This window comes from Nocardioides sp. NPDC087217 (assembly GCF_044744805.1).
In the GTDB taxonomy this organism is placed as follows: Bacteria; Actinomycetota; Actinomycetes; order Propionibacteriales; family Nocardioidaceae; genus Nocardioides.
This window is the reverse complement of sequence record NZ_JBIUZB010000005.1, coordinates 221,484-447,750: the sequence shown is the minus strand read 5'-3', so window position 1 is coordinate 447,750 and position 226,267 is coordinate 221,484. Positions and strand designations below refer to the sequence as shown.

Below are 226,267 nucleotides of genomic sequence, written 5' to 3'. Positions count from 1 at the left end.
AACGGCTCGTCACCCTCGGTCTCGATCTGCCGGGTGAGCTCGGACTGGTCCACGGCCGGGTCGATCGTGGCGTACTTGTGGTTGTCGAAGACCCGGAAGAACCGGTCCAGACGCACGTCGACGGACGACGGCTGCAGCATCGACTCGTCCCACGGGTCGATGACGATCCTTCCGTCGTGGATCTCGGTCAGGATGTCCTTGTCGCTCAGCAGCACGAGCCAAACCTAACGCAGCCGGGCGTTCTGCACGGCCCCTGCGGCTTCCCTGGAATCTCCCCTACCTCATCTGTCACAGATTCCCCGGCAGAGTCGTACGTCTTGGCGCAAACCCGGTTGAATCGGGGCCATGGCACTGGATGCGCTGATCCCCGGCGGATATCGCCGGTACGTCGCGCTGGGCGACTCATTCACCGAGGGCGTCGGTGACGCCGACGCACGTCGTCCGAACGGCGTACGCGGCTGGGCCGATCGGGTCGCCGAGGTGATGGCCGAGCGGACCCCCGACTTCACCTACGCCAACCTCGCCGTCCGCGGCCGCGGGATCGACCGGATCGTCAAGGAGCAGGTCGAGCCGGCGATCGCCCTCGAGCCGGACGTGGTGACGATCTACGGCGGATCAGTCGACCTGATGTGGCCGCACGTCGACATCGACGCACTGCTCGCGACCTACGAGTCGGCGATCGGCCAGCTCGTCGACAGCGGCGCGAAGGTGCTGGTCTTCACCGCGTACGGCGCGCGGGCGACCACTGTCGGGCGGCTGCTCCGCGGGCGCTTCGCGGTCTACAACGAGGCCGTCCGCGAGATCGCACAGCGGCGCGGGGCGACACTGGTCGACTTCTGGCGGATGACCGAGTACGACGACGCCGGCTACTGGGACGGCCACGGCTTCCTGGGCGCCCCGGGCCACCAACTGATGGCGATCAAGGTCCTCGACACCCTCGGCGTACGCCACCACCTGCCCACCCCGAAACCGCTGGTCGTCATCGAGGAGCCGGGCCCGAACGGCCTGGCCGGACCCATCCGCGAGGTCCGGCGGCTGGCCGCCCGCGCGCTCCCCTGGGCCGTACGCCGCATGCTGCGCGGTCCGGCGGGCGACGGGCTCTCGGCCCGCTATCCCCAGATGACGCGACTTTCCTGAACCGGTTTCACACCTGGCTGGGTGTGTGGGGTAACATCCTGGTCGCACCTGCGGACGTAGCTCAGTTGGTAGAGCGCAACCTTCCCAAGGTTGATGTCGCGAGTTCGAATCTCGTCGTCCGCTCCATAGATTCGGGCCGTGCCATGTGGCACGGCCTGTTTCAGTTCACTTGCACGATCCAAGTGATGCAGCACACGATCGCGGGCGTTTGCGGCCCGCGTCCATTAAGATTGGGTTTCTGTTTTCCAATCATTGTGTGAACGACGCGTAAAGGATCACTCGACATGCCCGCGGGCTCGAGCAACCGATTCACCGACGGACGAGTCCCCGACCACGGCATCGGAGATCTCTTCACCTACGAGGCGCGCCTCCAGGCACGACTCGACGTCGAAGCGGCCCTGGCCGAGGCCGAGGCCGCCGTGAAGGTGATCCCCGCAGAGGCCGGCGAGGCGATCGCCGAGGCCGCCGATCTGGACAAGCTCGACCTGGACCGGATCGAGAAGGCCACCGCCGAGCACAGCCACCCGCTGACGCCGCTGGTCGAGGAGCTGTGCCGTGTCGTCGGCGCGAAGCACGGTGGCTGGGTCCACTGGGGCGCCACCACACAGAACATCACCCAGACCGCCGACCTGATCCTGATGCGCCAGGCGCACGACAAGATCCTCGACCTGCTCGGCGATCTGCTGCGCTCGCTGTCGAAGGTCGCCGAGGCCGGCGCCGAGGTGCCGATGCCGGGGCGTACGCACTCCCAGCACGCGGTCCCGATCACCTTCGGTTTCAAGGTCGCCATCTGGATCGACGAGATCGCCGCCCACGTCGACCGGCTCCGCTCGGTCGAGGACCGCGTCTTCCGGCTGCTCATGGGCGGCGCGGCCGGCACCATGGCCTCCTTCGGCTCGCATGCCCGCGCCATCGAGACCGAGACGGCTTCCCGGCTCGACATGGGCTCGATGCCGGTCCCCTCGCGTGCGATCAACGACGGCATGGTCGAGTGGGTCTCGATCCTGGGGATGCTCGGTGGCACCGCCGGCAAGATCGGCAAGGACGTCTACTCGATGATGCAGCCCGAGTTCGGCGAGGCCTTCGAGCCGATCCCCGAGGGCACCATCGGCTCCTCGACGATGCCCCACAAGCGCAACCCGCAGCTGACGTTGGACGTGATCACGGCCGCCACCCAGCTGCGCGGGCTCGTCGCCCCGGCGATGGAGTCGATGCTCCACGACCACGAGGCCAACGGCGCCATGACCGGCATCCTCGAGGACGCAGTCGCGCAGGCGTCTCGCCTGGCCGGTGACGTACTCGCCCGGCTCGTGGTCATCTTCACCGGCCTGACCTTCGACGAGGACCGGATGCGCGCCAACCTGGCTCTCTCCGGCGGCCTGATCGGCTCCGAGTCGCTGATGCTCGAGCTCGGCGAGCGCATCGGCCGTCAGGTTGCGCACGACGTCGTCTTCGAGCTGGCCCAGCGTTCGGCCGTCGACGACATCGACTTCGCCTCGCTCCTCGCGGAGTCGCCCGAGGTCTCTGAGCACTTCACCCGCGCCGAGATCGCCGACCTGCTCGACCCCTGCCGCCACCTCGGCGAGTCCGCCAACATCGCCCGGGCCATGGCCGAGCACGCCCGCCGGGTCGCCGACGGCATCCAGATTCCGAGCGTTTAGCGACAGCCGAGTCGGCGCAAACGGACCGGAGCGAAGCGAGGACCGGATTGCGCCGACTCGGCGTGAGCAAACGCGCCTCGTAGGATCGGCAGCGTGGCTTTCAAAGGTTTCCCCGTTGCAGCGCTCGACTTCTACGACGACCTCGAGGTCGACAACACCAAGTCGTTCTGGGAAGCCCACAAGCACATCTACAAGGAGTCGGTCCACGCGCCGATGAAGGCGCTCACCGACGAGCTCGCCGAGGAGTTCGGCAGCGCCAAGATCTTCCGGCCCTACCGCGACGTACGTTTCTCGAAGGACAAGCTCCCCTACAAGACCCACCAGGGAGCCTTCGTCGCCGTCGCGCCGCAGACCGGCTACTACGTCGAGATCTCGCCCCGCGGCATCCGCACCGGTGGCGGCTGCTACTGGTTCGAGCCACCCCGGCTCGCCGCATTCCGCGACGCCATCGTCCACGACCACTACGGCGCTGACCTGGAGAAGCGCCTCGCCGTCGCGGAGAAGAAGGGCTACGAGGTCACCGGCGACCGCCTCAAGACCGCCCCGCGCGGCTTCGACAAGGACCACCCCAAGATCGAGCTCCTCCGCCACAAGTCGATCCACCTCGGCCGCACCATCGGCTTCGAGCCGATCATCCACACCGCTGCCCTCGTCGACGAGGTGAAGAAGGACTGGCGAGCCACCCGCCCCCTCGTCGAGTGGATCGCCGAGCACGCGGTGGCGTAAGGCGGCGGATCGGACCGGCGTCGCCACTTTCCCGCCATGGCGGGAAAGTGGCGACGGGATAGCGCTCTCCTGGTCGCAGAATCCCGCCATGGCGGGAAAATGCCCCGCGCCGGCAAAACCGTCGCGCGCGCCATGCGATACCCACTACGGTGTCCGCCGTGCGTACATCTCTTTCGGTCGCAGGGGTAGCGTCGCTCCTGATCATCCCGGGCTTCGTCCTCACGACCAGCTCGAGCAGCGTGGCCGCGACCAGTTGCATCAGCAGGGAAGTCACCGTCGATCTGAACCGAGGTGAGACCCGCAGCGACCCAGCGGTCCGCGATGTCATTCTGGGTACTCCCGGCGCCGACTCGATCACCGCTGACTCCAACGACGTCGTCTGCGGAGGCTATGGCGACGACCGGATCCGCGGCGGAAGTCGCGTGCTCGCCGGCCCCGGAAACGATGAAATCTGGGGCAGTATCTGGGCCAACGGAGAGTCAGGCAACGACACGCTCCACGGAACATCCGGCAACGACGACCTGACCGGCGGCACCGGCTCCGACACCATCTCGGGCGGCCTCGGGAGCGACACGATCGCCGGACACTACATCGCCGGCACGTTCGACTCCACTGCCGGGACCGATGGCGGCGACAAGCTCTACGGCGGCAGCGGCAGGGACTTCCTCTCCGGCCAAGGAGGCAACGACCGCCTCGAAGGAGGAGATGGGTCGGACGGCCTCAGCGGCAACGGTGGCGACGACACGATGTCGGGCGCGGCGGGGGACGACACCCTCCGTGGCGGCATCGGCCGCGATGTGATCTACGCGCACAGCGGCGCTGATGTCGCCATCGGAAACGATGGCCCCGACCGCATCTACGGAGGCTCCGGTCCCGACAGTCTTCACGGCATGTCTGGGAACGATCTGGTCTACGGCGGAATAGGACGCGACGCGATCCGGGGCCAGGCGGGCGGCGACTATCTCCACGGTGGCGCCGACGGCGACGCCATCGGAGGCGGCAGCGGTCGCGACCAGGTCATCGGCGGGGGCGGCAACGATCGGCTGGTCGGCGACGACGGCGCCGATGTCGTGAAGGGCGAGTCGGGGACGGATCGATGCGCGCCCGAGCCCGGCGCCGGCGTTACGTACTCCTGCTCTGTGGAACGAGGGCTGACAGCCGGCGTCCCGAGTGGCGGAATCTACTGGCTCCCTTGACCGCGGTGGCTCAGGCCCGCTGAGTGGGCAAAAGTGGCAGCTCCCAAGCGGGTTCGGGTGCCACTTTCGCCCACTTACCGCTCTCAGGCCGTCGTGAAGCTCGCCATGGTGCGCTCGGGCTCCCAGAACGCCCTCATGGAGGCGATGCGGCCCTCGTCGTTGACGGTGTAGACCATGATCAGCTCGGTGGTGGTGTAGCTGCCGTCGGGGAACGACGTCTTGATCTTGCCGATGTTGGCGCAGGTGTTGCCGGCGGGGTTGGCGAAGGAGTCGTTGATCTCGAACTCGAACTTGTGGACCGAGGCGATGGCCTTCTCCCAGAAGGCCTTGAGTCCCTCGTGACCGTGGTGGCCCTTGCCCTCGGGGTCGAACATCGACGGGCCGACGGGGTCCTCGAGCACGCAGTCCTCGGCGTAGATCGTCAGCCACTCGTCGAGGTCGCCCTTGGCGACGGCGGCGTAGGAGCGTTGCCCGGCCGTACGTGCCGGATGTTCGTCGTCGGGGGCGTTCCAGGTGATGGCGTCGGAGGAGATCATGCGGCAGATCGTACGCCGAAACTGAAACGTGTTCTACCTGATCGCCGAGTACCGCCCGGATAGGGTCGCCGGGTGACCGTCTCGGAGACCGCTCGCGGGACCGCGACACCAGGGCGGGACTTCGACCGGCTCTGGCTGGCGACGGCGACGAGCCAGGCCGGGTCGACGATCGCGTACGGCGCCCTGCCGCTGGTCGCGGTGCTCGTCCTCGACTCCTCGACCTTCCAGGTGTCGCTGCTGGCGGCGTTGTCCGGGTTCGCGGCCGCGGCGGCGGGGATCCGGCTGGGACCGTGGATCGAGTACCGGTACAAGCGGCCGACGATGATCGGCGCCGACCTGATCCGGTTCGCGGCGATGCTCAGCATCCCCGCGGCAGGCATTTTCGACCTGCTCACCTACACCCATCTGTGCGTCGTCGGCGTCCTCGCCGCGACCTGCGAGCTCGCCTTCACCGCGGCCTCCGGCGCCCACCTGAAGGCGCTGGTCGCCCCGGAGGCCAGGCTGGTCGCCACCAGCCGGCTGGAGACGACGTTCTGGACCACCTTCACCGCCGGCCCGCCGGTCGGCGGAGCGCTCGTCTCGGTGTTCGGGCCGACGCTGACCGTGCTCGTCGACGCGGTGACGTACCTGCTCTCCGCGCTCGGCATCCGCTCGATCCGTACGCCTGAACCGCAGCCTCCGACAAGGAAGCCGCAGCACTGGCTGGCCGAGGTGACCGCCGGCTGGCGCTACATCCTCACTCGGCGGGACCTGCGCGCGCTCTTCCTGAACGCCGCCCTCTTCGGCTCCTGCGTGATCGCGACCAGCCCGCTGCAGACCGTGCTGACGCTGCGGGTGCTCGGTATGGAGCCGTGGATGTACGGCGTCGCCATGGGCCTCCCCTGCCTCGGCGGCATCCTCGGCGCGATGTGCGCACCTCGCCTCACGAACCGGCTCGGCGAGCGGGCGGTGCTGCTCGGGTCCGGGGTCGCGCGCACCCTCTGGACCATCCCGATCGCCTTCACCCCGAGCGGCCCGTTCGGCTTCGTGTGGTTCACCGCCGCCAACTTCGGGCTGATCCTCTGCGCCGGGGTCTTCAACCCGACCTTCGCCACCTACCGCATGCGCGAGACCGCCGACGACCACATGTCGCGGGTGCAGGCGGCGTGGTCGATCACCATGAAGGTCGCCCAGCCCGTCGGCGTCCTGGCGGCCGGCGCTCTGGCCGCGGCGACGAGCCCTCGGACCGCGATCGCGGTGGCCGGAGGCGTACTTCTGCTCTCCTCCGGGCTGCTTCCCTGGCGCAGCGCTGTGACGAAGAACCCTACCTGTGAGTAGCCCCGGGCTTGCCACCCCTGGTGGGCGAGCCTATTCTTAATGTTACCCGCCAGTAGTGCGTGCCGACCGGCGCTCCCGCAACTGGTAAATCCGACAAAGGTTATGAAGGTGGATCAGTGAGCCACTACAAGAGCAATCTCCGCGACATCGAGTTCAACCTGTTCGAGGTCTTCGGCACCGACAAGGTTCTCGGCACCGGTCCCTTCGCGGACCTGGACGTCGACACCGCAAAGGAGATCCTCGCCGAGGTCGAGCGTCTCTCGCGCGAGGATCTCGCCGAGTCGTTCGTCGAGGCCGACCGCAACCCGCCGGTCTTCGACCCCAAGACGAACACCGCGCCGGTCCCGGCCGCGTTCAAGAAGTCGTACGACGCGTGGATGGAGTCGGGCTTCTGGAGCCTGCACACTCCCGAGGAGATCGGCGGCCAGGTGGCCCCGAACTCGCTCGTGTGGGCGACCGCCGAGATGCTGCTCGGGGCCAACCCGGCGATCTGGATGTACGCCGCCGGCCCGTTCTTCTCGAAGGTCGTCTACGAGAACGGCAACGACCGCGACAAGCAGATCGCCAAGATCATGGTCGAGCGGCTGTGGGGCTCCACGATGGTGCTGACCGAGCCCGACGCGGGCTCCGACGTCGGCGCCGGCAAGACCTTCGCCACGCCCAACGAGGACGGCTCCTGGAACATCACCGGCGTCAAGCGCTTCATCACCAGCGCCGAGTCGGACCTGCAGGAGAACATCATGCACCTCGTCCTCGCCCGCCCGAAGGGCGCCGAGGGCATCGGTGGCCCGGGCACCAAGGGTCTCTCCCTCTTCCTCGTGCCGAAGTACCACTTCGACCACGAGACCGGTGAGCTCACCGGCGAGCGCAACGGTGCGTACGTCACCAACGTCGAGCACAAGATGGGCATCAAGGTGTCCAACACCTGCGAGCTCACCTTCGGCGACCCGCAGGTCGGCGGCGGCGAGCCCGCCAAGGGCTGGCTGCTCGGCGAGGTGCACGACGGCATCCGCCAGATGTTCGACGTCATCGAGAACGCTCGCATGATGGTCGGCACCAAGGCGATCGCGACCCTTTCGACCGGCTACCTGAACGCTCTCGAGTACGCCAAGACCCGCGTCCAGGGCGCCGACCTCGTCGCCGCCGCGAAGACGGACCCGCGCGTCACGATCACCCACCACCCCGACGTACGCCGTTCGCTGCTGGTGCAGAAGTCGTTCGCCGAGGGCATGCGCGCGCTGGTCTACTACACGACCTCGTGGCAGGAGAAGGTCGTCCTCACAGAGGACGGCTCCGACGAGAACAAGCTGGCCGCCGCGGTCAACGACCTGCTGCTGCCGATCGTCAAGGGCTACGGCTCCGAGCGCGCCTGGGTGCTGCTCGGCACCGAGTCGTTGCAGACCTTCGGTGGGTCGGGCTTCCTCCAGGAGTACCCGATCGAGCAGTACGTCCGCGACGCCAAGATCGACTCGATCTACGAGGGCACCACCGCGATCCAGGGCCAGGACTTCTTCTTCCGCAAGATCGTGAAGAACCAGGGCGCCGCGCTCGGCCAGATCGCCGGCGAGATCCAGGCCTTCCTCGACAACGAGGGCTCCGCTGAGCTCAAGGAGTCGCGCGCCCTGCTAGCGACCGCGCTCGAGGACGTCAACGCGATCGTCGGGCACATGTTCAACGACCTGATGGCCTCCCAGGAGGAGATCACCAACATCTACAAGGTCGCCCAGAACACCTCGCGCCTGCTGCTCGCCGTCGGCGACGTCGTGGTCGCGTGGCTGCTGCTGCGCCAGGCGGAGATCGCTCTTGCCGCTCTGGCGGGCGACCCGGGCAAGGACAAGGACTTCTACACCGGCAAGGTCGCCGCCGCGAAGTTCTTCGCCTCCTACAACCTGCCCAAGCTGACCGCTGAGCGAGCGATCGCCGAGGCGATCGACAACTCGATCATGGATCTGCCCGAGTCCGCTTTCTGACTCTGATCCGTTCGTACGCTGCGGCCCGCCCGGGTTCCCCGGGCGGGCCGCTTCGTCATCCGCTCACAGCGCGGAGGCCGTGACCGCCTCGGCGAGCCGTGCGGCGGCCGCGGAGATCCGTCGGTTGCTCGGGACGGCGAGCTGGAAGGACCACTCCAGGCCGATCGGGACGGCGACGACCGCGGGGTCGCCCTCGATCGACGCGCGGGGCACGACCGAGACGCCCAGACCGCGGCAGACGAGGTTGCGAGCGAGCCCGAAGCTGGTGACCTCGGTACGGACCGTCCGTGACACGCCGACGGAGGCGAACGCGGCGTCCACGACCGTACGGTTGCCCCATCCCGTCGGGAAGTCGATCCAGGTCTCCTCGGCGAGGTCGGCGGCGGACACCGCACCGGCCCGTGCCAGGCGATGGCCGGGTGCGCAGACGAAGACCAGCTCGTCGCTGTGGATGCGAGTCAGGGTCAGCCCGGGCAGCGAGGTCGCAGCCGTGGAGACCAGGGCAAGATCCAGGGCCCCGGAGCGTACGTCTGCCTCGTTGGTGGCGCTCCCGGAGATGGTTTGACGCATGCGTACGGTGATGCCGGGGTGGCGGGCGGCGAAGCCTTGCAGGACCTCGGCGATGTCCCAGCGGCCTGTGTAGGAGAGCATGCCGAAGAGAACGGTGCCGATCACCTGGCCGCGGGCGCCGGCGACCGCCTCACGAGCAGCCCCGATGCCGGCGAGCACCTCGCGGGCGCGCGGGAGCAGCGCCTCACCCTCGGCGGTGAGCGCGAGGCTGTGGTAGCCGCGCTCGATCAGCGGCGCTCCCAGCCCACGCTCAAGCTGCTTGACGGCGGCGGAGACCGCGGACTGCACGACACCGACTCGGTCCGCCCCCGCGGTGAAGCTGCCGGTCTCGGCGACGGCGATGAAGTACTCCAGCTGATGGGGCTGCATGGGCACCACTATCGCAGATCGTGATGCTTGCCTTCGAGAAGATTCGTTGGAGATGATCGTGAATATCGATCAGCATGGAGTCATGACGACGACCCAGGCAGCGCCCCTGACCCATCGGCACCACCATGCTCGTGGGTTCTGGTCGGTGGCGTTCCTGTTCGCGGTGACGATGGGCTTCGCGGCCGCACCGGCGCCGCTCTACGTCTTCTACGTCGACGAGCAGGGCTGGAGCTCGTTCGTGATCACGGTGGTGTTCGCGACGTACGGCGCGGGGGTGGCGATCTCGCTCTTCCTCGCCGGTCATCTCTCCGACCGGTTCGGGCGGCGGCGGGTGGTGGCGCCGGCGGTGCTGCTCAACGTTCTCTCCGCGCTGATCTTCCTCTCGACCCATGAGCTGGGCTGGCTGCTGCTGGCGCGGCTGCTGTCCGGACTGGGCGTCGGGATGCTGACGGCGACCGCGACGGCTCACCTCGCCGAGCTGCACCGGTCCGCCCGGCCGGAGGCTCCGGCGACCCGGGCCGAGGTGGTCGCGACCGCGGCCAACATCGGCGGACTGGGGCTGGGCCCGCTGGTCGCCGGCGCGCTGGCCGAGTGGGCGCCACGACCGCTCTACACGCCGTACGCGGTCTTCGCGTTCCTCATGGTGCTCGGGCTGCTCGCGGTCGTGGCGGCGCCGGAGACGGTCGACACCGACCAGCCCGGATGGACCTACCGGCCGCAGCGGGTGCGAGTGCCAGCCGACGCGCGTAGCGCCTACTTCGCCGCCGGGATGGCGAGCTTCGTGGCGTTCGCGATGTTCGGCTTCTTCACCTCGCTGGTGCCGTCCTTCCTCGCCGAGGATCTGGGCATGCGCTCCCACGCCGTCGCCGGTGTGGTCGGGTTCTCCATCTTCGGGGCCGCGGCGCTCTTCCAGGTGCTGGCCGGACGCTGGCAACGCCGTCGGCTGTACGTCGTCGGGCTGGTCGCGCTCACCGCCGGGCTGCTCCTGGTCCTCGGCGCCCTGCTCTCCGGCACGTTCTGGGTGCTGGTGCTCGGGGCCGTCGTCACCGGGGCCGGGTCGGGGATGTCGTTCAAGGCGGCCGTCGCCACCGTGATCTCGGTGGCGCCGGCGAACAGCCGAGGCGAGGCGCTCGCCGGGCTCTTCCTGATGGCCTATCTCGGGATCACGGTGCCGGTGGTGCTGCTGGGGATCCTGGTGCAGTTCGTCGCGACCGAGCCGGCGATGCTCGCCTTCGGCGCGCTCCTGCTCGTGCTGCTCGGGGTCGCGGCGCGTGGGGTGTCGGGGGCGCGGCGTACTCCTTGAACGCCGGGAGGCGGTGATGCGGGGGACGGTATGGGGGCCTGAACCGGCTGGGTAGCGTGGCGCGCCTGCCCCCAACCTCTGGAGTTCAGCCATGACCATCGGCCTAGGAATCATCCTGCTGGTCCTCGGACTCGTCCTGCTCACCAGCGCCGTCGATCTGCCCGACGAGGTCGCCAACGCGATCGCCAGCGAGCCGTTGGGCTGGATCTTCGTCGTCACCGGCGGCCTCGCGATCGTGATCGGCGTGCTGCTGTCGGTGAACCGGTCCCAGCACACCACCGCCGTCGAGCACCGCCAGTACAACCCCGGTCCCTATGCCGGAGGCCCCCAGGGGCCGTACCCTCCTGGCCCTCAGGCGCCGCCGCAGGGGCACTACCCGCCGGCCGGCCAGCCCGCGCCCGGCAACGCCCCTCAGGGCCAGCACTTCGGTGCCGGCTACCCCGGCCGCCGGGCATGACCCGTTCAGCGGCGGCGCGTCGGGCGTAGCCCGGAGCGGGCGGCGCGGCGTACGGCCTCGCTCAGGTCCTCGAGGGCGATCGAGTCGAGGCGCCAGCGCTGCCAGAAGAGCTGGATGTCGATCGGCTTCGCGCCCGGGAGCGGGACCGTCACGCCTGAGTCGAGGTCGGCCTCGGCCTGGGCGTCGAGGAGCATTCCCCAGCCGAGACCGCGCCTGATGGCCTCGTGGAAGTCGTGGCTGCTCGGAACCCGGTGGACGACCGGTGGCCGGGTCGCCCCGTGCGCCGCCAGCACCTCGTCCTGGAGGTGGTCCTTCTCGTTGTAGACGATCATCGGGATCGCACCCCAGTCGATGCCGCGGCCCTTGCGGTGGCGCTCGATGAGCACCGGGGCGGCGCCCGGGGTGTAGCGGAGCCTTCCCAGTGGTTCGACGGTGCAGCCCTGGACCGGTTTCGGCTCGCTGGTGACCGCGGCGAGGACCTCGCCGCGGCGCAGCGCGTCGGCCGAGTAACCCTGGTCCTCCACGGTGATCCGCAGCGCCGTCCGGTCCCAGGTCGCGACCTCGTCGAGCACCGGACGGAACCAGGTCGCGAGGGTGTCCGCGTTGACCACGACGGAGAGGTCGACGACGGTGGCGTCGCTGGTCTTGTCCGCGCTCAGGGTGGCGGCTGCCTCGTCGAGCAGCAGGCGGAGCTGCCGGCCGTGCCTGATCAGGGGCTCGCCGGCCTCGGTGGGGGTGCAGGGAGTCGTACGCCGCACCAGCACCTGTCCGGCCGCGCGCTCCAGCGCCCGGATCCGCTGGCTGACGGCGCTCGGGGTGATGTTGAGGCGTCTCGCCGCGGCGTCGAAGGTGCCTTCCTCGGCGATCACGACGAGGGTCTCGAGCTGGGTCGGGTCGAGGGCGGGCATGCCTTAAGTGTGGCTTATCTTCGGTAAGATTCTTTCGCTGGTCTGTAGATGCGTGGCGGCTTAGCGTCGCTGATGTGATCAACGCCAGCCTCGCCGGGCTCCTCACCGGGCTCAGCCTCATCATCGCCATCGGGTCCCAGAACGCGTACGTCCTGCGGCAGGGCATCCTGCGCTCGCACGTGTTCGCCGTGGTGGCCGTGTGCGCGGTCTCCGACCTCCTGCTCATCTGCGCCGGGGTCGCCGGCATGGGGGCGGTCGTCGAGAGCGCCGGGTGGGCGGTGGAGGTGCTGCGCTGGTTCGGGGTGGTCTTCCTCGGCTGGTACGGCATCGGGTCGTTCCGGCGGGCGCTGCGGCCCTCGGGGCTGGATGCCGCCGACGCGCCCCGCGAGACGCTCCCTCGCGTGATCGCCAAGGCGGCCGCCTTCACCTGGCTCAACCCGCATGTCTACATCGACACCCTGGTGCTCCACGGGTCGATCGCGGCGACCTACGGCTCGGCGCGATGGGGGTTCGCGATCGGCGGCTGTCTGGCCAGCATCGTCTGGTTCGCCGGTCTCGGGTACGGCGCTCGGCTCCTCGCGCCGCTGCTCGCCAGCCGACGTGCCTGGCAGGTGCTCGACAGTCTCATCGGGTGCATGATGCTCGCGATCGCGGGCGGGCTCGCGTTGGGTGGACTGGGCTGACCGGGCTGACCGGGCGGCAGACTTTCAAATCCGTCCAATGTGTTGACCAGCCGCCTAGTGTGGCCGCATGCCGTGGACGACCTCCGATATTCCTGACCTGACCGGCAAGAACGCCGTGGTGACCGGACCGACGCTGGGCGGGATCGGCTACTTCGTCGCGCGCGGCCTCGCGGCTGCGGGGGCACGGGTGATCCTGGCGGGGCGGTCCTGGGAGAAGCTCGACGCGGCCGCGGAGGCACTGACCGAGGAGGTTCCGGGTGCCAGCCTCGACCGGGTCGCACTCGATCTCTCCTCGCTCCAGGCGGTGCGAGCAGGGGCCGAGGCGATCGCGGCGGCGACCTTCGACGGCGGCGGGCCGCTGCACCTGCTGGTCAACAACGCCGGGGTCATGGCGACGCCCCAGACGCGGACCGTGGACGACCTCGACCTGCAGATGGCGACCAACCACTTCGGGCCGTTCCTGCTGACCGGCCTGCTGCTCGAGCCCCTGGCCGAGAGCGGCGAGGGGCGGATCGTCACCATGTCGAGCGTGATGCACAAACTGGCCCGCAAGGCGCCGCTCGGGTTCCCGACCGTGCAGGTCGGCCGCTATTCGCCGTGGGGCGTCTACTCCCAGTCGAAGCTCGCCAATCTGCTCTTCACCTTCGAGCTCCAGCGGCGCCTGGAGAAGGCGGGACTGCCGATCGCCGCGTACGCCGCCCACCCCGGGCTCGCGTCCACGCGCCTCATGGCGAACGGCACGTCCAAGAGGCTGATCGCCCCGATCGCGAGCATCAGCGAAGCCGCTGTCCACGCCATGGCTCAGACGCCGCAGGCAGGCGCCTGGCCCGCTCTGATGGCGGCGACCCAACCGGGACTGAAGCCCGGGACGTACATCGGACCTAGCGACGCCTTCGAGGCTCGCGGCGTGCCGAAGCCGGTCACCGCGACACGCCTCGCGCGCGACCCCGAGGCGGCGCGGGCGCTGTGGGAGCTCTCCGAGCAGACCACCGGCATCGCCTATCCCTGACCGGCCCAGACCAAAGTCTGACCCCGGTCGCTACCTCCGGCCGATGCCCCGAAGGCGCCGCGGATCCTAGATTCACCAGGGTGAGCAAGAAGGTCCAGATCTGGTCGCGGACGATCTCCGGCGCCACCCATCATCTCGAGGTGACCGGGGAGATCATCCGTACGTTCGTGTGGACCGTCGACGGGGAGGAAGTCCTCACCCGGAAGACCTCCGACGACCGGGCCCGGCTGGAGAGCAAGGCGCACGGGAGCCTGCTCGTGATCCACTCCGGGCTCGGTACGCCGCGTCGCGCGACCTACTTCGCGCCCGGCGAGGACCTGGCCGGGATGGCCGGCATCGGCGGCGTCGACCTCACCCCGGAGCCTGGGTCGCGAGCCGCTGCGTACGAACAGCGGGTGATCGACCACCCCAGGCGCTATGCGCTCATCGAGACCCTCGGCGGTGCCGCGGGCGTGGTCGGCGGCATCGTCGCCGCGATGGTCGTCGCGTGGATCCTCGCCCGGGTCTCGCTCCCCAACATCGACCTCCCGCTCCCGAACCTGCCGGACCTCCCCGACCTGCCGCTCCCCGACCTCCCCAGCATCCCGTGGCCGTCGATCCCCTGGCCGGACCTCCCCGACGTACATGTCCCCGGGTGGGTCGAGCAAGCCGCCGGCTATCTGAAGTACATCTGGCCGATCGTCCTCGCCTTCGTCCTCGCTCAGGGTGAGATCAAACGTCGCCGCAAGCATGCCCAAGCGTCAGCCGCGTCGGCCGAGAAGTCAGCCGCGTTGGCCGAGAAGTCAGCCGCGTTGGCCGAAGCGTCACTCCCGTCGGCCGAGAGGGCAGCGAGTGACGCCTCGCCCGACGGAACCGACGCCTCGCCCGACCTAACCGACGCCTCGGCCGACCGGGGTGACGCCTCGGCTGAGCGGGGTCAGCGGCGGGGCTTGTAGGTCGGCTTCTCGCGCTTGAACGCGGCCTCGCGGGCGATCTTGGTGTTCTCGCCGAAGAGGAGGCGGAGCTGCTCGATGCGCTCGCGGGAGAAGGTGCGCTTGACGGGGGCGTACCAGGTGTCGTTGAAGAGGCGCTTGGCGGCGGCGAGCTGGTCGGGGGAACGCTCGGAGAGCTTGCGGGCGAAGGCGGTCGCGGTGGCGACCGGATCGGCCGAGAGCTCGGTGACCAGGCCCAGCTCGTAGGCACGCTCGCCGGAGAACTGCTCGGCGGTCATGGTGAGCTTCTTGGCGGTGTCGATGCCGACGACCTCGGAGAGCGACCGGATGCCGGTCATGTCGGGGATGATGCCCCACTTGCCCTCGAGGACCGACCACTGCGAGTCGGGCTCGGCGATGCGGAAGTCGGCGCCGAGCGCGATCTGTACGCCGCCACCGAGGCAGTGACCGTGGACGGCCGCGATCACCGGAACCGGCAGCCGGCGCCAGGCCCACACCGACTCCTGAAAGAGGTTGGTCCCACGGAAGGGCCTGGGCAGGAAGGCACCGACGATCTTCTTCGGGTCACGCAGGACCGAGGCGAAGTCGAGACCGGCGGTGAACGCGTCCCCCTCACCGGCGATGACCACGGCGCGCAGGTCGTGGTTCTTGCCGAGCACCTTGGCGGTGTCGACCAGCTCCTGGAGCAGCTCGAGGGTCAGCGCGTTGAGCTTGTCCGGGCGGTTGAGACGCACCTGGGCGATGCCGTCGTTGATTTCGGTGGTGACGAGGGGCATGGGGAGAACATTACGGGGCAGTAGGCATGATGGGGCACATGGCTGACCCACGCGCTGGAACGCTCGCTACGCCCGCCGACCTGGTCGACGTACCTCACCTGGTCGCCTCCTACTACAACCTGCAGCCCGATCCGGACGATCCGGCTCAGCAGGTCGTCTTCGGCACCTCGGGCCATCGCGGGTCCTCGCTCAAGTCAGCCTTCAACGAGACGCACATCCTGGCCACGACCCAGGCGATCGTCGACTACCGGACCTCGCAGGGCTTCGACGGGCCGCTGTTCATCGGACGCGACACCCACGGCCTCTCCGAGCCCGCGTGGGCGAGCGCGCTGGAGGTGCTGGTCGCCAATGACGTACGCGTCCTGGTGGACGACCGCGACGGCTACACGCCGACGCCGGCGGTCTCGCACGCGATCCTCCGTGCCAATGCCGGTCGGGTGTCGGGTGCCGGCCTCGCCGACGGGATCGTGGTGACCCCGTCCCACAACCCGCCCTCCGACGGCGGCTTCAAGTACAACCCGCCCCACGGCGGTCCCGCCGACTCCGACGCCACCAAGGTGATCGCCGCCCGCGCCAACGAGCTGATCCGCGCCGGGCTCTCCGGGGTCAAGCGGGTGCCGTTCGCGGCCGCACGGCGGAAGGCCGAGGCGTACGACTTCCTGGGCTCCTACGTCGACGACCTGCCCAACGTGGTCGACCTGGCCGCCATCCGCGATGCCGGGGTACGGATCGCCGCCGACCCGCTGGGCGGGGCATCGGTCGCCTACTGGGGCGAGATCGCCGAGCGCCACAAGATCGACCTCAACGTGGTCAACGAGCTGGTCGACCCGACCTGGCGCTTCATGCCACTGGACTGGGACGGCAAGATCCGGATGGACTGCTCCTCCCCCAGCGCGATGGCCGAGCTGGTGCGCTTCGTGGAGAGCACCCCAGAGTTCGACATCGCCACCGGCAACGACGCCGACTCCGACCGGCACGGGATCGTCACCCGGGACGCCGGGCTGATGAACCCCAACCACTTCCTCGCGGTCGCGATCGACCACCTCTTCGGCGGCGCGCGTCCCGACTGGCCGGCGACCGCGCGCATCGGCAAGACCCTGGTCTCGTCCTCGATGATCGACCGGGTCGCTTCCTCGTTGAACAAGCCGCTGGTCGAGGTGCCGGTCGGGTTCAAGTGGTTCGTGCCGGGGCTGATCGACGGCTCGTTCGGCTTCGGCGGCGAGGAGTCGGCGGGCGCCTCGTTCCTGCGCTTCGACGGCACCGTGTGGACCACCGACAAGGACGGCATCATCCTCGCCCTGCTCGCCTCGGAGATCCTGGCGCGCACCGGGAAGTCGCCGTCCCAGCGTTACGCGGAGCTGGTCGCGGACCATGGTGCACCTGCGTACGCCCGGATCGACGCCCCCGCCTCGCGCGAGGAGAAGGCGAAGCTCGCCGGCCTCTCCCCCGAGGCCGTGACCGCGACGAGCCTGGCCGGTGAGGAGATCACCGCCAAGCTCACCGAGGCGCCCGGCAACGGCGCGGCCATCGGCGGTCTGAAGGTGACCACCGAGTCGGCCTGGTTCGCGGCCCGGCCGTCGGGGACCGAGGACGTCTACAAGATCTACGCCGAATCGTTCCGAGGACCTGACCACCTGGCGGAGGTCCAGGAGGAGGCCAAGGCGGTCGTCTCCGCCGCCCTGGCCTGACCTCCCGCTCGCCCCGGCTCCGAGATCAACGCATCCAGAACGGGTGCTCGGCGTCCTCCCGCACCGTCACGTTGACCCGGTTGAAGAGGTTGTGGGTGGCGATGCAGAGGACCAGGGCAGCGGTCTGCTTCTCGTCGTAGTGCTTGGTGACCTCACGCCAGAGCTCGTCCGGCACGGCGTCCTCGGCGTCGGCGAGGCGGGTGACGGCGTCAGCCAGGGCGAGGGCCGCCTTCTCGGCCTCGTCGAAGAAGGGCGACTCGCGGAAGGCGGCCAGGCCGACGACCTTCTCGATCGGCAGGCCGACCTCGGCGAGACGTACGGCATGGCCCTGGAGGCAGGCGGCACAGCCGTTGAGCTGGCTCACCCGGATCGCGACGAGCTCGGTCGTGGTCTCGGGAAGGCCGCCCTCGGCCACGGCGGCCAGGAGGTTGCCGATGCCCTTGAATGCCTGCGGGATGACTTCTGCTGGGTTCTTCATTCGATTGCTCATGCCATCCCCGACCCGCCCCGGCACAGCGATGTGACGGACCGCTGAAAGAAAAACTTCTTTCACCGAAGCGGTCACATCTGGTCTGCTTCGCGGGTCGGGTCCATAAGGGCTCGTACTGTGCGGGCCGAGGATCGAGAGGACCGACGATGCAGCAGGAGTGGCTGGCCGAGCGTTTCGAGGAGGAGCGGCGGCACCTGTTCGGGGTGGCCTACCGGATGCTCGGATCGACCTCCGAGGCCGAGGACGCCGTCCAGGACGCCTGGCTCCGGCTGAGCCGGAGCGACGCCGAGGAGATCGACAACATCGGCGCCTGGCTGACGACGGTGGTGGCCCGCGTCTCGCTCAACATGCTGCGCTCACGCAAGACCCGCGGTGAGCTGCCTCTCGAAGATCGACTGCCAGAACCCACGGTCGTCCTCGACGACGCCACCACCCAGGACCCGGCCGAGCGCGCGCTGCTCGCCGACTCGGTCAGCATCGCCCTCCTCGTCGTGCTCGACCAGCTCTCCCCGGACGAGCGGCTGGCCTTCGTACTCCATGATCTCTTCGCCGTGCCCTTCGACGAGATCGCGTCGATGCTCGACCGCTCGTCCGACTCGACCCGCCAGCTCGCGAGCCGCGCGCGCCGACGGGTCAGAGGGCGTACGCCCGACCGCGATGTCACCGCGCAGCGTGAGGTCGTCGACGCCTTCTTCGCGGCCGCCCAGGACGGCGACCTGGACCGGCTGATCGGTGCGCTCCATCCCGACGTCGTCCTGCACGCCGATCTCGGCTCCGGGATCACCACCTACCGCGGCGCGGCCAAGGTGGCGGGCAACGCCGTCATGTACGCCCACGCCGACCGCGTCACCCACTCCGCCCTCGTCAACGGCTCCGCCGGCGTCGCGATCACCTTCCACGGGAAGCTCTACAGCGTCATGGCCTTCACGGTGGTCGACGGTCGGATCACCGAGATCGAGGCGTACGCCGCCCCCGCCCAGGTCGCAAAGCTCGCCGCGAGCCTGGGGCTGGAGTCAGCGCACAACCAGGGTTAGGCGGCCTGGCGGCGGGGTCGGCCGCGGCCACGCTTGTGGGTGACCACCTGGCCGCGTTCGACGATCTCGCCGCCCCAGACGCCCCAGGGTTCGGAGCGGGCCAGAGCACCGGAGAGACACTCACGCATCACCGGGCAGTCGAGGCAGCGATCTTTGGCCACCTCGAGGGCGGCGGGGGACTCTGAGAACCACAACGCAGAGTCGTCTCCGTGGCACGGAAGGCCGGCGGCGTACAAAGGCGGGATGATCTCCAAGGGCACCCCTCGAGAATCTGCGCCTGAGGTAGGCCCGCACATCGGGAAACTACCTTAGATCGCCCCTGAGGATCCCTCACTGAGAATCTCCCGAGGGGGAATCGTTTCGGACTCGTGATTCGCGTTTACACCCCTCTTCGTCGCAAATCTCTCTACGATGCGAAATCGCCGCGACTCGACGCGGCGGAACCCCGAGAGGAGCAACCCGTGAAGCTCGGAAAGCAAGGAATCAGCCTTGCGCTCGTCGCGGCAGGCCTGGTGGCCACACCGATCGCCGCCTTCGCCGCGGAACCGGATCCCAGCGGCATCGACCAACTGAAGGCCGCGGCTGATCAGACCGTCACGCTCAAGAAGGAGGGCGCCACCGGCCTGATCGGCTACGCGTCCACCAAGGGCGATCTGCTGCCCGACATCGCCGCCGACACCAAGTCCGAGGCTGCCGCGAAGGCGCGCGCCTACCTCGACGAGTACGCGTCCGTCTTCGGCGCGAAGCCCGCCCAGCTCGACCAGTCGAAGGTCAGCACCACCCCGGCCGGGTGGACGGTCGAGTTCGAGCAGGTCTACAAGGACGTCCCGGTCTTCGGCGGCGTCCTGAAGGCCCACGTCGACAAGGCCGGCGACCTGACCTCGGTCAACGGTTTCGCCGCCCCGAACCTCGACCTCAGCACGACCCCGAAGTGGTCGAAGGAGAAGGCCGGCGCCAAGGCGCTCGAGCTGGTGAAGTCGAAGCCGGCCCAGGCCCACCCCGACAGCAAGATCGACACCAGCGGCGTCGAGGTCGTCAAGGCCGACCTCAACATCTACCGCATGGGCGCGGCCCAGGGCGTGAGCGGCAAGAGCCTGCTCGCCTGGGTCGTCGAGGTGTCCAACCGGTCCACCGTGCGCGAGGTCGTCGTACTCGACGCCGCCAGCGGCAAGCCGGTCAACCGCTACTCGATGCTCCACGCGGCCACCGACCGTGAGCTCGTCGAGAAGCACAACACCCCCGAGACCACCGACGACGAGACCGTCTGGACCGAGAACGACGCCTTCCCGGGCACGCTCGACCAGGACCAGCAGAACGAGGTCGCCACCACCGGCGAGTCCTACTGGCTCTTCAAGAACACCTTCGGCCGCGACTCCTACGACGGCAACGGCTCGAAGATGGTCACGGTCAACAACGACCCGGCGATCTCGTGCCCGAACGCCAACTGGAACGGCGAGACCACCAACTACTGCTCCGGCGTCACCTCCGACGACGTCGTGGCCCACGAGTGGGGCCACGCCTACACCGAGCACACCTCCGGCCTGATCTACCAGTGGCAGCCGGGTGCGCTCAACGAGGCGTACTCCGACATGTGGGGCAACACGGTCGACTTCCTCAACGCGCGGGAGAACACCACCGACGACGTGGCCCGTACGGATGGCAAGTGCTCCTCCTCCACCCGTGGCGCCATCACGCTGACCATCAACTCGCCGGCCGACGTCGCCGGTGACTGCCCGGCCGCGGCCGCTAGCTTCGGTCCGGTCTACCCGACCTCCGGCGTGACCAGCGACATCGTGGTCGGCCTCGACGCGGCCAACAGCGGCGGCCCGTCGACCACCGACGGCTGCTCCCCGCTGGAGAACGCCGCTGCCGTCAACGGCAAGTTCGTGCTCGTCGACCGTGGCACCTGCCCGTTCGTCCAGAAGGTGGCGAACGCGAAGGACGCCGGCGCCAAGGGCGTCGTGATCGCGTTCCTGCAGGGTCAGCCGATCGGCAGCATCTCCGGCACCTCCGACATCTACGGGGCGACCACCGACTACGCCACCGGGCAGAAGATCAAGAACGCCACCGGCCCGGTCAACATCACCATCAAGGACGCCTCGACCGAGTCCAAGGACGAGTCCGTACGCTGGCTGATGGGTGAGGACTCGACCGCCTTCGGCGGCGCGATCCGCGACATGTGGAACCCGAACTGCTACGGCGACCCGGGCAAGGTCTCCGACGAGGAGTACCACTGCGACGGTGCCACCGACTCCGGCGGCGTCCACGTCAACTCCGGCGTCATCAACCACCACTACGCCCTGCTCGTCGACGGCGGCGCCTACAACGACGTCAACGTGGCGGGCATCGGCCTGGACAAGGCGGCCAACCTGATCTGGCACGCCCAGACCAACTACCTGACGCCGACCTCGGGCTTCCCCGAGTACGCCCAGGCGATGGTCTCCTCGTGCGCCGACCTGATGGGCGTGACGACGCTCAAGAAGCTCACCCTCGGCACCTCGACCCCGCAGACCGGCGGCGGCGAGACTCCGGGTGGCGAGGCCGAGGCTCCGGCTCTCGACCCGATCACGGCCGACGACTGCGCGGCGGTCGGGGCGGCCAACACGGCCACCGAGCTGACCAAGGAGCCGGTCCAGTGCAACTTCGGCCCGATGCTCGACCCGAACACCCCCGCGCTGTGTGGCGAGGGCACCAACGAGGTCACCACCTACACCGAGGACTTCGAGGACGGCCTGACCGGTTGGACCCAGGACGCTGAGGCCCTGGTCCCCGGGAACGACATCCCCTGGGAGGCCGGCAGCGACGTCGAGGGTAACGAGACCGGTCTTGCGTTCGCGCCCGACCCGAACGAGGGCGCCTGCGGATCCGCGACGGGTGACATCACCAGCCGAAACGGCCTCGTCAGCCCGGCTCTCACCGTCCCGAGCGGCCTGTCGCCACGGCTGAGCTTCGACCACTCGGTCCTCACCGAATGGGGCTATGACGGCGGCAACGTCAAGGCCTCTGTCAACGGCGGCGAGTTCGAGGTCGTCGACCAAGCCGCGTACGCCTTCAACGCACCAGGCGGCACGATGAGTGCCGACAGCGGATACATGGAGGGCGAGCCGGCCTGGACCGGCTCGGACGGCAACAGCTTCACCGGCAAGTGGGGCACCACGATCGTGAAGCTCGACTCCATCGCAGCCGCCGGCGACACCGTGAAGTTCCGCTTCGACTTCGGTCGCGACGGCTGTGGCGGGGCCAGGGGCTGGGCGGTCGACAACGTCTCGCTGAGCTACTGCACCGAGAAGGCGGTCCCGGAGATCTCCGCCACCTCGCCGAAGCGCGGCAAGGTCGAGATCACCGTCGACGGCAAGCGCGCCTCCGGCCAGATCGTCGTCAGCGAGAACGGCATCCGCGTCGGCCGCTTCACCCTCAAGAAGGAGGAGGCGACCTTCCGGGCGATCCGAGGCACCCACACCTACAAGGTGGTCTACTCGGGTGACCGGTACAACGAGGCGATCACCGAGACGGTGACCGTCAGGGTCAGGTAGCCGTCACACCTTCACAGGGCCCCGCCGAACAAACCAGTTCGGCGGGGCCCTCTGTGTCCCTACACTCACGCCATGCGCGGAACGATTGTGACCATGGGCGGTGGCGGCTTCTCGATGCCGGAGGTGCACCGGCAGGACTTCTCGCCGCTCGACGCGGAGCTCAACCGGCTGACCGGGAAACCGCGGCCCAAGGTCTGCTTCATCGGCACCGCGAGCGGGGACGCGGACAGCTACCACGACAAGTTCCTCGCCGCGTACGCCGATCGTTCCGAGGCGAAGGTGCTGTCACTGTTCAACAAGGCGCCCGAGGGGCACGAGCTTCCGATCAAAGACCTCGAGCAACTGCTCGACCAGGACATCGTCTACGTCGGCGGCGGGTCCACCGCCAACCTGCTCGCGGTGTGGCGGCTGCACGGACTGCCCGCCCTGCTGGAGAAGGCCGCCGCCCGCGGCACGATCCTGGCCGGGATCTCGGCAGGGGCGAACTGCTGGTACGAGGCGTCCTCGACGGACTCCTTCGGCCCCACCGCGCCGCTCCCCGACGGACTGGGCTTCCTCCCCGGTTCGTTCTGCCCGCACTACCTCGGCGAGGAGGACCGGCGGGAGACGTACGTCCGGTTCGTCGGCTCCGGCGCGCTGCCCTCCGGCTACGCGGCCGATGACGGCGTCGCCCTGCTGTGGCGCGACGGCGAGCTGGTCGAGGCGATCAGCGAGCGGCCCGACGCGGTCGCCTTCGCCGTCGGGCCAGACGGGGAGACCCCGCTCGAGGTCAGGGTGCTCGACTAGGTCCTGGTCCTACGGCACGTAGAGCAGGGCGTACGTCGCGAGGTGGCAGAAGCCGAAGAGCGCGGGGGCCCACACCTCGACGTTGCTCATCGGCAGGTAGCGCGAGCTGTCGCGACCGAGGCCGACGGCCGACCACTCCGCGACGCCGGGCGCCGCGGGGAGCTGCTTCTCGAGGTGGGAGATGACGGAGTACTTCCCGCTCGCCATCTGCCGGTAGGAGCGGATGATCCAGAACCAGCCGAGGCACGAGCCGAGGGCGGCGATCAGGGCGACCGTGAAGAGCCAGGGCCGTTCGGGAGAGCTGGCCACGAGCGCCGTGCCCGCGACCAGGATCCCGACGTTGAGGACCAGCAGGAACGCGCTGGTGAGCGTACGCCGCACGCTGAGCCGCTCGGCCTCGGCGACATACAGCTTGTACTGGTCGAAGAGGATCGCGCGGTCACCGCTGGAGAGCACGTCGGGAGGAAGCACCCACAGACCCTCGGCGAGCGCCGACGGGTTCGGCTTGTTGGCGGTCACATAGCTGCGTACCGCGGTCGGCGACTCAGCTCCGGGAATCAACTCGTTCTCCATAGTGCGTAGTTGTCTACCGGTCCCGGCGGGGTGATGTCCATACGAGATTCGTCACCGTTTGCCTCGAGATCGGCTATCGGAGCTCGAGCAGCGTGGCAGCGGCCTCGTCGACACACTCGGCGAGGCTGAGATCGGTCGTCTCTGAGACCCAGCGGCCGAACGCTGCCTGGAAGACCGCGGCGGCAGCATGGGCGGCCAGCGCGGCGACGGTCTCAGCGACGCCTCGCTCCACGAGAGCCGCCTGAGCGGCGGTAGCCATGTCGGCCATCTTGAGCAGCTCGCGCTCACGCAGCGCGGGAGTCGCCTCGACGATCCGGGCCCGCTCCACCGCCTGCTCACGGGTGCGGAGCGCGCTGAGCTCGACCGCCGCCTGATGTACGCCGTCGAGCACCATCCGCAACGGCGTCGCTTCCGCGTCGGCGGAGGCGACCGCCTTGGCGACCAGGTCGTCGAGGGTGACCGGGCCGGCGAAGAGCACCTCCCGCTTGTCGGCGAAGTGACGGAAGAACGTGCGTTCGGTGACCCCTGCACGGGCGGCGATGTCGCCGGCGGTGGTCTTGTCGTAGCCCTTCTCGGTGAACAGCTCGATGGCAGCCTCCAGCATCCGACCTCGCGCGTCCGGCTCCCATCGCCCCATACGCCCATCCTATGCGATGACAGTTTCTGACATCGCGTGCTACCGTCGATGTCAGTTACTGACATGAAAGGAAACCCGATGAACATCTTCGTCACCGGAGCCTCCGGCTGGATCGGTTCCGCGGTCACCGATGAGCTGCTCGCCAACGGCTATGCCGTCACCGGCCTGGCCCGCTCCGAGGCGGCCGCGGCTGCCCTGGAGGCCAAGGGCGCGACCGTCCACCGGGGCTCGCTCGGCGACCCCGGATCACTCGCGGTCGCTGCCAAGGCTGCGGATGCCGTCATCCACCTGGCGTTCAACCACGACTTCGACAACTACGCCGCTGCCGGACGTTCCGAGCGTGCCGCGGTGAGCGCCATGCTCGAGACCCTCGAGGGCAGCGGAAAGGCGTTCCTGTTCGCCAGCGGCGCCGCGGGAGCCGCCCCTGGGCGCATCGCCACGGAGGAGGATGCCAGCCCCTTCCACGGACCCGACTCGATGCGCGGCGGCAGCGAGAACCTCGCGTTGAGCCATGCCGAGAAGGGCGTACGCCCTGTGGCACTGCGCTTCCCGATCGTCCACGGCCGTGCCGGCGACCCCGGCTTCGTCACCTACCTTGCTCAGGTCGCCAGGAAGCAGGGCGGCGTGTCCGGCTACATCGGCGACGGCAGCAACCGCTGGTCCTCCGTCGACCGCCCGGACGCCGCCCGCATGGTGCGACTCGCGCTGGAGAAGGCGCCTGCCGGTTTCCGTGCGCACCCGGTCGCCGAGGCCGGCATCCCCACCCGGACGATCGCGGAGGCGCTCGGTGACCGCTTGGGCCTGCCGGTGCGGTCGATCAGCCCGGAGGACGCCGAAGCCCACTTCGGCTGGATGTCCATGATGTTCAGCACGGATGTGTCGGCTTCATCCGACATCACCCGCGCGACTCTGGGCTGGGAGCCGACGGGCCCGACGCTCCTGGAGGACATCGCCGCCGGGGCGTACGACGCCTGAACGTACGACGGGGAGCTCTCGTCGGTCTACCTGCAGGTAGCCGACGAGAGCTCCCCGTCGTAGCGAACTAGATGGCCTTACCGACGGAGGCGGCGCCGGCGGCCTCGAACTCCTTGAGCAGCCGGCGACGGGTGCGGGTGTCACCGCGGACCGCCTTGACGAGCTTGACGACCTGCGAGGGCGCGTTGCGCACGTTGGTGGACTCGAGGAAGCCGTTGGGCAGCGAGAGGCGCAGCACCTTGTGCCACGCGGAGGCGACCTGCTGCGGCATCGGCGCGGAGTGGTAGTTGAGGCCGTACTTGTCGAAGAGCGCGCGGACCTTCGGGGCGATCTCGGCGTAGCGGTTCGAGGGCAGGTCCGGGAAGATGTGGTGCTCGATCTGGTGGGACAGGTTGCCCGTCATCACGTGCAGGAACTTCGAGCCGGAGATGTTGGCCGAGCCGAGCATCTGCCGGACGTACCACTCACCGCGGGTCTCGTTCTCCGGGATGTCCTTCAGCTCGAAGGTCTCGACGCCCTCGGGGAAGTGACCGCACATGATCACCGAGTGGGTCCAGACGTTGCGGGTGAAGTTGGCGATGACGTTGGCCAGCAGCGTCGTCGGGCCCGACAGGGTGACCATAGAGACGAGCGGGTGGGCGACGTAGTCCTTGAACGCCTGGCGGCGGACCTTGGCGACCGTACGCTTCGCCGCCATCTGCCACTCGGCGGACGGGCGGCGGCCCTTCTTCTTCTGCCGGATCACCCGGCCGAGCTCGAGGTCGTACATCGCGATCCCGTACTCGAAGATGCACATGTTGATGAAGTTCATCGCGGGCTGGAACAGGCTCGCCGGCGTCCAGCGCTGCTCCTCGTCGACGCGCATGATGCCCCAGCCGAGGTCGTTGTCCTTGCCGACGATGTTCGTGTAGGTGTGGTGCAGCTCGTTGTGGGAGTGCTTCCACCCCTCGCTCGTCGAGGCGTTGTCCCACTCCCACACGGTGGAGTGGATCTTCGGGTCACGCATCCAGTCCCACTGGCCGTGCATGATGTTGTGGCCGATCTCCATGTTGTCCAGGATCTTGGCGATCGAGAGACCGACGGTGCCGACGACGAACGCCGGCGGGAAGATGCTCGCGAGCAGGACGGCACGGGAGCCGAGCTCCAGCGAGCGCTGGACCTTGATGACCTTGTGGATGTAGGCAGCGTCGCGCTCACCGCGGGTGTCGATGACCTCTTGGCGGATGGCGTCGAGCTCGCGGCCGAGCTGCTCGATGTCGTCGCGGGTCAGGTGGGCGATCGGGCCGGTGTAGGCCGGGGCATCAGGTGCGATGGTCATGACTGTCTCGCTCTCGTCTTGTGGGGGATGCCTCAGGAGGCAGGGTGGTCGATGACGCACTCGCCGGCGGCGGCGGAGATGCAGGTCTGGATGGGTACCCCGTCGGGGCCGGTCTCACCCGGGCGGGCGACGGTGAGCTCGCCGTTGCGGAGGTCGCGGACGGCGCCCTCCTTCATCGGGAGCACACAGCCGAAGCAGATGCCCATACGGCAACCGCTCGGCATGAGGACGCCGGCCTCTTCGGCGGCGTCGAGGATCGGCTTGTCACCAGGTGCGTCGACGGTCTTGCCGGTGAAGGCGACCGTGCCGCCCTCGCTGGTCACCACGGTGGCCAGACGGAACTGCTCGGTCTGGAGCGGCAGGCCCGCCTCGTCGTACCAGGCCTGGAGGTTGTCGAGGAGACCGGCGGGACCGCAGGCGTACGCCTTGCGCTCCCTCAGGTCGGGGACGAGCTCGGTGAGGGTGTCGATGTCGATGCGGCCCTCGGTGCCGGTGTAGCGGGTGACGAGGCGGATCGCGCCGGCCTCGGCGAGGGACTCGAGGTTGCGGATGAAGATCGAGTCCGGGCGGCTCGGGGCGACATGGACGACGGTGACGTCGAGCCGCTGGTGCTCGACGACGCCCTCGTCGGTGACCGGGAAGAGGTTGCGCAGCATCCCGATGACCGGAGTCACGCCGGAGCCGGCGGTGACCATCAGGAACTTGTGGCCGCGCAGGTCGCTGGGCAGGACGAAGTCGCCGGCCGCCTGCTCGAGGTGGACGATCTTGCCGGGGCGCAGGCGGCGCACCAGGTGGCTGGAGACCTTGCCGTCGGGCACGGCCTTGACGGTGATCGAGATGAGGCCGTCCTTGCGGGGGCCGTGGGTCAGGGAGTAGGCGCGCCAGTGGCGTACGCCGTTGACGTCGACGCCCACGCGGACGTACTGACCCGGGGTGTGGCCGTTCCAGTCGGCTCCCGGCTTGATCTCGATGGTGGCCGCGTCGGCGGTCTCCGGAGTGACCTTGACGACGCGTCCTCGCAGGTCAGCGCCGGGTCGGAGGGGGTTGAACATGTCCAGGTAGTCGGCCGGCGCCAGGGGCGTGGCGATCGTCTCGGCGACCTCCCACACCTTGCGGGAGAGCCTCTCCCGCAGCGCGGGTCGCCTGACCTCGCCCGGGGCGAACAGGGCGGGGGATGTAGAGATCTCAGCCATGTATCCATAGTGCTACTTATTCGAGGTAAACTCCTGTGTTAGCGACGTGAATCTGATAGGCGGATTTATACGTGACGAACAAAAGTTCCCGAGATGTGCCGGCTCTTTCGTCCTATGACGTCCATCTGACGCCCGAGGTCGTCGCCTCGATCCGTGCTGTGCTCCCCCAGGTCGGCGACGACGTGGTCGCCGCGATCATCGCCGAGGTGCCTCCCTACCAGGACGCGCTCTCGGGACACATGGGCGAGACCATCCGGAACGCGGTCGGCGTAGCACTGGGCGGATTCTTGTCGCTCGCCTCCGGGGCGGGCCTGGCCTCAGACGTGTCAGCCGCGACGCCGCCTGCGGTCCAGGGTGCCTATGACCTGGGCCGCGGCGAGGCGAGGAGCGGGCGGACGATGGAGGCCCTGCTGGCGGCGTATCGTATCGGCGCCCGAGTGGCCTGGCGAGAGCTCGCGAGCAAGGCCGTCGAAGGCGGTATGGAACCGGCGATGCTGGTGGAGTTCTCCGCACTGGTCTTCGCCTGGATCGACGAGATCTCGGAGGCCTCGGCGGCCGGGCATGCCGACGAGCGCGCCACGACCGGACGCGTACGCCGGCAGCTGCGCGAGCGGCTCGCCCGCAAGCTGCTGGCCGAGACGACCCCGGAGGAGCTCGACGACGCGGCCGTGCGGGCCGAGTGGACCCCGCCGAGCACGCTGACCGCCGTGCTCGTCCCCAACTCCCAGGTCGGCACCATCCTCGCCAAGGTCAACCAGGGCACCCTGGAGCACGACGACCTGCGCGATCTCGACGACCACACCCTGCTGCTGGTCCCCGACGCGCACGGACGCCGGCGCCGGGCACTGATGAAGGCGCTGGAGGGTCGCCGGTCGATCGCCGGCCCGGCCAAGCCCTGGCGCGAGGCCCGGGTCTCGTACGAGCGTGCCCGCCGCGCCCACGACGCGGGCCTCGGCTCCGACACCGAGCAGCACCTGGTCGAGCTGGTCCTCTCCGCCGACGCCGATGCCCGCGAGGACCTGCGCGCCCAGGTCCTCGCCCCGTTGGCCGACCTGCGCCCCGCCACCGCCGAGAAGCTCACCGAGACCCTCCGCTCCTGGCTCCTCCACCAGGGCCGGCGCGACGAGGTAGCCGCCGATCTCTTCATCCACCCCCAGACCGTCCGCTACCGGATGGGGCAGCTACGCGACGTCTACGGGGACCGGTTGGACGACCCCGCGATGCTCCTCGCCCTCACGGTCGCCCTCGGCTGAGCGCTGCCGGGTCAGGCCTCACCGTTCCGCGGGTCCTCGCCGACGAGGCCGTCGATGGACTCGCGGATCAGGTCGGCGTGACCGGTGTGGCGGGCGTACTCCTCGATCATGTCGGCGACGTAGCGGCGGGCGTTGGCCTCGACCTGCCACTCAGGGTTGGTCGCCAGCGTGTCCATCCCGTTCCTGCCGAGGGCCTCGGCGATCGACCTGCGGGACCTGGCGACCGCACCCTCCCACAGCTCCATCAGCCCATCGGCGGTGTCCTCGGCCTCGGTCTTCCAGTCCCAGCCCTCCTCGTCCGGGCCGTATTGCGCCCAGACGTCCGGGTAGCCGTTGCCGGCGAGGACCGCGGTGAAGTAGTGGTCCTCACAGAACGCGAGGTGCTTGAGGAGCCAGCCGAGCGTGATCTTCGACGGCTCCAGTCGCTGGCGAAGCTGCTCGTCGGTCAGCCCGCCACACTTCCAGGCGAACGTACGCCGGATCCGGTCGAGGGTGCTGAGCAGCGTCCCGGTCTCGTCCATGACCGGGGTCATCTCGATCGTCATGCCGCTCACGCTAGGCCGGGTTCCGGACGTAAGCCTTCCGATTAGCGGAACTGCGTAGCCGTGGGAGCGGCATGCGAACCCGGCTAACTGGGTACCGCGCCAGGCATGACTGACGCCACTGCCTATCGGTCCATGACAGCAACGACGCTGCAGACCGCAGCGACGGTCGTGGCCGGAACGTTCCTGCTCGTCGGAGTCCTCGGGTTCATCCCGGGCGTCACCACCGACTATGACTCGATGACCTTCGCCGGCCACGAATCCACCGCCCTGCTCCTCGGCATCTTCCAGGTGTCGATCCTGCACAACATCGTGCATCTCCTGTTCGGGATCGCCGGGCTCGTCCTGGCCACCTCGTGGAGCGGAGCCCGCGCCTACCTGATCGCCGGCGGGGCGATCTACATGGTCCTGCTGATCTACGGCGTGGCCGTCGACCACGGCAGCAGCGCGAACTTCGTACCCGTCAACAGCGCCGACAACTGGCTTCATCTGGTGCTAGGCGTGGGGATGCTGGCGCTCGGCCTGGGACTGGGGCGAACAACGGATCGACCCGGCGCACTCTGAATGGAACGCACGAGCGTGTGGCTGGCCACGGCCGAAAGGCCGCGGTCCGCCACGCCGGAATCGGGTCGGAAGGCTGATCTCGCGGTCGATGTGGCCGTGGTGGGCGGAGGCATCGTCGGGTTGACGACTGCCCTGCTCGCCCAGCGGCGCGGCCTCCAGGTCGCCGTGCTGGAGGCGGCGACCGTGGGTGGAGGCACCACGGGGTACAGCACCGGAAAGGTGACCGCGCAGCACGGGCTGATCTATACCGAGCTGGTCGAGCGGCACGGCGAGGACGACGCCCGGCTGTACGCCAGCGCGATGCGCGCCGGGGTCGAGCAGGTCGCCGACCTCGCCACGGAGCTGGAGATCAGCTGCGACCTGACCCGAGCGCCGGCGCTGGCCTATACCCGGCAGCCGGAGCAGCGGTCCCGGATCGAGGATGAGGCGAGCGCCGCTGCTCGGCTCGGGCTCCCCGCACGGGTGACCGACCGAACCGACCTGCCCTTCGATGTCGAGGCCGCGGTTGCGTTCGACGACCAGATCCACTTCCACCCCGGCAGATACCTGGCGGGCCTCGCCGACGCGTTCACCGCGGCCGGCGGGCAGCTACGCGAGGGAACGCGGGTCATCGACATCGATGAGCAGAGCGACCGAACCGTCCAGCTCACCACCCACGCCGGGACGGTGGTGGCCGACAAGGTGGTCGTCGCTTCACTGCTCCCGCCCGGCCTGCTCGGCGGCTACTTCGCGCGAACCAGGCCCTCCCGCTCCTACGGGTTGGCGGTCCGCCTGCGCGACCCGGCGCCGACCAGCATGGCGATCGGCATCGACTCGCCCAGCCGCTCGACCCGGCCCTGGCTGGACCCCGGCCCGAACGGCCTGATCGTGGTCGGCAACGGCCACGAGACCGGTGCCGAGCCCGACACCGAGGCGATGTACGCCGACCTCGAGAGCTGGGCCCGCACCACCTTCGACGTCGAGGAGATCGACTACCGCTGGTCATCGCAGGACTACTTCACCCCGGACCGGTTGCCCTACGTCGGCTACCCACCGACGAGCGAGATGATCCTGGTGGCCACCGGCTTCCAGAAGTGGGGCCTGAGCAGCGGGACCGCGGCCGCGATGATGCTCGCCGATCTTCTCGCCGGCACCGACAACCCGTGGCTACCGGTGTTCGACGCGAGCCGGATCGGCGACGTCCGGAGCGTCGGCCGACTCATCAAGGACAATCTGAAGGTCGGCGAGGAGCTCGTTGCGGGCCGCCGCCACGACCCTGAGGCCCGCCCCGCCTCCGAGCTGCAACCGGGCCAAGGCGGCCTGGTCGACCTCGACGGCGACACCGTCGGCGGCTACCGGGACCCGGCGGGCGCCTTGCACACGGTGAGCCCCAAGTGCAGCCACCTCGGCTGTCCCCTGCACTGGAACCAGGCCGAGACCAGCTGGGACTGCACCTGCCACGGGTCCCGGTTCTCCCCTGACGGCTCCGTCCTGGACGGGCCCGCCGTCAGACCGCTCGCCCGACCCGGCACCCACGATCCCGATCCGGCTTGACCTCAAGCCGACATGAGCACCGACGCTGGTGCCATGAAGTTCACCGACACGCAGCTCCGCTACCTCCGCACCCAGCCGCTGGGCAGGCTCGCGACCCTTGCCCCCGACGGCGGCCTGCAGAACAACCCCGTGGGGTTCACGATCGACGAGGAGCACCGGATCATCATCGGCGGCTACGAGATGGGCCGATCACGGAAGTTCCGGAACGCCCAGAAGCACGCCAAGGTGGCCTTCGTGGTCGACGATCTCGAGTCCACCAACCCGTGGAAGCCGCGGATGGTCGAGATCCGCGGCACCGCCGAGGCGCTCACGGACGTGGACCCGCCGATGCCGGGGACCTCACGGGAGGTCCTCCGGATCACGGCGGACTCGATCAGGGACTACGGTCTCGGTGACTGACTCAGCGCTTCCGGAACAGCCGGGGCGGCACCAGCGAGAGTGGGTTGATCGCCGCCCGGATGCGCTGCCATCTGGTGCGTGAGTCGGAGATCGATGAGCGAAGCGTGCCGACCTGCTCCCAGAAGGCTGCGACCTCGTCGTCCTGCGGCCCGGCCTCGCCGAACATGGTGGTGTCGGTGAGCAGCGCCAGACCTGGCGCACCGTCCATGCCCGGCGACGCGGACAGCGCGGAGGCCTGCTCGCGGCGGGTGGCGCCGACGGGCACCCCGACCCCGAAGTCACGGGCGTGGTCGAGCGTCTCGCGCCAGCCACCGGAGAGACGGGCGACCGGAGTCCCGCGCGTGCGCCGGCGATGTCGCCGCCAGATCTTGGCGCCGATGATCGCCCCGCACAGGGCTGCGATGAGCAGCAGCGGGATGCCGACGTACGTGAAGACGGCGATCAGCCAGCCCGGCAGCGTGAACCCGTCGGGCCGGGAGTTGGCCTTCTGGTTGACCGACTCGTCCAGCGGGTCGCCGGAGGTCGCGGGCGGGCGTACGGGCGCCGGCGGCGGGACGACCTTGCCGGTGACGAGCTCCTCGGGCTGAGGCGCGTTCTGCTCGGGCGGCTTCTCGGTGTTCATGAACTCGGACCAGTCTAGGGTGGCCCAGGACCCGTCCGACATCCGCAGCTCGACCCAGGCGTGCATGTCCTTGCCCTGGACGACGCCGTCGGAGCCGACGACGGCACCCAGGACCACCCGGGCCGGGACGCCGACCTGGTTGGCCAGGATCGCCATCAGCGCGGCGTACTGCTCGTCGTTGCCGGCGAGCTGGCCGCCCTTGGCGGTGAAGTCGGCGAGACGACGCAGGGAGTGGCCGGCCGGGTACTGCTGGTTGGGCGGCTCCCCGTCGGTGTAGGTGCCCTCCTCCTTCAGCTTCTCCGCCACCGCCAGGGCGTTGGTGATCGGCGAGTCACCACCACCGGCGTACTCGGCGGCGAGCGCCTGGAACTGGGCGGCCTCGTCGCCGATCGGCGACCCGCCCGACCAGGTCTCGCTCTTCTCCCCGACCTTCTCGTCGGCGACCGAGGCGGTGAAGGAGTAGGAGTCGCCGGGCTTCAGCGCCGACGGCAGGACACCGGTGGACGTCGCCAGGTTGTAGCGGAACGAGTCGGCGTCGGGACCGTCGAACGAGATGTGCGTCAGCGCGGTCGGCAGCGGCACCCAGACGCCGCCGAAGTCCTCCCCGATCGTGATCGTGCCGCGCACCTGCTTGCCGTCGGCGAGCGGGTTGCGCAGCGTCGAGCTGATCTTCTGGAAGGTGTCGTCGGGACCTTCGGTCTCGCCGGAGTCGTTGGCCGCGCGCCAGACGGTGCCGTCGTACGAATCCATCGCTGCGACCCGGACCCGGGTGCCCTCGGGCAGGCCCGAGACGGTGAACAGGTCCTTCTCGTAGAGCCGGCGGTCGTCCTCGGGCGTCTGGTAGCCCTTGGTGTAGACCCGGAAGCCGGCCAGGGGCGACGGGTACTGCCCGACGTTGAAGGGCGGCTCGATCTCACCGCGCAGCACGGTGCGCTCGGGCGCGAGACCCGGGAGCAGCGGCCCTGCGAGGAACGCCAGCCCGGCCGCGCCGAGGCACAGGGCGGCTCCGATCGCGGTCCGTGAGAGGCGTCGGCCGCCGGCGGCGAGGGCACGAGCCCGCATCCCGCGGATGCACAGCCAGGTGATCGCGATCGCTCCGAAGAGCGCGCCGAGCAGAGCGGTCTTGGACGGGTCCTGGACGCCGAGCAGGATCACGCCGGCCATCAGCGCGAACGCGACGAGCACCGGCGGCAGCGCCGCCTTCATCCGCACTGCCAGCGCGAAGCCGACACAGCCGGCGACGAGACCGAGGATGTAGGGGATCGTCAGCAGCGCCCCGCCGTCGACCGGCGGCAGCGTGGTCAGCAGTCGCTTCCAGCCGTGCACGGAGTTGTCGGCGAGGGTGCCGATCGTGTCGGGCACCGGGAGGAACGAGAGGTCGCCGATCCCGTGTAGCGCGACCGCGCCACCGAGCACGAAGAAGGCGGCCAGGAGCCCGACGGCCAGCACGACCACCGGCTGTCCGCGGCCGACGAAGGCGATGAGGATCCCGAGCAGCAGCCCGGCGACGCCGGCGACCAGGTAGGTCCAGCCGGCGTAGGTGTCGTCGAAGCCGAGGAAGGCGATGGTGCCGAGAAGGAACAGCAGGAGGGCGTCGACGGCGTGGTGCTTCTTCATCCGGACAACCCCTTCGACAGCACGATCGGCAGCTGGTCCAGGTCGGGCAGGGTGAGCATCGGCAGGTCGGCGACGGCCTTGAAGCCGGCGCGCTGCGAGGTGTCGACCCGTACGGCGACGGTGGTGGCATCGACCGAGAACTGGCCGGCCGCGCGCTGCAGCGCGACGAACTCCGGGTAGCGCCCGGTCACCAGCATCACCAGCGACGCGTCCGGCGCCTGCCGGGCGGCCTCGGCGGTGATCTCGATCAGGTTGGTCTGCTGCGGCTTCGCCCGGGAGCAGGCGTCCAGAGCCGTACGCCCTCCCCCGCTCGCCGCGGTGGCGCGCACCATCAGCACGTCGCCGGTCGCGAACGAGACGTCGAACTCGTCCAGGATCCCGCGCCGCAGCAGGGATCCCGCGATCGACATCGCGGTCTCGTACTCGTCCTCGCTGTCGTAGGACATCGGCGAGGAGTCGACGATGACGACGATGTGGGAGCGGCGGGTGTCGAGGAACTGGCGCACGAGCAGCTGCCCGTGGCGTGCCGAGGAGCGCCAGTGGATGTGGCGCAGGTCGTCGCCGGGGACGTACTCACGCAGCGCGTGGAAGGCGAGGTCGCTCATCGAGGTGTTCTGTGCCGTGGACCCCTCGAGGTCACGGACCAGACCGACCCCGAAGGGCTCCAGGTGGGTGGTGCGCGGGTGGACGAACACCTCGGTGCGGTCGGTCCACTCCTGCACGCGCCGGAAGAGGCCGAGGGGGTCGCCGCGTACCGTCCGGACGGGACCGACGTCGATCACGCCGCGGCGCTGGGTCGGCACCACGAACAGCTCGGTGTGCTCGGCGCCGGGGAGCAGCATCGGCAGGTCGTACGTCACCCCACCGGCTCCGATGGGGAACTCCAGGCTCGTCGAGACGAGCGGACCGCGCGCCTCGTTGCGGGCCCGCAGCTCGCCGGTCAGCGCCTGGCCCACGGCGACGCGCGGCGGCTCGACCACGGTCGCCACTGCGAGCCGGGTGCGTCCGATCATGAAGAAGGCCGCACCGATCACGAGGAACAGCGCCGCCATCGCCACCACGGCCGCCTCGATCCAGCCGAGCGCGGTCGCGGCGACCCAAGCCAGCGCGCCGAGGAGCAGCACACCCCAGCCGATCGAGGTCACCGTGCCGAACCACGGACGGACCCGGTCGGCGACGAACGAGTAGACCGAACCCGCCCCGGACGCTACCGGGGCGAGTCGTTTCCGCAGGTCAGCAACGGTGTTGCGGACACTGAGCCTGCTCATCTCAGGCGACACGCTCAGTGGGAGCCGGGACCGAGGTGAGCAGGTCGCCGATGACGTCCTCGACCGTGATGCCGTTGAACATCGCCTCGGGGTCGAGGATCAGGCGGTGGCAGAGCACCGGCTCGGCCAGCGACTTGACGTCGTCGGGCAGCACCTGGGAACGGCCCTCAGCGAGCGCCCACACCTTGGCGGTGCGCACCAGGGCGAGGCAGCCACGCATGGAGGCGCCGAGACGTACGTGCTTGTGGCGACGCGACTCGTCGACCAGCGCAGAGACATATGCGACGATCGCGGGGTCGATGTAGACCTGGTCGGCCATCTCGGCCATCTGGGTGACCGTCGGGGCGGTGATGATCGGGGTGACCAGGGTGGCGCGGTCACGGACCGAGGAGTTCATCAGCAGCTCGACGGTGGCGTTCTGGTCGGGGTAGCCGACCGACGTCTTCATCAGGAAGCGGTCCAGCTGCGCCTCGGGCAGCCGGTACGTCCCGGCCTGCTCGATCGGGTTCTGGGTCGCGATCACCATGAACGGGCGGCCGACCTCGCGGGTGGCGCCGTCGACGGTGACCCGGCCCTCCTCCATGACCTCCAGGAGCGCCGACTGGGTCTTCGGGGAGGCGCGGTTGATCTCGTCGGCCAGCACGATCGAGTGGAAGATCGGACCAGGGTGGAACTCGAAGGCGCCCTTGCCCTGGTCGTAGACGGTCACGCCGGTGACGTCGGACGGGAGCAGGTCCGGCGTGAACTGGATGCGGGCGTGCGAGCCCTGGACCGTGTTGGCCAGCGCGCGGGCGAGCTGGGTCTTGCCCGTGCCCGGGTAGTCCTCGAGGAGCAGGTGGCCCTCGGAGAGCAGCGCGGTCAGCACCAGGCGGATCACGTTGCGCTTGCCCAGCACCGCCTTCTCGACGTTGTCGGCAAGCTTCTCGAAGGTCTCGTGGAACCAACGAGCCTGCTCGGTCGTGACGGTCATTTCTTCTCTCCTACCACGTAACGTTCTTCGAAAGAGTGGGTCGACCCGACGTCGTGCAGGTCACCCTGAACGGGGTGTTCGCGCCGACCCAGCCCCGGCCGCTGCCCGAGCCCTTGCCATTGCTCCCGATGGTCACGTTCCAACGCGAGCTGGTGGAGTTGGTGCTGCACTCCCAGGTCTTGCCCGGGAAGGCGAGGTCGGTGATGGTCGAGCCGACGTACCAGCAGGTGCCGCCACAGGCGACGTCCGGCTCCGGACACGATGCGCCCGTGCACTCACCGGCCTTGTTCACCTCGAGGATCGGATCCGGCGGCGGGTCGGTCCGCACCGTGACCGAGTCGGACTTGCTCGCCCGCGGCGAGTCACTGATGGTCACGGTGTAGGTGTAGGACGTGTTCCATTCGGGCGCGGTGTCCGTACCCGAGCGGCTACCCGCACCGGTGCCGGTGCCGAACTGGGCGACCTCGGTGCCACCGCGCTTGACGGTGACGGTCGCCGCCTTGCCGTTCGGGTTGTAGTTGACGCTCCAATTGACCTTGTTGCCGTCGACGCTCGCCGAGATCGACGGTGTGCCCAGCGGACCGTAGGTGGTCACGTTCTTCGACGACCAGGCGCCGCAGGATGCCCCGGCACCGGTGCCGCCGGAGGAGTCGTTGCAGGCGCGCAGCTGGACGGCCGTCGAGGTGCCGTTGGTGAAGCCGGTGATCGTCTTGGTCTGCTGACCGGCGCCCTCGGGCGAGTAGGTCCAGCTCCCGCAGGAGGAGCCGTTGCGCAGGCACTCGACCCGGTTGGTCTTGCCGTGCGAGGCCTGCGGCGTGAAGACGATCTCGGCCGTGCCGTTGGCCCCGGTCGGGGTCGCGCTGGCGAAGGAGACCGCCTCGGGCGTCGCCGCGGCCTCGACCTTGCCGCCAGCGGAGTAGCTGGAGATGTGCGCCTCCGGCGAACCACCGGCACTGGTCTCGCGCGGCGAGGTCGCCTCGGCGTTGCGGGCCCTGACGGCGTAGGTGTAGATCGTGCCGTCGTTGGCGACGTCGTCGCGGCAGCTGGTCTCCGTCACCCAGGAGCAGACGATCTTCTCACCGGTGCCGCCGGTGCGGCGTACCTCATAGGTGACCGGGGCAGGGCCGTTGGCCGCGACCGGGCTCCACGAGACCGTCACGGCCTTGCCGGAGTTGTTGGCCGTGTTGGCCCACTCGAAGGTCGGGGTCGCCGGGGTGTCCGGCTTGCCGGCACCCATCCCCTCGACGGTCGCCGTCGGACCCTTGTTGGTCTTGACGCCCTTGTCGTTGAGCGGAACGACGGTGAACTGGACCGGGTCGCCGTTGGAGCTGACTGCCGCCGCATACGTCGTCTGACCTGCGGAGATGTCCTTGATGCCGCCGCCGGGCCAGCTGATCCGGTATTTCTGCACGTCCGAGCAGTCGCACGGCGCCGGCTTGCTCCAGCTCAGCTCGACCTGGTGGTCACGCTGGCGGGTGACGCGGAGGTTCTGCACCGGACCGGTGTAGGCGTCGGGCTCACCCTCGGCCGAGTTGCTCCACTCACGGCTCGGGCCGACGGAGTTCACCGCGCGCACGCGGAAGTCGTAGACGACGCCGTTCTTCAGACCGGTGATCCGGCACGAGGTCGACGGGCAGTCCTGGACGTGGTCGCCGTTGGCCTCCACCTCGTAACGCTGGATCGGGTCGTCACCGTTGTCCTTCGGCGCGTTCCACGACAGCGCGACCACGTTGGAGAGGAAGTCGGAGGTCGTACGCAGCCCCGTCGGCGCGCCGGGGACGTCGATGACGTCCACCTCGATGACGCCGGTGGCCTTGACCCGTTTGGAGTCCTTGCCGGAGTCGCTGACCTCGATCGCGTAGCGGTAGTGGCCGTGGCCCTCCTCAGGCGTGTTGAAGGTGATCTTCGAGCCGCTCGCCTTGCCCATGTCGGGCGAGTCGCCGTCGACCGGGTCGAGCTTGGTGACCACGATCTCCTGCGACTCCGACGGCACCGGTGTCTGCAGATAGTCGGCCAGGTCGATGGCGACCGTCTTCCCGGCCTCGGTCTGCAGCGGCTTGATCGGCGAGAGCGACGGCGCCGGCAGCGCGATGACGGTGACCAGGAGCTGTCCGGTCGCGTCCGTGCCCTCGACGCCGATCTCCAGGGCGCCCTGGGCGCCGGCGTCGGCGTGCTCGGCGGTGAGCCGCAGGCCACCGTCCTCGGGCTTGACCTCGACCCCGTCGAGCCCGTCGCCGACCTCGGCGGTGAAGTCGAGGTCGTCGGCGTCGCCCGGATCAGCGGTCCACACGTGGCAGATGGCGGCGATGTCGACCAGCGCGCCGTTGCCGCTCTCCGGGACCTCGACCGGGGTGCTCGGACAGTTGATCTCCGGCTCCTCCTTGCCGATCTGGACCGGCAGCGAGATCACCGAGAGGTGGGCGTCGGCGGAGGTGATCTTCTCGCGGTCGGCGACCTCGAACGTGAGGGTCGCCGGACCCTTGGTCTCGCCGGCGGTGACCTTGACGGTCGTCGCGGTGGTGTCGCCGGTGTTGAGCATGCCCTCGGGAGCGGCCACGATCTTGTCGGTCGTGGTCAGCACGACCGGGTCGCCCTCGGGGTCCTCGACGTAGTCGGTGATGTCGACGTTCTTCGTCTCGCCAGGGTTGAGCTGGAGCTCGGAGCCCGGCTTCAGGTAGGGGGCGTCCTTGGGACGCGCGGGGACGTAGATCGAGCCGACCGCCTGGGCGCCGTCGGGGTCGGTGACCCGGTAGGTCCACACCCGGGTGTTGTCGCCGACCGGCAGGGTGACCTTGCCGTCGTCGATCTTCGGCTTGGACTCGTCCTCGCCGACCGAAGGACCCTTGACCGCGTCGACGGTGAGGTCCTCGAGCGAGTCGTCGATGTCGGTCACCTTGGTCATCACGTCGACGGTGGTGGTCGACGAGTCGCCCTCGGGATGGGCGACCACGATCCCTGCCATCGGCGGGTTGTCGTAGCCCTCCTGATAGCGGATCGCGAGCTCGCCGGTGTCCTCGTGGAGACCCGTGGTGGCGCGGTAGGGGACGTGCTGGAACGGCTCCCCGGAACCACCCTGGACGGTGACGATGCCGTCGGAGCGCTGCTTGACGTTGGAGCCCTCGGTCGCGTCGGTCGAGGCGAGGTGCAGCTCGGTCCCCGGCGTACGCAGGTCGTTGGCGAGCACGTCGTAGGTCAGCTTCTTGGCGGGGTCGAGCGTGACCAGGTCGTCGACGGCGACCGGCCGCTGGGGCGCGCCGGGCGCGACGACGGCGACCCGCACGGTGCCGGTCGCGACCGCACCGAACGGGTCGCTGACCTCGTAGGTGAACTCGTCGGTGCCGGCGGCGTTGGGGAAGGCCTGGTAGGTGATCGTGTTGGCGCCGTGGGCAAGGACGCGGCCGTAGGCGGGGGCACTGTTGATCCTGGTCACCGAGACCGAGTCGCCGTCGGGGTCGGTGCCGACCGTGGGCAGCCGCAACGTGACCTCGTCGCCCTGGACCACCCGCGACTCCAGCGCCTTCGGCGCGGGCGCGGAGTTGTCCGCCTTCTTCTTAGGCAGCGGCTTGACGTGGATGCGGATGTTGCCCGAGGAGTGCTCCGCGGAGGGGTCGCCGGTGTTCTGCACGACGTAGCGGACATCGACGTCGACCGGCCCCTTCACGTCATCAGGGGCGACGTAGCGGACCCGGTTGCCGTCGATGTAGGCCTCGCCGACCGTGGGCTGGCCCAGGACCTGCAGCTGTCCCTTGGTCTCGATGGTCTGGTCGACGACCAGGCCGACCGGGTCACCCGAGGGCGTCGAGTCGTTGTCGAGGACCGGGATCGAGACGGAGTCGGCGGCCCGGACCGTGGCCTCGTCGTCGACCGCCTCGGGGGCGTTCTCGGCGCCGCGCAGCGCTGGTCGCTGGCTCACCGTCACCGATCCCTCGGCCTCGGCCGCGCCGTTGCTGATCGTGTAGCGGATCGCCTGGGTGGACGGGTCCATGTCGGGCTTGGACGCCTGGATCCGCAGCCAGCGCCCGTCGAGCACGGCGACCGTCAGGTCGCTGTCGCCGACCGGCTCGGCATGGGTCACGGCGAGGAGCCGGCCCCGGGAGTCGTAGTCGTTGGCCAGGACGTCGAGGGTGCGGGTCGAGGTGCCGAGGACGGCGGTCGTGTCCGGGGTCGCGATCGGCTCGTCCGCCGCCTGGGAGGCGGGTTTGACGTCGACGCGGATCTTCGCCGCGGCGGGCTTCGCAGCCCCGAAGCCGGCGTTGTAGCTGAGCTGGTAGGTGCCCGGCGAGCTCCCTCTGGCCCGCACCACGCCGGTCTCCCGGTCGGTGCTCACCTCGAGGCCGCCCTTGGGCGGGACGTCGCCGGCGAGGGTGAGGGTCGCGTCGAGGTTGGACGGGTCGGCGCCGGGGATGTCGTTGTCGAGCGGGCGGATCGTCACCCAGGAGCCCTGGGTGCCCTCGGCGACGTCGTCCTTCGGCTCCGGGGAGGCGGTGGTCGCTCCGGCGACGATGTTGATCCGCACCTTGTCCTTCGACGGCTTGCCGCCGGTGCTGACCTGGTAGCCGAGGTTCTCGCTGCCCGAGGCGTCCGCGGCGGCGGTGTAGCGCAGCAGCCCGTCGGGGGTCACGCTGGCCTTGCCCTTGGACGCGGTCGGGGACTGGGCGGTGACCGGGTCGCCGTAGCGCTCGTCGCGCCAGTCGCCGACGACCGGGATCTCCACGGTGCCGCCGGCCGCGACGGTGTAGTCGGTCGGCGTGTAGTGCTCGCGCAGCGTCGGCTTGCCGGTGCCGCCCGAGCCCTCGATGCTGAGCTCGACGCTGGCGTCGTCCTGGCCTGCCTTGCCCTTCATCCCGTCGTCGACCGTGTATTTGAAGCTGGTCTTCTTCCCCTGCGCCGACTCGGGGGCGGTCACCAGGACCGACTGCCGGTCGGGGGCGATGGTGGCCTCGACGCCCTTGACGGAGGCCTCGCCGACCGAGACCACACTCAGGATCGAGTCCTTGGCCGAGGAGTCGTTGTCGAGGACGTGCAGGACCGTGGTGCGTCCGGCGCGGGCACCGAGCTGGTCGTCCTTGGCCTTCGGCGCCTGGGCGGCCTTGGTCTGCTGCTGCTGCTTGTCCTTCTTCTGGTTCTGCTTCTGGGTCTGCGGCTGGAACGCCTCCCAGTTGGAGATCTTCTTGATGTCGGCGCCGTCGATCTCCCAGACATCGCCGTTGCGCAGGTCGTTGAGCACCAGCTGGCCACGGTTGACCCGGAACTCCAGCTCGGCGGCGGGGCCGAGCGTCGGGATCTCGCCCAGGATCGGCTCGCCCTCGCCGCACTGGGTCACCACCGAGCCGGTCGAGCCGTTGGCCCAGGCACCGAAGATGCAGTCGCCGAGACGTACGGGGGCCGCCGGGTCGCCGGCGGACTCGGCGATACGGCGGATCTCACCGTTGCGCAGGTCGACGGCCTTGAGGCCCTCCCCGTCACCGACGATGACGTCCTTGGCGTTGACGGAGGGCTGCTGGAGGACCGCGCTCTCCGCGGTGTCACCGAAGTCGACGGCGATGTCGGAGCCCTTGGAGGCGCCGAGCAGCCAGCCGGCCTGGTCGAGGGTGATGACATCGTCACCGACGACGGTCGCCGAGGTCGGTGTCTCCGCGTACTCCGGAGCCTTCGGGAGCTTGGTCTCCTCGGGGTCGGCGAACCGCTCACCGTCCGGGGCGAAGGCGGTCAGCGTCCGCTTGGCGGCCGAGACGGCGTACGCGGTCCCGTCGGTGCCGATGGTCAGCACCGCGTCGGCACCGACCGTCTCGGTGGGCTTCGCGGAGCCGGAGAGGTCGGAGAGGTCGCCGACGCCGGCGGTCGGGTCGACGGAGGTGAGCCAGACCTTGCCGGTCTTCTGCTCGGCGACGCCGATGGTGTTGCCACCCATCACCACGCGGCTGTCCTTCACGGTCACCGCGTCGTCATCGATGCCTTCGGCGAGCTTGGTGTTGACCGGCGTGATGGTGCGGGCGTCGCGGTCGACGGAGGCCACCGCGATGCCGTTCTGCACCACGTCGAGGCCGGCACGCTCGGACCTGGACCCGGTCTCGTTGCCTGCCCAGACGACACCGTCGAGCTGGGCGACGGGGCGGTTCTGGCGGCCCAGGGTGCCCCAGGACTGGTTGGTCACCCAGATGCCGCCGTCGTCGAGATCGGCCTTGTGCACGGGGTAGCCCGTCGACTGGATCGCGTAGACGGTCAACCCGCTCGCAACGACGGCAAGAGCTGCCCAGGACGCGATGGAGGTCCGATGACGCCGCATCCACCCGGGCGCCATCCCGAAACGTGCCACCAAGACTCTCCCCAAGTCCTTCCATGCCAAATGGCCAGCCGACGCGAAAAGCCTGGCTTACTCTAGGCGCGCCTCAGGGTAAGAAGCCACACGAACTAGCCAAACGTGGCACACGGCTCAGTGAACACGCTCACCGATACCGTACGGGATGTTCTAAAGTGTCCGCTTCCAGCACCACTATTTCGCATCCTGCCTGGGATGTCTCGATACATGGCTCCGCAAAGGAACAGCATGACCGCTTACCCAGCCCTGCGTGCCGCGGGAGCGACTGATGTCGGCCGGGTCCGCGAGGTGAACGAGGACTCGTTCGTCATGCTGCCCGCGGTGGCCGTCGTCGCCGACGGGATGGGCGGTCATGCCAGTGGCGACGTCGCCAGCGCTCTCGCGGTGGAGACCTTCCAGAGCCGCTTCGCGACCATCTGCCCGGTTCCCGAGGACATCCAGGACGCCGTCCACGCCGCCAACTCCGCGATCACCTCGGAGGCGGCTCGCAACTCCGAGAAGCAGGGCATGGGTACGACCCTGACCGGCGTGGCGCTCGTCGAGTTCGAGGGCGCTCCCCACTGGCTGGTGTTCAACGTCGGCGACTCGCGCGTCTACCGGCTCTCGCCGGCCGGCGTCACGCAGGTGACGATCGACCATTCCGAGGTCGCGGCCATGGTCGAGGCGGGCATGATCACCGCCGCGGAGGCCCGCGTCCACCCGCTGCGCAACGTCATCACCCGGTCGCTCGGCACCTACCCGTCTCCCGAGGCCGACACCTGGCTGATGACCGTGGCGCCGGACGACATCTTCCTGCTCTGCTCCGACGGCCTCACCGGCGAGCTCGAGGACCACGAGATCCATGAGATCGCGTCCAAGACGCTCGGTGTCGGCGGAAGCATCGACAACCTGGCCCAGAGGCTGGTGGACGCTGCGGTTGCTTCGGGTGGGCGCGACAATGTCACCGTGGTACTCGTGACACCCCCTCCCTCGCTCTTCGCCGTCCCGACGGAAGTCGACGCCTCCTCGTCCCATGAGTGATACCGCTACCTACTGTGCTGGGCACTGGCTCGCGTTGAAGGGCGACCAGTGCTGGGCGCTCGTCCAGCTCGGGCCCGGTGACCCGCGGGTCACCGGCGTCCAGGCAGCGCTGGCCGACCCCCACCCGGTCGACGCGATCGCCGGTCTGCTCTCCGCCGACGGGCCACGCGCCCCCGGCTTCGCGCTGGTCGGGCGCGAGGGCCCGCGGGTGCGGTACGCCGTGCGCTCCCCCGCCAAGGTGACCGCCGTCGTCAACGAGGTGCCGGTCTTCATCGACGGCATCGACGTCGCCGGCAGATGGGCAGACGGCCACTTCGCCGCCGTCCCCGAGCGGGCCGAGCTCGCCAACGGGGCCTGGGGTGGGATGGAGGAGGACCAGCCGCTGGTCGACACCGCCCACGCCCGCTCGCTGGACGTCGTCTTCGACCCCAACTTCTATGTCCAGGTGCAGCAGCACGTCGACTCGACCATGGCGCCGCCGCTGGACCACACCATCCGGCGCTCGGACCTGGCCGCCGCTCCGCCGCCCGCCGCGCCTCCTCCGGCGATGCCGAGCGCCCCGTCGTTCCAGAGCCCTCCCCCGTCGCCCGTGCCGCCGCCACCGGTGGCGCCGTCCCAGCCCGCGCCCGAGTCCAAGAAGGGCATCATCGACGGGCTTCCGTGGCGGAAGAAGGGTGCCAAGAAGCCCGACCCGAACGCGTGGGGTCCGCCGGACCGGCAGCCCTCACCCCCGCCCGCGACACCGCCCGCACCGCGGCCCACCGCGCCTCCTCCGCCGATGCCCGCGCCGGCGCCTGCGCCGTCGCCCAGCCCGCCCAACGACATGGCGACCCGGGTGCGCGACGTCGCGACGCCGACCCCGGTGCCCCCGGCGGGCGGACCGACCGTGTGGGCGGTCTACTGCCCGCAGGGCCACGCCTCGCCGCCCTACTCCCCGACCTGCCGCATCTGCCGGATGGCACTGCCGCCGCACCAGCAGCCGGTCTCGGTCCCGCGCCCCGCGCTGGGCCAGCTCAAGCTGGGTGACGGCCGAGTCGTCATCCTGGACCGAGGTGCCGTCTTCGGGCGGTCGCCGCGCGCTGATGCCAGTGGCAACACGGGGGCCGGTGGCGTACCTCCGCATCTGGTGAAGGTGATGCTGCCCGACATCAGCCGGCTGCACACCGAGGTGCGCCTGGAGGAGTGGCAGGTGCTCGTCCGCGACCTCGGCTCCGCCAACGGGACCTACCTGACCCTGCCCGGCGGGCGGCCGCAGCAGATGCGGCCGATGGAGGAGTACGCCCTGGAGCCCGGCGCCGTGGTGAGCCTCGCCGGCTCCATCAACCTGACGTACGAGGTCTTCGGGTGACGCAGACACCACACCCCGAGCTCGGTCCCGAGCTGCCGGGGATGACCTGCCTGGGCCGGCTCGGCTCGGGCGGCTTCGCCGACGTCTACCTCTACGAGCGCCACCACCCGAAGGTCCGGGTCGCGGTGAAGCTGATGCGGTCCTCCGACCTCGCCGAGGCGCAGCGGGCGCAGTTCGCCGCGGAGGCGGCGGTGATGGCCGAGCTGGCCGAGCACCCGTTCATCGTGCCGGTGCACAGTGCCGGCGAGACGCCGGACGGCCGCCCCTACCTGGTGATGGGCTACTACCCCAACGCCGACCTCGGTGCCCGGGTCCGCAACAACCCGATGAAGGTGCAGGACGCGCTGCGCTTCGGGATCCAGATGGCCTCGGCCGTCGAGACCGCGCACCGCGCCGGGATCATCCACCGCGACATCAAGCCGTCCAACATCCTGCTCTCCCGCTACGACGTGCCCGGCCTGGCCGACTTCGGTATCGCCGGCCGGCCGCGCGACGACGAGGGTGACATCGGGGTCTCGCTGCCGTGGTCGCCGCCCGAGGTCCTCACCTCGGCGTCCAACGGTTCGGTCGCCTCCGACGTCTACTCGCTGGCCGCGACCGTCTGGCACCTGCTCGTGGGCCGCTCGCCGTTCGCGGAGCGGGGCAACAACTCCGACCGCGCCGTCTTCTCCCGCATCTTGCACACGGCGCCGCCGGCAACCGGGCGCCCGGACGTGCCGCCCTCGCTCGACCGCGTCCTCCAGCAGGCGATGGCGAAGGACCCAGCCTACCGGCCGAGGACGGTCCTCGACCTGGCCCGGCACTTCCAGCGGATCGAGCAGGAGCTGCGTCTGGGACGCACCGAGGTGCAGGTCCTCGACCGCGATGCCGGCGGCAGCGGGTCGATCCCGGTCGTTCCCGACATCCCGGCCGCGCGGGGCGAGGGTCCGACCACGGGCTCGGGCCGTTCGCGTCTCCCCTCTCCGCCCTCCGACCCGGAGATGGAGAAGGCCACCGAGCTCAAGCCGCCGTCCCAGGTGATCGCGCAGGCGCCGATCACCCAGCCGCCGGCCTCGCTCGCGTCGGCGCCGGTGGCGGATGCCGGCTCGGCCTCGGCCGACCGCACCCGGTTCAGCTACCCGCGGGCGGAGGAGGGCCCCTCGGTCCTCACCGGCGCGCGCCCGGAGAGCCGTAGCAAGACTCCGGCGATCATCGGCGTCGTCGTCCTCTTCCTCATCGCCGCCGCCATCGGCATCGTGCTCTCCCGCGGCGGCGAGGATGAGAAGCCCGACGAGGTCCCGCCCCCGCCCGTCGAGACCGACCTCCCCGGTGTCACCGGCCCGGCCGCCCCAGGCAAGGTCAAGGGCACGCTCAAGGGCAACCGCGCCGTCTTCACCTGGTCCGGCGTGCCCGGAGCGACCGGCTACAAGTGGGTCGGCGACAACTCCACCAGCGGCAACGTGGACCGGCCCAAGGCGGTCGTACGCCTGGAGGGCGCCACCAAGGTCTGCATCCAGGTCCGCTCCCTCGGCGAGAACGGCAACGTCTCCCAGGGCGCAGCCCAGGCCTGCGTCAGCAAGTAGCCCGGCGCAGGCGATACTGGGCGCATGCCGAACACCCCTGTGGCCACGTCAGCGAAGCTGGCGGACGGACGCGAGATCTGGTTCTTCGACGAGCAGCCGACGCTGCGGTCGGTGCACGACGAGCGGCCGCTGGAGCCGCGGGCGGGCGGGTCGCAGCTGCGCTGGGACCGGCTGACCGCGACCTGGACGGCGGTGGCGGGGCACCGGCAGACGCGTACGTTCAAGCCGCCCTCGGACGAGTGCCCGCTGTGCCCGTCGGTGGACGGGCGGCTGACCGAGATCCCGGCCGAGAGCTACGACGTCGTCGCCTTCGAGAACCGGTTCCCGGCGCTCTCGACGGTCGCAATCGGCGAGGCGACCGGGGAGCCGTTCGTCTCCCAGCCGGGGCGTGGCCGGTGCGAGGTCGTCTGCTTCACCAGCGACCACGAGCAGAGCTTCGTGGACCTTCCCCCCGAGCGGGTGCGGACGGTGCTCGCGGCGCTCGCGCACCGCACCGAGCAACTGACGGCGATGCCGGAGGTGGCGTACGTCTTCTGCTTCGAGAACCGCGGCGAGGAGATCGGGGTGACGCTGCAGCACCCGCACGGGCAGATCTACGCCATGCCGGTGCTGCCGCCGCGGATCGAGTCCCTCGTGAACGCCGCCGACGCCCATCGCGAGGAGACCGGCGAGTGCCTGCAGTGTGCGGTGCTCGCCGACGAGATCGCCGACGGGTCGCGGATCGTGGCCGAGAACGGGACCTTCGTGGCGTACGTGCCCTATGCCGGCCGCTGGCCCTACGAGATCCGTGTCGTGCCGCGGCGCCACGTGGGCTCGCTGCCCGGGCTGACCGTCGACGAGATGGACGACCTCGCCGCGCTCTACCAGGAGTGCCTGCGGCGGATGGACGGGCTCGACGACGCCGGCCCGGTGCCCTACATCGCCGGCTGGCAGCAGGCTCCGACCGGACGCGAGGACACCTGGCACCTGGCGGCCGAGATCTTCACCATCCGGCGTGCTCCGGGGCGGTTGAAGTACCTGGCCGGCATCGAGTCCGGCGTCGCGCTCTGGGTCAACGACATCCCGCCGGAGACGGCCGCCGAGCGGCTCCGCGACGCTCTCTAGAGCCCCTGCCAGTCCGGCTTCCCGGCGTAGACCTCGCGGTAGTAGTCGCGGCGTACGAGCCGGGAGGCCGCGGCCTCGTCGAGGAGGACCGAGACGTGGCCGTGGAGCTGCAGGACCGACGCCGGGCAGGTCGCCGAGAGCGGGCCCTCGACCGCGGCGGCGACCGCCTCGGCCTTGCCCTCGCCGGTGGCGAGGAGGAGCAGATGACCGGCTCGGGTGATGGTGCCCAGGCCCTGGGTGAGTACGTGGTGCGGCACCGCTTCGGGTGAGCCGAAGAAGCGCGCGTTGTCCTTGCGTGTCGTGGCCGTGAGCGTCTTGATCCGGGTCAGCGAGGCCAGCGACGAGCCGGGCTCGTTGAAGGCCAGGTGGCCGTCGGAGCCGATGCCGAGGATCTGCACCTCGATCCCGCCCGCGGCCACGATCGCCGCCTCGTAGCGCTCCCCGGCCGTCGGCAGCGTCTCCTCGGTCGGGTCGGGTCCGTGGACCCGCTCGGGCGGGATGCCGATCGCGTCGGTGAACTCACGCCGGATGGTCGCCAGATAGGACTGCTCGTGCCCGTCGGGCAGGCCGACGTACTCGTCCAGGTTGAACGTCTCCACGCCCTCATAGGACGGCGCGTGACCGTCCCGGGCGCGGCGGATGAGCTCCTCGTACGTCGCCAGCGGCGTCGAGCCGGTGGCCAGCCCGAGCACCGCGGGGGTGCCGGCGGCCGCCCGGCGGCGTACGACGTCTTCGATCGTGTCCGCGGCGAGGGATGCCACCTCGGCGGGGGTGTCGAGGACAACTACTTCCATGTCAGTCCTTCGTCGGGGTGATCAGGGCGGCGCCGATGGCGGCGACCGGGGCGGCCGAGACCACCCGCAGGCGCGAGGCGAGCTCGAGAGAGGCGAGGAAGGGCGACGTCTCGGTCTGCCGGACCAGCGCGAGCGCGATCGCCTCCCGCAGCGGCTCGCCGACCGTCGCGACGCCCCCGCCGATGACGACCCGTTCGGGGTCGACGGCGAGAGCGAGGGAGCGTACGGCCGCGGCGACGCCGTCGGCGAAGCGGTCCCGCACGATCACGGCCGCCGGGTCGCCCGAGGAGGCTGCGGCGAAGAGCGCCGCGGCGGGGTGGCCGGTGGCAGTCGGCCAGGCCGCCGCGAGCGCGGCACCGGAGGCGACCAGCTCGAGGCAGCCGCGCTGGCCGCACCCGCACACCGGGCCCTCCGGGTCGACCGGGAGGTGCCCGACCTCCCCGGCGGCGCCGTGGAAGCCTCGGCGGAGCGCTCCGCTGAGGTAGAGGCCGGCCGCCAGGCCGGTGCCGAGCGAGAGATAGACCAGGTCGTCGACGTCCTCGACGGCGTGCGCGCCGAGGGTCGCCGCGTTGGTGTCGTTCTCGAGGGTGACGACCGCTCCGGTGCGGGCGCCGAGCAGCTCCGCGAGCGGGAAGGCGTCGCCGTCCAGGCCCAGGTTGACCGCATGCTTCACGGTGCCGGCGCGGGTGTCGACGATGCCGGGGATGCCGACCCCGATCGAGCGGATCTCGCCGCCGTCGAGCGCGTCACGCAGGCTCGCGACCACCGCGGCCGCGCTCTTGACGACGCCCTCGCCGCCGGGAGTGGTGGCGGCTCGGTCCTCGGCCAGCACCGCCCCGTCGGCGCCGATCGCGATGCCGTGGATCTTGGTGCCGCCGATGTCGAGGCCTACCCGTGCGCCGTTCATCGGTTCCAACCCGATCGTCGCAGCACCTCGGTGACAGCCGCCACGCCCGGCAGGGAGAACCCCTGTGGACACAGTCGTGGCACGCCCCTCCGGTCGTACGCCCCGGGCAACCCCCACTCCACCAGCACCGCGACGCCCGGGAGCTCGGCGACGGTCCGGCCGACCTCGGGACGGCGGTGCGCGTCACGTACCTGCACGATGAGGGGTGCGTCGGGGAGGTCCGGGAGCGGGTCGCCGGGACGGATCACGATGTCCGGCGGCAGCCCCCACGGCACGTCGCCCACGGCGATGTTGGCCTCGGTGTCGACGGTCACGACCTGGGCTCCGGCGAGGTGCGGGATCTCGCTGATGTCGTCGCTGGCCGTCGCGAGCGCCCGGCGAGCGCCCTCGACCGAGCGTGCCTCGAACCGAGGGTCGAGCTCGCCGTCCGGACGCTGCTGCGCGTCGGCGAGGTCGGCGAGCAGCCGGTCGATGCGGGCGACCGCGTCCTGGAGCCGCTCCAGCGGCAGCTCACCGGACTCGACCGCGGTCACGATCGCGGCGGTCGTCTCGTGGACCAGCGAGGTGGGCTTGTCGGGGCCGAGGAGGAGCAGGTCGGCGCCTGCCTTGAGCGAGAGCACCGCCGCGGCGGGGATCCCCCGGCTCGCCGAGGCACCGGCCATGTCGAGGGCGTCGGAGACGATCGGACCGTCGTAGCCCAGCTCGCGCAGCAGTCCCAGCACCGGCGCCGAGAGCGTTCCGGGCAGTTCGGGGTCGAGGGCGGGCACCACGATGTGGGAGGTCATCACCGAGGCGGCGCCGGCCTCGGCGGCCGCCAGGAACGGGACCAGCTCACGGCTTCGCAGGGTGTCCAGATCGGCGTCGAGGACGGGGAGGGCGACGTGGCTGTCCTGTCCGGTGTCGCCGTGGCCGGGGAAGTGCTTGACGCAGGCGGCGACCCCGGTCGACTCCAGGCCCTTCACCCATGCGGCCACGTGCTTGGCGGCCACGCCGGCGTCGTGGGAGAACGACCGGGTCGCGATCACCGGGTTGTCGGGGTTGGAGTTCACGTCGGCGACCGGTGCCAGGTTGAGGTTGATGCCGGCTCGCGCCAGCCGCAACCCGACCGCCCGGCCGGTCTCCTCGGTCAGCGCCAGGTCGTCGGCCGCGCCGAGGGCGGCGGCACCGAGCACCGAGGAGCCGGTGAGCGCCTCCAGACGGGTGACGTCCCCGCCCTCCTCGTCGATGGTGATCACCGGCGCCCAGCCGCCCTCGGCGGATGCGGCCCGGATCTCGGCCGCCAGGCTGCGTACGGAATCCTCACCGGCCTCGGTGTTGGGGCCGAAGAGGCAGATCCCGCCCAGACCCTCGCGGAGCAGCTCGGCGTAGCCGGGCGGCAGGGTCGGGCCGGCGAAGGCGGAGACCTGGACGCGCAGCGCCAGGGTCTCGACGGCGGTCGGGGACGGCATCACGACACCCCCAGCTCACCGGCTAGGACCAGCACCGCGGCGCCGACGATGACGACGTCCTCGCCGAGCGTCGACGTACGGAACTCCAGCGGCTCGCCGCTGACCGGCATCGTCCGCTCGCGGATGATCCGGTCGGCGGTCTCGCGCAGCGGTCCGTCCAGGAGATCGGCCGGCCCGGAGAGGACCAGCTCGTGAAGATTCAGGGTTCCGACCACAGGGGCCAATGCCTTTCCAAGATGTTCGCCGGCTTCCACGAGCGCATCGTCGTGGGCTGTCTCGAGGCGCTCCCGCAGGCGCGGCACCGCGAGGAAGGTCTCCAGGCAGCCCTGGCGGCCGCATGCGCACCGCGGGCCCTCGGGGTCGACGGTCACGTGCCCGACCTCACCGGCGGCGTCGACGAACCCGTGCAGCAGCGCCCCTTCGAGCACCAGACCCGCACCGACACCGGTGCCGACCCGGATGAGCATCAGGCCGCCGTCGCCGGACTGGCCGAAGGTGTACTCCCCCAGCACCGCGGTGTTGGCGTCGTTGGCGACGTACGTCGGTCGGCCCGTCTCACGGCGCACCTGGTCGGCCAGCGCGACATCGGTCCAGCCCAGGTTGGGCGCGGCGACCACGGTGCCGTCTGCCGCCACGACACCGGGGCTGCCGATCCCGATGCCGAGGATCGGCCGGTCGGTGCTCGCGATCAGCTCGGTGACCAGCTCCTTCACGAGGCGTACGGCCTCGCTCCCGGTGCGGCCCTCGCGGCACCTGGTGGTGCGATGGACGACATCGCCGGTCAGGTTGAGCACCGCTCCGGCGACCTGGTCGTCACCGGAGACGTCGATGGTCACGATGTGCGTGGCGTCGGCGGCGAGACCGACCAGCATCGGCGGCTTCCCGACCCGGCTCTCCACCGGCGCGCCGAGCTCCTCGACGAGCCCGTCCTCGAGCAGGCTGCCCACCAGATCGGAGACCGTCGCCCGGGTCAGACCGGAGGCTCGAGCCAGGTCGGCGCGGCTCGCCGGACCCACCGCGAAGAGGTGCTGGAGCACCAGGGATCGGTGATGCCGCCGCGCATCTTCCTGCAGCAACTTACCGATCGGCCGCAACGTACGACGTCTCGCCTTGGACATGTTTGTTAGTCCATCGTACTTATTAATGCTGCGTCAAGTCGACACGACATTTTCCTCGCCGAGAGGTCGCATTCTGACGCCGAAGGGTCAGTTTCTGCCATCGAGACGTCACCTTCCGGAACGCTCGGGGACCTTTCGGCGGGTCAGATGATGGCGGCAAGCTGGGCACGGGTCGGGACGTACGGCTCGATGCGGAGGACCATGTGGGCCTCCTCGGGGGTGCGGTTGCCCTTGCGGCCGTTGCACTTGCCGCACGCCGCCACGGTGTTCATCCACGTCCATCTGCCGCCGCGTGACTGTGGCAGCAGGTGGTCGATGGTGCGGGCGTGGCCGCCGCAGTAGGCACAACGATGTTGGTCGCGCTTGAGCACTCCCTCGCGGGAGTAGCCGGCCGGCCGGTACATCCAATGCATGGCGATATAACGGACCAGCCGCACCGCCTTGGGCCATGGATGTGGCCCGATCATCTTGTCGCCCTGTTGCTCGTGAACCACCGCCACCTCACGGAACAGCATCCGCACGGCGTGCTTGAACGAGACCCTTCCGAGCGGCTCGAAGGAGGCGTTATACAGGGTCACGGCGCCCATGGTCGTGGTCATACTCGGTTACCTCCCAGGAGAGTCGGATAGGGATCGCGTGCTGATCGGACAGAAACAAAAAGGGCCGCCCCGACGAGACAGACATGTCTCGCAGGAGCGGCCCGGAGTGATCCGGTGCGGCTATGCACCCAGGTCACTGTCGGCTCCCGCGGGCATGAGGGTCGCGCTCGTGCGCAGCGGTCAGCGACCAGGCCGCCGGGGCGGTGGTCGAGTGCTGCGTGCTCATGGTGGGCCCTTCAAAAGGTCAAGTGGTGGCACCCGGCGGCGAAACCGGGTGCTACCAGAATAGAGCGAACACCCTCCAGCTACCAACGGTTTTCCCAGGTCAGGAGCGTGTCTTTCCGGTTAACTACGCCCGACGTACGCCGTTTGGCCCCGTTAGCGCGACCCGGCCCGCCTCTCGGAGCCTCGGGATCAGCGCCTCGCCGACCCGGGCCACCTCGGTCCGGTAGGGCGTGTCCGAGAGGACGAAGTGGGTCACGCCGAGCTCCTGGTAACGGCCGAGCGCGGCGGCGACGTCGTTCGCGGAGCCGACCAGCCAGGTGGTTCCGGCGCCACCGCCGCCGTACTTCCCAGGAGCGGTGTAGAGGCACTCGTCGAGCACGTCGCCACGGTCGGCGAGGTCGAGCAGCCGGCTCTGCCCGACCGCCGCCCGGCCCGACCGGCGGAACTCGCGGTCCCCGACGGAGTCGGCCATCCGGCGTACCTTCTCCTCCGCGTCACGCCAGGCCTCCTCGCGGGTGTCGCGGATCAGCGTGGTGATCCTCAACCCGAATTCGAGTGGCGCGAGGTCGCGGTCCAGCGACCGTTCGAGGCCCTGCAGGCGCTCGACCCGCTCGGCGATGCCGTCCAGCGGCTCGCCCCAGAAGAGCTGTACGTCGGCCTCGGTCGCGGCCACCGCCTCGGCCTCCGGGGACGCGCCGCCGAAGTAGAGCCTGGGGTGCGGGCGGTCCTCGGTGGCGTACGGACGCGGGATGATGGTGGAGTCGGCGACCTGGAAGTGGTCGCCGTCGAAGGTCACGTTCTCCTCGGTCCACAGCCGCCGCACCAGCCGCATGAACTCCTTGGTCCGCGCGTAGCGGGCCGCACGTGAGTCCTCGCGATCGCCATAGGCGGCCAGGTCGTCCTGGCCGGAGACGATGTTGACGCGTACCCGACCACGACTGAGCTGGTCGAGGGTGGCGGCCGAGGTGGCGAAGTTGGCTGGGCGCCAGTAGCCCGGGCGGATCGCAATGAGCGGCTCGAAGGTCGTCGTGCGCGCAGCCAGGGCCGTCGCGACGGTGAAGGTGTCCGGCCTCCCCCAGCTGGTGCCGAGCAGGGCACCCGTCCAGCCGGCCTTCTCGACCGCCTCGGCGAGGCCGACCTGGTAGTCGAGGGTGCCGTAGCCCTCCTCCGGCGACGCGGTGTCGCCACGATGGCCGGTCTCGACGAAGTTGGGCAGGTACCAGAGGAGCTCGGGGTTCGTGGGGGCGTTCATTCCAGACTCCTTCGCATTGTCTATTGAGTTAATAGACTAACGCATCTGGTGTCGCTCCTCGGGACAGGCTCAGCCACTGAGCCAATTCCTGGGTATCGTCCGATCCATGGGCCTGACCTCCGATGAGCTGATCGACCTCGTTCTCGACCCCGGCACCTGGACGTCCTGGGACATCCCGCCCGCCCACGGCGAGGTCCCCGAGGCGTACGCCGCCGACCTGGCGCGCGCCCGGGAGCGGGCCGGGACCGACGAGTCGGTGGTCACCGGCGAGGCCCGGATCGCCGGGCGGCGGGTGGCCGTGGTGCTCTCCGAGTTCCGGTTCCTGGCCGGGTCGATCGGGCGCGCGTCGGCGGAGCGGCTGATCGCAGCCGTGGACCGGGCGACCCGCGAGGGGCTGCCGCTGCTGGCCGGCCCGGCGTCGGGCGGGACCCGGATGCAGGAGGGTACGCCGGCGTTCGTGCAGATGGTGCGCATCGCCGAGGCCGTCACCCGCCACAAGGCCGCCGGACTCCCCTACCTCGTCTACCTGCGCCACCCCACCACCGGCGGCGTGATGGCCTCGTGGGGATCCCTGGGCCACGTCACCGTCGCCGAGCCCGCGGCACTCCTCGGGTTCCTCGGTCCGAAGGTCTACGAGGTACTCAACGGCCGCCCCTTCCCCTCCGGCGTCCAGGTCTCGGAGAACCTGTTCGCCCACGGCCTCGTCGACGGCGTCGTACCTCCCGACGAGCTCGCCGGGCTCGTCGACCGCGTCCTGACGATCCTCGAGCTCCGGCCCGAGAAGCCACCCACGTCGGCCGAGACGTCGCTCGCGTCGGCCGAGAGGTCAGCCGGTGACGCTTCGGCCGACGGGGCCGACTTCTCGGCGGTCGACACCTGGGACGCGATCACGCGGTCCCGCCGCGCGGACCGGCCGGGGGCTCGGGCGCTGCTCCGGATCGCCGCCTCGGACGTCGTACCCCTCAACGGCACCGGGCAGGGCGAGCGAGACCCCGGCCTGATCATCGCGCTGGCGCGGTTCGGTTCGGCGCCGTGCCTGGTGCTGGCCCAGGACCGGCGCGAGCAGGCACACCAGCCGCTCGGCCCGGAGGGACTGCGCGAGGCACAACGCGGGATGAAGCTAGCCGCCGGGCTCGGGCTCCCCGTCGTCACCGTCATCGACACCCCCGGCGCGGCCCTGTCGGCGGAGGCGGAGAACGGCGGCATCGCCGGCGAGATCGCGCGTACGTTGGGCACGCTCGTCAACGTCGAGACCCCGACGCTCAGCCTGATGCTGGGCGAGGGCAACGGCGGTGGCGCGCTCGCGTTCCTCCCCGCCGACCGGGTGGTCGCCGCCCAGCACGCTTGGCTCTCCCCGCTTCCCCCGGAGGGCGCGAGCGCGATCGTGTACGGCGACTCCGACCATGCCGCCGAGATGGCCGAGGCCCAACGGGTCCTCGCCGTCGACCTCCAGCAGATCGGCGTGGTCGACCGGATCGTCGCGGAGTCCCCCGATGCCGCCGACGAGCCGGAGACGTTCTGCCGCCGGGTCGGAGAAGTCCTCGAGGACGAGCTGCTCGCACTGCTCGCTTCCGGGCCGGGCGAGCCGACCGCGCGGGCTGCTCGCTACGCGGGCTGAGGCGCGGCGCCACGCAGGCGAGGCGACACCGCGTTCCCTCTTGCGTTCCGACTGAACACGTGTTTAGCATTGAACATGCGTTCAGCCCCTGCCGACCCGACGACCCGTGAGCGAATCCGCGACGCGGCGGTGGTGCGGTTCGCGCGTGACGGATTCGGCGCCTCGGTCCGCTCGATCGCGACCGACGCCGGAGTGAGCCCGGCCCTGGTGATCCATCACTTCGGCTCCAAGGACGAGCTCCACGCGGAGTGCGACGAGCAGGTCCTCGCCGAGATCCGCTCGGCGAAGAACGAGACGATCGACGAGCTGTCCTCCGGGCAGGGCATCCTGCACCGGTTCGCCGCCGCGGACGAGTACGCACCGATGCTCGGCTACGTCCTCCGCTCCCTGCAGGACGGCGGCCCTGTCGGCCGCACCTTCATCGAGCAGATGATCGAGGACGCGGTCGGCTACACCAAGCACGGGATAGAGGCGGGGCTGATCAAGCCGAGCCTTGACGAGACGGCCAGGGCCCGTTACCTGGTCCTCTCCGCCCTCGGCACGCTCATGCTCGAGCTCACCCTCAACCCGCCCAAGGACCCGAGCGACATCAGCGGCATGGTGCGTGGCTTCCTGTCCACGAGCTACCTGCCGATGATCGAGCTCTACACCCAGGGCGTCTTCACCACCCGCCGGATGCTCGACGAATACCTGCTCTACGTACCGGACCCGCCGCAGGACGCCGCCACGGAGCCCCCGTCTGCATGACGCCAGGCCCGTCGGCGTACGTCCTCCTACCCTCCCAACGCGGAAGCGAGTTCCCATGTCCGACAACACCCCCGCGGTCGAGATCGCGGGTCTGCACAAGTCCTTCGGTTCCTTCAAGGCCCTCGACGGCCTCGACCTGACCGTCCAGCACGGCCAGGTGGCCGGCTTCCTCGGCCCCAACGGTGCCGGCAAGTCCACCACCATCAAGATCCTGCTCGGGCTCCTGCGCGCTGACGCCGGCACCGCCCGCCTCTTCGGCGGCGACGTCTGGCGTGACGCGGTCGAGCTGCACAAGCGGATCTCGTACGTCCCCGGCGACGTCAACCTGTGGCCGAACCTCTCGGGTGGCGAGTGCATCGACTACCTCACCCGGCTCAAGCCGGGCGGCGACAAGGCGAAGCGCAAGGCACGGAAGGCCGAGCTGCTCGAGCGGTTCGACCTCGACCCGACCAAGAAGGCGCGCACCTACTCCAAGGGCAACCGGCAGAAGGTCGCCCTGGTCGCCGCCTTCCTCGACCAGTCCGACCTCTACATCTTCGACGAGCCCACCTCCGGTCTCGACCCGTTGATGGAGGCGGTGTTCACCGAGTACGCCCGGGAGGCCAAGGCCGAGGGCTCGTCGGTACTGCTCTCCAGCCACATCCTCAGCGAGGTCGAGAAGGTCTGTGACACCGTCACGATCATCCGCGCAGGCGTCGCCGTCGAGTCCGGCACGCTCGACGAGCTTCGCCACCTGACCCGCTCCTCCGTCGTCGCGACCGTCGGCGGTGACCCGTCCGCGCTGAGCAGCCTGCAGGCCGTCAACGACCTCGAGACCAGCCAGAACGGGGCCGGCACCCGGGTCGCTTTCGACGTCGACAACCACGCCGTCGGCGACGTGCTCAAGACCCTGACCGACCTCGACGTACACGGTCTGACCATCACGCCGCCGTCGCTCGAGGAGCTCTTCATGCGCCACTACGGTGACGTCATCGAGTCCTCCGACACCGAGAAGGACGCGTCATGAGTGCGGTCGCGACCGTCGCCCCGCGACGTACTGCCCTGTCGGACTTCACCGGCACCGGCCACCTGGTCTGGTTCATGCTCCGGCGCGACCGGGTCCGGATCGCGGTGTGGACCGTCCTGATCGCGCTGCTCTACCTCGCCTCGCTCGCGCCTGGCGGGGAGTACTCCGTGCTCGACGACGACCCGGAGGCACGGGCCGCCAGGGCGGCGACGCTGAGCAGCCCCGCCATGATCGCCATGGCTGGGCCCGGCTACGGCCTCGACAACTACACGACTGGGGCCGCGGCCGCCAACGAGCTCATCCTGTGGGTGACGATCTCGCTCGCCGTGATGACGATCCTGCAGGTCGTTCGCCACACCCGCGCCGAGGAGGAGTCGGGCCGCTCCGAGCTGATGCGGGCCGGTGTCCTCGGGCGGCACGCGCCGTCGATCGCGGTCATCGTCGAGGTCTTCCTGACCAACATGCTCGTCGCGACCGCCAGCACGCTGGCTCTGGCCGGGGTCGGGCTCGACCCGGTCGACTCGGCGGTGATGTCGTACGGGATTGCGCTCGCAGCGCTGGTCTACGGCGCGGTCGCGCTGGTTACCTCCCAGGTCTCGGAGAGCAGCGGCGGGGCCCTGGGCATGGCCTTCGGCGTTCTCGGTGTCACCTACGTCGCCCGCGTCATCGGCGACATCCAGGAGCCGCTGGGCAGCCCGCTCTCGTGGCTCTCCCCCATCGCCTGGGTGCACCAGACCCGCGTCTTCGTGGACACCCGGATCTGGCCGCTCGGCATCGCGGTGGTCGTGGCGTTCGTGCTCCTCGTGGTCGCCGCCGTCCTCGGCTCCCACCGCGACTTCGGTGCCGGCATGGTGCAGGTACGCCGCGGCCGGGCCGACGCCTCGCCGATGCTCGCCGGCCCGGTGGCCCTGGCCTGGGTGCGCCAGCGCGCCGGCCTGCTGTGGACCACGCTCGGTCTGGCGGCCATGTGGTTCGCCACCGGCACCATCCTCAACGAGGTGCCGAACATGGTCGAGGCGATGGGCGACAACCCGCTCTACGAGGATCTCCTCAAGGGCTCCGGCGACCAGCTCGTACGGACGTTCGCCGCCTTCATCGGCGCCTACTCGGCCTTCGGGGCCGCGGCGTACGGCATCATCATGACGCTCCGGGCCAAGGCGGAGGAGGACGCGACCAGGGCCGCGCTGGTGCTCGCCAAGCCCGTCGCCCGGTTGCGCTGGCTGCTCTCGGGCACGCTGGTCGCGACCCTGGGGTCGCTGGTCGTGCTGTTCAGCGGCATCTGGGCGATGGCCCTCGGTGCGTACGTCGCCGGGCTCGACTCGATCAGCTTCGCCGACTTCACCGGCCTGGCTCTCGCCTACGTGCCCGCGGTGCTCGTGCTTCTCGGGTTCACGCTCGCCCTCTACGCCTGGGTCCCGCGCGCCTCAGGGGCCGCCTGGGCCCTCTTCGGCTGGATGTTCGTGGTCCTCATCCTGGCCGACATGCTCGACCTCCCCGACTGGCTCCGCGGCCTCTCGCCGTACTGGTGGGTCGAGAACACGCTGGTCGACACCATGCCCGCCAGCCACACCCTCGGCCTGCTGGGTGTCGCGGTCGCGCTGCTCCTGGCCGCCCTCGTCGGCTTCCGCCGCCGCGACATCCACGGCTGAGGCCTGCCGAGAAGTCACGTACGCCGGTCGAGTGGGCATCTCAGTGCCCACTCGACCGGCGTTGCTGACGTCTCGGCGGGATCAGGACCCGGTGACCTGGACTCTGCTGACAGAAGCAGGTAGCTCGTGCGGGTCGGGCTTCTCGTAGGCCATAGCGGCGAACGATTCCGGCCCCATCCAGTACGACGTGCTACCGACCCGGTCCTGGGCGTACACCTCGACGTTGTACTCCCCCGAGGGGGCACCCTTGGGAACCGTCAGCGCCGTCGACCAGGTCCCGCTGTTGATGGTCCCAGATGTTCGGGTCACCGCGCTGTTCAGCGCCTCGCACACGCATCGCCCGTCCGGAAACATCCGCGAGAGGCAGATGTCGATGCGGCCGACCCCGGCGATTGCATCGCTCCCGTGCACGGTCACCTTCACCGTTCTCGCCGCGCTCCGGACATCAATCGAAGTCGCACTCAGCGACTGGACCGCGACCGTCGGTGCCTCCCGGTCCGGCGAGGCGTTCGTGATCGTCAGGCTGCCGCCGTAGACAAAGCTGCCGGACGGCCCGGCCCATGCACTCACCCCGATGTTGGCACGCACCCTGCCAGCGGGCGTTCCACGCGGTACCGTGACCGTCTCCTCCCACCAACCGTCTCGTACGCCGCCGGAGACCAGAGCCAGGCTGGGCATGTAGAGGTCGATCGGACTGTCTTCCCCCTCGGCGGGTATCAGATGGCCCTGAATCCGGCCGATCTGGCCATCGTCACTGGCGTGCACCCGCACCTTCACCTTGACATCGCTGGTTCGGGTGTCGATCGTGGAGGGGCTGATCGAGATGCTGTGCACCACCGGCGCCTTGGTGTCCGGCTCACAACCCAGGATCCAGTCGTAGATGTCGTAGCGGCAGGTGTCGGCGCCGCCGTCACCCCAGATCTCATCTCGTCCGAGTCCACCGTTGAGACGATCCGCGTGGTCGCCGCCCCAGATCATCTCGGTTCCGCTTTCACCGAGCACCACGTCGGCACCGGACTCCCCGTGGATCTGGTCATTTCCAGCACCGCCCCAGACGCGGTCATCCCCCGACCCAGCATGTACGAGGTCAGACTGGTTGCCGCCGCGGATCCGGTCGATGCCCTGCTGACCGTTGAGGGTGTCGGAACCATCATCGCCGACGATCTCGTCGCTGCCGTCGCCACCGTTGAGGATGTCGTTGCCGGTGCCACCGGCGAGGACGTCGTTGCCGGTGCCTCCGAAGACACGGTAGTCACGCCCACCCGCGGCGTAGACGTGGTCAGAGCCAGCACCGGCATAGATGGCGTCCGAGTACGGGCCGCCGCGAATCACGTCGGCGCCGCTCTCTCCGTAGATCTCGTTCGTCCCGCTGCCGCCCAGCACCGTGTCGGCGCCGAACCCGCCGTAGATCCGGTCGTTGCCGGTGCCGCCATCAACGACGTCGTTCCCACCGCGCGCGAGGATGCGGTCGCTGCCACCGCGCCCGCAGATCACATCGCGGTGGGACGTCCCGGTCAGCCGGTCCGAACCGGACGTACCGACGATCGTGCAACGTACGCCGGTTGAAGTTGTCGCCGCGCTCGCCGGACTCGCCACGAGCACGGTCGCCGAGGCGGCCATCGCGACGATCCCGGCAAGCAGCGTGCGCCCCGTCAGGAGCACCATTCCTGCCTCCAGAAGATCCTCAGGCCCGCGTCAGCGCGGGCCTGAGGATCGTTCCAGATCCGATACCCCTCGAGGTAGCGAATTGCCGTTCTGTGGAGCGATTGTCGAACGGGTCAGAACAGCAGCGCCGTGCTCGGGTCTCCGACGATCCTGGCCACGTCGGCGAGGAAGCGGGAGCCGGCCTCGCCGTCGATATGGCGGTGGTCGAAGCTGAGCGCGAGGGTGCAGACGTCGCGGGGCTCGATGTGCTCGTCGTCGCCTTCGCCCACGACCCACGGTTGGCGCTTGACCGCGCCGACGGAGAGGATCGCGGACTCGCCCGGGTTGATGATCGGGGCGCCGCCATCGATGCCGAACGGACCGATGTTGGTGATCGTGAACGTCCCGCCGGTCTGGTCGGCCGGCGGGGTCTTGCCGGTGCGAGCGGTGGCGGTGAGCTCGTTGATCGCGGTGCCGAGCTCGACCAGGGACATCCGGTCGGCGCCCTTCACGTTCGGCACCTGGAGACCCCTGGGGGTGGCCGCGGCGATGCCGAGGTTGACGTACTCCTTGAAGACGATCTCCTGGGCGGCCTCGTCCCACCACGAGTTGATGATCGGCGTACGTCGCATCGCCAGCAGCGACGCCTTGGCCACGATCAGCAGGGGGCTGACGCGGACCTCGGCGAAGTCGCGGTTGGCCTTGAGGCCGGCGACCAGCTCGGAGGTACGTGTCACGTCGATCGTCGTCCAGATCGTGACGTGCGGCAGCGTGAACGCGGAGTCCACCATCGCCTGGCCCATCTGCTTGCGCAGGCCCTTGATCGGCTCACGGCGCTCACCACCGACCGGCGCTGCCGGCTCGGTCGACGACGCTGGGGCAGACGTCAGATCCTCCAGGTCGGCGGTGGTGATCACGCCGTCGTCCCGCTCCGGGGTGACGGTCGCCAGGTCCACGCCCAGGTCGCGCGCGAGCTTGCGGGCTGTCGGCTTGGCGAGCACACCGGTTCCCGCGGCGGCTGCCGGCGCGGAGACGGTGCGGTTGCGGCGTACGACTGCGTCTTCCCTGGAGCCGTAGCCGACCAGCGTCAGCGGCTTCTCGGCTTCGTCCGGCTCAGGAGCTGACGCCTCGGCCGACGGGGCTGACGCCTCGGCCGACGGGGCCGACGCCTCGACAGAGTCGCCGATCCGGATGATCGGGGTGCCGACCTGGACCTCGGTGCCGACCTCGACCAGGAGCTCCTGGACGACCCCGGCGTAGGGCGAAGGGAGCTCGACGACGGACTTGGCGGTCTCGATGTCGCAGACCGGGTCGTTGACCTTGATGACGTCACCGACCGCGACGTGCCACTCGACGATCTCGGCCTCGGTGAGACCCTCGCCCACGTCCGGAAGGCGGAACTCGTTGGAGGTCACCATGCCAGGCTCCTGTCGACGGCATCGAGGACCCGGTCGAGGTCGGGGAGGAAGTACTCCTCCGCCCGCGCCGGCGGGTAGGGCGTGTCGAACCCGCCGACCCGCAGGACCGGCGCCTCCAGCGAGTGGAAGCACTGCTCCGTGATCCGGGCGGCGAGCTCGGCGCCGAGGCCGAGGTTGACGTGGGCCTCGTGGACGACGACGGCACGACCCGTACGCCGCACCGACTCGTAGACCGGCGCCATGTCCAGCGGCGAGAGCGTGCGCAGGTCGATCACCTCGACCGACTTGCCCTCCCCCGCGGCCGCCTCGGCGGCGGTCAGCGCGGTCTTCACGGTGGGCCCGTAGGCCAGCATCGTCAGGTCGGTGCCGGTGCGCGTCACCCGTGAGGCGAACAGCGGACCAGGCGTGGCGTCGACGTCGACGTCGGCCTTGGTCGAGTGGTAGAGCCGCTTCGGCTCCAGGAAGATCACCGGGTCGGGATGGGAGATCGCCTGCTGGATCATCCAGTAGGCGTCGACCGGGTCCGAGCAGGCCACCACCTTGAGACCAGGGGTGTGCGCGAACTGCGCCTCCGGCGACTCGCTGTGATGCTCCACCGCGCCGATGCCGCCACCGAACGGGATCCGGATGACCATCGGCATCGCGACCCGGCCGCCGGAGCGGTAGTGGAACTTGGCCACCTGCGAGACGATCTGGTCGTAGGCCGGGTAGACGAACCCGTCGAACTGGATCTCCACCACCGGCCGGTAGCCCCGCAGCGCGAGCCCGACCGCCGTGCCGACGATCCCCGACTCCGCCAATGGCGTGTCGATGACCCGGGCCTCGCCGAAGTCCTTCTGCAGCCCGTCGGTGATCCGGAAGACACCACCGAGCCGGCCGATGTCCTCGCCCATCAGGACGACCTTGTCGTCGTCCTCCATCGCGCGTCGGAGCCCTGCGTTGAGCGCCTTCGCGAGCGTCATCTTCGTCATCGGGAAGCCCCCTCGTGCTCGAAGGAGGAGAGGTACGCCGCGTAGCCGTCGCGCTGCTCCCGCAGCTCATCGGGCAGCTCGGTGTAGACGTTGTCGAAGAGGCGTACGGGATCGGGCTCGGGGAGCGAGTGGATCCCGGCGCGCAGGCGCTCGCCGAACTCCTCCGCCTCGGCCTCCACCTTGGCGAAGAAGGAGGTCGAGGCGCCGCCGCCGCGGCGGAGATAGGCCTCGACCCGGGCGATCGGGTCCTTGAGCTTCCACGCCTCGACCTCGTCGGAGACCCGGTAGCGGGTCGGGTCGTCGGTGGTCGTGTGGGCGCCCATCCGGTAGGTGTAGGCCTCGATCATCGTCGGCCCACCGCCTTCGCGGGCCCGCTTGAGCGCCGACTTCATCACCTCGTACGTCGCCAGCACGTCGTTGCCGTCGACACGGATGCCGGGGAAGCCGAAGCCCTGGGCGCGCTTGTAGAGCGGCACCTTGACCATCTGCTCGACCGGCTCGGAGATCGCCCACTGGTTGTTCTGGCAGAAGAAGACGACCGGGGCGTTGTAGGAGGCGGCGAAGACCATCGCCTCGTTGACGTCGCCCTGCGAGGACGCACCGTCACCGAAGTGGGCCACCACGGCGGTGTCGCGGGTCGGGTCGCCGGTGCCGACGAGGCCGTCCATCTGGACACCCATCGCGTAGCCGGTCGCGTGCAGGGTCTGGGCGCCGATGACGATCGTGTAGAGCCCGAAGTTGTGCTCGGCGGGGTCCCAGCCACCCTGGTCGGTGCCCCGGAAGAGTCCGAGCAACTGCATCGGGTCGACGTCGCGACACCAGGCCACGCCGTGCTCGCGGTAGGTCGGGAAGACGAAGTCCTGGGGCGCGAGTGCCCGGGCGGCGCCGATCTGCGCTGCCTCCTGGCCCAGCAGCTGTGCCCATAGGCCCAGCTCGCCGTGGCGCTGCAGCGCGGTGGCCTCGACGTCGAGGCGGCGGGTCAGCACCATGTCGCGGTAGAAGCCGCGTACGGCCTCGTCCTCAGGTCGGTCGGGTGAGAACTCGAAGTCGGGGTGCGAGACCCGTTCTCCCTCGGGGTTCAGCAGCTGCACCATGTCGGTGTGGCTGGGACTCGGATCCAGAAATTCAGTCATCACGCTTCCTTCACACGGGGTGGGGTTGCCACCGCTGGCTACGCCGATCACGGGCTTGTGATCCGTGGCACATCGGCATAGCCACACGGTACCCGCCCCCGAGGAGAGAAGAGGCCCGAGCGAGATGAACGTAGACAACTAAGCAAGCGCTTAGTAAGTTCTACGGGACGCGATGACGTCCCGGCCCAGGAGATGAGGAACCGATGACCCGATTTGCCCGAGTGGAGTCGCTCAAGAGCGACCTTGGCGTGGCTGACCTGGTGGAACTCCCGGCACCGCAGCTCGACGAGGGTGAGGTGCTGGCACGGATCGAACGCTTCGCCCTGACGACGAACAACATGACCTACGCGGTCTACGGCGACGCCCTGGGCTACTGGAATCTGTTCCCGGCCGAACAGTCCGGGTACGGCTGCATGCCGGCGTGGGGGCACGCGGAGATCGTCGAGTCGAGGGCCTCCGACATCCCCGTGGGGACGCGGGTCTTCGGCTACTTCCCCATCGCGACCCATCTGACGATGCGACCCACGTCGGTCACCTCGCGCAGCTTCGTCGACGGTGCCGGACACCGCACCGGGACGCCTCAGGTCTACAACCTCTACGAGTTCGAACCCCGGGAGTCCGATCCGCGCCTGGACAGCCTCACCGCCATCTTCCGCGCCCTGTTCATCACCTCCTACACCGCCGCCGACTACCTCCGTGATCGCGACTTCTTCGACGCCGAGCAGTTCGTGATCTCGAGCGCCTCGAGCAAGACGGCGTACGGCGCCGCCTACTGCCTCGCCGACTCACCAGCACAGAGGATCGCGCTCACCTCCGCCCGCAACATCGAGTTCGTGAAGGGCCTCGGCCACTACACAGCGACGCATGAGTACGCCGATCTGACAGCCATCGACAGCACCAAACGGACCGTGTACGTCGACCTGTCAGGCGACGGTGACCTGCGCCGCCGGGTGCACGAGCACTTCGGTGACCGGCTTGCGTTCGACTGCCTCATCGGGTCGACCCAAGCCGACGGCTTCCCCGAGGCCGACGACAGCCTCGTGGGACCGGCTCCGGTCTTCTTCTTCGCAGCCCTCCAGCTCGACGCCTACAAGGCCGAGGGCCAGTCGCGCGCGTTCATGCAGCGCTATCGACGCGACGAGCGAGACTTCCTCGAGCGTGTGGGAGGAGCGGAGCAGCCATCGATCGAGCTGCTCGAGCACACCGGCCTCGAGGACGCCCCGGCGGTGATAGCCGGATTCCACGACGGATCGACGGACCCAGCCGTCGGCCACGTCTTCCTCCCCAACGCGGGCTGATTCCCTGTCGAGGGTCGGAATTTCTGTGGTCGCGACCGTGCGGCGTCGCTAGAGTCGCGCCCCCTAGACCACCGGAGGCGCACCATGTCCGATCCGTACGGCTACAGCCAGCCCATCGAACGGCCCACGACCCTGACGTACGCGGTCTACGGGATGTGGCTCGGCGGCCTGCTGAGCGTCGTCTCCTCCGTCTTCCTCCTCACCATGGACACCACCGAGATGAAGACGCTGATGATCACGGAGATGGAGAAGCAGCCGACGTACGACCCCTCCGTCTTCGACGCGCGGGAGATGGCGGACGTGTTCGTCCCGATCATTCAGATCGGCGGCACCGTCTTCGGGCTGATCGCCATCGGGCTGTGGATCTGGATGGCGGTCATGAACGGGAAGGGCCGCAACTGGGCGCGTGTCACCGGCACCGTCTTCGGCTCGCTCTCCCTCGCCGGGAGCCTGTCGACCCTGGGCAACCTCGCCGGCAACGCGGCGCTCGGCGGCGCCACCATGCCGATGTCGGCCGGGAGCACGGTGCTCGCGATCATCGACCCGCTGCTGGTGATCGCGATCCTGGTGCTGCTGTGGGTGCGGCCGTCCTCGGCGTACTTCAACGCGGTCGGCGCTGCGAGGCAGCGACAGCGCACCGGCTACTACGCCGGCTGAAGGAGAATCTGCTTTCAGCCGAGCGCCTCGCGCCCGTGCGGCTTGTCCCGGCGCCGAGTGCGAAGTACTACACCCAGCGGGGGCCGGTGCGCAGTGGTTACCGCCTGGTCCACTGCTGGTTGGCTTGCCCGCTGCCGCAGGCCCAGAGCGTGACCTTCGTGCCGTTGCCTGTGCCCGCACCCGAGGCGTCCAGGCACAGGCCGGACTGCACCCCGGTGATGGTGCCGTTGGCGTTGACGTTCCACTGCTGGTTGGCCTGTCCGTTACAGTCCCAGATGACCACCTTCGTGCCGTTGCCGGCGCCCTGGCCCGCGGCGTCCAGACACTTGTTGCCATACACCTTCAACTCCTTGCCGGCGGTGTAGGTCCACCGCTGGTTGGAGCCGCCCCAGCAGTCCCAGAGCTGCGCGTCGGTACCGTTGGCAGTGTTGACCCCGGTGACCTCGAGGCAGCGACCGGACTGGGCTCCGACGATCTCGGTGCCGCTTGCGGAGCCGACGCTGCCGGGCACCGATCGCAGCGCGTCGTACCAGCGCGAGGCCATCTTGTCGTATCCGGCGGCGGTCGGGTGGACGCCGTCGTCCAGGTCGGCGGCCGTCAGGGCGCTGTGCATGTCGACCAGGTGCACGCGCTTGCCGGCGTTCACCTTGCTCTGCACGATGCCCGGGATCGCCGCGTTGAAGCTGTTCACCGCCGCCTCCCCCTCGCTCCACCCGAGCGGAGTGATCTGCGCGACGAGCACCTGGGCGTTCGGTGCCGTCGTGGTGATGCGGTCGATGAGCGCGGACAGCCGGTTCGGGGCGGTGGAGATGTTGTAGTTCTGCAGGATGTCGTTGGTGCCGATCTGCAGCAGCACCGTGCGCGGCTGGTAGGTGTTCAGCCAGCCGACGATGTTCGCGTCGATCTGGTCGATACGCCAGCCGGGGTGGCCTTCGTGATCGTGGTCGCCGAGGCTCGCCGGCCCGTTGAACTGCGACCCGACGAAGTCCACGGTGTACCCGCCGCCGGCGAGACGCTGCCACAGGCCGATCCGGTACCCGCCGGGCGTCGCCGTGCCCTCGGTGATGGAGTCACCCAGCGGCATGACACGTACGCCGCCGTTGGACTCCGCGCTGGCGGGACTGGTCGGCGCCGTCACCACGGCCACCACGACACCCAGCGCCGCGATCAGTCCGAGCCACCTTGCTCTGGTTCGCATCATCTGCTCCTGGCATTCGTAGGATCATTTTCGTTCGAGGCAGAGGTAGCGGGTGGGCTCGGCAATGCATCGAGCCCACCCGCTACCTCAGAAATGTCTGTGCCGGACCTGCGTCACGCCACTAGCGCTGCAGGGTCAGCACACCCGGCCGGTAGGGCAGGAGGCCGTAGTCCATGCCGTCGGAGCTGGGGTCGCGCCCCTGGTAGAGGAACTGCAGGTTGCACGGGTCGATGGTCTTGGTCTGGTCGGGGTTGGTGCGCACCAGGTCGCCGTGGCTGATGTCGTTGGTCCAGGTGGCGCCACTGTTCGCCTTGCCTGCGAACGGGTTGCTCTGGGTGGCGGCCTGCGGGGTCCACGTGCCGTCGAGGCTGGTGGCCGTGAACGAGCGGAAGAAGCGACCGTTCGACCCCTGGGCCTCGACGATCATGAGGTACTGGTTCTGTCCCTGGACCTTGTAGACCTCGACCGCCTCGAACAGGTTGGCGGCTGTGTCGCTCATGATCTTCGTGTAGCTCGAGCCGAAGCTGCCCGGGAAGTTCCCGAGGGGCATGCTGGAACGGTAGATGTTGCCGAGGTCGTCGGCGAAGAACATGTACATGTTCCTGTCGTCGGCGATGAGGGTCTGGTCGATGGGGGCTCCCAGGGGAAGGGTTGCCGTGGAGAGCTCTTGGTGCGGGCCCCAGCTGTTGGGGTTGGTGGGGTCGCTCGACGTGCGGTAGGAGAAGGTGTACGGCCAGCCCCACTGGTAGGCGAGGACCCAGATGTTCCTCGGGGCGAAGTAGAACAGCGTCGGCGCGACGGCGTTGAAGCTCGTCAACTGGTTCTGGCCGGCCGAGGCCATGTCGGACCAGTTCGTGAAGGGGCTGAAGACCATCGAGTTCCAGGCGTCTCCGGCGTCGTGCGTCGTCCCGTAGACGAGGTACTGGCCGTTGTGCCTGACCGCGGTGAAGTCCTTGAGCGCGACCTGTCCGTTCCTCGGTTGCGCCAGCGGGCCCGTCGAGGTCCAGCGGTACGTCGACGGAAGAGTGCACTGACCGCTGCCGCCGCCGACGCGGACGAGCTGCCACTGCTGGTTGCTGCCGTTCCAGTCGCTGTACTGCACGACGCTGGCGCCGTCGTTGGTCGCCGCGCCCTGGACCTCGACCGCCTTGTTGCTGTTGCGGTTGATCAGGCGCACGTAGCCGCTGTCGGAGTCGGCCAGCCGGAACTGCTGGTTGGCACCGTTGTGGTCGGTCCACTGGTGGATGGCGGCGCCGTCGGCCGTCGACCAGCCGGACACGTCGAGCACCTTGCCCGAGTGCCGCGCCTTGATCCGGTAGTAGCCGCCGCCGGCGTCCACGAACTGGAACTGCTGGTTGGTGGCGTTGGTACGGGTCCACTGGTGGAGACGGGCCCCGTCGGCGGTAGACGCGCCACTGACGTCCAGCGCCTTGCCGCTGTTGCGGTTCACCAGTTCGTACCAGGCAGTGGTGTCGACCGTGGCGGCCGACGCCGGCGTTCCGGTGACCGCGAAGATGCCGCCACCGGCCACCACTGCCGCCACGGTGGCGGCGACGAGCCGCTTCAACCACCGGCGTGGCCGCGACGGCGGCGCGATCGATTGAGAACTAGACAGGGCAGACATGATGATCCTCCTTGATCAGGAAACGGACGCCGCGCCCGAAGAGAGGCGCACCGCGACGCATGCCCGCCACGAAGGTGTTAGCGCTAACATTCTCCGATGGGGGAACCCAGAGTGTGATCGTTAACACACTTCTTCGTCAAGAGGCACGTTCCAGACCCGCAAGCAGGGGGCGACGTCGAATCACGCGCCGTACTCAACCCCGACGACGCGATATCCCGAGGTCTGAGCCGAGCGACTCGCGCCCGTGGGGCTCGTCCCAGCCGCTCAGGTCCGGGCCTGCCGGGACGATCTGCGTCGGGTTCAGGTCGGTGTGGACGACGTAGTAGTGCTGCTTGATCTGGTCGAAGTCGAGCGTCCCGCCGATCCCGGGAGTCTGGTAGAGGTCGCGCGCATAGGCCCACAGCGCGGGGAACTCGACCAGCTTCTGCCGGTTGCACTTGAAGTGGCCGTGGTAGACCGCGTCGAAGCGGGCCAGCGTCGTGAACAGCCGGATGTCGGACTCGGTGAGCTGGTCGCCGACCAAGTAGCGCTGCCCGGAGAGCCGCTCCTCGAGCCAGTCGAGAGCAGCGAAGAGACGTGAGTACGCCGCGTCGTACGCCTCCTGGGAGCCGGCGAAGCCACACCGGTAGACCCCGTTGTTGACCTCCGTGAAGACCCGCTGGTTGACCTCGTCCATCTCCTCGCGCAGCGCCCGCGGCCACAGGTCGGGCGCGTCGTCGGCGAAGAAGTCGGTCCACTCGTGGAAGAAGTCGTGGGTGATCCACGGGAAGTCGTTGGTGACGACCTTGCCGGAGGTCTCCTCGACGATCGCCGGCACCGTGATGCCGCGCGGGTAGTCGGGGTAGCGCTTGAAGTAGGCCTCCTGCAGCCGCTCGATACCGAGCACCGGGTCGACGCCGCCGGGGTCGAGGTCGAAGGTCCACGACCGGGCGTCGTGCGTCGGGCCGGCGAGGCCGAGGGAGATGACGTCCTGCAGCCCGAGCAGGTTGCGGACGATGATCGCCCGGTTGGCCCACGGGCACGCGGCGGCCGCGACCAGCCGGTAGCGGCCCGGCTCGACCGGCCACAACGGCACGTCGCTCGGCCCGAACTCGGGCTTCCGCGCCTCTCGCGTGATCCGGTCCGGGATGTAGTTCATGTCCCGGTTGAACTCAGTGCCCGGTTGTACGTAGGTCGCCTTCTCCCGCATGGGCTCACTCTAACGGTGTGGTTGAATCCTGAAGCGAATCAGAGGAACGTCCAGGCGAGACCCGCCGCCTCCAGGATCAACCAGAACCGCAGCGCACGAGAGATGAGCACCGTGAGCGTGAAGATCGGCAGGTTGAACCGCAACGCGCCGAAGAGCACCGACATCACCGCGAGCGGCGGAAAGCCGGAGAGGCCCGACGCGGCCAGGAGTGCGGTGGCCAGAACCGGGCGACCCGAGGTCCTGGCGTACCAGCGGTCATAGGAGCCCTGCCACTTGGGCGACTCGAGCTTCTTCCTGATCCAGGGGATCTTGGTGGATCCACGACCGGCGTAGTACCAGACCACCTTGCCGCCGGTCTGGCCGAGCCCGGCGACGAACCCGAGCAACGGTGGCCACCAACCGGAGTTCTGGGCGACGACGGACAGGTACGCCTCGGCGTTCATCACCGGGATGAGCGCAGAGCCGAGGCAGAAGAGCAGGGTGCCGATCAGAAGTCTCATCTGGGCACGGGTATGCCGATCCTGAGGAGCCGTCCCAGCGAGACGCACTTCATGATCAGCAGGGCCGTGGCGATCGCCAGCCCCAGCCACATCCAGCCGGTGACCAGCAGCAGGATCGCGAAGAGCCCCGAGTTGAGCGCCTTGCCCGGGTGGGACCAGTTCCACCGCCACAGCGTCCGGTCGATGACGTAGAAGTAGTTCGGGCTCTTGATCGGCCAGGCCAGGTAGGCGATCGAGAGGAAGCAGTCGATCACCATGAACTCCGCCAGGTAGACGAAGATCGCCGGCGACAGGTCGGGCTGCAGGAACGCCAGCCCGACGTAGAACGCCGCCGCGCAGAGACGGTCGGAGAAGATGTCGAGCACGCCGCCGATCCGCGTCTCCTCATCGCGCCACCGGGCGACCGCACCGTCGAGGCTGTCCCCGGCCCAGTAGACGACCAGCGCGATGACCAGGAGCGTCAGGCTGCCCTGCGACGCAGCGCTCGCCGACAGCACCACCGAAGCGATGGTGCGTACGAACGTGATCACCGTCGCCGACGTCCACAGCCGTTCCGACTCGGGCCGGGCGCGCTCCTTGGCGTCGAGGACGACGGCGGTTTCGATCATGGTCCGGAGCATAGAGTGCCGATGGGCGTAGCCCGGTGGAATCGACCCGCGGCTCAGCGCTGTTCGCGCACCAGGGAGGCCACGAAGTCGAGCTTGTCCAGGACCGCGGGTGGGATGACGAAGGGATACAGATCGTCGTGGCCCATGGACCGGTTGATGACGTTCAGCGCAGCCGAGAGGGGCACCCAGATGTCGGTGACGACCTGCCGGAACGGCATCTCGGCGGGCACCGGGTCGGCGAGCCCGTACGCCGCCGCGGACCCGAGCGTGTCGCGGATGTGCAGGTAGTGGGCCCAGGTCTCGGCGAAGTCCTCGAAGGGGTGCATGGTGGCGTAGGTCGAGATGTAGTTCTCCGTCCAGCCCGCGGGCGGTCCTTCGGAGTAGTGGCGCTGGAGCGACTCCTCGTAGGAGACCGACTCGTCGCCGAAGATCTCGGTGCAGCGCTCCATCAGCTCGGGTCCACGGACCAGCTGCCACTCGTAGTAGTGGCCGACCTCGTGCCGGAAGTGGCCGAGCAGCGTGCGGTAGGGCTCGTCGAGCGTCGCCCGGACGTGCTCACGGTAGGCGTCGTCGGACTCGGCCAGGTCGATCGTGATCACGCCGCCGTCGTGACCGATGACCACGTCGGGGGTGGACGCGACGCCGTCGCTGGCCAGCAGGTCGAAGGTGAGCCCCTCGGCCGGGTCCTCGGCCTTGGTGCGGATCTCCAGGCCGAGGTTGTCGAGCTCGACCACGAGGTGTCGTTTCGCCTGTTCGGCGAGGGAGTACTGCTGCTGGACGAACTCGGGCGCGGCTTCGTTGGGCCGGGTCCGGGTCAGCTCGCAGGCGAAGCAGATGCCGCCTTCGATGCGGGCCAGCCAGGTGCATCCCGTCTCGAGCGTGTTGGCGCAGACCCACCAGATGTAGCCCTCGCTGTCGACGTACCTGCCCTCGGACGAGACCGGAACGATCGCGCGCTCCTCGCGGGAGTAGGCGAGCCGGGTGCCGCACGAGACGCACGCCGAGTTCTCGAAGTAGAGACGGTTGCCGCACTCCCGACAGGTGAACGCTTCCATGTCACCCATCATCGGCCGTCTCAGGCCGTCCCCCAGCTCTCGACGCGCCACTCGCCGTCCTCCCGGACGAGGACCACGACCATCGACTCGTCGGGTACGGAGCCATCCTCGGCGGTGTAGGAGACCCTGACGGTGACCTGGGCCGCGTCGCCGTACATCTCCGGCTCGCCGAAGACCATGTCCCGATTCACTGCGCGCGGGTTGGGGTCGGCGTAGGTGCGCTTCCCCTCCGCGGCGTCGATCATCGCGCTCGCGCCGCCGCCGTCGAGAAGCTCGTCGCCCTCGTCGGAGGCCAGCTCGTAGAGGGTGGTGACCGAGGTGGTCTCCATGAACTCGCGGGTGACCTCGGCCGGGGTCGAGCCGCGCGCCAGCAGCCAGAGCGTGAGCGCGGTGAGAGCCGCGGCGACCACCAGCACTCCGGATATGCGTACTCCGCGACGCCAGCGGCTGCCGCGGGTCACGATGCTCGCCCGCTGCGGAGGCTGTCCCACGAGCAACACCGTAACTTCACTCCTGCTGGTCGGGGGCCACATCGACAGAGACGGTCAAGGTCGAGGTGGTGGCTTCGGTGTAGATGACCCCCTTCACAGGAGGCACATCGGCATAGTCACGTCCCCAGGCGACGCTCACGTAGCGATCGTCGGCCCTGGTGTCGTTCGTCGGGTCGAGGGCGAGCCATTGGCCCGTCCCCGCGCCGCTGCGGTCTGCCCCGTAGTGGGGCACCCACACCTCCACCCAGGCATGGGAGGCATCGGCTCCGACGAGCCGCGGCTTCCCCGGCGGAGGGGTGGTGGCGAGGTAGCCGGAAACATAGCGGGCCGCGAGCCCGTGCGCTCGAAAACAGGCCAACATCAGGTGAGCGAAATCCTGGCAGACACCACCCTTGGCCTCGAAGATCTCCGGGATCGTCGAGGTGACCGTCGTGGCGGTGTCGTCGTAGTCGAACCCGGCATGGATCCGGTGCATCAGATCCTCCGCCGCCTCCACGATCGGTCGCTGCTCGGTCAAGGAGACGGCACCGAAGTCGTACGCCTCCTGGGTGTGCTCAACCAGCGGCGAGGCCACCGCCAGGTCGGTCGCCCGCCAGGCGCCGGGGATCGTGGGGTCGACCAGCGGCCGCGCCCGCTCCCACGGCTGGTCGAAGCTCGCCTCGTCATAGACCGGTGTGCTGACCTCCACCTCGGAGACGGCCGTGATCTCGAGCAACTGATGCGGCTCGAGGACCTGGAAGTACGTCACCGTGTTGCCATAGAAGTCGACATCGCTCGACTGGTCCGCGGGCGCCGGCGTGACCTGAACCTCCGCCTTCTCGACATGCTGGTGAGGCAGCTCCCGCGGCGTGACGTTGGCGATCCCGAACGAGTTCGTCACGTCCTCGTCGTAGGAATAGGTCGTCGTGTGGTTGACCCGGTATCTCACCCGCCGGATGCTATCCCGACCACCGCCACGTCGCCGGGGTCGATGAAGTCTCGTGCCTCAACGCGCCGACCGCGCGGCCGATTGCGGGAAGCCTTCTCGTGCTCGCGATCAGACGTACTGTCCATGCCACCAACCTATGCTCAACTGAGCGATTGCGCCGGGAGGGCGTTGAGGGGCTGGGGGGCGGGGCCGGTGGCGAAGTGGACGTCGCTGATGGCGTCGGCGAGGCGGACGAGCTGGGCCTGGACCTGGTCGAGGAAGGACTCCAGGTTGGGGCGGCCGACACCGCCGATGGCGACGAGGCCGGCGACCTCGGTGCGGTCGAGCATGTCGGTGATGTCGTCGAGGAGCCGCTCGGGGCGGGACGAGCCGGTCGAGCCGGGGAGCTTGGTGAGGTGGAGGCGCAGCTCGTGTAGGCAGAAGGCGAGCGAGCGGGGGTTGTCGCGGTCCATGATGAGCAGGTCGAGCACTCCCCCGGTGCGTACGTAGCCCCGGTAGCGGCGGCGGTGGGTGACCGCGGACTCGGCGGAGGCGAGGACGGCATTGAGCACGGCCCGGTCGACCTCGAGCCCCCTCCGCACCGTGGTCGTCGCACGGAGCAGATGACAGACCTGCATCGACCGCTCCAGGAACCGTCCCAGCCGGATCGAGTGGTAGCCCTCGTCGCGGATCATGCTTGCCACGATCCCCTGCATCGCCAGGATGCCGTGCAGCATCTCGGCACCCGACTCGGCGATCTGCAGCGAGTGCGGGTTGACCCGGAGCTCCTCGGCGGCCCGGTCGGTCGCGGAGAAGATCCGCCACATGTCGGGGCTGAGCTGGTCGCGTACGCCACTGAAGGCCTGTCGCATCCCGGCCAGCGACTGCGCGGCCGACCCCGGCCGGTCGGCGTCCAGCAGCATGGACCGGAACTCGGCGTCGATATCGGCGTCGGCGTGGCCGTGCCCGCCCAGCCGGTCGAGCGCGCTCAGCATCACCTCGAGGCTGATGCCGCCGGACGTACGCGGCCTGGTCCTGAAGTCCTCGGCCAGCACGTGCGTGGCCAGGATGAGCCGGATGAGGTCCTCGGCACGCTCCGCGTAGCGCCCCGACCAGTACATGTCCTCGAGCGCACGCGGGACGAGCACCGTGACCGAGCGCGAATGGGTCATCGGGAGCACGTCGGCCAGACCCTGGTCGGCGTCCTGCGGCGACTCCTTGAGCACCCAGACGTCCTTGCTGCACGGCGGCAGCCCGGTCTCGTCGGCCCGGATCGAGGCCAGGCCACCGACCAGCGGCCGGTAGGCAGAGCCGTAGCGGAGCGAGAACGTACGCAGCGTCAGCGGCCGGCCGACCGCACCGTGCCCCTCGGCCCAGGTCGGAGCCTGGGAGAGCGTGATCCTCTCCTGCCCGACATGGCGGTAGGGATCGGCCGCGATCCTGGCGGCCAGCTCCTCGGGCGTTCCGTCGACGATCGTCCCTTCCAGGGTCCGCACGACCAGGTCGCCCGCGGCCAGGCGCCGCTCGACCTCCTCGCGCTGGGCGGGGTCGCCGCACCACCAGGTGCCGAGCGACGCCAGCCGCAACGGCTCCCCGAGCAGGGCCTCGCAGGCGGCGGGAAGATAGGGAACCAGCCCCGGGTTCTCGAGCACGCCGGCCCCGAACCCGTTGACCACCCGCACGTTGCCGCGGCGTACGGCCTCGATCAGGCCGGCCACGCCGAGCTGGCTGTCGCCGCGGAGCTCGAGGGGGTCGGACCAGGTCGCATCGACGCGCCGCAGGATCACGTCGACCCGCTCCAGCCGGTCGCCGTGGCCGCGCATGAGGACCTCGCCGTTGCGTACGGTCAGGTCGGCGCCCTGGACCAGCGGGAAACCGAGCGTCGAGGCGAGAAAGGCCTGGTCGTAGGCGGTCTCGGAGTGGGTGCCCGGGGACAGGACGACGACCCGCGGGTCGGCCTGGTCACCGGGCGCCGACTCCAGCAGAGCGCTGCGGAGAGCCGCGAAGTAGGGCTCCATCCGGTGCAGCCCGGCATCGCGGTGCAGCTCGGGGAGCACCCGGCTGATCACCCGGCGGTTCTCCATCGCGTAGCCGATCCCGCTCGGCGCCTGGGTGCGGTCGGCGAGCACCCGCCACTCACCGTCGGGGGTACGACCCAGGTCGGTGGCAGCAAGAACGAGCGGCCGCGGGTCGTGGTTGCTGGCCCGGGCTGCGACGCGGTGGAAGCCGTGATGGCCGAAGACCACCGCCGCCGGGACGATCCCGTCCTGGAGCAGACGCTGCGGGCCGTAGAGGTCGACGAGGATCGCATTGAGCAGCTCGGCACGCTGGGCCAGGCCGACCTCGAGGATGCGCCACTGCGCGGGGTCGATGACGAGCGGCACGGGGTCGAGCCGCCAGGGCTCGGGTCTGGCGCCGGGACGCAGGTAGGTGACCCCGTCGTCGGCGAGGAACCGCTCGACATCGTGGCCGATCCGGCTCAGCGTCGCCGGCGTGATCGAGACGGCCGTCTCGGCCATCGGCTTCCACGCGGGGCGTAGGGTGCCGTCGGGCCCGACGACCTCGTCGTAGGGCTGGTCGGTCGCGTCGAGGAGGCCGAGGGCGTCGGCGTACTCGCGAAGGACGGTCACCGCACCACCCGTCGGAGATCCAGGGTGTGCGGGTTGTCGGGAGTGGTGCCGCGGGCCGCGCGCTCACGCATCTCCGCGACGTCCAGCCGGCCGGAGGTGTGGCCGCGCGCCTCGAACCTGCTCGCGCGGCGTGCCTCGGCCTCGTTGGCGTTCACCGGCGGGTGGTCGTAGCTGCGGCCGCCCGGGTGCACGACGTGGTAGGTCGCGCCACCGAGGCTGGTCTCGGAGGCGATGTCGACGACGTCGAAGTGCAGCGGCGCCTGGACGTCGATGCTGGGATGGAGGCTCGACCACGGGCTCCACGCCTTGAACCGGACGCCGGCGTAGAACGTGTCCGGAACAGGAGTGGGGGTCAGCGGCACCGGAACACCCTGACACGTCACCAGCTGCCGGTCGAGGTCGATCCCTCTCGCCGAGATCTGGACCCGCTCGACCGAGGAGTCGACGTAGCGTGCCGTGCCCGACTCGGTGGCCTCCTCGCCGAGGACGTTCCAGGGCTCGATCGCCTGCCGCAGCTCCAGCTCGATACTGGTCATGGGATCCACGGCGACCCGCGCGAGCCCGATCCGTGGAAAGCGGAACTCGGCGTACGCAGCCAGCCACTGCGACTCGAACGGGATCCCGTGGCGGCGCAGGTCGGCCACGACCTCCTCGATGTCGCGCAGGCACCCCTGCGGGAGCAGGAAGTCCTCGTGGAGGGCGCTGCCGTGGCGGACCAGGGGCGCCTCGTACGGCTCCTCCCAGAACCACGCGACCAGGCTCCGGACCAGGAGCGACTGGAGGAGCGCCATCTGCGGGTGCGGCGGCATCTCGAAGCCACGGAGCTCGAGGAGGCCGAGGCGTCCTCGGGAGGAGTCCGGGGAGTAGAGCTTGTCGATGCAGAACTCGGCGCGGTGGGTGTTGCCGGTCAGGTCGGTGAGCAGGTGGCGCAGGGCCCGGTCGATCATCCACGGGCGGGGTTCGGGGTGTTCCCGGGTGATCCGGGCGACCTCCTGCAGCGCGATCTCCATCTCGTAGACCGCCTCCGGGCGGCCCTCGTCGAACCGCGGCGCCTGGCTGGTCGGGCCGATGAAGCGGCCGGAGAAGAGATAGGAGAGTGAAGGGTGGCGCTGCCAATAGCGGATCAGGCTGGCCAGCAGGTCGGGCCGCCGGAGCAGGGGGCTGCGCTCGGGGCTACGTCCGCCGAGGGTGAGGTGGTTGCCGCCGCCGGTGCCGGTGTGGAGCCCGTCGAGATCGAACTTCTCGGTGGACAGACGAGCCTGACGAGCCTGCTCGTAGAGCGTCGTGATCAGCTCCCGCTGCTCCGCCCAGGTGGCGGTCGGCTGCACGTTGACCTCGATCACGCCGGGGTCCGGGGTGACCGTCAGCCGTGCCAGGCGGGCATCGGGCGGCGGACCGTAGCCTTCGAGCACGACCTGCGTGCCCTGGTCGGAGACGGCCCGCTCGATCACCCGGAGCAGGGCGACGTAGTCCTCCAGCCGATCGGTCGGCGGCAGGAACACATGGACCAGCCCGTCGCGCTCCTCGATCGCGAGCGCGGTGGTCGGTGCCTCGTCGGGATCGGTGACGGTGACCTGCGGGATCTCCGGGTCGAGCGGCGCTTCCGCGGTCAGGTAGGACGGTTCACCCTGGAACTCCGGGTCGTGCCAGGAGATCGAGTCGAGCGGCAGCCGCAGCCCGACCGCCGAGGTGCCCGGCGCGAGCACCAGCCGCCCGCGCCGGAACCGCCACTGCGGGCTCGTCCACTCCCCGTCGTTGGTGTTGATCGGGATCACCCAGCCGACCGGCTCGGTGACCTCCTTGTCGAGCTCGGTGACGTTCAGGTCACCGCGATCCGCGGCGTCGTCCGGCCTGGGGCCGTCGGGCTGACGCACCTCCTGGGCGATCTTCGCCAGCGGATCCTCGTACGCCGGAAACACCTGCTCCTCGGGAAGCCCGAGAATCCTGGCGATGGCGTCGGCCACAGCACTCGCCGAATCCGTAGTAGTGGCAGTCGAATCTGCACTTGTGGGCGACGAAACTCGACTTTCGTCGCCCACTTCTACCGATTCGGCCTCCGCTTCTACCGATTCGGCGGGGGGCCAGGGGTCGGCGAAGAGGGTCTGGTCGCTCCACAGCGGCTGGCCGTCCGTACGCCACTGCAGGTCGATGTTCCAGCGCGGGAGGGGCTCGCCGGGGTACCACTTGCCCTGGCCGCGGTGGACGATCCCGCCCTTGCCGTAGACCTTGCGCAGGCGCTCGGCCAGGTCAGCGGCGAGCTCGCGCTTGTGCGGGCCATCGGCGTCGGTGTTCCACTGAGCACTCTTCTGGTCGTCCAACGACACGAAGGTCGGCTCGCCGCCCATGGTCAGCTCGACGCCGGCGGCCTGGAGACGCTGGTCGACCGCCTCGCCCAGGGCGTCGATCCGGTCCCACTCCTGGGCGGTGTAGGGCAGCGTCACCCGAGGGTCCTCGTGGATCCGGGTGACCTCGTTGGCGAAGGAGAAGGTGACCTCGACCGGGTCGGTGGCCCCCTCGATCGGGGCCGCGGAGGACGGGTGCGGCGTCGCCGAGAGCGGGATGTGGCCCTCGCCGGCGAACAGGGCCGAGGTCGGGTCGAGCCCGATCCAGCCGGCTCCCGGGACGAACACCTCGCACCACGCATGCAGGTCGGTGAAGTCCTCGGTCGGGCCGGAGGGGCCGTCGAGCGACTCCTGGTCGGCGGCCAGCTGCACCAGATAGCCGGAGACGAACCGTGCCGCGAGGCCGTACTGACGCAGCAGGGACACCAGCAGCCACGCCGAGTCGCGGCACGAGCCGATGCCCAGCCGCAGGGTCTCGTCGGGTGTCTGTACGCCTGGCTCCATCCGCACCGAGTAGGCGACGTCCGAGTTGACCGCCTGGTTGACGCTCGCCAGGAAGTCGACGGTGCGGACGCCGTCCTCGGGCAGCGCCGGCAATTGCTGCCGCCAGGCATCGGCCGCCGTCGCCGACTCCACGTCGCGGAGGTAGGGCGCCAGATCGGCCTTCAGCTGCGGCTCGTAGTCGAAGGGGAAGGTCTCGGCGTACTCCTCCACGAAGAAGTCGAACGGGTTGATCACCACCATGTCGGCGACCAGCCCCACGGTGACCTCGAGCTTGTCGGTCTTCTCCGGGAAGACCAGCCGTGCGAGCCAGTTGCCGAACGGGTCCTGCTGCCAGTTGATGAAGTGCGCCGCCGGCGTCACCGACAGCGAGTAGGCCTCGATCGGGGTCCGGGTGTGTGGCGCCGGGCGCAGGCGTACGACGTGCGGACCGACCCCCACCGGCTGCGCGAACTCGTAGGTGGTCCGATGTTCGAGCGCAACCTTGATCGACATGGGGTCAAGCCTGACCGATCGAGGTTGCGCCAGGGTAACGAACCGCCGGGCCGGCGTCTGACGAACCTGCTGAGCGACGCGTCCGTTGAGCTGGATTCAAGTCCTGGCTCGAATTGGCGCGTGACTTATCACGAATAGGGAACGGCTTGATCCGAATCTGCTGATTGGTAAATGCATTTCATCGCGACTAAACCCAGGCGGGCAATCAGTGGAATTCCGCATCTTCCAGGTCGCCGGGATCTATTACCCCACGGGGTGTTTATGACAGCAGTCAGGCCTATGGCACAAGGAGCCGATACCGCAGGTGCCTATCCGCCGAGGCGCGCCTCCGACGTCGGCAACCAAGTCGGGGAACACCACGTTTCACCTGGTATGAAGGCATTGGCGGTTGAACCTGGACGGTATCCCCGGCTAGAAGTTGGCCTGATGAGATTACGCCACTTATTCAGGTTATGAGGCGAATCAATTGGTTTGAGAAAGTTCTTGACTTTGTGCTTCAAGTCGGCTCAGGATGCACTCAGAACGACCCAACAGCAACAAAGGAGATGTCGTGATTTCTCGGACTCGAATCGCCGCTGTCGTCGCTGGACTCGCACTGGCCACGGTCGCCGCACCAGTCATGGCCAGCCCCGTTCCACCTCCAATTCCTGACCCTCCGGTCCCCGGCACTCCGGGCACTCCGATTCCGGACACGCCCGACGTCCCGGACACTCCGGAAACCCCGGACGTACCCGACACCCCGGACGTCCCCGACACCCCGGACGTACCCGGCACTCCGGACGTACCGGAAACCCCGGACGTACCTGGCACTCCGGACGTTCCGGAGACACCGGACGTTCCCGACGTACCCGAAGTTCCCGACACCCCGGACGTTCCCGACACACCGATCCCGGACGTCCCGGACGGTCCGGGGATCCCGGAGACTCCGGACGTTCCCGTTCCGGACAGCCCGGCTGCGGACGTTCCTGCCGCAGACGTTCCCGTCCCGGAGGTCCCGGTCCCGGACGTTCCGATCCCGGATGTTCCGATCCCGGACGTCCCCGTCCCCGGCGTCCCCGGAGTTCCCGGCGTTCCCGAGCTCCCCGGCGTCACCGACAGCCTGCTGGGCATCATCAACAGCCTCCCGGTCGTCGGCCCGGTCCTGACGGACCTGCTCAACTCGATCCTCGGGAAGCTCCCCCTGCCGTAGAGGCATCCACCGTTACCCAATCAGCAGAGGTCCAGCAGCATCGATGCTGTTGGACCTCTGCTATTTGGCCGGGCGACGCCGAACCTCAGCCCTTCGGGAACGAACCCGCGAGCTCGATGAGGCGGGTGTTGGCCACGGCCTCGCCGATCGAGACACGTACGCCCTCGGGCGGGTAGGGGCGGACCATCAGGCCGACCTCGTCGGCAGCCGCGGCGAACTCGGCGCAGCGCTCGGGAGAGCCGAAGGCGAACCATACGAAGTTGCCCTGCGCGTCGGGGATGTCCCAGCCGGCGGCGCGGACGCCCTCGACCACCCGGGTCCGCTCGGCCACCACGTGGTCGACGCGAGCCAGCAGCTCGGTCTGCCGCTCGAGCGAGGCGACGCCGGCGGCCTGGGCGACCACGTTGACGCCGAAAGGCAGCGCCATTGCCCGCAGGGTGGCGGCGATCGGGGCCGGCGCGAAGGCGTAGCCGACCCGGAAGCCGGCCAGCCCGTAGGCCTTGGAGAACGTACGCAGGACCACCACGTTGGCCCGCGCGCGATAGGTGGCGATGCCGTCGACGGCGTCGTCCATGCGTACGAACTCGGCGTAGGCCTCGTCGACCACGACCAGCACGTGCTCGGGCACCTTCGCGAGGAAGGCGTCGAGCTCGGCCTGGGTGACCGAGGTGCCGGTCGGGTTGTTGGGCGTGCAGACGAAGACGACCTTCGTCCGCTCCGTGATGGCCGCCGCCATCGCGTCCAGGTCGTGATGACCGTCCCCGCTGACCGGCACCTTCACCGCGGTCGCGCCGGCCGCGAGCACCGCGATCGGGTAGGCCTCGAAGCTGCGCCAGGCGAAGACGACCTCGTCCTCGGGACCGCAGTAGGCCGAGACCAGCTGGAAGATCAGCGCCACGGCGCCGGTCGAGAGAGCGAGCTCCTCGGCCGGCACCTTGTAGGCCGTCGCGAGCGCCTCGTAGAGCTCGGTGTTGCCCGCGTCGGGGTAGCGGTTGACCCGCCCCGCCGCCTCGGCGGCGACCTCCACCACCCCGTCCAGCGGCGGGTAGGGGTTCTCGTTGGAGGAGAGCTTGTAGGTCACCAGACCGGGCCGCTCGACCGGCGGCTTGCCCGCGACGTACGCAGGCATCGCGGCGACACTGGGACGGGGCTGTGGGGTGCTCATATCGTGAGATCCTAGGTCGGGATGACCTCGCCCCCGTAAACCACGGGAACGTCGCGGCCGACCACGATGTCAAGCGGGTTGGTGACGCAGCGCACCGACCCGCCGCCGAGGTGGAGCTCGCTCATCTCGACGATCCGGATCGTGAAGCCCCAGCCCTCGAGGACGGTGCGGATGCGGTCCGGGCAGGACGGCATCACGATGGTGCGGCCGATCACGATCGAGTTGGCGGCGAAGGTGCTGAGCGCCTCCTCCTCGGTGATGAACAGCGGCTCGGGGACCAGGTCGACGAGCGCCTGCGCCGACTCGGGAGCGAGGGCGTCCGGGCAGATGATCGCGCGGCGCTCGTCGAGCGGGCAGAAGGCCAGGTCGAGGTGGTACATCCCCGAGTGGGTCGTCCGTACGCCCAGGACGCGCACGCCCATCTCGGTCGCCAACGTCTTCAGCGCCATCTCGTCGGTGCGCGGCCCGGTGCCGGCGACCAGGTGGCCGGCGTACGGGAAGACGTCGCCCGCCTCGAAGGTCGGTCCGACCCCGTCCTTGCCGACGTACGCCGTCCCCCAGCCGTTCGCGGCGAACCACTCGATCGCGGAGTTCGTCTCGTTGCGGCGCTCGGGGAAGCGCATGTGGGAGAGGAGCACGTGCCTCCGGCCGTCCGCGAGGGTGGCCGCGAAGCCGAGGTTCATCGCGTAGACCATGTCGGGGCTGTCCTCGCGCGGCGCGATGACGTCGACGCGGCCGCCGAGCTCCTCGATGGTGGCCCTCAGGGTGTCCCACTGCGCGCGAGCACGGACCGGATCCGGCTGGATCTCGGTGTCCATGAACGGGTTGATGGCGTAGTCGATGCGGTAGTGCGTCGGCTCGGTCATCAGGTAGTGACGGCCCCAGCTCAGCGATGTGCTCACTCGTACCCCTCTCAGGTCTGATCGTCGGATTGCCTGATTGACTGATTGTCAGACAATCCTGTGCCGTTAGGTTAGAGCACGAACGGTCATCACCGGAAGCCGACGCAGATAGGACAATGGGTCCATGTTCGAGTCGCTCACCCTGGACGAACCCGCATCGACGGTCGACCGCGTCGCCGACGAGCTCCGCCGGGCGGTGTTCGAGGGCGAGCTCGAGTCGGGCACTCCGCTGCGCGAGCACGGTCTCGCCGAGTCGCTGGGAGTCGGCCGTTCCACGGTCCGTGAGGCGCTGACCATCCTGGTCGCCGAGGGCCTGGCCACCCGCGCACCCAACAAGGGGGTCGCCGTCGCCACCCCCGAGGCCGCCTCGGTACGTGACGTCTGCGCCGCCCGCTGGGTGCTCGAAGGGGCCGGCGTACGTAACTGGCGGAGCGCCTCCGCCGAGGCGCGCCGGGCGGTGCACGAGTCGCTCGATGCGTACATCTCGGCGGTTCACTCGGAGCGCGCGACCTACCGCGAGCTCAATGAGCGCCACCTCGCCTTCCATCTCTCGCTGGTGGCTCTCACCGGGTCACCGCGGCTGGTCGCGATGCAGAAGCATCTGGTGCTCGAGCTCAAGCTCTCGCTCGCCCAGGTCGACCGCATCCGCCGCAACGCCCACGACCAGGCCGAGGACCACGCCGCCCTCGTCCGCCTCCTCGACGCGGACCGCATCGACGGCGCCGAGCAGTTCCTGGAGAAGCACCTCTCCGACGCCGCCCACGCCATCTGCAAGGCGCTCCGCCTGGAGCAGTGACCCCGGGGTAACACAGTCGCCACACCTCGCGCGCGCCCCTTACGTACGTCCAGCGGAGCCTGACACACTCACGAACATGCGCATCGTGACCTGGCTCATCACCAACGCCGTCGCTCTGGCCGTGGCGACCTGGCTCGTCGGCGGGATCTACTTCGACGGACCGACCAGCGGCATGGAGGAGGTCAAGCAGAAGCTGCTCCCGCTGCTGATCGTCGCTCTCGTGCTCGGTCTCGTGTCGTCGTTCGTCAAGCCGATCGTGACGTTCTTCACGTTCCCGTTCATCCTGCTCACCCTGGGCCTGCTCCTGCTGGTGATCAACGCGGCGATGCTCGGCCTGACCGCGTGGGTCCTGGGCCCGACCGGGGTGGGTTTCCACGTCGACGGGTTCTGGGCGGCGGTCCTCGGTGGCATCATCATCTCGATCGTCGGCTGGGGCGTCGACCGCGTCTGGCCGGAGAGCGACGAGTGAGGCCCAGATTCCACATCCGCCACGCGTTCTTGGCGGAAATGTAAAACTCGGGCCATGAAGATCGCGGTCGTCTGCCTGGGCAACATCTGCCGTTCTCCGATGGCGGAGGTGGTGCTGCGGGACCGTCTCGACGGTGCCGGGCTCGATGACGTCGAGCTCGTCTCCGCCGGCACCGGCGGCTGGCACGCGGGCGAGAAGATGGACCGTCGGGCGGCTGCGACGCTGCTCGAGGCGGGCTACGACCCCGAGCGTCACCGGGCCCAGCAGTGGCCGGTCGGGGACCCCGAGACGTACGACCTCGTGCTCGCGATGGATGCCGACAATCTGGCCGATCTGGCTGGTCAGGCACCGGAGAGCGGGCTGCGGATGTTCCGTGATTTCGATCCCGAAGGCCCCGGCGACGTGCCCGATCCCTATTACGGTGGTGCCGAGGGGTTCCGGGAGGTGCTGGCGATGGTGGAGCGTACGAGTGATGCGATCGTTGCATCCGTCGCCTCGGCGAGGCCCGGTTCGTGACCCGTCAGCCCGCGGTCGCCCGTCGCGCCGAGCAGCTGCTCGGGGCGGCGGTGGTGAGCACATCTCCGGTCGCGGGCGGTGACATCTCGACCGCCACCAAGATCCGGCTCAGTGACGGCTCGCTGGTGCTGATGAAGGCTCTCTCCCCGCCACGTGACGACTTCGTCGCCGCCGAGGCCCGCGGGCTGCGCTGGCTGGAGGAGTCGGGGGCCGTGAAGGTCCCTGAGGTCCTCGCCGCCGAGCCCGACTGCCTCGTCCTGCGCTGGATCGAGCCCGGCCGACCCAACGCCGAGACGGCCGAGGAGCTCGGCCGCGCGCTCGCGCGCCTGCACAGCACCCCGGTGTCGGGTTTCGGGGCCGACAGGGACGGGTTCATCGGCCGGCTGCCGATGCCCAACAAGCCCGCGGACACCTGGGCCGAGTTCTATGCCGTACGCCGCCTGCTCCCCTATCTCAGGGCCGCGCGCGACCGTGGCGCCATCGACGCCGCCGGCGCCGAGCGCGTCGAGCAGGTCGTCGGGAAGCTGCCCTCGCTGATCCCGGAGGAGCCGCCGGCCCTGCTCCACGGCGATCTCTGGAACGGCAACGTGCTCTGGGACCGGAGCAGCGAGGCCTGGCTCATCGACCCCGCAGCGTACGCCGGTCACCGTGAGGTCGACCTCGCCATGCTCGCGCTCTTCGGCCTGCCCCACCTGGAGCGGATGATGTCCGCCTACGAGGACGCGACCCCGCTCGCCGAGGGCTGGGAGGACCGCCAGGGCCTCCACCAGCTGTTCCCGCTGCTCGTGCACGCCGCCATGTTCGGCGGTGGCTACGGCGCCCGCGCCGCCACCGTGGCGGCTCGCTACCTCTGATTCCCTGGGAAACCAGAAAACCCCTGGTTACCCAGGGGTTTTCGGATGGCGGTGACGGTGGGATTTGAACCCACGGTAGGTCTCCCTACACAACATTTCGAGTGTTGCACCATCGGCCGCTCGGACACGTCACCGCCGAATAAGTTACAACCTCGGGTGGTCTTCGCCGAAATCGGGGCCGCCTCGCTGGGATCCGAAGAAGTCCTCCAGCAGCGCGCGCTGTTCCTCGGCCATCAGCCCGGCGACGACCTCCGGCCGGTGGTTGAGCCGGCGGTCGCGTACGACGTCCCACAGCGAGCCGACCGCGCCGGCCTTGTCGTCGAAGGCGCCGAAGACGATCCGCTCGACCCTGGCCAGGACCGCGGCGCCGGCGCACATCGTGCACGGCTCCAGCGTCACCACGAGCGTGCAGCCCTCCAGGCGCCACTCTCCGCGCGCCTTGGCGGCCTCGCGCAGCGCGACCACCTCGGCATGTCCGGTGGGGTCGGCCTCGGCCTCGCGTATGTTGCGGCCCCTCCCGATCACCGCACCGGACGGGTCGACGACGACCGCGCCGATCGGTACGTCACCGGTCGCCAGCGCAGCACGACCCTCATCGAGAGCGGCCCGCATCGGGGCCTCCCAGCGGTTGGCTGGGGTCACGCCGGCATGAGCCCGACGGCGTCGTCGAAGGCCTCGCCGCAGCCGATCGCCCGGGCGATCTCGGAGAGCGTCTCGTCGGGGTAGAGGTCGTCCTCGAACATGTCGTCGAGCAGCATGCCCATCTCGACGGCGCTCATCCCGAAGTCGGCGAGGATGCCGAGGTCACCGGCGGGATCGGGCTCCTCCTCGTCCTCGACCTCTTCCGGCAGCGGAAGCCCGAGCACGTCGAGAGCCGACGCCGCCAGCTCCCACTCGTCGGCCGCGGTCACATCGGAGAGCAGCACCTTGGTCGCTGCACCGTGGACCCGGACGATCACGAAGAAGTCCTCGTCGATCGCCGCCATCGCGATCGCGCCGCCATCGCCTGGGAAGCGGTGGAGCGCGTGCGTCAGAGTCTCGACATCGGTCAGGAGGTCGTGAGCGAGTTCGCGCACGACCCAGGCGCCGTCCTCGCGATACATCGCGACGGCGAAGTCAACACCCTCGATCTGCTCCAGCTGATCAGACACACGACCAGAGTGACACCGAAACCGCCGTGGGTCTAGGGGGAATTGATGACCTTAGGACGAAGCGATCGTAGGGTTCAGCCCATGGAGACCCTCGTTGTGGACCACCCTCTCGTCGCCCACAAGCTCACCACCCTGCGCAACAAAGAGACCGACTCGTCGACGTTCCGTCGTCTCGCCGACGAGCTCGTCACGCTGCTCGCCTACGAGGCGACCCGCGGGGTGCGGGTCGCCCCGGTCGACATCGTCACCCCGGTCGCTGCGACCCAGGGCGTACGCCTCACCGACCCGCAGCCGCTGATCGTTCCCATCCTCCGGGCCGGTCTCGGGATGCTCGACGGGATGATCCGGCTGCTGCCGACGGCGGAGGTCGGCTTCCTCGGCATGGTCCGCAACGAGGAGACGCTCGAGGCGACGACGTACGCCGAGCGTCTCCCCGCCGACCTCTCCGGTCGCCAGTGCTACGTGGTCGACCCGATGCTCGCCACCGGTGGCACCCTCGCCGCGGCGATCGACTTCCTGGTCAAGCGCGGCGCCGATGACATCACCGCCGTCGTGCTTCTCGCCGCTCCGGAGGGCGTCGCCGCCCTGGAGAAGGAGCTCGAGGGCGTCGACGCCCCCGTCCGCGTCGTCACCGCCGCGATGGACGAGAAGCTCAACGAGAAGGGCTACATCGTCCCGGGCCTCGGTGACGCCGGCGACCGGCTCTACGGCGTCGCGGGCTGACGTCGTCGGACGTGTAACACGCTGTTCGCAGGACTTCTCGCCCTATCTGAACGGGCGAGTAGTCCTACGAACGACGTGTTACAGGGGCGCCGTCAGGCCTTGATGGTCACCTTCTCCTCGACGTACGGCTGTGCCTCGGCGATCTCGGCATCGGCCACCTCGGCGGCACGGGCCCTGCGCTTGGCGGCGACGGCCTTGAACGGCCAGGTGAGGAGCTGGTCGAGTGTGATCCGGCCGGGGGCGACGAGGCCGAGCACGAGGGCGGCGGCACCGAGCGCGGCGGGGAGCTCCCAGCCGCCCTGGTCGACGAAGACCTCGGTGGTGCGGTGGGCGTACCAGATCGCTCCGGCCATCTGACCCGCCAGCAGCACGCCCACGATCGGGGCGAAGAGGCCGATCGCGAGCAGGGCGCCGCCGACGAGCTCGACGTAGGTCGCCACCTGAGCGGCGATCGCGGGCTCCGGGACCCCGAGGCCGCCCAGGAACTGCTCGGTGCCGGCGAAGCCCTGGTCGTACTTCTGCCAGCCGTGCGCGACGAAGATCCCACCGACCACCACACGGGCGGCAAGCAGCACGACGTCGTTGAAAAGTCCGGTGTAGGCGTTGCGCCCCACTCGACGACTCATGTCCGGTTCTCCTCTGGGTCAGGTCAGAAACAGGCCGCACACGGTAGCGATGTGGCGCCCCGACCGGTACCGCCCGGGGCTTCCTCTCAGCCGAAGGGAAACTCTGTTATGACCTCGTGGACCGGACGCTTCCTCGGCCCCTCGCCGAGTCGTGAGTGCACCAGCGCGAACGACGAGACGGTCCAGGTCGGGCCCCGGTACGCATCGAGCAGCCGCACCCAGTTGCTGAGCTCGACCGGCGTGCCCGTCCGGGCGACCGTCAGGTGGGGCCGGAACCGGCCGCCGTCGACCTCGGCCCCGGCCTTGACCAGGGCGTTCTTCGCCCCGGCGGCGGTCCGGTCGAACTCCTCGGCGGCATCGGTCTCGACACCCGCGTAGAGGACCTTGCCCTCGGCCACGTTGGGGAAGGCGCCGCCTCCGGTGACGGTCAGCTCGAAGGGCGTACGCCGCCCCGCGGCCGTCTCCAGCCGCTCGATCGCGTCATCGAGGGACCTGTCGGGGACGTGCTCGGCGAAGGCGAGCGTCAGGTGGAGCTGGTCGGGCGCCGACCAGCGGAAGGCGGCCGCGTCGCGGCGTACGGACAAGAACTCGTCGAGATCCTCGATCACCGACTCCGGCGGGATCACCGCCACGAACATTCGATTCATCGATGTCCATTGTGCCCGGCGGCAGGGGCCTGGTCACCTGAGTTGTGTGCCGAGGAGATCGCCGACGAGATAGGTGACCAGCATCGCGAGCAGGCCGCCGGCGACGTTGCGCAGGGCCGCCCGGAAAGGTGGCGCGTAGCCGAGGCGCGCGCTGGTCCAGCCGGTGACGGCAAGCGCGCCGGTGACCGTGAGGACGGTTCCCCAGATGCGGGCGCTGTCCGGGAGGAGCATGATCGACAGCAGAGGCAGCAACGCACCGAGGGTGAACGACAGCATCGACGCCCAGGCTGCGGACCACGGCGAGGTGAGATCGTCCACGTCGATACCGAGCTCGAGGACGGCGTGAGCGCGCAATGCGTCGCGATCCGTGAGCTGCTCGGCGACCTCGGCCGCGGTCTCGGGCTCCAGCCCCCGCTCGCGCAGGAACCCCTCCAGCTCGCGCAGCTCCTCCTCAGGCATGTCCCGCAGCTCGCGACGCTCCTTGGCGATCAGCGACTTCTCGGTGTCGCGCTGGGTCGAGACGGAGACGTACTCCCCCGCCGCCATGCTGATCGCGCCCGCCACCAGAGCGGCTACACCGGCGATGAGGATCGAGGCGTCGTCGGTGGTCGCGCCGGCGACACCCATCACCACACCGGCGGTGGAGACGATGCCGTCGTTGGCGCCGAGGACGCCCGCGCGCAGCCAGTTGAGACGATTCTTCAGGCCCTCGGCCCGCTCCTCGGCGTCCCCGTGGCCCGCGTGGGCACCCTCACTGGGGAGCGTCACTGCTCGCCTCGCTGGGGACGGGCTCCTGTGGGTTCTCGCAGAAACGGACCGGGCCGCTCTCGCCGCCGTGGTACTCGTAGGTCTTGCCCCCGGCCTCGAGCACCACGCGTACGCCGTCGGTCAGCACCATCGTGTACATCTTCCCGGGCTCGGGGCAGCCGAGGCTGCCGTCGCGCCAGGTCACCTCGTCGTGGGAGACGACGGTGATCTCCTCGCTCTTCACCCCCTGACGCTTGGCCAGGTCGGCGATCGCGGCTGCGACCTTCGGGTCCTCGGCGGGCGTCGGGCTGGACGATGTGGGCACGTCAGACACGTTAGCGCCTGGGTCGGTCGCCTCGGAGCCACATCCCGCCATCGTCGGTGCCAGCGTCAGCGCCAGAACGGGCAGCAGGTACGCCGCGGGGCGGATCTTGCGCTTGCTCTTGTCGGTGCTGATCTCGGTGGGGGTCATACCCATGGGTACGTCAGCGGTTCGGGGTTCGTTGCGCACGATCAGATCCCGAACCGCGTCACACGCTCTCGCGTACGCCCGGCTCCGCGCCCCGCGTCAGCTTCGCCGTCCCAGGTGTAGACCTCGGTCCCGGTGATGAAGACGTGCTCGGCGCGGTGGTCGGTGTCGAGCGGGTCTCCGGACCAGATGACCACGTCGCCGTCGAGGCCGGGCGCGATCGCGCCGACGCGGTCATCGAGACCGAGGAAGCTCGCCGGGTTCGTGGTGATCGCGGCCAGGGCCGTGTCGCGCGGCAGGCCGTCACGTACGGCGAAGGAGGCCTGGTGGACCAGGAAGTTGATCGGGATCACCGGGTGGTCCGTGGTGATCGCGACCCGCACGCCCGCGGCGGCCATCGCGGCGATGTTGCGGTTGGCCCGGTTGCGTACCTCCACCTTCGAGCGGCTCACGAACATCGGGCCGTAGATGACCGGGATGTCCTTCTCGGCGAGCACGTCGGCGAGCAGGTGGCCCTCGGTGCCGTGGTTGACCACGAGGCGGTAGCCGAACTCCTCGCTGAGCCTGATGGCAGTGGCGATGTCGTCGGCGCGGTGGGTGTGCTGGTCCCAGGCGAGCTCACCGGCGAGGACGCGCGCGAGGGTCTCCTTGCCGAGGTCGCGATCGAAGGGCTCACCCTTCTCCTCGGCGGCCGCCCTCTTGGCGGCGTAGTTCTGGGCCTCGACGAAGGCCTTCCGGATGATGTTGGCGACACCGAGGCGGGTCGAGGGAGTCTTGTTCTGATCGCCGTAGACGCGCTTGGGGTTCTCGCCGAGGGCGCTCTTGACCGAGACCGAGTCGGAAACCACCTGCTCGTCGATGGTCCGCCCGCCCCAGGTCTTGATCGCGACCGTCTGGCCGCCGATCGGGTTGCCGGACCCGGGCTTGATCACCGCCGTGGTCACCCCGCCCGCGAGGGCGTCGCGGAAGCCCTCGTCCTCGATGTTGATGGCGTCGATCGCCCGCAGGCCCGCGCCGTCGGGGTCGGTCATCTCGTTGGTGTCGTCCCCGGCCCAGCCCTCGCCCTGCTCATGGGTGCCGATGTGGCCGTGCCCCTCGACGAACCCCGGGAGCAGCCACTTCCCGTCCGCGTCGATGATCTCGATGCCGTCGGGGATGGCGACGTCCGCTCCGACGGCGGTGACCACGCCGTCCTCGATCACGACGGTGCCGTTCTCGATCGGCTCCGCCGAGACCGGGACCACGTACGCATGGGTGATGGCGACAGAGGAACGCTGAGTCATGGCTGTCATCATGCCGGGCGCGGACGGACGACGTGCTGGAAGAGGGAGGCGTAGGTCTTCGCGGCGGTCACCAGCTCCGTGACCGCGACGCTCTCGTCGGGTCGGTGGGCCTGCTCGGCGACGGAGCCGGGGCCGAGCACGACGACCGGGATGCCCGCGCTCGCGACGAAGCCGCCGTCGCAGGCGGCGGTCCAGCCGGTCGGGGCAGCTGCGGGTGCTCCGGCTGCGGCCAGCGCGGCGGCGACGTTGTCGACAATCGGATCATCGACCGGGGTCTCGAAACCGGGCATGTCCATGGTCATCCGGACGTCGACGGCGAGGCCGCGTCCGGCGAGGTCGAGGGCGGCCAGGCGGCTCTCGACGTCCTTCCGTACGCCGCTCGCGGACTCGCCCGGGAGCAGGCGGCGGTCCGCGGTGATCCGGCAGTGTGCGGCGACGGTCGAGGTCGCCTGGCCGCCCTCGATGGTGCCGACGCTCCAGGTCGCCGGGCCGCACAGCGGGTGTGGGCGCGCGGCCAGCTCGTCGTGCCAGCGCTCGATCTCGGCGATCACCTGGGCCATGCCGTGGATCGCGTTGCGGCCGTCGGACGGGTTGCCGGAGTGGGCGGCTCGGCCGGTGAGGTCGATCTCGAGGTAGGCGTCGCCGCGGGCCGCGATCACCGGCTGCAGGCTGGTCGGCTCGACGACCAGACAGGCGATGTGATGATTTGTCGACAATCCGCGGACGAAGTGGCGGATACCGAGGCCGAGCTCTTCCTCGTCGACGAGCACGGCGAGGGTGATCGGTGGCTGGTCGGCGGTGTTGTCGACTGTGGACAATGCGACGATCGCCGCCGCCAGACCGCCCTTGGTGTCCGCGCTGCCTCGCCCGTGCAGCCGCCCGCCGCGTACGTCACCGGAGAACGGGTCACCGCTCCAGCCGTCGCCGGGCGGCACCACGTCGGAGTGGCTCACGATCAGCAGGCCCGGCCCGGGACCGCCGCCGACCCGCGCGATCAGGTTCGCGCGCCCGGGCGCGACCTCGTCGAGGGCCACCGCGAACCCGCGCCGGCGGCACTCCTCGGCGAGCACCGCGACCGTCGCGGCCTCCTCCCCCGGTGGGTTCTGACCGCGGGCGCGCACCAGCCGCTGGGCGAGCGCGACGACCTCGTCGGCATCGACTGAGGTCACCGGCCCTCCCGGACGAGACGGTCGACCGCTCGCCGGAGCCGGGCGATGCCCTCGGCGATCCGCTCGGGTGGCGTGGAGGCGAAGCAGAGGCGCATCGAGTGCGGGAAGAGCCCGCCGGGCGAGAACGCGTTGCCCGGGATCAGCGCGACGCCCTCCGCGAGGGCGACCTCGAACAGTGCGGTGGTGTCGACCGGCGGGTCGAAGGTGACCCAGAGGAAGAAGCCGCCGTCGGGGTCGGTCCAGGTGGCTCGGCCCTCGAAGTACTCGGCCAGCGCGGCGCGCATCGCCTCTTTCCGTTCCTTGTAGACAATCCGCTGATCGGCCACGTGGGCGTCGAACCCGCCCGAGTCGAGGAATCCGGCGAGCTGACGCTGCGCCGGCAGGTTGGTGCACGTGTCCATCGCCTGCTTGGCGTTGATCAGCAGCTGCCCCAGCGATGGGTCGGCGTCGACCCAGCCGACCCGAAGCCCCGGCGCGACGGTCTTGGAGAAGGTGCGCACCGAGAAGACCAGCGGGTCACCTTCGGCCAGCTCGTGCAGCGTCGGCAGCGGGTCGCCTGCGAACCGCAGCAGCCCGTAGGGGTCGTCGTCGATGAGCATCGAGCCCCACTCGCGGGCGAGCTCGATGAGCCGGATCCGGCGCTCCAGCGACAGGGTCGCCCCCGACGGGTTCTGGAAGGTCGGGATGGCGTAGATCGACTTCGGGCGGCGGCCGGTGCGGCGTACCGCTGCCTCCAGCCGCTCGACGTCGAGGCCCTCCTCGTCGACCGGGACCTCGAGGAGGTCGGCCGAGTACGAGAGCGCGGTCGCGCTGCCGTTGGTGTAGGTCGGCGCCTCGACGACGACCAGGTCGCCGGGGTCGGTGAAGAGCTTGTGGACGAGATCGAGACCCTGCATCCCACCGGAGGTGATGGTGAGCCGGTCGGAGGTGGTCTCGTCGCTGGTGCCGGCCAGCTGGGCCAGCAGCGCCTCGCGCAACGCCGGATCACCTTCCGTGGCGGCGTAGTCGAAGGCGTGCGGCTCCAGTGGGACCGCGGCCAGCGCGGCGGCCGGGATGGCGTCCTGGGCCGGGCTGCCCATGGCGAGGCGGACGATGTCGTGGGTCTGCTCGGCCAGCAGCGACGTACTGGAGTCGATCACCGAACCCACGAGGTGCTCGCTGCGCGCTGCCAGCGGCAGCCGGATGTCCGTGCGGATTGTCGACATTCGACATTCTCTCCTTGGTGGACTACTCGTTGACGATCAGCTGACGCGGCATCGAGGTCAGCGGCTCGGGCAGGTGCTCGGTGACCAGGACCGACTCGGAGAGCTCATAGGCCCAGCCGTCCATCCACATCCCGAGGATCACATGGAAGGCCATCCCGGGCTCGAGAACCGTCTCCTCACCGGCCCGGAGGCTGACCGTCCGCTCGCCCCAGTCGGGCGGGTACCCGATGCCGATCGAGTACCCGATCCGGGAGTCCTTGCTGAGCCCGTGGGCGGCGATCACCCGGGTGAAGGCGGCATGTACGTCGGCACCGGCCGCCCCCGGTTGCATCGAGCCGAGCGCGGCCTCCATGCCCTCGGCGGTCGCAGTGGCGCAGTCGAGGAGCTTGGCCGACGGTGGCCCGAGGCAGACGGTCCGGGCGAGCGGGGCGTGGTAGCGGTTGCGTACGCCGGCGAGCTCGATCGTGGTCGCCTCACCTCGCCGCAGGACCCTGTCGGTCCAGGTCAGGTGGGGTGTGTCGGCGCTGACGCCGGTCGGCAGCAGTGGCACCAGGGCTGGGTAGTCACCGCCGACTCCGCCGACGCTGACCGTCTGCGCCGCCTGGATGTCGGCCACGACGTCGCACTCGCGCCGCCCCGACCGCACCCCCGCGAGGGCCGCCGTCATCGCCCGCTCAGCGACCACGCCCGCGGCTCGCATCTCGTCCTGCTCGGCCGGCGACTTCACCAGGCGCACCCAGTTGACCAGCTCCTCGCTGTCGACGATCGGCGTGCGCGGCAGGGCCCGCTGCACGGCCAGGAAGCCGCGCACCGGCAGATAGTGGGCGTCGAGCTCCATGGCGACGACCGCATCGGGACTGTCGACAAATAGATTTAGCTCCCGCGCCCGTGCGGCGATGTGGTCGTAGGGATGGACGTCGGGCCGGTGGACCAGCTCCTCCGGATAGGCGTGGATCCGCTCCTCCGGCAGCACCGCCGTGTGCCGGGCACCGTGCGCGTCCATCGCCCGCAGGAACAGATGTGGCTCACCACGAGCCGGCACCACCGCACACTGCGGCACGTAGAACGACCAGGCGTTGTAGCCGGTCAGGTAGTAGAGGTTCGCCGGGTCCGCGACCACCAGCGCTGCCCAGCCCCGCTCCGCCATCCGCTGCTGGACCCTGCCCAGCCGCTCCGTGAACTCCTCGGGGCCGAAGACGCTCACCACACCAACACCGTTCCCGCCACTCGATCATCGTGACGGAGCGCTCTGATTGTTGACAATAGACAACCCGAAGATTTCGAACGGTCGTAGCGGCGCCGAAACACCGGGAAATACGCCGACGGGCGCCCGCCCGGAGGCGGACGCCCGTCAGAGACGTACGAGCAGAGAGAACTCAGAAGCCGAGGTCGCGGCCGATGAGCTCCTTCATGATCTCGTTGGAACCGGCCCAGATCTTGGTGACGCGGGCGTCGCGCCAGGCGCGAGCGACGCGGTACTCGTTCATGAAGCCGTAGCCGCCGTGGATCTGGACGCAGTGGTCGAGGACCTCGGACTGCGCCTGCGAGGACCACCACTTGGCCTTGGACGCCTCGACCGGGGTGAGCTCACCGCGGGCGTGCGCGGCGACGCACTTGTCGACGTACGCCTCGGCGACCTCGATCTGGGTGACCAGCTCGGCGAGGAGGAACTTGTTGTGCTGGAAGGCACCGATGGACTGGCCGAAGGCCTTGCGGTCCTTGGCGTACTGCACGGTCTCGAGCAGGATCTGCTTGGCCTGCGCCACGTTGGCGACGGCGCACGAGACGCGCTCCTGCGGGAGCTCCTCCATCATGTGGATGAAGCCGCGGTTGAGCTCGCCGATGATCTCGGCGTCGGTGACGCGTACGTTCTCGAAGAAGAGCTCGGCGGTGTCGGACTCCTCCATCCCGACCTTGTCGAGCTTGCGGCCGCGCGAGAAGCCCTCCTTGGTCGCCTCGATCGCGAAGAGGGTGATGCCCTTGGCGCCCTTCTCCGGGTCGGTGCGGACCGCGGTGATGACCAGGTCGCAGGAGTAGCCGTTGGTGATGAAGGTCTTGGAGCCGTTGATGACCCACTCGTCGCCGTCACGGACCGCGGTGGTCTTCAGCGCGGCGAGGTCGGAGCCGCCGGACGGCTCGGTCATGCCGATGGCGAGCAGGATCTCACCGGAGGCGACGCCCGGGAGCCAGCGCTGCTTCTGCTCCTCGGTGCCGAGGCGGACCAGGTAGGGCGCGGTGATGTCGGAGTGGATGCCGACGCAGGTCGGGTAGGCCGCGCCGATCTTGGCGAGCTCCTCGGCGAGGACCGCGTTGAAGCGGAAGTCGTCGGCGCCGGCGCCGCCGTACTCCTCCGGGATCGCGAGACCGAGGAAGCCGTTCTCGCCAGCCTCCAGCCAGAACTCGCGGGGCAGCGCCTTGTCGGCGATGTGCTTGTCGGTGTGGGGCTTGACCGAACGCTCCAGCCACTGCTGGACGGAGGCTCGGAAGTCCTCGTGGTCTTCCTCATAGTGGTCGCGCTTCAGCATGCATCGGAGTCTACGCGCACTGGTTACTCGGTGGTAACCGCCGTTTCAAAACGGCAGATTCATCTGGTGATCCGGACCGGCGTACGCCAGGCCACCACCAGCAGCGGAACCGAGACGACCAGGCCGACGACGAAGACGACGTGCAGCGCCGGCGCGAGGACATCAGCAGGCAGGGCCTCGAGCGGGGGCACCTCTCCCCTGGCGTACTCACGCCTGACCAGGCCGTTGGCGACCGCCCCGAAGAGCGCGACGCCCAGCGCCGAGCCGACCGAGCGGGCGAACATGTTGGACCCGGTCGCCACCCCGCGCACCTCCCAGTCGACCGCCGAGCCGGCCGCGACGACGCCCGGGTTGACCGACCAGCCGAAGCCGAGGCCGAGCACGAAGCACGGGACCGCCAGGTGCCAGATCGACGAGTTCTCGCCGACCGTGACCAGCACCAGTCCGCCGACAATGACCAGCAGCGCACCGAGCCCGACGGCAGTCCGAAAGCCCCGAGACAGGTAGATCCGGCCGGCCGTGGCGGCGGCGATCGGCCAGCCGATGCTCATCCCGGCGAGCGCGAACCCGGCCACCAGCGCGGAGTGACCGAGCACGCTCTGGGCATAGAGCGGGACGTACGTCGTCAGCCCGAGCATCACCACGCCGACGATCAGGCTGGCGGCGTTGGCCGGCGCGAGGACGCGGTGGCTGAGGACCCAGGGCGGCAGGACCGGGTCGGCGGCACGGCGCTCGACGAACCCGAAGGCCACGAGGGCCGCGACGCCGACCGCGAAGATCAGGTAGGACGGCCAGGAGGCCCAGGCCCAGGCGTGCCCGCCCTCGAGCAGACCGAGCAGCAGCGCGATGCCGCCGACCGTCAGCAGTCCAGCGCCGGCCCAGTCGATGGCCTGACCGTCGACGGCAGCCGGACGGTCCTCACGGAAGTGCCGCAGCAGCCACAGCGCGACCGCCCCGACCGGCAGGTTGATCAGGAAGATCAGCCGCCAGTCGAGGTAGTCGGCGAAGAGGCCGCCGAGCGTCGGCCCGACGATGGCGGCGGTGGCCCAGACCGAGGCGACGTACGACGTCGCGACCGCGCGCTCCTCCAGCGTGTAGATGTCGGAGACGATCGTCATCGCCATCGGCTGGATCGCTCCGGCACCGATGCCCTGGATCGCCCGGAAGACGATCAGCGCGGTCAGCGACCACGCCAGACCGCAGAGCAGCGACCCGACCAGGAACGCCACGATCCCGGCGATCATCACCGGCTTGCGCCCGAGCCGGTCGGCGACCTTGGCATAGAGCGGCGTCGTCACCGCGGTGGCCAGCACGTAGATGGAGAAGAGCCACGGGAACTGCTCGAAGCCGCCGAGGTCCTTGACCACGCTCGGCACCGCCGTCGCCAGGATCGTCATGTCGATCGCGACCAGGCTGAGCGACACCATCACGGCGAGCAGGATCGGTCCGCGCTCGCTACGAAGTCCTACCGAGCTGCGCGTTGGTCTGGTCGTCGAGGTGGGCACATTACTTAGCAATCCTCACGACCGCCCGTTCATTCCTTTGCCCGAACGCGAGCCGCGATGCGTACGTCCAGGTCGGCGAGCTCATCGAGGATATCGCCCGCGCCCCACACCTGGTTGCGGGTGCGGCTGGTGAGCGGGCGGATGATTCCTGCACCACGGAGGCGGTCGATGACCCGATGTGTCGTCGCAACGGAGAGGCCCAGATCGTCCTCGACGTCCTCGGTGGTGACCACGGGCTCCTCCGCCAGCTTGTCCAACAGCGACTCGGCCGCACTGGCCCTGCTCGGCCTCACCCGCTCACGCCAGTCGTTCGGCAGCTCAGCCAGCCGGGACGCCGTCACCATCGACTCCTCAGCGGCGACCGTCGACGCGGTCGCGATGATGCTGATGATCGGCTCGGTGTCGCCCGCGTGGAAGTCGTTCAACGCCTGGAAGTAGGCACTGCGACGAGCTGCCAGAGCGGAGGCGACCGGGATGGTCACGGAGCGAGCGATGCCGCGACGACGTACGACTGCCGCGGCAAGCGCTCGACCGATGCGGCCGTTGCCGTCGGTGAACGGATGGATGGCCTCCAACTGCGCGTGCGCGATCGCGGCCTGCGGAATCACCGCGATGTCGTCGCGGGTCGCGAAGTCGATCAGGTCCTTCATCAGGCCGGGGACACGGTCCGGTGGCGGAGGCACGTAGATCGCGCCCCGAGGCGAGTGGTCACTGCCCCCGATCCAGTTCTGCATGTCACGCCAACGCCCGGCGTACGGCCCATCGATGGGGTCGTCACGCATCAGTCGCCGATGCGCGTCCAAGAGCGTCTCGAGATCGAGCGGGCCGGAGACGAGCCGGTCCAGAGCGCCGGTGGCACGGACCATCGAGAGCGCAGACGAGTTCGACTTCGCGCCATGCAGAGCACGGACATAGTCCTCGACCGAGGCGATCTCGTGCTCGATCTTCGACGACGCAATCGACTCGGCGCGCAGGAGCATCGTCGCCAGCGGGCGAAGCTGAGGGCCATGGGTGGCGTCCAGCGAGGCGATCGCTCGAACCGCCTCATCGCACTCGGCGGCGACGCCGGGCGGGACACTCAGGCTGACGCCGGAGATGCGCGCGGGGATGCTGACCGTCACCTCTGCCAGTCGACGGTCATCGATGGTGCCGCCTTTGACGCTCTGGCGCCACGGCACGACGACACGCTCCGCCGCTGGAATCAACGCCGCGCCATGCTCGGTCATGAGAAGAGCGTACGCGTTATTCTCACTTTTCCCTGAAAAGTGAGAATAACGGCGGTGCTGCTCTCACTTCTCCAGCTCGGCGAGGTCGAAGACCTCGCCCGGGGCCGGCTCCTCGACCTGGAACTCCTTGTCGAAGTCGGAGAAGGTGAGCTCGCCGGAGCTGCCCTGGGTCCACTTCACGATCCGGTGGGGCTCGGAGGCCAGGACGTACGTCCGGCTCTCGGTCTCGCCGTGGGTGACGTCGAGACGCACGGCGGGGCCGTCGGCGGCCATCGCCGGACCGATCGCCTGGGCCTCGGCCTCGGCCGGGACCATCTGGGCGGTGAGGCTGTCGATGCTGCAGAAGGCACGCAGGCTGGCCAGCTCGCCCTCGAGCTCGACCCACTTCTTTCCGACGCGCTTGGCGATGCGCTCGCCCTCGCCCTTGGCCGGCGCGATCGCCTTCCAGAACTCCTTGTCGCCCTGGTACCAGGCCGAGCCGTCGATGGAGCGCAGCGAGATCTGGCCGTCGCCGATGCTGACCTTGCCGACGCAGGCGTCGTCGGCGGAGACGTCGAGGTCGACGGTGATCTTGGTGCCCTCCGAGTCGAGCACGTCACCCTCGACGTGCACGGTCTTGATGTCGTGCATCGCGGTGCGGGCGTCCTCGGCGATCTGGTTGCCGGGCTCCTTCACGTAGTCACGTGCCTGGGACAGCGATCCCTCCTCGTCCCCACAGCCGGCGAGAGCGCTGGTCAGCGCGACGATGAGGGCGGTCGTGAGCACGGCATGGCGAAACACGCGGCCTATCGTGACAGAAATTACGAACGGGTCAACGCGCGAGGGCCTGTACGTCGGCAACCCACTCGGGCACCAGCTTGCCGGCGGGCCCGTGACGGGCGTCGTCGAAGAGGTGCGAGGTCTCGGACGGGTCCAGGTTGAGCTCGAGGGTCTTGGCGCCGGCGCGGGCCGCCATGCGTACGAAACCGGCCGCCGGATAGACCGCGCCACTGGTGCCGATCGCGACGAAGAGATCGGCCTGGGCGAGGGCCCGCTCGACCAGGTCGAGGTCGTAGGGCATCTCGCCGAACCACACCACGTCGGGCCTCAGGGTGTCGTTGCCGCAGCCCGGGCAGGCTGGGGCGTCGGCGAGGTCGTCGTCCCAGGCGAACCGGCCCTGGCAGGAGTCGCAGAGGGCCGAGAGCAGCTCGCCGTGCATGTGCACCACCCTGCGAGAGCCGGCGCGTTCGTGCAGGTCATCGACGTTCTGGGTGACCACCAGCAGCTCGTCGCCGAGGACCTGCTCGAGCCTGGCCAGCGCGATATGGGCCGGGTTGGGCACCACCGCACGCAGCTCCCGGCGGCGGTCGTCGTAGAACCGATGGACCGTCGCGGGATCGCGATGGAACGCCTCGGGTGTCGCCACGTTGTCGACGTGGTGACCCTGCCAGAGCCCATCGGCATCCCGGAAGGTCGCGAGACCGCTCTCGGCGGAGATCCCGGCTCCGGTGAGCACGACAACTTTCACAAGGATTCAGGCTAGCGACGTTGACGAAACATCCGCTGCCCCCTGACCGCGGTTTTGGTCACCCGATCGGTATTTGTGATCGAACCGAGGCCGCGCCGACGCCGGCCGACGAGGGTATGGACTTTTACTGTAAAGGCCCCTTACTGTAATTCGGGTTCCTACAGTTCCCCACTCGGGAGGTCCCATGCTGACCAGACGATCTGTACTCGCCGCCACCTCTGCCGCCTTCGCCGTCCCCCTTCTCGGCGGGACGAGCTGGCAGGCCGCGCAGGCCATGCGCCCGCAACGGATCGGAGCCCAGGCCACGATCCAACTCCGCTTCGTCAACCGGACCGGCGCGTACGACAACGCCTCCATCCACTTCTACATCGTCGGCACCAACCTGGCGACGGGCGAGCAGTCCCGGGTCACGCCGGAGGGCACGCTCGTGCCCGTCTCGCTCGCCGACAACGGCGCCGACGGGTACGCCGACTACGCGATCCCGTTCTCCTGGAGCGGGGACACCCTCTCCCAGATCCCCGCCGACATGTCGGGACGGATCTACTTCTCGCTCGGCGACAAGCTGAAGTTCAAGGTCAACGAGGGCAACGCGCTCGCCTACCCGGCGGCGTGGGTCGAGTCCGACCCAAGCTACGGCGTGCTCCACGACTGCGTCGAGTTCACGTACAAGAGCGGCCGGATCTACTGCAACACGACCATGGTCGACATGTTCAGCGTCCCGCTCTCGATCGCGCTGACCGGCGAGGAGTCCCCCACCACCGGCACCCTCGTCGAGGGCGGTCGCGCGAAGATCTTCTCGGCGGTCTCGGGCTCCCCCGACTTCGGCTCCCTCGTCGTCGACGACCGCCGGATCATCGCGCCGGGGCACGGGCTGGACGCCGGGCGGTTCTCCGCGACGTACCTCGACTCCTACATCGACCAGGTCTGGTCGAAGTACGCCTCCGAGTCGCTCGTCGTGAGGGCCAACAACACCACCTTCACCGGCCGGGTCAGCGGCGACCAGTTCGTCTTCGACGGCGGGGTCAAGGCGTTCAGCCGGCCCTCGACCCGGGACGTGCTCTTCTGCGACGGCGCGCTGGCCGCTCCCAACGACGGGATCACCGGTCCGGTCGCGGCCGTGCTCGGCGCGGGCTTCAACCGGACCACCCTGCTCGCCTCCGCCGACCAGCCCACCGGCGACCCCGGCGGCTTCTACCAGGGCGATCCGGTCCATGCGTACTGCAAGGCGATGCACGACAACACGGTCGACGGGAAGGCCTACGGGTTCGCCTTCGACGACGTCGGCGGCTTCGCGTCGTACGTCGAGGACAACGCCTCCGAGATGGCGGTGACGCTGACTCCGTTCTGAGGCCGGGCCCGGGGCGCAGATCCCCTCTATCGGGGAGCGCCGGCTCGACTCGCCCACCGCGCCACGAGGGCCCGTACGGTCGCACCATGTCGTACGTCGTCCTCGTGGCGTGGCTCGTCCAGGCAGCGGTCGGAGTCCTGCTGCTGACGGGCTGGTTCCGGCATGGCCGCGTCCGGTCGCCGGTGGTGCTCACCCACGTCGGGCTCTCCGTCCTGGGCGTCGCCTGCTGGACGACGTACGTCCTGGTCGACCAGGTCCTCTGGGCGTGGGCCGCGCTCCTGCTCATCACCATCGGCAACGGCTTCGGCGACAACATGCTGCTGTGGCGTACCCGGCGTGCTGGCGGTAGCCACCTCTCGACGGTCAACGCCTACAAGCTCGCCCTCCGCTCGATGTTCAAGGGCCGGCTGCCGCTCCGGGTCAGCTTCCATGCCATGTTCGCCGGGGTCGTCTACTTCTCCACCCTGGCCGTCTGCGTCGTCGCGACCGTCTCCTAGGCCGTTCGGTCGTGCGGAGCACCGTGCGGCCGCGATACTGGGGCCATGGGTGCGGGTGGGGCGGTTCTGATCATCGTCGTCGGGGCTGTCCTGCTGTTCATCGTGGCGATCGGGGTGATCCTGATCGTGGCCGCCGGGGCGGTACGGCTGTCGGGCAACAACCCGAAGCCGCTGGCCTGGTCCGGCGTCGGCGTGCTCGCGGTGCCGGTGCTCTTCATCGCCACGCTCGTCGTGTGGGCCCAGGTCACCCGCGACCCCGACACCATCGAGCTCGACCTGCGCGAGCCGATCCAGCTCTCCAGCCTGCCCGAGGACAACGAGGAGTTCCCGGGGATGCGCGACTACGACAGCGACCGGATCGACCTGGTGCTGCCCGACGGCGACCGCTTCGAGGCCGAGGTCGACGGGGTGCTGGTCTGGTCCGACGACGGGTACGTCACCCGGGTCACCTTCGACCGGCGAGCCCGCGAGGAGGGCGAGGCCGAGACCCTCACCCAGGAGTGGGAGAGGGAGCTCGGCGGCGCGGGCACCGTGGAGGCCGATGCCGACTACTCCGATCACGGGCGGGTCCGGGCAGCGGTGCTCGCCGATCCGGACCCGTAGGCTCCGCCGCCCGGTCAGCCCGTCCTGTTGACCACGACGAACGGGCAGGCGAAGGGGTCGCGGTCGCCGAGGCCGACGCGGTTGAGATGGCCGACGACGATGGCGTACGACTCCAGGAGGCCGGCTTCGGTGTAGGGGACGCCGTGCTCGGCGCAGTAGGCACGGACCAGCGGCTGGGCGCGTCGGAGGCTGCTGCTCGGCATGCTGGGGAAGAGGTGGTGCTCGATCTGCAGGTTGAGGCCGCCCATGAGCCAGTCGACCCAGCGGCCGCCGCGGATGTTGCGGGAGGTCAGGACCTGGCGGGAGAGGAAGTCGATCCTGGTGTCGCGCGGGACCAGCGGCATGCCCTTGTGGTTGGGGGCGAAGCTGGCGCCCATGTAGACGCCGAAGATCGCGAGCTGCACGCCCAGGAACGCGGCGCCGAGGCCGAGGCCCAGCACCGAGCAGACCAGCACCGGCCAGCCGATCAGCCGCAGCGCCAGAAGAACTGCCTCTGTACGCCGATGCTTGAGGTCTCGGTCGCCGATCACGGTGCGGACGGCACCGACGTGGAGGTTGATGCCCTCGAGGGTCAGCAGCGGGAAGAACAGCCATCCCTGGCGGGCGGTGAGCCACCGCTTGAGACCTGTACGTCGCTCGACGTCCTCGGGGGTGAACAGCAGGACCGAGGGGCGGATGTCCTCGTCCGCGTCGACCTTGTTCGGGTTGGCGTGGTGGCGCGTGTGCTTGCGCATCCACCAGCCGTAGCTCAGTCCGACGACCAGGTTGCCGAGGATGCGCGAGGCCCATTCGTTCTTCGGGCCCGAGGCGAAGATCTGACGGTGGGCGCCGTCGTGGGAGAGGAACGCCGTCTGGGTGAACAGGACCCCGAAGGCCGCCGCGACCAGCAGCTGCCACCAGGTCTGCCCGAGGACGAGCAGGGCGATCAGCGCGAGCGCGAAGCCGGTGCCGAGGAGGAGAACCCGCCGGGCGTACGCCCTCGGCTCACGCTCCAGGAGACCCTCCTGCCGGACGCGACTCATCAGCTCGGTGTAGGCGTTGACCTGACGGTGTGCCTGGCTTGGGAGCGTGGTCATCGCGGTCACCGCCCCAGGCGGCGCAGCCGCGCCATGGCGAGCGGCAGGCAGACCGCGATGATGGCGACCGGCCAGAGGACGGCCATGGTCAGGGCGTGCTCGCCGACCCAGGTCGTGGCGGCGCCGGCCGTGTTGCCGAACAGCTCGCGGGTGGCGATGACCGTGGAGGAGAGCGGGTTCCACTCGGCGGGAAGGGCGAGCCAGCCCGGCATCAGATCGGTCGGCACGATCGTGTCGGCGACCATGGCGAGCGGGAAGACGAGGGCGAAGTACTTCATCGCCGCCTCGGGACCGCTGACCAGCAGGCCGAGCAGGATGCCGACCCAGGAGAAGGCCATCCGGAGGAGGATCAGGAGCCCGAGCGCGGCGATCACCCCACCGATCCCGAGATGGGCCTGCCAGCCGAACAGGGTCCCGAGCGCCAGCAGGATCGACAGCTCGACCACGGCCAGGATCACGTCCGCCAGGGCGCGCCCGGCCAGCACCGCCACCGGCGACATCGGGAGGGAGCGCATCCGGTCCAGCACCCCGCCGCGTACGTCCTCGGCGACGGAGATCGTGGTGTTGCCGATCCCGAACGCCATGGTGAGCGCGAAGAGGCCGGGGAGCAGGAACTCGCGGTACTCCGCGCCCGGCACGTCCATCGCGACCCCGAATGCCTCACCGAAGACGAAGCCGAACATGGCCACGGCCATCACCGGGATCATCAGGGTGCCAAGGAGCTCGTCGGGGCGGCGTACGAGATGGAGGAGGTGGCGCTTGGCCACCACCCAGGTGTCGACCATCGCCCACGTGATGCGTGATCCGTGGACGGTTTCGGTCATCGTGGTCATCTCAGGCCCCCTCGGTGATCAGCAGGAACGCCTCGTCGAGGTCGCGGCCGCCGACGCTGGACTTGAGCTCGGCCGGCGTCCCCTCGGCGACGACCCGGCCGCGGTCGACCATCGTGATGCGTGAACACAGCCGGTCGGCCTCCTCCAGGTACTGGGTGGTCAGCAGCACGGTCGTGCCGGAGTCGGCCAGCTCGCGGACCGCGTCCCAGACCTCGAGCCGGCTGCGCGGGTCGAGGCCGGTGGTGGGCTCGTCGAGGAAGAGCACCCGAGGACTGCGGATGAGGCTGACGGCCAGGTCGAGCCGCCTGCGCATGCCTCCGGAGTAGCCGCGCACCGGGCGGCCGGCGGCCTCGACGAGGTCGAAGCGCTCCAGCAGCTCATCTGCGCGGGCTCGCGCCTCCCGGGCCCGCATCCGGTACAGGCGCGCGAACATCTCCAGGTTCTGACGGCCGCTCAGGATCCCGTCGACAGCGGCGTACTGTCCGGCGATGCCGATGCGCGCTCGCACGCCCGCCCGGTCACGGGCGACGTTGCGGCCGGCGACCCAGGCCTGGCCGGAGTCGAAGCTCGCGAGGGTGGCCAGGATGCGTACGGTCGTGGTCTTGCCGGCGCCGTTGGGGCCGAGCAGGCCGTGGACGGTGCCGGCGGGGACGGCGAGGTCGATGCCGTCCAGCGCGGCGCCGCGGCCGGGGTAGCTCTTGCGGAGTCCCTGGGTCCAGATGGCGGGTTCGTCGGTGATCATGCTGCTGCCTCCATGTCGGCGGTGGATCGTGCGGGTCGGGGGGTGGTGGTGATGCCGGCCGGCGTCACCTCGTCGTAGCGGCCCAGCGAGATCCGGGCGATGTTGAGCAGCGACTCGCTGCCCTCGGCGTAGTAGCCGCAGTGGCCTTGGATGTCGCCGGTGCCGAACCTGGTGGCGCCGAGCTCGAGCGGCCCGCGCCCGAGACCGAGGCGCCCGACCCGCACCCGCGGGACCAGCCGGATCCGGTCGGTCTCGCCGTACGCGGCCCAGAGCCGGGTGCCGGTGCCCAGCTCTGAGCGCCGCACCGCACCCATCCCCGCGCTGCCCAGCGCCACACAGTCCTCCGCGCGGGCGGAGGCCAGGGCGAGGCCGGCGACGGTCGAGCCGTAGCTGTGGCCGACCAGGGTGAGGTGGGCGGCGCGCGGCAGGTAGTGGGTCAGGTTCGCCAGGTCCTGCGCGCCGGCGTAGGCCGGGGTGTTGGTGATCGCGTTGTACCACTCCGGCGGCGAGTGGTAGCCCAGCCAGACCACGACGGCCGACCGGCTCTCTGGCGCGATCTCCTGCATCGTACGCAGCAGCAGCTGCCCACGGGAGCGCGGACTGTGGGCCTCGGTGCTGGTGAAGTAGTTGCCGAGGTGGTGGCCATTTCCGGGCACGAGGACCGCGATGTGGTCGGCGGTCGCGGCGTCCCCGAAGACCTCCACGACCCGCGCCCCTCCGGGCGGGTCGCAGGCGAGCAGGCGGGGTCCGATGGATCCGTCGGCCTCGTTGAGGCCGTATCTGAGCGGCGTCACAACTGTCATGGCCGTGACGGTAGGAATCAGGTCTCCCGCCGCGCGTCACTCCCGGGAGCCATTCGACCCCCTACCGGGGTAGTGCGGGATGTCCCTGAGGACTCCTGGAGGGCTAGACGTGCGGCGCGACCAGGCCACTCTCGTAGGCGAAGACGACGGCCTGGGCACGGTCGCGCAGGCCGAGCTTGCCGAGGATGCGGCTGACGTGGGTCTTCACGGTCTGCTCGGCGAGGAAGAGCTCGGCGGCGATCTCGCTGTTGGAGCTGCCGCGGGCGATGTTCTCGAGCACCTCGCGCTCACGCTCGGTGAGCTGCTTGAGCCGCGGGTCCGCCTTCCGGCGTCGCGGGGCGCGGGCGAACTGGGCAATGACCTGCCGGGTCACCGACGGCGAGAGCAGGGCCTCGCCGGCGTGGACGACGCGGATCGCGGAGGCGAGCTCGTCGGGCGAGGCGTCCTTGAGGAGGAAGCCGCTGGCGCCGAGGCGCAGCGACTCGTGGACGTACTCGTCGGCGTCGAACGTGGTCAGCATGACCACCTTGGTCTGCGCGGTGGCCGGGTTCTCGGAGAGCTGCCGGAGCGCCTCGATGCCGTCCATCACCGGCATCCGGACGTCCATCAGCACCACGTCGGGATGCGTACGCCGCACCACCTGCAGCGCCTCGGCTCCGTCGGCCGCGGTGCCGACCACCTCGATATCCGGTTGGGTGCTGAGCAGCGCCACGAACCCCGAGCGCACCATCTCCTGGTCGTCGACGACCACGATCTTCACCGTCACGGGGTCTTCCTACCGCGTTTGGCGGGCGTGCGCACGGCGGTTTGAGCCGGGAGCCGGGCCTCGACGACGAACTCGCCGTCGGCTGCTCCAGCGGTGAGACTGCCGCCCACCGCGCTCGCGCGCTCGCGCATCCCGATCAGCCCGTGACCACCCCCGGTGGCCTCGGTCTCCGGGACGGCACCGTCGAGCGGGTTGACGACCCGGATCCCGAGGCCCTCCTCCCCCAACGTCAGGTCGACGCCGACCGGCTCACGGGGAGCGTGTCGACGCGCGTTGCTGAGCGCCTCCTGCACGATCCGATAGGCCGCGGTGCCGACCTCCGGGGCGACGTCGGTGAGCTCCGGAAGGGCACCGCGCACGTCGACCCGTTGCCCGGTCCCGCGGGCAGACTCGAAGAGATCGGCCAGTCCGTCGATGCCAGGCACCGGAACCCGGCCGGACTGCCCTTCCTCGGTACGCAGCACGTCGAGCACCCCGCGCATCTGCCGCAGCGCCGAGGCCGCCAGGTCGGCGATCTCGGCAAACTCCGCCTCGGCCGCCGGGCTGACGTCGTCGACCCGGTGCGGCGCCGATCTGGCCTGGACGGTGATCAGCGACATGTTGTGGGCGATCACGTCGTGCAGCTCACGGGCGATGCGCGCCTTCTCCTCGACGACCGAGCGGCGCTCGTGCTCCTCGCGCAACGCGCTGCGCGACTCGGAGAGCCGTCGAGCGACGGTTGCGAGGGCACCCAGCAACAGCGCGAGCGAGGCGTAGTTGGCCACCTCGATGAGTGAGGGGACGAGGTCGTTCCAGGCCATCCCGACCACCGCCAGGACCACCCCGATAGCGACCTGGATGCCGAGGGTGATCGCCGCCAGCCGCCAGCCGGCGACCAGGGTCAGCACCACCAGCACCAACAGCTGGGTCAGCGTCGGCGGCGGGATCATCCACGGCCACCCCTCCTCGCCCAACCTCGCGACCGCCAGCGCGGCCACGGTCACCGCGACCAGGGAGAGCCCCGCCGCCTCCACCGGACGCCGGAGCGCCAGCGGGATCGAGGCGGCATGCGTGACCCCGATCAGCAGAGCGACCCCGCCCGCGACTTCGTAGGGGTCGGTGGTCAGGACCGCGGCCTCCACGATCCCGAGCACGGTCGCGGCGACGTACAACGCCAGACGACCGCGACCGGGCCAGGTCTTCAACATGTTCAAGTAATACCAGGCACGAGAGCACGCCCGGCGGCCCATCGACCGCACGAGGAGTGGTCACAATGGGCCCTCCCGAGCGGCTCCGGCGGGCCCACATCGACCACTTCTCACCAGCGGATGAGGCGTTACCGACCTACCGCGGCCTTGTCCTCGTCCTGCGTCCGGATCGTGCCCTCACCGGACTCGATCCGGCCCTTCAGGCTGACGGTGATGTAGTGGGTCCAGGCGTCGTAGCAGACGTCGAAGCACTCGTCGCCGCGCGCGAGGCCCTCGTGGGTGAAGGTCACGCGGGTCTGCCCGCCGTCGCGGACGATGTCGAAACGCCCGGTCGTGCCGACCCACTCCTTCTTGTCCGCGATGAAGTCGAGATAGCCGTCGGTGAACTCCCACACCACGCGCTCCCCCGGGACCAGCTCCTTGACGAGCTGCTTGGAGTAGTGGATGTCTGGCACCAGGTAGAACCACTCGGCACCGACCTGGTCGGTGGGCCCGGCGATGTGGTGCCCCCACCAGGAACGTACGTCGTTGATGGCCTCAAACGCCTCCTGAGGAGTGGCGTCGACGGTGAAGGTTGCGGTCAGGTCGCTCATGGCTGTCCCCTTGGAATCGGATGTGACTTGCATCATGCAAGCACACCGTAGACACACGCACTTTCATCATGCAAGTGATTTGCTAGAGTCGTCCTCGTGCTCGGAAAGACGTACGACGGCCAGATCTGCTCCATCGCCCGATCTCTGGAGGTCGTGGGCGAGCGATGGACCCTGCTGATCCTCCGGGACGCGATCTTCGCCGGCGTCACGCGTTACGGCGACTTCCAGCACAACCTCGGCATCGCCACGAACATCCTGAAGACCCGCCTCGCCACGCTCGTCGAGGCCGGCCTGATGACGCGCGACGACGCCGGCGACTACCGGCCGACCGCCATGGCCCAGGGGCTGCGGCCGGCGCTGATCGCGCTGACGGAGTGGGGCGACACGTGGTTCGCGCCCGACGGTCGCCCCATCGAATACCTCCACGCCGACTGCGAGGAACCCGTGACCGTCGAGACGCGCTGCCGACAGCACGAGAGCATCGCCCCGGACGAGGTCGTGGTCCGGCCCGGTCCCGGCATGCCCGCGGAGTATCTGGCAGCCCGACGGCCGACTCGGGACAGATGAGACAGCAGAGCCCGCCGCGACTCGTGCGGCGGGCTCTGCTGCATGGGGTCTCAGGCGTCGACGAGCTCTCGGTCGCTGGTCTCGCCGAGGCGTACCAGGGAGAACACGCTCAGCAGACAGAACGCCGCGATGACGGTGGAGAGCATGACGGTGCTGGCGCCGGCCTTCTGCAGCGAGGCGAAGAGGAGCGGCGAGAGGCCCGCGCCCATGCCGGCGAGCTGGTAGCCGAGCGAGGCTCCGGTGTAGCGCGACGAGGTCTTGAAGACCTCGCTCATCAGCGCCGCGAGCGGGCCGTAGAAGGCGGCATGGATGACCGACTGGCCGAGCACGACCGCCAGGACGAGCAGCGCGACCGACCCGCTGTCGAGCATCGGGAAGAGCAGGTAGGCGAAGACCGCGGTCGCGACGGCGGCGGTGAGGACCACCGGCCGGCGGCCGACCCGGTCGGTGAGCGCGGACCAGCCGATGATGCCGATGACCGCGCCGGCCGAAGAGACCGTGAGCGCGTTGAGCACCGTCGGGCGCTCGAAGCCCGCCCCGAGGGCGTAGCTGATCAGGAAGGTGGTCAGCGTCCCCTGCACGACGAAGGCGCCGAGCCCGACGCCGACGGCCAGCAGGAGCGTACGCGGGTGGTTGCGGAGCACCTCCAGCAACGGCGTCTTCGCCTCGGCCTTGCGGTCCTTCATCGCCTCGAAGGCGGGCGACTCGGTCACGCTGAGGCGGATCCACAGGCCGACCGCGAGCAGCACGATGCTCAGCAGGAACGGCACCCGCCAGCCCCACGCGGTGAACTGCTCGGGCGTGGTGACCGTGGCCATCAGTGCCATCACCGCGGTCGAGAGGACCATGCCGGCCGGGGCGCCGGCGTTGGTGAACGAGGCCCACAGCCCGCGGCGGGACGTGGCGTGCTCGGCGGTGATCAGCACCGCGCCACCCCACTCGCCACCGATCGCGACACCCTGGACGACCCGAAGCAGGACGAGGAGAACCGGCGCGGCCGCACCGATCTGCCCGTACGTCGGCAGGCACCCGATCAGGAAGCTGACCACACCCATGATCAGCATCGTCAGGACCAGCATCTTCTTCCGGCCCAGCCGGTCGCCGAAGTGGCCGAAGACCACGCCGCCCAGCGGGCGCGCCAGATAGCCGGCGGCGAAGGTGCCGAAGGACGCGATCGTGCCGGTCACGGGGTCGAGATTGGAGAAGAAGACCTCGTTGAAGACCACGGCCGAGGCGGTGGAGTAGAGCAGGAAGTCGTAGTACTCGATCAAGCTGCCCGTGAAGCTGCTGGCGACGATCCGGCCCATCTGCGTACGTGGACCGGTCGTGCTACCACCGGAGGTGAGGGTCATGTGGGGGGCTCCATTCAGGATTCCTGTTTATCAGGATTCCTGTCAATTCTGAGTGATGCACGTCACGCCTGTCAAGGAGCCCCCACGACCGGACTAGAAGGTGAGCACAGGTTTCACCGTGGCGCCCGAGACCATGTCCGCGACGGCCGTCTGGATCTCCTCGAACGGGTAGCGCTGGACCAACCGCCCCAGCGGCATCCGTCCGTCGGCGACCAGTCGCGCGAGTGCAGGGATCAGCGTGCGGGTCTCGGCGTCGCCGAGGGTCAGGCCCGTCACCCGCTTGCCGGGCAGCATCGCGTTCACGTCGAGCCCCACCCCGGTGCCGAACGGCGGCGCCCCGACGATGACCGCGGTGCCCCGGGCACGCAGGGCGTCGACGCCCTGGCGGAGCACGCCGGTGTTGCCGGTCGTCTCCACGACGCCGTCCGCGCCACCTCCGGTCAGCTCCATCAGCGCGGCGGTCAGGTCGTCGACCTGGCCGGCGTCGATGACGTCGGTCGCCCCCAGCTCGCGGGCCAGCCCGAGCCGCTCGGCCACCCGGTCCACCGCGATGATCCGGGTGGCCGGGGTCAGACGCGCGGCCATCACCGCGGACAGCCCGACCGCACCCGCGCCGAGGACCACCACCGAGGACCCCGGGCGCGGGGCGAGCACGTTCCAGACCGCGCCGACACCGGTCTGCACGCCGCACCCGAGCGGGGCGAGCAGGGACAGGTCCGCCTCGGGATCGACGCGTACGGCGCTGCGCTCGTCGACGACCGCGAGCCGGGAGAAGGAGGACTGCCCGAAGAAGTGGCCGCCGATCGCCTCCCCGCCCCTGCTCACCGGCGAGGCGCCGTCCAGGCGCGCACCTCCGATGAGGTTGGCGGGAAGCCAGACGTCGCAGTACGCCGGATGGCCGTCGCGGCACTGGGCGCAGGTCCCGCAGGAGCTGAACGACAGCAGCACCTGGTCGCCGGGCGCGAGGCTGCGTACGCCGGATCCGACCTGTTCGACGACACCGGCGCCCTCGTGCCCGAGAACGCCCGGGAGCGGGAACGGCAGTCCGCCGCTCGCCACGCCGAGGTCGGTGTGACAGAGCCCGGCGGCGACCATCCGGACCAGGATCTCGTCGGGCCGGAGCGCGTCGAGCTCGACGTCTCCGATGGTGAACGGGGCGCCGGCGGACTCGACCACCGCCGCCTGGGTCGTGGTGCTCATGACTGCTCCCCGGTCGCGGGGGCCGTGGGCGGAAGCGAGATGACGACGGATCGGACCTTCGTGTACGCCTCGAGTGCCTCCGGGCCGTATTCGCGACCGAATCCGGACTGCTTGACGCCGCCGAACGGCACCGCTGGGTCGAGCATCGCCCAGTCGTTGACCCAGACGATGCCGGCGTCGAGCCTGCCCGCGACCCGGTGCGCCCGCGTGAGATCCCGGGTGTGCAGCCCGGCCGCCAGCCCGTACGCCGTGGAGTTGGCGAGCGCGACGGCCTCGTCCTCGTCCGCGAACGCCTGCACCGTGAGGACCGGCCCGAAGACCTCCTCGTTGACGACGCGTGAGTCCGCGGGCAGCCCGGTGATCACCGTCGGGGCGTAGTAGAACCCGTCGGCGAGGTCGCCTCCGAGCTCCGGACGCTCGCCTCCTGTGATGATCTGGCCGCCCTCCTGGCGGGCCAGGGCGACGTACTCCTCGACCTTCTTGCGGTGCTGGTCGCCGGCCATCGGACCGATGACCGTCGCCGGGTCGCGCGGATCGCCGAGAGGTACGCCCGGGACGGCGTGCCGGAGGATGTCGACCACCGTGTCGTGGATCTCCGCGGCGACGAGCAGCCGCGGTCCGGCCATGCAGAACTGACCCGTGTTGAAGACGAAGGCCTTGATCACGGCGCCCACGGCGATCTCGATGTCGGCGTCGGCGAAGACCAGGTGCGCGCCGTTGCCGCCGAGCTCCATCGTGACGGGCTTCAGGTGCTCGCCCGCGACGCTCGCTGCCCGGCGACCCACGGCCGTCGACCCGGTGAACGCGATCTTGTCGACTCCGGGATGACGCAACAAGGCGTCGCCGGCCTCCGGGCCGGTCCCGGTCACGACGTTGAGTACGCCGTCAGGCACCCCGGCATCAGCAAGGAGCCGAGCCATGAACAGCGCACTGAGCGGCGTGTCGTCTGCCGGCTTGTGCACGACGGTGTTGCCCGCCGCCAGCGCGGCCGCGATCTTGGTGCTCGACAGGATCAGCGGGAAGTTGAACGGCGTGATGGCTCCGACCACGCCCAACGGCTCGCGCCGGGTGTAGGCGAGGGCCGGGATGGGCGTGTCCCGCACGGACCCGTCGAGGGTCTGCGCCAGCGCGGAGCAGTACTCGTACTGCTGGGCCACTGTCTCGACATCGACATGTCGGGCCAGGGTCACGGGCTTCCCGACGTCTCGGCTCTCGACCTCGACCAGCTCGTCGGCCCGCTCGCGGATGAGGTCCGCGGCACGGTGCAGGATGCGGCCGCGGTCGCGCCCGCTCATCCGGGGCCAGGGCCCGGTGTCGAAGGCCTCCCGGGCGGCGGCCACTGCGGCGGCGACGTCAGCGGCGTCGCCCGCGGGAACGCTCGTCAGCACCTTGCCCGTGCTGGGATCGGTCACGTCCATCCGGCGGCCGCTCACCGAGTCGGCCGGCCGGCCGCCGATGAAGAGCTGCTGGGCATCGTACGTGGCGGGCATGTCAGAGCCCCTTGCCACGATGCGTCCCGACCGCCGGCCGAGGGTCGTAGACGGGCCTGGGGCGGCCGGTGGGGGCGCCGGCGAGGATCCGGCCCATGTGCGTCCGTGGGCCGGTCGGGCATCTGCCGTCGGGGATGAGGGTCATTGCGGGGCTCCGTTCAGGATTCCTGTTTATCAGGATTCCTGTCAATGCTGCGTGATGCCCGCCACCCCGTCAATAGATGCGACGGTCAAAACCCTGGTAGGCCCGGACTTGACCCCGGGCTCAGGCCAGTCCGAGCAGGCGGATCGCGTTCTCCTTCAAGAGCAGCGGACGGACCTCGTCCTTGATCTCGAGCTTCTCGAGGTCGCTGAACCAGCGGTCGGGGGTGATCACCGGAAAGTCGGAGCCGAACAGCACCTTGCGCCGAAGCGGACCGTTGAGCTGCTTGACCAGCTGCGGCGGGAAGTACTTCGGCGACCAGCCGGACAGGTCGATGTGGACGTTGGCCTTGTGGGTCGCGATCGAGATCTGCACGTCGACCCAGGGAACGGCGGGGTGCGCCATCACGATCTGGAGATCCGGGAAGTCGGCGGCGACGTCGTCGAGGAGAAGCGGGTCGGAGTAGCGGAGCCGGATCCCGCGACCGCCGGGCAGGCCGGCGCCGATCCCGGTCTGGCCGGTGTGGAAGAGCGCGACCACACCGAGCTCCTCCAGGGTCGCCCACAGCGGGCGGTGCTCGGGGTCGGCCGGGGAGAAGGCCTGCAGGCCGGGATGGAACTTGAAGCCGCGTACGCCGTGGTCCTCGGCGAGACGACGGGCCTGCTTCACGGCGGCTTCGCCCTTGCGGGGGTCGACGGAGCCGAACGGGATCAGTACGTCGGCGTGCTCGGTCGCGCGCTCGGCGATCTCCTCGCTCGACAGCGGCGGATGGTCGAGGCCGGTCGAGGCGTCGACGGTGAAGATCACCGCTGCCATGTCGCGCTCGCGGTAGTAGGCGGCGAGGTCGTCGACGGTCGGGGTGCGCGGGTGGTCACCGCGGAAGTAGGCCGCCGAGGCGTCCATCAGCTCCTGGTCGAGCGAGAAGTGACCGTGATGGTCGGCCTCGACGTGGGTGTGCATGTCGAGGGCTCGGATCGAGGCGGTGTCGATGCGGGGCTCGTAGCGGGTCATCGGGTGGTTCCTTCCGGGGTGCCGTACAGCTCGCGGACCCGGGACTTCAGCAGCTTCCCGGAGGCGTTGTGCGGGATCTCGTCGACGAAGACGACGGCCTTGGGGATCTTGTAGCGGGCGAGCCGTCCGTCGAGGTGTTCGAGCAGGTCGGACTCGGTGAGGGCGGAGTCGGGGCGGCGTACGACGACGGCGCGGCCGACCTCGCCCCAGCGCTCGTCGGGGACGCCGATGACAGCGGCCTCGGCGACGCCCGGATGGGTGTAGATCGCCTGCTCGACCTCTGCCGGATAGACGTTCTCGCCGCCACTGATGAACATGTCTTTCACCCGGTCGACCACATAGAGGAAGCCGTCGTCGTCGAGCATCGCGACATCGCCCGTACGCAGCCAGGGCCCGTCGAAGGCAGCCTCCGTCGCCGCTCCGTTGTGCCAGTATCCGGGAGTCACGTTGGGGCCGCTGACATGCACCTCACCCGCCTGGCCGGGCGCCGCCTCCTCGTTGCCGGGCGACACGACGCGTACGTCGGTGAAGAAGCAGGGAGTGCCGGCCGAGCCGAGCTTGTCGAGGCCGTCGCCGGCGCGCAGCATGGTCGTCCCAGGGGAGGCTTCGGTCAGGCCGTAGCCCTGGATGATGTGCAGGCCACGGGACTGCCAGGTGTCGAGGAGCGTGCGCGGGATCGGCGCACCGCCGCTCAGAGCCGAGCGGAGGCTGTCGAGGTCGGCGGTCGCCCAGCTCGGCTCCTGGGCGAGCGCCTGATACATCGAGGTGACGCCGAAGAGCAGGGTGACCCGCTCCCGCTCGATGGTCGCGATCGCGGCGGCCGGGTCGAAGCGGGCCGCGATGAGCGACGTACCGCCCTTGAGGAAGGTCGGCAGCAGCACCTGGTTGAGCGCGGCGGTGTGGAACAGCGGCGCGGTGACCAGGGCGATCTCATCGGAGCGGACGTCGACGTCGACGAGCAGGTTGAAGGCGTTCCAGGCGATGTTTCCGTGCGTCAACATCACGCCCTTGGGGCGGCCGCTGGTGCCCGAGGTGTACTGGATCATGAAGACGTCGTCCAGCCCGACCTCGACGTCGATCCGCTCCTTCCACGGCACCGCAAGCGCGTCCAGCCCGTGACCGCCCGCGGCCGTGAACCGATGGCTCGGCAGCCCGAGGGCCGTGACCGCCTCGGAGGAGACCGCGTCGTCGAAGTCGTCGGCGTGGATCAGCAGTGCCGGCTCGGCGTCGGTGAGGATCCAGGCAAGCTCGGGCGGCGCGAGCCGGGTGTTGAGCGGCAGGAAGACCGCCCCCAGCCGGGCGGTGGCGAAGAGCGTGACCGCGAGCTCGATCGAGTTCAGGCCGAGGAAGGCGACCCTGTCCCCCGGAGCCACTCCGCGGGCGCGGAGTCCGTGGGCGATCGCATCCACGAGGCGGTCGACCTCGGCGTACGTCACCACCGCGTCGTCCTGCACGAACGCGCGCGCGCCAGGGGTCATCCGGGCCCGCCGGGCGGGCCATGATCCGATGCCGCTGTCCAACATGTCGATCCTCGTTCGTCTCGTGGGCTCAGCCGAGCCCGAGGTCGGTCTTGATCTCCAGCAGTCGCCGCAGCGCCTGGTCACGGCGTCCGACGAGGTCCTCGGCAGAGGTGCCGTCGAGCTCCTCGTCGACCCCGTCGACCAGCTTCTCGACCAGCCCTGCGGTGAGCTCCGGATGACCGAGGTCGTCCCACCATTCGACCATCGGCGGGCCGAGATGCTCGAGCACGTGCCCGAGCCCGCCCGGGCCGCCGGAGAGGTGCTGGGTCGCGAAGGGGCCGAGCAGGGACCAGCGCAGCCCGGGGCCGTCGGCGATCGCGGTGTCGATGTCGGCGACCGAGACGATGCCCTGGTCGACGAGGTGGTACGCCTCGCGCCACAGCGCCGCCTGGAGCCGGTTGGCCACATGGCCGGGCACCTCGCGGCGGATGTGGATAGGACGTTTGCCCAGGTGGCGCAGGGTCTCCAGAGCCGCCTCGACGGCCTCCGCCGACGTCGCCGATCCACCCACGACCTCGACCAGCGGCACCAGGTGCGGCGGGTTGAACGGGTGCGCGACGAGCACCCGGTCCGGGTGGCGCCTACAGGCGTCCTGGAAGGTGCTTGGCATCAGGCCCGAGGAGCTGCTGGTCAGCAGTACGTCGCCCGCGGCGGCCGCGTCGAGTGCGGCGAAGATCTCGCGCTTGATCTCCAGCCGCTCGGGTCCGCTCTCGAGCACCAGGTCGGCGGCCGCGCCGACCTCCGCGAGGCTGTTCGCGAACCGCAGCGATCCCTCGGGGAGCTGCGCCCGCAGCCGCTCCTCGGCGCCTTCGGCCGGATCCCAGGCGACGACGTCGAGCCCGTGCTCGATCCCGAGCACCACCCAGCTGACCCCGATCGCGCCGGTTCCGACGACCCCGAGCGTACGAACGTTCTCTCCGCTCCTCATGCGGTCCTCCTGCTCAGCGCGCCCGAGGTCGCCAGCGCGACGAACGGGTCCAGGGACGCCGGGTCGGCGAGCGCGTCCCGGCTAGCGACGTCCTCAGGACGTACGCCCTGCAGGATGCGCTTGGCCGGCAGCTCGAGCTTCTTGCCGGTGAGGTTGCGCGGCACCGCGGGCACCTCGATCACCTGGTCGGGGATGTGCCGCGGGGAGAGCGCCGACCGCAGCGCCCGGACCAGTCGGGCCCGGAGCGCGTCGTCGAGGCGGGTGCCCGCGTCGGTGACCACGAAGAGCAGCAGCTCGCCGTTGCCCCCGTCGGGGTCCTCGAGGTGGACGACCAGCGAGTCGGCGACCCCGTCCACCTCCTCGGCGACGCGGTAGAACTCGGCGGTGCCGAGGCGTACGCCGCCGCGGTTGAGGGTCGCGTCGGAGCGGCCGGCGACGTGGCAGCTGCCGTTGTCGTGGAAGAGGATCCAGTCGCCGTGGCGCCACACGCCGGGATAGTGGTCGAAGTAGGCGCTGCGATAGCGGGAGCCGTCGTCATCGCCCCAGAAGCCGACCGGCATCGAGGGCATCGGCGAGGTGATGACGAGCTCGCCGAGCACGCCTGTGACCGGGCGGCCGGACTCGTCGTAGGCGTGGGCGTCGACGCCGAGGCAGCGGCCCGAGATCTCGCCGGCGTAGACCGGGAGCAGCGGGTTGTTCTGCACGATGCCGGAGCAGACGTCGGTGCCGCCGCTGCCGACGTTGATCTGCGCCCCCGGAAGCTGGTCCCGCAGCCAGGCGTAGCCCTCGGGCGGGAGCGGCGCCCCGGCCGAGCCGAGGACGCGAACCCGCAGGTCACCAAGGTCCTTCAGGTCGACGTCGGCCTTGCGGCAGGCCATCACGAAGCCCGGGCTGGCACCCATCACCGTTGCCCCCGTCGACGCCGCGAGCCGCCACTGCCAGGTCAGGTCGGGATGCATCGGGTTGCCGTCGACCATGACGATCGAGGAGCGGACCAGGAGCGAGGAGACCAGGGCGTTCCACATCATCCAGGCGGTGGTGGAGAACCAGAGCATCCGGTCCGCGGGCCCCACGTCCCACGAGAGCGCATGGTTCTTGAGGTGCTCGAGCAGGATGCCGCCGTGGCCGTGGACGATCGCCTTCGGCCGGCCGGTCGTGCCGGAGGAGAAGAGCACCACCAGCGGGTGGTCGAAGGGCACCGGCTCGAAGACGAGCTCCGCCTCGGGCTCCGAAGCGAGCAGCGAGGTCCAGGAGAGCGCGTGCTCGACGCGATGCGGGCCGTACTCGACATCGACCACGTGGCGCACCGACGGCAGCTCGGCCCGAATCTCAGCCACCTGGGAACGCCGGTCTATGTCCTTGGCCCCGTAGCGGTAGCCGCCGGCGACCAGCAGCAAGACCGGCTCGATCTGGGCGAAGCGGTCGATCACGCTGCGCGGCCCGAACTCGCTGGCGCAGCTCGCCCAGGTCGCGCCCAGGCTGGCGGTGGCGAGATAGGCGACCAGTGCCTCGGGGATGTTGGGCAGGTAGCCGGCGACGCGGTCGCCGCGGCGTACGCCCAGCCTCGTAAGCGCCGCCCGCGCCCGGGCCACCTGGTCGCGCAGGTCGGCGAAGGTCAGCTCGATGTCGTCACGCGTCTGCGACCGACCGAGCACCGCGACCCGGTCGAGATCCTCCTCGGTGCCGAGCGCGTGCTCGGCATAGTTGAGCAGCGCTCCCGGGAACCAGCGCGCTCCGGGCATCTCGCGCGAGGCGAGAACGGTGTCGTACGGAGCGTGCGACCGCACCTCGAAGAACTCCCACACCGCCGACCAGAAGCCGTCGAGGTCGGTCACCGACCAGCGCCACAGCTCCTCGTGGGTGGTCATCTCCAGGTCGCGCTCGCGGGCGAGCCAGGCGAGGAACTCACCGACGCGGGAGGTGGAGAGCACGTCGGCCGGGGGCGTCCAGACGATGTCGCCCTGCTCGATCTGCTGCTGGGTCGTGCTCACTGGTCCGTCACCTTCCTGGCCCGGCCGTCGAGGAAGTCCTGCATCCGCCCCTTCGCATCGTTGGTCCCCTGGGCGATCGCGGCCATCAGCGACTCCATCAGGAAGCCGTCGCGAGGGTTGGCCTCGGCGATACGCGGCAGCGCCTGCACCACGGCGAAGTTGGTCTGCGGCGCATTCTGGGCGATCCGGCCGGCCAGCTCGAGGGCTGTCTTGCGGCCGGTGCCGTCGGCGACCGCATACTGGCTCAGGCCCAGCCCCAGCCCCTCCTGCGCGTCGTAGCGCCGGCCGGTCAGCATCATGTCGGCCATCCGGGAGACCCCGATGAGCCGCGGGACGCGCACCGAGGCGCCGCCGCCGACGAAGAGCCCGCGCTGCCCCTCGGGCAGGGCGTAGAAGGTGGACTCCTCCGCGACCCGGATGTGCGCGGCGGCGGCGAGCTCGAGCCCGCCCCCGACCACGGCGCCCTTCAGCGCCGCCACGACCGGGACCGGCCCGAACTCGATCTTCTCGAAGACCCGGTGCCACATCCGCGAGTGGCTGACCCCGGCGAGGGTGTCCCGCTCGGTCATCTCGGACAGGTCGAGCCCGGCGCAGAAGTGGTCGCCGTCCGCGTCGATGACGACGGCGCGTACGTCCGGCTCGAGGCCATCGAAGAACCGCTCGATCCCGAGCACCGCCTCGTCGCTGAGCGCGTTCCGCTTCGCGGGCCGGGCGAGCGTCAGCACCGCGATGTCGTCGACACGCTCTGCCCGCAGGGCATCGGGCAGGGGGGTTCCGAGCATGATGAACTCCTCATGATTGACAGGAATCCTGATAATCGCAGAAGTAGGCGCCTCCCGCAAGCGAAGCGATGCTTGAATGACCGCATGACCGACGCACCCCTGCTGCTCTACGTCGTCAAGCAGCTCGAGCTCGCGACCCGAGCCCGCCTCGACGCCGTCCTGAAGGAATCAGGGGTCACGGCCCTGCAGTACACCGCCCTCTCGGTGCTCGAGCGCCGCCCCACGATGAGCGCCGCCGACCTGGCTCGCGCCTCGTTCGTACGCGCCCAGTCGGCCGCCGATCTCATCGGCGCCCTCGAGCGCCGTGGCCTCATCGAGCGTCGCATCGACCCCGACAACCGGCGCCGGATGCTGATCAGCCTCACCACCGAGGGCCGCGCCTTCCTTGACGCGTACGACCCGCGCGTCGAGGAGCTCGAGGAGCAGATGCTGGCCGAGCTCGGACCCGAGGACCGCGAGTCGTTCCGTGCGTTCCTCGACACCGCACGCCGGGCGCTTTCCTAGTCAACGATCTCCATCCCGCGCGGAGCGAAATTAGGCTAGCCTCACCTTATGAGACCCCGCCTCGTCGCCGCCACGGCCGCCGCCCTGGTCCTGGCTCTGTCCGCCTGCTCCTCCGACATCGCCGACGACGACGGCGCGAAACCGGCCTCGGGTGCGTCCTCGGTTCCCGACGGTCCGTGGAGCTTCACCGACGGATCGGGTGAGGTCGTGAAGCTCGACGAGGCACCGACCCGGATCATCGCGCACGCGCCGGCGGCCGCCGCGCTGATCTCCTACGGCATCCGCCCGGTCGGCATCTACGCCGACGAGCCGGTCGAGACCGACCCGAACCTGGACGGCGTGGACCTGACCGACATCGAGGTGCTCGGCGAGGAGTGGGGCTCGATCGACGTCGCCAAGGCGTCCACGCTGAGCCCGGACCTGATCGTCGCCGACTGGTGGCCGGCGGAGAAGGCCCACTCGGGGCTGGAGAACGGCACCAAGGCGAAGAGCAAGAAGCTCGCCGAGCTGGCTCCGGTGGTCGGCCCGTCCCAGGGTGGCTCGATCCTCAACCTCGCCGAGGGCTACGAGGATCTCGCCGAGAGCCTCGGCGCCGACGTCGAGAACTCCCAGGGCGCCAAGGACAAGGCGGCCTTCGAGAAGGCGCGCGACGGCTTCATCGCCGAGATGAAGGACAAGGACCTGACCGCGCTCGCGGTCTCCCCCGCCGACGACCTGCTCTACGCCGCCAACCCGGAGTACGCCCCGGAGCTGCTGGACTTCACCGAGTGGGGCCTGCAGGTGGTCACGCCGGACTCGCCGGACCCGGACTTCCCCTACTGGGAGAACCTGAGCTGGGAGAACGCCGACAAGTACCAGCCCGACGTCCTGCTGATCGACAGCCGCACCTTCGTCGACGCCAAGAAGACCGCCGAGGGCCAGCCGACCTGGACGTCGATCCGCGCGGCCGAGGCCGGCCAGGTCATCGAGTGGCCGGCGTTCTGGCTGCACACCTACGGCGACTACGCCGAGGCCCTGACCAAGCTGACCGCCGACCTGGCCGACGTCGACGACACCATCGGCGACTGACCCCGGCGGAGACCATCCGGTGACCAGTTCTGTCGCCACCGCGATACCCGCACCGGCACGACGGCGAGCCTCCGGGCTCGCCGTCGGACTGCTGCTGCTCGTCGCGCTCGTGCCCGTCCTCGCCTTTCTCAGCGTGACCCTCGGGTCGCGCGACATCGCACTGAGTCAGGTCCTCGACGCCTTCCGTCACTTCACCAGCGCCTCGTCGGTCGAGGACACCGTGACCGTACGTCTGCGGGTGCCCCGGACCGTGCTCGGGCTCCTCGCGGGCGCGGCTCTCGGGCTCGCCGGCACCCTGCTGCAGGGCCTGACCCGCAACGCCATCGCCGACCCGGGGATCATGGGCGTCAACGCCGGGGCGGCCTTCGCCGTGGTCGGCTCGATCACCCTGCTCGGCATCGACTCGCTCGGGTTCCACGTCGTCGCGGCGTTCGCCGGGGCGCTCGCTGCGACCGTGCTCGTCTACTCGGTGGGCTCGCTCGGACGCGACGGCGCGACACCGGTGAAGATGGCCCTCGCCGGGGCCGCGATCACGGCCGGGCTGACCGCGGTGACGACCGGGCTGCTGCTCACCGACCTCGACGCCCAGCAGCAGTACCGCTTCTGGCAGGTCGGCTCGCTGGCCGGCCGCTATGCCCCGATCGTGACGGGCGTGGCTCCGTTCCTGCTGGTCGGCATCGTCCTGGCGCTGCTGTGCGGACGCTGGCTCAACGCGCTGGCCCTGGGCGACGACGCCGCGCGCGGGCTGGGCGTCTCCCTGACACGTACGCGCATCCTGTCGTTCCTGGTGGTCGGGCTGCTCTGCGGCGCCGCGACCGCCGCGTGCGGCCCCATCGTCTTCGTCGGTCTGGTGGTGCCGCACGTGGCGCGGTTCCTCTGCGGTCCGGACTATCGCTGGGTCCTGCCCTACTCGATGGTGCTGGGTGCCCTGCTGCTGCTCGGCGCGGACGTCCTCGGCCGCGTCCTGGGCGGCACCGGAGAGCTCCAGGTCGGCGTGGTCCTAGGCATCATCGGCGCCCCGTTCTTCGTGCTCCTCGTCCGCTACGCCCGGCTGGCGGACCTATGAGCGTCATGCCCCAGACCGTCACGGCCCTGCGGCGTACGCGGCGCAGCCGTCGGGTCCGCGCGGGCGTCGTGCCTGTCGTCCTGCTCGTCGTCGCCGCCGTCCTGGCCCTGCTCACGCTCTGCTTCGGCTCGGTCCAGCTCAGCCTCGACCAGGTGCTGGCCTCGCTGCTGCACCTGCGCGACCACGCCGCGGTCGACTTCATCGTGCGCGACCTGACCGGGCCACAGGTCAAGGCGGCCGTGTGCGTCGGGCTGGCGCTCGGCGCCGCTGGCACGATCTTCCAGCAGCTGCTGCGCAACCCGCTGGCCTCGCCCGACTTCGTCGGCATCTCCGCGGGCGCGAGCGTCGCGGCCGTCGCGGGCATCGCGGTGCCCGCCCTCGGCGGGGTGAGCATCCCGCTGCTGGCCTTCGGCGGCGGCCTGGTCACGGCCGCCGTGATGTACGTCCTGGCCTGGCGCGACGGCATCACCGGCTATCGCTTCGTGCTGATCGGGATCGGCACCGCGGCGTTCTGCACCGGTGTCACCGGCTATCTCCTCACCCGCACCTCGCTCACCGAGGCCCGGGCCGCGCTGCACTGGCTGACCGGATCGATCGGGCAGGCCGGCGACGCGGAGAACAACGCGCTGCTGATCGCCATCGTCGTGCTCGTTCCGCTGGTGCCGCTGCTCCAGCGGCTGCTCCGCGCCGTCGAGCTGGGCGACGACACCGCCCGCGGTCTGGGAGTACGCATCGAGGCGACCCGGCTCGCCCTGATCGCGACCGGCGTCCTGCTGACCTCCTTGGCCACCGCGGTCGCCGGCCCGATCGCGTTCGTCGCCCTCGTGGCCGGGCCGATCGCCGACCGGCTGCTCGGCAGCGCCCGCGGCGGCATCGTCGCCGCCGGTGCGGTCGGGGCGATCGTCTGCCTGGTCGCTGACTACGTCGCGATGAACCTGCTGCCGGTCGAGGTCCCGACCGGTGTCGTCACCGGCGCCGTCGGCGCGCCGTACCTGCTGTGGCTCATCGCCACCACCAACCGGAGAGGGATGGGCGGATGACCGACACCATCAGGCCGCGGCTCGCGGCGCGCGAGCTGACGCTTGGCTACGACGACCGGGTGGTCGTCGACCGGCTCGACCTCGACGTCCTCGACGGGCGGGTGACGGCGATCGTCGGCGCCAACGCCTGCGGCAAGTCGACGCTGATGCGGGGCCTCGCCCGGCTGCTGCGTCCGTCCGCCGGCGAGGTGCTGCTCGACGGGACCCCGATCCTCGACCGCGGCTCCCGCGAGGTCGCCCGGATCCTCGGCCTGCTCCCGCAGAGCCCGGTCGCCCCGGACGGGATCACCGTCGGCGATCTGGTCTCGCGCGGCCGCCATCCGCACCAGGGCTGGTTCCGTCACTGGAGCGCGCGGGACGAGGAGGCGGTCGCCGAGGCCCTCGCGGCGACGGACACCGGCGAGCTCGTCGACCGCCCGCTGCGCGCTCTCTCCGGGGGCCAGCGTCAGCGGGTTTGGATCGCGATGGCGCTCGCCCAGCAGACCGAGCTATTGCTGCTCGACGAGCCGACGACCTACCTCGACATCAGTCATCAGGTCGACCTGCTCCGGCTGCTGCGTACGCTCAACCGAGAGACCGGGCGCACGATCGTCACGGTGCTGCACGACCTCAACCTGGCCTGCCGCTACAGCGATCACCTCGTGGTCATGGCCGACGGCCGGATCCTCGCCGAGGGGCCACCGGCCGAGGTGGTCACCGCGGAGGTCGTCGACAAGGCGTTCGGGCTGCCGTGCGTCGTCGTACCCGACCCGGTCGCTGGTACGCCGATGGTGGTTCCGGCGGGCGACTGAACCGCCGGCCTGGCCGGAGGAGACCCGGTTGAAGGTGGCGACGCCGGCCACGATGAGGGCCAGTGCGACGGCGAGGCCGACACCGATGCGCTCCCCGAAGATCGGCACGGCGACGACGGCGGTCAGCACCGGGCTCACCGCGCCACCGACCGACGCCCGTCCGCTGCCGAGCGCCTTGACGGAGAAGGCGTAGCAGAGCGTCGACATCAGACCGGTCCCGATGCCCTGGAGAACGGTGAGGAGCAGCACGTCGTCGAGCTCAGCGGTGCCCGCGAGCAGGTGCGACGGCATCGCGCCGAACGACGTCAGGACGAGCGCCGTCAGGCTCGAGACGGTGCACACGGTCAGCACCATCTGCAGGAGCGTCAGGCTCGTACGCTGCAGGCCGGTCGTGAACACCGCCCAGGCGAACCCGCCGACGAGCAGCAGCCCGACCCCGCCCAGCGAGGCGCCTCCGCCGACCAGGGAGCCACTCACCGCCACACCTGCCGTGATGAGTCCCAGCGCGACCACCCGCCGCGGCGACATCGAGGCCCGGCCACGCGCCAGCGCGAGCAGCGTGACGAAGAGCGGCACCGTGCCCGGGACCAGCATCCCGGTGAGCGCGGCACTGGTCAGCTGGGCGCCGAACGCGAACACGAGGAAGTGCGGCAGCCCGCCGACGAGCAGCAGCGCGAGGACGTACGGCCGCTCGCGGCGTACGGCCCTGAACGTGCTCGGCAGCAGCGGAGCCAGCAGGACCACCGGCGTCGCGAACCGGAGGAACGCCGCATCGGCGACGGTCAGGCTCGACCCACCGATGCCACGCGTGCTCAGCGCGAACGACGACCACAGCACCACCGTCATCCCCAGCGCCGACCATCCCGCCAGCGCCCGATTCCCACCACCCGGTTGCATCCCCATAGCGCGCCACGATAGGAAAAACCGAGGCGCACATGATTGCCTGATCTGCCACGTTCGCCCGTCTCGGTGGCAGAATCTGCCAACATGCGTACGATCGACGAGACCGACAAGCACATCCTCTGGGAGCTGCAGCAGAACGGCCGCCTGACCAACCAGGAGCTCGCCGACCGCGTCGGCCTCTCCCCCTCGCCGTGCCTGCGCCGCGTACGAGCCCTGGAGGATGCCGGCGTGATCAGCGGCTACCGCGCCGTCGTCGACCCGCACACCGTCGGCATGAACATCACCGCGTTCGTACGCATCAAGATGGCCACCCACACGACCGACGCGGTCGAGACCGTCGAGGAGCACCTCCGCGCCATCCCCGAGGTCACCGAGGCGTACGTCCTGGCCGGCGACCACGACTACCTGCTGAAGGTCGTCACGCCGTCCTTCGAGACCTACGAGAGGTTCCTGCGCGACAACCTCCGGACCATGCCGGCGCTCGCCTCGATCGAGACGACCTTCGCGTTCGGCAACACCAAGGAGAGCTCCCCCCTCCCCCTCGGCTGACAGGCCAGGGCCGTGCGTTCCGCAGACCCATAACAGGCCGTTGTCTCTTATTAAGTGACAAAGCGACACGGTGAGCCGTATTCTGGCACTTAATAAAGGACATACGGACATGACTTCACTCTTCGGCACGCCAGACCCCGATCTCGAGGACCAGCAGGTCATCGAAGAGATCCACCACGTCCGCGCCTCCCTCGCGGACTTCTTACGCGCGCCCAAGCGCTGGAACGGACTGCTGCGACGCACCTCGACGGCGCGCGCGATCCAGGGTTCAAACACCATCGAGGGTTACACCGTCAGCCAGGAAGATGCCGTCGCCGCGGTCGACGACGAGCCTCCACTCAGCGCAGACGAGGAGACCTGGCTGGAGATCCTCGCGTATCGCCGCGTACTCACGTACGTGCTCAACGTGGCGACCGAACCGGGCTTCGTCATTGACGACTCGGTTCTGCGGTCGATGCATTTCATGCTCCTCGACCACGATCTCTCCAAGGCGCCGGGCCGATACCGCACCAAGGAGGTGTTCGTCCGCGACGACAGCAGGGGCATCAACGTGTACGAGGGTCCTGACAGTGAGTCGGTGCCCCACCTCATGCGGGCCTTGTCGGAGTCATTGTCGACACCGCAACCGGATGATCCTCTCGTACGAGGGGCGATGGCTCACCTGAACCTCGTCATGATCCACCCGTTCCGCGACGGGAACGGGCGCATGGCGCGCGCCTTGCAGACGATGGTGCTGGCTCAGGACCAAGTTGTGGAGCCGACCTTCTCGAGTATCGAGGAATGGCTCGGCCACAACACCCAGGACTACTACGACGTCCTCGCTGCGACCGGTCATGGCGCATGGAATCCCGGAAACGACGCGACACTGTGGGTGAAGTTCAACCTGCGCGCGCACCACATGCAGGCTCAGACCATGCGGAGGCGATTCAACGAGGCCGAGATCCAGTGGCAACGGATCGACGAGCTCATCGCGAACCACCGATTGAGCGAACGGGTCGGCGCCGCCCTCTTCGACGCATTGATCGGACTTCGGGTGACTCGTCCGTCCTACGTGAAGCTCACCGAACTCGACGAGCGCACTGCGACCCGAGATCTCGTCAACGCCGCCAACTTGGGACTGTTGGAGGCTCGCGGCGAGCGGCGTGGCCGTCACTACGTCGCCGGCCATCCTCTACGCGAGGTCCAGGCGCAGCTGCGTGCCGAGCGCAAGCCTCTCGAAGATCCGTACCCGACCCTCACGGCCGAGATCCGCCGCGCACTGCCGTAGCTGGCCGATGAGCGAGTTCAGTCGGCCTCGAAGGAGCCGTGACGCCCGGCTCCACCGGCGAACCGGGTCGCGCCCGCGACGGTGTCCGCGGTCACCGAGACGACACCATGGGCGTACTCCACGGCCAGGGCGTCCTGCTCGCTGAGCCCTTCCTGCTCCAGCACGGAGAGCCGGTCGTGGCGCATGCAGGTCTGCGGGAAGGCGGCGAGATGGCGGGCCAGATCCTGCGCGGCCGCGAGGGCATGGCCGGGTGGGACGACACGGTTGGCCAATCCCATCCGCAGGGCCTCCTCCGCCCCGACAGGACGGCCGGTGAGGATCAGGTCCATGGCGTTGCTCGCGCCGATCAGCCGCGGCAGCCGGACCGTTCCGCCGTCGATCAGCGGTACGCCCCAGCGCCGGCAGAAGACGCCGAAGACCGCGTCCTCCTCCACAACCCGCAGGTCGGCCCAGATCGCCAGCTCCAGGCCTCCGGCGACGGCGTGGCCGGCGACAGCGGCGATGACGGGCTTGCCCAGCCGCATCCGCGTGGGGCCCATCGGGCCGTCCCCGTCGGGCTCGAACCGGTTGGGGTCACCAGCGGCGACCGCCTTCAGGTCGGCGCCGGCGCAGAAGTTGCCGCCAGCGCCGTGCAGCACCGCGACGGCAGCATCGGGATCGGCGTCGAACTCCTCGAACGCTGCCACCAGGGCCTCCGCCGTCGCGCGGTCGACGGCGTTGCGTACCTCCGGACGGTTGATCACGACCGTGGTGACCGGACCGTCCTTGGCGACCTCGACCGTCATGCCGGGAGCGCCCGCTCGAGGATCGCATCCAGGTCGCCGCGGGGCGACAGCGTGCCGAACGCGCCGCCCCAGTCGCGGCCGAGGCGCGAGGAGCAGAACGCGTCGGCGACCGGAGCCGGTGCGTGCCGGACGAGCTGCGAACCCTGGAAGACCAGGGCCATCTGCTCGACGATCCGCCGGGCGCGGAACTCGAGGTCGTCGAAGGAGGTGAACTCCTTCTTCAACCGGTCCAGCGCGGCGTCGTATCGGGCGTCGGCCCCGGAGGCGAGCTCCGCCTCCGCCACGAACGCGTCCAGGGTGTGCGGCTCCTTCGCCAGCGCTCGCAGGGCGTCGAGCGCTGCCACGTTGCCCGATCCCTCCCAGATCGAGAGGAGCGGCATCTCGCGGTAGATGCGCGCGACGTCGAAGTCCTCGATGTAGCCGTTGCCGCCCAGGCACTCCAGGGCCTCGTTGACCATGAACGGCGCCCGTTTGCAGACGTAGTACTTCGTGACCGCCAGCGCGATCCGGCGCAGCGCGGCCTCGCCCTCGTCCCCGCGGATCGCCCGGTCGTTGGCACCTGCCAGCCTCAGCATCGCCGTCGTCGCGGCCTCGGACTCGACCTGCAGGTCCGCGAGTACGTTGCGCATCGCCGGCTGCTCGATCAGCGGCTTGCCGAAGGCGCTCCGGTGACGGGCGTGGTGGGCAGCCATCGTGAGCGCGGTGCGCATGCCGGCCGAGGAGCCGATCACGCAGTCGAGGCGGGTCATGTTGACCATCTCGACGATGGTGCGGACCCCGCGACCCTCCTCGCCGACGAGCCAGCCGGTCGCGGCGTCGTACTCGATCTCGGAGGAGGCGTTCGACCTGTTGCCGAGCTTGTCCTTGAGCCGCATGAAACGCATCGCGTTGCGCTCGCCACCGGGCAGTACGCGCGGGACGAGGAAGCAGGAGACGCCGGCGGGCGTCTGGGCGAGGGTGAGGAACAGGTCGCTCATCGGGGCGCTGGTGAACCACTTGTGGCCGCGCAGGACATAGGTGCCGTCGGTCTGCGGCGTCGCGGTCGTCGTGTTGGCGCGTACGTCGGAGCCGCCCTGCTTCTCGGTCATCGACATCCCGGCGATCAGACCGCGCTTGGTCTCCGGGTCGCGCAGCCCGAAGTCGTACTCCCGATTGGTCAGCAGCGGCTCGAACCTCGTCGCCAGGTCCGGGTTGGCCCGCAGCGCCGGGACCACCGCGTAGGTCATCGAGATCGGACAGCCGTGACCGGCGTCGACGTTCCAGGCGTAGAACTTGGCGGCCCTCGCAACATGGGCGCCGGGCCGGTCGTCTGCCCAGGGCGCGGCGTGCAGACCGTGCTCGACCGCGGTCTGCATCAGCTGGTGGTACGCCGGGACGTACTCGACCTCGTCGACGCGGTGACCGTAGCGATCATGGGTGTGCAGACGCGGGGGCACCCGCTCGGCGAGCCGGCCCCAGTCCTGCGCCTCGGCAGTGCCGGCGAGGCGGCCCAGCTCGTCGATCTCCGGCAGCGCCCACGCAGCGCTCTCGCGCTCGAGACCCTCCCGCAGGACCGGGTCACCGGCCGTGTTGTGGCCCACCAACGGCGGGACCTGGTTGGTGACCACATGGGTGGAGTGGGCCTCGTGCGTGCTGGTCATGCGTTACCCCTTGCTGGTGGAGGGTGATCCATCACGATGTTACATATTCAGACACAGTCGTGTCGAGATATGTTGCATGAGAGGATGTCCGCGTGGCTTCCGTGCGCGATGAACTGGCTCCGCTCTCGGCCCGCTCCACCATCCTGAGCCTGATGCTCGGCGCCCACCCGAACCCGCTGACCCCCGCCGACCTCGCCCGCGCCGGCCAGTTCTTCGGCATCGCACCGGCGACCGTGCGGGTCGCTGCCACCCGCGCCGTCAGCGACGGCGACCTGCGCAGGACGGAGGCCGGCTACCGGCTCGGCGAGCGGCTCGTCCAGCGGCAGGCTCATCAGGACGAAGCGGTGCACACGGCGGACAGGCCGTGGGACGGCTCCTGGGAGATGGCCATCGTCGTCACCGCCGGCCGCCCCGGCCCCGAGCGCGCCGTGCTGCGCGATGCGCTCAAGGCGCACCGGCTCGCCGAGCTTCGCGAAGGGGTCTGGACCCGGCCGGCCAACCTTCGGCGTCCGCGTTTCTCGGATCCGGTCCTCCAGGCCTTCACGGCGACACCGGAGCAGGATCCGGTAGAGCTCGCCGCCTCGTTGTGGGATCTCGGCGCCTGGGCACGCGAAGGCGAGCGTCTGCTCGAGCTCCTGTCATCCACGCCCCAGCCGGCGCTCCGTCTCGCCACGGCCGCCGCGATCGTGCGCCACCTCAGCGACGACCCGCTCCTCCCCGTCGAGCTCCGCCCGGCGAACTGGCCGGCGGCGGACCTGCGCGAGACCTACCGCGCCTACCAGCGCGAGCTGAGCGAGCTCGCCGCACTGCCGCGTTGAGCGGGATTCACGCGTTCCGCATGACGCCGGTCTCCACGTCGATTGGATAGGTTGCGATCGTGCCATCTGTCGAGCTGGCACGAATCGCGCTCGGCCGAGATCAGCGGCCTCAACGCCACATCAAGGAGATCGAGATGGACCTGATGGAAGTCACGGAACGAGCGAAGCTGCGTCGTGAGGACGCCGCGGCTCGCCTGCATGCCCTGGCCGACGCGCTCGCCCGCAACAACGAGATCGAGTTCGAAAGAGAAGGGCTGCGCTTCAAGGTGCGCGTACCCGACGAGGTCGACTTCAAGCTGGAGGTCGAGATCGGGGACGACGAGCGCGAGCTCGAGGTCGAGCTGAAGTGGTGACAGGCTCACCCAGCTGAAACGGCGCGCTCGATCGGCGAGACCTGGGTGCTCAGCAGGTTTCCTGGACGTCCGTGATGAGAGTCCGTACGTCGCTCCCGAACGCGGAAAGCGCGGTCGCGGCGGCGCTCAGCGTGGCGGCGGAAGCACTCGCCTTGGCCGCGTCGACGCTCGCCGACAGCGCGTCGTAGCTGGCCTGGACGGTGTCGATCTGGCTGGAGAACTCGGCCTTCGCGTCTGCCTTGACGTCGGACAGATCCGACCCGACAGCCTCGAGTCCGCTCTCCAGGTCGCCCAACGCGCCTGAGGAGGACACGTCGATGTCCCGCACCTCGTCGACCGACGCCTCGAGGTCGTCGACGGAGCTGCACACAGCAGGTTGGTCCTCACCGCAGCCGGTCAGCGGTGTGGCCAACGCCAGTGTCATGACAGCGACGGGGATGAGCTTCATGGAGACTCCTTCGATGGGTTGCCCGCTGAAGGGGATCTGGCGCGGCCCCCGAACGACGTGAGGACCATCATTCGCGCGGAAGGGTCCACGGTCGTCACCCAGAAGACGTGAACATCACCCACCGACCTTCAGCCACTCTGGGCGACGACCCTCCCGTCATCGACCGCACGACGCAGTGCTGCGTAGTCCCGCTCGTTCTGGTCGGCGTAGGCCTCGGCGAACGTCGAGATGGCCCGATCGAACCGGTCACCAGAGCCGAGGTAGCTCGCGATGGCGACCGGGTCGCCGGAGCGTGCGTGGGCCCTCGCCAGCGTCCACCCGCACATCCGGGCGTACCCGGTCATGGCAGTGGGATTCATCGCCTCCACGATCGCCGAACCCTTGCCGTCCCACAGCTGCCGGACGAAGAAGTCTCGCTCGACGCCGTCGAAGCCGCTCGCCGTCACCCAGCCGAGCATCACGTCGCTCGCGGACTGCATCAGTCGCTGCCCCTCGACGACCCGCTGACCGTGGCTGGTGTACGCGCTCTTGCCGAGGAAGGGCTCCAAGACGGATGCCTGGGCCTCCTTGGCCTGGAGGAACAGCGGATCCTGGTCGTCGTTGCCGACCAGCAGCACGATCCAGGAGCGGGTGCCCACGCTGCCCACCCCGACGACCTTGCGTGCGGCGTCGGTGAAGCGAAACCCCTCGAGCAGGTGCCGGTGGTCCCCCGGCAGGGTCCGGCGGTAGATGTGCAGGATGGCATGGAGCGTGTCTTCGACCTCGTGAAACTCCTTGTCGGGCATCAGCTCCTGGATCCTGGCGATCATCGGAGGATCGTGGATCAGGCGCGGACGTCCATCCACGATCTCCACGAGCTTGGAGAAGGCCTTCAAGCTGTTCGTCGACCGGGCCTTGGCCATGTTCTTGCGGAAGCGCTTGAGCTGCTTGGCCGTGAACTGCGAGCTCAGCAGGGCCTCCAGCTCGTCGACATCCAAGCGGGCGTACCACACGTCGAGCTTGCGCATCCGCGCCAGATCCTGCATCGCCTGCCGGTAGGACGATGCCGCCGTCAGGTTGATGGTCCTGCGCTCGGCATCGTCGAACTCGCGGTCACGCCCCGCGACCGCGAAGCTGGCCACCATGCGCTTGACGTCCCACTCGAAAGGGCCGGGCAAGGTCTCGTCGAAGTCGTTGAGGTCGAAGACCAGGCGCCGGTCCGGTGCTGCGAACGACCCGAAGTTCGACAGGTGCGCGTCGCCGCACAGCTGGACCGTCAGGTCCGTGCGCGGCGCACTCGCCAGATCTGCCGCCATCAGGTAGGCGGAACCACGGTAGAACGTGAACGGGTCCGCCAGCATCCGGCCGTAGCGGAGCGGCACGAGCTCCTGCAACCGACTGCTTCCCTGCTCCTCGAGGAGACGGACAGGGTCGGCCCGGCCAGGCGCCGGATGCCACTCGCCGTGCACCGAACGCGGGACCTTCGCTCGCACCCCTCGGCCCAACGACGCCCGCTCCGCCAGGGTGAGGTGTTGGGGCCGACGTGCCTGGGTCTCGATCGAGCTCATCGGTCCATGTGACCTCAGCCGCCCGCCTTTGGCATCACGCAGCCTGTGTGACGCGTCGGAGGTCGGCAGGCGGGTAACGCCGCGTGGTTGCGCAGATCAGTAGTACCAGGGGTAGGGCGACCAGTCGGGCTCGCGCTTCTCCAGGAACTGGTCGCGGCCCTCCTGGGCCTCGTCGGTCATGTACGCCAGGCGGGTGGTCTCGCCGGCGAACATCTGCTGGCCGACGAGACCGTCGTCGAGGAGGTTGAAGGCGTACTTCAGCATCCGCTGGGCCGTGGGCGACTTCCCGTTGATCTTGCGGCCCCACTCGAGCGCGACGTCCTCGAGCTCGGCGTGCGGGACGGCGCGGTTGACGGTGCCCATGCGTACGCCGTCCTCGGCCGAGTACTCCTCGGCGAGGAAGAAGATCTCGCGGGCGAACTTCTGGCCGACCTGGCGGGCGAGGTAGGCAGAACCGTAGCCGCCGTCGAAGCTGCCGACGTCGGCGTCGGTCTGCTTGAAGCGCCCGTGCTCGGCGCTCGCGAGCGTCAGGTCGCACACCACGTGGAGGGAGTGGCCGCCGCCGGCGGTCCAGCCGGGGACGACACAGATGACGACCTTGGGCATGAAGCGGATCAGTCGCTGGCACTCCAGGATGTGCAGCCGGGCGAGCTTGGCCTTGTCGATCGGGGTCGGCTCCTCCGCGCCGGTCCGGCCGGCGGCGTACGCCTCGGTCTCCTCGTACTGGTAGCCGGCCTTGCCGCGGATGCGCTGGTCGCCGCCGGTGCAGAACGAGTGCTTGCCGTTCTTGGCCGAGGGGCCGTTGCCGGTGAGCAGGACGCAGCCGACGTCGGCGGAGGTCCGGGCGTGCTCCAGCACGCGGAGGAGCTCGTCGACGGTGTGCGGGCGGAAGGCGTTGAGTACGTCGGGGCGGTCGAAGGCGATGCGTACGGTGCCGTGCTCCTTGGCCCGGTGATAGGTCAGGTCGGTCAGATCCTCGAAGCCCTTCACCGCGTCCCAACGGGTCGGGTCGAACGTGTCGGAGACTCCCTCGATGGCGCTCATGGCCCTGAGGTTATCCGGCCCGCTGATCACAGGCTTGACCTTGCCCCCAGGGTCAAGGTCTACGGTCGTACGCGTGCAGATCAAGGAGCTCGCGGATCAGGCCGGCGTGACGGTGAAAGCCGTGCGCTACTACGAGTCACGAGGGCTGCTCACACCACGACGAGCAGGCAACGGATATCGGGACTATGCCGAGGTGGACGTGCAGGTGGTGCGGGAGATCCGCGCCTTGCTGTCGCTCGGCCTCACGGCCGAGGAGACGCTGCCGTTCGTCGACTGTCTGCGCGCCGGCAACGACCGTGCCGACCTGTGCCCGACCTCGCTCGAGGCCTATCGGCAGCGCATCGCCGAGATCGACCGGCGGGTGACCGAGCTGACCGCCCTGCGCGGCGAGCTCGCCGGGCTGCTGCACGAAGCCGAGTCCTATCGACCGAACCCAGATCGACCGAACCCTGAAGGAGAGAAGCGATGAGTCAGACCGCCGTGATCGAGGACATCACCGATGGCCGGTTCGCCGAGGACGTACTGATGTCCGAGACGCCGGTGCTGGTGGAGATCTGGGCCGAGTGGTGCCCGCCGTGCCGCCAGCTCGCACCGATCCTCGAGCAGATCGCCGAGGAGAGGGCCGGGAGCCTGCGGGTGGTCAAGCTCAACCAAGACGAGAATCCGGCCACCTCCGCCGACTATCGGGTCATGGCGGTGCCGACGATGCTCCTCTTCCGGGGCGGGGAGCTCGTGCTCCAGCTGGTCGGGGCGCGGCCGAAGTCGCATCTCGACCGCGAGATCGACAAGGCGCTCGCTTGATCCGGCCCTCTCGGAATAGGCGCCGCCGTGGCGTGTTGTAGTGGGCATGACCGAACTGCAAGGTGAATACGTCCCGAGCACGGCCGACTGGGTGCGCGAGCAGGTGGCCGCGTTCGAGGCCTCCAACGGCGCCGAGGCCAACGTCCTCGAGCGCGACGGCAAGCCGATCATCCTGATCACCAACCGCGGCGCGAAGACCGGCGCGATCCGCAAAACCCCGCTGATGCGCGTCGAGCGCGACGGCCGCTACCTCGCGGTCGCCTCGATGGGCGGCAGCGACAAGAACCCCGCCTGGGTGGCCAACTTCCGCAAGTACCCCGACATGGTGCTCCAGGACGGCGGCACCAAGAAGGCGTACGTCGCCCGCGAGCTCTCCGGCGCCGAGCGCGACGAGTGGTGGGACTACGCCGTGAAGACCTGGCCGACGTACGGCGAGTACCAGCCCAACACGTCCCGGATCTTCCCGCTCTTCCTGCTGGAGCCGGCAGGCGTTTAGCTCGCCAATTGACGGGTGTGTAACCGGGACAGTGCCACGGCTGTCGGTTCGCGACGCTAGGGTCTATGGCCATGCCGTTCCTGCTACGCGTCGAGCTGCCCGATGTCCCGGGTTCCCTCGGTCGCCTCGCCTCCGCCATCGGTGAAGCCGGTGGCGACATCGAGGCGATCGAGATCGTCGAGAAGAACAAGGTCGACGGCAGAGCCGTCGACGATGTGCTCCTCGAGACCCAACCGGGAACGATGCCGGACTCCATCGTGTCGGCGTGCAACGAGCTCGAAGGCGTGCACGTCGTCTGGATCTCCCGCTACGCCGCCGGCGGCAACCTCTTCCTCGACCTCGAGGCCGTCGAGGACCTCACCGAGAACGCCCTCGAGGCGCTCGACCGGCTCGTGGACGTGCTGCCCCTGACGTTCCGTGCCGACTGGGCCATCCGCGTCCACCGCGTCAAGGGCATCAGCCGAGCCACCGACGGCTCGCCCGAGAACGTCCCCTTCATCGAGCTCGACCGCCCCGAGCGGATCGAGGTCGAGGGTGAGGACGAGAACATGTTCGCCGGCGCCCGCATCGACGGCAACGAGATCGTCATCATCGGCCGTCGCGGCGGCCCCGACTTCCTCGACTCCGAGCTCGCCCGCCTCGGCCATCTCGCCTCCCTCGCCACCTCCATCGCGCGTTCGTGAGTGAGCGAGCCTCTGACGAGGCTGTCGAGCTGTTCCGGTTCGGCGGGCCTGACTCCCTCAATCAGATCGTGCTTCGGCTCGACGCCTTCCAGCCCCGCCTGGCTGAAGGTGCCATCGAGATCAGTGGCGGCGCATCGGGGTCGTTCCGAACTCTGGTTGCCGACCTTGATCTGGACGCCTGGCGCGAATGCCTCGACAACCTCGACATCGACCGCGGTGAGAACGGCGACCGCGTCGCATGGCGGGCGGGTGCGCGCGCGATCGAAGTGCACGTCGAGTGGGACTGGGAAGAGACCGTCACCGTCACCGTCACGGACCGAATGAGCGCAATGGTCAGTGTCTCCATGATGATCGAAGGCATCGATGACCGATGGTTCGACGATGCCTACGCGCGGCTCAACGCTGTCTACGCCCGGGTCGACCAAGCCGCGCTGTAACTCGAAGTTTCCAGTCACCAGGTGACTGGAGACTTCGAGTTTGTGCGTCGGTTCATTCCCCCAGCACCCGATCAGTCGGGATCCGCAGGTCAGGAGAGGCGAGTGCGTAGTCCCGAGGCGCGCAGGGCCCGGTGAGTGATGGCCGCCCGGACCGACTCGGGCGATCCGATGATGCGTACGCGCTCCTGGGCCCGGGTCACCGCGGTGTAGAAGAGCTCGCGGGTGAGCAGGGGCGAGTCGTCGGGTGGGAGCAGGACCGTGACGGACCTGGCCTGGCTGCCCTGAGACTTGTGGACGGTCATCGCGTGCAGGGTCTCGATGTCGCCGAGCCGTGAGGGTGCGTACGTCGCACCGCCCGCGATCGCGACGCGGAGGTCGCCGCCGGCTTCGGTGTAGGTGACCCCGGTGTCGCCGTTGAAGAGGCCGAGGCCGTAGTCGTTGGCGGTGACGAGAACCGGCCGGCCCGGATACCACTCGTGGCCCCAGCCGATGCCGAGCGGCTCACCGGTGGTCTCGGCGAGGCCGCGCTCGATCTGCCGGTTCCAGTGGGCGACGCCCCAGGGCCCGTCGCGGTGGGCGCAGAGGAGGCGCGACTCGTCGAGCATCCGTACGCAGCGCTCCGCGTCGCCCGCGAGCGCGGCCTCGTGAAGAGCGGCGGCGTGAGCGACCAGGCCGCGCTCGACCTCCGCCACCCGGGCCTCGTCGGCCGGGTCGACGAGCTCGACCGCGGGGTCGCCCGACTTCAGCACGTCGAGTGCCGCATCGGCGTCGCCGACCCGCAGCGCCTCGGCCAGGGCGCCGATCGCGCCACCGAAGCGATGGGTGATGCGGAGGGCGGCGACGGCGTCGGGCGAGCGCACGGCGAGCCCGGCGACGAGGTCGGAGAGCACAGCGCCCGCCTCGACGCTCGCGAGCTGGTCGGGGTCGCCGACGAGGATCAGCCGCGCCTCCGGGCGTACGGCCTCGAGGAGCCGGGCCATCATCGTCAGCGAGACCATGCTCGTCTCGTCGACGACGATCACGTCGTGCGGCAGTCGGTTGGTGCGGTGGTGCTTGAACCGTGTCGACGAGCCGGGGCGCCAGCCGAGCAGGCGGTGAAGGGTCGATGCGGTGAGACCTGCGAGGCGGCCGCGGTCGTCGGCGGTGAACTGAGGCGCCCGCTGGGCACCCTCGACGGCCTCCTGAAGCCGCGCGGCCGCCTTGCCCGTCGGGGCGGTCAGTGCGACCCGCAACGGGGTCGAGGACTGCTCGGTGAGCAGCGCCAGCAGCCCGGCCACGGTCGTCGTCTTGCCGGTGCCGGGACCGCCGGTCAGCACCGTCGTCGACTGCCGGGCGGCGGCGAGTGCGGCGGCGCGCTGCTCGGCGTAGCCCTCGCCCGGGAAGAGCCGGGCCGCGGTCGACTCCAGCAGGGCCTCGTCGGCCACGGGGCGCGGCGAGGCCAGGCGGGCGAGCAGGTCATCGCGTACCTGTCCCTCTTCGCGGTGATAGCGGTCCAGGTAGAGCAGGCCGTCCTCGACCTGCACCAGGGACTGTGCCGCCAGCGGGCTGTCGGCGACAGCGTCCAGCCAGCCGTCGGCAGCCGGCCAGGGCAGCGTCTCCTCGGTCTCCCGCAGCGTGGCCAGGTCGACGCAGACCGACCCGTGCCGGACCGCGCGGACCGCCAGCGCCACCGCCAGTCGCACCTCGTCGCGCTCCTCTCCGGCGAGCGCGGCCGCCCGGGTCGCGACGTGTACGTCGGCTGCGGTCAGCACACCCTCGCGGTTGAACGACGCGAGCAGGCCGGTGGCGGACCTGGCCAGCCGTGCGTCGAAGGGGTCCTCGGACTCCCAGCGCTCGATCATGCGGTTGCTCCGTCCAGCAGGTCGGACAGCGCGACCGCGAGGGACGCGGGCGGCTGCCAGGTGAAGACGCCGGTCGGGATGCCGTCGACGACGGGCGTGTCCGGGCCGAGCATCCCGCGCACGTAGAGGTAGAGCACGCCACCGAGATGCTTCTCGGGGTCGTACCCGGGCAGTCGCCAGCGCAGGAAGCGGTGCACCACCGCGGAGTAGAGCAGCGCCTGCAGCGGGTAGTGGGAGTGCAGCATCGCCTCGGCGAGCTTCGGCTGGGTGTAGTCCATCGCCTCCACGCCCAGGAAGTTGGTCTTGTAGTCGACCACCACGAACCGTCCGCTCGGCAGCCGCAGCACCACGTCCACCGAACCGGTCAGGTAGCCCCGCAGCGACTGGTCCCCCAGCGGCGGAGCCTCCAGCCGGTCGGCGTACGTCACCATCGGGTCGTCCGCCGGAAGGTGAGCGCGCAGGAGCGGCGCGAGGTCACGGAGGCACACGTCGGGATCCTCCGGCCCGCGGGTGTCACCGCCCCCGAGCGGGATCTCGAAGTCGAGCTCGCGCAGCCGGTCGCGCAGCGGGATCTCGGCCAGCGTCAGCCCGTCGGCGAGCGGGCCGAGCGAGGTCAGGTTGAGCGGCAGGATCGCGGTCGCGAGGTCCTCGGCCGAGGCCGGCACCGGCCACCAGCGGAGCTGCTCCCGGGTCCTCGTCAGCAGCTCTTCGCCCAGGTCGGGGGCCTGCGGGTCGGTGTGCTCCAGGACCGCGTGAACCAGCGACCCGAAGCCGGCGCCCTTGGGCAGCTCGGCCATCGGCGAGATGTGCTCCTCCTCCGCGGGAGGCTCGATGAGATCGACGTCCTCGGCGATGGGCTCGTCGTCCTTCCCCTCGACCTCCGGCTCCGAGGTCGCCGCGACGCCTTCGTCGACGCGGATGAGCCCCGAATAGGACGTACGCCGCCACTCGGCGTCGACCTCACGGGTGAACGGCCGCGCGGCGAGCACGCCGGGCGGCGCTTCGCGCATCGTCGGCGCTGCCGTCACCGGCACTGCTTCCTCGGCCACCGGACCGCCGTGGCGCGCGACGTTGCTCAGCAGACTTGCCGCGTCCTCGTCGCTCGGCACGGCGACGCTGTCAGGAACCACCGCTTGACCGGGACCTCGCCCGAACAGCAGCCGGTGCAGTCCGCCGGTGGCCGTGTTGGCCGTCGGCGCCCACCACGCGACGACCTGAGACTGCGCCCGGGTCAGCGCGACGTACAGATCTCGAAGCTCCTCCCCGAGCTCCTCGGCCTGGTGTCGGGCCAGGTGCTCGGCCCACTGCGCGCCGGTCCGGGCGACGTCGATGGTCCGCTGCCCCGAGGTGTCGTGGAAGCGGGCGACCTCCGGGTCGCGGACGAAGAAGTCGTAGGCGAAGGGCAGGTAGACGATCGGGTACTGCAGCCCCTTGGACCCGTGCACCGTGACGATCTGCACCGCCGCGGCGTCCGAGTCGAGCCGCCGCGGCCGCTCGGCGGCGGCAGAACGCCGCCGCTCGTCACGGAACCAGGCGAGCAGCGCAGGCAGTCCGAGCGAGTCGCGCACCGAGATGTCGTGGAGCAGCTGCCCCAGATGGCGTACGTCGGTGAGCAGCCGATCCCCGTCGGTGCGCCGCAGCACGCGCGCGGTGAGCCCGCGCTCCTCCGCCGCCTCGATCAGGGCGGCAACGCCTCGGCCGCGCAGCAGCAGCGCCCAGCCGCGCAAAGTGTCGGCGATCCGCGAGGTCAGCGCCTCGCCGCCCGCGTCGAGCTCGGTCGCGGTGTAGCCGAAGAACACGCTCAGCCCGGCCGCCCGCACCAGCGGCGTCCGATGGGGCGAGTCGAGCGCCTGCAGCAGCGCGAGCCAGTCCTCGCCTGCCGGAGTCAGGAAGACGTCACCACCGCCGGCCATCACCGCCGGGATGCCGTGCTCCTGCAGCACGCGCTGGACGAGCAGCCCGTGGGAGCGCACCGCGACGATGACCGCGACGTCGCCTGCCTGGACCGGGGCATCGCACCAGGTGGCCCCGGAGCCGAGCAGCTCGGCGATGTCTCCGGCGAGGTCCCGGGCGATGTGGGTGCGGGCGTCACCGGCGGTGATCATCCGGCCGCGGGTCAGCTTGAAGCCGCTGCGACCGACCCGGCGGATCCGGAACGGCGCCGGATGCGGGGCACCGGCCAGCCTCGACCCCGCGTGGTGAGCCTTGACGTCATGGACGACGATCTCGGGCGAGCCCAGAGCTGCGCCGCGCAGGACCACCTGGAGCCGCTCGACCAGCGGGGCGTCGCTGCGCCAGTTGGTGTCGAGCGTCGACTGCGTCTCGGCCGCTCGGGCGGCAGTCAGGTAGGTGAAGACGTCGCCGCCGCGGAAGGCGTAGATCGCCTGCTTCGGGTCACCGATGAGCACGAGGGTGGCGTGGCCCTCGAAGGCCCGGGAGAGCACCTGCCACTGCACCGGGTCGGTGTCCTGGAACTCGTCGACCAGGACGATCCGCCACCGCTGTCGCATCCGTGCCCGGGCCGGCGCCGAGGTGTCCTCGAGCGCGACCGCGAGGCGGGAGAGCAGGTCGTCGTAGGACAGGACCCCGCGCATCTGCTTGCGCCGGTCGACCTCGTCCCGGACCGCCTCGGCGAAGCGCACCCGCGCACCCGCGACCGGGTCCTCGGCCGGCGCCGGGGCCAGCACCGACTGCGGGTCCTCGACCGCGGTGCGCGCAAGCCCCAGCGCGTCGTCGCGGTCGAACGGCGGTCGCTCCCGAGCCTCGCCGAACCACTTCAGATAGAGGTCGTCGACGACCTCCACGACCAGCTCGTCCAGCGACTCGACCAGCTCGGCGCCGGCGTCGGTGTCGCCGGCCACCCCCAGTGAGCGCAGCACGAGCTGGCAGAACTGGTGGGTCGTCGCGATCGTGGCCCCGTCGAAGGAGGCGAGCGCGTCGCGCACGCGCTCGTGGCGTACCCGGATCTCGTCGTCGGACACGTCCAGCAGCAGCTCGAGGTGGGCGTCGAGCGGGGTCGGACGCTGCCCGGCGACGGCAGCCGCGAAGGCTCGCTCCGCCTCGACCAGGTGGGAGCGCACCCGGTCGCGAAGCTCCTGGGAGGCGGCACGGCCGAAGGTGATCGCCAGGATCTCGTCGAGGGTCGCCTCGCCCTCGACGACGTAGCGGGTGACCAGAGCGCCGATGGTGAAGGTCTTCCCGGTGCCGGCCGAGGCCTCGATCAGCGTGGTGCCGGTGGGGAGGGGACCGGTCAGGTTGAATCCGTCCATCACCAGCTCCCCTGCTCGGCGGTGAGCAACGGCGACCACACCCGCATCGCGAGCGCGCCGAAGCGGGTCGTCTCCCCGTCGAACTCCTCGCCGGCCTCCGGCGGGATACCCAGGCCAGGGATCCCGGACCCCTTGCCCCAGGCCCTCACCTGCTCCACATCGGACTCCTCGCCCTCGAACCGTCCGTCGTTCCACTCCCAGCCGGCCTTGTAGAGCGCGTCGTCCACCCCGGCCTGAGTCCGCCGCTGGCGGGCGTAGGCCAGCGAGGTCTTCAGCGGCAGCGGCAGCGGCGCGGACAGCCCTCGGTCGCGCAACCGCACCAGGTCACGCAGCACATCGACCGCGGTGTGGTCGAGCGGTCCGAGCTGGGAGAGCCCGAACGGCGTACGCGACCGGGAGTTGCCCGGCCGACCCAGCGTCCACGCGCTCCAGGCCCGGTCCTCGTCGGAGGCGGCCAGCGCGACCAGCTGCACCCACGACTCGATCCGCTGCCTGGCGCCCAGGCGGGAGTACGTCACCGGAGCGAGCCGGTCGCCGTAGACCTGTGGGACGGTGCCGGTCAGGCGCCGACCGTCACCGAGGTCGACCTCGACGTCGACAGCCCGCGCCTGCCCGGTGGAGATGCCCGCCTGCCGCACCCGCAGGGCCTCGGCCGCGATCGGCTTCGCCTTGGTGATCACGTCGGTGAGGATGCGCCAGCCCAGCCATTTCGGAGGCAGTACGCCGCGGCGCCACTCCTGCTGGGTCGCCTGCTCCTCCGACATCCCGGCGAGCAGGTCGTGGAGCAGCCGATCGCCCACCGACCACTGCCCCAGGCCGTCGAGCTCGACCGGCAGACCGTCGGAGAGCGGGTCGTCATCACGCGGCAGAGCCAGGTCGAGCCGGTCCCGGAAGAAGGCACGCACCGGCGCCCGGTAGAAGGCCAGCAGCTCCTCGAGCGTCAGGTCTCCGGTGGCGGCCGGCGCCAGCGGGCCCGGTAGGAACTCCGCCGGCTCGACGCGGTCGGACACCGCGGCGAGGGCGCCGGCCTCGGCGGCCTTGTCGAAGGAGAACGAGTGTCCGGGCACCAGCGCGCCGGGCGTCAGGTTGCGCGGGTCGAACGGCTGCAGCGGGTGCCTCGTCGTCACGACCTCCTTGACCGGCCTGCCGTCTGCGGAGACGGCGGTCGCGTCCAGCGTGTCCAGCAGCTCTCCCAGCGGCACCGCGGGCGGTCGCGGCTGGCCCGAGTACTCGTTGGCACCCGTGTAGGTCACCACCAGGGTCTCGGTCGCCGCCAGCAGTGCGTCGAGGAACAGCTGCCGGTCCTCGCTGCGCAGGTCGCGCTCCCCGGTCTGCGGGTCGCGGGCCAGCAGGTCGTCGCCGTCGGTGATCCCCACCCTCGGGAACACCCCGTCGTCCATGCCGAGCAGGCAGACCACACGATGGGGCACGGACCGCATCGGCACCAGCGTGGACACGGTCAGCGTGCCGGTGCGGAAGTTGGCACGCGTCGCCCGGCCGGCCAACCGCGCGCCGAGGAGCGCGCGCACGTCCGGCAGGCGCAGCTCGTCGACGTCCTGCCCGGCAGCGGCGTCCCGCACCCGGGACAGCTCCCTGGTCACCTGGCCCGACTGCCACTCGTCGTTGGTCGAGACCGACGTCAGCGCGGCGACGCCCTCCTCGATCACCTTCAGCCAGTGCTTCAGCGGATGCACCCCGGCCAGCTCGTCGGTCACCTGCTCGAGCCGATCGACGAGCTCGGCGAACTTCCCCGCCAGCTCGACGCTTCCACTCCCCACGTCATCCAACGGCAGCGTCGTATCCAGCCAGGTCGCCGAATCCTCGGACATCGCGACCCCGGTGAGGATCCGGTCCATCCCGAAGCGCCAGGTGTTGGCGACGTACGTCTCCAGCCCGAAGGGCTCGCGGTGCTCCGCGTCGAAGCCCCACCTGATCCCGGCGTCCTTGGCCCAGTCCTCGAGCTGCTCCAGGGCGTCGTCGTTGAGCCCGAACCGGCGCCGCACCGGGTCGAGATGAGCAAGATCGAGTACGTCGCTCACCCCCGCCCGGCCGCCGGCGAGGTCGAGCAGCCTGGTGGCCACGTCCAGAAGCGGGTTCGTACGCGTCAACGACCGGTCCGCCAGCTTCACCCGCAGCCGGTGAGCGGGGTGTCCGGTCTCGCCGGTCATCTCCCCCAGCCCGAACCCGGCCTCGATCAGCGGCGCGAAGGTCTCGATGTCGGGGCACATCACCAAGACGTCCCGCGGCTCCAGCGTCGGATCGTCCTCGAGCAGCCCCAGCAGCACCTCGCGCAGCACCTCCACCTGCCGCGCCTCGCCGTGGCAGGCATGCACCTGGATCGAGCGGTCCCCGGGCTCCAGCACCCGCCCGCCGCTCTCCCCCAGCGCGTTGCCGCGGATGTCCTCTTGCAGCCACGACAGCAGTCCACCCCCGCTGGTTGAGCCGCCGGAGCCGCTACGCGAAGGCGCGTCGAAACCAACACAGTCGTCCACCGCGGCAAGCTCCGCCAGACCTCGCTGCAGCTCCCGCGTATCCCGCCCCAGTGTGGCCAGCAGCGGATGCCCGACCGCGTCGTGCGACCGGTCCGCGGTCCGCGCGACCCTCCCGTCCAGCCCGGCGAGCGCTCGCCACAGAGCGTCGGAAGGGTGCGGCAGCCACAGGTGCACCTCCCGGTGCTCTCCCAGCGCCGCGACGAGCTCGATGTCGGTGGCCGAGAGCCGAGTGTGCCCGAACAACGAGACCCGCTCCGGCAGCTCGAACGCGTCCGGTGCTTCCTTCAGCCGCGCGACCGTCGCCGCCTGCCGCTCCACCGGCGTCGGTCCGCCGATGAGCCCGGCGACGGCCCGCCACAGCGGCGGCTGCCATGCCAGATCCTCGGCGATCTTCGCCCCGAGCCCGTCCGTGTCCAGCCCTGCGCTCCAGTCGGCGACCACTGCCGGCCGTTGGTCCGCGTACCCAGCGAACAAACGCGCCAGCCGCCTGGCCAGAGCCAGCCGCCGCCCGCGCCGACGTACGCCTTCCTCCGTCGTGTCCCCGTGTCCCAGGTGCTGCGCGAGCGGCCTGGCCCAGGGCTCGTCCAGGGATGCGTCGATCGCCGCCAGCACCGGCCAGGTCAGCGACTCCGGCGCCCAGGGATCCTCATCCCCCGTGCCCGCAACCTCCGCGAACAGCGACCAGGGAGACCGGAAGTCGACCCCCGCACAGATCCCGTCCGCACGCCCCTCAGCAGCCCCCAGCCGATGCGAGAGCCGCTGCGACAACCACCGCTCCACCCCCCGCGCCGGCACCACCACGACCTCCGTCGCGAACGGGTCCTCCAACGGCACCGACAACAGCCCACCGAGCGAGTCGGCGAGCAGATCGGTCCGCGGCGCGCGGTGCAGATGTACGACCACAAACCGCAACCTATCGGGCACCGCCGACACAGCTCGCGGGTGTTGTACTACAAGGATCTACTGCGGCCGACCTCGGTCAGCCATCGAACTTGAACGTCGGCATCACGTGATTGATCAGTTCGTCCATCTCCTTGGGCGTCGCAAAGGCGTTGGTGAAGGTCCACTCCACGGAAACCTGCCTGCCGTCGATGAGCACGCCGTAGTTCTCGAAGGTGTTCGTGTCGTTCTTCTCCCGAATGTGGAAGAAGGTGTAGCCGCCGTACTTGACGTCAGGAAGGCGCTTCGCCCCCGGCCCAGCCGCGCTCATGCGAGCATCTGCGAGCTCGTCGGTGTTGCGAGCAAGAGACGCCGTGTCCGCGTCAAGCACTGCACCTCCCGGCGAACTCCCGTTCTCGCCGGGGGCATCGATCAACCAGTAGGGGTCGTCGAAACGCACGTTCCAGTTAGCGGGAGCGCTGAGTTGCGCCCCATTCTGGTTAGCCACCTGCGGAGCACCAGTTGGTTCGGTCGGTGCACCCGACGTCGCAGAGGTCGACGAGCTCGGCGGCTCCGAGGGATCATCATTGCCTCCGCCGCAAGCAGAAAGCGCAACTGCGGTGAGAACAGACGTGGCGAGTGCGGCGAGCCGACGAGCCGTACGGCCCTTCCGAGATGCAGTCATGCCCGAGAGCGTAGTGGCTGCCTCCGTCTGATGATTGCGCGTGACCATCTTCGACCGTCGTGTTTAGACTTTGCCTACTGCGCGAACTGACTCGGAGGCCAACATGGCAGGTGCAAGCTCAACCGGGGTCAATGAGACTCTCGTCAACACGATCAAGGATGTGCTCACCGACGCGAAGGTCGAGATCGACGCGGTCCACGTCGAGAGGCCGGGATCCAAGGCCCTCGGAGGCGGAGCAACGGCGGCGACGCTCGAGAGCCTGATGAACCGAGCCACCGATCGCATCAACTCGGCAATGTCAGAGACGTCCAATGCACTGATCATGTTCGTCGATGGGCTCGACGCCGCCGTGCGCGCTGTGAAGGACGCCGACGAAGAGGCCGAGCAGGCGTTCCGCAACAAAATGACCTCGGCGGTCGAGATGATCGATGAGCCGTTCTTCAACAACCTGATGAAGGACGATCGTCCGAACATGCCGGGTTTCCAACTGCCGTTCTTTCCGCTGTCCCCCGAGGCCTTGCAAGAGATCGCGTCTCGATCCGAGTTCGGCCAGGATCAGGAGGACTGACCTGTGGCTGGTGTCAAGGGCACGATGATGATCATGCTGGAGCAGTACGTCGCAAATGCTGCCCCCGAGGACGTTGAGAGCCGCTTGGCTGAGTGGCGACGCGCGCGCAGAGCGATGAGTGAAGCCGCCTCCAGCCTGGATATGGCAGGAACGAGAGTTTCCGAGGCCTTTGAGGAAACATCCCTGACAACGGCGGCCGCCAAGTCAGCTTTCAAGCAAGCTTCGGGCGACCTGAAAGAGAAGGTTGCTCAACTCGACGCGGCCGTCGAGGCGCTGAGCAAGGCGCGCGCAACTACAAAACGGGCGCAGGAGATTCACAAGCAGCTTGCGGCATCCCTCCCGACCTCCCACGGCCCTGCGCCCGACCCTTCGGCACCGCAATACGCCCAGTCCGGAACTGGCGTCGACACTGCCACGGCAGTGCAGAACCAGAAGGCGCTCCAGTCGGACCGAGCTGCCTGGCAGGCCCGAGAGCAGGCGATCGCCGACGCCGAGCAGGCGGCAGCCCAGCAGATCCAAGAGGTCGACGAAAGCAATTACACGGCCGATCCCCCGGTGCGGGATATCACCGACATGCCGAAAGACGATTCGGACAAGGCTCCGGCGGCCCCCTCGTCTCCAGGTTCGTACAGCGCGATCGCGGCGTCCCGAGCCCGGATGGCGACGTATAACTCAGGCACGCTCTACCCCGACGGCTGGGGCCACGAGCTGATCGCACAGGAGAAGGCGAACATCGCGGCGCACGAGGCCGAGAACACGCCTGAGTGGAACGGCACCCAATGGGTCAACGCCGACGGGTCGCCGGCGCCGTCGACGTCGTACGCCATGGTCGAGACGGCCGACGGGTTGGCCCCTCTTGGGGGCGGGACGAGTGGCATGGCCGCGCTCGCGATCGGTGGCGGCGGGGCTCTGCTCGGTGCTGGTGTGGCCAAGGCGCTTGCCAACAAGTTCGCGTCCGGAGCGTCTGCCAAGGCAGCGACGGCAAGCGCGACGTCGAGGTCGGCAGCGGCCAGGGCCGGTGCCGCCGGTGCCCGCGCGGGCGGCGGAGCTGGCGCCGGAGCTCGCGGAGCTGGTGCTGGGGCCGGCGCACGCGGCGCGGGTGCCGGGGCAGGTGCTCGCGGCGCTGGTGGACGCGGCGGTGCGACGGGAGCGGGCAGCCGTGCCGGACGCGGCGGAGCTGGCGGTGCCGGCGGCCGCGGCGGCAAGAAGGACGACAAGAGGAACGGTCAGGACCATGACTGGCAGGCCGACTACACCGACGACTGGACCGAGACGGCGAGCGACGTCCTGGATCCCAATGCGTCCCGGGGCTGGACTCCGAACGCACCACAGGACGACGCCTCCAGCGCCGACAAGAACGGCCGCAAGCCCTCGTAGGAACGACGCTCGCTGAATCGCCGGCCTCTTCCACGGCCCACAACCGTGGAGGAGGCCGGCGGTTCGCATTGTCCGGGTGGCAGCGTCCTCAGCCTGGTTGGATGGTCGCGATGACCACGCTGAGGATGGATCGGCTCTCGATCGAGGGCGCTGAGGACCCGATCAATGGGCCGCTGCCGTTGCTGCACGGCGTGCCCCGGCCAGGGTTCGAGCCCGGTGCCGCGCCATATCCGGACATGGCAGCCAATCTCGAGTACGGCCGGCCGAGCACGCTGCTGCCGTACACGGCTCAGGACTCCTACACGCGCCGACGTGGCCTGCGCGATCTGCCGAGCCTGGTGCTGGAGAACGAGCTGCTCTATGCCACCTTCCTGCCCGGCTACGGTGGGCGGCTGTGGTCGCTGGTGCACCGGCCGTCGGGCCGGGAGCTGCTGCACCGCAACCCCCTCCTGCAACCCGCCAACCTGGCGCTGCGCGACGCCTGGCTGGCCGGCGGGGTGGAGTGGAATCTCGGGGCCACGGGACACTGGCCACTCACCTGCTCCCCGCTGCACGCCGTGAGCCTGACCGCGCCGGACGGCACCCCGGTCCTGCGGATGTTCGAGTTCGAGCGGATGCGGCGGGTCGTGGTCACGATCGACGCCTGGCTGCCAGCAGGATCCCCGGTGCTGCTGGTGCACGTCTCGCTCCACAACCCGGCACCGAACCCGACACCGGTCTACTGGTGGACGAACATCGCAGTGCCCCAGAGCCCGGACGTGCGTGTCGTCGCCCCGGCCGAGCGGGCGTTCCACTTCGACTACACGGAGCAGCTGAGGCTGATCGACTTTCCGCAGACGGCGGGCGGCGACCAGAGCTATCCGGCGAGGTTCCCGCAGGCGGCAGACTTCTTCATGGACGTCCCGGGCGGCGAGCGCCGCTGGATCGCCGCGCTCGACGGCGACGGCCGCGGGCTCGTCCAGACCTCCACCGACCGACTCATCGGCCGCAAGCTCTTCCAGTGGGGCACCGGTGCGGGTGGACAGAGGTGGCAGGAGTGGCTGTCCGGGCCGGGCGCTGCCTACATCGAGATCCAGGCCGGCCTGGCGCGTACGCAGCTCGAGCACCTGGCGTTGCCCGGCGGCGAGACCTGGGAGTGGGCCGAGGCGTTCGGCCTGCTGGAGGTCGACCCCGAGCAGGTGCACGGCTCATGGGACTCGGCCCGGGCGGCCGTGAACGAGGCGGTCGAGAAACTCGTCCCGCGTGCCGAGCTGGAAGCCGCGCTCGGCGAGGCGGGACGCTTCGAACCGCCCGCAGACCTGCTCGCCCGCGGGTCCGGGTGGGGCGCGCTCGAGGTCTCGGCGGGCGCTGTGCCGGCCGACCCGCTGCGCCCGTTCGGGGCCTGCGGCGACGATCAGAAGCCCTGGCTGGAGCTGCTGCAGCACGGCCGGCTGCCGATCAGCGATCCACCCGCGGCTCCGGTCCTCGGTACGCACTGGCGCGAGCTGCTGGAGGCCTCGGCCGACGACTGGCACGCGTGGTATCACCTCGGCCTGCTCCTGCTGGCCGACGACGACCGCCGCGGAGCGCGCGAAGTCCTGGAGCGGTCGGTCGCCGACCATGCCAACCCCTGGGCCCTGCGTGCCCTCGCGCACCTCGCCGAACCGGCGGACCCGCCCGCTGCGGACCTCCTGCTCGAGGCCCACCGCCTCCTTCCCGACCTGCGCGAGCTCACCATCGAGCTGCTCCAATCGCTGATCGCCGCCGGCCGCCCCACTGAAGCGCTCGAAGTGGTCGCCGCCCTTGCCGGCGCGGACCGTGAGCATGGTCGGATCCGACTGTGCACCGCACAAGCGGCACTCGCCCTGGGCGACCTCGACCGGGTTCGCAGACTTCTCGACGTGGGCATCACGGTCGACAACCTCCGCGAGGGCGAGGCGGCCTTGGACACGCTCTGGCTCGCCGTTCACCTCGGCGAGCCGGTGCCACCTGCGTACGACTTCCGGATGACGTCCGGCTGACGGCCCGCTAGGCGACCTTGTTCATCTCACCCGTGTGCTCGATGTCCTCGTCGAGCTGGTGACGGGCGTCGGGGTGGCCGTGGAAACGGCGGTAGGAGTAGCCCAGGATGGCGAGGGCGATGATGCACGACCCCAACAGGGTGACACCGGTCCAGTCGCCGCCGAGGAGCCAGAAGGACGCCTCGAGGGGCCACCAATGGGGCGCAGGCGGGTTGATCAGGAAGACGACGCCGACCGCACCGATGGAGAGCGCCCCGAGGGTCGAGGCCACGATCCGCGGCCAGGTCTCGACGCCCTCGGCAGCCCCGCGCAGGGCGCGGAGGCGGACCGGCTCGACGTAGCGGCGAGCCCAGGCGTACTGGCGAGAGAGCACAGCCAGCCCACCGAAGAGCATCAACAGCCCCGGCCCCGGCAACACCATCGCGGCGATACCGGCGACCACGAGCAGCCACCCAACGGTCTCGTAGGCGAGCCGCTTCGCTGCGGCTCCTGCGAGGGACTTCATGCCAATAGCCTGCCATTCCGGGACAACCCCGAGAACAACTAGGGGAATCTTACGACCGCTCATGCGGCCAGGTCGTACTTGACGCCCTCGGGGCTCGGGAAGGTCAACCAGAGCACTGCGAGGACGATGTCACCGATCACTGGTACGACCAGGATCAGCTGCCACCACCCGGAGCGGTTGATGTCGTGCAGCCGCCGCGCACCGAGCGCGATGGTCGGCACGAACGCCACCAGTCCGTAGAGACCGATCACGAGGCTCACCACCTCGTCCCGCGCCAGTACGAGGACGATGAGCATCAGAAGGTTCACGAGCATCGGCCAGAGCAGCTCGGTGCGGCTGGCGCGACCCGAGAATGTCGCGTACTTCTTCCAGAACCGCGCGTACGCCTCGGTGATCGAGGCCGCACGAAGCGGCTGACTCAAGGGGATCGTCACGGGCAGGAACCTTAGGTGGGGGACATCGGCTACGTAAATGTCTGGCCGGGCATCTGTTCCAGATACGAACAAAGTTCATCTTCCCGTAGGAAACGAAAGCAGACGGAAACAACAGGGGCGGCGTACGGAAAAGAAAATTCCGTACGCCGCCCCCGGCTGTGGTCTCGATCAGGCCTGAGCGGCCTCGTCGATGGCAGCAGCGACGCGCTTGTGCGCCTCCCAGATCTCCTCGGGCAGCTTGAACTGCTTGAGGTGCTCCTCGCGGAAGCCCATCTCCTGCTTCCAGCGGTTCAGGTCGAGGGAAAGGATCCGGTCGAGGTCCCTCTGCGGCAGGTCGAGGCCGCGCAGGTCGAGCTCGTCCTCGGTCGGGATGACGCCGACGGGGCTCTGCTGGCCCTTGACCTCACCCTTCTTGAACTGCAGCAGCCACAGCAGCGCGCGCACGTTCTCGCGGTAGCCGGGCCACAGGAAGTGGCCGTCCTCGGAGTCACGCTGGAACCAGTTGACGTGGGCGAAGACCGGCTTGTCGGTGGCATCGCCGATGATCTTCAGCCAGTGGCGGGCGTAGTCGCCCTCCTCGTAGGCGAGGAACGGACGCATCGACATCGGGTCGTAGCGCAGCACGCCCTCGAGGCCGTCAGCTGCGGCGGTCGCCTCGGCACCGAGGGTGAGGCCGTCGTAGACGCCCTCGGCCACGTCGGTGATCGCGCGGATCAGCGGCTCGCGGTCACGGGTGCGGCCACCGAAGATGATCGCGTCGACCGGCACGCCGGCCGGGCTGTCGAAGTCGGGGGCCGCGTTGGGGACCTGCGAGATCGGCGTGGTGAAGCGGGAGTTGGGGTGGGCCCAGGGGTCGCCCAGCTCGTCGTCGATCCGGTCGGCGATGCGCTCGCCCTTCCAGTCGATCCAGCCGTCGAGGTCGTCCGGGTGGTGCTTGGTGAGCCCCTCCCACCAGACCTCCTGGGTCTTCTCGTTGTAGGCGACGTTGGTGAAGATCGCACCCGAGCCCGGCAGGATCGCCTGGATGGCGCCCGGGTTGGTCTTCTCGTTGGTGTCCTTGGCGACGCCGAAGACGCCGTTCTCCGGGTTGAAGGCGTAGAGCTTGCCGTCCTCGCCGACCCAGATCCAGGCGATGTCGTCGCCGTAGAAGGTGACCTCGTAACGCTCACCGAGGGCGTCGGGCGAGAGCGTCATCGAGAGGTTGGTCTTGCCGGAGGCGGACGGGAAGCCACCGACGACGTGGAACTCCTCACCGGTCTCCTTGTCCTTGATGCCCAGCAGCAGGAACTGCTCGGCCAGGAACTTGCCGGAGGCGCGGCCGTCGTAGCAGGCCTGGCGCAGGCCGTGGGCGATCTTGCCCAGCAGCGCGTTGCCACCGTAGGAGGAGCCGAAGTGGAGGATCGTACGCTGGTCGGCGACCGTCGCGAAGAGACGCTGGTCCTTGTCGGTCCCCTGCCCGAGGTTGGGCAGGTCGCCGGTCACGTGCACGGCACGGACGAAGGAGTTCGGGTCGGCGAGGTTGTTGATGTAGTCGATGCCGACGCGGGCCATCCGGATCATCTGCTGCACGACCGGGCGGCTGTCGGTGAGCTCGACACCCGCGGCGTACGCCTCCAGGGGCGAGCCGGCCGGAGCCATCAGGTAGGGGATGACGTACATCGTCTTGCCCGCCGAGGCGCCGGTCATCCGCTCGGTGAGCGTCTTGACGGTCTCGTCAGCCGGCTTCCAGTTGTTGTAGACGCCCTTGTCCTCCGGGTTGGAGGTGGCGACCACGGTGCGCTCCTCGGAGCGCGCGGTGTCCTTGCTGTAGGAACGGCTGTAGTAGCGGCCGCCCGTCACCGGGAGAAGCTCGCCCGCTGCCAGGGACTCCTGGAGGAGCCGCTCGTCGTCGGCTGCGCTGACAACCTCGATCTGCTCGGCTCCGGTCACCCCTGCCCAGTAGGAGACATACTCCCGCACATGAGGATTCGTCAGCCCCGCCTCATCGAGGACCTTGTCCACGTCAACCATTCCGACACCCTTCAAAAGTTTCGCCGATTGCAGGCACGTTACCCCAGTTGAAGAGGCCTCCAACCGGGGTACCGTGCACCAGAGTGGGTCATCGATCACGGGCCTGGACAATTGATCGATCCAACTGCAGGCGATGTTCCGATAGCCGGTCCTGAGACCCCTGCGACCCCCATGTTTAAGTGAGAATCGCCTCATTTCGGCGAGTGGTCCGTAATGTGGATGTGACGCCGATGTCGCACTGTGGCACGAATTACATCTAAGGTTTCGCGGGTGATCCCCCAACACACAGACGTTGAATTGTTTCAATTCCCGAACGGTCCAGAGGTCGCCTGATGGACCTCATTCTCGGGACCTTCGCCGCCTCCTTCGCCGGAGGGCTCTTCCCCGTCATCAACTTCGAGACCTACCTCGCGGTGGCCGCCTCGAACCTGACCTTCTCCGCCCTGGTGCTCGCACTGGTGGCGGGAATCGGCCAGACCAGCTCCAAGGTCGTCTGGTACTACGCCGGCCACGGCACCACCTCGCTCCCCTTCGTCCGCAAGAAGATGGCGTGCGAGAAGTGGCAGCAGCGGATGGAGAAGTGGGAGCGGCGTACGCAGGGCCGGCCCGCCTACGCCGGCGGCTTGCTCGCGGTCGCCGCGCTCAGCGGGCTTCCGCCGCTGGCGATCCTGGCGGTGGTCTACGGCACGCTCAAGGCCAACCTGATGCTCTTCGTCGCGATCACGTTCGTGGGCCGCGTACTTCGGTCCTGGATGATCCTGGAAGCCGCCGCGTTCGCGTGGTTGCGGACATAGGGCGCAAGACGCTCTGACCCCAAGGATCGAACACAGCCTAGGCTGTCCGCATGCCTCAACCAGCCGGATTCGTCGGAGTCACCGCCAACCTCGGACTCAAGGAGGGCGCTGACGACTTCGCCGTCGTCGCCGCCCCCTCGGGCCCGGTCACGAGCGCCGCGGTCTTCACCCGATCCCGATTCGCCGGCGCCTCGGTGTTGCTCTCCCGAGCCTCTGACCTCTCCGCGTTCCGCGGGATGGTCACCATCTCGAAGAACGCCAACGTCGCGACCGGGCCGACAGGCGAGGCCAACGCCCTGGAGGTACGCCGCCTGGCGGCCGAGGTCGTCGGCGTGCGCCCCGAGGAGCTGCTGGTCGCCTCGACGGGCGTGATCGGCGTGCAGTACCAGATGGACGTGCTCACGCCCGCGCTCGAGAAGCTCGCCGGGACCGCCGGCGACGCCGACTTCGATGCCACCGCGGCGGCGATCATGACGACCGACACGATCGCCAAGATCGAGACCCGGACCGTCGGCGACGCGACGATCACCGGGATCGCCAAGGGTGTCGGGATGCTCGAGCCCGACATGGCCACGATGCTGACCTACTTCTTCACCGACGCCGCGGTGCCTGCCGCCGAGCTCGACGCGGTCTTCCGCCGGGTCGTCGACCGCACCTACAACGCCGTCTCGATCGACACCGACACCTCGACCTCGGACACGGCCGCGATCTTCGCCTCCGGCACGGCCGGCGCCGTCGACCTGGGCGAGTTCGAGGCCGCGCTCTACGACGCCGCGCTCGCGCTGGTGAAGAAGATCGCCTCCGATGGCGAGGGCGCCTCCAAGCTCATCACGGTCTCGGTCGGCGGCGCCCGCGACGACGCCCAGGCCAAGCGGGTCGGCAAGGCCATCGTCAACTCGCCGCTGGTCAAGACCGCCGTCCACGGCGCCGACCCCAACTGGGGCCGCGTCGCGATGGCCATCGGCAAGCTCCGCGAGGAGACCGACATCTCCCCCGAGAACGTACGCATCGCCTTCGGCGGCACCGAGACCTACCCCGCTCAGGTCTCGGCAAATCTATTGGCGGATTTGTCGACTTATCTGTCTGGCGATGAGGTCTCCATCGAGGTCGACCTCGGCATCGCCTCGGGTGAGTTCACTGTGTACGGCTGCGACCTCACCGACGGCTACATCCGCATCAACGCCGACTACACCACCTGAGCCGCCCGCCGCTGGTCAGCCGACCTCGGCCCGATCACCGTCGTCGGCGGCGAGGAGCGCCGCGGCGCGGTGTACGACCAGCTCGATCACGTCGGGGTGCGGGCCGATGACGTCGGCGACGGTCTCCGCACCCGCCGCCGAGGAACGCGAGCGGACGAGGTCGGAGAAGAAGCCGGGAGCGAGCAGGTAGGGAGAGACGGCGTCGCCGGGGCGTACGACCTGGTCGATGGGCGGGGCGCCCGAGCCGGAGACGGTGGCGACCCTGACCGGACCACCCCAGGCCTTCTCCAGCATCTGACCGGCCGCCGCGATGTCGGCTCGGGCAGACGGGTCGTTGGAGCCGGCGGCGACCAGGACGACCGGCTGGCCGGGGACCGCGCCGGCGGCGACCAGCCGGGAGACCTGCGCCGAGGCGAGCAGCGGGTCCGGTCCGAGCGCGCGGCCCATCGCCACCGGCAGCCCTTCGGCGGCCTGCGGCAGGTCGACCTTGATGTGGTAGCCGGTCGAGAGCAGCAGCGGGACCACGACCGACGGCTGGCCGTCGGCCAGGACGTCGGTGAGCAGCGGCTCGCAGAGCTCGACGTACGCAGCCTTCGACTCCATCCCCAGCACGCGGCCGGCGCGCTTGGCGATGATCGAGGCGACCGCGTTGCCGAGCAGCTGCCGGGTGCCGTGGGCGACGACGACGAGCCTCATGAGTCCACCGCCAGCCGGTAGCCGCGCTTCACGACGGTCTGGATGGTCTTGGTGCCGAGCGCCGAGCGGAGCCGGGCGACCGCCATCTCGACCGCGTGCTCGGAGCCGGCGGTGCCGGAGGGGAGCATGGCGAGCAGGGCTTGCCGGGAGACGACGATGCCGGGGTTGGCGACGAGAGCGCCCAGGACGGCGGCGGGCGCCGGCGAGAGCTTCACCTCGGCGCCGTCGAGGATCACCGCGTCGCCGTGGAGCAGCAGCTGATGACCGCCGGCGAGCTCGATGAGCAGACCCTCGCGCCGCAGCGGCAGCTCGGTCTCGAGCATCTTGACCATGGCCGCGGTGCGGGAGCGGTCGGGGATCATGGTGGGTACGCCCCACATCTCGAAGGCGGCGGCGGTCACCGGACCGACACAGGCCGCGACCACATCGGCCTGGAACGCCGCCACGACCTCGTCGCGCAGGCCGACCGACCCGGCGGCCTGCATGAACGCGGCCACGGCGGGAGCGGAGGTGAAGGTGACCGCGTCCAGCTCGCCGTCGGCCAACGCCTCGACCAGCCGGAACATCGGCTCGGGGTCGGCGGCCGACTCGACCCGGTAGACGACCACGTTGATGACCTCGGCACCCTGCCGGGTCAGCGCATGCACGACCATCGACAGCGACTGCCCGTGCTCCTGCACCACGATCCGCTTGCCGGTCAGGTCGCGGCCGCGCAGATGCTCCAGGACGTCGTCGAACTCCTCCGACTCCGGCGCCCAGAGCTCCCGCAGCCCGCGCCGCCGGATCGCACCGACCGACTTCGGTCCGCGGGCCAGGATCTCGGCGCCGCGAAGCGTCTCCAGGAGCCGATCGAGCAGTCCCCACTCCTCCGCGGCGTCGAACCACGTGCGGGTCCCGATACCGGTCGTCGCCAGGAACATGTCGATCTTCTGGCCGATGATCTGCTCGGTCACGGCACGCAGCGCGCCGGCGTCGACCCGGTTGGGGTCGACAGAGAGCGCGGGGGCCCACACCACACGTGCTCCCCGCCTCTCGAGCAGGTTGATCTGCTCCTCCGCCTTCCGCGCCGCGGTCACGCCGACGCGGAAGCCGCTCAGCGCGCCACTGTCCACATCGGAATCGTAGGTCCCCTGGATCATTTGTGCCGCGTTCGTCATCGCCGGGCGCCGACCCGGATCTCTCCGTCGACCACGTCGACCTCGTAGGTCGCGACCGACACCGACGGATCGTCGAGGCACTGACCGCTCTCCAGCGAGAACGGCTGCTTGAGCAGCGGCGAGGCCACGAACGGCACCTCACCACGCGTCCCGACGATCCCGCGGGCGAGCACCGAGGCGTGACCGTACGGGTCGAAGTTCGACAGCGCGAAGACCCGGTCGTCCAGGGTCCGGAAGACGGCGACGGCCTCCCCGCGCACCAACGCGGCGATGCCCGTCTCGGGGTCGATGTCGTCGAGGCGACAGACGGCGATGTAGGTCACGGTCTGGGTCTGGGTCTCGGTCATCGCGTCTCCTCGAAGGTGGGCATTCCGACAGGGATCGAGGATCCGAGCGAGACCGGGCCGACGGCGGCCGGCTCCTCGCCGACCTCCGGGACGATCTGGCCGCGCGTGGATCCGAAGGAGATGTTGGGGTCCGGGATGTCGGGTGCGTTCACGAAGGAGACGAACCGGCGCAGCTTCTCCGGGTCCTCGAGCGTGGCCTTCCACTCGTCGAAGTACGTCTCGGTGTGCCGCGCCATCGCCGCCTCGAGCTCGGTGCCCAGACCGAGGACGTCGTCGACCACGACCTCACGGACCCGGTCCAGGCCGCCGTCGAGGGAGTCGATCCAGGTCGAGGTGCGCTGGAGGCGGTCGGCGGTGCGTACGTAGTACATGAGGTAGCGGTCGAGGTAGCGGACCAGCTCCTCGGTGCTCAGGTCACCGGCGAGCAGCTGGGCGTGGGCCGGGATGGCGCCACCGTTGCCCCCGACGTACAGGTTCCAGCCCTTCTCGGTGGCGATGACGCCGAAGTCCTTGCCGCGGGCCTCAGCGCACTCGCGGGCGCACCCGGAGACGCCACCCTTGAGCTTGTGCGGCGAGCGCAGCCCGCGGTAGCGGGTCTCGAGCATGATCGCGAGGCCGACGGAGTCCTGGACGCCGTAGCGGCACCAGGTCGAGCCGACGCAGGACTTCACGGTCCGCAGGGACTTGCCGTACGCGTGGCCCGACTCGAACCCGGCGTCGACCAGGCGCTTCCAGATCGCGGGCAGGTCCTCCATCCGGGCGCCGAACATGTCGATGCGCTGGCCGCCGGTGATCTTGGTGTAGAGGCCGAACTCCTTGGCCACCTCGCCGATCACGATCAGGCCCTCCGGGGTGATCTCACCACCGGGGATGCGCGGGACGACGGAGTAGGAGCCGTTCTTCTGGAGGTTGGCCAGGTAGGCATCGTTGGTGTCCTGGAGCTTGCGGTTCTCCTTGGCCAGCACGTGCCCGTTGAGCTGGCTCGCCAGGATGCTCGCGACGGCGGGCTTGCACAGGTCGCAGCCGCGGCCGGTGCCGTGGGCCTCGATGATCTGGTCGAAGGTCTTGTAGCCGTGGATCAGGACCACATCGAAGAGCTCGGCGCGGGTCATCTTGAAGTGCTCGCACAGGCTCGTGTCGACGGTCTTGCCCTGGGCGGTGAAGTAGTCCTCGACGATCTTCTTCACCTGCACCTTGCAGGAACCACAGGTCGACCCGGCCTTGGTCTCCTTGGTGACGTCCGCCGCGCTCTCGCAGCCGTTGTCGACGGCCGCCTCGATGTCACCGCGGGTGACGTTGTTGCAGGAGCAGATCTGCGCCTCGGGCGGAAGCTGGATGCCTCCCCCACCGCCACTGGACTGGGGGAGGATCAGCTCCTCCGGGTTCTCCGGAAGCGTCATGCCTGAGGCGACCATGGGCCGGAGCAGGCCGTACGCCGAGGCGTCTCCGACCAGCACGCCGCCGAGCAGGCGGGTGCCGTCCTCGCTGATCACGAGCTTCTTGTAGACACCGGCGACGGCGTCGGAGTAGGTCAGCTCGAGGCACTCGTCGGTGGTGCCGTGCGCGTCACCGAAGCTCGCGACGTCGACACCGAGCAGCTTGAGCTTCGTCGACATGTCGGCGCCGGTGAACGTACCGGCACCGCCGAGCAGCGCGTCGGCGACGACCTCGGCCATGTCGTAGCCGGGGGCCACCAGGCCGTACATCCTGCCGCCGGGCGCGGCGCACTCGCCGACCGCCCACACGTGCGGGTCCGAGGACCGGCACTGCTCGTCGACCAGTACGCCGCCGCGCTCGGCCAGGTCCAGGCCGGCGGCGCGGGCGAGCGCGTCGCGCGGCCGGATGCCGGCGGAGAAGACGATCATGTCGACCGGCAGCGGCTCCTCGACGTCCTTGAACTTCAGCGCGCTGACCTTGCCGTCGAGGGCGCCGCTCTCGTCCTCGTCCACGACCGAGATCTCGGCCACGGAGTCCGGCGAGATCGACTCCGTCATCACACCGGTGTGGACGGTGAGGCCGAGCTTCTCGATGTGGCGCTTGAGCGTGTTGCCGCCGGCGTCGTCGACCTGCACGGCCATCAGCCGCGGGGCGAGCTCGACCACGTGGGTCTTGACGCCGAGCTGGTGCAGCGCGTTGGCGGCCTCGAGCCCGAGCAGGCCACCGCCGATCACGGCCCCGGTCTTGGCGGTCTTCGCGGCCTCGCGGATCGCCTCGAGGTCCTCGATCGTCCGGTAGACGAAGACGTTCCCGAGCTCCGAACCCGGCACGGGCGGCACGAACGGCGCCGCTCCGGTGGCGAGCACCAGCTCGTCGTACGCCATCTCCTCGCCGTCGGCGAGCATCACCGTCTGGGCGGCGATGTCGATCTCGACGACGCTCGTGCTGGTGCGCAGGGTGACCCGCGGGTCCTCGTAGACGCCGGAGGGCAGGAAGGAGAGTGCCTCGGCGCCGACCTCGAAGAAGCTGGTGAGGGCGACCCGGTCGTACGCCGGGCGCGGCTCCTCACCGAAGACCACGATGTCGTGGGTCTCGGTGAGACCGCGCTCGATCGCGGCGGTCACGAAGCGGTGACCGACCATGCCGTGGCCGACGACGACGACCTTCTTGCGGAGGTGAGGGCTCATCACGTAGTTCCTTCCAGGCTGAGCTGCGTTTCATTGAGCTGGATGCCGCTGGGCCGGGTGGCCAGGAGCTGACGTACGGTCGGCGCGCAGCCGCCGCATCCGGTGGTGGCGCGGGTGGTGTCGCGTACGTCCTCGAGGGACCGGCACGCCCGGATCCGGCCGGCGCTGACACCGGCGCAGGCGCACACCTCCGCGTCGTCGGGGAGCTCCGGACGCGGACTGTTGGACGGCTCGGGCAGCAGCAGCTGACCGGCCTCGTGCTCGCCGAGCACCGTCTGCCGGTCGAAGGCCTGGGTGATCAGGCCGACCCGGCTCAGGTCACCGACGAGGGCGCCGGCGACGATGCGGCCGTCGCGTACGACCAGCTTGCGGTGGGTGCCCTTGACCGGGTTGGCGATCTCGACGACCTCCCCGGTCTCGTTCTCGGGCTCGCCGAGGACGCAGACGTCGAGGTCGGTGGCACGCAGGCGGGCGACGACGCGGTGTCCCTGATAGGTCGCGGGACCGCCGGCCAGGACGTCGGCGAGGACGCCGGCCTGCTCCCAGGCGGGCGAGACGAAGCCGGTCACGGTCGCGTTGTGCTCGGCGCAGTCGCCGATCGCGTACACGTCCGGGTCGTCGACGCTGCGCAGCTGGTCGTCGACGACGATGCCGCGGTTGACGGTGAGTTCGGCGCGGCGGGCGAGGTTGGCACGCGGGCGGCCGCCGGCGGTGAGCACCACCAGGTCGGTCTCGAGGGTGTAGCCGTTGTCGAGCTTGAGCCCCTCGTCGGTCAGCCTGGTCGCGCGGGCGCCGAGGTAGACCTGGGTGCCGAGCTTGGCCATCGACCGCTTGAGCACCTTGCCGGCCGACGCGTCGACCTGGCTGCTGAGCAGGTGGTCGCGGCCCTCGACGATCTCGGTCTCGATGCCGCGGACCGCCAACGCGCGGGCGACCTGGAGACCGAGCAGACCACCGCCGACGATCACGGCGCTGCGCGGGTGGTCATGAAGAGTGTCGAGCAGCCGCGCGCAGTCGTCGAGGCTGCGGAACGCCTGCACCCGCGGGTCCAGCGAGCCGTCCATCCGCACCACGCCGCGGATCGGCGGCAGGGTCGGGATGGCCCCGGTGGCCAGCACGACGGCGTCGTAGGGAACCGTCGTCCGGTCGGCGAGCTCGACCTCGTGGCGGTCACGGTGGATGTCCACGACGAGGCTGTTCAGGCGGAGGTCGACTCCCCGGTCGGCGTACCACTGCTTCTCGCGGAGCGCGAGCGCCCCGGGACGGTGGGTGCCCTCGAGCACGGCGGAGAGAAGGATCCGGTTGTACGGAGCGTGCTGCTCCTCCGCGAGCACGGTCGTCTGCGGGCCGAGGCCGCGCGCGACCAGTCCCTCGACCAGCCGCGCCGCGGCCATGCCGCCACCGATGATGACGATCCGCTTCTCGCTCATGGGCTCGCTCATGCCGTCACCGCCGCGGCGCAGACCTTGAACTCAGGCATCCGGCTGGACGGGTCCAGGGCGTCGTTGGTGAGCTTGTTGGCGCCGACCCAGTGGAACGGTACGAAGACCGTGTCCGGGCGGATCGTGGTGACGATCCGCGCGGGCGCCTTCATCTCGCCGCGCGGGGTGCGTACGACGACCGGGTCGCCGTCGTGGGCGCCGACCCGGTCGGCCAGCAGCGGGTGGAGCTCGACGAACGCGCCCTCGTCGGGAAGGTCCTTGATCCGTCGCGTCTGGGCGCCGGACTGGTACTGCGCGAGAACCCTTCCGGTGGTCAGGTGGAGCGGGTAGTCGGCGGTCGGCTGCTCGGCCGGGCCACGGTGGGCGACGTCGATGAAGCGGGCCCGGCCGTCGGCGTGGAAGAAGGAGTCGGCGAACATCCGCGAGGTGCCCTCGGTACCTTCGGGGCAGGGCCAGAAGACGCCGTCCTCGTCGCGGATGCGGTCGTAGGTGATACCGCTGTAGTCGGCCTTACCGCCCTTCGAGGCGGCGCGGAGCTCCGTGAAGATCTCCTCGGGATCGGTCGACCAGGTCGAGGCGGCACCGAGGCGGGTGGCGAGTCCGGTGATGATGTCGAGGTCGTTCTTGACCCCGTCGGGGGCGCTGATCGCCTGGTTGCGCAGGATGACCCGGCCCTCGAGGTTGGTCATGGTGCCGGTTTCCTCGGCCCACTGGGTCACCGGCAGGACCACGTCCGCCAGCGCGGCGGTCTCGCTCATCACCATGTCGGCGACGACCAGGAGATCGAGGTCCGCCAGTCGCGACGTGACGTGGGTGGCGTTGGGGGCGGAGACGACGATGTTGGAGCCGAACACGAGCAGGCTCTTGGGGCCCTCGGGGGTGCCGAGCGCGTCGAGGAGCTCGTAGGCGGAGCGGCCCTTGCCGGGGATGGTCTCGGGGTCGATGCCCCAGACCGCAGCGACGTGCGCCCGGGCGGCGGGGTCGTCGATCATCCGGTAGCCGGGAAGCTGGTCGGCCTTCTGGCCGTGCTCGCGGCCACCCTGGCCGTTGCCCTGGCCGGTCAGGCAGCCGTAGCCGGCGTACGCCTTCCCGGGCATGCCGAGCGCGAGCGCCACGTTGAGCCAGGCCAGGACGGTGGCGGTGCCCTGGGCGTGCTGCTCGGCGCCGCGCGCGGTCAGGACCATCACCTTCCCCGCGCCGGCGAGGAGGTCGGCGAGCTCGCGCAGCTGCGCGGCCTCGACGCCACTGACCCGCTCGACCATCTCCGGCCACCAGGCGGCCACGGAGCGGCGTACGTCCTCGAAGCCCGTGGTCCGCTCGGCGATGTAGTCCTCGTCCACCGCGCCGGCGGCGTCGAGCAGGTGCAGGACGCCGAGCGCGAGGGGCAGGTCGGTGCCGGGGACCGGCTGGAGGAAGAGGTCGGCGCGCTCGCCGGTCGGGGTCAGCCGCGGGTCGATGACGACGACCTTGCCGCCGTTCTCGCGCAGCCGGTCGAGGTGGCGGGCGGCCGGCGGCATCGTCTCGGCGAGGTTGGAGCCGACGAGCACGCAGACGTCGGTCTTCTCGATGTCGGCCAGCGGGAACGGCAGACCGCGGTCGACGCCGAAGGCCTGGTTGCCGGCCGAGGCCGCCGAGGACATGCACCAGCGGCCGTTGTAGTCGATCTGGGAGGTGCCGAGGGCGACCCGGGCGAACTTCCCGAGCTGGTACGCCTTCTCGTTGGTCAGCCCGCCGCCGCCGAAGACGGCGTTGGCGTCGGCGCCGTGGGTCTCCCGCAGGTCGGCGAGCTTCGAGGCGACCAGGTCGAGGGCCTCGTCCCAGGTCGCCGCGCTCCACTCCCCCGTCGCCCGGTCGCGCACCATCGGGGTGGTGAGCCGCTCACGGCTCCCGCGCAGCCCTGCCGCCGTCCACCCCTTGCGGCACAGCGCACCCTCGTTCACCGGGAACGATCTCGCACTGACCTCCAGCCGGGGCCCCTTGCGTGACAGGGTCATCCCGCACTGCAAGCTGCAGTAAGGACAGTGGGTGTCGGTCACGCGTACTCACACCGTTTCGGGTCGGGGACTGGCGACCTCTACTCTCCGGCGTCAAGGTTTCGCCCCGATCCGCTCTCCGTACCCCTTCCGTCAACTTCCGCTCACCACCTCACAACCCGATCCCGCCGAGTCGGTAGTTCTGGCAGCCGCGTCTGTAGTTGTGGGCGACGAAACTGGAGTCTCGTCGCCCACAACTACAGACTCGGTCCCCACAAGTGCGGACTCGGCAGTCAGGGAGTACGCCGCCGCAGCGTCGCCGAGCCGAGGGCGAGACCGGCGACGACGAACCCGGCGACGACGGCCAGGTCGGTCCAGACCTCGCCGGTGTCGGCGGAGGTGACCAGGTGGGTCATCGCGTCGACGGCGTAGGAGAGCGGGAGGACGTTGGAGATGGCCTCCAGGACGGTCGGCAGCGACTCGCGCGGTACGAGCAGGCCGCAGAGCAGGATCTGCGGGACCACGATCGCCGGCATGAACTGCACGGCCTGGAACTCGGTGGTGGCGAAGGCGGAGACGAGCAGCCCGAGCGCGGTGCCGAGGACGGCGTCGACGATCGCGACGACCACGAGCAGGGCGACCGATCCGGTGATCTCCAGCCCGAGCAGACCCACGCTGACCCCGACGGCCACGCCTGACTGGACTGCGGCGAGCAGCCCGAACGCCAGCGCATAGCCGAGCAGGAAGTCGCCCTTGCCCAGCGGCATCGCCAGCAGTCTCTCGAGCGTCCCCGAGGAGCGTTCGCGCAGCGTGGTCACCGAGGTGACCAGGAACATCACGATGAACGGGAAGATCGCCAGCAGGGCCGGACCGATCCGGTCGAAGATCGGCGCGGGCGACTCCTCGTACATCCACCACAGCAGCGTCATCAGCAGCGTCGGCAGGACGACCAGCATCACCAGGGTGCGGTGGTCGCGCCGGATCTGGGCGAGGACCCGCCCGGTCACGGCCAGGGTTCGTCGCAGGCTCATCGCGCTGCCTCCTTCACCAGCGTCAGGAAGGCGCGCTCGATGTCGTCCGCGTCAGCCTTCTGCTTGATCTCGGCCGGACTGCCGTCGGCGAGGAAAGCACCGTCGCGCATCAGCAGCAGCCGGTCGCAGCGCTCGGCCTCGTCCATGACGTGGCTGGAGACGATGACCGCCGCCCCCGCGGCGGCCAGGTCCCGGAAGGTGCCCCACAGCTGCTCGCGGAGCACCGGGTCGAGCCCGACGGTCGGCTCGTCGAGCACCAGCAGGTCCGGCGAGCCGAGCAGCGCCGCGGCGAGCCCGACCCGCGAGCGCTGGCCACCGGAGAGATCGCGTACGACCTGGTCCTTGTGGTCGACGAGGTCGACCGTCTCGATGGCTTCGGAGACCGACGACATCGGCGCACCGAGCACCCGGGTGAAGAACCTCAGGTTCTCGGTGACCGTCAGGTCGTCGTAGACGCTGGCCGCCTGGGTGACGTAGCCGATCCGCGCACGCAGGGCGGCCGAGCCGGCCGGACGGCCGAGGACGGTGAGGGTCCCGGTGACCTTCGCCTGCACGCCGACCAGGGCCCGCATCAGCGTCGTCTTGCCGCACCCGGACGGCCCGAGCAGGCCGGTGACCTCACCTGCCCGGATCGAGAAGTCGAGGCCATGGAGCACCTCGTTCTTCCCGCGCACGACTCGGAGACCAGACGCCTCCACCACGTTATTCATCACATGATGAAATGTGGCACGACGGGGCGCCGCACGCAAGAGGACTACGGCAAAGGCCCGGTCAGGTAGCCCTGGACCACCGGCGCGTACGTCGCCACCAGCGTGTCCACCGGAGCCGACGCGAGCGGCTCGATCCGGGCGATGTAGCGCAGCGCGACGAGCCCGACCAGCTGCGAGGCCACCAACGTGATCCGCCGCTCGGGTTCATCGAGCTCGAGCGCCTCGCCGACCGGCGCCAGGATCAGCCGGCCGAAGGCATCCGGCACCAGCGCCTTCCCCTCCGGCTCGAAAGCGCTGCGCATCAACGCCATCAGCGGGAGCCGGGACTCCTCGTCGTCCCAGATGCTCAGGAGCATGCGTATGAGCCGCTCCCCCACCCCGTCGCGGCCCCCGGCGGCGATCATGGGAACGACGTCTCGTGGATCGACCCGCAGCTCCAGCGAGGCGACGAAGAGGTCCTCCTTGGTGCCGAAGTAGTGGTGCACCAAGGCAGAGTCGACCCCGGCTGCGGTCGCGATCCCGCGGACGGAGGTCGCGGCGTACCCCTGCTGCGCGAAGCGCTGCCGAGCCGCCGCCAGGATCGCCGCCCGGGTGTCCGGCGAGCCGGGCCTGCGCCCTCGCCGCGGTGCCGTCGTGCTCATGCGATCACGCTAACCCGACGACGACACCTCGGGGCGAGGCTCCGTCCGACGCAACCAGGCCGCGGGACGGCCGACGAGCCATTCGAGCGGACCCGGACGGCCCCATGCGGTGACGACCGCGCCGATCGCCATCACGACGAGCACATGGAAGACGTACGTGTCGGGCGTCTCCGGCGGCCAGACCGCATCGGTCTTCATGATCACGTGCAACGTGTAGAGGGTGAGGGTCATCGTCCCGGCGCCGAACAGCACCGCCATCGCGGCACGCCACCGGTCCGGCAGCCGCAGCGCGATCATCTGACAGGCGCCGATGGCGAACATCGAGCTGCCGATCGTCTGCGCCAGGTCGAACGGCGTGGTCGAGTGCGGCGCCACGACCAGCAGCCACTGCCAGCCGCCGTCGACCGGCGTCTGCCCGTAGAGACCGTGGCTCATCGCGGTCAGCGCACCGTCGATGTCCAACTCTGGATAGGTGCGCAGCAGCTCCGCGGCCACCGACGGCAGCCGGGTCAGCCTCCCCGAGAGCCAGGTGGCCGAGACGGAGACGATGATGCCGCTGGTCCAGATCATGTCGACCACGAGCCGGTTGCGCAGATCGACCCGGCCGATGGCCATCCCGATCAGCACATAGGCCAGCCACGGGACGGCCGGGTAGTAGCCGGTGAAGAGCAGCTCGGCGAGCAGCCGGCCCGGCTCCAGCAGCTGTGACGGATCCGGGCTGGAGAACTGCCGCGGCGGCAGCATCGGCCGGATGACCTGCGACAACAGCGGACCGATGACGACCCAGAGCACACCGAGCAGCCACAACCATCGTGCCCTCAGCCCGAGGAACGGGATGGCGATCAGGAACAGGACCCCGTAGTAGGTCAGGATGATCGCGATGTTGGTGCCGAGCGACCCGAGCACCAACCCGAGGGCGGCGATCAGCACGGCCCTTGCAACGAGTCCCAGCGAACGGGACGCGAGCACTCGCCCCTTCACCGGCTTCTGACGTCCGGTCATCAGCGCCAGGCTGACCCCGGCGAGCACGGCGAAGAGCGCCGCGGACCGGCCACCGGCGACGGCTTGGATCCTGGTCAGCTCCCCGGAGGCGTCGACCGGATCGAGCACGTGCGTCGCCATCATCCCCAGCAAGGCCAGGCACCGCGCCACGTCGACACCGACGAGACGCGTCGAGAGTCGATCGGAGAGCGCGGACATCGCCCCCAGAGTAGAGATATCTCACGTACGCCGCGGCTTCACCCACCCACAACACCTGCTTTACCGTGAGAACGATGTCCGTCGATGCCTCCCTGACCCGCCCCTGGGTCGGACACGATGCCGGCAGCAGCGGCTACCGCCGGATCCTGATCGGCCTCTTCGCCGCCGGGATCGCGACCTTCGGGCAGATGTACTCCACCCAGGGCATCCTCCCCACCGTCGCGCACGCGCTCGAGGTCAACGAGGCCTCGGCCGCGCTCACCGTCTCCACCGCGACCCTCGGCCTCGCGGTCAGCGTCCTCGGCTGGTCGTGGGTCGCGGACCGCATCGGCCGGGCACCGGCGATGAAGATCGCGCTCTCGATCTCGCTCGTCCTCGGCCTGCTCACCCCGCTCGCCCCCGGCTTCACCACGCTGCTCGTCCTGCGCAGCCTCGAGGGCCTGGCGCTCGGCGGCGTACCGGCCCTCGCGGTCGCCTATCTGGCCGAGGAGATCCACGTACGCCACGTCAGCCTCGCCGCGGCCATCTACATCTCCGGCACCACCGTCGGCGGCCTCCTCGGCCGGGTCATCACTGGGCCGTTCGCCGACCTCGGCGGCTGGCGCCTGGGCGTCACCGCCGGCGGCGTCCTCTCGGCGATCGCCGCGATCATCGCGATCACCCTGATCCCGCGCGCCCAGGGCTGGGTCCGCCCGGTCGGCAGGCCGACCACCTCCGTACGCGAAGGGGTGCTCGCCAACCTCCGCGACCCGGGCATGCTCGTCCTCTACGGGCAGGCAGCACTGCTGATGGGCGGGTTCGTGGCGACGTACAACTATCTGGGGTTCCGCCTCGAACGCGAGCCCTTCGGGCTGCCGGTGGCGATCTCGAGCCAGATCTTCTTCGCCTATCTCGGCGGCACGGTCTCGTCGTCGGTCGCGGGCCGGCTGGCTGCTACTCACGGACGGCGAAAGGTCATGCTGACCTGCGTCGTCATCACGATCGTCGGCGTCGTGATGACCTTCCCCGACAACCTCGCGATGGTCCTGACCGGCCTGTTCGTCCTCACCACCGGCTTCTTCGGCGCCCACGGCGTCGCGTCGGGCTGGGTCGGCGCCCGCGCGCGGGTCGGAAAGGCCCAGGCCAGCGCCCTCTACAACCTCTTCTACTACGGCGGCTCGAGCCTCTTCGGCTGGCTGCTCGGCTATGCGTACGTCGTCGGCTGGTGGGGCGTCGCCACCGCCGTCCTCGTTCTCGCCCTGACCTCGCTCACCTGGTCCTGGCTCGCCGCCCACGACTGACGGGCGGCTCGACCAGCAGTGGCGTCAGACCTGGAAGTGCTTGCGCGCGAACTCGAGTGACTCGCGGAGGGCGGCGACGCGCTCGGCGCGGGAGTGGGCGCGTCGGGTGCTGATCTCGAGGACGATCTCGCCGTCGAAGCCCGACGCGGCCAGATGGCGCAGGAAGCGGTCGGCGCCCATGTGGCCTCGCCCAGGCACGAGATGCTCGTCCTTCGCCGAGCCGGTGCCGTCGGTGAGGTGGATGTGCCGCAGCCGCGACCCGAGCCGCTTCGCCATCTCGATCACGTCGTCGCCGGCGATCGCGGCATGGGAGAGATCGATGGTGGTGTTGGCGTAGTCCTCGGTCGAGGGGTCCCAGTGGGGCAGGTACATCTGGGTGGCGCGCTTGGCCGCCCGCCACGGGTACATGTTCTCGACGGCGAACTTCAGCCCGGTCGAGCGCTCCAGTGTGGCGATCCCCTCCACGAACCCGGCCGCGTACTCGCGCTGCCAGCGGAACGGCGGATGTACGACCACCACTCCCGCACCGACCTCGACGGCCATCTCGGCCGACCGCTCCAGCTTGCCCCAGGGCTCGAAACCCCAGACCTGCTGGGTGAACAGCAACGTCGGCGCGTGGATCGCGACGATCGGCATGCCGTGGTGCTCGGCGAGCTGCTTCACCGCATGGGTCTGCTGCGACAGCGCGTCGATGCCGACCATGACCTCGACCCCGTCGTATCCCACCTCGGCCGCATAGGCGAAGCCGCGGGCGGTCGACTCGGGGTACGTCGAGGACGTCGACAACGAGATCATCGCTGGCCTCCTAGTCGGACCTTCCAAGATCGGAACTGTCGATGAAGGACAGGTGGTCGAGACGGTCGAGGATCAGACCCTCCCGGAGAGCCCACGGACAGATCTCGAACGCGGGCACGTCGAAGATGTCGAGGCACGCCTCGGCGACCAGCGCACCGGGCACGATCTGATGGGCCCGTGACGGGCTGACCCCGGGCAGCTCGGAGAGCTCCTCGAGCGACATCTCCAACAGCTTCGGGATCCAGCGGCGCAGCTCGGCCAGCGGCAGCTCGCGGCGCACGCGCAGCCCCTCACCGCTCGGCGCGGCACCGCAGATGCGTGCCAGCGAGCGGAACGTCTTCGAGGTGGCCACCGCCATGTCCGGCTGACCGTCGCGCAGTATCTTGCCCGCGTCCTCGGCGATCGAAGCGCGGATCGACCGGCGCAGTTCCCGGACCTCCTCCTCCGTCGGGCGGTCACCGAAGTAGCTGCGCGCGAGCCGTCCGGCGCCCAGCGGCAGGGACCAGGCGACGTTCGGCTGCTCGTCCAGTCCGGCCGCGATCTCCAGCGAACCGCCGCCGATGTCGAAGACGGCGAGCCGTCCGGCGGACCAGCCGAACCAGCGGCGTACGGCCAAGAAGGTCAGCCGCGCCTCGTCGTCGCCCGGAAGGACCTCGATCTCGACCCCGGTCTCGGCATGTACGCGGTCGAGCACCTGCTGCGAGTTGCCGGCATCGCGCACCGCCGAGGTCGCGAACGCCAGCATCTCCGAGACGCCCTTCTCCTCCCCCACCGCCACCGACTCACGGGTGAAGGCAGTCAGCGCCTCGATCCCGTCCTCGGTCACATCGCCGGCCTCGTCGAGGTGCTCGGCCAGCCGCAACGGCTGCTTGAACGAGTACGCCGGTAACGGGGCCGCCCCGCCGTGGGCGTCGACCACGAGCAGGTGTCCCGTGTTCGATCCGATGTCGAGTACGCCCAGACGCATAGGTTCGACTTTAGTGGCTCGCCGTTCCCCGAGCGGAACTCCGCTGGAGATCGAGGCGAAGATGACCTCGTGAAGGAACTCGACAGCATCCGCCGAGACATCACGGCCCACCCGAGCAACGCGTGGGCCGTCGCGGCAGGGTTCGAGCCCGTCTACGTGGCTCATCCGGATGCTCGGTGCCTGATCATCGGCCAGGCCCCGGGTATCAAGGCTCAGCAGAGCGGCATCCCGTGGAACGACGCGAGCGGGCGACGCCTCATCGAGTGGCTCGGCGTCGACGAGGCGACCTTCCGCGATCCGGCGGCGTTCGCGATCCTGCCGATGGACTTCTACTACCCGGGCAAGGGCACGACCGGCGACCTGCCGCCGCGGCCCGACTTCGCGCCACGGTGGCACCCTCCTCTGCTCGAGCTGATGCCACAGATCAGCCTCACCCTGGTCGTCGGCGACTACGCGCAGCGCCACTACCTCGGCGGGAAGAGCTCGCTGACCGAGCGCGTGCGCAGCTTCCGCGACTATCTCCCGGAGCGGTTCCCGCTCGTCCACCCCTCACCACTGAACTTCCGCTGGCAGTCCCGCAACCCCTGGTTCGCGAGCGACGTCCTGCCCGAGCTGCGGCGCCGCGTCGACGAGGTGCTCAGCGCCCGGCGGTAGCCGCCTCGCGATCCGGACTGGCGACGACGGTGACGGACGGTTCCCCGATCCGGGCGTTGACCGCACCGGCGACCACGACCACGAGCGCGGCAGCGGCGGGCAGCAGGAGTGCCGCGTCGGTGCCCCAGCGCTCGGCGATGCCTCCGGTGACCGCGGAGGCCAGGGACTGGCCGAGGATCACCGCGGAGCCGAGCATGGTCATCACGGTGGCCGACCGGCCGACCGGGCTGCGGCGGGCACCGAGGCCGTACTGGGTGACCAGCGTCGGGCCGATGCCGAGACCGATGACGAGCAGCGCGACGACCATCCCTGTCACCGACGACACCGCCGGCAGCGCGAGGGCGCCGGCGAGCATCAGCCCGCCGAAGACCAGCCAGCGCGCGGCCGAGGTGAAGCCGACCGGGAAGGCGGCTACGCCCAGCGCCAGCGCGGCCGAGCCGACGCCCATCGCGGCGTAGACCAGGCCGGCCTCCTCGGGACGCCCGTGGTCGGCCATGAACGCGGTCAGCGAGGTGAGCATCGAGCCGAAGAAGAGCCCGACACCGAGGATGCCGACCACGATGACGACCACGCGCGGACGAGCGAGCTCGCGCACGGAGCCGGCAGCGGGCGTACGGCCGGACGAGGCCTGTGCGGTCGCGGCGCTCGGGTGGAGGGCGAAGGCGGAGACGAAGATCAGGGTGAGCACCGCGGCGGCGACGACCGGCGCCCAGGGGTCGATCGTGACGGCGAGGACGCCCGCGACGACAGGACCGACGATGAAGACGATCTCGTCGGCCGCCGACTCGTAGGCCATGGTCGAGTTGATCACCCGCACGCGACGTCCCGGGACGATGCACGCGGAGATGATCGCCATCAGCCGCGACCGCGACAACGGCGCGATCTGCGGGGCGGTCGCACCGACCAGGAACGCCACCGCCAGCACGGCCGCGTCGGGCAGCGGGCTGTAGACGACCCAGGCCATCGCGGCCAGCATCGCGCTGCTCGCAGCGCCGACCACCAGCAGCACGCGCCGCTGGCCGAACCGGTCGACCGCGGCGCCGAGGAGCGGGCCGCACGACGCGGCTCCGATCCCCACCATCGCCGAGTTCAGACCGCCGAGCGCCAGCGAGTCGCGGCCGGCGACGACCAGCGTCAGCACACCGACGACCATCATCGCGTACGGCATCCGCGCCACCAGCGCGAGCGGGAAGTACGTCCCTCCGACGGCGCGCACCAGACTCTGCTCGCCCTGCACTGACATCTCTTTCGAACCTCCCGCTGCGAACCGCGGCTCTGTGCCGCCTTGGTCCGCCGGCGGGGCCAGCGCGAGGTGATACACACAATGGATACGGAGCGGTGGCTCCGTACCTACAAGAATACGCCGCCCACCCCGGCCATCCGGAATCGCCGAGGTGGGCGCCGGTCAGGGCTCGAGATCGACCATCCCGTTGCCGCTGAGGATGTCCAACGGCACCGACACCTGGTCGTGCGCGATCCTCCAGGTGCCGTCGATCCTGCGCAGCCCGTAGGTGACCCGCACCCACATGCCAGCCGTCGTGACCCCGTTCTTCATCGTCCCGCTGAGACGGCCGAAGGCGTGCCCGAACGCCACGTCGCCGCCGATGGCGAGCGTCAGCTCACGCAGCTCGTAGTCCACGGTCTCGAAGACCTGGAAGACCCTCGCCCAGTTGGCGAGCTTGGCCTCGATCCCGACGTGCTGGAGCGGCGGCTCGACGTCGAAGGACACGACATCGGAGGCGTACGGCTCACGCAGGGCGTCGAGATCCTTGGCCCGCAGTCCGTCGATGACCTTCTCGATCTGGCCGCGGATCGCGGTCTCCTCCGTCGCGCTCATGACGCGCCTGCCTCGGCCCCGACGAGGCTGCCCTCGCGCAGCGGCGCGAGCACGGTGCTCCAGGAGATGACCTGGTCGAGCGTGGCGGTCAGTGCGACGGCGTGCCGGTCGGCCGGCACGAACGTGGCGTGGTTCTCGAAGTCGGTGAAGAGCGAGAGCTCCACCGGACGGCTCACGTCGGCCATGCCCAGCGCCCCGCAGACCGTACGCAGCTGGACGACCGCCCGGGCGCCGCCGCTGACGCCGTACGAGACGAACCCGACCGCCTTGTTCGTCCACTCCGCACAGGCGTGGTCGATGGCGTTCTTCAGGACTCCGGGCATGCCGCCGTTGTACTCCGGGGTCACGATCACGAAGCCGTCGAACGGCGCGATTCGCTCCGCCCAGTCGCGGGTGTGCTGGTTGGCCGACGGTCCGAACATCGGCGGCACGGGCTCATCCAGGTGCGGGAGCGGATGGTCGCGCAGATCGACGAGCTCGAAGATCGCGTCCTCGCGGCGCGAGGCCTGGTCGTGGACCCACCGGGCGACCTGTGGGCCAACACGGTTGGGTCGGGTGCTGCCGAGGATGATGCCGATGCTGATCATGTTCCGGACTCCTTTGAAGCTGTCGTGGGTCTGCTGTCCCTCCGACGACGCAGGCGTACGGAATGTCAGGCGGTCTCACAGATCGGGTCGCTGTTTCGTCGGACCGGTAGACATGAAGACCGAAGGAGCCGCCATGCCCGACCCCCACCTCGCCGAGGTGATCAGCGAGCGCCGCCAGCTGATCAACCTCGCCTACCGCCTGCTCGGCTCGCTCGCCGAGGCCGAGGACGTCGCGCAGGAGACCTACACCCGCTGGTACGCCCTGCCCGAGAAGCAACGGAAGGCGATCGCCAATCCCGGCGCCTGGATGACGACGGTCGCCAGCCGGATCTGCCTGGATCTGCTCGGCTCCGCACGAGCCCGGCGGGAGCACTACGTGGGCGACTGGATCCCGGAGCCGGTGCCCGGGGGCTGGCTCGACGGCACCGAGTCGGCGCCTGCCGACCCCGCCGACCGGGTCACCCTCGACGAGTCGATCAGCATGGCCTTTCTGGTGGTGCTGGACTCGATGACACCCGCCGAGCGGGTCTCCTTCGTCCTGCACGACATCTTCCGCTACTCGTTCGCCGAGATCGCCGACGTCGTCGGCCGCACCCCGGCCGCCTGCCGCCAGCTCGCCTCCAGCGCACGCCGCCGCATCGACACCTCACGGGACCCGTCGACCACCGAGCGCGCCGACCTGGTCCGCGGCTTCAAGCAGGCCTGGGAGTCCCGCGACATCGACGCCCTCGTCGGGCTGCTTGACCCGTCGGCGGTCGCGACCGCGGACGGTGGCGGCCTGGCCCTGGCCTTCCTCGAACCGATCAGCGGCGCCGACCAGATCGCCCGCGCCTGGATCGATATCGCCACCCGCGCCCCTGAGGTGACGCTGCGGGAATGCGTGGTCAACGGCCAACCCGGCCTGGTCGGAGAGCTGGACGGCGCCACCGTCTCCGTCTACGCCTTCGACATCGCCGACGGCCGCATCACCCGCATCTGGGCCGTACGCAACCCCGAGAAGCTCGGTCCGTGGAGCGCTCGGTGAACCGTCGGACCTCGATCGACGGCGTAGGCTTGGCAGGTGCCTGAGGTACCCCTGGATTTCCCGCGTGCGTGGGTGGAGTTCGTGAACCCCGACGACCCGGACGAGCGGATGCGCTGCGACCTGACCTGGTTGACGTCGGCGTACTCCTGCATCTTCGGCAACGGCTGCCCGGGGATGTTCAAGAGCTCGCCGGACGTGGGGTGCTGCACGCTGGGGGCGCACTTCGCCGACGAGGAGGACGAGGCCCGGACGGCTGAGTTCGTACGGCAGCTGACCCCGGATCTGTGGGAGCAGCACCCCGGGCGCGAGGTGAAGGCCGATGACTGGGTCGAGCTCGACGACGAGGGCGAACGGAAGACCCGGGTCACGGAGTTTCGCGGCCAGGAGTCGTGCGTCCTGGCCAACCGGCCGGACTTCGCCGGCGGATCGGGGTGCGCGCTCCACATCCTGGCCGCGGCAGAGGGACGGGAGCACTTCGAGACGAAGCCGGACGTGTGCTGGCAGCTGCCGATCCGGCGTACGTTCCGCGATGTCGAGCTGACCGACGGGACGACCTACACCGAGGTGACGATCACCGAGTACGACCGGCGCGGCTGGGGTCCGGGCGGCCACGACCTGGACTGGTACTGCTCCGGCAACACCGAGGCCCACGTCGCCGTCGAGCCCGTCTACCTCACCAACCAGGCCGAGCTGACCGAGCTGATGGGCAAGGCGGCGTACGCCGAGCTCGTCCGTCACTGCGAGGCGCACGTCCGGTCGCGGTCCGCGCTGGCGCTCCATCCCGCCAGCCCGCGCTGAGCGGCGCTGAACCCCGGGGTGTATCTCGACATCAAGAGATAGTGACCCTGGATTGGTCTCTCTCTCAGCGAGAGTTCAGAATCGTTACATGCGCCTGGACCATGTTTCGTACGCTGCAGGACCCGATGGCTTGGTACAGACCGCCAAGCAGCTCGGTGAGCTGCTCGGCCAGGAGTTCGTCGACGGCGGCGTCCACCCCCGCTTCGGCACCCGCAACTACATCCTCCCGATGCGCGGCGGCCTCTACCTCGAGGTCGTCGAGGCGCTCGAGCACCCGGCCAGCGACAAGGCTCCGTTCGGGCAGGCCGTCAAGGCCCGGTCCGCTCTCGGTGGCGGCTGGATCGGCTTCGTGATCGGCGTCGACGACATGACCCCGATCGAGGAGCGGCTCGGCCGCAAGGCGGTCCCCGGCAACCGTCACCTCCCCGACGGCCGCGAGCTCCACTGGCAGCAGATCGGCATCAACGGCCTGATCGCCGACCCGCAGCTGCCCTACTTCATCAAGTGGGAGACCCCCGATCTCCACCCCGGCAACGCCGGCTCCGACATCACCCTCACGTGCCTGGAGATCTCCGGCGACCCCGAGCGGGTCAAGGACTACCTCGGCGACGAACTGAAGGAGCGCGTCGACCCGTGGACCGGCAAGCCCGCCGAGAACGTCCACATCGACTGGGTCGCCGAGCACGGCACCCCCGGTCTCCTGGCCGCGCAGTTCGTCACCCCGCGCGGCGAGGTCCGGATCTGACCAGGCTCGACCTGCCGGGGGCGACGGGCGCGATCCTCCACCTCCGGTGGTCGAGCTTGTCGAGACCCAGCCCGTCCGAGGAGACATGAGCCGCGTAGACCTCCCCGGCGCCACCGGCGCGATTCCCAGCCCCAACATCTGGAACCACACCGCGACGTACGAGATCGAGAACCGTGCGCTCGACCCGCACGGGCGACTCTGGGCAGCCATGTCCGAGACCGGGCCCTGGGCCGGACGCGACGTCCTCGACCTGGGCTGCGGGACCGGGTTCTACCTGCCGCGCTTCGCCGAGGAGGCCCGCACCGTCACCGGCGTCGAGCCGCATCCGGACCTCGTGACGTTGGCCCGGCGGCGTACGAAGCGGCTCTCGAACGTCACCGTTCACAACGGCATCGCCCAGCGGCTCCCGCTGCCACCGGCATCGGTCGACGTCATGCACGCCCGCTGGGCCTACTTCTTCGGCCCGGGCTCGGAGCCGGGTCTCGGCGAGCTCGACCGGGTGATGCGCCGGGGCGGCGTGGCGATGGTGATCGACAACGACGGCTCCCGGTCGAGCTTCGGCGCATGGTTCCGCCGCGGCTACCCGAAGGTCCCGCCGCCCGAGGAGCAGGAGCGGTTCTGGTCGAGGCACGGCTGGACACGCGTCCCCGTCGACATGGACTGGTCGTTCGGATCACGCGCGGACCTGGAGGCGGTCGTACGCATCGAGTTCGACGCCGCCACCGCGGCGGCGATCCTCGAAGAACATCAGGGGACGTATGTCGACTACGCGGTGAACCTCTGGTGGAAGCGTTTCTGAATCACCGCACGCGGCCGTGGAAAAAGCGTGACCATTGAGGCTCCCCCCAAGGAAAGGAGTTTCACCATGCACCATTTCCCACGTCTCGGGCGTCGGCTCGGCACGGTCATCGGCACCCTCCTTCTCACGGTCGCGGCCTCCCTCGCCGCGGTCAGCGTCACTGCCGCGCCGGCTCACGCCGACGCCTGCTACACCTGGAGCGGAACCCTGCAGCAGGGCTCCTCGGGCAATGCGGTCACCCAGCTGCAGATCCGGGTCGCCGGATGGGCGGCCTCCGGCACGGTCTTCTCGATCGACGGATCCTACGGCCCGGCGACGACGACCGCGGTCCGCAACTTCCAGGCCGCCTACGGGCTCGCCGCCGACGGCGTCGCCGGCGCGAACACGTTCAACAAGATCTACGCGCTCCAGGACGACGACTGCACCCCGGTCCACTTCGCGTGGAGCGAGGTCGACGACGTCTGCTACGGCGGCTGGCCGACGCCGATCTCCGGAGTGACGGTCGCGCAGGTCAAGGCCAACCTGATGCAGGCGATGTGGCGAGCCGAGGCGATCCGGCACCGGCTCGGCGACAACCCGCTGCGGGTGACCTCGGCCTACCGATCCAAGGCGTGCAACGACGCCGTCGGCGGCGCCTCCAACAGCAACCACCTCTACGGCCGGGCCATGGATCTGGTGCCCGGCAGCAGCGCGACGACCATGTGCGGCATCGCGCGTGCCTCACGCCAGTCGTTCCCGCAGGTGCTCGGGCCGGGCTACCCCGACCACAGCGACCACATCCACCTCGGCATCCAGTCGAGCGTCTTCCACAGCGCCTCGCAGTGCTTCTGAAGTCCTGATCAGGACAGATCGGTGAGCTGGTCGGGATCGGGAACGGTCCCGACCAGCTCACCGCATGGCATCGTTGTGCCGTGAACCTCGAACCTCCCCTCCCCACGTCACGGGCCGCCACGCTGGGCCCCCACGGAGGGCTCGCCGTAGCCGGCCTGGACGCGGAGGCCGAGGCGGTCTACGGGGCGGTCCTCGCCGCCGGAGCGATCGAGGACGCCGAGGTCGCCCGCACCCTCGGGATCAGTACGGAGGCCGCCGCGCGCACGCTGGACGAGCTCCGCGCGGCCGGGCTGGTCAACCGGGCGGCGGGCGACGGGCGGTTCGCCGCCGTCGACCCGCGGGTCGCGCTGCGCGCGGTCGCGGAACGCGCGGAGGACGGTCTCGCCCGGCTCCGTGCCGCCATCCCGCTGCTGGCCGAGGTCTACGAGAACCGTGGTGCGGCGGAGCGACCGGGCTCGAGCGTCGGTGTGCTGGTGGGGCCCGACGCCGTGGGCGCGGCGTACAACAGGCTGGAGCATCAAGCCGTCGAGGAGTTCATGGCGTTCGACCGGCCGCCGTACGTGCTCGCCCCGCTCAACCCGCTGGAGCCTGTGGTCATCGCGCGCGGTGTGCGCTGGCGAGCTGTCTACGCGGCCGCGGCGCTGGATCGGCCCGGCGCGTGGGACGAGGTGCGCCGCGCCGTCGAGGCGGGTGAGCAGGCGCGGCTCACGAGCGATCTGCCGGTCAAGCTCGCGATCGCCGACCGACGGGCCGCGCTCGTGTCGACACGTCTCGACGGCCTGCGGCCCGAGGCGATCCTCACCGATTCCCAACCGCTCGTCGCGCTGCTGTGCGAGGTGTTCGAGGCGCATTGGGAGCAGGCCGCCGACGTGCCGCGCGACGAGCCCGTGCAGCGCGGCCCCGTTCCGGTCGAACGACGCGGCCCGACGGCCGAGGAGCGAGCGCTGCTCGCGTTCTTCGCGTCCGGAGCGAAGGACGAGGTGATCGCCCGCGAGCTGCACGTCTCGACCCGCACGGTACGCCGGCGCAGCCAGCTGCTCCTGCGGCGTCTCGGCGCCGCGAACCGGTTCCAGGCAGGGGTGCAGGCAGCACGTCGCGGTTGGGTCTGACCTCGGCCGACGGGGGTCTCAGTGACGGCGCGCAACCTCGAGATGGCCGCCTGCGGCCAGTTGGCCGCTGCCGGACTCTCGCACACGTGCGGTCGAAACATCTGGGCGCTTTCATGAGCACTGAGCCGTCTTGCGCGGATCTCAGAAAGTTCACCGGAAGGTCACCCATGTCCCCCATTTCCCGTCGCGGCGTCACCGTCGCGCTGGCGGTGCCCGCCGTGCTCGCCGGCTCGGTCCTCGTACCCCTGAGCGCAGCGGCCGACCCCGGCGAGTCCGTCGCCGTCATCATCGAGCTCGACAGCCCCGGTGCTGTGCAGCGCGTCGGCGCCGACCGGATCGCCGAGTCGCGATCCGCGGACGGCGACGTCGGCACCCAGAACGATCTATCAGCCACCTACCGTGCGATCACGAACGACATCGCCACCGAGCAGGAGGCGACCGTCGACCGTCTTCAGGCAGATGGCATCCCGGTCGACGAGACCGGGAGCGTCGCGGGCCTGATCAACGCGGTCATGGCGGAGGTGCCCGAGCGCAGCCTCGACGAGCTCTCCGCGGCGGACGGTGTCGCGCATGTGACCCGCGACGTGCGGATGCGCGCGCTGACCGTCGACTCCGTCCCGTCCACCGGCGCACCTGCTGTCTGGGAGGAGAAGGATGCCGACGGCACCCCGCTGCGCGGTAAGGGCATGACCGTGGCCGTGATCGACACGGGCGTCGACTACGGGATCGCCGACCTGGGCGGCGGTTTCGGCGAGGGGCACAAGGTCGTCGGTGGCTACGACTTCGTCTCCGGCGACGACGACCCGATGGACGAGCACTACCACGGCACCCATGTCGCCGGCATCGTCGCCGGAACAGGAGCCGAGACGACCACCGGCGTGGCACCCGACGCCTCGATCACCGCGTGGCGAGTTCTCGACGCCGACGGTTCGGGCATGATGTCCGACGTCCTCGCCGGTTTCGAGGCCGCGGTCGACCCGACCGGCTCCCACCCCGCCGACGTGGTGAACATGAGCCTGGGCGGCCCGGTGGAGGACAACGACCCCCTCGCGCGCGCCGCGACGGCCGCGGTCGAGGCGGGCACCGTGGTGGTCGCCGCCGCGGGCAACGCCGGTCCGGGCGACGAGACCGTCGGCTCGCCCGCGATCGCGCCCGACGTGATCGCGGTCGGCGCCTCGACCACCGGCATCCGTACGCCGTCGATCACCCTCCGCGGTGCCACGCTGCCGGCCGGATCGATGCGCCGTTACTCGCTGTCCGCGAATCCCGGCCCGAAGCCCGTCACCGCGCGCGTGATCGACGTGGGCTCCGGCACTCCCGAAGACTACGAGCGCGTCGGTGATGTGACGGGTGCGATCGTCGTGTACCAGAGCCCGACGGCGCAGGCCGTCACGGGCTACGACATGTACCTCTCCGAGCTCGCCGAGCAGAACGGCGCGGTCGGAGCACTCGTCTACCAGCCCACCAACGCCGAGCCCGGGGTCGGCGACGGGCCGAGCGACACCCCGATGGGCGGCTTCGAGACCCACGCCAGCGACGGCGGCGAGCTCGCGGTCCAGGCCGGCTGGGACCAGCGCCGAGCGACGCTCGTGATGATGTCGCTCTACGCCGGCGACTACGGCAACATCCGCCGGGCCGTGCTCGACGGCAAGGTCACCGCGACGATCACGGGCGAGGACGCGACCGACCTGATCGCCTCGTTCAGCTCCCGGGGCCCGGCCGGTACGACGGTCAAGCCCGAGATCGTCGCCCCCGGCGTCGAGATCCGCTCGGACATCCCCGCCTGGCAGGGGATCGAGGGCAACGCGTACCGGCTGTCCGGAACGTCGATGGCGGCACCGCACGTCGCGGGTGCCGCGGCACTGGTACGTCAGGCGCACCCCGACGAGTCGGCCCTGAAGATCCGCGCCCGCCTGATCGGCTCGGCGCGGGAGCTCGACAGCACCGACGCCGATGTCAGCCCGTTCACGCAGGGCGCCGGGGCGCTCGCGGTCGACCGCGCAGTGGCGCAAGACGTCACCGCATCGCCCGACGCCCTCTCCCTTGGCCTTGCTGACACGGCGGGCGACGTCCGCTCGCGCACTGCCACCGTCACGCTGACCAACTCGGGCAAGACAACGCAGAAGCTGAAGCTGCGCGCCGAGGGGTCCGAGGTCAGCGACGGGCGCATCGATCTGTCGGCCACGTCGGTCACTCTCGGGCCGGGCCGCCGGGCCGAGGTGACGATCACCCTCACGCCCGGTCACCGCGACCGGCCTGGCGAGGTGTCGGGTGTGCTCGTCGCCACCGGCACCGGCAAGGACGCCGCGCGTGTGCGCGTGCCGTACGCACTGCTGGTGCGCCCGCTCGTCGTACGAGCGACACCGGATGTCGCCGACGGCGCGACGCGCGTCGTCGTGCAGGCGCCCGCGGCGCTCGAGCGTCCGTCCGCCGACGTCGTGGCCCCCTCGGGCCGGCGCACGACCGTGCAGCTGTCGCCCCAGGACGGGCGCCCCGGCTGGTACGCCGCTGACCTCGAGGTGCGGGAGGCAGGCGTCCACCGGATCGATGCGACCGGCACCACTGCCGAAGGACGGCGACTCGGCGGGACCGGGTCCCTCGTGTCTCTGGGGGCCGACCGGCGCGGCAACTGGGAGCAGGTGGGCCCGATCTTCACAGGCGGGCTCACGGTGACCTCACCGGATCGTGCCGGGACGGCGATCCACGTCGTCCAGGACGGCATCAGTCCGTTCTGGACGAGCGACGGCGGCAAGACCTGGACGCGCGTGCGCTCGATGCCCGTCGCTGCCGGCGTAGGCCTGCCCGCGGCTGACCCGGCCGTGCCCGGCGGGTTCTGGCTCGCCGTCAACGGCATGGCCGGGCGCGACGTGCTCGACGCCACGTACCAGGGCCGCCTGCTGCACAGCGCGGACGGCGGGAAGAGCTGGGATGTGCAGTCGCTGCCCGACGAGCAGATCGACGCGTTGGGCGCCGACCGCTCCACGGTCGCCGTCGCGACCGCCGCAGGGCTGCGGTTCAGCCGCGACCACGGCCGGACCTGGGACCTCGTGCCGACCGGCTGGTCAGGATCGGTCGAGCACCTGGCGGTGGCTGACGGACGGGTGTACGTGCAGACGTTCGACGGGCTGTGGCGGGTCGATCTGACCGGTCAGGCGCCCGGGACGGTCACGCAGGTCGTCACGCCGGACAGCAGCATCAGCTCGCTCTCCGACGTGGCGGTCGCGGGCGACACGGTGATCGCGACCGTGTGGAACGCCGAGGATGCGACCGTGCTGCGGTCCGCTGACGCCGGAGCCACCTGGAAGTCGTCGCAGCCGGTGCCCGGCGCCTACTCCCTCGGACTGTCGGTGGCGGGCGACACCACCTACCTGCGCTTCTTCGACCGCGTGTACGCCAGCACCGACCACGGCGCGACCGCGAAGCCGGTCGCACTGCCCGAGGGGGCGCGCGACGTACGCGACGTCGACGTGTGGCAGGGCGGGGACGGGCTCGTGGTGACCACGAGCTCCGGTGTCTGGGGTCACGACCGCGACGCGTGGACGAGGTACCCGCTGGCGGGCGGCAACTCGTGGAGCCTGGCGGTCGGCGCCGATGCCGCGAAGGAGCCGGTGCTGCGCACAGGCGACACCGAAGGGCTCAAAGAGCGTCGGCAGGGCGATCTCGGTACCGGCCGCGAGCTCGACTGGGGCCTGACGGGCGACGAGGGCTGGATCGGCCTGACGGCCCTCGACGTCGAGCAATCGCCGGTCGGCGCGCGCGACGTGTGGTGGGTCCGGCAGGACGGCTTCCTCGGTACGCAGCTGTTCCGCCGCTCGGTCGACGGCAACGACGCGCGCGTCGGTCCCCACGTCGAAGTCGGAGACGTCGCGGTGTCACCGGTGAAGGAGGGCACGGTCGCGGCGACGTACGGCGCAGAGCCCGAGCACGGCCTCCTCGTCTCGACCGACGGGTTCGCCACGTGGACCACACACCCGTACGACCTCGCGGTCCGCACGGTGGAGTTCGACGCGTCCCGGCCCGAGCGGCTGTGGATCGCCGCGAGCGAGGGCCTGTACCGATCGGACGACCTCGGCGCGACGCTCGTGAAGGTGGGCGGCGGTCCCATCCGCTCCTTGTCCGTCGAGAAGGACGTCGTGATCGCGGGCACCGATGGCGGAGTGCTGGTCAGCACGGACAGCGGCAGGAACTTCCGCAGGTCGGTGATCCCGAACCTGCGCGCGGCGGTCGGCGCGGTCGCCTCGGTCTCGGTCGAGGTCGCAGCCGACTCCCCCGGCAGGCCGGGCAAGGCCGTGCGCGTGCTCGTTGCCGGGAGCACCGATCTCGTCCGCGACGGAGTGCTCGCCTCAGGCGCTGGGGCCTTCGTCAGCACCGATGCGGGCAAGACGTGGCAGCCTGCTTCGGGCGGCCTCACCGCGCTGGACATCCGCGATCTCGCGGTCAGCCAGGACGGCAGATGGCTGTACGCCGGCACCCGCAGAGGAGGCGTGGTCCGCACCACGACCGATGCGCTGGTGAGCGCGCTCGGCTGAGCCCTCAGGACATGTCGGTGAGCTGGTCGGGATCGGCGTCGGTCCCGACCAGCTCGCGGAGCTTGTCGTTGACGTCCCAGATGCCCACGTTCATCCCGGCGGTCACGGTGGCACCACGCCGCCAGTAGGCGATGAACTCGTCACCGTCGGTGTCGCCACGGAGGAGCACCTCGTCCTCGGGCGCGGAGTGGCCGACGTACTCCATCGAGAACTCGAACTGGTCGGTGAAGAAGTAGGGCTGCCAGTCGTAGGCGCCGCCCTTTCCCAGCATCGACCGCGCCGCCAGCCGGCCCTGCTTGATCGCGTTGTCCCAGTGCTCGACCCGCAGCGGGCCGAGCACGGTGTGCGTCGCGAGCGCGGCGTCGCCTGCGGCGAAGACCCGAGGATCAGACGTACGCAGCCCCTCGTCGACCACGATGCCGTCACCGACCTCGAGGCCGGCGTCCGCGGCCAGCTCCGTGGCCGGTGCCGCACCGACCGCGACCAGGACGATGTCGGCGGGGATCTCGCCGGCGCTGGTGCGTACGGCTCCCGGCTCGATCGCCTCGACGGTCGTCCCGGTGTGGATCTCGACGCCGTGGCGGGTGTGGAGATCGGCCACGTGCTCGGCGAGCACCGGGCCGAGGACGTTGAGGAGCGGCTGTGCGGCCGCCTCGAGCACGACCGCCTCTCCTCCGAGCGCGGTCACCGACGCGGCGACCTCGAGCCCGATCCAGCCGCCACCGACCGTGACGACCCGGGTGCCCGGCTCGACCGCATCCTTGAGGCGGCGGGCGTCGTCGACGGTGCGGAGGGTCGTCGCGTGCTCGATGCCGGGGATCGGCGGCGTCTTCGGCTCGGCGCCGGTGGCCAGCAGCAATGTGCCGAAGGGCAGCCGCTCGCCGTTGTCGAGCGTGACGGTCCCGTTGTCCAGGTCCAGGGCGGTCGCGGTGGTGCCGGTGAGGACGGTGACGTCCTTCTCGGCGTACCACGCCTCGTCGTGGGAGAGCTTGAACTCCTTGGCGCCGGAGAGGAAGTCCTTGGAGAGCTGCGGTCGCTCGTAGGGCAGCTCCGGTTCCTTCCCGACCAGGGTCAGGCGGCCGGCGTACCCCTCGTCACGAAGGGTTTCGATGGCGCTGACCGCTGCGAGACCAGCACCGATGACGACGATCTCCTCAGTTCCCATGACGCCATCGTCGCGCGGATCTCGGCTTCTATGAAGACCCTCGCACCGTCAGGGCGGGTTTGAGCATCACGCCGGGCGCGGCGTAGGACGGGGTCGCGAGCAGCTCCTCGAGTGCCTTGACCAGCTCGCGCGCGGCCTCCTCCAGCGGAGGACGTACGGAGGTGATGCCTGGCGGCACCGTCTGCGCGACCTGGGAGTCGTCGAAGCCCACGACCGCGATGTCCTCACCGAGGCGGAGTCTTCTCTCGAAGAGGGAGTGGAGCACGCCCATGGCGAGCGTGTCGGAGGCACAGACGAGCGCGGTCGGCTCGGTCTCGTCGAGGATCGCGTCGGCGGCGGCCTTGCCCGAGCTGATCGAGTCCTCGGTGCGCGAGGCCAGGCCGGTGGTCGAGAGGCCGTGGGTGTGCATCGCGTGGATCCAGCCGCTTCGTCTCTCCTCACCCAGGAGCGAGTCCTTGTGCCAGCCGATCCAGGCGATCTTGGAGTGGCCGCGCTCGATCAGGTGCTCGGTGGCGATCTCGGCACCGTAGGCGAGGTCGACGTCGACCCAGGGATGCTTCGCGTCGGGCTGGGTCCACGGGCGCCCGAAGGATACGAACCGCGCCCGCCGCGACTGCAGCCAGGTCGTCTGCTGCCCGCCGAGGTGGGTGTCGGTCACGACGAACGCGTCGACCGCGGTCGACCTGAGCAGCTCGTCGTAGCCGTCGAGCGGGTCGGCGGGGTCACCGTAGAAGAGGAGCACGTGGTAGCCGGTCTCGGCCGCTGCCTCGACGAAGCTGTGCACGAACCGGTCCATCATCGCGTTGGCCGTGCCCTCCTGGAGGGCGGGCATCCGCAGGCCGATCAGGTGGCTCGCTCGCGTACGCAGGCTGCGCGCGGCGCGGTTGGGCTGGTAGCCGAGCTTGTCGATCGCGTCCTGCACCCTGGCCAGCGTGTCGGCACGCAGCAGATCGGGGTTGTTGACCGCGTTCGAGACCGTCTGCCGGGACACGCCGGCCAGCTCCGCGACGTCCGCCAGGGTCGGCGGAGCGGCCGAGATATGACCGCCGGAACGCGGCACCGCCACGCTCTGCCTCCCTTGATGCCGATGTGGAACTCTGGATCGTTCCAAGCCATGGTAACGAAGGCTGACCCCGCATGATGCGTTCACCCCTATGTCGGTCTCGACCCGCTTCGCGGGTTCGCAGGCTCACCCGCTGCGCTCGCTCGACCTTCTCGCGTTGCGCCGCCGCTCGTGCCTCGCGGCGACGCAGGCTCGAATGTCGGTGCCGTGCTCTAAGTTGCTGGGCATGGCTACCGCTCGCTCGTCCAAACGCGCCACCTACCGCTGCTCCGAGTGCGGCTGGGAGACCGCGAAGTGGGTCGGCCGCTGCGGCGAGTGCCAGGCGTGGGGGTCGGTCGCCGAGGCGGCGGCCCCGATCGGACGTACACAGGCAGCCCCGGTGTCCACCGCGGCGGTGCCGATCGGGACCGTGTCGGTGACCGAGTCGGAGCGGCGTACGTCGGGAGTGCCGGAGCTCGACCGGGTCCTCGGTGGCGGGCTGGTGCCGGGCGCCGCGATCCTGCTGGCCGGCGAGCCGGGCGTCGGGAAGTCGACGTTGCTGCTCGAGGTGGCAGCGCAGACGGCGCGCTACGGACGCCGGGCGCTGTACGTGACGGGTGAGGAGTCCGCGTCACAGGTGCGGCTGCGGGCCGACCGGACCAACGCGATCCAGGACGAGCTCTACCTCGCCGCCGAGACCGATCTCGGCGCCGTGCTGACCCACATCGAGGAGAGCCGGCCCGAGCTGATCGTGGTCGACTCGGTGCAGACCATCGGCGCCTCCGGGGTCGAGGGCGTTCCGGGCGGGGTGACCCAGGTGCGCGAGGTGGCGGCGGCGCTGATCCGGGTGGCCAAGACCCGCAACATCACGACCGTCGTGGTCGGCCACGTGACCAAGGACGGGGCGATCGCCGGGCCGCGGGTGCTGGAGCACCTGGTCGACGTCGTCCTCCACTTCGAGGGCGCGCGCGACTCACGGTTCCGGATGGTGCGGGCGATGAAGAACCGCTTCGGCCCGGTCGACGAGGTGGGCTGCTTCGACCTGTCCTCGGAGGGCATCGTCGCGGTCACCGACCCGTCGGGGCTCTTCGTGGAGACCCATCACGTCTCGGTCCCCGGCACGTGCGTCACCGTGACGATGGAGGGTCGCCGGCCGCTGCTCGCCGAGATCCAGGCGCTGACCGTGCTGGGAGCGGAGGAGCGGGCGAAGCGTACGACCTCGGGGTTGGACGGCTCTCGGCTTGCGATGATCCTCGCCGTGCTGCAGCGCCACGCGAGGGTCGGTCTCTCCGGTCGCGACGTGTTCGCCTCGACGGTCGGTGGGGCCCGGATCAGTGACCCGGCCGCCGACCTCGCGATGGCGCTCGCGGTCGCCTCGAGCCATACCGGCACACCGACGCCGCGCGGGGTGGTCGCGCTCGGCGAGATCGGCCTCGCCGGCGAGCTGCGCCGGGTGCGCGATCTCGACCAGCGGCTCTCCGAAGCGGCACGACTGGGGTTCACCGTGGCCGTCGTTCCAGCCGATCCTGGAGCGCCGGTGCCCAACCGTCCCAATGAGCGCGAAGTCGACGGGATGCGTGTCTTTGAGGTGCACAGCATCAGTGGCGCACTGGAATTCCTCCGCTTGGTGTGATCGGCTTGGTGACTCGTGGCCGAACGTTCTCGGCATTACGGTTGGATCCACGGTTAGAATCACCCCATCCCACTCCGAAAGGAATCTCGTGCCCGCCGACCGCACCGCGGACTCCATCCGACTGCGCGAGACGCTTGCTCTGATCGCGCCCGGGACACCGCTGCGTGACGGGCTCGAGCGCATCCTCCGCGGCCGCACCGGCGCACTGATCGTGCTCGGCTACGACAAGATGGTCGATGGGATATCGACCGGTGGCTTCACGCTCGACGTTCCGTTCACCTCCACCGGCCTGCGTGAGCTCGCCAAGATGGACGGGGCGATCATCGTCGACGACTCGCTGAGCCGCATCGTGCAGGCCGCAGTCCACCTGATGCCCGACCACACCATCCCCTCGACCGAGACCGGCACCCGGCACCGCACCGCCGACCGGGTCGCGAAGCAGACCGGTCACCCGGTGATCTCGGTCTCCCAGTCGATGCAGATCATCGCTGCGTACGTCGGGGAGACCCGCCACGTCCTGGAGGACTCCGGCCAGATCCTCTCCCGCGCCAACCAGGCGCTGGCGACCCTGGAGCGCTACAAGCTGCGCCTCGACGAGGTGGCCTCCACCCTGTCGGCGCTCGAGATCGAAGACCTGGTGACCGTGCGCGACGTGGCCGTCGTGGCCCAGCGCCTGGAGATGGTCACCCGCATCGCCCGCGAGATCGAGGACTACGTGCTCGAGCTCGGCACCGACGGCCGGCTGCTGTCCCTCCAGCTGGAGGAGCTCATCACCGGCGTCGACGCTGAGCGCGAGATGGTCATCCGCGACTACCTTCCCCGCGGTCGCCGCGCCCGCAGCCCCGAGGAGCTGCTGGCCGAGCTCGAGGCGCTCAACTCCGCTGAGCTCGTCGACCCCGCCGCCACCGCCCGGGTCCTGGGCCTCACCACCTCCGACGCTCTCGACGGCGCCGTCGCCCCGCGCGGCTACCGCCTCCTGGCGAAGGTCCCCCGCCTCCCACCCGCCGTGGTCGACCGCCTGGTCGACCACTTCGGCACCCTGCAGAAGCTCCTCTCCGCCAGCGTCGACGACCTCCAGGCCGTCGAGGGCGTCGGCGAGCTCCGTGCCCGCTCCGTACGCGAGGGCCTCTCCCGCCTCGCCGAGTCCACCATCCTCGAGCGCTACGTCTGACCCCGCCGAGGCGTCAGCTAGGTCGGTCGAGGCGTCAGCTAGGTCGGTCGAGTCGGCACGTCGGTGCCATCTCGGCCGACGGGAGTGACGCCTCGGGTCAGTTGACGGGGGAATCGGGTTCCGTACGCGACAGGGCGGTGCCCGGCTTGTAGAGGCCGAAAGTGGCCGATGACGGTTCGCCACCGAGGGCGGAGGCGACGATCACGAAGAAGTTCGGCTTCACCCACGGGCCGTGACCGGTGCACTCACCGGCGACGACGCGGCGGCCGCTCCAGGTCAGGGGCAGCGTGGTGACGACGTCGCGACGTACGACGATCTCCTTGGTCGGCACCGCCTTGGCGCAGTCGACCGTCGACCAGACCAGGTCGCCGCCCTTCTGCGAGATCCGTACCTGAAGCGCGTCCCCGGACAGCTTCCAGGTGCACGCGGACGCCTTCACGGTGCGCAGCTGCAGCGGAATGGTCACGTTGTCGTAGGAGTAGGCGTCGGTGACGGCCGGCTCGACGACGATGTCGGAGGGCGAGCACTCGCCGGTCGGCTCCGGCGGGGCGCTGCTCTTCGGCTTCTTGGGCTTGTTGTTGCCGCCCGCACTGCCCGCCTCCTTCGACGGCTTCGCACTGGGCGTCGGTGTGACCGTCACGGTCGCCGTGGGCTCGTCGGCCACAGGGGTCGCGGTGTCGTCCGCGCCGTCGGAACCGCTGAGGAAGAACCGCGAGATCCCGACGATCAGGAGCAGGACGATGCTGAGCACCGCGAGCCGCCGGCGCCAGTAGACCGAGGCCGGCAGCCGTCCTCCAGTCCTTCTCGAGCGGGCCATAGGCGACACCGTAATGATCCCGTGCCCAGGTTTCGGGGTGCCACTCCGTGGCAATACCTGTCGCACGGCACAATCTGGGTGTGACAGTTCTCCATGACGCCGTCCTGGACTGGTACGACGCCAACGCCCGCGACCTCCCGTGGCGCTCCGCGACCGCGACACCGTGGTCGGTGATGGTCAGCGAGTTCATGCTCCAGCAGACGCCGGTCTCCCGCGTACTCCCGGTCCACGAGGCCTGGATGGAGCGCTGGCCGAGTCCGGCCGATCTGGCCGCGGAGCCGACCGGCGAGGCGGTACGCGCCTGGGGCCGCCTCGGCTACCCGCGTCGGGCGCTGCGGCTGCACGCGGCCGCCACCGCGATCGTCGAGCAGCACGGCGGCGAGGTGCCGGCCACGTACGACGAGCTGATCGCGCTCCCGGGCGTCGGCGACTACACCGCGGCGGCGATCGCCACCTTCGCCTACGGCAAGCGCCACGTGGTCCTCGACACGAACGTACGCCGCGTCTTCGCCCGGACCCTGAGCGGCGTCGAGTTCCCCGCGCAGTCGGTCAACAAGGCCGAGCGCGAGCTCGCCGCTGGCGTACTCCCCCAGGACGAGCCGACCGCCGCCACCTGGTCGGTCGCGGTCATGGAGCTCGGCGCCCTCGTCTGCACCGCGGCCAACCCGTCCTGCACCCGATGCCCGGTGGCGGACCAGTGCGCCTGGCGCGCGGCCGGCCACCCGGCGTACGACGGACCGCCTCGCAAGGTCCAGACCTGGGCCGGTACCGACCGCCAGTGCCGCGGCCGCCTGATGGCCGTTCTCCGCGACGCCGACTCCCCCGTCCACCGCAGCCGCCTCGATGTCGTCTGGTCCGACGACACCCAACGACGACGGGCTCTGGAAGGCCTCCTGAAAGACAATCTGGCCACCGAGGTGGAACCAGACTTCTTCGCCCTCCCCTAACCAACCGCCGAAACCGCAGAAATGGCGGACGAAACTCTACTTTCGTCCGCCACAACTAACGACTCGGCCACCATTTCCCACTACTCGGAGAAAAGAAAAGGCAACGCCCCGGCCGGAGCGGCCGGGGCGTTGCTTTGTCGGACTACTCGGAATCCGGCTTGGGCTTCTCGATGTTCGTCGGCTCGTCCTGGTCGGGGAGCTCGATATCGGAGACGGTCGCGCCCTCCAGCGGAGGTACGTCCGGGACGACGGAGCGCTTCTGGCCGGTGAAGGTGAACTGCGCGGCAGGACCCTCACCGTCGACGTCGACCAGCACGATCTCGCCGGGGCCGATGTCGCCGTAGAGCATCTTCTCGGCGAGCACGTCCTCGAGCTCGCGCTGGACCGTGCGGCGCAGCGGTCGAGCACCCAGGACCGGGTCGAAGCCGCGCTCGGCGAGCACCTTCTTCGCGGCCGTGGTGAGCTCGATGCCCATGTCGCGGTCCTTGAGACGGGTCTCGACGGACGCGATCATGTTGTCGACCATCGCGATGATCTGCTCCTGCGACAGCGGCGGGAACACGATGACCTCGTCGACACGGTTGAGGAACTCAGGACGGAAGTGCTGCTTGAGCTCGTCGGAGACCTTCGACTTCATCTTCTCGTAGGAGCCCGCGACGTCGCTGGCCTGGGAGAAGCCCAGGTTGACCGACTTCGCGATGTCCCTCGTGCCGAGGTTGGTGGTCATGATGATGACGGTGTTCTTGAAGTCGACCACGCGGCCCTGGGAGTCGGTCAGGCGACCTTCCTCCAGGATCTGCAGCAGCGAGTTGAAGATGTCCGGGTGAGCCTTCTCGACCTCGTCGAAGAGGACCACGGAGAACGGCTTGCGCCGCACCTTCTCGGTGAGCTGGCCGCCCTCCTCATAGCCCACGTAGCCCGGAGGCGAACCGAAGAGCCGCGAGACGGTGTGCTTCTCGCCGAACTCCGACATGTCGAGCTGGATCAGCGCGTCCTCGTCGCCGAAGAGGAACTCGGCCAGCGTCTTGGACAGCCAGGTCTTACCGACACCGGACGGGCCGGCGAAGATGAACGAACCGCCGGGGCGCTTCGGGTCCTTCAGACCGGCACGGGTGCGTCGGATCGCACGCGACAGGGCCTTGACCGCCTGGTCCTGGCCGATGACGCGCTTGTGGAGCTCGTCCTCCATGCGCAGCAGGCGCTGGGACTCCTCCTCGTTGACCTGCACGATCGGAATGCCGGTCGCGACGGCGAGAACCTCGGCGATGAGCTCCTCATCCACCTCGGCGACCTCGTCCATGTCGCCGGCACGCCAGGCCTTCTCACGCTCGGCCTTCTTCGCGATGAGCTGCTTCTCCTCATCGCGCAGACGGGCCGCGGCCTCGAAGTCCTGGCCGTCGATGGCGGCCTCCTTGCGCTGGCGCACGTCGGCGATCTTGTCGTCGTACTCCCGCAGGTCGGCGGGGGCCGTCATCCGGCGGATGCGCAGGCGCGAGCCGGCCTCGTCGATCAGGTCGATCGCCTTGTCCGGCAGGAACCGGTCGGAGATGTAGCGGTCGGCCATCGTGACCGCAGCGACCAGGGCCTCGTCGGTGATCGTGACCCGGTGGTGTGCCTCGTAGCGGTCACGGATGCCCTTGAGCATCTCGATCGCGACCGCGATCGTCGGCTCCGGCACCTGGATCGGCTGGAAACGACGCTCGAGAGCGGCGTCCTTCTCGAGGTACTTCCGGTATTCGTCCAGCGTCGTCGCACCGATCGTCTGCAGCTCACCACGAGCCAGCATCGGCTTCAGGATGCTCGCCGCGTCGATCGCGCCCTCGGCCGCACCGGCACCGACGAGCGTGTGGATCTCGTCGATGAACAGCACGATGTCGCCGCGGGTCTTGATCTCCTTGAGCACCTTCTTGAGGCGCTCTTCGAAGTCACCGCGGTAACGCGAACCGGCCACGAGCGCGCCCAGGTCGAGCGTGTAGATCTGCTTGTCCTTGAGCGTCTCGGGAACGTTGCCCTTGACGATGTCCTGGGCCAGACCCTCGACGATCGACGTCTTGCCGACGCCGGGCTCGCCGATGAGGACCGGGTTGTTCTTCGTACGCCGCGACAGCACCTGCATCACGCGCTCGATCTGGCCTTCGCGACCGATGATCGGGTCGAGCTTGCCCTCGCGGGCGTCCTGGGTCAGGTTGCGGCCGAACTGGTCGAGCACGAGGCTGGAGGAAGGCGCCTCGGTCGAGGTCGTGCCGGTCGACGCGGTCGCGCCGGAGGTGCCGGCCTGGCCTTCCTTACCCTGGAAGCCCGAGAGCAGCTGGATAACCTGCTGGCGGACCCGGTTGAGGTCGGCGCCGAGCTTCTGCAGCACCTGGGCGGCGACGCCCTCGCCCTCACGGATGAGGCCGAGCAGGATGTGCTCGGTGCCGATGTAGGAGTGGCCGAGCTGCAGCGCCTCGCGCAGGGACAGCTCGAGCACCTTCTTGGCACGCGGCGTGAACGGGATGTGCCCGGACGGTGCCTGCTGGCCCTGGCCGATGATCTCCTCGACCTGGTTGCGCACCGCCTCGAGCGAGATGTCGAGGGACTCGAGGGCCTTGGCAGCGACGCCTTCTCCCTCGTGGATCAGGCCGAGCAGGATGTGCTCGGTCCCGATGTAGTTGTGGGAGAGCATGCGGGCCTCTTCCTGGGCCAGCACGACCACCCGGCGGGCTCGGTCAGTGAACCGCTCGAACATGTACGCATCTCTCCTAAGAATTCTGGGGCGTCACCAAGATTCAACCCCGCAGACAGCCTACGCGTTCCCGACAACACAACGCGATCCGTGCGCTGAGAGCGAACACGCGTTCCGTACGCCGGACAGACGCCGGGTCACAGCCGACCTCACACAAAGGCGGCTGCCGCGCCCCGGAGGGCGCGACAGCCGGACGTTCGGTGCGGTGAGACCAGTTGTCAGTGAGCCGCTTCGAAAGCCGCTCGGACGTCGGCCGGAATGCGACCACGGTCGGGAACGGTGTAACCGTTGGCCTTCCCCCACTCGCGCATGACCTTCGGGGTCGAGCCACCGGCGGCGGGCGCCTTCTTGGCGCTGCCGCGACGGCCGCTCACCTTCTGGGCGTGACCGATGAAGAGCGCGAGAGAATCACGAAGCTTTGCCGCATTGGCATCGCTGAGATCAATCTCGTAGGACGTGCCGTCCAGGGCAAAAGACACCGTCTCAGCAGCTTCCGAGCCATCGATGTCATCCTCGAGGATGATCTGAACCTTCTTAGCCATGTTCCTACCTTCACTGCTCTTCTTCACCCGGAAACGGGCCGAATATAGCCATCGCCGTTAAGCGAGATGCCCATAGCATTACATACGATCCGGATGAATCAACAGGTCGCCATACTGAAAAGACTAACGAACGGCATTTCGCTGGAATATGAGTTCCAGTCCCTGCATCGTCAGCCACGGAGAATGCAACGAGAAGCATTTACTCTCGTCGAGAACGAACTCCGCCAGATAGCCGGTCGCAATCACGGTCACTTCCTCGGCGGAGGCACCCAGCTCGGCGATGATCCGAGCGACCAGACCTTCGACCTGCGCGGCGACTCCGAAGACCATTCCGGACTGCAGCGCCTCGACCGTGTTCTTGGCGATCACCGACCGCGGGCGGGCGAGCTCGACCTTGCGCAGCTGCGCACCGCGCCGCCCCAGCGCCTCCAGCGACAGCTCGATCCCGGGCAGGATCGCGCCACCGACGTACTGTCCCGCGGCGTTGACCACGTCGAAGGTCGTCGCCGTGCCACGGAAGTCGACCACGATCGCGGGGCCGCCGTGGAGAGCCACCGCCGCGACCGCGTTGGCGATCCGGTCGGTGCCGACCTCGCGCGGGTTGTCCATCAGGATCGGGATGCCGGAGCGTACGCCGGGCTCGACCACCACGCTCTCGACCGAGCCGAGATGGCGGGCCATCATCTCGCGCCACTCGTGCAGGACCGACGGCACCGTCGCGCACACGACCACGCCGTCCACGCTCGCCACCAACGCGTCGCCGAGAATTCCCCGCAGCAGCGCCCACCACTCGTCGGCGGTGCGGTGCTCGAGCGTGGAGACCCGCCAGTCCGCAGACACGACGCCGTCGGCGATCAGCCCGAGAACCGTATGGCTGTTGCCGATGTTGACAGCGAGCAGGGACATGGCGGGCCGCCTCAGCCCTCGGACAGGTCGAAGCCGATGTCGAAGACCTTCACCGAGTGGGTCAGCGCACCGACGGAGAGATAGTCGACTCCGGTTTCGGCGACCTCGCGGGCCCGGTCCAGGGTCAGCCCGCCGGAGGCCTCGAGCACCGCGCGCCCGGCGGTGATCTCGACGGCCTCCTTCATCATCACGGTCGACATGTTGTCGAGCATGATCCGGCCGCAGCCCGCGTCGAGAAGCGCCGTGAGCTCCTCGAGCGTGGTCACCTCGACCTCGATCGGCACGTCCGGGTAGGCGAACTTCACGGCCTCGTATGCCTGCACCGCGCCACCCGCGGCGACGATGTGGTTGTCCTTGACCAGCGCCATGTCGGAGAGCGACATCCGGTGGTTGGCGCCGCCGCCACAACGTACGGCGTACTTCTCGAGCGCCCGGAAGCCGGGGAGCGTCTTGCGGGTGTCGAGGACCTGCGCGCCGGTCCCTTCCAGCGCCTCGGTCCAGGCCGCGACACCGGTGGCGACGCCGGAGAGGTGGGAGGCGTAGTTGAGCGCCGTACGCTCCGCGGTCAGCAGCCCGCGGGTCGGCCCCGCGATCCGCATGATGACGTCCCCGGCCTTCACCTTCGAGCCGTCCTTGACGCGGTCGGTGACCGTGACCGAGTCACCCATGACGTACGCGAAGACGAGCTCGGCCACGCCGAGGCCGGCCACGACGCCGTCCTCCCGAGCAGCGAAAACGCCGATCCCGGTCGAGTCGGGGGCGATGGTGGCCACCGAGGTGACGTCCTCGCTGGGCATCTCACCGGGAGCGGACGTGGGCAGGTCCTCGTCGAGAGCGAGCTCGACGGCGTCGTAGACCTCGCCGGCGTCCAGGCCGGCGTTGGTCAGCTCGTCGCGCAGCGGCTGCGGGATCTCGTCGAAGGGCACGCGTCGGATGGTCATCAGGCTCCTGCCAGGTTTGACTGGGTTGGTTTGGACGGGGTCTGGGACGGGTCGGTCGCTGGGGCCGGGGTGAAGATGGCGACAGTCTCGCCGTCCCGGAGCCTCAGGTCGAAGTGGCCGGCGAACCCGGCGTCGTCACGCTCGGCGAAGTCCTCGCGCCAATGGGACCCTCGGGTCTCCTCGCGCAGCAGCGCGGACGTCGCCAGCGCGAGCGAGACGGTCAGCAGGTTGGTCGCCTCCCAGGCGGCCGGGTCGATCTCGGTCGCCGGGGTGCCCCCGAGCCGCTCGAGCTCGTCGATCGCCTCACCGAGGCCGGTCGCGTTGCGGAGGACTCCGACCTTGGTCGTCATCGTCTCCTGCAGCTGCTTGAGCGCGGTGCCGGGGACCAGCGCGCGCCCGGCGCCGAGACCCGGGGCCGGGTCCTCCAGCTGCCGCAGCTCGCCGGGCAGGACCTCGGCGATCCGGCGCGAGAAGACCAGCCCCTCGAGCAGCGAGTTGGAGGCGAGCCGGTTGGCGCCGTGGACACCGCTGCAGGCGACCTCGCCGGTGGCGTAGAGCCCGGGCACGTCCGAACGCCCCCACAGGTCGGTGCGTACGCCGCCCGAGGCGTAGTGGCACGCCGGAGCGACCGGGATCAGATCGACGGACGGGTCGACGCCGTGCTGCTTGCACGAGGCGAGGATGTTGGGGAACCGCTTCTCCCAGAACTCACGACCGAGGTGACGGGCGTCGAGCCACATGTTGGGGTGCCCGGTCTCGAGCATCCGCTTCATGATCGCCTTGGAGACGATGTCGCGCGGAGCCAGGTCGCCGAGCTCGTGCACGCCCTCCATCAGCCGGTTGCCGTCCCAGTCGACCAGGAAGGCACCCTCGCCGCGTACGGCCTCGGAGATCAGCGGCTGCTGACCACGGGAGTCCTCACCTAGATACATCACCGTGGGGTGGAACTGGACGAACTCGAGGTCGCGCAGGGTCGCACCGGCCCGCAGCGCGATCGCCATCCCGTCGGCGGTGGCGACGGCGGGGTTGGTGGTCTGGGAGAAGACCTGGCCGAGGCCGCCGGAGGCGAGCACGACGGCACGGGTACGCACGATCCCGACGCCGTCGGCATCGCCCTCGCCCATCACGTGGATGGTCAGGCCGGCCACGCCGCCGTCGGCGGCCGTCAGCAGGTCGACGACCATCGCGTGCTCGAAGACCAGGATCTCGGGCGCGCGGCGTACGGCCTCCATCAGCGCGCGCTGGATCTCGGCGCCGGTCGCGTCGCCGTCGGCGTGCGCGATCCGGTCCCGCCGATGGCCGCCCTCGCGGGTGAGCGAGAGGTTGCCGGCGGGGTCCTTGTCGAACTCGGCGCCCCACTCGATCAGCTCGCGGACCGCCTCGGCGCCCTCACCGACCAGGACGCGTACGGCCTCCAGGTCGCACGCCCCGGCACCTGCCACGAGTGTGTCGACCTCGTGCTGAGCAGGGGTGTCGCCCTCGCCGAGAGCCGCCGCGATGCCGCCCTGGGCCCACTGCGTCGAGCCGGCCTTGAGCTCGTCCTTGGTGACGACGGCGACCCGCTCGACCTGGTCCTTCAGCCGCAGCGCCGCGGTCAGCCCGGCGATCCCCGAGCCCACCACGATCACGTCCGCCCACTCGGTCCAGCCCGGGTCGCGGGCGGAGAGCAGCTGCATGTTCATAGGCGCACGCTACTGCGTGAGAACGAGCGGCCCACGCATCTGGTCGGTCCCTGGAACCGGCTCGCTCCTGTCGGAGCCGAGCGCGACGATGTGGTTGGCCTCGTCGACGTGCACGACGTGCGGCTCGAAAGCCTTCGCCTCCTCGGTGGTCATCTGTGCGTACGCGATCAGGATGACCAGGTCGCCGGGGTGGACCAGGTGGGCAGCGGCGCCGTTGATGCCGAGTACGCCGCTGCCGCGCTCGCCCGCGATCGTGTAGGTCTCCAGGCGGGCCCCGTTGGTGATGTCGACGATGGAGACCAGCTCGCCGGGGAGGATGTCCGCGGCGTCGAGGAGGTCGGCGTCGACGGTGACCGAGCCGACGTAGTGGAGGTCTGCCTGGGTGACCGTGGCGCGGTGGATCTTGCCGGTCATCATGGTGCGCAGACGGGTCATCGGGATGCTCCGATCGTGAGGCTCATGTTGTCGATCAGTCGGGTGGTGCCGACGCGGGCGGCGACAAGGATCCGGGCTTCGGTGCCTGGTTCCGGGTGGGCGGGCAGCTCGGCGAGCGCGGGGTCGGTGACCACGAGGTAGTCGAGGTCGACCCCCTTCGCCCGGCGCAGCTCGGCGCGGGCCGCGTGGAGCGCGGCCTCGACACCGTGGGTGGCCTCGCGCTGCGCGGCGTAGAGCGCCCGCGACAGCGTCGTCGCCTCCTCCCGCTGCTCGGGCGAGAGGTAGCGGTTGCGCGAGGAGAGGGCCAAGCCGTCGGCCTCACGCTGGGTCGGCGCGCCGACGACGTCGACGCCGAGGCACAGGTCGGCCGACATCCGGCGGATCAGCGCGAGCTGCTGGTAGTCCTTCTGACCGAAGACGGCGACATCGGGCTTGACCAGCCCGAACAGCTTCGCGACGACGGTGAGCACGCCGCCGAAGTGGCCCGGCCGGGTCTTGCCCTCGAGCACGTCACCGAGCTCGCCGGGGGCCACGGTCACCTGCGGCAGCCCGCCGGGATAGACCTCGTCGACCGACGGCGCGAAGACGACGTCGACGCCCTCACGCTCGCAGACCTCGAGGTCGGCATCGAGCGTGCGCGGGTAGCGGTCGAGGTCCTCCCCGGCGCCGAACTGCAGCGGGTTGACGAAGATCGACACGACGACGGGACCGTCGCCGACCCGCTCGCGGGCGACGCGCATCAGCGACGCATGCCCCTCGTGCAGCGCTCCCATCGTCGGCACGAAGCCGACGGAGACGCCGTCGCGGCGGGCGGGGTCGAGAAGCTTGGCGAGTTCCTCGCGAGTGCAAGCGAGAACGGTCATCACTGGTTCCAGGTGTGGATCGGACGCGGGAGGGGCTGCACGGCAGCACGATCCGCCTCGTCGAGCAGGTTCTTGATCTTGAGCGCCCGGATGGGCAGCAGCCGCCCGTCGGAGACGGCCCGGTCGAGCGTGGCCCGCGCCATGGAGACGTACGACGCCAGGGTCTGCGGCGCATTGGTGCGGATGTCGTCGAGGTGGGCTGCCACCGTGCCGGCGTCGCCGCGGACGATCGGGCCGGTCAGCGCGGCGTCACCGTGGTCCAGGGCGTTGTCGAGGGCCGCCGTCAGCAGCGGCCGCAGCGTGCCCGCGGGGTCGGTGGCGCCGGCGGCGGCGAGGATCTCCATCGCCTCGGTGACCAGGGTGACCAGGTGGTTCGCGCCGTGGGCGAGGCCGGCGTGGTAGAGCGTCCGCATCTCTTCGGGCACCCACATCGGCTTGCCGCCGAGGTCCTGGACCAGCGCCTCGGCGAAGGCCCGGTCGGCGGGAGTGGCGGCGGTCAGACCGAAGACACAGCCGGCGAGCCGGGCGAGGTCGACCGAGGTGCCGGAGAAGGTCATCGCCGGGTGGACGGCCATCACGTGGGCGCCGATCGCGGCGGCCGGCTCGAGGATCGCCAGGCCGTGGCGGCCGGAGGTGTGGGCGACGTACATCCCGGGCCGGATGGCGCCGGCGTCCGTCATCGTCTTGACGACGTTGCCGAGCATGTCGTCGGGGACGGTGAGAAGAAGGAGGTCGCACGCGCGAGCGACAGCGGTCGGCTTCTCGACCGGGACACCCGGGAGAAGGTCGGCGATCCGCCCGCGAGAGGCGTCCGACTCGCCTGCGACGGCGACGATCGAGTGGCCCGCGGAACGCAGTGCTGCTGCAAGGACGGCTCCGACGCGACCCGCGCCGACGACGCCCACCCTGAGTGGGTTCATGGTTGTAGACCTTTCGTTCCAGTCCCTCCGACCACTCCCCCTTGTGAGCGGAGCCGGGATGGGTACCAGACGTTGTGCCTGCGAGCTCGGCCACGGTGACCGAGACGAAACAAAGGTACGCCGCCGGTCACTCTTCCGAAACATCACGATGACGTGACTGCGATCACACAAGCCCCGGCGGCCATCGACCCCACGCCGAACCAACGGCTCGGTATCGCCTCACCCCCAGCATTGGAGTCCGCAGCGCGCGACATGGAAGAATCCACCCCTCCTCGTCATCTACCTAAGGGTTTGTGTTCAGTGCTTCGTAACGTTGCCGTGCTGCTTGCCGGCGGTGTGGGCTCCCGCGTGGGTCTCGACATCCCGAAGCAGCTCATCAAGATCGCTGGGATGCCGATCATGGAGCACACCCTCGGCGTGCTCGACCGCCACCCGCAGATCGACGAGATCATCATCCTGATGGCCCCCGGCCACCTCGACGCCGTGCACGCGATGACCCGCGACGGCCGCTACCCGAAGGTCTCCAAGATCCTCGAGGGCGCCGACACCCGCAACGAGACGACCAAGCTCGCCCTGGCCGCCCTCCCCGAGGGCGAGGACTGCAACGTACTCCTCCACGACGCCGTGCGCCCGCTGCTCAGCGAGGACGTGATCACCGACTGCTTCAAGGCGCTGGTGACCTACCAGGCCGTCGACGTGGCCATCCCGTCCGCGGACACGATCATCGAGCTCAACGACGACAACACCATCTCGCAGATCCCGGACCGCTCGCGGCTGCGCCGCGGCCAGACCCCGCAGGCCTTCCTCGCCTCGACGCTGAAGCGGGCCTACGAGATCGCCGACCAGGACCCGAAGTTCAAGGCGACCGACGACTGCAGCGTCGTGCTGAAGTACCTGCCCGACACCAAGATCTGGGTGGTCGACGGTCACGAGCAGAACATGAAGGTCACCGAGCCGATCGACGTCTACATCGCCGACAAGCTCTTCCAGCTCACCGCTCACCAGCAGTTCCCGCAGAAGGCGGAGGCCGACTACCGGGCCGCCCTCGAGGGCAAGAACATGGTGGTCTTCGGCGGCAGCTACGGCATCGGCGCCGACATCGCGGAGCTGGCCGAGTCCTACGGTGCCAACGTCGCCTCCTACAGCCGCTCGGCCACCAACACCGACGTCGCCAAGCGAGCCGACATCGTCGCCGCGGCGGCCGACGCCGGCAAGCGCTTCGGCTCGATCGACTTCGTGGTCAACACCGCTGGTGTGCTGCCGCGCGGCGAGCTCGCCACGGTCTCGGAGGAGACGATCTACAGCGCGACCGAGATCAACTACATCGCGCCGGTCCTGATCGCCCAGGAGTTCTTCCCCTACCTCGCCCGGGCGAAGGGCTCGCTGCTCTTCTTCACCTCGAGCTCCTACACCCGCGGTCGCCGCGGCTACGCGCTCTACTCCTCCGCGAAGGCGGCCACGGTCAACCTGACCCAGGCCCTCGCCGACGAGTGGGCCGACCAGGGCGTACGCGTCAACGCGATCAACCCCGAGCGCACCGGCACCCCGATGCGCACAAAGGCGTTCGGCCAGGAGCCTTCCCACACGCTGCTGGAGTCGAAGGCGGTCGCGCGGGCGTCGCTGGACACCCTGATCGCATCGAGCACCGGCCACGTCATCGACCTGCGCCGCATCGACCCGATCCAGGAGGCCCTGGACGCTGCGGCGGGGAACTGACCCGATGACCAGCGCCCCGACCGTCCCCGAGGACACCGCCCCCGCCTCCGCGCCTGCCCCCGAGCCGAAGAAGGCCGTACGCCGCTCCCGGCTCGGCGCGCTCGACGCGCTCCGCTTCATCGCGGCAGCCGTCGTCGTCGGCTACCACCTGACCGGCATCGCGACCCCTTACTGGGGCGTCGACCCCCGCGAGGTCTTCCCGACCCTCAACCACGTCACCCGCTACGGCTACCTCGGCGTGGAGCTCTTCTTCATCATCAGCGGCTTCGTGATCCTGATGACCGCGTGGGGTCGTGACCTGCCCCGTTTCGTCTCCTCCCGCGTCGCCCGGCTGTTCCCGGCCTACTGGGTCGCCGTCATCATCACGCTGATCCTCCAGGCGTACTGGAAGGGCGGCCGCGACCAGGGGTTCGTCGGCGGCCTGATCAACATGACGATGACGCAGGACGCCTGGGACGTACTCAGTGCCCAGGGTGCCTTCTGGACGCTCTGGATCGAGCTCAAGTTCTACCTGCTGATCGGCGTCTTCCTGCTCGTCGGGATCACCAAGCAGCGGGTGATCGCGGTCGTGTTCCTGTGGCCGCTGCTGGCCCAGATCGCCCGCGCGACCGACTCCGGCATGCTCAACTCGCTGCTCTTCGCCGAGTACGCCCCGTTCTTCGCGATGGGCATGGCGCTGTTCCTCATCTACCGGTTCGGCAACTCGTTCATCGCCTGGCTCGCGGTGGCCTACAACGTCATCCTGGGCATCCGCCAGGCGACGGAGTACGCCGACCGGGCCACGGAACTGGTCGGCGCCACCGTCTCGCCGGTGATCACCGGGTGGGCGATCGTGGGGTTCGCGGCGCTCGTCTGGCTGGTCTCGGCCGGCCCGCTGGGCCGGGTCGAGGCGCGCTTCCTGACGACGCTCGGGGCGCTGACCTACCCGCTCTACCTGATCCACGCGCAGTTCGCGTTCTGGGTCATCGACGAGTTCCACGGCCGCTACGACGAGTACGTCGTCCTGGCCGCTGCCATCTCGACCGCCCTCGTGCTGGCCATCGCGCTCCACTACCTCATCGAGCGCCGGCTCCACGACCCGGTCCGCGACGCCGTCTTGCGTGGTTTACGGGAGACTCCGCTCCAACAGCGCTAATGTCTCTCCATGCTGACTCGAGGCCGGCAGAATCGCGGCGCTGCGGTTCAGCCCCGACACATCAATCCCTCCCGCGTTCGTCTCCGTCAGGAGATGGCACGCTTCGCCAAGGGCACCAAGCGTGGCATGCGTGTCCTGGACGCCGGGGCAGGCCGCTCGCCCTACCGGAAGCTGTTCAAGCACGCCCAGTACGAGGCCGCTGACTTCGCCCAGCTGAGCTCGGCGTACGCGCCGCTGGACTACGTCTGCGACATCACCGACATCCCGGTCGATGACGGCCGCTTCGACCGGGTGATCTGCAACCAGGTCCTCGAGCACGTGCCCGAGCCGGAGAAGGCCATCGCCGAGCTCTTCCGCGTGCTCAAGCCGGGCGGCCGGATCTTCCTCTCCGCGCCCCTCTTCTTCGCCGAGCACCAGAAGCCGTACGACTTCTTCCGCTACACCCAGTTCTCGCTGCGGAAGATGTTCGAGGAGGCAGGCTTCGAGATCGCCAGGATGAACTGGCTCGAGGGCTACTTCGGGACGGTCGCCTACAGCTACCAGATGATGGCGAAGAATCTCCCCGCGAGCGTCGGCGAGCTCCGCGGGCGCGGTCTGCGCTGGAAGCTCGCCTACGTCGCGCCGATCGTGCTCCTCAACCGGAAGCTCGCGGTCCGGCTCAGCCGCCTCTACGCGCGGCTGGAGGTCTCCGGTCGCCGCTTCGAGCGCGGGATGCCGAAGAACTACGTCGTGGTCGCGCGCAAGCCCGACGACGGGACGCCACCAGCATTGAAGCAGCCCGAGGCCGAGACGAAGACCGGGACGAAGGCCGCCCCGACCATGGCAGAGCTCCAGGCCGAGGTCGAGAGACTGAGGATGGAGACCGTACGCACCCGGGAGTCCCTGCGCGACCCGCTGGTCGATCTCGCCCTTCCGGCCGAGGTCCGCACCGTCCTCGACGGTGTCCGTGCCGAGCACCTGACCTACCTCAAGCCCGAGAACCTGCAGGTGCTCGCCCGCCAGGTGCTGGACGCCGACATCCAGGACCGGCCCGGCCTGATCATCGAGACCGGCGCGGCGCTCGGGGGCTCCGCGATCGTGATGGCCGCGGCCAAGGACCCGAAGCGGCCGATGCGGGTCTACGACGTCTTCGGGATGATCCCGGAGCCGTCCGAGCGCGACGGCGACGACGTGCACAAGCGCTACCAGAAGATCGTCAGCGGCACGTCCAAGGGCATCGGCGGAGAGACCTACTACGGCTATCGCGACAACCTCTACGACGAGGTGAGCGACTCATTCACCCGGCACGGGATCTCTCCGGCCGAGCACAACGTCGAGCTGGTGCAGGGCCTGTTTCAGGACACGCTGAAGGTCGACGAGCCGGTCGCCTTCGCCCACCTCGACGGTGACTGGTACGAGTCGACGATGACGTGCTTGGAGCGGATCGCCCCCCACCTGGTCGTGGGGGGACGGATCGTGCTCGACGACTACTTCCACTACAGCGGGTGCCGCGACGCGGTCGACGAGTACTTCCAGGACCGTCCCGGCTTCCGGCTGGAGCGGCGTACGAAGCTGCACGTCGTACGTGTAGGAATACCCGGTTAACCGGTGAAACCTGCACTTCTCTGGCATTGCATTGCCTGAGAAGTGACGGGATACCCGGTTAACCGGGTATCCCCTCAGCTCGGACGATCAGCGTCGCTGCAGGTGAAGGACGTCGTTCGGACCGAACGACACCTCGAAGTTCGGGCGCACCTCGCGAGGCCGGCCGAGCTTGGTCTCCCAGTTCCAGTTGTGGACCGTGAACCGGAGCCGTAGGTCGAGGTTGCGCGCCTTGTCCGAGAACTCCTCGAAGACCTCCGCGAGGTCGAACCTGGAGGCGAGCCGGAACTCACCCCGGCCCTCGGGCGAGACCTCGAGCGGCAGCGCGGCCACCTCGCCGGTCTCGTTGCAGACGGCGTCGAGGGTGACGATGCGGTCCGCCATCACGCCCTTCGGCCATTCGCCCATCACGGTGAGCATGGCGTCGAAGCGGAGCGTACGAGAGTCACGGAAGGCGGCGGAGCTGGCCTGGGTGCGACCCAGCCGGCTGGCCGGACCCGGCAGCCGGGTCGCGACGCCCTCGGGCATCGGGCGCGCCCAGCCGAGGGCGTGGACGTCGAGCCGGGCGCGTGCCTTCTCGATCCGGCCCGGCCGCTGGGCGACGGCGCCCTCGAAGGCGACGCGCCAGTCGTCGAGGAAGGCGCGCCAGTCGTGCTTGCTCGCCTTCTCCAGGGCCTTGCGGGACATCTCGGCCACCTTCTCGGGGGCGTCGATCATCTGGATGCAGCGCTCGGCGACCGCGTCCACGTCCTCGGCCTCCACGATGAAGCCGTCGACACCGTCGGTGATCTGCTCACGCGGACCGTAGTTGATGTCGTAGCTGATCACCGGGCAGCCGAAGGAGAGCGATTCGAGGGTTGCCAGCGGGTAGCCCTCGTTGACGCTGGTCATGATGAACCCGGTGGCGTGCAGCAGCGCTTCCTTGGCTCGCGGGTCGTGACCCATGAGCTGGACGTTCTTGCCGACGTCGAGCGTCTCGATCAGGTCGGCGAGCGGCTTGTAGAGCTTGCCGTCACCGTAGATCTGGAACTTGGCCTCCGGCCGCTTCTCGATCACCTTCGCGAAGGCCCTGATGGCGTGCTCGAGGCGCTTCTGCGGCTCGAGCCGGGCGACGGTGACGAACGTCGCCGGCTCCCGGTCGGGCATCGTCTCGGGCAGCTCCGGCAGCTCGACCGGGTTGGGCACCACGAACCGGTGCGAGGTCGAGCCGTAGCGCATCGCGATGTGCTCGGACTGACGGTGGGTCAGGTTCACCAGCGCGTCGTACTCGTGGATGTTGTCGAGCAGCGGGGCGTACTTGCCCGAGAGCTGGGAGTTCCAGCGACGCTCCTTCACGACATGGTTGTTGTGCATGAGGTGGAGGAAGTAGAAGCGGTCGTCCTGGCGGGGCATGACGTCACGCAGCGCGAACCGGGAGTCGGTCACGAAGAAGACCCGCTCGGCGTCGCCGGCGAGCAGCTCGAGCCAGTGCCACAGCCAGCCGCCGATGGTCTCCCACGATCGGATCGGACGCCCCTCGGCGTCGGTGAGGATGTAGGGCACCCGGGACGCGGCCGGGGCACCCGGACCCGGCGCCCGGAGGTAGATCGACCCGTCGGCGCGACGGTAGTCACGCGCCAGGTCCTTCCCCGACTGCGAGTGGGCGGTGTAGTAGACGGTGCCGTCGGGGTGGAGTACGTCCGAGGTGGTCGTGCCGGCGACCTCGCCCAGCCGACCACCGAGCGCGGCCACGGACTCGTCCGGCGCGTCGGTGGGGGTGTTCAGCCGGTACCACTCGTAGAGGTTGAGGAGGTCCATGCCCTCGACCAGCTGGCCCGAGTCGCGCAGCACCTCGCGCACCTCGTCGTAGACGGGCTTCGACTCGGTCGTCAGCAGCGTGGTCGGGATCCCGGTGTGCTGCGTGATCAGGCGGTTGCGCATGATCATCGCCCGCGTCTGACCGCCGAACTTGGTCGCGATCTCGTTGCACATCGTGAGGTAGCGGCCCTCGGGGAACGCGACCTGCTCGTGGGGGTTGGGGATCGGCATGCGCAGAGATTAGTCGGCGTCTTTGGGGATTGCCGATTCTTCGGGCAGGATATCCGGCCTGGATCATAGGGGGAAACGTGTGAACGGACCGCGAACATCGCGGCTCCGCCCGACGACACTGCGTCGAACCATCAATGAAGGAGTCCCATGGCCAGCCCAGCTCGACGACTCGCTCGCCAGCTGCTTCCCGAGCGCCTGCGTCAGAGCCTGACCGCTCGCGTCCCGTCCATCTCGGAGGGTGCGCCACAGGACTCTAAGCCGGCGCCGATCTCCATCGAGGTCGAGCCGCTCGTCGTCGCCGCTGATCTCGACGGTGCGGTCAACGCAGCCGGCGGCGGCTTCTACGAGCGCGCCTGGGCCCTCTTCCAGGGCATCCCGGTCGAGGAGTGGGCCGCCAAGGCCGCCGACGAGTACGTCATGTCCGGCCTCCACGTCGACCCCGACGCGACCCGTGCGACCCTGCGCGAGCTCGCCGAGTCCGGTGCGTCGTACGTCCCGGGGCGGGCGTGGCTCGCGATGACCAGCCGCGTCTTCGGCTTCGGCGACCAGGAGCTGGCCCGCAGCCTCTACGCCCGGCTCGACGAGGCCGTCGGCGACGGCACCAACGGCGACACCAAGTGGGTCGTAGAGAGCCGTGACTGGCTGCGCCCGTGGGTGGCCGCCGACAACGACGAGCCCGACGCCCCGGCCGCGCCGGAGGGCACCGTCTCCTACGCCGTCGTCGACTACGGCCACCCCGGCCGCTCCCGCGCCTCGGCCAACATCGGCGACCACGTCCAGACGGTCGCCTCGCTCGGTCACGTGGTCCGCCACAAGGACCTGGAGTTCACCGGCGAGTCCGAGCTCGACGACCTGGCCAACCGGCTGCGCGAGCGGGTCCGCCCCGAGCGCGTCCGCGAGGGCCTGTCCGCCAAGGTCCAGCTGATGACCCTCCAGCGCGACGCGTCGATGTACCAGCCCGTCCCGAAGGACACCTGGATGCTCGGCTTCGGGTGGTACATGCACCCGATCTTCGAGATGCGCTACGGGATGCCGTTCCACAAGAACCTGCGCCCGATCTTCGTCTCGTTCCACTGCAGCACCCGCGCCATGATGACCGACGAGACGATCGAGTACCTCAAGAAGTACGCCCCGATCGGCTGCCGCGACTGGACGACCGTCGACATCCTGCTCTCCGTCGGTGTGCCCGCCTTCTTCTCGGGCTGCCTCACCACCACGGTCTCGACCGTCTTCCCCGACGCGGACGAGCTGCCCGGTCCCGACGCGCCCGTCGGCTACGTCGACGTCTTCGACGGCAGCATCCCCGAGGGCGCCCCGACCTACGCCCAGGGCGGCCTCGACGAGGTCCGCTTCCGGCCGTTCGTGCAGAACATCGACGACGCGATCACGATGCTCGAGGGCTACCGTCGCGACCACCGCAAGCTGGTCACCAGCCGCCTGCACTGCTACCTGCCCGGTCGCAGCATCGGCATCGACATCGACTTCCGCCCGAAGAACCTCTCCGACCCGCGCTTCGCCGGCCTCAACCCGCTCACCCCCGCCGAGTTCGACGGCATCCGGGAGAGCATGAACGACCGGCTCGAGACGATCCTCACCAAGATCTTCTCCGGCGCCAGCGTCGAGGAGGTCTACACGCAGTGGCGCGAGATGAACGCCGCCGACGTCGAGATCGCCCGTCAGCGCCGGGCCGGTGCCCGCAAGGTGGGCGATCTGGTCAGCTCGATCGCCGATGACGTACGCAGCAACACGGTCAGCACCCCGGAGCAGGTCCCGGCCGACGCGATCCACGTCGCCGTCTCGGCCCGCCCGAAGCAGCGCCCGAAGTTGCGCCGGCTGATCAAGTCCATCGCCGCCTACTCGTCCCGTCCGGTCCACCTGTGGGTCCAGACCGGTGGCACCGACCTGCGGCTCGACGAGCTCGCCCGGCCGGGGATCACGCTCAGCGCGCTGGACGTGTCCGGCTTCGACGGCATCAAGCAGCCCGACGGCAGCACGCTCCCGATCGGCCAGGTCGAGCGGCTCGTGGTCGCCGACCTGCTCCCCGACGTCGACAAGCTCGTCATCCTCCCGGTATCCGCTGTGCTGACCGAGGACATCGCCGGACTGGCCGACACCGACCTGGAGGGCAACCTGCTGGCTGCCTCCGACGTCGTCGGCACCCGCGCGGTCAGCGGCTTCCAGCAGATCCACGCCGCCGCCAACAAGCAGGCCGAGCGCACCACCGAGGCGGCCGAGCTGCGCCGGGACGGCCACCAGCGGCACGCCTTCGACTTCGACGCCTTCGACATCGACGTGCTCGTCCTCGACGCCGCTCAGTGGCGCGAGAAGGACCTGCTCACCTCGCTGGCGCCGTACGTCGAGACGTACGGGATGACCTACCGCAACGTGGTCCTCCTCGAGGTCGGCCCGCACCGCGTGGTCCTGCCGGAGCGCTGGAACGCGATCCCCGGCAAGACCTCGGTGGCCAAGCCGGCTCTCGCCCGGCTGCCGTGACCCTGGCCTGAGGCCGTAGCAAGCAGCGATGGCGCGCCCCCGCAAGGGGACGCGCCATCGCTGCTTTGGTGACCGTCAGGGCTTGTCGAAGCTGGGCTTGTCGAAGAAGGCCTCGACGACCCGCTCGGTCGCCTTGCCGTCCTGGGTGTACTGGTACTTGGCGTTGAACTCGGCGATCCGGTCGCGGTGCTCGGCCTCGAGCCGGTCCAGGTCGGACAGGGCCGCGACGACCTCCTCGGCGGTGTCGAGCATCGGCCCGGGGGCGGTGTCGGCGTAGTCGTAGAGGAAGCCGCGGATGCCGCCGGTGTAGTCGGACAGGTCGGGCACCAGGAACACCATCGGCCGGCCGGTGAGGGCGAAGTCGAAGCGCAGGCTCGAGTAGTCGAGCACCGCCGCGTCGGAGGCCAGGATCAGGTCGTTGATCTCCGGGTAGTCGGTGACGTCGATGATCCGGGCGGTGCGCTCGCTGCGCTCGCTGCCCTTGGAGTTGAACCGGTGACCGCGCAGCAGGATGACGTACTCGTCCCCGAGGGCCTCGCTGGCCGCGACCACGTCGAGGTGCTCGACCATCTTCGCCGAGCGGTAGTTGAGCGCCAGGTGGTCACGCCAGGTGGGGGCGTAGAGGACCACCTTCTGGTGGGAGCCGATGCCGAGCAGGTTGCGCGTACGCTCGCGGTCCTCCGCCGCCGACGGGAGCACCAGCGCGTCGTCGCGCGGGTAGCCCTCGCTGTGGATCGGGCCGTCGTAGGCGTACTCCTCGCGGTAGTAGCGGTCCATCTCCGGCGTCGGGGTCAGGATCAGGTCCCACCCGGCGGTCGTGCGATCGAGCTCGGCGTCGCAGCGCAGCGGCGAGAACATCTTCGCGCGCCACATCCGCAGGCCCATCGACTTGGCGGGGTAGCCGTGGAAGGTCTGCAGGAACCGCTGCCCCTCCCGCTTGCGCCACCAGCGGTCGAAGTCGATGTTCTGGACGAGGTACTTCGCGGTGCCGATGACCCGATACCACTCCGGGCTCTGCAGCACGACCGGGATGCCGCCCTCGGGGACCCGGGAGGCGTGGTCGGCGACGCCCCAGTAGAGGGTGAGGTCGGGCCGGGTGCGCCGCAGGTGCTCGTGGATCGCGAGCTGGGAGTCGGTGGCGGTCGAGCCGGCGTAGGTCGAGAGATAGACCGCGGACTCGTCGAGCGGCTCCTCGGCCGCCAGCACGCGCTCGCGGGCGAGGTTGTGGGCGTAGCTGCCGGCGTGGTCGACGGGGATCGGCGGCTGCAGGGTGACTCCCGGGCCGTTGCCGTTGACCGGACGCAGCCGGACCTCGTCACTGGTCTGGAACTCGGCCTGGTGCTCGAGGAACGCGGTGGTGTGGCGTACGTTGCCGCGGCGCTTGGCTCCGCAGGTGAGCTGGAACTGGTAGACGCCGCTGGGCAGGACGGACTCGCCCAGACCCCACTCGTCCCAGCGCAGCGTGAAGACGACCTCGAACTCGGCGGCAGCGGTGTCGATCTTGACGGTCTCGCTGTGGCGCGATCCGGCGAGGGTCAGTCGGGCGTGCTTCGGGATCGAGCTGAGCCACTCGCCCCGCACCGTGATCTGGCCGTCGCCGAGCTCGACGCGGTCGATCGCGACGGTGTCGGCCACCTCGATGATCTGGGCGTAGCCCCGGCCGTCTCGCGAGGCCAGCACGCTGCCTCCGCGTTCGCCGGTCCACGGCGAGCCGATCGGGTCGGTCCAGACGATCCGGCCCGAGGACCCGTCCTGGAGGGTGTCCAGCCGCCAGGCGGCGGGCGCCCCGGGCTCGACGGCACCGTGGGCAGGGAGGCTGAGGGTGACCTTGCCGTCCTTGACGGGCGCCTCGACGCGTACGCCGCCACCGATGGCCCGCACGGCCTGCGGCAGCTCGCCGGCGAGGGTCAGGGACACGGTTCGGCCATCGACCTCCGCCTTCGCCAGGGAGGTCGCCGTCGTCGGGACGGCGCGGAAGCTGAGCTGATCGAGGTAGCGATCGCAGGCCACCGACAGGCCGGCGGAGGTGTGGACCCGCGGCCGGTAGCGCGTCGCCAGGTTGCCCGCCGGGCCGCGGGTGTCGATCTGGACCTCGCTGGTGGTGCGGACGACGCCGTCGACGCCGACGGTGACCTCGAGGTGCCAGCGCCCGGCGGTGAGCCGGGTCAGGTCGATCTCGGTGCGGCACCCGCCGGGGCGGTAGTCCTGGTACTTGTGACCGATGGTCATGTTGGCCTGCGGGTCGCGCCACGGCGTGACGGTCAGGTCGATCGGGTCGGGCAGCGCCGTGTCAGGATCGCTCGCGACGCCGTCCTCGTCGGCGGTGCTGACGAAGTCCGGCACCAGGCGGGCGGTGAAGAACGGGGTCGTCTCGGCGAGGTCGACGAGCTCGATCCGCGCCACCAGGTCGACGACGACCCGGTCGGAGTCGAGCGGGCGTACGTCCCGCACCAGCACCCGCGCCGGCGTCTCGTGCTCGTTGAGCGTGGTCACGGCCTCGGGCAGGGCTGTGTCGGGAAAGATCCCGCGCACCTGGCCGCCGACGACCCGGGTGCGCAGGTTGCCGCGCTCGAACCAGCGCGACGCGACGAACGCGGTCAGCTCCTCGCGCCGGTCGGCGATGAGGTAGGTCAGCCGAGCCCGCACCTCGACCGGGAGCTTGAGCCACACCTCCGGAGAGACGTCGCTCTCGATCTCGACGACGAGGTCGCGCAGGGCGGTCCACTGCTCGGCGCTCATTCGCTCGACGTCGCCGAGGATGGTGTTGGCGCGGCCGGCGAGCCCGCCGAGCGCCCAGTGGTCGCGCAGGTCGGAGGCCAGCTCGCCGATCGCGATCCAGGTGGAGCGGGTCTGCGCGATCCACTCCTCCATCCCGAGGGTCTGGTCGTGGAGCTGCTCGACCGGGGTGCCATCGGCGCGGTCCATGTCGACGCACACCGGCGCCGTGACCACGTCGAAGCGGTTGGCCTTCAGGTAGCCGTCGAAGCCGACCGCGTCGGCGCCGCCGCGGCCGCCGAAGCTGAAGCCGTGCCGCCGCCAGAACGAGGTGCGGAAGAGCCGGTTGCTCACCCCGACATCGCTCAGTGCCACCGGGAACTCGTCGAGGGTGAGGCCGGAGCGGTTCTCGGCGTGCACGAGGTCGTAGGCCGGCACCACCGGCGGGGAGAGGCGCTGGCGGCTCTCGATGCGACCGACCGCGAGATCGGACCCGCTCTCCTCCAGGGAGGTCACCAGCGTACGCATCGCGTTCTGGGTGAGGAGGTCGGCGGCGAGCAGGAAGCAGACGTAGGAACCGCGCGCGGCACGACCACCACGGTCGCGGGCCTCGGCTTGGGTCGCGGAGCTGTCCAGCAGCCGCAGGCGGTAGTCGTCGGGGAGGTCGGCGAGGATCTGGTCGCTCACCACGCTGGCCTCGCCATAGGGCGCGATGAGGATCTCGAGGGTCGTGTGTGTCTGCTCGCGCACGGAGAGCAGCGACTCGGCCAGATACTGCTTGTCCTGGTCGGTCACCGTGACCACGACCGAGACGAGCGGGCCGCGCTCGTGGCCGAGAACGCGATGCCCGGCGTCACGAGCCAGTCGACGGACACCCTGAGGCATCCTTCGTTCGGCGCGACGCAAGACGTCGACGATTCCCTGACCCATGCACATTCCCTCTCGGTCCGAGGGCGTCCCGGATGACGCGCCCGCGAATCTGATCGAACTCAGAGGTTACAGGCGAACGAACAGTCTCCCGCACTCCGGCCGATACCCCTCCGGGAACCTTCGCGGTGGAGTGTGCCGATCGACACCACGATGTCGCCCGGCAGACGTACGGTGCTCAGGGACACCGCCGCACCGGGTCTGCCGCCCCGGTCAGGGTCGTCGGCCATCAGGTCCACGATATCGGCGACGCCGCGGCCGGTGAGCTTCACGACGCACTCCGCCCGGGTCCATCGCTCCCAGAACCCGTCGGTGCCGAACCGCTTCGCGAGGGCTGCCGGGACCGTACGCTCCACCTCGGCGTCTACCGCCACCGGGACGTCGTAGGAGCCCGCCCAGGCGACCACCCGCCCGTCGTGGAGGTGGCTGCGGGCGTGATAGCCGGCGAGCTCGGCATCGCTGCCGACGCGGAGCCGGGACATCAGATCGAGCCGCCTCCGTCGATGACGATCGCCTGACCGTTGATGTTGGTCTGCTCGAGCAGCAGCATCCGTACGGTCGGCACGACGTCCTCGGGTGTGGTCATCGCACCCGACGGCGTACGCCGTGCGATCGACTCGAGCTGGTTCGCACCGAGCACCGCGGACATCTCGGAGGCGAAGAACCCGGGAGCGACCGAGTTGACCAGCACCCGGCCACCGAGCTCACGGGCCAGCGAGCGGGTCGCCGCGTCGAGGCCTCCCTTGGTGGCCGAGTAGGCCACCAGGCCCTGGTAGCCGCGCTGGCCACAGATCGAGGTCACGTTGACGACCCGGCCCTTCAGGCCCTTGCCGATCAGGCGCCGCAGCACGAACCGGGTCAGCACCAGGGGCGCGGTCAGGTTGGTCTCGATGATCTGCGCGATCCGGTCCGACGAGGTGTGCACGTGCAGCGAGTCCTGCCCGATCGCGGCGTTGTTGACCAGGCCGTCGATGACGCCGAGCCTGGCCTCGACCTCCTTGACGAACGTCTGGGCCGCCTTCTCGTCGGTCACATCGACGGAGCCGACGTGGGTGTCCTCGGGGTACTTCGAGGCCAGCGCCTCGAGCTCGGGGGTCACCGTGCGTGCGAAGGCCGCGACCTTCACCCCGCGCTCGAGCAGGTCGGTGACGATGGCGAGACCGAGGCCGCGCGAAGCGCCGGAGACCAGCACCACGGAGGAGGGCGGGATGGGTTCGAAGTCAGACATCGCTCTTCAGGGTCTCCTTGGCCGGGATCTCGGCAAGCATCTTGATGCGTCGCGGCACGGCGTACTCGGGCAGCCGCTCGGCGGCCCAACGGGTCAGGTCGTCGGCGGTCACGCCCGAGTCCTGGTCGGCGACCACGTCGGCGACGACCATCGTGCCGACCAGAGGTGCCTTCCGGCCGCGTACGGCCGCCCAGGCGATCGCGGGGTGGGACTGCAGCAGGTCGCGGACGGCACCGGCCGACACCTTGGAGCCGCCCACGTTGAGCTCGTCGCGGTCCAGGCGACCGGTGACCAGGACCCGGCCGTCCTCGATGCGGACGGCATCACCGGTGCGTACGGCGCCGGCCAGCTCCGCGCCCGAGGCGTCGGTGCCGTGGTGCGGCGAGGTGATCACCAGCTCGCCGTCGACCACAGACAGCCGCGGGCGACCGGGGACGTCGCGGTCGAGCCACTCCACCGGAAACCCGGCCCGGCCGTCGTGGACGACGATCGAGGCGCCGACCTCGGAGGAGGCGTAGATCCAGGAGACGCGCGCGTCCGGGAAGGCCTCGCCGAGCTGCGTCAGCACCGCCTGGTCGACCGGTTCACCACCGAGCGTGACCTGCTCGAGCGGCAGCTTCTGCAGCTCGGCACCGTGGCGCATCAACGTACGCCGCCAGAACGTCGGGGTCCCGGAGACGGCGGTGACGCCGTGCTCGAGCGCCGGCGCCACCCAGTCGTCCAGGTCGGCGGGGTCGACGAGCACCAGGTCCTGACCGGGCACGCCCAGGCCGAGGGTGACCACCTGCCACCACGCGTAGGTGCCGGGCGAGTAGGGGCACAGCCAGGTGCGCGGAGCCAGCTCGCCGGTCACCGTCGAGAGCGACTCCAGGGTGTGACCGACCCGCTTGGGCCGGCCGGTCGACCCGGACGTGAGCAACCAGACCCGGCCGTCCTCGGCGGCACGGGGATCGGTCGCGGCCTGCACGCCGTCGCCGGCGACGAGGTCGAAACCGGCCCCGCGCAGCTCCGCGGCGAGGGCCTCGTCGAGCCGTCCGGCGGCGACGACGAGCAGCTCGCCGCCGTCCTTCAGACCGGCGACCGCCGGCAGCGCATCGACGCTGTGCTCCACCACGCGGGCCGTCGGCACCGACCGTGGCGCGGCCTGCTGCTGGGCGAGCTCCCCCCAGGTCGCTCGCTTCCCCGTCCGGGCATCGACGACGAGGTTGTCGGCGATCACTGCCCCTGGATCTCCACGAGCAGGTCCAGCACGTCACCGATCGTCTCGATCGAGCGAAGTCCGGCCGCCTCGAAGTTGAGCTCGTCGCCGATCTCGTCCTCGACCCGGAGCGCGAGCTCGGAGAAGTCGAGGGAGCGGAAGCCGATGTCGGCCAGCTTCGCGGTGTCGTCAGCGGGCAGGGTCTTTCCCTGCACGGCCAGCACCTCGCCCATGAGCTTGCGGACCGCCGGTCGGTCAAGAGTCTCCATGGCCTCGGACCATATAACGTGAGGGCGCATCCCATGACGTCCGAGGAGACCGATGTTACGACCGGCGACCGACGCCGACCTGCCGAGCATGCTGGCGTGGCGCAACCAGGAGGCGAACCGGTCGGTGAGCATCAACCAGCATCTGATCACCGCCGATGAGCACGCCGCCTGGTGGTCCCGGGTCGCCCAGGATCCGGCCCGGCGGGTGCTGATGTTCGAGTACGCCGACCGCCCCCTCGGCGTGGTGACCTTCTTCGACCACGATCCCGTCGCCCGGTCGGCCTCCTGGGGGTTCTACCTCGACCATGACGGCACCACCGCCGACGGCACCGCGCTGCTGGCGTGGACCAAGGTGATGCGCGAGGCCGTGGCGTACGCCTTCGCTCCCGAGCCCGACGGGCTCGACATCGACCTCCTCGAGGGCGAGGTGCTCCCCCACAACGAATCCGTACGCGCCATGAACCGCCGGCTCGGATTCACCGAGGGCGAGCCCTACGAGCAGACCACTGACGACGGCGTGGTGACCGCCATCCCGGTCAGCCTGCACCGCGACGACCGACCGACCCGACGTTCCGGCAAGGAGCAGTGATGACCGACCACGAGATCACCGTCGGGGACCGCACGATCGGTCCCTGCCACGAGCCGTTCGTGATCGCGGAGATGTCCGGCAACCACGGTGGTGACCTGGAGCGGGCGCTCGACATCGTGCGCGCCGCGGGCGAGGCCGGCGCGCACGCGCTCAAGATCCAGACCTACACCGCCGACACCATCACCCTGGACGTCGACACCCCCGCCTTCCGGCTCTCGGCCGACCACCCGCTGTGGCCCAACCGCCGACTTCACGAGCTCTACGAGGAGGCGCACACGCCGTGGGAGTGGCACGAGCCGATCTTCTCGCTGGCCGGCGAGCTCGGGATGGTGCCGTTCAGCGCCGCGTTCGACCCGACTGCGGTCGACTTCCTGGTCGGGCTCGGCGTCCCGATGCTGAAGTCGGCCTCCTCCGAGATCACCGACCTGCCGCTGGTCCGCGCGATCGCCGAGACCGGGCTGCCGATGATCATCTCCGCCGGCACCGCGACGCTCGCCGAGATCGATGCGGCGGTGCGTACGGCACGAGCGACCGGCAACGACGACCTCGTCGTGCTGGCGTGCACCGCGTCCTACCCGGCTCCTCCGGAGGCCTCCAACCTCCGCGGGATCCCGGTGCTTCGTGACGGGCTCGACGTCGCCGTCGGCCTCTCCGACCACACGCTCGGCATCGGCGCCTCGGTCGCCGCCGTCGCCCTCGGCGCCTGCGTGATCGAGAAGCACATCACGCTCTCGCGCGCGGACGGCGCCGTCGACTCCGACTTCTCCCTCGAGCCGCACGAGTTCGCCTCGCTCGTCAGCGAGACCAAGATCGCCTGGCAGGCGCTCGGCGAGGCCCGGATCGGCCCGAAGTCGGCCGAGCGTGAGGGCCTGCGATTCCGCCGCTCGCTCTTCATCACCCGCGACGTGCGTGCCGGGGAGAAGGTCGGACCGGACAACGTACGCTCCGTCCGCCCCGCCGACGGGCTGCCGCCGGGTGACGTCGACATCGTCTTCGGCCGCACCTTCACCCAGGACGCCCCGGCCGGCACACCGCTCAGCTGGGACCTCGTCTAGATCTGATCGCGGTCGAGGGCGAGGAACGCGTCGGCGACGCGCTCCGCCCCTCGGCCGTCGACCATGGCCCAGCAGGCGGAGCGCAGCCTCTCCCGCAGACGTACGTCGCCCAGCAGGTCACGCATCCGGGCCACGGCGTCGGCGGAGTCGCCGTCGAGCTCGGCCAGGGTGGCGATCCCGACGGCCAGCCGGTCCTGGTCCATCCGGGCGTACGCGTCCTTCTGGTTGTCGGCGACGCAGACGAACCCGACCGCCGCACCGAGGCAGAAGAGCTCCCAGGCCGAGGTGCCGGCGGCGCTGAGCACCACGTCAGCGTCGGCGACGAGCTCGGCCAGGGTGTCGGTCGGCCCGATCACGTGGACGGCCTGGCCCGGCGCGAGCTCGATGCCGGCGATCTCGGCGGCCAGCTCCGGGGTGGCGGCGATGGCGGTCAGCTCCACGGCGATCCCTGCTCGCGCGACCAGGCGCACGACGCGTGGCGCCACCCCGAAGGCGTCGGTTCCGCCGAAGAAGGCCAGCACTCGCAGCGGCGCGTGCTCGTCGGCGGCGGCCTTGGGCGCGCTCGGACGTTGCCGGACGATCTCACGCCGCTGCTGGGCGTAGCCGAGCCCGCCGAGATGCCTGGATCCCTCGGGGAGTGCCCAGGTGGCGGCCTCCGCGCCGAGGTTCTGGTCCAGGTAGAGGTCGGCGACCCGTCCGCGCGGATCACCGTCGGTGAGCGCGAGCAGCGGCCAGCGATCCCGGATGTCGGTGTAGACCGCGGCCGGGAGGAGATAGGAGTCCACGACCACCGACGACGGCTCGAGGCGGGTGAGAACGTCGCGGACGTCGCCCGGTTCCGGCGACGCGATCTCGATCCCCCGGCGCCGCACCTGCTCCGCTGCCCACGGCACCCGGTCCAGCTCCGCGACCATCACGACACGTACGCCTCGGGCGACGAGCTCCTCCCCGAGAGCCAGGCAGCGCATGACGTGCCCGATCCCGACATCGGGACCGGCATCGCACACCATGGCCACGCACAGACCTTCGGCCTCGACCGATCCCACGGACATGTATGCGCAACCTCTCGGATTCGTCCGTTTCGGCGGACGGCACGGCATGTGTCACCTTTTGCGCGCCGTGTCGTTGGCGCACCAGTGAGGCCCAGAGTAGAGAGCATCCCTGTGACCGTGCCCAATTCGGACGTTCAAGAGTCCGACGCCCCGATCAACCATCCTCTCGATGGCGCCAGCATCCTGGTCACCGGCGGGACCGGCTCGTTCGGGAAGGCGTTCATCCGCCACCTCCTGGACACCTTCAACCCGCGCCGCGTGATCGTCTTCTCGCGCGATGAGCTGAAGCAGTACGAGTGCCGCCAGCTGTTCGGCAACGACCCGAGGCTCCGCTGGTTCATCGGGGACATCCGCGACCGCGACCGCCTGCACCGGGCGCTCCACGGCGTCGACTACGTCGTCCACGCCGCTGCGCTCAAGCAGGTCGACACCGGTGAGTACAACCCCTTCGAGTTCATCAAGACCAACGTCCTGGGTTCGCAGAACGTCGTCGAGGCCTCGATCGACGCCGGTGTCAAGAAGGTCGTCGCCCTCTCGACGGACAAAGCCTCGTCGCCGATCAACCTCTACGGCGCGACCAAGCTGACGGCCGACAAGATCTTCATCCTCGGCAACAACTACGCCTCCTCCTACGAGACCCGGTTCTCCGTGGTGCGCTACGGCAACGTGACCGGCTCGCGCGGTTCGATCATCCCGAAGTGGAAGGCGATGGCCGAGCGAGGCGAGGCGCTCGGAATCACCGACATGCGGTGCACCCGGTTCCTGATCACGCTGCCGCAGGCGGTGCAGATGGTGCTCGACACCTTCGAGATCATGCAGGGCGGCGAGCTGCTCGTCCCCCACATCCCCTCCCACAAGGTCGTCGACCTGGCGGAGGCGGTCGCGCCGGGAGCGAAGCTCGTCGACATCGGGCTCCGCCCCGGCGAGAAGCTCCACGAGGAGATGATCAGCCCGGAGGAGGGCCGCCGCGCGGTGAGCATCCGCGACGGGAAGTACTACGTGATCGAGCCCGAGAACCCGCAGTGGGGCTACAAGCCGATCATGGACGCCGTACCGGTCCCCGACGGCTTCCACTGCGCCTCGGACAAGAACGACATCTGGTACGACGCCGAGGACCTCCGCAAGGTTCTGGAGTCGGGGATCTGAGCATGCTGCCCTACGGCCGCCAGTCGGTCTCCGAGGAGGACATCGAGGCAGTCACGGCGATCCTGCGTGGCGACTGGCTCACCACCGGGCCGACCGTCGCCGCATTCGAGCAGGCGCTCTCCGATCTGGTCGGTGGGCACCGGGCGGTCTCGTGCACCTCCGGCACCGCTGCCCTCCACATCGCCTACGCCGCTGCCGGGGTGGGTGCCGGTGACGAGGTCGTCACCACGCCGATGACGTTCGTCGCGACCGCGTCGGGGGCCTCGCTGCTCGGCGCGAAGGTCGTCTTCGCCGACGTCGAGGAGGACACCGCCCTCCTCGACCCGGCCGCCGTCGACGCCGTCGTCACCGACCGCACCAAGGTGATCGCCGCCGTCGACTACGCGGGCCACCCGGCCGACTACGCCGCGCTGCAGCCGATCGCCGACCGGGTCGGCGCGCTGACCCTCGGGGATGCCGCCCATTCGATCGGTGGTTCATCCGGCGGGCGCCCGGTCGGAGACCTCGCCGACCTGACCACGCTCTCGTTCTTCCCGACCAAGAACCTCACCACCGCCGAGGGTGGCGCCGTCGTCGCCAAGGACGCCGCCATCGCGCAGCGGGCCCACGAGTTCCACTTCGTGGGGCTGATGCGTGACGCCGACCGGTTTCGGATCAAGGACGAGGGGCCGTGGCACCAGGAGGTACACGAGTTCGGGCTCAACTACCGGCTCACCGACCTGCAGTGCGCCTTCGGGCTCTCCCAGCTCACGAGGCTGGCCGGGTTCAAGCAGCGCCGCGCGGAGATCACCGCTCGCTACAACGCCGCGCTCGCCGGCATCGACGGGCTGCGCCTGCCGGTCCAGCGCGAGGGCGTCGATCCGGCCTGGCACCTCTATCCGGTGCGCATCCTCGAGGACCGTCGGCGCGAGGTGTTCGAGAAGATGCGGGCGGCCGGCATCGGCGTACAGGTCAACTACATCCCGGTCTACTGGCACCCGGTCTATGCGGATCTGGGCTACCAGCGCGGGATGTGCCCGAACGCGGAGGCGTTCTACGCCGAGGAGCTCTCCCTGCCGCTGTACCCCGACCTGACCGACGACCAGGTCGACCAGGTCGTCGAGACGCTGATCGGAACCCTGTGAAGGCCGCGGTCATCACCCAGGCACGCATGACCAGCACCCGTCTCCCGGGCAAGGTGCTTCGGGAGGCGGCGGGCATCACCATGCTCGAGCACCACCTCACCCGGCTCACCGCGGCCGGGCTCCCGGTGATCGTCGCGACGACCACCAACGTCGACGACGACCCGGTCGCCGTCCTGGCCGACAAGCTCGGCGCCGGCGTCGTCCGCGGGAGCGAGCCCGACGTGCTGTCGCGCTTCGCGCTGGCGGTGCGGGAGTTCGAGCCCGACGTCGTCGTCCGGGTGACCAGCGACTGCCCCCTGATCGACGGCGAGGTCGTACGCCGCGGCATCGACGACTGGGTCGCCGCCGACGATCCCGCGCTCTATGCCAGCAACGCCCTGGAGCGCACCTACCCGCGAGGGCTCGACTTCGAGGTCTTCTCCGCGGCGGCGCTGCTGGAGGCCGACCGGCTCGCGACCGAGACGCCCCACCGCGAGCACGTCACCCCGTGGCTCTACACCGACCACACCCGGCCCAAGCTCAACCTGCCGTGGGAGCGGGACGCCTCGGCGTACCGGATCACTCTCGACACCCCCGAGGACCTGCGGCTCCTGCAGATCCTCATCGAGGACCACGACGCGCATCGCCTCGACACCCGTGGCCTCGTCTCCCTCCTGGAGGCCCATCCCGAGCTGGTCGAGATCAACGCCCAGATCGAGCAGAAGAAGCTCGGCCAATAAGCCCCTGCCGGTAAGATTCGAGCCACGCGGGACGTCGCGCCGCACCCCATTCCAGCAGCGACACTTGGAGCGTTGCATGCAGAAGACTCTGATCGTCCATTCCGGCACTTTCAAGACCGGGAGCACGGCGATCCAGACCTTCCTTGCCCGCGCCAGCCGCGAGGGGAAGCTCCCTCCGGAGATCGCCTATCCCACGATCGGCCGAGGCACGCACAGCGTGCAGCACCAGAACCTCTACTCCCAGCTCCTCGGCGAGGTGCTCTTCACGCCCGCCCTCGGCACCTGGGAGCAGCTCGTCGAGTCGATCGCCTCGGGCACCGCGGAGACCACGGTGATCTCGTGCGAGTCGTTCTCGCTGCTCAAGCCCGAGCACATCAGCGCGATCGGCGAGTACGCGCGCCAGGCGGGCGCGAAGGTCCGTTGGGTCCACTACGTCCGCGATCAGGCCACGTTCTACAACGCCTTCTACGTCGAGCGGCTGATGGTGATGAGGCCGGAGCACGCCGAGCTGGTCGATCTCCCCTTCGAGGAGTTCCGCGAGTGGTCACCGCTCGACATGAGCTTCCTGCGCTACGGAGAGTTCGCGGACACCATCACCACTGCCATCCCGGACGTCGACCTGCGGCTTCGCCCCTTCATCCGCAAGGAGCTGCGCCACGGGAACGCGGTCGCGGACTTCCTCAGCACGTGCGAGCTCCCGATCCAGGGCGAGGGGGCGGGGTCGAGCAACGTCGGATCCGGCTGGCGGACCGTCGAGACCGCGCGGCACCTGGCTCCGATCGTGGCAGCCGCACCGATGCGTGGCCGGCTCCGAGGCGCCGACTCCTGGAAGGCCACTCGCCTGAAGTGGATCCAGATCCTTCGTGGCGAGTTCGTCACCAAGGCCACCCAGCTCGGCTGGAATGACACCAGCGCGGTCTACATGACCTCCGAGTTCCGGCAGGAGCTGCTCGAGGACTACCGCGACGACAACCTCCTCATCGGCAAGCTCGGCGGCTTCTCGTTCACCGACATGATCGAGAACAGCACCTTCCCCGACTACAACATCGGCGACTACGCCGAGATCCCGGGCGACGAGGTGATGGCGGTCGTGAAGCTGGTCATGCAGGGCCTGCACACGATCCCGGAGGAGATCCAGCAGGAGGTCGAGGACGCCCGCGCCCGTCGACGGGAAGCGGAGGCCTCGCAGCGGGGCCGGCTCCGTCGCCTCCTGCGCCGCTGACCGAGGCGTGATGGGTCAGCGCAGGTCGAACACGGAGTACAGCCCGCGCTTGAAGCGCGGCTGACCGAGCTCGCGGCGGATGCCGGGGAGGTCAGCGCGATAGCGGCGGTCGACGACAAGCCAGTCGACGCCGAACTCGTCACGCAACGTGCTGATCGTCTCCGGTGACGGACGCGTGATGGCCGCGTCGTTGGCCTCGAGCAGCTCGGGGTCCCAGAACGGCAGGTAGGCCGAGTTGTTGAGGTCCGTGGACGGCAGCCCGACCACCAGCGGGTCGATGTAGGCCCACCCTTCCACCAGCACCCGACGTTCGGCGTACGCCGCGATCCAGAAGTTCCTGCGGTCGCAGTCGGGCACGGGCAGCCCGATGCAGTGGGCGTTGGTCGCGATCAGCTCGTCCGGCTGCGAGTGAGCCCGGACGAACCGTGCGGCGGCGATTCCGCCCGGGCCGATGATGTCCGTGGGAGCACCTCGGGGAATCGAGGGGCCGGCCCCCGCGAGAGCGACGGTCTGCGGAGCGCCGGCGACCACGACGCCCAGCATCAACGCCGCGACGGCCGGGAGCGCCGCGATCGCCGAGCGCCTGGCGTAGAGGAGCACGATGGCGACGGCGACGGCGAGCACCAGCAGCCCGACGACGAGCTGGGTCAGCAAGGTCGAGGTGAAGACCGAGCCGTTCGCCGGCATGTCATCGCCCACCAACAGTCTCGCCGCCACGAGCGCGAGCCAGCCGAGCGCGGCGCAGCCGACGATCCGGACGCCATCGCGCCGCGACAGGCGGCCGGGGTTGATATCCGACAGCGCGACAGCCGTCGCGACGGCGAAGAACCCGCTGGCTCCCAGGAGGAAGTAGGCCTGGCTCAGCGCTGGATGGCTCAGGACCATGAACGCGCCGGCAGCAGCGGCCCAGGGGCCGACCAGGAACACGAACTCGGGCCGTCGCCAGCCGCCACGCACCAGGCCGACGATCAGCGGCACCGTGACGAGGACGAAGCCGACGGTGAAGCAGATCCAGATCGACACCGGCGCGGACCCGGGGAGGGCCTCCCCCTCCGGCAGCATCAGGATGCCCAGTCGCTGGACGGTGCTTCCGTTGAGATCGATCGTCGTCGCCCGGGTGCCGCCGCCGTAGAACACCTGCTGCGCGACCAGGAAGACGACGACGGCCGAGCCGAGCAGAGCGCCCAGGGTGAGAACCGTCTGCTTGCGGCGCAGCACGGCCGAGATCACGAGTGCCAGGAGCAGGCCCGCGATGATCGTCGGCAGGGCAGACGACTTCGCCCCGGCCACAGCGATCATGACGACGATCATCAGCGGCCACACCGGCCATCGCCGCTGCTCGCCCCGGATCACCTCGACGACCAGCACCATCAGGACCATCTGGAGCGGCATCACGAAGGCGTGCGTCGGGCTGTTGAACATGCGGACGACGGAGTCGAAGGCCAGCTGCGCGGGACTGACCAGGCTCGTCCAGCCGAAGAAGTCGGGGGTCGCTCCCGTGATGAGGACGAGCGCAGCGACGAAGCCGGGCCATGCCCGACCGGTGAGACGGGTGGCCGCTGCGTACGCTCCGGCGACCGCGAGCACAACCAGCAGCACCGTCGACAGGCTGCGCAGGAGCACGACGAGCTCGAGGTGGGTGACCGTCGCCGCCGAGGCGAGGTGGACGTAGACCAGCCAGTGGTAGAAGAGCGGGGTGCCGTCCACCCACGGCATCTGGGCCGGAAAGTGGTGCAGCAGGTCGCCGGCGATCGCAAGGTGGAAGGGCTCGTCGACGTAGGGCGATCGCAACGCATCGATCGGCCGGTGAGACCAGACCCGCTTCGCGACCAGCAGGAGCTGTACGCACACCACCGCCGCGCCGGCCCACGACCACAGGCTCGCCCGACCGATCACCACGGGCGCGATCCGCCGGCGCCGCCAGACGACGACCGCCACACCCACGAGCACCGCGACGGGGTAGGCGTAGATCAGCTGGGTGAGATCGAACAGCCGCAGCAGTAGATAGAGCGGCAGCTCGAGGACGAGCCCGAGGATGGTGCCGAGCACCAGGTCGTTGCCGATCGTCGGTCCCGGCTTCGCGACCGCACGCCACACCACGGTCCCCGGGAAGGTGAGGAACGCCAGGACGTACCCGGTGAAGAGCAGCGCGTCACCGAGTCCGACCCCGGCGACACGCACCGCGAGAACGAGCGTCACGCCCACGACCAGCGCGCCCGGGAGGAGCCCCGACCAGGAACCACCGGAGATCAAGAACATGCGGTCCGAGGAAGGCTTCGCGGCAGGCGCGACGCCCACGGTTGCCTGGTCTGCAGTCACCCGGGAGATCATGCCAACAAAACGCCTACACCGAGTACACCGAAGCCCCTCCGAATGCGCTATTTTCCTAGCAATGTCCCCCACCCACACCGTCTCCGTCGTCATCCCGGTCTACCGCGGTGCCGAGACGCTTCCGGACGTGGTGAGCGAGGTCGTCGACCTCGCCGAACCGTTCGCCACCCCGAACGGGCACCAGGGACGTGTCACCGAGATCCTCCTGGTCCACGACCATGGCCCGGACACCTCTGACCTCGCCATGCGACAGCTCGCCGAGAAGTACGACATCGTTCGCCCGATCTGGCTGAGCCGTAACTTCGGCCAGCACGCCGCGACCCTCGCCGGCCTGGCCTCGTCGGGATCCGACTGGATCGTCACGATGGACGAGGACGGCCAGCACGACCCGGCCTACATCGGGCCGATGCTCGACACGGCCCTCAGGGAGCGCGCTGCCCTCGTCTACGCCCGCCCCACCAACGCCGCGCCCCACGGTCCGCTGCGCAACCTGACCTCGCGCGGCTCGAAGGTGGTCATCGACCGTCTCATGCCCGGTGGCAGCGCCCGGCAGTTCAACAGCTTCCGGCTGATCCTGGGCGAGTACGGCCGGAGCGTGTCCGCCTACGCCGCCAACGGCGTCTACCTCGACGTCGCGCTGAGCTGGGTGATCTCGGACGTGGCCACGTGCCCGGTGGAGCTGCGCGAGGAGGGTGAGCGGCCCTCCGGCTACAACTACCGCTCCTTGATGTCGCACTTCTGGCGGATGGTGCTCACCGGCGGCACCCGTCTGCTGCGGGCGGTCAGCATCTGCGGAGCCCTGCTCGCCGCCTCCGGCGTCGTACTCGCGGTCGTGCTGGTCGTCGCCCGTCTCGCCGGCGGGGTCCCCGTGCAGGGCTGGACCTCGTTGATGGCCGCCGTGCTGGTCTGCTCCGGCGCCATCATGCTCACCCTCGGAGTGATCGCCGAATACCTCGGCGTCTCCGTCAACATGGCGATGGGCAAGCCGCTCTACGTCATCGTCAGCGACCCCGCGAACGGCCCGCTTCGCGAGTCGCCCCAGCCGGGTCATCCCGAGTGACCGGCGCTCAGCGCCCGCCCCGACCGCCCACGCTCGTCGTCGGCAGCGGCGGTCTGCTCGGCCGCCACGTACGCAGCGCGCTCGAGCGCTCCGGTGCGTCCGTGCAGACGACGAGCGTGCCCTGGCACGACCCGGTCGCCGCCCGCGCCGTCCTGAGGTCCGAGCTCGCCGCCTTCGTCGACTCCTCGCCGGACGGCCGCGTCAACATCGCCTGGTGCGCCGGCGCCGGCGTGGTGTCCACCCCGGCAGACGAGCTCGAGACCGAGGTGTCGCTCTTCCGCGACGTACTGGATGACCTACGTGCAGCCCTGCGCCCCACCACCCGGCTCGCGTTCTTCTTCGCGTCCTCCGTCGGTGGCGTCTACGCCGGTTCGGCCGATCCCCCGTTCACCGAGCTCTCCGAGCCTCGTCCGCTGGTGGCGTACGGCAGGGCCAAGCTGGCCATGGAGGAAACCCTGACCGCGTTCTGCGCCGAGACCGGATCGGTGGCGCTTCTCGGCCGGATCACCAACCTCTACGGACCCGGCCAGAAGCTCTCCAAGCCCCAGGGCCTCGTCTCTCAGCTGTGTCTGGCCCAGCTGCGCGGCACGCCGCTGCCGGTCTGGGTCTCCTTCGACACCATCCGGGACTATCTCTACGTCGGCGACTGCGCCGAGATGGTCGTCGACGCCCTCGACGGGCTTCACGAGCACGTCCGCGGTGCCGGATCGAACGCCGTCGTCAAGATCCTGGCCACCGGCACCGGAGCGACCCTCTCGGCCGTCATCGGAGAGACCAACCGGGTCTTCCGGCGGCGGTCGAGACTGCGCATCCCGGGTGCCGGCACACCCGGCCAGGCACGCGACCTGCGGGTCCGCAGCGTCGTCTGGCCGGAGCTCGACAAACGGACCCAAACGCCTTTCTCCGTTGGCGTGCGTCGCATCGCCGATGAGATCGCACTGGCCTACGCTGCTGGTACCTCCGCACTTCCGACGCACGTGAGCGAGATCTCGATCCGATGACCGAAACGGGCATGCTGCTGGGCACCACGACGGGAGGCTCTCCCTCGATCGCCCAGAGCGACTACTGGTGGTACCGAGCGCGCACCCAGATCCTCGAGACCGTCATGAAGCCGTACGTCGGGACCCCCCGCCGCCTCCTCGACGTCGGCAGCGCCGACGGGCCCAGCGTCACCTGGCTCGAGGGCACCGCCGAGCATCACGTCTCGCTGGACGTCGACCCGCGTGGCCTCGCCGACGGCGGCGTGTGCGGCTCCGCGATCCGGCTCCCGTTCGCCGACGGCTCCTTCGACGTGGTCGCTGCCTTCGACGTCATCGAGCACTGCGACCCCGAAGCCACCGCCCTCGCCGAGATCGAGCGCGTCCTCGCCCCCGGTGGCCGCTTCCTCATGTCGGTCCCGGCGTACAACTGGGCCTGGACCCGCCACGACGACCACAACCACCACTACCGGCGCTACACCCTGCGACGGGCGGTGGCCGCGGTCCGGGCAGCCGGGCTCTCGCCCGTGCGAGCGACGTACGGCTTCACCGGTACGTTTCCGATGTTCGCCGCTCAACGCTTGGTCACCCGGGTCAAGGAGCGCGGCCCGGCCAGCGCCCAGCAGCTCCCCGACGGCGGCGTCGCACCGCTCCCCGAGGTCTCGCCCGCGATCGAGAAGGTCCTGCTCGGCGCCACCCGCATCGACCAGCGGCTGCTGCCCAGACTCGATCTGCCGTTCGGGTCCTCGGTGCTGGTCGCCGCGGTCAAGGTCGAAGGAGACTGAAGACGTGGACACGAGCAATCACTGGTACGGACACGCCCACATCCTCTCGGAGTACTGCGGACTCCCGTTCGAGCAGCCGCGCCCGATCTGGGGCGTGCTCCAGCACGGTTGGAACCTCCTTCACGGGTTCGGCCCGGGCCACGAGCCGCCGTACGGCTTCCCCAAGTTCGTCTGGTCCCACGCGAACCTGCGCCGCGGCCAGGCCGTCGGCTGGCGCGACTATGCCGTGATCGGTGCTCCGTGGAACTACCTGCTCGACCTCAAGAAGGACGTCGAGCCCATACCCCCGGCCGACGAGCGCGAGGGAACGATCTTCTACCCGTTCCACACCTGGGACCACGGTGAGGTCAGCGGCGATCACGACCGGTTGATCGCGGAGATCCGTGACACCGAGGAGGGTCCGGTGACCGTCTGCCTCTACTGGATCGAGTACGACATGCCGGAGATCCGTCGCCGCTACGAGGACGCCGGCTTCCGGGTCATCTGTCACGGCAAGCGCGGCACGCTGCGTCAGGGCACCGACATCCGCTTCCTCCACAAGCAGTACGCGGAGCAGATCCGCCACCGTCGGGTCGCCTCGAACCGCCTGACCACGGCGATCTTCTACGGCGCCTCGGTCGGCGCCGAGGTCGCTGTCTACGGCGACCCGATGACCTTCGCCGACGTCAGGGACGCCAGCGTGAGAGACGGAAACGAGCAGGCCAAACGGTTGTTCCCCGAGTTCCACGGGGTGGAGACCGACGCAGAGGAAGTACGCGCCACGACCGTGCGCGAGCTCGGGCTGGATGCCATGGCGTCGCCCGCTGAGCTGCGCGCGCTCTTCGGATGGGAGATCACAGGATGAACGACATCGACACGGCTTCGACGGTCGCCGCCTACCGCGTCGTCTCGGGAGACATGTACGACTGGTCCGACACGGTCGGCGCCCGGGCGCTCCCGCGCGGACCGGTCCTGACCCGGTTCGCCGTTGCGACGGCGACCGGTGCCTCCCACCTGCTCGTCGTCGGCCCGCACGACCTCGACCTGCTCGAC

At 69.8% G+C, this 226,267-nt stretch carries 201 protein-coding genes, 2 tRNA genes and 1 pseudogene (2 of these 204 only partly in view); 87 read left to right on the top strand and 117 right to left on the bottom strand.

All coding sequences use genetic code 11. The annotated features are described in order from the left end of the window. On the bottom strand, positions 1 to 215 hold the 5' portion of the coding sequence (gene dcd / locus ACIO3S_RS22820; protein ID WP_008354516.1) for a dCTP deaminase. The gene continues 361 nt to the left of window position 1, outside the view; only the first 215 of its 576 coding nucleotides appear in the window; it begins with the start codon at positions 213 to 215; its stop codon lies beyond the left edge, outside the window. Positions 216 to 345: 130 nt separating this feature from the next. Here dcd and ACIO3S_RS22815 point away from each other — a divergent pair, with 130 nt between their 5' ends. The 5 genes from ACIO3S_RS22815 to ACIO3S_RS22795 all read left to right on the top strand — a co-directional run bounded on the left by ACIO3S_RS22815 (position 346) and on the right by ACIO3S_RS22795 (position 4,720). Then, on the top strand, positions 346 to 1,137 hold the full coding sequence (locus ACIO3S_RS22815; protein ID WP_400467972.1) for an SGNH/GDSL hydrolase family protein: 792 nt from the start codon (positions 346 to 348) through the stop codon (positions 1,135 to 1,137). A gap of 50 nt (positions 1,138 to 1,187) precedes the next feature. Beyond that, positions 1,188 to 1,263 (top strand) — tRNA-Gly (locus ACIO3S_RS22810). A 158-nt stretch (positions 1,264 to 1,421) separates the two neighbouring features. Beyond that, positions 1,422 to 2,798, top strand: coding sequence for an adenylosuccinate lyase family protein (locus ACIO3S_RS22805; RefSeq protein WP_400467971.1), 1,377 nt, complete (start codon positions 1,422 to 1,424; stop codon positions 2,796 to 2,798). A gap of 93 nt (positions 2,799 to 2,891) precedes the next feature. After that, the gene (locus ACIO3S_RS22800; RefSeq protein ID WP_400467970.1) at positions 2,892 to 3,524 is read left to right on the top strand and encodes a DUF2461 domain-containing protein; all 633 of its coding nucleotides are present in this window, start codon (positions 2,892 to 2,894) and stop codon (positions 3,522 to 3,524) included. 158 nt (positions 3,525 to 3,682) lie between these two features. Beyond that, positions 3,683 to 4,720 carry a calcium-binding protein gene (locus ACIO3S_RS22795; protein ID WP_400467969.1) on the top strand — a complete coding sequence of 346 codons (1,038 nt, stop codon included), beginning with the start codon at positions 3,683 to 3,685 and terminating at the stop codon, positions 4,718 to 4,720. Between the two features lie 83 nt (positions 4,721 to 4,803). On the opposite strand, the gene ACIO3S_RS22790 is transcribed toward ACIO3S_RS22795, so the two are convergent. Further along, positions 4,804 to 5,256 (bottom strand): nuclear transport factor 2 family protein, encoded by a 453-nt coding sequence (locus ACIO3S_RS22790; protein ID WP_400467968.1) that lies wholly within the window; start codon positions 5,254 to 5,256, stop codon positions 4,804 to 4,806. 72 nt (positions 5,257 to 5,328) lie between these two features. Here ACIO3S_RS22790 and ACIO3S_RS22785 point away from each other — a divergent pair, with 72 nt between their 5' ends. Together ACIO3S_RS22785 and ACIO3S_RS22780 are read left to right on the top strand one after the other, a co-directional pair. Beyond that, positions 5,329 to 6,573, top strand: coding sequence for an MFS transporter (locus ACIO3S_RS22785; protein ID WP_400467967.1), 1,245 nt, complete (start codon positions 5,329 to 5,331; stop codon positions 6,571 to 6,573). A 116-nt stretch (positions 6,574 to 6,689) separates the two neighbouring features. Then, positions 6,690 to 8,543 carry an acyl-CoA dehydrogenase gene (locus ACIO3S_RS22780; protein WP_400467966.1) on the top strand — a complete coding sequence of 618 codons (1,854 nt, stop codon included), beginning with the start codon at positions 6,690 to 6,692 and terminating at the stop codon, positions 8,541 to 8,543. A 63-nt stretch (positions 8,544 to 8,606) separates the two neighbouring features. On the opposite strand, the gene ACIO3S_RS22775 is transcribed toward ACIO3S_RS22780, so the two are convergent. After that, positions 8,607 to 9,482, bottom strand: a complete 876-nt coding sequence (locus ACIO3S_RS22775) for a LysR family transcriptional regulator (protein WP_400467965.1) — start codon at positions 9,480 to 9,482, stop codon at positions 8,607 to 8,609. Between the two features lie 82 nt (positions 9,483 to 9,564). Here ACIO3S_RS22775 and ACIO3S_RS22770 point away from each other — a divergent pair, with 82 nt between their 5' ends. Next, entirely contained in the window at positions 9,565 to 10,785 is a 1,221-nt protein-coding gene (locus ACIO3S_RS22770) for an MFS transporter (protein WP_400467964.1), read from the top strand. A gap of 91 nt (positions 10,786 to 10,876) precedes the next feature. Then, complete coding sequence (locus tag ACIO3S_RS22765; protein WP_400467963.1) at positions 10,877 to 11,242, top strand: hypothetical protein; 366 nt, start codon at positions 10,877 to 10,879, stop codon at positions 11,240 to 11,242. A 5-nt stretch (positions 11,243 to 11,247) separates the two neighbouring features. Here ACIO3S_RS22765 and ACIO3S_RS22760 read toward each other — a convergent pair whose 3' ends face one another. Continuing rightward, positions 11,248 to 12,150, bottom strand: a complete 903-nt coding sequence (locus ACIO3S_RS22760; protein WP_400467962.1) for a LysR family transcriptional regulator ArgP — start codon at positions 12,148 to 12,150, stop codon at positions 11,248 to 11,250. A gap of 74 nt (positions 12,151 to 12,224) precedes the next feature. On the opposite strand from ACIO3S_RS22760, the gene ACIO3S_RS22755 reads away from it, so the two are divergent. The 3 genes from ACIO3S_RS22755 to ACIO3S_RS22745 all read left to right on the top strand — a co-directional run bounded on the left by ACIO3S_RS22755 (position 12,225) and on the right by ACIO3S_RS22745 (position 14,777). Next, positions 12,225 to 12,833: a LysE/ArgO family amino acid transporter gene (locus ACIO3S_RS22755; protein WP_160026569.1), complete on the top strand. Its 609-nt coding sequence runs from the start codon at positions 12,225 to 12,227 to the stop codon at positions 12,831 to 12,833. A 67-nt stretch (positions 12,834 to 12,900) separates the two neighbouring features. After that, positions 12,901 to 13,842, top strand: coding sequence for an oxidoreductase (locus ACIO3S_RS22750; RefSeq protein WP_400467961.1), 942 nt, complete (start codon positions 12,901 to 12,903; stop codon positions 13,840 to 13,842). Positions 13,843 to 13,922: 80 nt separating this feature from the next. Beyond that, positions 13,923 to 14,777, top strand: coding sequence for a hypothetical protein (locus ACIO3S_RS22745; protein ID WP_400467960.1), 855 nt, complete (start codon positions 13,923 to 13,925; stop codon positions 14,775 to 14,777). On the opposite strand, the gene ACIO3S_RS22740 is transcribed toward ACIO3S_RS22745, so the two are convergent. After that, complete coding sequence (locus ACIO3S_RS22740) at positions 14,759 to 15,550, bottom strand: crotonase/enoyl-CoA hydratase family protein (protein WP_400467959.1); 792 nt, start codon at positions 15,548 to 15,550, stop codon at positions 14,759 to 14,761. The genes ACIO3S_RS22745 and ACIO3S_RS22740 overlap by 19 nt on opposite strands. A gap of 38 nt (positions 15,551 to 15,588) precedes the next feature. Here ACIO3S_RS22740 and pgm point away from each other — a divergent pair, with 38 nt between their 5' ends. Further along, positions 15,589 to 17,238 carry a phosphoglucomutase (alpha-D-glucose-1,6-bisphosphate-dependent) gene (gene pgm / locus ACIO3S_RS22735; RefSeq protein WP_400467958.1) on the top strand — a complete coding sequence of 550 codons (1,650 nt, stop codon included), beginning with the start codon at positions 15,589 to 15,591 and terminating at the stop codon, positions 17,236 to 17,238. A gap of 25 nt (positions 17,239 to 17,263) precedes the next feature. Here pgm and ACIO3S_RS22730 read toward each other — a convergent pair whose 3' ends face one another. Further along, positions 17,264 to 17,716 carry a carboxymuconolactone decarboxylase family protein gene (locus tag ACIO3S_RS22730; protein WP_400467957.1) on the bottom strand — a complete coding sequence of 151 codons (453 nt, stop codon included), beginning with the start codon at positions 17,714 to 17,716 and terminating at the stop codon, positions 17,264 to 17,266. A 158-nt stretch (positions 17,717 to 17,874) separates the two neighbouring features. Here ACIO3S_RS22730 and ACIO3S_RS22725 point away from each other — a divergent pair, with 158 nt between their 5' ends. Continuing rightward, entirely contained in the window at positions 17,875 to 18,762 is an 888-nt protein-coding gene (locus ACIO3S_RS22725) for a sigma-70 family RNA polymerase sigma factor (protein WP_400467956.1), read from the top strand. Here the strand turns inward: ACIO3S_RS22725 and ACIO3S_RS22720 are convergent. Further along, on the bottom strand, positions 18,759 to 19,058 hold the full coding sequence (locus tag ACIO3S_RS22720; RefSeq protein ID WP_045547698.1) for a WhiB family transcriptional regulator: 300 nt from the start codon (positions 19,056 to 19,058) through the stop codon (positions 18,759 to 18,761). The two genes, ACIO3S_RS22725 and ACIO3S_RS22720, sit on opposite strands and share 4 nt — an antisense overlap. Before the next feature lie 165 nt (positions 19,059 to 19,223). Between ACIO3S_RS22720 and ACIO3S_RS22715 the strand changes: the two genes are divergently transcribed. Both ACIO3S_RS22715 and ACIO3S_RS22710 read left to right on the top strand, forming a co-directional pair. Further along, the gene (locus tag ACIO3S_RS22715) at positions 19,224 to 22,295 is read left to right on the top strand and encodes a M4 family metallopeptidase (RefSeq protein WP_400467955.1); all 3,072 of its coding nucleotides are present in this window, start codon (positions 19,224 to 19,226) and stop codon (positions 22,293 to 22,295) included. A gap of 72 nt (positions 22,296 to 22,367) precedes the next feature. Further along, positions 22,368 to 23,081 carry a Type 1 glutamine amidotransferase-like domain-containing protein gene (locus ACIO3S_RS22710; protein WP_400467954.1) on the top strand — a complete coding sequence of 238 codons (714 nt, stop codon included), beginning with the start codon at positions 22,368 to 22,370 and terminating at the stop codon, positions 23,079 to 23,081. A gap of 9 nt (positions 23,082 to 23,090) precedes the next feature. On the opposite strand, the gene ACIO3S_RS22705 is transcribed toward ACIO3S_RS22710, so the two are convergent. Together ACIO3S_RS22705 and ACIO3S_RS22700 are read right to left on the bottom strand one after the other, a co-directional pair. Next, on the bottom strand, positions 23,091 to 23,642 hold the full coding sequence (locus tag ACIO3S_RS22705; protein ID WP_160026561.1) for a hypothetical protein: 552 nt from the start codon (positions 23,640 to 23,642) through the stop codon (positions 23,091 to 23,093). Positions 23,643 to 23,727: 85 nt separating this feature from the next. Beyond that, a complete protein-coding gene (locus tag ACIO3S_RS22700; RefSeq protein ID WP_400467953.1) occupies positions 23,728 to 24,291 on the bottom strand; it encodes a helix-turn-helix domain-containing protein in 564 nt (187 codons plus the stop codon). Between the two features lie 78 nt (positions 24,292 to 24,369). Between ACIO3S_RS22700 and ACIO3S_RS22695 the strand changes: the two genes are divergently transcribed. Further along, a complete protein-coding gene (locus ACIO3S_RS22695) occupies positions 24,370 to 25,266 on the top strand; it encodes an NAD-dependent epimerase/dehydratase family protein (protein ID WP_400467952.1) in 897 nt (298 codons plus the stop codon). A gap of 67 nt (positions 25,267 to 25,333) precedes the next feature. Here the strand turns inward: ACIO3S_RS22695 and ACIO3S_RS22690 are convergent, their stop codons facing one another. Both ACIO3S_RS22690 and ACIO3S_RS22685 read right to left on the bottom strand, forming a co-directional pair. Then, positions 25,334 to 26,584, bottom strand: coding sequence for an acyl-CoA desaturase (locus tag ACIO3S_RS22690; RefSeq protein ID WP_350718587.1), 1,251 nt, complete (start codon positions 26,582 to 26,584; stop codon positions 25,334 to 25,336). A gap of 32 nt (positions 26,585 to 26,616) precedes the next feature. Further along, positions 26,617 to 27,777, bottom strand: coding sequence for a ferredoxin reductase (locus ACIO3S_RS22685; RefSeq protein WP_400467951.1), 1,161 nt, complete (start codon positions 27,775 to 27,777; stop codon positions 26,617 to 26,619). Between the two features lie 95 nt (positions 27,778 to 27,872). Between ACIO3S_RS22685 and ACIO3S_RS22680 the strand changes: the two genes are divergently transcribed. Then, positions 27,873 to 29,030: a helix-turn-helix domain-containing protein gene (locus ACIO3S_RS22680; RefSeq protein ID WP_350840953.1), complete on the top strand. Its 1,158-nt coding sequence runs from the start codon at positions 27,873 to 27,875 to the stop codon at positions 29,028 to 29,030. Between the two features lie 11 nt (positions 29,031 to 29,041). On the opposite strand, the gene ACIO3S_RS22675 is transcribed toward ACIO3S_RS22680, so the two are convergent. After that, positions 29,042 to 29,575, bottom strand: a complete 534-nt coding sequence (locus ACIO3S_RS22675) for a DinB family protein (RefSeq protein ID WP_400467950.1) — start codon at positions 29,573 to 29,575, stop codon at positions 29,042 to 29,044. 105 nt (positions 29,576 to 29,680) lie between these two features. Here ACIO3S_RS22675 and ACIO3S_RS22670 point away from each other — a divergent pair, with 105 nt between their 5' ends. Genes ACIO3S_RS22670 through ACIO3S_RS22660 form a run of 3 tightly spaced genes read left to right on the top strand, consistent with a single transcriptional unit; the run spans position 29,681 to position 32,068 of the window. After that, positions 29,681 to 30,136, top strand: coding sequence for a DUF4383 domain-containing protein (locus ACIO3S_RS22670; RefSeq protein ID WP_400467949.1), 456 nt, complete (start codon positions 29,681 to 29,683; stop codon positions 30,134 to 30,136). Further along, the gene (locus ACIO3S_RS22665) at positions 30,137 to 31,669 is read left to right on the top strand and encodes an FAD-dependent oxidoreductase (protein ID WP_400467948.1); all 1,533 of its coding nucleotides are present in this window, start codon (positions 30,137 to 30,139) and stop codon (positions 31,667 to 31,669) included. It begins immediately after the preceding gene. A 33-nt stretch (positions 31,670 to 31,702) separates the two neighbouring features. After that, positions 31,703 to 32,068 carry a PPOX class F420-dependent oxidoreductase gene (locus ACIO3S_RS22660; RefSeq protein ID WP_400467947.1) on the top strand — a complete coding sequence of 122 codons (366 nt, stop codon included), beginning with the start codon at positions 31,703 to 31,705 and terminating at the stop codon, positions 32,066 to 32,068. Between the two features lies 1 nt (position 32,069). On the opposite strand, the gene ACIO3S_RS22655 is transcribed toward ACIO3S_RS22660, so the two are convergent. Genes ACIO3S_RS22655 through ACIO3S_RS22640 form a run of 4 tightly spaced genes read right to left on the bottom strand, consistent with a single transcriptional unit; the run spans position 32,070 to position 42,861 of the window. Beyond that, entirely contained in the window at positions 32,070 to 34,307 is a 2,238-nt protein-coding gene (locus ACIO3S_RS22655) for a DUF3488 and transglutaminase-like domain-containing protein (protein WP_400467946.1), read from the bottom strand. Further along, a complete protein-coding gene (locus ACIO3S_RS22650) occupies positions 34,304 to 35,575 on the bottom strand; it encodes a DUF58 domain-containing protein (RefSeq protein WP_400467945.1) in 1,272 nt (423 codons plus the stop codon). Before ACIO3S_RS22650 ends, ACIO3S_RS22655 begins: the two co-directional genes overlap by 4 nt. A gap of 1 nt (position 35,576) precedes the next feature. Further along, on the bottom strand, positions 35,577 to 36,545 hold the full coding sequence (locus tag ACIO3S_RS22645) for a MoxR family ATPase (RefSeq protein WP_160026549.1): 969 nt from the start codon (positions 36,543 to 36,545) through the stop codon (positions 35,577 to 35,579). 10 nt (positions 36,546 to 36,555) lie between these two features. Next, positions 36,556 to 42,861 (bottom strand): Ig-like domain-containing protein, encoded by a 6,306-nt coding sequence (locus tag ACIO3S_RS22640; protein WP_400467944.1) that lies wholly within the window; start codon positions 42,859 to 42,861, stop codon positions 36,556 to 36,558. 231 nt (positions 42,862 to 43,092) lie between these two features. On the opposite strand from ACIO3S_RS22640, the gene ACIO3S_RS22635 reads away from it, so the two are divergent. Genes ACIO3S_RS22635 through galT form a run of 4 tightly spaced genes read left to right on the top strand, consistent with a single transcriptional unit; the run spans position 43,093 to position 47,898 of the window. Then, positions 43,093 to 43,884 carry a protein phosphatase 2C domain-containing protein gene (locus ACIO3S_RS22635; RefSeq protein WP_160026547.1) on the top strand — a complete coding sequence of 264 codons (792 nt, stop codon included), beginning with the start codon at positions 43,093 to 43,095 and terminating at the stop codon, positions 43,882 to 43,884. After that, complete coding sequence (locus tag ACIO3S_RS22630) at positions 43,877 to 45,232, top strand: FHA domain-containing protein (RefSeq protein ID WP_400467943.1); 1,356 nt, start codon at positions 43,877 to 43,879, stop codon at positions 45,230 to 45,232. Before ACIO3S_RS22635 ends, ACIO3S_RS22630 begins: the two co-directional genes overlap by 8 nt. Next, positions 45,229 to 46,794 carry a protein kinase gene (locus ACIO3S_RS22625; RefSeq protein WP_400467942.1) on the top strand — a complete coding sequence of 522 codons (1,566 nt, stop codon included), beginning with the start codon at positions 45,229 to 45,231 and terminating at the stop codon, positions 46,792 to 46,794. Before ACIO3S_RS22630 ends, ACIO3S_RS22625 begins: the two co-directional genes overlap by 4 nt. 24 nt (positions 46,795 to 46,818) lie before the next feature. Beyond that, positions 46,819 to 47,898 carry a galactose-1-phosphate uridylyltransferase gene (gene galT / locus ACIO3S_RS22620; RefSeq protein WP_400467941.1) on the top strand — a complete coding sequence of 360 codons (1,080 nt, stop codon included), beginning with the start codon at positions 46,819 to 46,821 and terminating at the stop codon, positions 47,896 to 47,898. On the opposite strand, the gene nagB is transcribed toward galT, so the two are convergent. The 6 genes from nagB to ACIO3S_RS22590 form a co-directional block, all read right to left on the bottom strand. After that, positions 47,895 to 48,692 (bottom strand): glucosamine-6-phosphate deaminase, encoded by a 798-nt coding sequence (gene nagB / locus ACIO3S_RS22615; RefSeq protein WP_400467940.1) that lies wholly within the window; start codon positions 48,690 to 48,692, stop codon positions 47,895 to 47,897. The genes galT and nagB overlap by 4 nt on opposite strands. Position 48,693: 1 nt before the next feature. After that, positions 48,694 to 49,599, bottom strand: coding sequence for an ROK family protein (locus ACIO3S_RS22610; RefSeq protein ID WP_160026542.1), 906 nt, complete (start codon positions 49,597 to 49,599; stop codon positions 48,694 to 48,696). Next, positions 49,596 to 51,047, bottom strand: a complete 1,452-nt coding sequence (locus ACIO3S_RS22605) for a glycoside hydrolase family 3 N-terminal domain-containing protein (RefSeq protein WP_400467939.1) — start codon at positions 51,045 to 51,047, stop codon at positions 49,596 to 49,598. The genes ACIO3S_RS22610 and ACIO3S_RS22605 overlap by 4 nt, the downstream gene beginning before the upstream one ends. Beyond that, positions 51,047 to 52,165, bottom strand: coding sequence for an ROK family transcriptional regulator (locus ACIO3S_RS22600; RefSeq protein ID WP_160026540.1), 1,119 nt, complete (start codon positions 52,163 to 52,165; stop codon positions 51,047 to 51,049). The genes ACIO3S_RS22605 and ACIO3S_RS22600 overlap by 1 nt, the downstream gene beginning before the upstream one ends. A gap of 143 nt (positions 52,166 to 52,308) precedes the next feature. Then, positions 52,309 to 52,764, bottom strand: a complete 456-nt coding sequence (locus tag ACIO3S_RS22595) for an HNH endonuclease (protein WP_350718554.1) — start codon at positions 52,762 to 52,764, stop codon at positions 52,309 to 52,311. Between the two features lie 349 nt (positions 52,765 to 53,113). After that, a complete protein-coding gene (locus ACIO3S_RS22590; protein ID WP_400467938.1) occupies positions 53,114 to 54,241 on the bottom strand; it encodes an LLM class flavin-dependent oxidoreductase in 1,128 nt (375 codons plus the stop codon). Between the two features lie 106 nt (positions 54,242 to 54,347). On the opposite strand from ACIO3S_RS22590, the gene ACIO3S_RS22585 reads away from it, so the two are divergent. From ACIO3S_RS22585 to ACIO3S_RS22570, 4 genes are all read left to right on the top strand, one after another. Then, a complete protein-coding gene (locus ACIO3S_RS22585; RefSeq protein WP_400467937.1) occupies positions 54,348 to 55,859 on the top strand; it encodes a carboxyl transferase domain-containing protein in 1,512 nt (503 codons plus the stop codon). 75 nt (positions 55,860 to 55,934) lie between these two features. Further along, a complete protein-coding gene (locus tag ACIO3S_RS22580) occupies positions 55,935 to 56,606 on the top strand; it encodes a TetR/AcrR family transcriptional regulator (RefSeq protein ID WP_160026537.1) in 672 nt (223 codons plus the stop codon). 55 nt (positions 56,607 to 56,661) lie between these two features. Further along, a complete protein-coding gene (locus tag ACIO3S_RS22575; protein WP_400467936.1) occupies positions 56,662 to 57,612 on the top strand; it encodes an ATP-binding cassette domain-containing protein in 951 nt (316 codons plus the stop codon). Further along, a complete protein-coding gene (locus tag ACIO3S_RS22570) occupies positions 57,609 to 59,261 on the top strand; it encodes an ABC transporter permease (RefSeq protein WP_400467935.1) in 1,653 nt (550 codons plus the stop codon). The genes ACIO3S_RS22575 and ACIO3S_RS22570 overlap by 4 nt, the downstream gene beginning before the upstream one ends. 81 nt (positions 59,262 to 59,342) lie before the next feature. Here the strand turns inward: ACIO3S_RS22570 and ACIO3S_RS22565 are convergent, their stop codons facing one another. The 4 genes from ACIO3S_RS22565 to pdhA form a co-directional block, all read right to left on the bottom strand. Beyond that, positions 59,343 to 60,926 carry a calcium-binding protein gene (locus ACIO3S_RS22565; protein WP_400467934.1) on the bottom strand — a complete coding sequence of 528 codons (1,584 nt, stop codon included), beginning with the start codon at positions 60,924 to 60,926 and terminating at the stop codon, positions 59,343 to 59,345. A 113-nt stretch (positions 60,927 to 61,039) separates the two neighbouring features. Next, the gene (locus tag ACIO3S_RS22560) at positions 61,040 to 62,323 is read right to left on the bottom strand and encodes a dihydrolipoamide acetyltransferase family protein (RefSeq protein ID WP_400467933.1); all 1,284 of its coding nucleotides are present in this window, start codon (positions 62,321 to 62,323) and stop codon (positions 61,040 to 61,042) included. Beyond that, a complete protein-coding gene (locus tag ACIO3S_RS22555) occupies positions 62,317 to 63,294 on the bottom strand; it encodes an alpha-ketoacid dehydrogenase subunit beta (protein ID WP_160026532.1) in 978 nt (325 codons plus the stop codon). Before ACIO3S_RS22555 ends, ACIO3S_RS22560 begins: the two co-directional genes overlap by 7 nt. Then, complete coding sequence (pdhA, locus tag ACIO3S_RS22550; protein WP_201451197.1) at positions 63,291 to 64,427, bottom strand: pyruvate dehydrogenase (acetyl-transferring) E1 component subunit alpha; 1,137 nt, start codon at positions 64,425 to 64,427, stop codon at positions 63,291 to 63,293. The genes ACIO3S_RS22555 and pdhA overlap by 4 nt, the downstream gene beginning before the upstream one ends. A gap of 203 nt (positions 64,428 to 64,630) precedes the next feature. Here pdhA and ACIO3S_RS22545 point away from each other — a divergent pair, with 203 nt between their 5' ends. Both ACIO3S_RS22545 and ACIO3S_RS22540 read left to right on the top strand, forming a co-directional pair. Then, on the top strand, positions 64,631 to 65,725 hold the full coding sequence (locus ACIO3S_RS22545; protein ID WP_400467932.1) for a DUF2855 family protein: 1,095 nt from the start codon (positions 64,631 to 64,633) through the stop codon (positions 65,723 to 65,725). Positions 65,726 to 65,809: 84 nt separating this feature from the next. After that, positions 65,810 to 66,382 carry a hypothetical protein gene (locus ACIO3S_RS22540; RefSeq protein WP_400467931.1) on the top strand — a complete coding sequence of 191 codons (573 nt, stop codon included), beginning with the start codon at positions 65,810 to 65,812 and terminating at the stop codon, positions 66,380 to 66,382. Positions 66,383 to 66,479: 97 nt separating this feature from the next. On the opposite strand, the gene ACIO3S_RS22535 is transcribed toward ACIO3S_RS22540, so the two are convergent. The 10 genes from ACIO3S_RS22535 to ACIO3S_RS22490 all read right to left on the bottom strand — a co-directional run bounded on the left by ACIO3S_RS22535 (position 66,480) and on the right by ACIO3S_RS22490 (position 79,922). After that, complete coding sequence (locus ACIO3S_RS22535) at positions 66,480 to 67,580, bottom strand: ricin-type beta-trefoil lectin domain protein (protein WP_400467930.1); 1,101 nt, start codon at positions 67,578 to 67,580, stop codon at positions 66,480 to 66,482. A gap of 121 nt (positions 67,581 to 67,701) precedes the next feature. Beyond that, on the bottom strand, positions 67,702 to 69,204 hold the full coding sequence (locus ACIO3S_RS22530; protein WP_400467929.1) for a non-reducing end alpha-L-arabinofuranosidase family hydrolase: 1,503 nt from the start codon (positions 69,202 to 69,204) through the stop codon (positions 67,702 to 67,704). Positions 69,205 to 69,397: 193 nt separating this feature from the next. Then, positions 69,398 to 70,393 (bottom strand): glutathione S-transferase family protein, encoded by a 996-nt coding sequence (locus ACIO3S_RS22525; RefSeq protein WP_400467928.1) that lies wholly within the window; start codon positions 70,391 to 70,393, stop codon positions 69,398 to 69,400. A 38-nt stretch (positions 70,394 to 70,431) separates the two neighbouring features. Beyond that, a complete protein-coding gene (locus ACIO3S_RS22520; protein WP_400467927.1) occupies positions 70,432 to 70,893 on the bottom strand; it encodes a hypothetical protein in 462 nt (153 codons plus the stop codon). After that, positions 70,890 to 71,501 (bottom strand): CDP-alcohol phosphatidyltransferase family protein, encoded by a 612-nt coding sequence (locus ACIO3S_RS22515; RefSeq protein WP_350718528.1) that lies wholly within the window; start codon positions 71,499 to 71,501, stop codon positions 70,890 to 70,892. Before ACIO3S_RS22515 ends, ACIO3S_RS22520 begins: the two co-directional genes overlap by 4 nt. Positions 71,502 to 71,554: 53 nt before the next feature. Continuing rightward, positions 71,555 to 72,556 carry a putative zinc-binding metallopeptidase gene (locus ACIO3S_RS22510; protein WP_400467926.1) on the bottom strand — a complete coding sequence of 334 codons (1,002 nt, stop codon included), beginning with the start codon at positions 72,554 to 72,556 and terminating at the stop codon, positions 71,555 to 71,557. A gap of 20 nt (positions 72,557 to 72,576) precedes the next feature. Next, positions 72,577 to 73,047, bottom strand: a complete 471-nt coding sequence (locus ACIO3S_RS22505; protein ID WP_400467925.1) for a hypothetical protein — start codon at positions 73,045 to 73,047, stop codon at positions 72,577 to 72,579. 16 nt (positions 73,048 to 73,063) lie between these two features. Then, positions 73,064 to 73,975: a transglutaminase N-terminal domain-containing protein gene (locus ACIO3S_RS22500; RefSeq protein ID WP_400467924.1), complete on the bottom strand. Its 912-nt coding sequence runs from the start codon at positions 73,973 to 73,975 to the stop codon at positions 73,064 to 73,066. 140 nt (positions 73,976 to 74,115) lie between these two features. Continuing rightward, complete coding sequence (locus ACIO3S_RS22495) at positions 74,116 to 76,584, bottom strand: circularly permuted type 2 ATP-grasp protein (protein WP_160026521.1); 2,469 nt, start codon at positions 76,582 to 76,584, stop codon at positions 74,116 to 74,118. Further along, positions 76,581 to 79,922: a DUF2126 domain-containing protein gene (locus ACIO3S_RS22490; protein WP_400467923.1), complete on the bottom strand. Its 3,342-nt coding sequence runs from the start codon at positions 79,920 to 79,922 to the stop codon at positions 76,581 to 76,583. Before ACIO3S_RS22490 ends, ACIO3S_RS22495 begins: the two co-directional genes overlap by 4 nt. A 550-nt stretch (positions 79,923 to 80,472) precedes the next feature. On the opposite strand from ACIO3S_RS22490, the gene ACIO3S_RS22485 reads away from it, so the two are divergent. Continuing rightward, positions 80,473 to 81,111, top strand: a complete 639-nt coding sequence (locus tag ACIO3S_RS22485; RefSeq protein ID WP_400467922.1) for a hypothetical protein — start codon at positions 80,473 to 80,475, stop codon at positions 81,109 to 81,111. An 85-nt stretch (positions 81,112 to 81,196) separates the two neighbouring features. Here ACIO3S_RS22485 and ACIO3S_RS22480 read toward each other — a convergent pair whose 3' ends face one another. Together ACIO3S_RS22480 and ACIO3S_RS22475 are read right to left on the bottom strand one after the other, a co-directional pair. Then, the gene (locus ACIO3S_RS22480; protein WP_400467921.1) at positions 81,197 to 82,276 is read right to left on the bottom strand and encodes a histidinol-phosphate transaminase; all 1,080 of its coding nucleotides are present in this window, start codon (positions 82,274 to 82,276) and stop codon (positions 81,197 to 81,199) included. 11 nt (positions 82,277 to 82,287) lie between these two features. Then, on the bottom strand, positions 82,288 to 83,178 hold the full coding sequence (locus ACIO3S_RS22475; protein WP_400467920.1) for a dimethylarginine dimethylaminohydrolase family protein: 891 nt from the start codon (positions 83,176 to 83,178) through the stop codon (positions 82,288 to 82,290). A gap of 124 nt (positions 83,179 to 83,302) precedes the next feature. Here ACIO3S_RS22475 and ACIO3S_RS22470 point away from each other — a divergent pair, with 124 nt between their 5' ends. The 4 genes from ACIO3S_RS22470 to ACIO3S_RS22455 all read left to right on the top strand — a co-directional run bounded on the left by ACIO3S_RS22470 (position 83,303) and on the right by ACIO3S_RS22455 (position 85,813). Beyond that, the gene (locus ACIO3S_RS22470; RefSeq protein ID WP_400467919.1) at positions 83,303 to 83,974 is read left to right on the top strand and encodes a GntR family transcriptional regulator; all 672 of its coding nucleotides are present in this window, start codon (positions 83,303 to 83,305) and stop codon (positions 83,972 to 83,974) included. A gap of 76 nt (positions 83,975 to 84,050) precedes the next feature. After that, positions 84,051 to 84,443, top strand: a complete 393-nt coding sequence (locus tag ACIO3S_RS22465) for a phage holin family protein (RefSeq protein WP_400467918.1) — start codon at positions 84,051 to 84,053, stop codon at positions 84,441 to 84,443. A gap of 54 nt (positions 84,444 to 84,497) precedes the next feature. Further along, positions 84,498 to 84,959, top strand: a complete 462-nt coding sequence (locus tag ACIO3S_RS22460) for a low molecular weight protein-tyrosine-phosphatase (protein WP_400467917.1) — start codon at positions 84,498 to 84,500, stop codon at positions 84,957 to 84,959. Beyond that, complete coding sequence (locus ACIO3S_RS22455) at positions 84,956 to 85,813, top strand: fructosamine kinase family protein (RefSeq protein ID WP_160026514.1); 858 nt, start codon at positions 84,956 to 84,958, stop codon at positions 85,811 to 85,813. The genes ACIO3S_RS22460 and ACIO3S_RS22455 overlap by 4 nt, the downstream gene beginning before the upstream one ends. Positions 85,814 to 85,859: 46 nt before the next feature. Here ACIO3S_RS22455 and ACIO3S_RS22450 read toward each other — a convergent pair. The 3 genes from ACIO3S_RS22450 to ACIO3S_RS22440 form a co-directional block, all read right to left on the bottom strand. Continuing rightward, a tRNA-Ser gene (locus ACIO3S_RS22450) sits at positions 85,860 to 85,947 on the bottom strand. Between the two features lie 10 nt (positions 85,948 to 85,957). Then, positions 85,958 to 86,425 (bottom strand): nucleoside deaminase, encoded by a 468-nt coding sequence (locus tag ACIO3S_RS22445; RefSeq protein ID WP_160029375.1) that lies wholly within the window; start codon positions 86,423 to 86,425, stop codon positions 85,958 to 85,960. A gap of 26 nt (positions 86,426 to 86,451) precedes the next feature. Then, entirely contained in the window at positions 86,452 to 86,964 is a 513-nt protein-coding gene (locus ACIO3S_RS22440; RefSeq protein ID WP_160026513.1) for a tRNA adenosine deaminase-associated protein, read from the bottom strand. 81 nt (positions 86,965 to 87,045) lie between these two features. Between ACIO3S_RS22440 and upp the strand changes: the two genes are divergently transcribed. Then, positions 87,046 to 87,687, top strand: a complete 642-nt coding sequence (gene upp, locus ACIO3S_RS22435) for a uracil phosphoribosyltransferase (protein WP_160026512.1) — start codon at positions 87,046 to 87,048, stop codon at positions 87,685 to 87,687. Positions 87,688 to 87,779: 92 nt separating this feature from the next. On the opposite strand, the gene ACIO3S_RS22430 is transcribed toward upp, so the two are convergent. The 13 genes from ACIO3S_RS22430 to ACIO3S_RS22370 all read right to left on the bottom strand — a co-directional run bounded on the left by ACIO3S_RS22430 (position 87,780) and on the right by ACIO3S_RS22370 (position 100,596). After that, positions 87,780 to 88,313, bottom strand: coding sequence for a DoxX family protein (locus ACIO3S_RS22430; RefSeq protein ID WP_400467916.1), 534 nt, complete (start codon positions 88,311 to 88,313; stop codon positions 87,780 to 87,782). 86 nt (positions 88,314 to 88,399) lie between these two features. After that, a complete protein-coding gene (gene thpR / locus ACIO3S_RS22425; protein WP_400467915.1) occupies positions 88,400 to 88,960 on the bottom strand; it encodes an RNA 2',3'-cyclic phosphodiesterase in 561 nt (186 codons plus the stop codon). A gap of 33 nt (positions 88,961 to 88,993) precedes the next feature. After that, positions 88,994 to 89,728, bottom strand: a complete 735-nt coding sequence (locus tag ACIO3S_RS22420) for a VIT family protein (protein ID WP_201451195.1) — start codon at positions 89,726 to 89,728, stop codon at positions 88,994 to 88,996. Beyond that, positions 89,712 to 90,179, bottom strand: coding sequence for a hypothetical protein (locus tag ACIO3S_RS22415; protein WP_400467914.1), 468 nt, complete (start codon positions 90,177 to 90,179; stop codon positions 89,712 to 89,714). The genes ACIO3S_RS22420 and ACIO3S_RS22415 overlap by 17 nt, the downstream gene beginning before the upstream one ends. Before the next feature lie 41 nt (positions 90,180 to 90,220). After that, positions 90,221 to 91,459: an amidohydrolase gene (locus ACIO3S_RS22410; RefSeq protein WP_400467913.1), complete on the bottom strand. Its 1,239-nt coding sequence runs from the start codon at positions 91,457 to 91,459 to the stop codon at positions 90,221 to 90,223. An 8-nt stretch (positions 91,460 to 91,467) separates the two neighbouring features. After that, positions 91,468 to 92,628 (bottom strand): M20 family metallopeptidase, encoded by a 1,161-nt coding sequence (locus tag ACIO3S_RS22405; RefSeq protein ID WP_400467912.1) that lies wholly within the window; start codon positions 92,626 to 92,628, stop codon positions 91,468 to 91,470. Further along, on the bottom strand, positions 92,625 to 93,833 hold the full coding sequence (locus tag ACIO3S_RS22400; RefSeq protein ID WP_400467911.1) for a PLP-dependent aminotransferase family protein: 1,209 nt from the start codon (positions 93,831 to 93,833) through the stop codon (positions 92,625 to 92,627). The genes ACIO3S_RS22405 and ACIO3S_RS22400 overlap by 4 nt, the downstream gene beginning before the upstream one ends. Positions 93,834 to 93,855: 22 nt before the next feature. Then, positions 93,856 to 95,037 (bottom strand): M24 family metallopeptidase, encoded by a 1,182-nt coding sequence (locus tag ACIO3S_RS22395; protein ID WP_400467910.1) that lies wholly within the window; start codon positions 95,035 to 95,037, stop codon positions 93,856 to 93,858. 172 nt (positions 95,038 to 95,209) lie between these two features. Next, entirely contained in the window at positions 95,210 to 96,358 is a 1,149-nt protein-coding gene (locus ACIO3S_RS22390) for an acyl-CoA dehydrogenase family protein (protein WP_373292297.1), read from the bottom strand. A 59-nt stretch (positions 96,359 to 96,417) separates the two neighbouring features. Next, a complete protein-coding gene (locus tag ACIO3S_RS22385) occupies positions 96,418 to 97,863 on the bottom strand; it encodes an MDR family MFS transporter (protein ID WP_400467909.1) in 1,446 nt (481 codons plus the stop codon). A gap of 29 nt (positions 97,864 to 97,892) precedes the next feature. After that, positions 97,893 to 99,089 (bottom strand): Fic family protein, encoded by a 1,197-nt coding sequence (locus ACIO3S_RS22380; RefSeq protein WP_400467908.1) that lies wholly within the window; start codon positions 99,087 to 99,089, stop codon positions 97,893 to 97,895. A gap of 63 nt (positions 99,090 to 99,152) precedes the next feature. Further along, on the bottom strand, positions 99,153 to 99,869 hold the full coding sequence (locus ACIO3S_RS22375) for a hypothetical protein (protein ID WP_400467907.1): 717 nt from the start codon (positions 99,867 to 99,869) through the stop codon (positions 99,153 to 99,155). 31 nt (positions 99,870 to 99,900) lie between these two features. Continuing rightward, positions 99,901 to 100,596, bottom strand: coding sequence for an NAD-dependent deacylase (locus tag ACIO3S_RS22370; RefSeq protein WP_400467906.1), 696 nt, complete (start codon positions 100,594 to 100,596; stop codon positions 99,901 to 99,903). A gap of 184 nt (positions 100,597 to 100,780) precedes the next feature. On the opposite strand from ACIO3S_RS22370, the gene ACIO3S_RS22365 reads away from it, so the two are divergent. The 3 genes from ACIO3S_RS22365 (at position 100,781) to ACIO3S_RS22355 (ending at position 103,044) form a co-directional block, all read left to right on the top strand. After that, a complete protein-coding gene (locus ACIO3S_RS22365) occupies positions 100,781 to 101,944 on the top strand; it encodes a beta-1,3-glucanase family protein (RefSeq protein WP_400467905.1) in 1,164 nt (387 codons plus the stop codon). Positions 101,945 to 102,030: 86 nt separating this feature from the next. Continuing rightward, on the top strand, positions 102,031 to 102,441 hold the full coding sequence (locus tag ACIO3S_RS22360; RefSeq protein ID WP_400467904.1) for a hypothetical protein: 411 nt from the start codon (positions 102,031 to 102,033) through the stop codon (positions 102,439 to 102,441). A 45-nt stretch (positions 102,442 to 102,486) separates the two neighbouring features. Continuing rightward, a complete protein-coding gene (locus ACIO3S_RS22355) occupies positions 102,487 to 103,044 on the top strand; it encodes a hypothetical protein (RefSeq protein WP_400467903.1) in 558 nt (185 codons plus the stop codon). Between the two features lie 14 nt (positions 103,045 to 103,058). On the opposite strand, the gene ACIO3S_RS22350 is transcribed toward ACIO3S_RS22355, so the two are convergent. The 7 genes from ACIO3S_RS22350 to ACIO3S_RS22320 all read right to left on the bottom strand — a co-directional run bounded on the left by ACIO3S_RS22350 (position 103,059) and on the right by ACIO3S_RS22320 (position 109,044). Further along, positions 103,059 to 104,120, bottom strand: coding sequence for a fatty acid desaturase family protein (locus tag ACIO3S_RS22350; RefSeq protein ID WP_400467902.1), 1,062 nt, complete (start codon positions 104,118 to 104,120; stop codon positions 103,059 to 103,061). Positions 104,121 to 104,125: 5 nt separating this feature from the next. Further along, positions 104,126 to 104,953: an ABC transporter permease gene (locus tag ACIO3S_RS22345; RefSeq protein ID WP_400467901.1), complete on the bottom strand. Its 828-nt coding sequence runs from the start codon at positions 104,951 to 104,953 to the stop codon at positions 104,126 to 104,128. Position 104,954: 1 nt separating this feature from the next. Then, entirely contained in the window at positions 104,955 to 105,695 is a 741-nt protein-coding gene (locus tag ACIO3S_RS22340) for an ABC transporter ATP-binding protein (RefSeq protein WP_400467900.1), read from the bottom strand. After that, a complete protein-coding gene (locus tag ACIO3S_RS22335; RefSeq protein ID WP_400467899.1) occupies positions 105,692 to 106,498 on the bottom strand; it encodes an alpha/beta hydrolase in 807 nt (268 codons plus the stop codon). The genes ACIO3S_RS22340 and ACIO3S_RS22335 overlap by 4 nt, the downstream gene beginning before the upstream one ends. A 103-nt stretch (positions 106,499 to 106,601) precedes the next feature. Beyond that, positions 106,602 to 107,264 carry a response regulator transcription factor gene (locus ACIO3S_RS22330; RefSeq protein WP_350838685.1) on the bottom strand — a complete coding sequence of 221 codons (663 nt, stop codon included), beginning with the start codon at positions 107,262 to 107,264 and terminating at the stop codon, positions 106,602 to 106,604. Beyond that, positions 107,261 to 108,451: a sensor histidine kinase gene (locus tag ACIO3S_RS22325; RefSeq protein WP_400467898.1), complete on the bottom strand. Its 1,191-nt coding sequence runs from the start codon at positions 108,449 to 108,451 to the stop codon at positions 107,261 to 107,263. Before ACIO3S_RS22325 ends, ACIO3S_RS22330 begins: the two co-directional genes overlap by 4 nt. A gap of 128 nt (positions 108,452 to 108,579) precedes the next feature. Continuing rightward, entirely contained in the window at positions 108,580 to 109,044 is a 465-nt protein-coding gene (locus tag ACIO3S_RS22320; RefSeq protein ID WP_400467897.1) for an SRPBCC domain-containing protein, read from the bottom strand. A 96-nt stretch (positions 109,045 to 109,140) separates the two neighbouring features. On the opposite strand from ACIO3S_RS22320, the gene ACIO3S_RS22315 reads away from it, so the two are divergent. Then, on the top strand, positions 109,141 to 109,611 hold the full coding sequence (locus tag ACIO3S_RS22315) for a winged helix-turn-helix transcriptional regulator (protein WP_400467896.1): 471 nt from the start codon (positions 109,141 to 109,143) through the stop codon (positions 109,609 to 109,611). Between the two features lie 50 nt (positions 109,612 to 109,661). Here ACIO3S_RS22315 and ACIO3S_RS22310 read toward each other — a convergent pair whose 3' ends face one another. The 9 genes from ACIO3S_RS22310 to ACIO3S_RS22270 all read right to left on the bottom strand — a co-directional run bounded on the left by ACIO3S_RS22310 (position 109,662) and on the right by ACIO3S_RS22270 (position 120,027). Beyond that, positions 109,662 to 110,963 (bottom strand): MFS transporter, encoded by a 1,302-nt coding sequence (locus ACIO3S_RS22310; RefSeq protein WP_400467895.1) that lies wholly within the window; start codon positions 110,961 to 110,963, stop codon positions 109,662 to 109,664. Positions 110,964 to 111,056: 93 nt separating this feature from the next. Next, positions 111,057 to 112,163, bottom strand: a complete 1,107-nt coding sequence (locus ACIO3S_RS22305; protein ID WP_400467894.1) for an NAD(P)-dependent alcohol dehydrogenase — start codon at positions 112,161 to 112,163, stop codon at positions 111,057 to 111,059. Further along, entirely contained in the window at positions 112,160 to 113,653 is a 1,494-nt protein-coding gene (locus ACIO3S_RS22300; RefSeq protein WP_400467893.1) for an aldehyde dehydrogenase family protein, read from the bottom strand. The genes ACIO3S_RS22305 and ACIO3S_RS22300 overlap by 4 nt, the downstream gene beginning before the upstream one ends. A gap of 1 nt (position 113,654) precedes the next feature. Then, on the bottom strand, positions 113,655 to 113,798 hold the full coding sequence (locus ACIO3S_RS22295; RefSeq protein WP_400467892.1) for a hypothetical protein: 144 nt from the start codon (positions 113,796 to 113,798) through the stop codon (positions 113,655 to 113,657). 120 nt (positions 113,799 to 113,918) lie between these two features. Continuing rightward, positions 113,919 to 114,806, bottom strand: a complete 888-nt coding sequence (gene couO, locus ACIO3S_RS22290; RefSeq protein WP_400467891.1) for a 4-hydroxyphenyl-beta-ketoacyl-CoA hydrolase — start codon at positions 114,804 to 114,806, stop codon at positions 113,919 to 113,921. Further along, positions 114,803 to 116,329, bottom strand: coding sequence for a long-chain fatty acid--CoA ligase (locus ACIO3S_RS22285; protein WP_400467890.1), 1,527 nt, complete (start codon positions 116,327 to 116,329; stop codon positions 114,803 to 114,805). The genes couO and ACIO3S_RS22285 overlap by 4 nt, the downstream gene beginning before the upstream one ends. 25 nt (positions 116,330 to 116,354) lie before the next feature. Then, positions 116,355 to 117,254: a 3-hydroxyacyl-CoA dehydrogenase NAD-binding domain-containing protein gene (locus tag ACIO3S_RS22280; RefSeq protein ID WP_400467889.1), complete on the bottom strand. Its 900-nt coding sequence runs from the start codon at positions 117,252 to 117,254 to the stop codon at positions 116,355 to 116,357. Continuing rightward, positions 117,251 to 119,245: an acetoacetate--CoA ligase gene (locus ACIO3S_RS22275; RefSeq protein WP_400467888.1), complete on the bottom strand. Its 1,995-nt coding sequence runs from the start codon at positions 119,243 to 119,245 to the stop codon at positions 117,251 to 117,253. The genes ACIO3S_RS22280 and ACIO3S_RS22275 overlap by 4 nt, the downstream gene beginning before the upstream one ends. Then, the gene (locus tag ACIO3S_RS22270; RefSeq protein WP_400467887.1) at positions 119,242 to 120,027 is read right to left on the bottom strand and encodes a crotonase/enoyl-CoA hydratase family protein; all 786 of its coding nucleotides are present in this window, start codon (positions 120,025 to 120,027) and stop codon (positions 119,242 to 119,244) included. The genes ACIO3S_RS22275 and ACIO3S_RS22270 overlap by 4 nt, the downstream gene beginning before the upstream one ends. A gap of 84 nt (positions 120,028 to 120,111) precedes the next feature. Here ACIO3S_RS22270 and ACIO3S_RS22265 point away from each other — a divergent pair, with 84 nt between their 5' ends. From ACIO3S_RS22265 to ACIO3S_RS22245, 5 genes are read left to right on the top strand one after another with little or no spacing between them, the layout of a single operon-like run. Beyond that, positions 120,112 to 120,531 carry a MarR family winged helix-turn-helix transcriptional regulator gene (locus ACIO3S_RS22265; RefSeq protein WP_400467886.1) on the top strand — a complete coding sequence of 140 codons (420 nt, stop codon included), beginning with the start codon at positions 120,112 to 120,114 and terminating at the stop codon, positions 120,529 to 120,531. Positions 120,532 to 120,579: 48 nt separating this feature from the next. Then, complete coding sequence (locus ACIO3S_RS22260; protein ID WP_400467885.1) at positions 120,580 to 121,599, top strand: ABC transporter substrate-binding protein; 1,020 nt, start codon at positions 120,580 to 120,582, stop codon at positions 121,597 to 121,599. A gap of 19 nt (positions 121,600 to 121,618) precedes the next feature. Beyond that, positions 121,619 to 122,665 (top strand): FecCD family ABC transporter permease, encoded by a 1,047-nt coding sequence (locus ACIO3S_RS22255; protein WP_400467884.1) that lies wholly within the window; start codon positions 121,619 to 121,621, stop codon positions 122,663 to 122,665. A gap of 5 nt (positions 122,666 to 122,670) precedes the next feature. Then, on the top strand, positions 122,671 to 123,705 hold the full coding sequence (locus tag ACIO3S_RS22250; RefSeq protein ID WP_400467883.1) for a FecCD family ABC transporter permease: 1,035 nt from the start codon (positions 122,671 to 122,673) through the stop codon (positions 123,703 to 123,705). Continuing rightward, entirely contained in the window at positions 123,702 to 124,496 is a 795-nt protein-coding gene (locus ACIO3S_RS22245) for an ABC transporter ATP-binding protein (protein WP_400467882.1), read from the top strand. Before ACIO3S_RS22250 ends, ACIO3S_RS22245 begins: the two co-directional genes overlap by 4 nt. Positions 124,497 to 124,538: 42 nt before the next feature. Here the strand turns inward: ACIO3S_RS22245 and ACIO3S_RS22240 are convergent. Continuing rightward, positions 124,539 to 125,024 (bottom strand): annotated as a pseudogene (locus tag ACIO3S_RS22240) (EamA family transporter); the annotation flags it as partial. 459 nt (positions 125,025 to 125,483) lie between these two features. Between ACIO3S_RS22240 and ACIO3S_RS22235 the strand changes: the two are divergent. Beyond that, on the top strand, positions 125,484 to 125,948 hold the full coding sequence (locus ACIO3S_RS22235) for an Lrp/AsnC family transcriptional regulator (protein ID WP_160026468.1): 465 nt from the start codon (positions 125,484 to 125,486) through the stop codon (positions 125,946 to 125,948). Between the two features lie 70 nt (positions 125,949 to 126,018). Beyond that, complete coding sequence (locus ACIO3S_RS22230; RefSeq protein ID WP_400467881.1) at positions 126,019 to 127,215, top strand: Fic family protein; 1,197 nt, start codon at positions 126,019 to 126,021, stop codon at positions 127,213 to 127,215. A 17-nt stretch (positions 127,216 to 127,232) separates the two neighbouring features. Here ACIO3S_RS22230 and ACIO3S_RS22225 read toward each other — a convergent pair whose 3' ends face one another. Both ACIO3S_RS22225 and ACIO3S_RS22220 read right to left on the bottom strand, forming a co-directional pair. Continuing rightward, entirely contained in the window at positions 127,233 to 128,000 is a 768-nt protein-coding gene (locus ACIO3S_RS22225) for a crotonase/enoyl-CoA hydratase family protein (protein ID WP_400467880.1), read from the bottom strand. Further along, entirely contained in the window at positions 127,997 to 129,640 is a 1,644-nt protein-coding gene (locus ACIO3S_RS22220; RefSeq protein ID WP_400467879.1) for an acyl-CoA dehydrogenase family protein, read from the bottom strand. Before ACIO3S_RS22220 ends, ACIO3S_RS22225 begins: the two co-directional genes overlap by 4 nt. A gap of 92 nt (positions 129,641 to 129,732) precedes the next feature. Between ACIO3S_RS22220 and ACIO3S_RS22215 the strand changes: the two genes are divergently transcribed. Both ACIO3S_RS22215 and ACIO3S_RS22210 read left to right on the top strand, forming a co-directional pair. Beyond that, positions 129,733 to 130,458: a PaaX domain-containing protein, C- domain protein gene (locus tag ACIO3S_RS22215; RefSeq protein WP_400467878.1), complete on the top strand. Its 726-nt coding sequence runs from the start codon at positions 129,733 to 129,735 to the stop codon at positions 130,456 to 130,458. Positions 130,459 to 130,517: 59 nt separating this feature from the next. Beyond that, positions 130,518 to 130,811 (top strand): amphi-Trp domain-containing protein, encoded by a 294-nt coding sequence (locus ACIO3S_RS22210; RefSeq protein ID WP_400467877.1) that lies wholly within the window; start codon positions 130,518 to 130,520, stop codon positions 130,809 to 130,811. 49 nt (positions 130,812 to 130,860) lie between these two features. Here the strand turns inward: ACIO3S_RS22210 and ACIO3S_RS22205 are convergent, their stop codons facing one another. The 3 genes from ACIO3S_RS22205 to ACIO3S_RS22195 form a co-directional block, all read right to left on the bottom strand. Continuing rightward, entirely contained in the window at positions 130,861 to 131,259 is a 399-nt protein-coding gene (locus tag ACIO3S_RS22205) for a hypothetical protein (RefSeq protein ID WP_400467876.1), read from the bottom strand. Between the two features lie 128 nt (positions 131,260 to 131,387). Next, entirely contained in the window at positions 131,388 to 132,806 is a 1,419-nt protein-coding gene (locus tag ACIO3S_RS22200) for a DUF2252 domain-containing protein (RefSeq protein WP_400467875.1), read from the bottom strand. Between the two features lie 96 nt (positions 132,807 to 132,902). Then, positions 132,903 to 133,850, bottom strand: a complete 948-nt coding sequence (locus tag ACIO3S_RS22195; protein ID WP_400467874.1) for a 1,4-dihydroxy-2-naphthoyl-CoA synthase — start codon at positions 133,848 to 133,850, stop codon at positions 132,903 to 132,905. A gap of 73 nt (positions 133,851 to 133,923) precedes the next feature. Between ACIO3S_RS22195 and ACIO3S_RS22190 the strand changes: the two genes are divergently transcribed. The 5 genes from ACIO3S_RS22190 (at position 133,924) to ACIO3S_RS22170 (ending at position 136,267) form a co-directional block, all read left to right on the top strand. After that, the gene (locus ACIO3S_RS22190) at positions 133,924 to 134,319 is read left to right on the top strand and encodes a MerR family transcriptional regulator (protein WP_400467873.1); all 396 of its coding nucleotides are present in this window, start codon (positions 133,924 to 133,926) and stop codon (positions 134,317 to 134,319) included. Beyond that, positions 134,316 to 134,651: a thioredoxin gene (gene trxA / locus ACIO3S_RS22185; RefSeq protein ID WP_400467872.1), complete on the top strand. Its 336-nt coding sequence runs from the start codon at positions 134,316 to 134,318 to the stop codon at positions 134,649 to 134,651. The genes ACIO3S_RS22190 and trxA overlap by 4 nt, the downstream gene beginning before the upstream one ends. A 46-nt stretch (positions 134,652 to 134,697) precedes the next feature. Continuing rightward, positions 134,698 to 135,147: a nitroreductase family deazaflavin-dependent oxidoreductase gene (locus ACIO3S_RS22180; protein WP_160026459.1), complete on the top strand. Its 450-nt coding sequence runs from the start codon at positions 134,698 to 134,700 to the stop codon at positions 135,145 to 135,147. Positions 135,148 to 135,227: 80 nt separating this feature from the next. Further along, positions 135,228 to 135,830: an ACT domain-containing protein gene (locus ACIO3S_RS22175; protein WP_400467984.1), complete on the top strand. Its 603-nt coding sequence runs from the start codon at positions 135,228 to 135,230 to the stop codon at positions 135,828 to 135,830. Beyond that, positions 135,827 to 136,267 (top strand): DUF5959 family protein, encoded by a 441-nt coding sequence (locus ACIO3S_RS22170; protein ID WP_400467871.1) that lies wholly within the window; start codon positions 135,827 to 135,829, stop codon positions 136,265 to 136,267. Before ACIO3S_RS22175 ends, ACIO3S_RS22170 begins: the two co-directional genes overlap by 4 nt. 89 nt (positions 136,268 to 136,356) lie before the next feature. Here ACIO3S_RS22170 and recD read toward each other — a convergent pair whose 3' ends face one another. From recD to ACIO3S_RS22150, 4 genes are all read right to left on the bottom strand, one after another. Beyond that, complete coding sequence (recD, locus tag ACIO3S_RS22165) at positions 136,357 to 138,108, bottom strand: exodeoxyribonuclease V subunit alpha (RefSeq protein WP_400467870.1); 1,752 nt, start codon at positions 138,106 to 138,108, stop codon at positions 136,357 to 136,359. Beyond that, positions 138,105 to 141,377, bottom strand: coding sequence for a UvrD-helicase domain-containing protein (locus tag ACIO3S_RS22160; RefSeq protein WP_400467869.1), 3,273 nt, complete (start codon positions 141,375 to 141,377; stop codon positions 138,105 to 138,107). The genes recD and ACIO3S_RS22160 overlap by 4 nt, the downstream gene beginning before the upstream one ends. Beyond that, positions 141,377 to 144,772, bottom strand: coding sequence for an exodeoxyribonuclease V subunit gamma (recC, locus tag ACIO3S_RS22155; protein WP_400467868.1), 3,396 nt, complete (start codon positions 144,770 to 144,772; stop codon positions 141,377 to 141,379). The genes ACIO3S_RS22160 and recC overlap by 1 nt, the downstream gene beginning before the upstream one ends. Before the next feature lie 76 nt (positions 144,773 to 144,848). Further along, on the bottom strand, positions 144,849 to 145,433 hold the full coding sequence (locus ACIO3S_RS22150) for a hypothetical protein (protein WP_400467867.1): 585 nt from the start codon (positions 145,431 to 145,433) through the stop codon (positions 144,849 to 144,851). Between the two features lie 103 nt (positions 145,434 to 145,536). Between ACIO3S_RS22150 and ACIO3S_RS22145 the strand changes: the two genes are divergently transcribed. The 3 genes from ACIO3S_RS22145 (at position 145,537) to ACIO3S_RS22135 (ending at position 149,378) form a co-directional block, all read left to right on the top strand. Then, positions 145,537 to 146,001: a hypothetical protein gene (locus tag ACIO3S_RS22145; protein ID WP_400467866.1), complete on the top strand. Its 465-nt coding sequence runs from the start codon at positions 145,537 to 145,539 to the stop codon at positions 145,999 to 146,001. Between the two features lie 3 nt (positions 146,002 to 146,004). Then, a complete protein-coding gene (locus ACIO3S_RS22140) occupies positions 146,005 to 147,378 on the top strand; it encodes a hypothetical protein (protein ID WP_400467865.1) in 1,374 nt (457 codons plus the stop codon). 110 nt (positions 147,379 to 147,488) lie between these two features. After that, on the top strand, positions 147,489 to 149,378 hold the full coding sequence (locus tag ACIO3S_RS22135; RefSeq protein WP_400467864.1) for a DUF5107 domain-containing protein: 1,890 nt from the start codon (positions 147,489 to 147,491) through the stop codon (positions 149,376 to 149,378). A 7-nt stretch (positions 149,379 to 149,385) separates the two neighbouring features. Here ACIO3S_RS22135 and ACIO3S_RS22130 read toward each other — a convergent pair whose 3' ends face one another. From ACIO3S_RS22130 to ACIO3S_RS22120, 3 genes are all read right to left on the bottom strand, one after another. Beyond that, complete coding sequence (locus tag ACIO3S_RS22130; RefSeq protein WP_160026449.1) at positions 149,386 to 149,883, bottom strand: PGPGW domain-containing protein; 498 nt, start codon at positions 149,881 to 149,883, stop codon at positions 149,386 to 149,388. 59 nt (positions 149,884 to 149,942) lie between these two features. After that, positions 149,943 to 150,317, bottom strand: a complete 375-nt coding sequence (locus ACIO3S_RS22125; protein ID WP_160026448.1) for a DUF805 domain-containing protein — start codon at positions 150,315 to 150,317, stop codon at positions 149,943 to 149,945. A 168-nt stretch (positions 150,318 to 150,485) separates the two neighbouring features. Continuing rightward, positions 150,486 to 152,327 carry a phosphoenolpyruvate carboxykinase (GTP) gene (locus tag ACIO3S_RS22120; RefSeq protein ID WP_400467863.1) on the bottom strand — a complete coding sequence of 614 codons (1,842 nt, stop codon included), beginning with the start codon at positions 152,325 to 152,327 and terminating at the stop codon, positions 150,486 to 150,488. 332 nt (positions 152,328 to 152,659) lie between these two features. Between ACIO3S_RS22120 and ACIO3S_RS22115 the strand changes: the two genes are divergently transcribed. Both ACIO3S_RS22115 and argJ read left to right on the top strand, forming a co-directional pair. Beyond that, complete coding sequence (locus tag ACIO3S_RS22115) at positions 152,660 to 153,121, top strand: hypothetical protein (RefSeq protein WP_160026446.1); 462 nt, start codon at positions 152,660 to 152,662, stop codon at positions 153,119 to 153,121. Between the two features lie 50 nt (positions 153,122 to 153,171). After that, complete coding sequence (argJ, locus tag ACIO3S_RS22110) at positions 153,172 to 154,320, top strand: bifunctional glutamate N-acetyltransferase/amino-acid acetyltransferase ArgJ (RefSeq protein WP_400467862.1); 1,149 nt, start codon at positions 153,172 to 153,174, stop codon at positions 154,318 to 154,320. Between the two features lie 15 nt (positions 154,321 to 154,335). Here the strand turns inward: argJ and ACIO3S_RS22105 are convergent, their stop codons facing one another. The 10 genes from ACIO3S_RS22105 to ACIO3S_RS22060 form a co-directional block, all read right to left on the bottom strand. Then, a complete protein-coding gene (locus tag ACIO3S_RS22105) occupies positions 154,336 to 155,016 on the bottom strand; it encodes a sirohydrochlorin chelatase (RefSeq protein WP_400467861.1) in 681 nt (226 codons plus the stop codon). Next, the gene (locus ACIO3S_RS22100; RefSeq protein WP_400467860.1) at positions 155,013 to 156,128 is read right to left on the bottom strand and encodes a uroporphyrinogen-III synthase; all 1,116 of its coding nucleotides are present in this window, start codon (positions 156,126 to 156,128) and stop codon (positions 155,013 to 155,015) included. Before ACIO3S_RS22100 ends, ACIO3S_RS22105 begins: the two co-directional genes overlap by 4 nt. A gap of 41 nt (positions 156,129 to 156,169) precedes the next feature. Continuing rightward, positions 156,170 to 156,520, bottom strand: a complete 351-nt coding sequence (nirD, locus tag ACIO3S_RS22095; protein WP_355223914.1) for a nitrite reductase small subunit NirD — start codon at positions 156,518 to 156,520, stop codon at positions 156,170 to 156,172. Then, positions 156,517 to 159,144 carry a nitrite reductase large subunit NirB gene (gene nirB / locus ACIO3S_RS22090; protein ID WP_400467859.1) on the bottom strand — a complete coding sequence of 876 codons (2,628 nt, stop codon included), beginning with the start codon at positions 159,142 to 159,144 and terminating at the stop codon, positions 156,517 to 156,519. Before nirB ends, nirD begins: the two co-directional genes overlap by 4 nt. Beyond that, positions 159,144 to 160,586, bottom strand: a complete 1,443-nt coding sequence (locus ACIO3S_RS22085; protein ID WP_400467858.1) for an FAD-dependent oxidoreductase — start codon at positions 160,584 to 160,586, stop codon at positions 159,144 to 159,146. Before ACIO3S_RS22085 ends, nirB begins: the two co-directional genes overlap by 1 nt. Continuing rightward, positions 160,583 to 162,622 carry a molybdopterin oxidoreductase family protein gene (locus ACIO3S_RS22080; protein WP_400467857.1) on the bottom strand — a complete coding sequence of 680 codons (2,040 nt, stop codon included), beginning with the start codon at positions 162,620 to 162,622 and terminating at the stop codon, positions 160,583 to 160,585. Before ACIO3S_RS22080 ends, ACIO3S_RS22085 begins: the two co-directional genes overlap by 4 nt. Before the next feature lie 230 nt (positions 162,623 to 162,852). Continuing rightward, positions 162,853 to 163,590, bottom strand: a complete 738-nt coding sequence (locus tag ACIO3S_RS22075) for an ABC transporter permease (protein ID WP_160026438.1) — start codon at positions 163,588 to 163,590, stop codon at positions 162,853 to 162,855. Continuing rightward, the gene (gene ccmA / locus ACIO3S_RS22070; RefSeq protein WP_400467856.1) at positions 163,587 to 164,300 is read right to left on the bottom strand and encodes a heme ABC exporter ATP-binding protein CcmA; all 714 of its coding nucleotides are present in this window, start codon (positions 164,298 to 164,300) and stop codon (positions 163,587 to 163,589) included. The genes ACIO3S_RS22075 and ccmA overlap by 4 nt, the downstream gene beginning before the upstream one ends. A gap of 44 nt (positions 164,301 to 164,344) precedes the next feature. Next, positions 164,345 to 164,941, bottom strand: a complete 597-nt coding sequence (locus ACIO3S_RS22065; RefSeq protein WP_400467855.1) for a TetR family transcriptional regulator — start codon at positions 164,939 to 164,941, stop codon at positions 164,345 to 164,347. Positions 164,942 to 164,950: 9 nt separating this feature from the next. Continuing rightward, on the bottom strand, positions 164,951 to 166,141 hold the full coding sequence (locus ACIO3S_RS22060; RefSeq protein WP_400467854.1) for a heparan-alpha-glucosaminide N-acetyltransferase domain-containing protein: 1,191 nt from the start codon (positions 166,139 to 166,141) through the stop codon (positions 164,951 to 164,953). A gap of 74 nt (positions 166,142 to 166,215) precedes the next feature. Between ACIO3S_RS22060 and ACIO3S_RS22055 the strand changes: the two genes are divergently transcribed. Beyond that, entirely contained in the window at positions 166,216 to 167,421 is a 1,206-nt protein-coding gene (locus ACIO3S_RS22055; RefSeq protein ID WP_400467853.1) for an MFS transporter, read from the top strand. Positions 167,422 to 167,445: 24 nt separating this feature from the next. Here ACIO3S_RS22055 and ACIO3S_RS22050 read toward each other — a convergent pair whose 3' ends face one another. Both ACIO3S_RS22050 and ACIO3S_RS22045 read right to left on the bottom strand, forming a co-directional pair. Beyond that, the gene (locus tag ACIO3S_RS22050) at positions 167,446 to 168,216 is read right to left on the bottom strand and encodes a sugar phosphate isomerase/epimerase family protein (RefSeq protein ID WP_400467852.1); all 771 of its coding nucleotides are present in this window, start codon (positions 168,214 to 168,216) and stop codon (positions 167,446 to 167,448) included. A gap of 10 nt (positions 168,217 to 168,226) precedes the next feature. Continuing rightward, entirely contained in the window at positions 168,227 to 169,183 is a 957-nt protein-coding gene (locus ACIO3S_RS22045; protein WP_400467851.1) for a Ppx/GppA family phosphatase, read from the bottom strand. Between the two features lie 69 nt (positions 169,184 to 169,252). Here ACIO3S_RS22045 and ACIO3S_RS22040 point away from each other — a divergent pair, with 69 nt between their 5' ends. Beyond that, positions 169,253 to 169,837 carry a uracil-DNA glycosylase family protein gene (locus ACIO3S_RS22040; protein WP_400467850.1) on the top strand — a complete coding sequence of 195 codons (585 nt, stop codon included), beginning with the start codon at positions 169,253 to 169,255 and terminating at the stop codon, positions 169,835 to 169,837. On the opposite strand, the gene ACIO3S_RS22035 is transcribed toward ACIO3S_RS22040, so the two are convergent. From ACIO3S_RS22035 to ACIO3S_RS22025, 3 genes are all read right to left on the bottom strand, one after another. Beyond that, positions 169,821 to 171,080, bottom strand: coding sequence for an MFS transporter (locus ACIO3S_RS22035; RefSeq protein ID WP_400467849.1), 1,260 nt, complete (start codon positions 171,078 to 171,080; stop codon positions 169,821 to 169,823). The genes ACIO3S_RS22040 and ACIO3S_RS22035 overlap by 17 nt on opposite strands. A 162-nt stretch (positions 171,081 to 171,242) precedes the next feature. Continuing rightward, positions 171,243 to 171,674 (bottom strand): YybH family protein, encoded by a 432-nt coding sequence (locus ACIO3S_RS22030; RefSeq protein ID WP_400467848.1) that lies wholly within the window; start codon positions 171,672 to 171,674, stop codon positions 171,243 to 171,245. Next, positions 171,671 to 172,261: an NADPH-dependent FMN reductase gene (locus ACIO3S_RS22025; RefSeq protein WP_400467847.1), complete on the bottom strand. Its 591-nt coding sequence runs from the start codon at positions 172,259 to 172,261 to the stop codon at positions 171,671 to 171,673. The genes ACIO3S_RS22030 and ACIO3S_RS22025 overlap by 4 nt, the downstream gene beginning before the upstream one ends. Positions 172,262 to 172,394: 133 nt before the next feature. On the opposite strand from ACIO3S_RS22025, the gene sigJ reads away from it, so the two are divergent. The 7 genes from sigJ to ACIO3S_RS21990 all read left to right on the top strand — a co-directional run bounded on the left by sigJ (position 172,395) and on the right by ACIO3S_RS21990 (position 182,096). Then, on the top strand, positions 172,395 to 173,285 hold the full coding sequence (gene sigJ / locus ACIO3S_RS22020; RefSeq protein ID WP_400467846.1) for an RNA polymerase sigma factor SigJ: 891 nt from the start codon (positions 172,395 to 172,397) through the stop codon (positions 173,283 to 173,285). Positions 173,286 to 173,321: 36 nt separating this feature from the next. Further along, positions 173,322 to 174,083, top strand: coding sequence for a hypothetical protein (locus tag ACIO3S_RS22015; protein ID WP_400467845.1), 762 nt, complete (start codon positions 173,322 to 173,324; stop codon positions 174,081 to 174,083). 88 nt (positions 174,084 to 174,171) lie between these two features. Next, on the top strand, positions 174,172 to 174,828 hold the full coding sequence (locus ACIO3S_RS22010) for a VOC family protein (RefSeq protein ID WP_160026421.1): 657 nt from the start codon (positions 174,172 to 174,174) through the stop codon (positions 174,826 to 174,828). 85 nt (positions 174,829 to 174,913) lie between these two features. After that, a complete protein-coding gene (locus ACIO3S_RS22005) occupies positions 174,914 to 175,627 on the top strand; it encodes a class I SAM-dependent methyltransferase (protein WP_400467844.1) in 714 nt (237 codons plus the stop codon). Positions 175,628 to 175,693: 66 nt separating this feature from the next. Then, complete coding sequence (locus ACIO3S_RS22000; protein WP_350713630.1) at positions 175,694 to 176,458, top strand: M15 family metallopeptidase; 765 nt, start codon at positions 175,694 to 175,696, stop codon at positions 176,456 to 176,458. A gap of 80 nt (positions 176,459 to 176,538) precedes the next feature. Continuing rightward, entirely contained in the window at positions 176,539 to 177,567 is a 1,029-nt protein-coding gene (locus ACIO3S_RS21995) for a LuxR C-terminal-related transcriptional regulator (RefSeq protein WP_400467843.1), read from the top strand. A 167-nt stretch (positions 177,568 to 177,734) separates the two neighbouring features. Beyond that, positions 177,735 to 182,096 carry a S8 family serine peptidase gene (locus tag ACIO3S_RS21990; RefSeq protein WP_400467842.1) on the top strand — a complete coding sequence of 1,454 codons (4,362 nt, stop codon included), beginning with the start codon at positions 177,735 to 177,737 and terminating at the stop codon, positions 182,094 to 182,096. A 4-nt stretch (positions 182,097 to 182,100) separates the two neighbouring features. On the opposite strand, the gene ACIO3S_RS21985 is transcribed toward ACIO3S_RS21990, so the two are convergent. Next, on the bottom strand, positions 182,101 to 183,261 hold the full coding sequence (locus ACIO3S_RS21985; protein ID WP_400467841.1) for an NAD(P)/FAD-dependent oxidoreductase: 1,161 nt from the start codon (positions 183,259 to 183,261) through the stop codon (positions 182,101 to 182,103). Between the two features lie 28 nt (positions 183,262 to 183,289). Further along, positions 183,290 to 184,327 carry a LacI family DNA-binding transcriptional regulator gene (locus tag ACIO3S_RS21980; protein ID WP_160026416.1) on the bottom strand — a complete coding sequence of 346 codons (1,038 nt, stop codon included), beginning with the start codon at positions 184,325 to 184,327 and terminating at the stop codon, positions 183,290 to 183,292. Between the two features lie 223 nt (positions 184,328 to 184,550). On the opposite strand from ACIO3S_RS21980, the gene radA reads away from it, so the two are divergent. Together radA and disA are read left to right on the top strand one after the other, a co-directional pair. Next, positions 184,551 to 185,936, top strand: a complete 1,386-nt coding sequence (radA, locus tag ACIO3S_RS21975) for a DNA repair protein RadA (RefSeq protein ID WP_400467840.1) — start codon at positions 184,551 to 184,553, stop codon at positions 185,934 to 185,936. Between the two features lie 88 nt (positions 185,937 to 186,024). Continuing rightward, a complete protein-coding gene (gene disA / locus ACIO3S_RS21970; RefSeq protein ID WP_141801687.1) occupies positions 186,025 to 187,107 on the top strand; it encodes a DNA integrity scanning diadenylate cyclase DisA in 1,083 nt (360 codons plus the stop codon). 97 nt (positions 187,108 to 187,204) lie between these two features. Here disA and ACIO3S_RS21965 read toward each other — a convergent pair whose 3' ends face one another. Further along, positions 187,205 to 187,924 carry a hypothetical protein gene (locus tag ACIO3S_RS21965; RefSeq protein WP_400467839.1) on the bottom strand — a complete coding sequence of 240 codons (720 nt, stop codon included), beginning with the start codon at positions 187,922 to 187,924 and terminating at the stop codon, positions 187,205 to 187,207. A 74-nt stretch (positions 187,925 to 187,998) separates the two neighbouring features. Between ACIO3S_RS21965 and ACIO3S_RS21960 the strand changes: the two genes are divergently transcribed. Beyond that, a complete protein-coding gene (locus ACIO3S_RS21960; RefSeq protein WP_400467983.1) occupies positions 187,999 to 188,871 on the top strand; it encodes an A/G-specific adenine glycosylase in 873 nt (290 codons plus the stop codon). Between the two features lie 142 nt (positions 188,872 to 189,013). On the opposite strand, the gene ACIO3S_RS21955 is transcribed toward ACIO3S_RS21960, so the two are convergent. The 8 genes from ACIO3S_RS21955 to ACIO3S_RS21920 form a co-directional block, all read right to left on the bottom strand. Then, positions 189,014 to 191,599, bottom strand: coding sequence for an ATP-dependent Clp protease ATP-binding subunit (locus tag ACIO3S_RS21955; protein WP_160026412.1), 2,586 nt, complete (start codon positions 191,597 to 191,599; stop codon positions 189,014 to 189,016). 215 nt (positions 191,600 to 191,814) lie between these two features. Beyond that, the gene (locus ACIO3S_RS21950) at positions 191,815 to 192,138 is read right to left on the bottom strand and encodes an Lsr2 family protein (protein ID WP_045547125.1); all 324 of its coding nucleotides are present in this window, start codon (positions 192,136 to 192,138) and stop codon (positions 191,815 to 191,817) included. Positions 192,139 to 192,261: 123 nt separating this feature from the next. Next, positions 192,262 to 193,044: a type III pantothenate kinase gene (locus ACIO3S_RS21945; RefSeq protein ID WP_160026410.1), complete on the bottom strand. Its 783-nt coding sequence runs from the start codon at positions 193,042 to 193,044 to the stop codon at positions 192,262 to 192,264. A gap of 11 nt (positions 193,045 to 193,055) precedes the next feature. After that, the gene (gene nadC, locus ACIO3S_RS21940; protein ID WP_160026409.1) at positions 193,056 to 193,985 is read right to left on the bottom strand and encodes a carboxylating nicotinate-nucleotide diphosphorylase; all 930 of its coding nucleotides are present in this window, start codon (positions 193,983 to 193,985) and stop codon (positions 193,056 to 193,058) included. Further along, positions 193,985 to 195,667 (bottom strand): L-aspartate oxidase, encoded by a 1,683-nt coding sequence (locus ACIO3S_RS21935; protein WP_400467838.1) that lies wholly within the window; start codon positions 195,665 to 195,667, stop codon positions 193,985 to 193,987. Before ACIO3S_RS21935 ends, nadC begins: the two co-directional genes overlap by 1 nt. A gap of 9 nt (positions 195,668 to 195,676) precedes the next feature. Then, on the bottom strand, positions 195,677 to 196,102 hold the full coding sequence (gene panD, locus ACIO3S_RS21930) for an aspartate 1-decarboxylase (RefSeq protein WP_008354878.1): 426 nt from the start codon (positions 196,100 to 196,102) through the stop codon (positions 195,677 to 195,679). Further along, positions 196,099 to 196,965, bottom strand: coding sequence for a pantoate--beta-alanine ligase (gene panC / locus ACIO3S_RS21925; protein WP_400467837.1), 867 nt, complete (start codon positions 196,963 to 196,965; stop codon positions 196,099 to 196,101). Before panC ends, panD begins: the two co-directional genes overlap by 4 nt. Then, positions 196,965 to 197,885, bottom strand: coding sequence for a DUF2520 domain-containing protein (locus tag ACIO3S_RS21920; protein ID WP_350838795.1), 921 nt, complete (start codon positions 197,883 to 197,885; stop codon positions 196,965 to 196,967). The genes panC and ACIO3S_RS21920 overlap by 1 nt, the downstream gene beginning before the upstream one ends. Before the next feature lie 300 nt (positions 197,886 to 198,185). On the opposite strand from ACIO3S_RS21920, the gene ACIO3S_RS21915 reads away from it, so the two are divergent. From ACIO3S_RS21915 to ACIO3S_RS21905, 3 genes are read left to right on the top strand one after another with little or no spacing between them, the layout of a single operon-like run. Then, complete coding sequence (locus ACIO3S_RS21915; RefSeq protein ID WP_350713639.1) at positions 198,186 to 199,601, top strand: bifunctional cytidylyltransferase/SDR family oxidoreductase; 1,416 nt, start codon at positions 198,186 to 198,188, stop codon at positions 199,599 to 199,601. Positions 199,602 to 199,605: 4 nt separating this feature from the next. Further along, a complete protein-coding gene (locus tag ACIO3S_RS21910) occupies positions 199,606 to 200,736 on the top strand; it encodes an acyltransferase family protein (RefSeq protein WP_400467836.1) in 1,131 nt (376 codons plus the stop codon). Between the two features lie 9 nt (positions 200,737 to 200,745). Further along, a complete protein-coding gene (locus tag ACIO3S_RS21905; RefSeq protein WP_400467835.1) occupies positions 200,746 to 202,320 on the top strand; it encodes a class I SAM-dependent methyltransferase in 1,575 nt (524 codons plus the stop codon). Positions 202,321 to 202,407: 87 nt separating this feature from the next. Here the strand turns inward: ACIO3S_RS21905 and ACIO3S_RS21900 are convergent, their stop codons facing one another. Next, positions 202,408 to 204,345, bottom strand: a complete 1,938-nt coding sequence (locus ACIO3S_RS21900) for a glycosyltransferase (RefSeq protein WP_400467834.1) — start codon at positions 204,343 to 204,345, stop codon at positions 202,408 to 202,410. A gap of 147 nt (positions 204,346 to 204,492) precedes the next feature. Between ACIO3S_RS21900 and ACIO3S_RS21895 the strand changes: the two genes are divergently transcribed. Beyond that, positions 204,493 to 206,838 (top strand): hypothetical protein, encoded by a 2,346-nt coding sequence (locus ACIO3S_RS21895; RefSeq protein WP_400467833.1) that lies wholly within the window; start codon positions 204,493 to 204,495, stop codon positions 206,836 to 206,838. 75 nt (positions 206,839 to 206,913) lie between these two features. Here the strand turns inward: ACIO3S_RS21895 and ACIO3S_RS21890 are convergent, their stop codons facing one another. From ACIO3S_RS21890 to ACIO3S_RS21870, 5 genes are read right to left on the bottom strand one after another with little or no spacing between them, the layout of a single operon-like run. Beyond that, positions 206,914 to 210,483 (bottom strand): CDP-glycerol glycerophosphotransferase family protein, encoded by a 3,570-nt coding sequence (locus ACIO3S_RS21890; RefSeq protein WP_400467832.1) that lies wholly within the window; start codon positions 210,481 to 210,483, stop codon positions 206,914 to 206,916. A 59-nt stretch (positions 210,484 to 210,542) separates the two neighbouring features. Further along, complete coding sequence (locus ACIO3S_RS21885; RefSeq protein ID WP_400467831.1) at positions 210,543 to 210,962, bottom strand: hypothetical protein; 420 nt, start codon at positions 210,960 to 210,962, stop codon at positions 210,543 to 210,545. After that, positions 210,962 to 211,708, bottom strand: coding sequence for an SDR family NAD(P)-dependent oxidoreductase (locus tag ACIO3S_RS21880; protein WP_400467830.1), 747 nt, complete (start codon positions 211,706 to 211,708; stop codon positions 210,962 to 210,964). Before ACIO3S_RS21880 ends, ACIO3S_RS21885 begins: the two co-directional genes overlap by 1 nt. Then, positions 211,701 to 212,927 (bottom strand): AMP-binding protein, encoded by a 1,227-nt coding sequence (locus ACIO3S_RS21875; protein WP_400467829.1) that lies wholly within the window; start codon positions 212,925 to 212,927, stop codon positions 211,701 to 211,703. The genes ACIO3S_RS21880 and ACIO3S_RS21875 overlap by 8 nt, the downstream gene beginning before the upstream one ends. Beyond that, positions 212,924 to 213,175, bottom strand: coding sequence for a phosphopantetheine-binding protein (locus tag ACIO3S_RS21870; RefSeq protein ID WP_008354901.1), 252 nt, complete (start codon positions 213,173 to 213,175; stop codon positions 212,924 to 212,926). The genes ACIO3S_RS21875 and ACIO3S_RS21870 overlap by 4 nt, the downstream gene beginning before the upstream one ends. Positions 213,176 to 213,227: 52 nt before the next feature. Between ACIO3S_RS21870 and ACIO3S_RS21865 the strand changes: the two genes are divergently transcribed. Further along, positions 213,228 to 213,764 carry a GNAT family N-acetyltransferase gene (locus tag ACIO3S_RS21865; protein WP_400467828.1) on the top strand — a complete coding sequence of 179 codons (537 nt, stop codon included), beginning with the start codon at positions 213,228 to 213,230 and terminating at the stop codon, positions 213,762 to 213,764. Continuing rightward, complete coding sequence (gene pseI / locus ACIO3S_RS21860) at positions 213,764 to 214,819, top strand: pseudaminic acid synthase (RefSeq protein ID WP_400467827.1); 1,056 nt, start codon at positions 213,764 to 213,766, stop codon at positions 214,817 to 214,819. The genes ACIO3S_RS21865 and pseI overlap by 1 nt, the downstream gene beginning before the upstream one ends. Here pseI and ACIO3S_RS21855 read toward each other — a convergent pair. Then, entirely contained in the window at positions 214,816 to 215,871 is a 1,056-nt protein-coding gene (locus ACIO3S_RS21855) for a PseG/SpsG family protein (protein WP_400467826.1), read from the bottom strand. The two genes, pseI and ACIO3S_RS21855, sit on opposite strands and share 4 nt — an antisense overlap. Before the next feature lie 111 nt (positions 215,872 to 215,982). Between ACIO3S_RS21855 and pseB the strand changes: the two genes are divergently transcribed. The 4 genes from pseB (at position 215,983) to ACIO3S_RS21835 (ending at position 220,082) form a co-directional block, all read left to right on the top strand. Further along, entirely contained in the window at positions 215,983 to 217,017 is a 1,035-nt protein-coding gene (gene pseB, locus ACIO3S_RS21850; RefSeq protein ID WP_350838819.1) for a UDP-N-acetylglucosamine 4,6-dehydratase (inverting), read from the top strand. A gap of 2 nt (positions 217,018 to 217,019) precedes the next feature. Then, a complete protein-coding gene (locus ACIO3S_RS21845) occupies positions 217,020 to 218,141 on the top strand; it encodes a DegT/DnrJ/EryC1/StrS family aminotransferase (RefSeq protein ID WP_400467825.1) in 1,122 nt (373 codons plus the stop codon). Next, positions 218,138 to 218,860 (top strand): cytidylyltransferase domain-containing protein, encoded by a 723-nt coding sequence (locus ACIO3S_RS21840; protein ID WP_400467824.1) that lies wholly within the window; start codon positions 218,138 to 218,140, stop codon positions 218,858 to 218,860. The genes ACIO3S_RS21845 and ACIO3S_RS21840 overlap by 4 nt, the downstream gene beginning before the upstream one ends. A 76-nt stretch (positions 218,861 to 218,936) precedes the next feature. Next, positions 218,937 to 220,082: a hypothetical protein gene (locus ACIO3S_RS21835; RefSeq protein ID WP_400467823.1), complete on the top strand. Its 1,146-nt coding sequence runs from the start codon at positions 218,937 to 218,939 to the stop codon at positions 220,080 to 220,082. Positions 220,083 to 220,097: 15 nt separating this feature from the next. Here ACIO3S_RS21835 and ACIO3S_RS21830 read toward each other — a convergent pair whose 3' ends face one another. Beyond that, complete coding sequence (locus ACIO3S_RS21830; protein WP_400467822.1) at positions 220,098 to 222,401, bottom strand: hypothetical protein; 2,304 nt, start codon at positions 222,399 to 222,401, stop codon at positions 220,098 to 220,100. Between the two features lie 73 nt (positions 222,402 to 222,474). Between ACIO3S_RS21830 and ACIO3S_RS21825 the strand changes: the two genes are divergently transcribed. The 5 genes in view from ACIO3S_RS21825 to ACIO3S_RS21805 are tightly spaced (at most 4 nt apart) and all read left to right on the top strand, a layout consistent with a single transcriptional unit that may run on beyond the window. After that, positions 222,475 to 223,473, top strand: a complete 999-nt coding sequence (locus tag ACIO3S_RS21825) for a glycosyltransferase (RefSeq protein WP_400467821.1) — start codon at positions 222,475 to 222,477, stop codon at positions 223,471 to 223,473. Further along, positions 223,470 to 224,474 carry an NAD-dependent epimerase/dehydratase family protein gene (locus ACIO3S_RS21820; RefSeq protein WP_400467820.1) on the top strand — a complete coding sequence of 335 codons (1,005 nt, stop codon included), beginning with the start codon at positions 223,470 to 223,472 and terminating at the stop codon, positions 224,472 to 224,474. The genes ACIO3S_RS21825 and ACIO3S_RS21820 overlap by 4 nt, the downstream gene beginning before the upstream one ends. Next, on the top strand, positions 224,471 to 225,235 hold the full coding sequence (locus ACIO3S_RS21815; RefSeq protein ID WP_400467819.1) for a class I SAM-dependent methyltransferase: 765 nt from the start codon (positions 224,471 to 224,473) through the stop codon (positions 225,233 to 225,235). Before ACIO3S_RS21820 ends, ACIO3S_RS21815 begins: the two co-directional genes overlap by 4 nt. A gap of 4 nt (positions 225,236 to 225,239) precedes the next feature. Further along, positions 225,240 to 226,079: a hypothetical protein gene (locus ACIO3S_RS21810; RefSeq protein WP_160026386.1), complete on the top strand. Its 840-nt coding sequence runs from the start codon at positions 225,240 to 225,242 to the stop codon at positions 226,077 to 226,079. Continuing rightward, on the top strand, positions 226,076 to 226,267 hold the beginning of the coding sequence (locus ACIO3S_RS21805; protein ID WP_400467818.1) for a hypothetical protein. Its footprint extends 1,443 nt past the window's final position; only the first 192 of its 1,635 coding nucleotides appear in the window; it begins with the start codon at positions 226,076 to 226,078; the stop codon falls past the right edge of the window. Before ACIO3S_RS21810 ends, ACIO3S_RS21805 begins: the two co-directional genes overlap by 4 nt.

What these genes read in the sequence shown, in the direction of transcription:
- ACIO3S_RS22415 (WP_400467914.1), bottom strand. Translation starts at nt 90,179, where the DNA reads ATGACCCCCACCGAGATCAGCACCGACAAGAGCAAGCGCAAGATCCGC.
- ACIO3S_RS22510 (WP_400467926.1), bottom strand. Translation starts at nt 72,556, where the DNA reads ATGGAAGCGTTCACCTGTCGGGAGTGCGGCAACCGTCTCTACTTCGAG.
- ACIO3S_RS22555 (WP_160026532.1), bottom strand. Translation starts at nt 63,294, where the DNA reads ATGACGAAGATGACGCTCGCGAAGGCGCTCAACGCAGGGCTCCGACGC.
- ACIO3S_RS21870 (WP_008354901.1), bottom strand. Translation starts at nt 213,175, where the DNA reads ATGGAGACTCTTGACCGACCGGCGGTCCGCAAGCTCATGGGCGAGGTG.
- ACIO3S_RS22345 (WP_400467901.1), bottom strand. Translation starts at nt 104,953, where the DNA reads ATGACCACGATGACCGAAACCGTCCACGGATCACGCATCACGTGGGCG.
- ACIO3S_RS21905 (WP_400467835.1), top strand. Translation starts at nt 200,746, where the DNA reads ATGCTGACTCGAGGCCGGCAGAATCGCGGCGCTGCGGTTCAGCCCCGA.
- ACIO3S_RS22325 (WP_400467898.1), bottom strand. Translation starts at nt 108,451, where the DNA reads ATGTTGAAGACCTGGCCCGGTCGCGGTCGTCTGGCGTTGTACGTCGCC.
- radA (WP_400467840.1), top strand. Translation starts at nt 184,551, where the DNA reads ATGGCTACCGCTCGCTCGTCCAAACGCGCCACCTACCGCTGCTCCGAG.
- ACIO3S_RS22480 (WP_400467921.1), bottom strand. Translation starts at nt 82,276, where the DNA reads ATGAGCACCCCACAGCCCCGTCCCAGTGTCGCCGCGATGCCTGCGTAC.
- ACIO3S_RS22145 (WP_400467866.1), top strand. Translation starts at nt 145,537, where the DNA reads ATGGCAGGTGCAAGCTCAACCGGGGTCAATGAGACTCTCGTCAACACG.
- ACIO3S_RS22220 (WP_400467879.1), bottom strand. Translation starts at nt 129,640, where the DNA reads ATGACCAGCACGCACGAGGCCCACTCCACCCATGTGGTCACCAACCAG.
- ACIO3S_RS22545 (WP_400467932.1), top strand. Translation starts at nt 64,631, where the DNA reads ATGACCCGATTTGCCCGAGTGGAGTCGCTCAAGAGCGACCTTGGCGTG.
- ccmA (WP_400467856.1), bottom strand. Translation starts at nt 164,300, where the DNA reads ATGAATAACGTGGTGGAGGCGTCTGGTCTCCGAGTCGTGCGCGGGAAG.
- ACIO3S_RS22515 (WP_350718528.1), bottom strand. Translation starts at nt 71,501, where the DNA reads ATGATCGAAACCGCCGTCGTCCTCGACGCCAAGGAGCGCGCCCGGCCC.
- ACIO3S_RS21880 (WP_400467830.1), bottom strand. Translation starts at nt 211,708, where the DNA reads ATGTCTGACTTCGAACCCATCCCGCCCTCCTCCGTGGTGCTGGTCTCC.
- ACIO3S_RS22380 (WP_400467908.1), bottom strand. Translation starts at nt 99,089, where the DNA reads ATGACCGAGCATGGCGCGGCGTTGATTCCAGCGGCGGAGCGTGTCGTC.
- nirD (WP_355223914.1), bottom strand. Translation starts at nt 156,520, where the DNA reads ATGACCGAGACCCAGACCCAGACCGTGACCTACATCGCCGTCTGTCGC.
- ACIO3S_RS22410 (WP_400467913.1), bottom strand. Translation starts at nt 91,459, where the DNA reads ATGACTCAGCGTTCCTCTGTCGCCATCACCCATGCGTACGTGGTCCCG.
- ACIO3S_RS22200 (WP_400467875.1), bottom strand. Translation starts at nt 132,806, where the DNA reads ATGAGCTCGATCGAGACCCAGGCACGTCGGCCCCAACACCTCACCCTG.
- sigJ (WP_400467846.1), top strand. Translation starts at nt 172,395, where the DNA reads ATGCCCGACCCCCACCTCGCCGAGGTGATCAGCGAGCGCCGCCAGCTG.
- ACIO3S_RS22010 (WP_160026421.1), top strand. Translation starts at nt 174,172, where the DNA reads ATGCGCCTGGACCATGTTTCGTACGCTGCAGGACCCGATGGCTTGGTA.
- ACIO3S_RS21890 (WP_400467832.1), bottom strand. Translation starts at nt 210,483, where the DNA reads ATGGGTCAGGGAATCGTCGACGTCTTGCGTCGCGCCGAACGAAGGATG.
- ACIO3S_RS22770 (WP_400467964.1), top strand. Translation starts at nt 9,565, where the DNA reads ATGACGACGACCCAGGCAGCGCCCCTGACCCATCGGCACCACCATGCT.
- ACIO3S_RS22580 (WP_160026537.1), top strand. Translation starts at nt 55,935, where the DNA reads ATGCGTTCAGCCCCTGCCGACCCGACGACCCGTGAGCGAATCCGCGAC.
- ACIO3S_RS22265 (WP_400467886.1), top strand. Translation starts at nt 120,112, where the DNA reads ATGACCGACGCACCCCTGCTGCTCTACGTCGTCAAGCAGCTCGAGCTC.
- ACIO3S_RS22250 (WP_400467883.1), top strand. Translation starts at nt 122,671, where the DNA reads ATGCCCCAGACCGTCACGGCCCTGCGGCGTACGCGGCGCAGCCGTCGG.
- ACIO3S_RS22750 (WP_400467961.1), top strand. Translation starts at nt 12,901, where the DNA reads ATGCCGTGGACGACCTCCGATATTCCTGACCTGACCGGCAAGAACGCC.
- ACIO3S_RS22075 (WP_160026438.1), bottom strand. Translation starts at nt 163,590, where the DNA reads ATGAGCCTGCGACGAACCCTGGCCGTGACCGGGCGGGTCCTCGCCCAG.
- ACIO3S_RS22205 (WP_400467876.1), bottom strand. Translation starts at nt 131,259, where the DNA reads ATGAAGCTCATCCCCGTCGCTGTCATGACACTGGCGTTGGCCACACCG.
- ACIO3S_RS22120 (WP_400467863.1), bottom strand. Translation starts at nt 152,327, where the DNA reads ATGGTTGACGTGGACAAGGTCCTCGATGAGGCGGGGCTGACGAATCCT.
- ACIO3S_RS21845 (WP_400467825.1), top strand. Translation starts at nt 217,020, where the DNA reads ATGCTGCCCTACGGCCGCCAGTCGGTCTCCGAGGAGGACATCGAGGCA.
- ACIO3S_RS22605 (WP_400467939.1), bottom strand. Translation starts at nt 51,047, where the DNA reads ATGCCGTCCCCGACCGCCGTCGAGACCCTGGCGCTGCGCGTCCAGGTC.
- ACIO3S_RS22085 (WP_400467858.1), bottom strand. Translation starts at nt 160,586, where the DNA reads ATGAGCGAGCCCATGAGCGAGAAGCGGATCGTCATCATCGGTGGCGGC.
- galT (WP_400467941.1), top strand. Translation starts at nt 46,819, where the DNA reads ATGCCGAACACCCCTGTGGCCACGTCAGCGAAGCTGGCGGACGGACGC.
- ACIO3S_RS22045 (WP_400467851.1), bottom strand. Translation starts at nt 169,183, where the DNA reads ATGCGTCTGGGCGTACTCGACATCGGATCGAACACGGGACACCTGCTC.
- couO (WP_400467891.1), bottom strand. Translation starts at nt 114,806, where the DNA reads ATGACCCGCTACGAGCCCCGCATCGACACCGCCTCGATCCGAGCCCTC.
- ACIO3S_RS22065 (WP_400467855.1), bottom strand. Translation starts at nt 164,941, where the DNA reads ATGAGCACGACGGCACCGCGGCGAGGGCGCAGGCCCGGCTCGCCGGAC.
- ACIO3S_RS22180 (WP_160026459.1), top strand. Translation starts at nt 134,698, where the DNA reads ATGACCGAACTGCAAGGTGAATACGTCCCGAGCACGGCCGACTGGGTG.
- ACIO3S_RS22445 (WP_160029375.1), bottom strand. Translation starts at nt 86,425, where the DNA reads ATGCGGGCCGCTCTCGATGAGGGTCGTGCTGCGCTGGCGACCGGTGAC.
- pgm (WP_400467958.1), top strand. Translation starts at nt 15,589, where the DNA reads ATGGCTGACCCACGCGCTGGAACGCTCGCTACGCCCGCCGACCTGGTC.
- thpR (WP_400467915.1), bottom strand. Translation starts at nt 88,960, where the DNA reads ATGAATCGAATGTTCGTGGCGGTGATCCCGCCGGAGTCGGTGATCGAG.
- ACIO3S_RS22060 (WP_400467854.1), bottom strand. Translation starts at nt 166,141, where the DNA reads ATGTCCGCGCTCTCCGATCGACTCTCGACGCGTCTCGTCGGTGTCGAC.
- ACIO3S_RS22730 (WP_400467957.1), bottom strand. Translation starts at nt 17,716, where the DNA reads ATGAAGAACCCAGCAGAAGTCATCCCGCAGGCATTCAAGGGCATCGGC.
- ACIO3S_RS22690 (WP_350718587.1), bottom strand. Translation starts at nt 26,584, where the DNA reads ATGACCATCGCACCTGATGCCCCGGCCTACACCGGCCCGATCGCCCAC.
- ACIO3S_RS22665 (WP_400467948.1), top strand. Translation starts at nt 30,137, where the DNA reads ATGGAACGCACGAGCGTGTGGCTGGCCACGGCCGAAAGGCCGCGGTCC.
- ACIO3S_RS22595 (WP_350718554.1), bottom strand. Translation starts at nt 52,764, where the DNA reads ATGACCACGACCATGGGCGCCGTGACCCTGTATAACGCCTCCTTCGAG.
- ACIO3S_RS22225 (WP_400467880.1), bottom strand. Translation starts at nt 128,000, where the DNA reads ATGACGGTCGAGGTCGCCAAGGACGGTCCGGTCACCACGGTCGTGATC.
- trxA (WP_400467872.1), top strand. Translation starts at nt 134,316, where the DNA reads ATGAGTCAGACCGCCGTGATCGAGGACATCACCGATGGCCGGTTCGCC.
- ACIO3S_RS22310 (WP_400467895.1), bottom strand. Translation starts at nt 110,963, where the DNA reads ATGACCCTCACCTCCGGTGGTAGCACGACCGGTCCACGTACGCAGATG.
- ACIO3S_RS22585 (WP_400467937.1), top strand. Translation starts at nt 54,348, where the DNA reads ATGGGCCTGACCTCCGATGAGCTGATCGACCTCGTTCTCGACCCCGGC.
- ACIO3S_RS22335 (WP_400467899.1), bottom strand. Translation starts at nt 106,498, where the DNA reads ATGACAGTTGTGACGCCGCTCAGATACGGCCTCAACGAGGCCGACGGA.
- ACIO3S_RS22350 (WP_400467902.1), bottom strand. Translation starts at nt 104,120, where the DNA reads ATGACCACGCTCCCAAGCCAGGCACACCGTCAGGTCAACGCCTACACC.
- ACIO3S_RS22520 (WP_400467927.1), bottom strand. Translation starts at nt 70,893, where the DNA reads ATGAGACTTCTGATCGGCACCCTGCTCTTCTGCCTCGGCTCTGCGCTC.
- ACIO3S_RS22160 (WP_400467869.1), bottom strand. Translation starts at nt 141,377, where the DNA reads ATGGACGGATTCAACCTGACCGGTCCCCTCCCCACCGGCACCACGCTG.
- nagB (WP_400467940.1), bottom strand. Translation starts at nt 48,692, where the DNA reads ATGGAAGTAGTTGTCCTCGACACCCCCGCCGAGGTGGCATCCCTCGCC.
- ACIO3S_RS21965 (WP_400467839.1), bottom strand. Translation starts at nt 187,924, where the DNA reads ATGGCCCGCTCGAGAAGGACTGGAGGACGGCTGCCGGCCTCGGTCTAC.
- ACIO3S_RS22630 (WP_400467943.1), top strand. Translation starts at nt 43,877, where the DNA reads ATGAGTGATACCGCTACCTACTGTGCTGGGCACTGGCTCGCGTTGAAG.
- ACIO3S_RS21855 (WP_400467826.1), bottom strand. Translation starts at nt 215,871, where the DNA reads ATGTCCGTGGGATCGGTCGAGGCCGAAGGTCTGTGCGTGGCCATGGTG.
- ACIO3S_RS22650 (WP_400467945.1), bottom strand. Translation starts at nt 35,575, where the DNA reads ATGAGCAGGCTCAGTGTCCGCAACACCGTTGCTGACCTGCGGAAACGA.
- ACIO3S_RS22565 (WP_400467934.1), bottom strand. Translation starts at nt 60,926, where the DNA reads ATGGTGCTCCTGACGGGGCGCACGCTGCTTGCCGGGATCGTCGCGATG.
- ACIO3S_RS22035 (WP_400467849.1), bottom strand. Translation starts at nt 171,080, where the DNA reads ATGTCAGTGCAGGGCGAGCAGAGTCTGGTGCGCGCCGTCGGAGGGACG.
- ACIO3S_RS22700 (WP_400467953.1), bottom strand. Translation starts at nt 24,291, where the DNA reads ATGGGGCGATGGGAGCCGGACGCGCGAGGTCGGATGCTGGAGGCTGCC.
- ACIO3S_RS22610 (WP_160026542.1), bottom strand. Translation starts at nt 49,599, where the DNA reads ATGAACGGCGCACGGGTAGGCCTCGACATCGGCGGCACCAAGATCCAC.
- ACIO3S_RS22135 (WP_400467864.1), top strand. Translation starts at nt 147,489, where the DNA reads ATGACCACGCTGAGGATGGATCGGCTCTCGATCGAGGGCGCTGAGGAC.
- nadC (WP_160026409.1), bottom strand. Translation starts at nt 193,985, where the DNA reads ATGACCATCCGACGCGTGCCCTTCGACGAGATCCCGCAGCCGCTGCGC.
- ACIO3S_RS22765 (WP_400467963.1), top strand. Translation starts at nt 10,877, where the DNA reads ATGACCATCGGCCTAGGAATCATCCTGCTGGTCCTCGGACTCGTCCTG.
- ACIO3S_RS22105 (WP_400467861.1), bottom strand. Translation starts at nt 155,016, where the DNA reads ATGAGGCTCGTCGTCGTCGCCCACGGCACCCGGCAGCTGCTCGGCAAC.
- ACIO3S_RS22470 (WP_400467919.1), top strand. Translation starts at nt 83,303, where the DNA reads ATGTTCGAGTCGCTCACCCTGGACGAACCCGCATCGACGGTCGACCGC.
- ACIO3S_RS22775 (WP_400467965.1), bottom strand. Translation starts at nt 9,482, where the DNA reads ATGCAGCCCCATCAGCTGGAGTACTTCATCGCCGTCGCCGAGACCGGC.
- ACIO3S_RS22535 (WP_400467930.1), bottom strand. Translation starts at nt 67,580, where the DNA reads ATGCGAACCAGAGCAAGGTGGCTCGGACTGATCGCGGCGCTGGGTGTC.
- ACIO3S_RS21895 (WP_400467833.1), top strand. Translation starts at nt 204,493, where the DNA reads ATGGCCAGCCCAGCTCGACGACTCGCTCGCCAGCTGCTTCCCGAGCGC.
- ACIO3S_RS22115 (WP_160026446.1), top strand. Translation starts at nt 152,660, where the DNA reads ATGGACCTCATTCTCGGGACCTTCGCCGCCTCCTTCGCCGGAGGGCTC.
- ACIO3S_RS22590 (WP_400467938.1), bottom strand. Translation starts at nt 54,241, where the DNA reads ATGAACGCCCCCACGAACCCCGAGCTCCTCTGGTACCTGCCCAACTTC.
- ACIO3S_RS22000 (WP_350713630.1), top strand. Translation starts at nt 175,694, where the DNA reads ATGCACCATTTCCCACGTCTCGGGCGTCGGCTCGGCACGGTCATCGGC.
- ACIO3S_RS22635 (WP_160026547.1), top strand. Translation starts at nt 43,093, where the DNA reads ATGACCGCTTACCCAGCCCTGCGTGCCGCGGGAGCGACTGATGTCGGC.
- ACIO3S_RS22295 (WP_400467892.1), bottom strand. Translation starts at nt 113,798, where the DNA reads ATGACCCTCATCCCCGACGGCAGATGCCCGACCGGCCCACGGACGCAC.
- ACIO3S_RS22235 (WP_160026468.1), top strand. Translation starts at nt 125,484, where the DNA reads ATGCGTACGATCGACGAGACCGACAAGCACATCCTCTGGGAGCTGCAG.
- ACIO3S_RS22525 (WP_400467928.1), bottom strand. Translation starts at nt 70,393, where the DNA reads ATGCGGGAGAAGGCGACCTACGTACAACCGGGCACTGAGTTCAACCGG.
- ACIO3S_RS22030 (WP_400467848.1), bottom strand. Translation starts at nt 171,674, where the DNA reads ATGAGCGCGACGGAGGAGACCGCGATCCGCGGCCAGATCGAGAAGGTC.
- ACIO3S_RS22025 (WP_400467847.1), bottom strand. Translation starts at nt 172,261, where the DNA reads ATGATCAGCATCGGCATCATCCTCGGCAGCACCCGACCCAACCGTGTT.
- ACIO3S_RS22340 (WP_400467900.1), bottom strand. Translation starts at nt 105,695, where the DNA reads ATGATCACCGACGAACCCGCCATCTGGACCCAGGGACTCCGCAAGAGC.
- ACIO3S_RS22655 (WP_400467946.1), bottom strand. Translation starts at nt 34,307, where the DNA reads ATGAAGAAGCACCACGCCGTCGACGCCCTCCTGCTGTTCCTTCTCGGC.
- ACIO3S_RS22150 (WP_400467867.1), bottom strand. Translation starts at nt 145,433, where the DNA reads ATGACTGCATCTCGGAAGGGCCGTACGGCTCGTCGGCTCGCCGCACTC.
- ACIO3S_RS22300 (WP_400467893.1), bottom strand. Translation starts at nt 113,653, where the DNA reads ATGCCCGCCACGTACGATGCCCAGCAGCTCTTCATCGGCGGCCGGCCG.
- ACIO3S_RS21910 (WP_400467836.1), top strand. Translation starts at nt 199,606, where the DNA reads ATGACCAGCGCCCCGACCGTCCCCGAGGACACCGCCCCCGCCTCCGCG.
- nirB (WP_400467859.1), bottom strand. Translation starts at nt 159,144, where the DNA reads ATGAGCCCTCACCTCCGCAAGAAGGTCGTCGTCGTCGGCCACGGCATG.
- panC (WP_400467837.1), bottom strand. Translation starts at nt 196,965, where the DNA reads ATGACCGTTCTCGCTTGCACTCGCGAGGAACTCGCCAAGCTTCTCGAC.
- ACIO3S_RS22490 (WP_400467923.1), bottom strand. Translation starts at nt 79,922, where the DNA reads ATGTCGATCAAGGTTGCGCTCGAACATCGGACCACCTACGAGTTCGCG.
- ACIO3S_RS22540 (WP_400467931.1), top strand. Translation starts at nt 65,810, where the DNA reads ATGTCCGATCCGTACGGCTACAGCCAGCCCATCGAACGGCCCACGACC.
- ACIO3S_RS21835 (WP_400467823.1), top strand. Translation starts at nt 218,937, where the DNA reads ATGCAGAAGACTCTGATCGTCCATTCCGGCACTTTCAAGACCGGGAGC.
- ACIO3S_RS22530 (WP_400467929.1), bottom strand. Translation starts at nt 69,204, where the DNA reads ATGTCTGCCCTGTCTAGTTCTCAATCGATCGCGCCGCCGTCGCGGCCA.
- panD (WP_008354878.1), bottom strand. Translation starts at nt 196,102, where the DNA reads ATGACCCGTCTGCGCACCATGATGACCGGCAAGATCCACCGCGCCACG.
- ACIO3S_RS22760 (WP_400467962.1), bottom strand. Translation starts at nt 12,150, where the DNA reads ATGCCCGCCCTCGACCCGACCCAGCTCGAGACCCTCGTCGTGATCGCC.
- ACIO3S_RS22245 (WP_400467882.1), top strand. Translation starts at nt 123,702, where the DNA reads ATGACCGACACCATCAGGCCGCGGCTCGCGGCGCGCGAGCTGACGCTT.
- ACIO3S_RS22320 (WP_400467897.1), bottom strand. Translation starts at nt 109,044, where the DNA reads ATGAGCGACCTGACCGCAACCTTCACCGTCGACGCCACTCCTCAGGAG.
- ACIO3S_RS22270 (WP_400467887.1), bottom strand. Translation starts at nt 120,027, where the DNA reads ATGCTCGGAACCCCCCTGCCCGATGCCCTGCGGGCAGAGCGTGTCGAC.
- ACIO3S_RS21955 (WP_160026412.1), bottom strand. Translation starts at nt 191,599, where the DNA reads ATGTTCGAGCGGTTCACTGACCGAGCCCGCCGGGTGGTCGTGCTGGCC.
- ACIO3S_RS21900 (WP_400467834.1), bottom strand. Translation starts at nt 204,345, where the DNA reads ATGCCGATCCCCAACCCCCACGAGCAGGTCGCGTTCCCCGAGGGCCGC.
- ACIO3S_RS22055 (WP_400467853.1), top strand. Translation starts at nt 166,216, where the DNA reads ATGTCCGTCGATGCCTCCCTGACCCGCCCCTGGGTCGGACACGATGCC.
- pdhA (WP_201451197.1), bottom strand. Translation starts at nt 64,427, where the DNA reads ATGACTGAATTTCTGGATCCGAGTCCCAGCCACACCGACATGGTGCAG.
- ACIO3S_RS22355 (WP_400467903.1), top strand. Translation starts at nt 102,487, where the DNA reads ATGGGTGCGGGTGGGGCGGTTCTGATCATCGTCGTCGGGGCTGTCCTG.
- ACIO3S_RS22740 (WP_400467959.1), bottom strand. Translation starts at nt 15,550, where the DNA reads ATGCCCCTCGTCACCACCGAAATCAACGACGGCATCGCCCAGGTGCGT.
- ACIO3S_RS22790 (WP_400467968.1), bottom strand. Translation starts at nt 5,256, where the DNA reads ATGATCTCCTCCGACGCCATCACCTGGAACGCCCCCGACGACGAACAT.
- ACIO3S_RS22720 (WP_045547698.1), bottom strand. Translation starts at nt 19,058, where the DNA reads ATGTGCGGGCCTACCTCAGGCGCAGATTCTCGAGGGGTGCCCTTGGAG.
- ACIO3S_RS22645 (WP_160026549.1), bottom strand. Translation starts at nt 36,545, where the DNA reads ATGACCGTCACGACCGAGCAGGCTCGTTGGTTCCACGAGACCTTCGAG.
- ACIO3S_RS22465 (WP_400467918.1), top strand. Translation starts at nt 84,051, where the DNA reads ATGCGCATCGTGACCTGGCTCATCACCAACGCCGTCGCTCTGGCCGTG.
- ACIO3S_RS22260 (WP_400467885.1), top strand. Translation starts at nt 120,580, where the DNA reads ATGAGACCCCGCCTCGTCGCCGCCACGGCCGCCGCCCTGGTCCTGGCT.
- upp (WP_160026512.1), top strand. Translation starts at nt 87,046, where the DNA reads ATGGAGACCCTCGTTGTGGACCACCCTCTCGTCGCCCACAAGCTCACC.
- ACIO3S_RS22560 (WP_400467933.1), bottom strand. Translation starts at nt 62,323, where the DNA reads ATGGTGACCTCCAACGAGTTCCGCCTTCCGGACGTGGGCGAGGGTCTC.
- ACIO3S_RS22570 (WP_400467935.1), top strand. Translation starts at nt 57,609, where the DNA reads ATGAGTGCGGTCGCGACCGTCGCCCCGCGACGTACTGCCCTGTCGGAC.
- ACIO3S_RS22685 (WP_400467951.1), bottom strand. Translation starts at nt 27,777, where the DNA reads ATGGCTGAGATCTCTACATCCCCCGCCCTGTTCGCCCCGGGCGAGGTC.
- ACIO3S_RS21985 (WP_400467841.1), bottom strand. Translation starts at nt 183,261, where the DNA reads ATGGGAACTGAGGAGATCGTCGTCATCGGTGCTGGTCTCGCAGCGGTC.
- ACIO3S_RS22725 (WP_400467956.1), top strand. Translation starts at nt 17,875, where the DNA reads ATGCAGCAGGAGTGGCTGGCCGAGCGTTTCGAGGAGGAGCGGCGGCAC.
- ACIO3S_RS22670 (WP_400467949.1), top strand. Translation starts at nt 29,681, where the DNA reads ATGACTGACGCCACTGCCTATCGGTCCATGACAGCAACGACGCTGCAG.
- ACIO3S_RS22430 (WP_400467916.1), bottom strand. Translation starts at nt 88,313, where the DNA reads ATGAGTCGTCGAGTGGGGCGCAACGCCTACACCGGACTTTTCAACGAC.
- ACIO3S_RS22710 (WP_400467954.1), top strand. Translation starts at nt 22,368, where the DNA reads ATGCGCGGAACGATTGTGACCATGGGCGGTGGCGGCTTCTCGATGCCG.
- pseI (WP_400467827.1), top strand. Translation starts at nt 213,764, where the DNA reads ATGACCGACCACGAGATCACCGTCGGGGACCGCACGATCGGTCCCTGC.
- ACIO3S_RS21815 (WP_400467819.1), top strand. Translation starts at nt 224,471, where the DNA reads ATGACCGAAACGGGCATGCTGCTGGGCACCACGACGGGAGGCTCTCCC.
- ACIO3S_RS21885 (WP_400467831.1), bottom strand. Translation starts at nt 210,962, where the DNA reads ATGTCCCGGCTCCGCGTCGGCAGCGATGCCGAGCTCGCCGGCTATCAC.
- ACIO3S_RS22390 (WP_373292297.1), bottom strand. Translation starts at nt 96,358, where the DNA reads ATGCTGAAGCGCGACCACTATGAGGAAGACCACGAGGACTTCCGAGCC.
- ACIO3S_RS22815 (WP_400467972.1), top strand. Translation starts at nt 346, where the DNA reads ATGGCACTGGATGCGCTGATCCCCGGCGGATATCGCCGGTACGTCGCG.
- ACIO3S_RS22695 (WP_400467952.1), top strand. Translation starts at nt 24,370, where the DNA reads ATGAACATCTTCGTCACCGGAGCCTCCGGCTGGATCGGTTCCGCGGTC.
- ACIO3S_RS22280 (WP_400467889.1), bottom strand. Translation starts at nt 117,254, where the DNA reads ATGAGGAGCGGAGAGAACGTTCGTACGCTCGGGGTCGTCGGAACCGGC.
- ACIO3S_RS22305 (WP_400467894.1), bottom strand. Translation starts at nt 112,163, where the DNA reads ATGAGCACCACGACCCAGGCGGCGGTGGTCGAGTCCGCCGGCGCCCCG.
- ACIO3S_RS22805 (WP_400467971.1), top strand. Translation starts at nt 1,422, where the DNA reads ATGCCCGCGGGCTCGAGCAACCGATTCACCGACGGACGAGTCCCCGAC.
- ACIO3S_RS22460 (WP_400467917.1), top strand. Translation starts at nt 84,498, where the DNA reads ATGAAGATCGCGGTCGTCTGCCTGGGCAACATCTGCCGTTCTCCGATG.
- ACIO3S_RS22130 (WP_160026449.1), bottom strand. Translation starts at nt 149,883, where the DNA reads ATGAAGTCCCTCGCAGGAGCCGCAGCGAAGCGGCTCGCCTACGAGACC.
- ACIO3S_RS22675 (WP_400467950.1), bottom strand. Translation starts at nt 29,575, where the DNA reads ATGACGATCGAGATGACCCCGGTCATGGACGAGACCGGGACGCTGCTC.
- ACIO3S_RS22050 (WP_400467852.1), bottom strand. Translation starts at nt 168,216, where the DNA reads ATGATCTCGTTGTCGACGTCCTCGACGTACCCCGAGTCGACCGCCCGC.
- ACIO3S_RS21990 (WP_400467842.1), top strand. Translation starts at nt 177,735, where the DNA reads ATGTCCCCCATTTCCCGTCGCGGCGTCACCGTCGCGCTGGCGGTGCCC.
- ACIO3S_RS21825 (WP_400467821.1), top strand. Translation starts at nt 222,475, where the DNA reads ATGTCCCCCACCCACACCGTCTCCGTCGTCATCCCGGTCTACCGCGGT.
- ACIO3S_RS21865 (WP_400467828.1), top strand. Translation starts at nt 213,228, where the DNA reads ATGTTACGACCGGCGACCGACGCCGACCTGCCGAGCATGCTGGCGTGG.
- ACIO3S_RS22195 (WP_400467874.1), bottom strand. Translation starts at nt 133,850, where the DNA reads ATGAGCGCCATCGAGGGAGTCTCCGACACGTTCGACCCGACCCGTTGG.
- ACIO3S_RS22285 (WP_400467890.1), bottom strand. Translation starts at nt 116,329, where the DNA reads ATGTTGGACAGCGGCATCGGATCATGGCCCGCCCGGCGGGCCCGGATG.
- ACIO3S_RS22005 (WP_400467844.1), top strand. Translation starts at nt 174,914, where the DNA reads ATGAGCCGCGTAGACCTCCCCGGCGCCACCGGCGCGATTCCCAGCCCC.
- ACIO3S_RS21950 (WP_045547125.1), bottom strand. Translation starts at nt 192,138, where the DNA reads ATGGCTAAGAAGGTTCAGATCATCCTCGAGGATGACATCGATGGCTCG.
- ACIO3S_RS22400 (WP_400467911.1), bottom strand. Translation starts at nt 93,833, where the DNA reads ATGTCGACAATCCGCACGGACATCCGGCTGCCGCTGGCAGCGCGCAGC.
- ACIO3S_RS21945 (WP_160026410.1), bottom strand. Translation starts at nt 193,044, where the DNA reads ATGTCCCTGCTCGCTGTCAACATCGGCAACAGCCATACGGTTCTCGGG.
- ACIO3S_RS22365 (WP_400467905.1), top strand. Translation starts at nt 100,781, where the DNA reads ATGCTGACCAGACGATCTGTACTCGCCGCCACCTCTGCCGCCTTCGCC.
- ACIO3S_RS21920 (WP_350838795.1), bottom strand. Translation starts at nt 197,885, where the DNA reads ATGAACCCACTCAGGGTGGGCGTCGTCGGCGCGGGTCGCGTCGGAGCC.
- argJ (WP_400467862.1), top strand. Translation starts at nt 153,172, where the DNA reads ATGCCTCAACCAGCCGGATTCGTCGGAGTCACCGCCAACCTCGGACTC.
- ACIO3S_RS22660 (WP_400467947.1), top strand. Translation starts at nt 31,703, where the DNA reads ATGAAGTTCACCGACACGCAGCTCCGCTACCTCCGCACCCAGCCGCTG.
- recD (WP_400467870.1), bottom strand. Translation starts at nt 138,108, where the DNA reads ATGATCGAGCGCTGGGAGTCCGAGGACCCCTTCGACGCACGGCTGGCC.
- ACIO3S_RS22600 (WP_160026540.1), bottom strand. Translation starts at nt 52,165, where the DNA reads ATGTCCAAGGCGAGACGTCGTACGTTGCGGCCGATCGGTAAGTTGCTG.
- ACIO3S_RS22575 (WP_400467936.1), top strand. Translation starts at nt 56,662, where the DNA reads ATGTCCGACAACACCCCCGCGGTCGAGATCGCGGGTCTGCACAAGTCC.
- ACIO3S_RS22360 (WP_400467904.1), top strand. Translation starts at nt 102,031, where the DNA reads ATGTCGTACGTCGTCCTCGTGGCGTGGCTCGTCCAGGCAGCGGTCGGA.
- ACIO3S_RS21935 (WP_400467838.1), bottom strand. Translation starts at nt 195,667, where the DNA reads ATGAACATGCAGCTGCTCTCCGCCCGCGACCCGGGCTGGACCGAGTGG.